This is a genomic window from Aminobacter sp. Piv2-1 (assembly GCF_037625995.1).
Taxonomy (GTDB): Bacteria; Pseudomonadota; Alphaproteobacteria; order Rhizobiales; family Rhizobiaceae; genus Aminobacter.
Genome location: NZ_JARKMU010000002.1, coordinates 108,954 through 329,702 on the forward strand (window position 1 = coordinate 108,954; position 220,749 = coordinate 329,702).

211 protein-coding genes, 3 tRNA genes, 1 other RNA gene and 4 pseudogenes (2 of these 219 running past the window's edge) are annotated in these 220,749 nt (G+C 65.7%); 114 read left to right on the forward strand and 105 right to left on the reverse strand.

Translation table 11 applies throughout. The annotated features are described in order from the left end of the window. Both AmiPiv_RS04320 and AmiPiv_RS04325 read left to right on the forward strand, forming a co-directional pair. Positions 1-397: the final stretch of a sensor histidine kinase gene (locus AmiPiv_RS04320; RefSeq protein WP_340036068.1), read on the forward strand. Its footprint begins 1,007 nt before the window's first position; only the last 397 of its 1,404 coding nucleotides appear in the window; its start codon lies off the left edge, out of view; it ends in the stop codon at positions 395-397. Continuing rightward, positions 394-1,056, forward strand: a complete 663-nt coding sequence (locus tag AmiPiv_RS04325; protein ID WP_340036069.1) for a response regulator transcription factor — start codon at positions 394-396, stop codon at positions 1,054-1,056. The genes AmiPiv_RS04320 and AmiPiv_RS04325 overlap by 4 nt, the downstream gene beginning before the upstream one ends. An 84-nt stretch (positions 1,057-1,140) precedes the next feature. Here the strand turns inward: AmiPiv_RS04325 and AmiPiv_RS04330 are convergent, their stop codons facing one another. From AmiPiv_RS04330 to AmiPiv_RS04345, 4 genes are all read right to left on the reverse strand, one after another. After that, a complete protein-coding gene (locus tag AmiPiv_RS04330; protein ID WP_340036070.1) occupies positions 1,141-1,698 on the reverse strand; it encodes a hypothetical protein in 558 nt (185 codons plus the stop codon). Positions 1,699-1,896: 198 nt separating this feature from the next. Next, positions 1,897-2,235 carry a hypothetical protein gene (locus tag AmiPiv_RS04335; protein ID WP_340036071.1) on the reverse strand — a complete coding sequence of 113 codons (339 nt, stop codon included), beginning with the start codon at positions 2,233-2,235 and terminating at the stop codon, positions 1,897-1,899. A gap of 165 nt (positions 2,236-2,400) precedes the next feature. Next, a complete protein-coding gene (locus AmiPiv_RS04340) occupies positions 2,401-2,706 on the reverse strand; it encodes a hypothetical protein (RefSeq protein ID WP_340036072.1) in 306 nt (101 codons plus the stop codon). 146 nt (positions 2,707-2,852) lie between these two features. Then, a complete protein-coding gene (locus tag AmiPiv_RS04345; protein ID WP_340036073.1) occupies positions 2,853-3,467 on the reverse strand; it encodes a GNAT family N-acetyltransferase in 615 nt (204 codons plus the stop codon). Between the two features lie 176 nt (positions 3,468-3,643). Here AmiPiv_RS04345 and AmiPiv_RS04350 point away from each other — a divergent pair, with 176 nt between their 5' ends. After that, complete coding sequence (locus AmiPiv_RS04350; RefSeq protein ID WP_340036074.1) at positions 3,644-3,964, forward strand: hypothetical protein; 321 nt, start codon at positions 3,644-3,646, stop codon at positions 3,962-3,964. A 66-nt stretch (positions 3,965-4,030) separates the two neighbouring features. Further along, on the forward strand, positions 4,031-5,839 hold the full coding sequence (lepA, locus tag AmiPiv_RS04355; RefSeq protein ID WP_340036075.1) for a translation elongation factor 4: 1,809 nt from the start codon (positions 4,031-4,033) through the stop codon (positions 5,837-5,839). Between the two features lie 90 nt (positions 5,840-5,929). Here lepA and AmiPiv_RS04360 read toward each other — a convergent pair whose 3' ends face one another. From AmiPiv_RS04360 to AmiPiv_RS04370, 3 genes are read right to left on the reverse strand one after another with little or no spacing between them, the layout of a single operon-like run. Further along, positions 5,930-6,910 carry a hypothetical protein gene (locus AmiPiv_RS04360; RefSeq protein WP_340036077.1) on the reverse strand — a complete coding sequence of 327 codons (981 nt, stop codon included), beginning with the start codon at positions 6,908-6,910 and terminating at the stop codon, positions 5,930-5,932. A 2-nt stretch (positions 6,911-6,912) separates the two neighbouring features. Further along, positions 6,913-7,968 carry a ParB N-terminal domain-containing protein gene (locus AmiPiv_RS04365; protein WP_340036078.1) on the reverse strand — a complete coding sequence of 352 codons (1,056 nt, stop codon included), beginning with the start codon at positions 7,966-7,968 and terminating at the stop codon, positions 6,913-6,915. A gap of 2 nt (positions 7,969-7,970) precedes the next feature. Continuing rightward, the gene (locus AmiPiv_RS04370) at positions 7,971-8,912 is read right to left on the reverse strand and encodes a DNA cytosine methyltransferase (protein WP_340036079.1); all 942 of its coding nucleotides are present in this window, start codon (positions 8,910-8,912) and stop codon (positions 7,971-7,973) included. A gap of 113 nt (positions 8,913-9,025) precedes the next feature. Between AmiPiv_RS04370 and AmiPiv_RS04375 the strand changes: the two genes are divergently transcribed. Beyond that, positions 9,026-9,436, forward strand: coding sequence for a very short patch repair endonuclease (locus AmiPiv_RS04375; RefSeq protein ID WP_340036080.1), 411 nt, complete (start codon positions 9,026-9,028; stop codon positions 9,434-9,436). Positions 9,437-9,444: 8 nt separating this feature from the next. Here AmiPiv_RS04375 and AmiPiv_RS04380 read toward each other — a convergent pair whose 3' ends face one another. Beyond that, positions 9,445-9,909, reverse strand: a complete 465-nt coding sequence (locus AmiPiv_RS04380; RefSeq protein ID WP_340036081.1) for a hypothetical protein — start codon at positions 9,907-9,909, stop codon at positions 9,445-9,447. A gap of 149 nt (positions 9,910-10,058) precedes the next feature. Between AmiPiv_RS04380 and AmiPiv_RS04385 the strand changes: the two genes are divergently transcribed. From AmiPiv_RS04385 to trmB, 15 genes are all read left to right on the forward strand, one after another. Then, on the forward strand, positions 10,059-10,226 hold the full coding sequence (locus AmiPiv_RS04385) for a hypothetical protein (protein ID WP_340036082.1): 168 nt from the start codon (positions 10,059-10,061) through the stop codon (positions 10,224-10,226). An 860-nt stretch (positions 10,227-11,086) separates the two neighbouring features. Continuing rightward, positions 11,087-11,470, forward strand: a complete 384-nt coding sequence (locus AmiPiv_RS04390) for a hypothetical protein (RefSeq protein WP_340036083.1) — start codon at positions 11,087-11,089, stop codon at positions 11,468-11,470. 88 nt (positions 11,471-11,558) lie between these two features. Further along, on the forward strand, positions 11,559-13,586 hold the full coding sequence (locus tag AmiPiv_RS04395; protein ID WP_340036084.1) for a hydantoinase/oxoprolinase family protein: 2,028 nt from the start codon (positions 11,559-11,561) through the stop codon (positions 13,584-13,586). A 148-nt stretch (positions 13,587-13,734) separates the two neighbouring features. Beyond that, positions 13,735-15,906 (forward strand): malate synthase G, encoded by a 2,172-nt coding sequence (locus AmiPiv_RS04400; protein WP_340036085.1) that lies wholly within the window; start codon positions 13,735-13,737, stop codon positions 15,904-15,906. Positions 15,907-16,174: 268 nt separating this feature from the next. Continuing rightward, positions 16,175-16,852, forward strand: coding sequence for a tRNA (adenosine(37)-N6)-threonylcarbamoyltransferase complex dimerization subunit type 1 TsaB (gene tsaB / locus AmiPiv_RS04405; RefSeq protein WP_340036086.1), 678 nt, complete (start codon positions 16,175-16,177; stop codon positions 16,850-16,852). Then, entirely contained in the window at positions 16,849-17,337 is a 489-nt protein-coding gene (rimI, locus tag AmiPiv_RS04410) for a ribosomal protein S18-alanine N-acetyltransferase (RefSeq protein WP_340036087.1), read from the forward strand. Before tsaB ends, rimI begins: the two co-directional genes overlap by 4 nt. A 36-nt stretch (positions 17,338-17,373) precedes the next feature. Further along, complete coding sequence (locus tag AmiPiv_RS04415) at positions 17,374-18,174, forward strand: lysophospholipid acyltransferase family protein (protein WP_340036088.1); 801 nt, start codon at positions 17,374-17,376, stop codon at positions 18,172-18,174. A 69-nt stretch (positions 18,175-18,243) separates the two neighbouring features. Then, positions 18,244-19,647 (forward strand): tRNA (N6-isopentenyl adenosine(37)-C2)-methylthiotransferase MiaB, encoded by a 1,404-nt coding sequence (miaB, locus tag AmiPiv_RS04420; protein ID WP_445206895.1) that lies wholly within the window; start codon positions 18,244-18,246, stop codon positions 19,645-19,647. A 71-nt stretch (positions 19,648-19,718) separates the two neighbouring features. Further along, entirely contained in the window at positions 19,719-20,711 is a 993-nt protein-coding gene (locus tag AmiPiv_RS04425) for a PhoH family protein (RefSeq protein ID WP_445206906.1), read from the forward strand. Positions 20,712-20,724: 13 nt separating this feature from the next. Continuing rightward, positions 20,725-21,231 carry an rRNA maturation RNase YbeY gene (gene ybeY / locus AmiPiv_RS04430; RefSeq protein WP_340036090.1) on the forward strand — a complete coding sequence of 169 codons (507 nt, stop codon included), beginning with the start codon at positions 20,725-20,727 and terminating at the stop codon, positions 21,229-21,231. Between the two features lie 27 nt (positions 21,232-21,258). Next, positions 21,259-22,326, forward strand: coding sequence for a hemolysin family protein (locus tag AmiPiv_RS04435; RefSeq protein ID WP_340036091.1), 1,068 nt, complete (start codon positions 21,259-21,261; stop codon positions 22,324-22,326). Positions 22,327-22,410: 84 nt separating this feature from the next. Continuing rightward, positions 22,411-23,997, forward strand: a complete 1,587-nt coding sequence (gene lnt, locus AmiPiv_RS04440) for an apolipoprotein N-acyltransferase (RefSeq protein ID WP_340036092.1) — start codon at positions 22,411-22,413, stop codon at positions 23,995-23,997. A 139-nt stretch (positions 23,998-24,136) separates the two neighbouring features. Next, positions 24,137-24,556: a helix-turn-helix domain-containing protein gene (locus AmiPiv_RS04445; protein WP_340036093.1), complete on the forward strand. Its 420-nt coding sequence runs from the start codon at positions 24,137-24,139 to the stop codon at positions 24,554-24,556. A gap of 154 nt (positions 24,557-24,710) precedes the next feature. Then, a complete protein-coding gene (gene metK, locus AmiPiv_RS04450) occupies positions 24,711-25,994 on the forward strand; it encodes a methionine adenosyltransferase (protein ID WP_340036094.1) in 1,284 nt (427 codons plus the stop codon). A gap of 18 nt (positions 25,995-26,012) precedes the next feature. Continuing rightward, complete coding sequence (gene trmB, locus AmiPiv_RS04455) at positions 26,013-26,714, forward strand: tRNA (guanine(46)-N(7))-methyltransferase TrmB (protein WP_340036095.1); 702 nt, start codon at positions 26,013-26,015, stop codon at positions 26,712-26,714. 32 nt (positions 26,715-26,746) lie between these two features. On the opposite strand, the gene AmiPiv_RS04460 is transcribed toward trmB, so the two are convergent. The 12 genes from AmiPiv_RS04460 to AmiPiv_RS04515 form a co-directional block, all read right to left on the reverse strand. After that, complete coding sequence (locus AmiPiv_RS04460) at positions 26,747-27,226, reverse strand: GNAT family N-acetyltransferase (protein WP_340036096.1); 480 nt, start codon at positions 27,224-27,226, stop codon at positions 26,747-26,749. Continuing rightward, positions 27,223-27,987 (reverse strand): molybdopterin-synthase adenylyltransferase MoeB, encoded by a 765-nt coding sequence (locus tag AmiPiv_RS04465; protein WP_340036097.1) that lies wholly within the window; start codon positions 27,985-27,987, stop codon positions 27,223-27,225. Before AmiPiv_RS04465 ends, AmiPiv_RS04460 begins: the two co-directional genes overlap by 4 nt. An 88-nt stretch (positions 27,988-28,075) precedes the next feature. Then, positions 28,076-29,212 (reverse strand): DNA replication/repair protein RecF, encoded by a 1,137-nt coding sequence (gene recF, locus AmiPiv_RS04470; protein ID WP_340036464.1) that lies wholly within the window; start codon positions 29,210-29,212, stop codon positions 28,076-28,078. 49 nt (positions 29,213-29,261) lie between these two features. Next, entirely contained in the window at positions 29,262-30,380 is a 1,119-nt protein-coding gene (gene dnaN / locus AmiPiv_RS04475) for a DNA polymerase III subunit beta (RefSeq protein ID WP_340036098.1), read from the reverse strand. Positions 30,381-30,583: 203 nt separating this feature from the next. Then, entirely contained in the window at positions 30,584-32,122 is a 1,539-nt protein-coding gene (gene dnaA / locus AmiPiv_RS04480) for a chromosomal replication initiator protein DnaA (RefSeq protein ID WP_340036099.1), read from the reverse strand. Between the two features lie 830 nt (positions 32,123-32,952). Continuing rightward, positions 32,953-33,219 (reverse strand): 30S ribosomal protein S20, encoded by a 267-nt coding sequence (rpsT, locus tag AmiPiv_RS04485; RefSeq protein WP_340036100.1) that lies wholly within the window; start codon positions 33,217-33,219, stop codon positions 32,953-32,955. A 135-nt stretch (positions 33,220-33,354) separates the two neighbouring features. Next, positions 33,355-34,128: an enoyl-CoA hydratase gene (locus AmiPiv_RS04490; protein ID WP_340036101.1), complete on the reverse strand. Its 774-nt coding sequence runs from the start codon at positions 34,126-34,128 to the stop codon at positions 33,355-33,357. Positions 34,129-34,174: 46 nt separating this feature from the next. After that, positions 34,175-35,065, reverse strand: coding sequence for a bifunctional DNA-formamidopyrimidine glycosylase/DNA-(apurinic or apyrimidinic site) lyase (gene mutM, locus AmiPiv_RS04495; protein ID WP_340036102.1), 891 nt, complete (start codon positions 35,063-35,065; stop codon positions 34,175-34,177). Then, positions 35,058-36,296 (reverse strand): phosphopentomutase, encoded by a 1,239-nt coding sequence (locus AmiPiv_RS04500; protein ID WP_340036103.1) that lies wholly within the window; start codon positions 36,294-36,296, stop codon positions 35,058-35,060. Before AmiPiv_RS04500 ends, mutM begins: the two co-directional genes overlap by 8 nt. A gap of 94 nt (positions 36,297-36,390) precedes the next feature. Beyond that, positions 36,391-37,014 (reverse strand): TadE/TadG family type IV pilus assembly protein, encoded by a 624-nt coding sequence (locus AmiPiv_RS04505; protein WP_445206896.1) that lies wholly within the window; start codon positions 37,012-37,014, stop codon positions 36,391-36,393. A 39-nt stretch (positions 37,015-37,053) separates the two neighbouring features. After that, positions 37,054-37,629 carry a TadE/TadG family type IV pilus assembly protein gene (locus AmiPiv_RS04510; protein ID WP_340036104.1) on the reverse strand — a complete coding sequence of 192 codons (576 nt, stop codon included), beginning with the start codon at positions 37,627-37,629 and terminating at the stop codon, positions 37,054-37,056. A 136-nt stretch (positions 37,630-37,765) separates the two neighbouring features. Further along, complete coding sequence (locus tag AmiPiv_RS04515) at positions 37,766-38,191, reverse strand: pilus assembly protein N-terminal domain-containing protein (protein WP_340036105.1); 426 nt, start codon at positions 38,189-38,191, stop codon at positions 37,766-37,768. A 363-nt stretch (positions 38,192-38,554) separates the two neighbouring features. On the opposite strand from AmiPiv_RS04515, the gene AmiPiv_RS04520 reads away from it, so the two are divergent. The 9 genes from AmiPiv_RS04520 (at position 38,555) to AmiPiv_RS04560 (ending at position 47,507) form a co-directional block, all read left to right on the forward strand. Then, a complete protein-coding gene (locus AmiPiv_RS04520; protein ID WP_340036106.1) occupies positions 38,555-38,737 on the forward strand; it encodes a Flp family type IVb pilin in 183 nt (60 codons plus the stop codon). A 156-nt stretch (positions 38,738-38,893) separates the two neighbouring features. After that, positions 38,894-39,415, forward strand: coding sequence for an A24 family peptidase (locus AmiPiv_RS04525; protein WP_340036107.1), 522 nt, complete (start codon positions 38,894-38,896; stop codon positions 39,413-39,415). A 124-nt stretch (positions 39,416-39,539) separates the two neighbouring features. Continuing rightward, positions 39,540-40,355, forward strand: a complete 816-nt coding sequence (gene cpaB, locus AmiPiv_RS04530) for a Flp pilus assembly protein CpaB (protein WP_340036108.1) — start codon at positions 39,540-39,542, stop codon at positions 40,353-40,355. Beyond that, positions 40,352-41,878, forward strand: coding sequence for a type II and III secretion system protein family protein (locus AmiPiv_RS04535; protein ID WP_340036109.1), 1,527 nt, complete (start codon positions 40,352-40,354; stop codon positions 41,876-41,878). Before cpaB ends, AmiPiv_RS04535 begins: the two co-directional genes overlap by 4 nt. A gap of 14 nt (positions 41,879-41,892) precedes the next feature. Next, positions 41,893-42,618, forward strand: coding sequence for a CpaD family pilus assembly protein (locus tag AmiPiv_RS04540; protein ID WP_340036110.1), 726 nt, complete (start codon positions 41,893-41,895; stop codon positions 42,616-42,618). A 20-nt stretch (positions 42,619-42,638) separates the two neighbouring features. Beyond that, on the forward strand, positions 42,639-43,922 hold the full coding sequence (locus AmiPiv_RS04545; protein ID WP_340036111.1) for an AAA family ATPase: 1,284 nt from the start codon (positions 42,639-42,641) through the stop codon (positions 43,920-43,922). A 27-nt stretch (positions 43,923-43,949) separates the two neighbouring features. Then, positions 43,950-45,446, forward strand: a complete 1,497-nt coding sequence (locus AmiPiv_RS04550) for a CpaF family protein (RefSeq protein WP_340036112.1) — start codon at positions 43,950-43,952, stop codon at positions 45,444-45,446. Between the two features lie 27 nt (positions 45,447-45,473). Next, positions 45,474-46,487, forward strand: a complete 1,014-nt coding sequence (locus AmiPiv_RS04555; protein WP_340036113.1) for a type II secretion system F family protein — start codon at positions 45,474-45,476, stop codon at positions 46,485-46,487. Positions 46,488-46,493: 6 nt separating this feature from the next. After that, entirely contained in the window at positions 46,494-47,507 is a 1,014-nt protein-coding gene (locus AmiPiv_RS04560; protein ID WP_340036114.1) for a type II secretion system F family protein, read from the forward strand. Positions 47,508-47,576: 69 nt separating this feature from the next. On the opposite strand, the gene AmiPiv_RS04565 is transcribed toward AmiPiv_RS04560, so the two are convergent. Further along, positions 47,577-48,389 (reverse strand): tetratricopeptide repeat protein, encoded by an 813-nt coding sequence (locus AmiPiv_RS04565; RefSeq protein WP_340036115.1) that lies wholly within the window; start codon positions 48,387-48,389, stop codon positions 47,577-47,579. A gap of 133 nt (positions 48,390-48,522) precedes the next feature. On the opposite strand from AmiPiv_RS04565, the gene AmiPiv_RS04570 reads away from it, so the two are divergent. The 3 genes from AmiPiv_RS04570 to AmiPiv_RS04580 all read left to right on the forward strand — a co-directional run bounded on the left by AmiPiv_RS04570 (position 48,523) and on the right by AmiPiv_RS04580 (position 51,322). After that, on the forward strand, positions 48,523-49,887 hold the full coding sequence (locus AmiPiv_RS04570; RefSeq protein ID WP_340036116.1) for a leucyl aminopeptidase family protein: 1,365 nt from the start codon (positions 48,523-48,525) through the stop codon (positions 49,885-49,887). A 227-nt stretch (positions 49,888-50,114) separates the two neighbouring features. Further along, positions 50,115-50,465: a MarR family winged helix-turn-helix transcriptional regulator gene (locus AmiPiv_RS04575; protein WP_340036117.1), complete on the forward strand. Its 351-nt coding sequence runs from the start codon at positions 50,115-50,117 to the stop codon at positions 50,463-50,465. Next, entirely contained in the window at positions 50,462-51,322 is an 861-nt protein-coding gene (locus tag AmiPiv_RS04580; protein WP_340036118.1) for a C40 family peptidase, read from the forward strand. The genes AmiPiv_RS04575 and AmiPiv_RS04580 overlap by 4 nt, the downstream gene beginning before the upstream one ends. 201 nt (positions 51,323-51,523) lie before the next feature. Here the strand turns inward: AmiPiv_RS04580 and AmiPiv_RS04585 are convergent, their stop codons facing one another. From AmiPiv_RS04585 to AmiPiv_RS04625, 9 genes are all read right to left on the reverse strand, one after another. Then, a complete protein-coding gene (locus tag AmiPiv_RS04585) occupies positions 51,524-52,468 on the reverse strand; it encodes a 2-hydroxyacid dehydrogenase (RefSeq protein WP_340036466.1) in 945 nt (314 codons plus the stop codon). Between the two features lie 15 nt (positions 52,469-52,483). Beyond that, positions 52,484-54,112, reverse strand: coding sequence for an ABC transporter ATP-binding protein (locus tag AmiPiv_RS04590; protein ID WP_340036119.1), 1,629 nt, complete (start codon positions 54,110-54,112; stop codon positions 52,484-52,486). Beyond that, positions 54,109-54,501 (reverse strand): type II toxin-antitoxin system VapC family toxin, encoded by a 393-nt coding sequence (locus AmiPiv_RS04595; RefSeq protein WP_340036120.1) that lies wholly within the window; start codon positions 54,499-54,501, stop codon positions 54,109-54,111. The genes AmiPiv_RS04590 and AmiPiv_RS04595 overlap by 4 nt, the downstream gene beginning before the upstream one ends. Continuing rightward, a complete protein-coding gene (locus tag AmiPiv_RS04600) occupies positions 54,498-54,746 on the reverse strand; it encodes a type II toxin-antitoxin system VapB family antitoxin (RefSeq protein WP_340036121.1) in 249 nt (82 codons plus the stop codon). Before AmiPiv_RS04600 ends, AmiPiv_RS04595 begins: the two co-directional genes overlap by 4 nt. Before the next feature lie 49 nt (positions 54,747-54,795). Continuing rightward, a complete protein-coding gene (locus tag AmiPiv_RS04605; protein ID WP_340036122.1) occupies positions 54,796-55,938 on the reverse strand; it encodes an ABC transporter permease in 1,143 nt (380 codons plus the stop codon). Further along, positions 55,938-57,041: a microcin C ABC transporter permease YejB gene (locus AmiPiv_RS04610; protein ID WP_340036123.1), complete on the reverse strand. Its 1,104-nt coding sequence runs from the start codon at positions 57,039-57,041 to the stop codon at positions 55,938-55,940. Before AmiPiv_RS04610 ends, AmiPiv_RS04605 begins: the two co-directional genes overlap by 1 nt. Before the next feature lie 156 nt (positions 57,042-57,197). Further along, positions 57,198-59,069: an extracellular solute-binding protein gene (locus AmiPiv_RS04615; protein ID WP_340036124.1), complete on the reverse strand. Its 1,872-nt coding sequence runs from the start codon at positions 59,067-59,069 to the stop codon at positions 57,198-57,200. Further along, positions 59,066-60,958, reverse strand: a complete 1,893-nt coding sequence (locus tag AmiPiv_RS04620; protein WP_340036125.1) for an extracellular solute-binding protein — start codon at positions 60,956-60,958, stop codon at positions 59,066-59,068. Before AmiPiv_RS04620 ends, AmiPiv_RS04615 begins: the two co-directional genes overlap by 4 nt. A gap of 151 nt (positions 60,959-61,109) precedes the next feature. After that, positions 61,110-61,790 carry a c-type cytochrome gene (locus AmiPiv_RS04625; RefSeq protein WP_340036126.1) on the reverse strand — a complete coding sequence of 227 codons (681 nt, stop codon included), beginning with the start codon at positions 61,788-61,790 and terminating at the stop codon, positions 61,110-61,112. Between the two features lie 201 nt (positions 61,791-61,991). Here AmiPiv_RS04625 and AmiPiv_RS04630 point away from each other — a divergent pair, with 201 nt between their 5' ends. Further along, positions 61,992-62,720 carry a 3-deoxy-manno-octulosonate cytidylyltransferase gene (locus AmiPiv_RS04630; RefSeq protein ID WP_340036127.1) on the forward strand — a complete coding sequence of 243 codons (729 nt, stop codon included), beginning with the start codon at positions 61,992-61,994 and terminating at the stop codon, positions 62,718-62,720. Between the two features lie 16 nt (positions 62,721-62,736). Then, on the forward strand, positions 62,737-63,600 hold the full coding sequence (locus AmiPiv_RS04635; RefSeq protein WP_340036128.1) for a prephenate dehydratase: 864 nt from the start codon (positions 62,737-62,739) through the stop codon (positions 63,598-63,600). A 130-nt stretch (positions 63,601-63,730) separates the two neighbouring features. Here AmiPiv_RS04635 and AmiPiv_RS04640 read toward each other — a convergent pair whose 3' ends face one another. Genes AmiPiv_RS04640 through AmiPiv_RS04650 form a run of 3 tightly spaced genes read right to left on the reverse strand, consistent with a single transcriptional unit; the run spans position 63,731 to position 66,066 of the window. After that, positions 63,731-64,612, reverse strand: a complete 882-nt coding sequence (locus tag AmiPiv_RS04640) for a bifunctional helix-turn-helix transcriptional regulator/GNAT family N-acetyltransferase (protein ID WP_340036129.1) — start codon at positions 64,610-64,612, stop codon at positions 63,731-63,733. 49 nt (positions 64,613-64,661) lie between these two features. Then, positions 64,662-65,609, reverse strand: coding sequence for an NAD(+) diphosphatase (gene nudC / locus AmiPiv_RS04645; RefSeq protein WP_340036130.1), 948 nt, complete (start codon positions 65,607-65,609; stop codon positions 64,662-64,664). 37 nt (positions 65,610-65,646) lie between these two features. Next, positions 65,647-66,066 carry an HIT domain-containing protein gene (locus AmiPiv_RS04650; RefSeq protein WP_429098050.1) on the reverse strand — a complete coding sequence of 140 codons (420 nt, stop codon included), beginning with the start codon at positions 66,064-66,066 and terminating at the stop codon, positions 65,647-65,649. Between the two features lie 127 nt (positions 66,067-66,193). Here AmiPiv_RS04650 and AmiPiv_RS04655 point away from each other — a divergent pair, with 127 nt between their 5' ends. The 4 genes from AmiPiv_RS04655 (at position 66,194) to AmiPiv_RS04670 (ending at position 69,086) form a co-directional block, all read left to right on the forward strand. Then, the gene (locus AmiPiv_RS04655) at positions 66,194-66,634 is read left to right on the forward strand and encodes a DUF1772 domain-containing protein (protein ID WP_340036131.1); all 441 of its coding nucleotides are present in this window, start codon (positions 66,194-66,196) and stop codon (positions 66,632-66,634) included. A gap of 66 nt (positions 66,635-66,700) precedes the next feature. After that, an RNA gene (gene ffs / locus AmiPiv_RS04660) (signal recognition particle sRNA small type) lies at positions 66,701-66,797 on the forward strand. A 117-nt stretch (positions 66,798-66,914) separates the two neighbouring features. Further along, complete coding sequence (locus AmiPiv_RS04665) at positions 66,915-68,744, forward strand: DNA polymerase III subunit gamma/tau (protein ID WP_340036132.1); 1,830 nt, start codon at positions 66,915-66,917, stop codon at positions 68,742-68,744. A gap of 18 nt (positions 68,745-68,762) precedes the next feature. Further along, positions 68,763-69,086 carry a YbaB/EbfC family nucleoid-associated protein gene (locus tag AmiPiv_RS04670; RefSeq protein WP_340036133.1) on the forward strand — a complete coding sequence of 108 codons (324 nt, stop codon included), beginning with the start codon at positions 68,763-68,765 and terminating at the stop codon, positions 69,084-69,086. A gap of 114 nt (positions 69,087-69,200) precedes the next feature. Here the strand turns inward: AmiPiv_RS04670 and AmiPiv_RS04675 are convergent, their stop codons facing one another. Continuing rightward, positions 69,201-70,241 (reverse strand): zinc-dependent alcohol dehydrogenase family protein, encoded by a 1,041-nt coding sequence (locus AmiPiv_RS04675; RefSeq protein ID WP_340036134.1) that lies wholly within the window; start codon positions 70,239-70,241, stop codon positions 69,201-69,203. 192 nt (positions 70,242-70,433) lie between these two features. Here AmiPiv_RS04675 and AmiPiv_RS04680 point away from each other — a divergent pair. The 3 genes and pseudogenes from AmiPiv_RS04680 to AmiPiv_RS04690 all read left to right on the forward strand — a co-directional run. Continuing rightward, positions 70,434-70,982, forward strand: a pseudogene (locus AmiPiv_RS04680) (cell wall hydrolase); the annotation flags it as partial. 254 nt (positions 70,983-71,236) lie between these two features. Continuing rightward, a complete protein-coding gene (gene recR, locus AmiPiv_RS04685) occupies positions 71,237-71,842 on the forward strand; it encodes a recombination mediator RecR (RefSeq protein WP_340036135.1) in 606 nt (201 codons plus the stop codon). Between the two features lie 236 nt (positions 71,843-72,078). Then, complete coding sequence (locus AmiPiv_RS04690; RefSeq protein ID WP_340036136.1) at positions 72,079-73,305, forward strand: lytic murein transglycosylase; 1,227 nt, start codon at positions 72,079-72,081, stop codon at positions 73,303-73,305. Between the two features lie 199 nt (positions 73,306-73,504). On the opposite strand, the gene AmiPiv_RS04695 is transcribed toward AmiPiv_RS04690, so the two are convergent. Together AmiPiv_RS04695 and AmiPiv_RS04700 are read right to left on the reverse strand one after the other, a co-directional pair. Then, positions 73,505-74,503, reverse strand: coding sequence for an LLM class flavin-dependent oxidoreductase (locus tag AmiPiv_RS04695; RefSeq protein WP_340036137.1), 999 nt, complete (start codon positions 74,501-74,503; stop codon positions 73,505-73,507). Between the two features lie 97 nt (positions 74,504-74,600). Beyond that, on the reverse strand, positions 74,601-75,665 hold the full coding sequence (locus tag AmiPiv_RS04700) for an LLM class flavin-dependent oxidoreductase (RefSeq protein WP_340036138.1): 1,065 nt from the start codon (positions 75,663-75,665) through the stop codon (positions 74,601-74,603). A 219-nt stretch (positions 75,666-75,884) separates the two neighbouring features. Here AmiPiv_RS04700 and AmiPiv_RS04705 point away from each other — a divergent pair, with 219 nt between their 5' ends. Next, on the forward strand, positions 75,885-76,313 hold the full coding sequence (locus AmiPiv_RS04705) for a DUF6481 family protein (protein WP_340036139.1): 429 nt from the start codon (positions 75,885-75,887) through the stop codon (positions 76,311-76,313). 188 nt (positions 76,314-76,501) lie between these two features. Here AmiPiv_RS04705 and sugE read toward each other — a convergent pair whose 3' ends face one another. Together sugE and AmiPiv_RS04715 are read right to left on the reverse strand one after the other, a co-directional pair. Then, entirely contained in the window at positions 76,502-76,816 is a 315-nt protein-coding gene (gene sugE, locus AmiPiv_RS04710) for a quaternary ammonium compound efflux SMR transporter SugE (RefSeq protein ID WP_340036140.1), read from the reverse strand. A 135-nt stretch (positions 76,817-76,951) separates the two neighbouring features. Next, positions 76,952-77,077 (reverse strand): hypothetical protein, encoded by a 126-nt coding sequence (locus tag AmiPiv_RS04715; RefSeq protein ID WP_340036141.1) that lies wholly within the window; start codon positions 77,075-77,077, stop codon positions 76,952-76,954. Between the two features lie 167 nt (positions 77,078-77,244). Here AmiPiv_RS04715 and AmiPiv_RS04720 point away from each other — a divergent pair, with 167 nt between their 5' ends. Beyond that, positions 77,245-77,649 carry a GFA family protein gene (locus AmiPiv_RS04720; protein ID WP_340036142.1) on the forward strand — a complete coding sequence of 135 codons (405 nt, stop codon included), beginning with the start codon at positions 77,245-77,247 and terminating at the stop codon, positions 77,647-77,649. Positions 77,650-77,676: 27 nt separating this feature from the next. Here AmiPiv_RS04720 and AmiPiv_RS04725 read toward each other — a convergent pair whose 3' ends face one another. Continuing rightward, entirely contained in the window at positions 77,677-78,927 is a 1,251-nt protein-coding gene (locus tag AmiPiv_RS04725; RefSeq protein ID WP_340036143.1) for a DNA recombination protein RmuC, read from the reverse strand. 103 nt (positions 78,928-79,030) lie between these two features. Here AmiPiv_RS04725 and def point away from each other — a divergent pair, with 103 nt between their 5' ends. From def to truA, 6 genes are all read left to right on the forward strand, one after another. Then, positions 79,031-79,561 (forward strand): peptide deformylase, encoded by a 531-nt coding sequence (def, locus tag AmiPiv_RS04730; protein ID WP_340036144.1) that lies wholly within the window; start codon positions 79,031-79,033, stop codon positions 79,559-79,561. A gap of 66 nt (positions 79,562-79,627) precedes the next feature. After that, positions 79,628-79,918: a plasmid stabilization protein gene (locus tag AmiPiv_RS04735; RefSeq protein ID WP_340036145.1), complete on the forward strand. Its 291-nt coding sequence runs from the start codon at positions 79,628-79,630 to the stop codon at positions 79,916-79,918. Next, a complete protein-coding gene (locus AmiPiv_RS04740; RefSeq protein WP_340036146.1) occupies positions 79,915-80,337 on the forward strand; it encodes a type II toxin-antitoxin system VapC family toxin in 423 nt (140 codons plus the stop codon). Before AmiPiv_RS04735 ends, AmiPiv_RS04740 begins: the two co-directional genes overlap by 4 nt. Before the next feature lie 45 nt (positions 80,338-80,382). After that, positions 80,383-81,318 carry a methionyl-tRNA formyltransferase gene (fmt, locus tag AmiPiv_RS04745; RefSeq protein WP_340036147.1) on the forward strand — a complete coding sequence of 312 codons (936 nt, stop codon included), beginning with the start codon at positions 80,383-80,385 and terminating at the stop codon, positions 81,316-81,318. After that, on the forward strand, positions 81,315-81,827 hold the full coding sequence (locus AmiPiv_RS04750) for a GNAT family N-acetyltransferase (protein WP_340036148.1): 513 nt from the start codon (positions 81,315-81,317) through the stop codon (positions 81,825-81,827). The genes fmt and AmiPiv_RS04750 overlap by 4 nt, the downstream gene beginning before the upstream one ends. A gap of 10 nt (positions 81,828-81,837) precedes the next feature. After that, complete coding sequence (gene truA / locus AmiPiv_RS04755; protein ID WP_340036149.1) at positions 81,838-82,581, forward strand: tRNA pseudouridine(38-40) synthase TruA; 744 nt, start codon at positions 81,838-81,840, stop codon at positions 82,579-82,581. Between the two features lie 12 nt (positions 82,582-82,593). Here the strand turns inward: truA and AmiPiv_RS04760 are convergent, their stop codons facing one another. After that, positions 82,594-83,136, reverse strand: a complete 543-nt coding sequence (locus tag AmiPiv_RS04760) for an Lrp/AsnC family transcriptional regulator (protein WP_340036150.1) — start codon at positions 83,134-83,136, stop codon at positions 82,594-82,596. A gap of 48 nt (positions 83,137-83,184) precedes the next feature. On the opposite strand from AmiPiv_RS04760, the gene AmiPiv_RS04765 reads away from it, so the two are divergent. Continuing rightward, positions 83,185-84,354, forward strand: a complete 1,170-nt coding sequence (locus AmiPiv_RS04765) for an MFS transporter (RefSeq protein WP_340036151.1) — start codon at positions 83,185-83,187, stop codon at positions 84,352-84,354. Positions 84,355-84,364: 10 nt separating this feature from the next. On the opposite strand, the gene AmiPiv_RS04770 is transcribed toward AmiPiv_RS04765, so the two are convergent. Together AmiPiv_RS04770 and dapE are read right to left on the reverse strand one after the other, a co-directional pair. After that, complete coding sequence (locus AmiPiv_RS04770) at positions 84,365-84,958, reverse strand: transporter (protein ID WP_340036152.1); 594 nt, start codon at positions 84,956-84,958, stop codon at positions 84,365-84,367. Between the two features lie 9 nt (positions 84,959-84,967). Next, complete coding sequence (gene dapE, locus AmiPiv_RS04775) at positions 84,968-86,155, reverse strand: succinyl-diaminopimelate desuccinylase (protein ID WP_340036468.1); 1,188 nt, start codon at positions 86,153-86,155, stop codon at positions 84,968-84,970. Between the two features lie 277 nt (positions 86,156-86,432). On the opposite strand from dapE, the gene AmiPiv_RS04780 reads away from it, so the two are divergent. Beyond that, positions 86,433-88,220: a diguanylate cyclase gene (locus tag AmiPiv_RS04780; protein WP_340036153.1), complete on the forward strand. Its 1,788-nt coding sequence runs from the start codon at positions 86,433-86,435 to the stop codon at positions 88,218-88,220. Between the two features lie 182 nt (positions 88,221-88,402). Here AmiPiv_RS04780 and AmiPiv_RS04785 read toward each other — a convergent pair whose 3' ends face one another. The 3 genes from AmiPiv_RS04785 to dapD form a co-directional block, all read right to left on the reverse strand. Next, positions 88,403-88,774 (reverse strand): DUF805 domain-containing protein, encoded by a 372-nt coding sequence (locus AmiPiv_RS04785; protein ID WP_340036154.1) that lies wholly within the window; start codon positions 88,772-88,774, stop codon positions 88,403-88,405. After that, on the reverse strand, positions 88,767-89,120 hold the full coding sequence (locus AmiPiv_RS04790) for a DUF805 domain-containing protein (RefSeq protein ID WP_340036155.1): 354 nt from the start codon (positions 89,118-89,120) through the stop codon (positions 88,767-88,769). Before AmiPiv_RS04790 ends, AmiPiv_RS04785 begins: the two co-directional genes overlap by 8 nt. A 72-nt stretch (positions 89,121-89,192) precedes the next feature. Next, positions 89,193-90,047 carry a 2,3,4,5-tetrahydropyridine-2,6-dicarboxylate N-succinyltransferase gene (gene dapD / locus AmiPiv_RS04795; protein ID WP_340036156.1) on the reverse strand — a complete coding sequence of 285 codons (855 nt, stop codon included), beginning with the start codon at positions 90,045-90,047 and terminating at the stop codon, positions 89,193-89,195. A gap of 145 nt (positions 90,048-90,192) precedes the next feature. Here dapD and AmiPiv_RS04800 point away from each other — a divergent pair, with 145 nt between their 5' ends. Then, on the forward strand, positions 90,193-91,032 hold the full coding sequence (locus tag AmiPiv_RS04800) for an LOG family protein (protein WP_340036157.1): 840 nt from the start codon (positions 90,193-90,195) through the stop codon (positions 91,030-91,032). A gap of 27 nt (positions 91,033-91,059) precedes the next feature. On the opposite strand, the pseudogene AmiPiv_RS04805 reads toward AmiPiv_RS04800, so the two are convergent. Beyond that, positions 91,060-91,896, reverse strand: a pseudogene (locus tag AmiPiv_RS04805) (DUF817 domain-containing protein); the annotation flags it as partial. Continuing rightward, positions 91,893-92,603, reverse strand: coding sequence for a pyrimidine 5'-nucleotidase (locus AmiPiv_RS04810; protein ID WP_340036158.1), 711 nt, complete (start codon positions 92,601-92,603; stop codon positions 91,893-91,895). The gene AmiPiv_RS04810 and the pseudogene AmiPiv_RS04805, both read right to left, overlap by 4 nt. 183 nt (positions 92,604-92,786) lie before the next feature. On the opposite strand from AmiPiv_RS04810, the gene AmiPiv_RS04815 reads away from it, so the two are divergent. Further along, on the forward strand, positions 92,787-93,548 hold the full coding sequence (locus AmiPiv_RS04815; RefSeq protein WP_445206897.1) for a GGDEF domain-containing protein: 762 nt from the start codon (positions 92,787-92,789) through the stop codon (positions 93,546-93,548). A 101-nt stretch (positions 93,549-93,649) separates the two neighbouring features. After that, the gene (locus AmiPiv_RS04820) at positions 93,650-94,555 is read left to right on the forward strand and encodes a DMT family transporter (protein ID WP_340036159.1); all 906 of its coding nucleotides are present in this window, start codon (positions 93,650-93,652) and stop codon (positions 94,553-94,555) included. Between the two features lie 30 nt (positions 94,556-94,585). On the opposite strand, the gene phhA is transcribed toward AmiPiv_RS04820, so the two are convergent. After that, a complete protein-coding gene (gene phhA / locus AmiPiv_RS04825) occupies positions 94,586-95,419 on the reverse strand; it encodes a phenylalanine 4-monooxygenase (protein ID WP_340036160.1) in 834 nt (277 codons plus the stop codon). Between the two features lie 136 nt (positions 95,420-95,555). Between phhA and AmiPiv_RS04830 the strand changes: the two genes are divergently transcribed. Then, the gene (locus tag AmiPiv_RS04830; protein WP_340036161.1) at positions 95,556-96,032 is read left to right on the forward strand and encodes an Lrp/AsnC family transcriptional regulator; all 477 of its coding nucleotides are present in this window, start codon (positions 95,556-95,558) and stop codon (positions 96,030-96,032) included. Positions 96,033-96,142: 110 nt separating this feature from the next. Here AmiPiv_RS04830 and AmiPiv_RS04835 read toward each other — a convergent pair whose 3' ends face one another. From AmiPiv_RS04835 to argB, 3 genes are read right to left on the reverse strand one after another with little or no spacing between them, the layout of a single operon-like run. Then, the gene (locus AmiPiv_RS04835) at positions 96,143-96,355 is read right to left on the reverse strand and encodes a DUF2442 domain-containing protein (RefSeq protein ID WP_340036162.1); all 213 of its coding nucleotides are present in this window, start codon (positions 96,353-96,355) and stop codon (positions 96,143-96,145) included. A 22-nt stretch (positions 96,356-96,377) separates the two neighbouring features. Then, the gene (locus AmiPiv_RS04840) at positions 96,378-96,629 is read right to left on the reverse strand and encodes a DUF4160 domain-containing protein (protein WP_340036163.1); all 252 of its coding nucleotides are present in this window, start codon (positions 96,627-96,629) and stop codon (positions 96,378-96,380) included. A 16-nt stretch (positions 96,630-96,645) separates the two neighbouring features. Then, on the reverse strand, positions 96,646-97,548 hold the full coding sequence (argB, locus tag AmiPiv_RS04845; RefSeq protein ID WP_340036164.1) for an acetylglutamate kinase: 903 nt from the start codon (positions 97,546-97,548) through the stop codon (positions 96,646-96,648). Between the two features lie 164 nt (positions 97,549-97,712). Here argB and AmiPiv_RS04850 point away from each other — a divergent pair, with 164 nt between their 5' ends. From AmiPiv_RS04850 to AmiPiv_RS04865, 4 genes are all read left to right on the forward strand, one after another. Beyond that, on the forward strand, positions 97,713-98,252 hold the full coding sequence (locus tag AmiPiv_RS04850; RefSeq protein ID WP_340036165.1) for a sigma-70 family RNA polymerase sigma factor: 540 nt from the start codon (positions 97,713-97,715) through the stop codon (positions 98,250-98,252). After that, positions 98,249-98,968, forward strand: coding sequence for an anti-sigma factor (locus AmiPiv_RS04855; protein WP_340036166.1), 720 nt, complete (start codon positions 98,249-98,251; stop codon positions 98,966-98,968). Before AmiPiv_RS04850 ends, AmiPiv_RS04855 begins: the two co-directional genes overlap by 4 nt. Before the next feature lie 257 nt (positions 98,969-99,225). Beyond that, the gene (locus AmiPiv_RS04860; RefSeq protein WP_340036167.1) at positions 99,226-99,777 is read left to right on the forward strand and encodes a fasciclin domain-containing protein; all 552 of its coding nucleotides are present in this window, start codon (positions 99,226-99,228) and stop codon (positions 99,775-99,777) included. A gap of 165 nt (positions 99,778-99,942) precedes the next feature. Further along, positions 99,943-100,320: a VOC family protein gene (locus AmiPiv_RS04865; protein ID WP_340036168.1), complete on the forward strand. Its 378-nt coding sequence runs from the start codon at positions 99,943-99,945 to the stop codon at positions 100,318-100,320. Between the two features lie 6 nt (positions 100,321-100,326). Here the strand turns inward: AmiPiv_RS04865 and yihA are convergent, their stop codons facing one another. The 5 genes from yihA to rpmH form a co-directional block, all read right to left on the reverse strand. Continuing rightward, the gene (gene yihA, locus AmiPiv_RS04870; RefSeq protein ID WP_340036169.1) at positions 100,327-100,992 is read right to left on the reverse strand and encodes a ribosome biogenesis GTP-binding protein YihA/YsxC; all 666 of its coding nucleotides are present in this window, start codon (positions 100,990-100,992) and stop codon (positions 100,327-100,329) included. Then, entirely contained in the window at positions 100,989-101,627 is a 639-nt protein-coding gene (locus tag AmiPiv_RS04875) for a CatB-related O-acetyltransferase (RefSeq protein WP_340036170.1), read from the reverse strand. Before AmiPiv_RS04875 ends, yihA begins: the two co-directional genes overlap by 4 nt. Positions 101,628-102,001: 374 nt before the next feature. Beyond that, on the reverse strand, positions 102,002-103,810 hold the full coding sequence (gene yidC, locus AmiPiv_RS04880; protein WP_340036171.1) for a membrane protein insertase YidC: 1,809 nt from the start codon (positions 103,808-103,810) through the stop codon (positions 102,002-102,004). A 9-nt stretch (positions 103,811-103,819) separates the two neighbouring features. After that, complete coding sequence (rnpA, locus tag AmiPiv_RS04885) at positions 103,820-104,188, reverse strand: ribonuclease P protein component (RefSeq protein WP_340036172.1); 369 nt, start codon at positions 104,186-104,188, stop codon at positions 103,820-103,822. 16 nt (positions 104,189-104,204) lie between these two features. Next, positions 104,205-104,339, reverse strand: a complete 135-nt coding sequence (rpmH, locus tag AmiPiv_RS04890) for a 50S ribosomal protein L34 (RefSeq protein WP_008833937.1) — start codon at positions 104,337-104,339, stop codon at positions 104,205-104,207. 240 nt (positions 104,340-104,579) lie between these two features. Here rpmH and AmiPiv_RS04895 point away from each other — a divergent pair, with 240 nt between their 5' ends. The 3 genes from AmiPiv_RS04895 (at position 104,580) to AmiPiv_RS04905 (ending at position 107,745) form a co-directional block, all read left to right on the forward strand. Further along, the gene (locus tag AmiPiv_RS04895) at positions 104,580-106,001 is read left to right on the forward strand and encodes an FAD-dependent oxidoreductase (RefSeq protein WP_340036203.1); all 1,422 of its coding nucleotides are present in this window, start codon (positions 104,580-104,582) and stop codon (positions 105,999-106,001) included. A gap of 42 nt (positions 106,002-106,043) precedes the next feature. Continuing rightward, positions 106,044-107,531 carry a sensor histidine kinase gene (locus AmiPiv_RS04900; protein ID WP_340036204.1) on the forward strand — a complete coding sequence of 496 codons (1,488 nt, stop codon included), beginning with the start codon at positions 106,044-106,046 and terminating at the stop codon, positions 107,529-107,531. A gap of 137 nt (positions 107,532-107,668) precedes the next feature. Continuing rightward, positions 107,669-107,745, forward strand: a tRNA-Arg gene (locus AmiPiv_RS04905). 95 nt (positions 107,746-107,840) lie between these two features. On the opposite strand, the pseudogene AmiPiv_RS04910 reads toward AmiPiv_RS04905, so the two are convergent. Then, positions 107,841-108,062, reverse strand: a pseudogene (locus AmiPiv_RS04910) (sulfite exporter TauE/SafE family protein); the annotation flags it as partial. Between the two features lie 309 nt (positions 108,063-108,371). Between AmiPiv_RS04910 and AmiPiv_RS04920 the strand changes: the two are divergent. After that, the gene (locus AmiPiv_RS04920; protein ID WP_340036205.1) at positions 108,372-109,103 is read left to right on the forward strand and encodes a class I SAM-dependent methyltransferase; all 732 of its coding nucleotides are present in this window, start codon (positions 108,372-108,374) and stop codon (positions 109,101-109,103) included. A 308-nt stretch (positions 109,104-109,411) separates the two neighbouring features. Continuing rightward, the gene (locus AmiPiv_RS04925) at positions 109,412-109,882 is read left to right on the forward strand and encodes a nucleoside deaminase (protein WP_340036206.1); all 471 of its coding nucleotides are present in this window, start codon (positions 109,412-109,414) and stop codon (positions 109,880-109,882) included. A gap of 110 nt (positions 109,883-109,992) precedes the next feature. Here the strand turns inward: AmiPiv_RS04925 and AmiPiv_RS04930 are convergent, their stop codons facing one another. Beyond that, positions 109,993-110,415 (reverse strand): VOC family protein, encoded by a 423-nt coding sequence (locus AmiPiv_RS04930; protein WP_340036207.1) that lies wholly within the window; start codon positions 110,413-110,415, stop codon positions 109,993-109,995. A gap of 188 nt (positions 110,416-110,603) precedes the next feature. Between AmiPiv_RS04930 and AmiPiv_RS04935 the strand changes: the two genes are divergently transcribed. Continuing rightward, positions 110,604-111,371 (forward strand): AraC family transcriptional regulator, encoded by a 768-nt coding sequence (locus AmiPiv_RS04935; RefSeq protein WP_340036208.1) that lies wholly within the window; start codon positions 110,604-110,606, stop codon positions 111,369-111,371. 22 nt (positions 111,372-111,393) lie between these two features. On the opposite strand, the gene AmiPiv_RS04940 is transcribed toward AmiPiv_RS04935, so the two are convergent. Next, positions 111,394-112,656 (reverse strand): type II restriction endonuclease, encoded by a 1,263-nt coding sequence (locus AmiPiv_RS04940; RefSeq protein WP_340036209.1) that lies wholly within the window; start codon positions 112,654-112,656, stop codon positions 111,394-111,396. Positions 112,657-112,974: 318 nt separating this feature from the next. On the opposite strand from AmiPiv_RS04940, the gene AmiPiv_RS04945 reads away from it, so the two are divergent. The 3 genes from AmiPiv_RS04945 (at position 112,975) to AmiPiv_RS04955 (ending at position 115,084) form a co-directional block, all read left to right on the forward strand. Continuing rightward, on the forward strand, positions 112,975-113,808 hold the full coding sequence (locus tag AmiPiv_RS04945) for a universal stress protein (protein ID WP_340036210.1): 834 nt from the start codon (positions 112,975-112,977) through the stop codon (positions 113,806-113,808). A 149-nt stretch (positions 113,809-113,957) separates the two neighbouring features. Then, a tRNA-Arg gene (locus AmiPiv_RS04950) sits at positions 113,958-114,034 on the forward strand. A 294-nt stretch (positions 114,035-114,328) separates the two neighbouring features. Beyond that, entirely contained in the window at positions 114,329-115,084 is a 756-nt protein-coding gene (locus tag AmiPiv_RS04955) for an NYN domain-containing protein (RefSeq protein ID WP_340036470.1), read from the forward strand. Between the two features lie 158 nt (positions 115,085-115,242). Here the strand turns inward: AmiPiv_RS04955 and AmiPiv_RS04960 are convergent, their stop codons facing one another. From AmiPiv_RS04960 to AmiPiv_RS04975, 4 genes are all read right to left on the reverse strand, one after another. Next, on the reverse strand, positions 115,243-118,428 hold the full coding sequence (locus AmiPiv_RS04960; RefSeq protein ID WP_340036211.1) for an efflux RND transporter permease subunit: 3,186 nt from the start codon (positions 118,426-118,428) through the stop codon (positions 115,243-115,245). Beyond that, positions 118,425-119,663 (reverse strand): efflux RND transporter periplasmic adaptor subunit, encoded by a 1,239-nt coding sequence (locus AmiPiv_RS04965; RefSeq protein WP_340036212.1) that lies wholly within the window; start codon positions 119,661-119,663, stop codon positions 118,425-118,427. Before AmiPiv_RS04965 ends, AmiPiv_RS04960 begins: the two co-directional genes overlap by 4 nt. 290 nt (positions 119,664-119,953) lie before the next feature. Further along, positions 119,954-121,222: a multicopper oxidase family protein gene (locus AmiPiv_RS04970; RefSeq protein ID WP_340036213.1), complete on the reverse strand. Its 1,269-nt coding sequence runs from the start codon at positions 121,220-121,222 to the stop codon at positions 119,954-119,956. A gap of 224 nt (positions 121,223-121,446) precedes the next feature. Then, complete coding sequence (locus AmiPiv_RS04975) at positions 121,447-121,755, reverse strand: glutaredoxin family protein (RefSeq protein ID WP_340036214.1); 309 nt, start codon at positions 121,753-121,755, stop codon at positions 121,447-121,449. Positions 121,756-122,339: 584 nt separating this feature from the next. On the opposite strand from AmiPiv_RS04975, the gene AmiPiv_RS04980 reads away from it, so the two are divergent. Next, entirely contained in the window at positions 122,340-122,984 is a 645-nt protein-coding gene (locus AmiPiv_RS04980) for a carbonic anhydrase (RefSeq protein WP_340036215.1), read from the forward strand. A 93-nt stretch (positions 122,985-123,077) separates the two neighbouring features. Here the strand turns inward: AmiPiv_RS04980 and AmiPiv_RS04985 are convergent, their stop codons facing one another. Then, on the reverse strand, positions 123,078-123,776 hold the full coding sequence (locus AmiPiv_RS04985; protein WP_340036216.1) for an outer membrane protein: 699 nt from the start codon (positions 123,774-123,776) through the stop codon (positions 123,078-123,080). A gap of 230 nt (positions 123,777-124,006) precedes the next feature. Here AmiPiv_RS04985 and AmiPiv_RS04990 point away from each other — a divergent pair, with 230 nt between their 5' ends. Continuing rightward, positions 124,007-125,500, forward strand: a complete 1,494-nt coding sequence (locus tag AmiPiv_RS04990; protein WP_340036217.1) for an aldehyde dehydrogenase family protein — start codon at positions 124,007-124,009, stop codon at positions 125,498-125,500. 50 nt (positions 125,501-125,550) lie between these two features. Here AmiPiv_RS04990 and AmiPiv_RS04995 read toward each other — a convergent pair whose 3' ends face one another. Beyond that, positions 125,551-127,305 carry an ABC transporter ATP-binding protein gene (locus AmiPiv_RS04995; protein ID WP_340036218.1) on the reverse strand — a complete coding sequence of 585 codons (1,755 nt, stop codon included), beginning with the start codon at positions 127,303-127,305 and terminating at the stop codon, positions 125,551-125,553. Positions 127,306-127,534: 229 nt separating this feature from the next. Between AmiPiv_RS04995 and AmiPiv_RS05000 the strand changes: the two genes are divergently transcribed. The 7 genes from AmiPiv_RS05000 to AmiPiv_RS05030 all read left to right on the forward strand — a co-directional run bounded on the left by AmiPiv_RS05000 (position 127,535) and on the right by AmiPiv_RS05030 (position 135,606). Then, positions 127,535-128,560, forward strand: a complete 1,026-nt coding sequence (locus AmiPiv_RS05000) for a BMP family protein (protein WP_340036219.1) — start codon at positions 127,535-127,537, stop codon at positions 128,558-128,560. A gap of 165 nt (positions 128,561-128,725) precedes the next feature. Next, the gene (locus AmiPiv_RS05005; RefSeq protein WP_340036220.1) at positions 128,726-130,249 is read left to right on the forward strand and encodes an ABC transporter ATP-binding protein; all 1,524 of its coding nucleotides are present in this window, start codon (positions 128,726-128,728) and stop codon (positions 130,247-130,249) included. A 249-nt stretch (positions 130,250-130,498) separates the two neighbouring features. Next, positions 130,499-131,548, forward strand: a complete 1,050-nt coding sequence (locus AmiPiv_RS05010; protein ID WP_340036221.1) for an ABC transporter permease — start codon at positions 130,499-130,501, stop codon at positions 131,546-131,548. A 268-nt stretch (positions 131,549-131,816) separates the two neighbouring features. After that, a complete protein-coding gene (locus tag AmiPiv_RS05015; RefSeq protein WP_340036222.1) occupies positions 131,817-132,758 on the forward strand; it encodes an ABC transporter permease in 942 nt (313 codons plus the stop codon). Continuing rightward, positions 132,755-134,047, forward strand: a complete 1,293-nt coding sequence (locus AmiPiv_RS05020; protein WP_340036223.1) for an amidohydrolase family protein — start codon at positions 132,755-132,757, stop codon at positions 134,045-134,047. Before AmiPiv_RS05015 ends, AmiPiv_RS05020 begins: the two co-directional genes overlap by 4 nt. Before the next feature lie 264 nt (positions 134,048-134,311). Next, positions 134,312-134,569, forward strand: coding sequence for a hypothetical protein (locus AmiPiv_RS05025; protein WP_340036224.1), 258 nt, complete (start codon positions 134,312-134,314; stop codon positions 134,567-134,569). Positions 134,570-134,685: 116 nt separating this feature from the next. Then, a complete protein-coding gene (locus AmiPiv_RS05030; protein WP_340036225.1) occupies positions 134,686-135,606 on the forward strand; it encodes a DMT family transporter in 921 nt (306 codons plus the stop codon). Positions 135,607-135,751: 145 nt separating this feature from the next. Here AmiPiv_RS05030 and AmiPiv_RS05035 read toward each other — a convergent pair whose 3' ends face one another. From AmiPiv_RS05035 to AmiPiv_RS05045, 3 genes are all read right to left on the reverse strand, one after another. Continuing rightward, entirely contained in the window at positions 135,752-136,237 is a 486-nt protein-coding gene (locus tag AmiPiv_RS05035; RefSeq protein WP_340036226.1) for a CAP domain-containing protein, read from the reverse strand. Between the two features lie 150 nt (positions 136,238-136,387). Beyond that, positions 136,388-138,829 carry a GcvT family protein gene (locus AmiPiv_RS05040; protein WP_340036227.1) on the reverse strand — a complete coding sequence of 814 codons (2,442 nt, stop codon included), beginning with the start codon at positions 138,827-138,829 and terminating at the stop codon, positions 136,388-136,390. A gap of 2 nt (positions 138,830-138,831) precedes the next feature. After that, complete coding sequence (locus tag AmiPiv_RS05045) at positions 138,832-139,716, reverse strand: choline/ethanolamine kinase family protein (RefSeq protein ID WP_340036228.1); 885 nt, start codon at positions 139,714-139,716, stop codon at positions 138,832-138,834. Between the two features lie 214 nt (positions 139,717-139,930). Here AmiPiv_RS05045 and AmiPiv_RS05050 point away from each other — a divergent pair, with 214 nt between their 5' ends. Continuing rightward, complete coding sequence (locus AmiPiv_RS05050) at positions 139,931-140,698, forward strand: DeoR/GlpR family DNA-binding transcription regulator (protein WP_340036229.1); 768 nt, start codon at positions 139,931-139,933, stop codon at positions 140,696-140,698. 83 nt (positions 140,699-140,781) lie between these two features. Here AmiPiv_RS05050 and AmiPiv_RS05055 read toward each other — a convergent pair whose 3' ends face one another. Together AmiPiv_RS05055 and AmiPiv_RS05060 are read right to left on the reverse strand one after the other, a co-directional pair. Continuing rightward, entirely contained in the window at positions 140,782-142,164 is a 1,383-nt protein-coding gene (locus AmiPiv_RS05055) for a sensor histidine kinase (RefSeq protein WP_340036230.1), read from the reverse strand. Continuing rightward, the gene (locus tag AmiPiv_RS05060) at positions 142,161-142,835 is read right to left on the reverse strand and encodes a response regulator transcription factor (protein WP_340036231.1); all 675 of its coding nucleotides are present in this window, start codon (positions 142,833-142,835) and stop codon (positions 142,161-142,163) included. The genes AmiPiv_RS05055 and AmiPiv_RS05060 overlap by 4 nt, the downstream gene beginning before the upstream one ends. Positions 142,836-143,138: 303 nt before the next feature. On the opposite strand from AmiPiv_RS05060, the gene AmiPiv_RS05065 reads away from it, so the two are divergent. Both AmiPiv_RS05065 and AmiPiv_RS05070 read left to right on the forward strand, forming a co-directional pair. After that, the gene (locus AmiPiv_RS05065) at positions 143,139-143,738 is read left to right on the forward strand and encodes a class I SAM-dependent methyltransferase (protein ID WP_340036233.1); all 600 of its coding nucleotides are present in this window, start codon (positions 143,139-143,141) and stop codon (positions 143,736-143,738) included. Next, positions 143,735-144,376 carry a DedA family protein gene (locus AmiPiv_RS05070; protein ID WP_340036234.1) on the forward strand — a complete coding sequence of 214 codons (642 nt, stop codon included), beginning with the start codon at positions 143,735-143,737 and terminating at the stop codon, positions 144,374-144,376. Before AmiPiv_RS05065 ends, AmiPiv_RS05070 begins: the two co-directional genes overlap by 4 nt. Here the strand turns inward: AmiPiv_RS05070 and AmiPiv_RS05075 are convergent. The 11 genes from AmiPiv_RS05075 to AmiPiv_RS05125 all read right to left on the reverse strand — a co-directional run bounded on the left by AmiPiv_RS05075 (position 144,355) and on the right by AmiPiv_RS05125 (position 154,243). Continuing rightward, a complete protein-coding gene (locus AmiPiv_RS05075) occupies positions 144,355-144,672 on the reverse strand; it encodes a hypothetical protein (protein WP_340036235.1) in 318 nt (105 codons plus the stop codon). The two genes, AmiPiv_RS05070 and AmiPiv_RS05075, sit on opposite strands and share 22 nt — an antisense overlap. A 141-nt stretch (positions 144,673-144,813) precedes the next feature. Then, a complete protein-coding gene (locus AmiPiv_RS05080; protein WP_340036236.1) occupies positions 144,814-145,044 on the reverse strand; it encodes a formate dehydrogenase subunit delta in 231 nt (76 codons plus the stop codon). 13 nt (positions 145,045-145,057) lie between these two features. After that, positions 145,058-145,885, reverse strand: a complete 828-nt coding sequence (gene fdhD / locus AmiPiv_RS05085) for a formate dehydrogenase accessory sulfurtransferase FdhD (protein ID WP_340036237.1) — start codon at positions 145,883-145,885, stop codon at positions 145,058-145,060. Between the two features lie 174 nt (positions 145,886-146,059). Continuing rightward, positions 146,060-148,939 (reverse strand): formate dehydrogenase subunit alpha, encoded by a 2,880-nt coding sequence (gene fdhF / locus AmiPiv_RS05090; protein ID WP_340036238.1) that lies wholly within the window; start codon positions 148,937-148,939, stop codon positions 146,060-146,062. A gap of 61 nt (positions 148,940-149,000) precedes the next feature. Then, complete coding sequence (locus AmiPiv_RS05095; RefSeq protein ID WP_340036239.1) at positions 149,001-149,258, reverse strand: hypothetical protein; 258 nt, start codon at positions 149,256-149,258, stop codon at positions 149,001-149,003. Then, positions 149,255-150,811 carry a formate dehydrogenase beta subunit gene (locus AmiPiv_RS05100; RefSeq protein WP_340036240.1) on the reverse strand — a complete coding sequence of 519 codons (1,557 nt, stop codon included), beginning with the start codon at positions 150,809-150,811 and terminating at the stop codon, positions 149,255-149,257. Before AmiPiv_RS05100 ends, AmiPiv_RS05095 begins: the two co-directional genes overlap by 4 nt. Continuing rightward, complete coding sequence (locus tag AmiPiv_RS05105; RefSeq protein WP_340036241.1) at positions 150,808-151,287, reverse strand: formate dehydrogenase subunit gamma; 480 nt, start codon at positions 151,285-151,287, stop codon at positions 150,808-150,810. The genes AmiPiv_RS05100 and AmiPiv_RS05105 overlap by 4 nt, the downstream gene beginning before the upstream one ends. A gap of 141 nt (positions 151,288-151,428) precedes the next feature. Then, positions 151,429-152,328, reverse strand: coding sequence for a LysR family transcriptional regulator (locus tag AmiPiv_RS05110; protein WP_340036242.1), 900 nt, complete (start codon positions 152,326-152,328; stop codon positions 151,429-151,431). Positions 152,329-152,815: 487 nt separating this feature from the next. Continuing rightward, positions 152,816-153,193: a VOC family protein gene (locus AmiPiv_RS05115; protein ID WP_340036243.1), complete on the reverse strand. Its 378-nt coding sequence runs from the start codon at positions 153,191-153,193 to the stop codon at positions 152,816-152,818. A 72-nt stretch (positions 153,194-153,265) separates the two neighbouring features. Continuing rightward, on the reverse strand, positions 153,266-153,793 hold the full coding sequence (locus AmiPiv_RS05120) for an SRPBCC family protein (RefSeq protein ID WP_340036244.1): 528 nt from the start codon (positions 153,791-153,793) through the stop codon (positions 153,266-153,268). 36 nt (positions 153,794-153,829) lie between these two features. Further along, on the reverse strand, positions 153,830-154,243 hold the full coding sequence (locus AmiPiv_RS05125; protein WP_340036245.1) for a VOC family protein: 414 nt from the start codon (positions 154,241-154,243) through the stop codon (positions 153,830-153,832). A 212-nt stretch (positions 154,244-154,455) separates the two neighbouring features. Here AmiPiv_RS05125 and AmiPiv_RS05130 point away from each other — a divergent pair, with 212 nt between their 5' ends. Further along, positions 154,456-155,625, forward strand: a complete 1,170-nt coding sequence (locus AmiPiv_RS05130) for an Mrp/NBP35 family ATP-binding protein (RefSeq protein WP_340036246.1) — start codon at positions 154,456-154,458, stop codon at positions 155,623-155,625. 553 nt (positions 155,626-156,178) lie between these two features. Here the strand turns inward: AmiPiv_RS05130 and AmiPiv_RS05135 are convergent. Beyond that, positions 156,179-156,631: an SRPBCC family protein gene (locus AmiPiv_RS05135; protein ID WP_340036247.1), complete on the reverse strand. Its 453-nt coding sequence runs from the start codon at positions 156,629-156,631 to the stop codon at positions 156,179-156,181. 136 nt (positions 156,632-156,767) lie between these two features. On the opposite strand from AmiPiv_RS05135, the gene AmiPiv_RS05140 reads away from it, so the two are divergent. Next, positions 156,768-158,570 (forward strand): IlvD/Edd family dehydratase, encoded by a 1,803-nt coding sequence (locus AmiPiv_RS05140; RefSeq protein WP_340036248.1) that lies wholly within the window; start codon positions 156,768-156,770, stop codon positions 158,568-158,570. A 45-nt stretch (positions 158,571-158,615) separates the two neighbouring features. Here AmiPiv_RS05140 and AmiPiv_RS05145 read toward each other — a convergent pair whose 3' ends face one another. From AmiPiv_RS05145 to AmiPiv_RS05165, 4 genes and pseudogenes are all read right to left on the reverse strand, one after another. After that, positions 158,616-158,807: a hypothetical protein gene (locus AmiPiv_RS05145; protein ID WP_340036249.1), complete on the reverse strand. Its 192-nt coding sequence runs from the start codon at positions 158,805-158,807 to the stop codon at positions 158,616-158,618. A gap of 105 nt (positions 158,808-158,912) precedes the next feature. Continuing rightward, entirely contained in the window at positions 158,913-159,362 is a 450-nt protein-coding gene (locus AmiPiv_RS05150) for a GFA family protein (protein WP_340036250.1), read from the reverse strand. 112 nt (positions 159,363-159,474) lie between these two features. Continuing rightward, positions 159,475-160,037: pseudogene (locus AmiPiv_RS24765) on the reverse strand (SRPBCC family protein). Beyond that, the gene (locus AmiPiv_RS05165) at positions 159,919-160,272 is read right to left on the reverse strand and encodes an ArsR/SmtB family transcription factor (RefSeq protein WP_340036252.1); all 354 of its coding nucleotides are present in this window, start codon (positions 160,270-160,272) and stop codon (positions 159,919-159,921) included. Before AmiPiv_RS05165 ends, AmiPiv_RS24765 begins: the two are co-directional and overlap by 119 nt. Before the next feature lie 394 nt (positions 160,273-160,666). Here AmiPiv_RS05165 and AmiPiv_RS05170 point away from each other — a divergent pair, with 394 nt between their 5' ends. Beyond that, complete coding sequence (locus tag AmiPiv_RS05170) at positions 160,667-161,071, forward strand: hypothetical protein (RefSeq protein ID WP_340036253.1); 405 nt, start codon at positions 160,667-160,669, stop codon at positions 161,069-161,071. 29 nt (positions 161,072-161,100) lie between these two features. Here AmiPiv_RS05170 and AmiPiv_RS05175 read toward each other — a convergent pair whose 3' ends face one another. Together AmiPiv_RS05175 and pdxR are read right to left on the reverse strand one after the other, a co-directional pair. Continuing rightward, a complete protein-coding gene (locus AmiPiv_RS05175; RefSeq protein WP_340036254.1) occupies positions 161,101-162,690 on the reverse strand; it encodes a trimethylamine methyltransferase family protein in 1,590 nt (529 codons plus the stop codon). 263 nt (positions 162,691-162,953) lie between these two features. Further along, positions 162,954-164,447 (reverse strand): MocR-like pyridoxine biosynthesis transcription factor PdxR, encoded by a 1,494-nt coding sequence (pdxR, locus tag AmiPiv_RS05180; RefSeq protein WP_340036255.1) that lies wholly within the window; start codon positions 164,445-164,447, stop codon positions 162,954-162,956. A 267-nt stretch (positions 164,448-164,714) separates the two neighbouring features. Between pdxR and pgi the strand changes: the two genes are divergently transcribed. The 3 genes from pgi (at position 164,715) to AmiPiv_RS05195 (ending at position 167,659) form a co-directional block, all read left to right on the forward strand. Next, positions 164,715-166,361: a glucose-6-phosphate isomerase gene (pgi, locus tag AmiPiv_RS05185; protein ID WP_340036472.1), complete on the forward strand. Its 1,647-nt coding sequence runs from the start codon at positions 164,715-164,717 to the stop codon at positions 166,359-166,361. A gap of 99 nt (positions 166,362-166,460) precedes the next feature. Then, positions 166,461-167,171, forward strand: a complete 711-nt coding sequence (locus tag AmiPiv_RS05190; protein WP_340036473.1) for an HAD family hydrolase — start codon at positions 166,461-166,463, stop codon at positions 167,169-167,171. 23 nt (positions 167,172-167,194) lie between these two features. After that, on the forward strand, positions 167,195-167,659 hold the full coding sequence (locus AmiPiv_RS05195; RefSeq protein WP_340036256.1) for a GNAT family N-acetyltransferase: 465 nt from the start codon (positions 167,195-167,197) through the stop codon (positions 167,657-167,659). Between the two features lie 1,174 nt (positions 167,660-168,833). On the opposite strand, the gene AmiPiv_RS05200 is transcribed toward AmiPiv_RS05195, so the two are convergent. Beyond that, on the reverse strand, positions 168,834-169,481 hold the full coding sequence (locus AmiPiv_RS05200; RefSeq protein WP_340036257.1) for a TrmH family RNA methyltransferase: 648 nt from the start codon (positions 169,479-169,481) through the stop codon (positions 168,834-168,836). Between the two features lie 149 nt (positions 169,482-169,630). Further along, positions 169,631-171,367, reverse strand: a complete 1,737-nt coding sequence (locus AmiPiv_RS05205) for a long-chain-fatty-acid--CoA ligase (RefSeq protein ID WP_340036258.1) — start codon at positions 171,365-171,367, stop codon at positions 169,631-169,633. Between AmiPiv_RS05205 and AmiPiv_RS05210 the strand changes: the two genes are divergently transcribed. The 8 genes from AmiPiv_RS05210 (at position 171,354) to AmiPiv_RS05245 (ending at position 178,268) form a co-directional block, all read left to right on the forward strand. After that, a complete protein-coding gene (locus AmiPiv_RS05210; protein ID WP_340036259.1) occupies positions 171,354-171,860 on the forward strand; it encodes a hypothetical protein in 507 nt (168 codons plus the stop codon). The genes AmiPiv_RS05205 and AmiPiv_RS05210 overlap by 14 nt on opposite strands. A 325-nt stretch (positions 171,861-172,185) precedes the next feature. Beyond that, complete coding sequence (locus tag AmiPiv_RS05215; protein ID WP_340036260.1) at positions 172,186-173,781, forward strand: ABC transporter substrate-binding protein; 1,596 nt, start codon at positions 172,186-172,188, stop codon at positions 173,779-173,781. Positions 173,782-173,891: 110 nt separating this feature from the next. Next, entirely contained in the window at positions 173,892-174,896 is a 1,005-nt protein-coding gene (locus tag AmiPiv_RS05220) for an ABC transporter permease subunit (protein WP_340036261.1), read from the forward strand. Between the two features lie 9 nt (positions 174,897-174,905). Continuing rightward, positions 174,906-175,814 carry an ABC transporter permease subunit gene (locus AmiPiv_RS05225; protein WP_340036262.1) on the forward strand — a complete coding sequence of 303 codons (909 nt, stop codon included), beginning with the start codon at positions 174,906-174,908 and terminating at the stop codon, positions 175,812-175,814. Between the two features lies 1 nt (position 175,815). Continuing rightward, on the forward strand, positions 175,816-176,667 hold the full coding sequence (locus AmiPiv_RS05230) for an ABC transporter ATP-binding protein (RefSeq protein WP_340036263.1): 852 nt from the start codon (positions 175,816-175,818) through the stop codon (positions 176,665-176,667). Next, entirely contained in the window at positions 176,664-177,491 is an 828-nt protein-coding gene (locus tag AmiPiv_RS05235) for an ABC transporter ATP-binding protein (protein WP_340036264.1), read from the forward strand. The genes AmiPiv_RS05230 and AmiPiv_RS05235 overlap by 4 nt, the downstream gene beginning before the upstream one ends. A gap of 278 nt (positions 177,492-177,769) precedes the next feature. Beyond that, complete coding sequence (locus AmiPiv_RS05240) at positions 177,770-177,958, forward strand: YegP family protein (protein ID WP_340036265.1); 189 nt, start codon at positions 177,770-177,772, stop codon at positions 177,956-177,958. 55 nt (positions 177,959-178,013) lie between these two features. Further along, positions 178,014-178,268, forward strand: a complete 255-nt coding sequence (locus tag AmiPiv_RS05245; protein WP_340036266.1) for a GlsB/YeaQ/YmgE family stress response membrane protein — start codon at positions 178,014-178,016, stop codon at positions 178,266-178,268. A gap of 93 nt (positions 178,269-178,361) precedes the next feature. Here the strand turns inward: AmiPiv_RS05245 and AmiPiv_RS05250 are convergent, their stop codons facing one another. Then, positions 178,362-179,285: an acyl-CoA desaturase gene (locus AmiPiv_RS05250; protein ID WP_340036267.1), complete on the reverse strand. Its 924-nt coding sequence runs from the start codon at positions 179,283-179,285 to the stop codon at positions 178,362-178,364. A gap of 148 nt (positions 179,286-179,433) precedes the next feature. After that, on the reverse strand, positions 179,434-180,474 hold the full coding sequence (locus AmiPiv_RS05255) for a DmpA family aminopeptidase (protein WP_340036268.1): 1,041 nt from the start codon (positions 180,472-180,474) through the stop codon (positions 179,434-179,436). A 235-nt stretch (positions 180,475-180,709) separates the two neighbouring features. Between AmiPiv_RS05255 and AmiPiv_RS05260 the strand changes: the two genes are divergently transcribed. The 3 genes from AmiPiv_RS05260 (at position 180,710) to AmiPiv_RS05270 (ending at position 183,188) form a co-directional block, all read left to right on the forward strand. Further along, positions 180,710-181,570: a hypothetical protein gene (locus AmiPiv_RS05260; RefSeq protein ID WP_340036269.1), complete on the forward strand. Its 861-nt coding sequence runs from the start codon at positions 180,710-180,712 to the stop codon at positions 181,568-181,570. A gap of 281 nt (positions 181,571-181,851) precedes the next feature. Further along, a complete protein-coding gene (locus AmiPiv_RS05265; RefSeq protein ID WP_340036270.1) occupies positions 181,852-182,271 on the forward strand; it encodes a rhodanese-like domain-containing protein in 420 nt (139 codons plus the stop codon). A 173-nt stretch (positions 182,272-182,444) separates the two neighbouring features. Then, positions 182,445-183,188 (forward strand): sulfotransferase family 2 domain-containing protein, encoded by a 744-nt coding sequence (locus tag AmiPiv_RS05270; protein WP_340036271.1) that lies wholly within the window; start codon positions 182,445-182,447, stop codon positions 183,186-183,188. On the opposite strand, the gene AmiPiv_RS05275 is transcribed toward AmiPiv_RS05270, so the two are convergent. Both AmiPiv_RS05275 and AmiPiv_RS05280 read right to left on the reverse strand, forming a co-directional pair. Beyond that, on the reverse strand, positions 183,185-184,321 hold the full coding sequence (locus AmiPiv_RS05275; protein ID WP_340036474.1) for a glycosyltransferase family 61 protein: 1,137 nt from the start codon (positions 184,319-184,321) through the stop codon (positions 183,185-183,187). The genes AmiPiv_RS05270 and AmiPiv_RS05275 overlap by 4 nt on opposite strands. Then, positions 184,321-185,082, reverse strand: a complete 762-nt coding sequence (locus AmiPiv_RS05280) for a class I SAM-dependent methyltransferase (RefSeq protein ID WP_340036272.1) — start codon at positions 185,080-185,082, stop codon at positions 184,321-184,323. The genes AmiPiv_RS05275 and AmiPiv_RS05280 overlap by 1 nt, the downstream gene beginning before the upstream one ends. 127 nt (positions 185,083-185,209) lie before the next feature. On the opposite strand from AmiPiv_RS05280, the gene AmiPiv_RS05285 reads away from it, so the two are divergent. Then, complete coding sequence (locus AmiPiv_RS05285; RefSeq protein ID WP_340036475.1) at positions 185,210-185,932, forward strand: class I SAM-dependent methyltransferase; 723 nt, start codon at positions 185,210-185,212, stop codon at positions 185,930-185,932. A 160-nt stretch (positions 185,933-186,092) separates the two neighbouring features. Here the strand turns inward: AmiPiv_RS05285 and AmiPiv_RS05290 are convergent. Beyond that, a tRNA-Thr gene (locus AmiPiv_RS05290) sits at positions 186,093-186,168 on the reverse strand. A 261-nt stretch (positions 186,169-186,429) separates the two neighbouring features. Continuing rightward, positions 186,430-187,386 carry an NAD(P)H-dependent flavin oxidoreductase gene (locus tag AmiPiv_RS05295; RefSeq protein ID WP_340036273.1) on the reverse strand — a complete coding sequence of 319 codons (957 nt, stop codon included), beginning with the start codon at positions 187,384-187,386 and terminating at the stop codon, positions 186,430-186,432. A gap of 209 nt (positions 187,387-187,595) precedes the next feature. On the opposite strand from AmiPiv_RS05295, the gene AmiPiv_RS05300 reads away from it, so the two are divergent. Continuing rightward, the gene (locus AmiPiv_RS05300; protein ID WP_340036274.1) at positions 187,596-188,747 is read left to right on the forward strand and encodes a hypothetical protein; all 1,152 of its coding nucleotides are present in this window, start codon (positions 187,596-187,598) and stop codon (positions 188,745-188,747) included. Positions 188,748-188,811: 64 nt separating this feature from the next. Here AmiPiv_RS05300 and AmiPiv_RS05305 read toward each other — a convergent pair whose 3' ends face one another. After that, positions 188,812-190,560: a cisplatin damage response ATP-dependent DNA ligase gene (locus tag AmiPiv_RS05305; RefSeq protein WP_340036275.1), complete on the reverse strand. Its 1,749-nt coding sequence runs from the start codon at positions 190,558-190,560 to the stop codon at positions 188,812-188,814. Between the two features lie 271 nt (positions 190,561-190,831). Further along, positions 190,832-191,842, reverse strand: a complete 1,011-nt coding sequence (locus AmiPiv_RS05310) for a ligase-associated DNA damage response exonuclease (RefSeq protein ID WP_340036276.1) — start codon at positions 191,840-191,842, stop codon at positions 190,832-190,834. A gap of 85 nt (positions 191,843-191,927) precedes the next feature. On the opposite strand from AmiPiv_RS05310, the gene AmiPiv_RS05315 reads away from it, so the two are divergent. Further along, positions 191,928-192,839: a methyltransferase domain-containing protein gene (locus AmiPiv_RS05315; protein WP_340036277.1), complete on the forward strand. Its 912-nt coding sequence runs from the start codon at positions 191,928-191,930 to the stop codon at positions 192,837-192,839. Here the strand turns inward: AmiPiv_RS05315 and AmiPiv_RS05320 are convergent. Next, positions 192,836-193,012, reverse strand: coding sequence for a hypothetical protein (locus tag AmiPiv_RS05320; RefSeq protein WP_340036278.1), 177 nt, complete (start codon positions 193,010-193,012; stop codon positions 192,836-192,838). The two genes, AmiPiv_RS05315 and AmiPiv_RS05320, sit on opposite strands and share 4 nt — an antisense overlap. A gap of 422 nt (positions 193,013-193,434) precedes the next feature. Between AmiPiv_RS05320 and AmiPiv_RS05325 the strand changes: the two genes are divergently transcribed. Both AmiPiv_RS05325 and pdeM read left to right on the forward strand, forming a co-directional pair. Continuing rightward, on the forward strand, positions 193,435-196,086 hold the full coding sequence (locus tag AmiPiv_RS05325) for a ligase-associated DNA damage response DEXH box helicase (protein WP_340036279.1): 2,652 nt from the start codon (positions 193,435-193,437) through the stop codon (positions 196,084-196,086). After that, positions 196,083-196,796 carry a ligase-associated DNA damage response endonuclease PdeM gene (gene pdeM / locus AmiPiv_RS05330; protein ID WP_340036280.1) on the forward strand — a complete coding sequence of 238 codons (714 nt, stop codon included), beginning with the start codon at positions 196,083-196,085 and terminating at the stop codon, positions 196,794-196,796. The genes AmiPiv_RS05325 and pdeM overlap by 4 nt, the downstream gene beginning before the upstream one ends. Before the next feature lie 141 nt (positions 196,797-196,937). On the opposite strand, the gene AmiPiv_RS05335 is transcribed toward pdeM, so the two are convergent. The 3 genes from AmiPiv_RS05335 to AmiPiv_RS05345 form a co-directional block, all read right to left on the reverse strand. Then, positions 196,938-197,735, reverse strand: a complete 798-nt coding sequence (locus AmiPiv_RS05335; RefSeq protein ID WP_445206898.1) for a TIGR02186 family protein — start codon at positions 197,733-197,735, stop codon at positions 196,938-196,940. Next, positions 197,732-198,661 (reverse strand): sulfite exporter TauE/SafE family protein, encoded by a 930-nt coding sequence (locus AmiPiv_RS05340; protein ID WP_340036281.1) that lies wholly within the window; start codon positions 198,659-198,661, stop codon positions 197,732-197,734. The genes AmiPiv_RS05335 and AmiPiv_RS05340 overlap by 4 nt, the downstream gene beginning before the upstream one ends. Before the next feature lie 234 nt (positions 198,662-198,895). Beyond that, positions 198,896-202,612, reverse strand: a complete 3,717-nt coding sequence (locus AmiPiv_RS05345) for a peptidoglycan-binding protein (RefSeq protein WP_340036282.1) — start codon at positions 202,610-202,612, stop codon at positions 198,896-198,898. Positions 202,613-203,051: 439 nt separating this feature from the next. On the opposite strand from AmiPiv_RS05345, the gene AmiPiv_RS05350 reads away from it, so the two are divergent. The 9 genes from AmiPiv_RS05350 (at position 203,052) to AmiPiv_RS05390 (ending at position 212,920) form a co-directional block, all read left to right on the forward strand. After that, positions 203,052-203,504: a MerR family transcriptional regulator gene (locus AmiPiv_RS05350; RefSeq protein ID WP_340036477.1), complete on the forward strand. Its 453-nt coding sequence runs from the start codon at positions 203,052-203,054 to the stop codon at positions 203,502-203,504. A 223-nt stretch (positions 203,505-203,727) separates the two neighbouring features. After that, the gene (locus AmiPiv_RS05355; protein ID WP_340036283.1) at positions 203,728-205,524 is read left to right on the forward strand and encodes an acyl-CoA dehydrogenase; all 1,797 of its coding nucleotides are present in this window, start codon (positions 203,728-203,730) and stop codon (positions 205,522-205,524) included. Positions 205,525-205,590: 66 nt separating this feature from the next. After that, positions 205,591-206,763 carry an acyl-CoA dehydrogenase family protein gene (locus tag AmiPiv_RS05360; RefSeq protein ID WP_340036284.1) on the forward strand — a complete coding sequence of 391 codons (1,173 nt, stop codon included), beginning with the start codon at positions 205,591-205,593 and terminating at the stop codon, positions 206,761-206,763. A gap of 223 nt (positions 206,764-206,986) precedes the next feature. After that, the gene (locus AmiPiv_RS05365; protein ID WP_340036285.1) at positions 206,987-208,195 is read left to right on the forward strand and encodes an acetyl-CoA C-acetyltransferase; all 1,209 of its coding nucleotides are present in this window, start codon (positions 206,987-206,989) and stop codon (positions 208,193-208,195) included. Positions 208,196-208,217: 22 nt separating this feature from the next. After that, positions 208,218-210,437, forward strand: coding sequence for a 3-hydroxyacyl-CoA dehydrogenase NAD-binding domain-containing protein (locus tag AmiPiv_RS05370; RefSeq protein ID WP_340036286.1), 2,220 nt, complete (start codon positions 208,218-208,220; stop codon positions 210,435-210,437). Positions 210,438-210,443: 6 nt separating this feature from the next. Further along, a complete protein-coding gene (locus AmiPiv_RS05375) occupies positions 210,444-210,992 on the forward strand; it encodes a thioesterase family protein (RefSeq protein ID WP_340036287.1) in 549 nt (182 codons plus the stop codon). Positions 210,993-211,067: 75 nt separating this feature from the next. Beyond that, entirely contained in the window at positions 211,068-211,367 is a 300-nt protein-coding gene (locus AmiPiv_RS05380) for a hypothetical protein (protein ID WP_340036288.1), read from the forward strand. Positions 211,368-211,495: 128 nt separating this feature from the next. Then, entirely contained in the window at positions 211,496-212,146 is a 651-nt protein-coding gene (locus tag AmiPiv_RS05385) for a S24 family peptidase (protein ID WP_340036289.1), read from the forward strand. 6 nt (positions 212,147-212,152) lie between these two features. Further along, on the forward strand, positions 212,153-212,920 hold the full coding sequence (locus AmiPiv_RS05390; RefSeq protein ID WP_340036290.1) for a thermonuclease family protein: 768 nt from the start codon (positions 212,153-212,155) through the stop codon (positions 212,918-212,920). A 202-nt stretch (positions 212,921-213,122) separates the two neighbouring features. Here AmiPiv_RS05390 and AmiPiv_RS05395 read toward each other — a convergent pair whose 3' ends face one another. Beyond that, positions 213,123-214,775 (reverse strand): lysine--tRNA ligase, encoded by a 1,653-nt coding sequence (locus tag AmiPiv_RS05395; protein WP_340036291.1) that lies wholly within the window; start codon positions 214,773-214,775, stop codon positions 213,123-213,125. Between the two features lie 154 nt (positions 214,776-214,929). On the opposite strand from AmiPiv_RS05395, the gene AmiPiv_RS05400 reads away from it, so the two are divergent. Then, the gene (locus AmiPiv_RS05400; RefSeq protein ID WP_340036292.1) at positions 214,930-215,343 is read left to right on the forward strand and encodes a tellurite resistance TerB family protein; all 414 of its coding nucleotides are present in this window, start codon (positions 214,930-214,932) and stop codon (positions 215,341-215,343) included. Here AmiPiv_RS05400 and AmiPiv_RS05405 read toward each other — a convergent pair. Continuing rightward, the gene (locus AmiPiv_RS05405; RefSeq protein WP_340036478.1) at positions 215,340-216,161 is read right to left on the reverse strand and encodes a transporter substrate-binding domain-containing protein; all 822 of its coding nucleotides are present in this window, start codon (positions 216,159-216,161) and stop codon (positions 215,340-215,342) included. The two genes, AmiPiv_RS05400 and AmiPiv_RS05405, sit on opposite strands and share 4 nt — an antisense overlap. A gap of 528 nt (positions 216,162-216,689) precedes the next feature. On the opposite strand from AmiPiv_RS05405, the gene AmiPiv_RS05410 reads away from it, so the two are divergent. After that, on the forward strand, positions 216,690-218,483 hold the full coding sequence (locus AmiPiv_RS05410) for a glycosyltransferase family 2 protein (RefSeq protein ID WP_340036293.1): 1,794 nt from the start codon (positions 216,690-216,692) through the stop codon (positions 218,481-218,483). Between the two features lie 7 nt (positions 218,484-218,490). On the opposite strand, the gene ppk2 is transcribed toward AmiPiv_RS05410, so the two are convergent. Beyond that, positions 218,491-219,426: a polyphosphate kinase 2 gene (ppk2, locus tag AmiPiv_RS05415; RefSeq protein WP_340036479.1), complete on the reverse strand. Its 936-nt coding sequence runs from the start codon at positions 219,424-219,426 to the stop codon at positions 218,491-218,493. 64 nt (positions 219,427-219,490) lie between these two features. Between ppk2 and AmiPiv_RS05420 the strand changes: the two genes are divergently transcribed. Continuing rightward, a protein-coding gene (locus AmiPiv_RS05420) for an ATP-binding protein (RefSeq protein WP_445206899.1) crosses the window boundary here: on the forward strand, positions 219,491-220,749 show its 5' portion. Its footprint extends 58 nt past the window's final position; the window shows 1,259 of its 1,317 coding nt (coding positions 1-1,259); the start codon lies at positions 219,491-219,493; its stop codon lies beyond the right edge, outside the window.

A 220,749-nucleotide genomic window follows, 5' to 3' on the forward strand; every position in this document is an offset into this window, starting at 1 on the left:
GAACCTGGCGGAAATATTGAGCCTTGCCGTCTCCACCCACGAGCAGCGCACCGGGACGGCCGTGGCGATGTCGGGCGAGGTCCCCGAACTCGGCCTTGCCTCGTCGGAAAAGATCAGCATCTTCCGCTTTGTCCAGGAGGCTCTCAACAACGCCTTCCGCCATGCTGGTGGGCAGGGGCAGGCGGTGAAGGTCGCCTCCGTCGATGGTCGCCTTGTCGTCGAGGTGATCGACGAGGGGACGGGCTTCGACGTCGAAAACGTTCGTGCCGACAGGCTCGGCCTGGCGGGTTTGCGCGAGCGCGTGGAGAGCATCGGCGGCGATTTTTCGCTGGCATCGTCGCCGGAGGGCACGCGTGTCGCCGTCACCCTCGCCGTCCGGGAGAAGGAACAGACATGACCACGCCCCTGCGTCTCGCCGTCGTCGACGATCATCCGCTGTTCAGGGAGGGGGTTGCACGCAGCCTGGTCGAGCACGGTGGCTTCGAGATCGTCGCCGAGGGCGCCAGCGCGGAGGATGCGCTGCGCATCGTCGGCGAGGTGGGGCCGGAGATCCTGCTGCTCGACATCAGCCTGCCGGGAGGAGGGCTGAACGCCGCGCAGGAAATCCTCGTCCGGCGCCCGGGACAGAAGATCGTCATGCTGACCGTCTCCGAGGCGCGCGACGACGTCACGACGGCCCTCAACCACGGCGTCCGCGGCTATGTGCTGAAGGGTGTCGGCTCCCGGATGCTGGCCGAGATCCTGCACAGCGTCGCCGCCGGCGAGATCTATGTCTCGCCCGTGGTCTCGGCGCGGCTGATCAGCGACCTTCAGGCGATCCACCTGGCCGAACCCAAGGCTGATCCGCTGCGCCAGCTTACCGATCGCGAGGCAGGCATCCTGGAACTGGTCTCGGCGGGCCTCAGCAACAAGGAAGTCGCTGGCCGCCTGGCGCTGCAGGAAAAGACGGTCAAGCATCACATGACGCGGGTTCTGGCCAAGCTCAACGTCCGCAACCGCACCGAGGCGGCGATGCTGCTGCGCGACGCGCGGGGCCGCGCGGCCGAGACCCAGTAGCGGCTTCAAATAAAAAGGCTGGAAGGTTGCCCTTCCAGCCTGTTGCCTGAGTTCCTTGCCGCGCTGCGGGGGGGTGGGGGTGGGTCAGCCCGCCATCGCCTTCAATCGGTCGATGTCGGCCTGCTTGGCGCGGCGTTTGATGATTGTCCGACCTGCGGCATCCTTCATCTCGTAGATGCCGTTGTCGATTTCTTCTTTTATTCCGTCTGGGTAGATGACCTTGATGTTGTTCCCGTCGATTTCGACGCGGGTGCCTTTCGAAGGATTCGTGCTCTTGTCGCCGCCGTTGCCGCGGCCGTTCTTGCCTTTGTCGGCCTTGTCGCTCTTGCCGCGGGGGCCGTCGTCCCGATCGTCGGCGCGGCGATTGCCATCGCTCTTGTCCTCGCCGTTGCTGCCGGCACCGGCCTCTCCGCCACTGGCCTTGCTGCTCGTGCCTGCTTCGCTGCCGGCGCCTGACTCGTTGCCGGCGTCTCCGCCTTTAGATTCATGGCCGCCGTCGCGCGAATCGCGACCGCCTCGTGAGTCCGGGCCGTCCTTCTTGCCGGCCAGCGCCACGGACGCGCTCAGCCTCACGCCGTCGAAGCCGAGCTGCAACGGCGCAAGCGTCAGCGCCAGCGCAGCAGAGGCGCGCAGCGCAAGCATTGCAAATGGCCGAAGCGACGTCCCACGCATTCCGAAACTCGTCGCAGCGCGCTGATTCTGCCGCTGCCCCCAATCGACGCGAACTTGCGCATCCGATTCAATGCGCGAAAGAGTCCTGCGACCACTGCGCCTTGGTCATGGACCAAAGCTGGCATCAAATTCGGACCTTAGTCTGATCTTCCGGCAGGTCGGTGGGGGTTATTTGCCGGCGATCGCCGGTCCGAGCGTGATCAGCGCCACCGCCACCACGGCCAGCCCCACGCCTATGCCCTGGATGCCGCTCAGCTTCTCGCCGAAATAGACGATGGCCACGAGATTGACGGCGATCAGCTGGATCACCGCCGACAGGCTGAACGACACCGACATGCCGAAGTCGCGCACCAGGCGCAGCATGATCAGGTTGCCGAGCGAATAGAGCAGCAGCGTCACCACCAGCTTGCCGATGGTCGGCTCGATCCCCCAGGTCTTGGCCACCATGGCGGCGACGAGGAAGATAACGGTCGAAAAACCGAGCAGCGAAAGGCCGATGGCGGACATGTAAGGCAAGCTCCCACGAATGCCCGGCGATTTGCTCCGAATGCCGCGCGGGCGTCAAGCAGGCCGGCGACACGCTCCGACACTATCGCGTCATGGTGCGCGAAAACCCTCCCGTCCGGAGACGGGAGGGCGCGCAGCTTGCAGTCTCGGGAGCCCCTGACGCGATCAGGGGTAGGTACACTTGCCCTTCTGCGGTTCGCCGTTCGGGCCCGGCGTGCCGGTCTCCTCCCACTCGCCGCCATGGCCGACGCAGTAGGCGATGAGCAGGTTACACGACGACTTGTTGTTGCACTTCTCGACATGGCCCTCGGCCTGGCCGCCGCCGGGTGCCGCGAGGCCGAGCTGGTGCGGCGGCGGCGCCGGCACCCGCGCCTTGAGCTGGGCGGCGGAAGCGGCACCGGCGAAGGCCGACATGGAAAGCGCGAGCGTCGCGATCAGCGACGTGCGGACGAGCGTCGTGGTCATGGTCATTGCGGTTCTCCTCTGGGACCTCTGGTCTTGCGGCTCGAAGGCCGCCACACAGGTCAGTGCCCCGGTCCCGGGAGAAGGTTCATGGCTCCGGCAAAAAAGATGGCCGGCGCTGTCAGCCGTCCTGCAGGCGCCGGCCCCGGCCGCCGTCACTCCAGCGTGTCCTGCCGCGGCTTGATCATCAGCACCCAGTCCTGGCCGGGCGTGTCCCAGCCGTCCCGGACGATCGGCCGGCGCGCCGCCTCGCGATAGCCACCGTGCTCGTAGAGCCCGCGCGCCGCGCGATTGGCGTCCGAGACGATCAGGCTGGTGCCGTTGCAGCCCGTCGCCTCGGCGATCGTGTCGGCCATGGCCAGCAGCCGCGTCCCGAACCCCTGCCGGCGCGCCTCGGGCACGGTGGCGAGCACGTTGACGTACCAGCTGCCCGTGGCCAGCGCCTCGAGCTCGTTCATCGGCGCGAAGATGGCCGGCGTGTCGGGGTCCGGCGGCGCCGGCACGATCGGATAGCCGATCAGGCAGGCCAGCACCCTGCCGCGCTCGAGCACGATGGCGTTGCGGTAGGAGAAGCTGCCCGTCTCGCGCCGCGCCCGCTGGCGCCCCACTTCCCACGGATCGCCGCCATTGGCCATCTGCGTCCACAAATGCAGCGGCAGCCCGTCGCCGGCCATGTTGACCAGTTCGGCCAGCACCGCCGCGTCCGCCTTGGTGGCGGGGCGGGCATGCGCGGCGAACGCCTCCTCGCTGGGCTGGGCTCGCTCCGGCATGGCGTGCTCCTCCATTTCAGCCGCATTGGAGCGCGCCTGCGCGCCTGCGTCAACCTGCCGCCGGCGCCTCGCCGGTCCGGAATTTAAACTTGATACTTTTACTCATGTTATGTATTCGACATGACGCGCGCCGCGGCAACCGGCGCCACCCACCCGCGACCCGCCCGGAGCCCTCCATGCCCTCCATCGAAGACCACGATCGCCGCGCAGACGAGGCCGAGGCCATCCTGCGCACCGCCGTCATGAACGGCTTCACCGATGCCATGCGCAAGTCCGGCCTGCCGCCGATGGTGGTGCTGAAATTGGCCGCCCGCGCGGTCGGTTCGGTCTACCGCGACGCGGCCGACGCGCATTGCGGCCCGCATGCCTGCGGCTGCGGCTGGTGCCCGCAGGAAGGTACCGACATCGACCTCCTGTGCTCGGCGCTGCTCTCCGCCTCTGCCCGTCGCCGCCACCGCCGCGACCTCGCCGCCATGCAGGTCGCCGGCCGCGCCTGACTTGGCGCGCCGCAAACCCTTATGCCCGCGCTTGTGAAGCCTTGCCGCCCCTGCTAAAGCGCGGCGATGACCACACCGCTCGACCATATCCGCAACTTCTCCATCGTTGCCCACATCGATCATGGCAAGTCGACGCTTGCCGACCGCCTGATCCAGTCCACCGGCGGGCTGGAAGCGCGCGAGATGACCGAGCAGGTCCTCGACAACATGGACATCGAGCGCGAGCGCGGCATCACCATCAAGGCCCAGACCGTGCGGCTCAACTACAAGGCCAACAACGGCGAGGACTACGTCCTCAACCTCATCGACACGCCCGGCCACGTCGACTTCGCCTACGAGGTGTCGCGCTCGCTGTCGGCCTGCGAGGGTTCGCTGCTCGTCGTCGACGCCAGCCAGGGCGTCGAGGCCCAGACGCTCGCCAACGTCTACCAGGCCATCGACAACAACCACGAGATCGTCGTCGTCCTCAACAAGATCGACCTGCCCGCCGCCGAGCCCGAGCGCATCAAGGAGCAGGTCGAGGAAGTCATCGGCATCGACGCCTCCCAGGCCGTGCACATCTCGGCCAAGACCGGCCTCGGCATCGAGGACGTGCTGGAGGCGATCGTCACCCAGCTGCCGCCGCCGCGCGAGGGCGATGCCACCGCACCGCTCAAGGCGATGCTGGTCGACAGCTGGTACGACACCTATCTCGGCGTCATCGTGCTCGTCCGCATCATCGATGGCAAGCTCAGGAAGGGCCAGACCATCCGCATGATGGAGACCAACGCCAAATACCTGGTCGAGCGCACCGGCGTCTTCACCCCCAAGATGGTCCAGGTCGACGAGCTCGGCCCCGGCGAGTTCGGCTTCTTCACCGGCTCGATCAAGGAAGTGGCCGACACCCGCGTCGGCGACACCATCACCGAGGACAAGCGCCCCACCGCCCAGGCCCTGCCGGGCTTCAAGCCGGCCCAGCCGGTGGTGTTCTGCGGCCTGTTCCCGGTCGACGCCGCCGACTTCGAGGACCTCCGCGCGGCCATGGGCAAGCTGCGCCTCAACGACGCCAGCTTCTCCTTCGAGATGGAAACCTCGGCCGCGCTCGGCTTCGGCTTCCGCTGCGGTTTCCTCGGCCTGCTCCACCTCGAGATCATCCAGGAGCGCCTCGAGCGCGAGTTCAACCTCGACCTCATCGCCACGGCCCCTAGCGTCGTCTACCGCATGAACCTCAACGACGGTTCGACCAAGGAGCTGCACAACCCCGCCGACATGCCCGACGTGGTCAAGATCGCCGCGATCGAGGAGCCGTGGATCCGCGCCACCATCCTCACCCCGGACGACTATCTCGGCTCGATCCTGAAACTCTGCCAGGAGCGCCGCGGCATCCAGGCCGACCTCTCCTATGTCGGCAAGCGCGCCATGCTGGTCTACGACCTGCCGCTCAACGAGGTCGTGTTCGATTTCTACGATCGCCTGAAGTCGATCTCCAAGGGCTACGCCTCCTTCGACTACCACCTCACCGACTACCGCGAGGGCGACCTCGTCAAGATGTCGATCCTGGTCAACGAGGAGCCGGTCGATGCGCTCTCGATGCTTGTCCACCGCACGGCGGCCGAAAAGCGCGGCCGCGTCATGGTCGAGAAGCTGAAGGAGCTGATCCCGCAGCACATGTTCAAGATCCCGGTCCAGGCCGCCATCGGCGGCAAGGTCATCGCCCGCGAGACCATCTCGGCGCTGCGCAAGGACGTCACCGCCAAGTGCTACGGCGGCGACGTCACCCGCAAGCGCAAGCTGCTCGAGAAGCAGAAAGAGGGCAAGAAGCGCATGCGCCAGTTCGGCAAGGTCGACATCCCACAGGAAGCCTTCATCCAGGCGCTCAAGATGGGCGACAACTGACGTCTTCTTTTTCCTTCTCCCCTCCTGAGCTTGTCGAAGGGACGGGGAGAAGGCGGCCCGCAGGGCCGGATGAGGGGTAGTGCAGCAAGACTATGCTGCGTACTTTATTTCCGTTTTCTCGTACAGTTCATCCATCAACTGGCGCATTCCGCTGTAGCCTTTCAAGATTGCCATCAAGCGCAATCTATCTATCGTGACCACATCAGACACGAGGTCGCTGTTTACCCAGTCACCGTCCGGTTGCCTATAGCAGCCTGGAATAAATAATATCCCCTGCGGCTCGACTAAGTAATCGAACGAACCGCTGCGCGATGAAAATTTGGCTTCTAGGCGCTTCTTTTGCCACTGCTGTTCGTCCTCAATAGACGCGCACTGTCCAAGAAATACAGGCAATCCAAGAGCTCTATTGTCAAAATTGTAGACACCAATCAGGTCAATCTTTCCATCGCCTGAGCTTGTATAATTGCGTTCCCATCCATGTTTTAATCGCATTCCAATCTTGCTTGCAAGTATTGGTATTGCCTTGCGAAGGTTTGATGAAAATTTCTTCTTTCGATCTGATGAATTAGGGCCAAACATGTATACATCGCCATGGGAAGAGACTATGCGCCTAAGGCATTCAGCGCATATTTTCTCAAACGCATCTGCTAGTCTCTGGGGAGTGCCTTTTATCTTAAATGAGCGGGTTCTGGCGCATGCAAGAAGAAATAAATATACCCTGTTGTCTGAGCTTATCCTCTTCTTTAGAGACAATACGTCGCCATCAAACACAAATGGATACATTGATCCGAACGAACTTGCTCTAAATCGAATTTGACGCATGCACTCGTCAATGTAAGATTGTTCTTGGGCGTTTATTTCGGCGCCGTCTAGTCCGTCCTCAACGTTATTGTCATCTACGTCTTCTTCCTCCAGTGGCAATAACTCATCATCGGGACGTGGTGTTGATTTGATGATCGTCAATAGATCATTTGATGATATTTGATCGTATCCTCCATATGCTATCGCAATCTCTGCCGTATCTGCCAGTAAGTGTGGGCGTGTGTAGGCAACTCGTCCGATTTCAAACATTCCTAGCCCCGAAACGATGCTTCAAGCTGCCTAGCTTGCCGAAAGATGCTGTTGATTAACTCCTCTCGTGGTTCATTCTTTTCGACATCGGCAACCAGAGAATTCGCTTCTCGCAGGGACCTTTGCAGCTCAATGCACAGCATGTCGAAGTCCTCATTAATTCCTTTCGTATAGATGTACGCCTGCTCAATTGTTGCCCCGCTTCGAAATGCTCGAAGCGCGTCGTCGTTGAGCATGATTTGAGATAGCTTGTGCAGGTTTCGAGATTCGCCAACGCGTACGCGACCATCTTTGTCCTTCACAAAAAGCCAGGAGAAGAATTCCTTCACCCTTTCGGATATCGGCTCTTTGTTATCCGAGTCATCAGAACTATTTGCACCATCAAACAAAAAGTGCTGGATTCCTTCGTAGTCAATTGCTGTTGTAATCAAAGAAAATTTTACTGACCTCTCATCGAGAGAGCGAAGGTCAAAAAAGTTCTCTTTTTCCGCAACTTCATATACGTCATACGCCTTCATTGACTTTGATATAAAGTCTCTCCGACTTCCGATTACTTTCGCAACCGAGCGAGTTTTTTCGGCAAAAGACATATCATCTGGTGTTCTCTCCATCAGTTGCTTGATGTAGCGAGCCTTCGCCAGGGCACCCCACGGTTTCACTCCCGCAATATGACGGTTGCCGAGATAATTTAGAACTTCCTTGCGGCTGTCATAGATAGCGACTGGCACTGCAGATGGTCGATGCGTTGCATTTTCTTGCAAAGAAAGTATTCGCGTAGAGATGTCCGGATATGAAGCGCCTCGTAAAAGCTTAAGTGCGGTCAAACGTCGATTGCCTTCTACGACGACAAGTCGCCCATTCTCGGGAACGGCAATTAGTGCTTCGGCCTCGAAGAAATCGTTCTCTGAAATCGCTGACATCAGTTCTTCTATGGCCGATGAGCGCGCCAGAAACTCCAACATGGACGGCTGGTCCCGTTCTACATATGTTGGCAAGCGCGGATTCTTCGGGTCTAGATCGAGTTCGTCGACATTAATCTTTTTGAGATCAAAGGCCATGATCACCACACATCAGGCAAGGCGCCAGCGACGGCGTTAAAAAGCGGTGGGGGTACAGCATTCCCGACTACCTTATATTTTTCGTTTAGGATGGCACTGTCTGGAAAAAGCATATCGTTTGGGAATCCTTGGAGTCGAGCACACTCTCGAAACGATAGCCGCCTAGCGGGGCGATCGTCTTCAAATACCCACTTGTCAGTGTGTATCCTGTTCAATCGGGGGCTGATGGGATGCAATGAAACGTGTCGACCTTTGGCAACGATGGTGCGGCTAGCTTCATCCCACCCACGATAGCGGTTTCGCGAGAGGTAGTACCAATGGAACACCTCGGTGTTATATTCTCCTTCTGGCCATTCAGGTAGATCGCCGATGGCATCACGGATATTCCGGAATGAATTTTCTGTCGTACCGTCGTCCGAGTGTGTTGGTTTTGGAAAGACGTATCTTGCGTCAAGGTCCGACCGTATCCCCACAATAAAGACACGTTGCCGTTCCTGAGGTACGCCGTATTTGCGCGCATCTAGCAAGTCGCACTCGACCTTGTATCCGGCCATGCGAAATCGGGTAATCTGGTTATTAAGCAAATGTCGAAAGTCGGCTCGACGCATGCCCGAAACATTCTCAACGATGAATGCCTTTGGCTTTATCTGACGGAGAGCTCGATCAAATTCTCGATATAAATAGTTGATCTTTCGACTCGGGTCGCGCACCCCCCCCTGGCTGAAGCCTTGGCACGGGTAGCAGCCCACTAGGAGGTCAGCCTGAGGGAAGTTTTTCACCGTTGCTACGTCGCATAACCGAAAGTCGGTTTCGGGCAGATTTGCCGTGTATACGTCGCGAGCGTATGGCAAGATATCGTTGGCCATTAAGATGTCAAAGCCGGCCTTATGAAGGCCGACATCCGACCCGCCGCAGCCGCTGAAAAGTGATACCGCCGTTGGCATGCTGATCCCCTCGTGTTCGATACCCTGTATCCCAATCGATATCAAATGAGGACAAAATTTTGACCGGCAATGGTCATGCTTTTGTTCGTATCTCGTCCTAGCTTCGGCCACTGATGGACAAAGTTACCCCTGCAAAACGCTCAGCGATAATGCGGGCGATTCGTTCCAAAAATACAAACCCTGAGATGGTTGTACGCCGGCTCGTCCATGGCCTCGGCTACAGATTTCGGCTACATCGCAACGACTTGCCCGGTCGGCCGGACCTAATTTTTCCTTCGCGGCACAAGGTTATCTTCGTCCACGGATGCTTCTGGCACCAACATCGGTCGAATAGTTGCCGCATCGCTAGGCAGCCAAAATCAAATCAAGCCTACTGGCTTCCAAAACTCGGACGCACCACATTGCGCGACCGGACAAATGAAGAGTTGTTGCAAACGTTAGGTTGGAGCGTGCTCACTGTTTGGGAATGTGAAACGAAAAACCCGGAGGTTCTGTCCTCGCAACTTGCCCAATTTCTCGGCTGAATCCTCACTCACTTCCCAAACCGCATCACCCAATTCACCTCCCACGTCTCACCGCCATCCTTAGACATCGCCTGTTCCCAGCGCGGTTCCTTCCCGCCCGTCCAGAGAAACCGCACGCGCACCGGCACGCCGCCCTCGACATCGTCGCCATAAAAGGTGCCGCGACCGTCCGTGAACCGCCCGACCATCGGTGGGAACAGCCGAAAGCTCTTGGTGTCGCTCCGGTAGATCGACCACAGTCCTGTCTCGGGGTTGTAGAGGCGCAGGGTCATGCCGGTGAAACCGCGCGCGGGCACCGCCATCTGGTCGAGATTGCCGCCAAAGGTGCCGTCGGGTGCCTGCATCACCTTTTCCACGCGGGAGAAGGCCAAGAAGGTCTCCCAGTCGGACGAGCCTACCAGCCGCTCGCGCAGGCGTTCGTTGGTCACCGTCCAGTCGCCGATCAGGAAATCGAAATCGTTGAAGCCGCTCATGCCGTCCTCCCGCAAAGATTTCCGGGAGGATAGCCGATGCCTGCTGACAGGCTTCCGTCAGCAGTTGTCAGGGATGGCTTGACCTTGGCAGGGCCTCGGGCTCATCTGTCGCCGCGATTGTGCCACACCTTCCGCCTAACGCCCGCGCCATGAAGTCCGCAGCCATCCTCCTTGCCCTGGCCATCCTGCCCGCCTGCGCTGCCCGCGCGCCGGTGCCGCCGGCGCCCGTCGCCGCACCCCAGCCGGTGGTCGAGCCGGTGCCGGACGGGGTCAAGCCGCTGACCGTCGAGCAGGACGAGCAGATTTCGCGGGGGTGAGCGTGGGACGGTTTTTCCACGCCTGCAAATTTTTCTTTTGATGTCGTGATCCTTCCCACCCCCCTCTGGCCTGCCGGCCATCTCCCCCTCGAGGGGGAGATCAGTCGCGTCATCGCCGCATTATTTCCTGAGGCGGGGGCGGGAATTTCTCTTTCGACGTATCCGGTTAAGCGATGGGGCCATGAAGGCCTGATCTCCCCCCTTGCGGGGGAGATGCCCGGCAGGGCAGAGGGGGGTGCGAAGGATCGCGAGCCCTCGGTACCTGCCTTCCGGCACCCCAATCCCGTGGAAATTCCTTCGCCTTTCTCCACCCCCTGAAAACATCCCGTAAAATCCATCCCGTCCCTCCCGCGGGAACGCCGATCATGACGGTGGTTGTGCGGGGAGAGGCCGGCGCCTCCGGCGATGGGCCAACGTAGCCCGCCGCCCGGGGAGGTTCCGTCCAAGGGTTCCCCTCCGGGCACTACGGCCCGGATGCGCTGGACGATGCGCTAGTGGGGCAGGGGGCGAAAGCCCCGCGCCCCGGAAGCGGAACGGACGGGAACGGAAATCGCCGGACGGGCGGTCGCGAGACCGCGCATAGAACTACCAGAGCGGCCCCGCGACCGCCCGTCTTCTCACTCAATGGCCAGACCGGCAACGGGGCGTGGCGAGGCCGGTACTTGCCTTCTCCCCTTGCGGGAGAAGGTGCCCCGAAGGGGCGGATGAGGGGTGTTGGACGAAACGGGAGGCCGCAACGGACACGCGGATCAACTGCACCGCCGCACTCCGTCCAGCACCCCTCATCCGTCTTGGCGCTGCGCGCCAATCCACCTTCTCCCGCAGGGGGAGAAGGAAGAATCCCCCCAATGGAGCCTCCCATGAGTGAAGACCCTGCGAAAAGACCCTGGCACCCCACCTTCAAGGTCAACACCTTCCCGCGCGATCGAAAATACACCGACGCGCAGTGGGCCGCGGTGCTGGCCGACCCGGAGCACGACGCCAAGGTCAAGGGCCTCTATCTCGGCCTGTTCCAGCTGCTCGCCGGCCATCTCGGCTTCCACCGGAAATGCCCGCTGCCGGGCTGCCGGCGGCTGAGGAAATGCGTCGGCCGCCGCGCCGAAAACGACTGGTCTTTCGCCTTCAAGCCCCTCATCCCGCCCTGCGTGCCGCTCGATCCCAAGGTGGTCGAGGCGATGCGGGCCGAGATCCGCGCCGAGGTCAGCCGCGTCAATGCCGCCGCCAAGGCGCGCGGCGGTGGCTGACCTGCTCGATTGCGGCTGCTGGCCGGTTTCCCTTTCCCGGCCATTTCGGCTAAGGCGGGCGGGATTAGCAAAGCCCGGACCGCCTCGCATGACCTCCAGCCACCGCCCGCACCCGCTTTTCCTCGGCATCGACACCGGCGGCACCTACACCGACGCGGTGCTGTGGTCGGAGGAGCCGCGCGGCACGGGCACGGTGGTCGCCAAGGCCAAGTCGCTCACCACCCGCCACGACCTCGCCGAGGGCATTTCGGGCGCGGTCGACGCGGTGCTGGACAAGGCCCATGTCGACCCCGCCGCCATCAAGCTGGTGTCGATGTCGACCACGCTCGCCACCAACGCCCTGGTCGAGGGCCAGGGCGGGCGGGTGGCGCTGGTGATGATCGGCTTCTCCGAGGCCGACCTTGGCCGCGACGGCTTGAAGACAGCGCTCGGCACCGACCCGCTGGTGCTGTGCGAAGGCGGCCACGACGTCCACGGCAACGCCCGCACCCTCGACCTTGCCCCGCTCGAGGCAGCCTTGCCGGAGCTCGAAAAATCCGTCTCGGGTTTCGCCGTCTGCGCCTATTTCGCCACCCGCAACCCCGCCCACGAGATCGCCGCCCGCGACCTGATCCGCGAGAAGACGGGCCTGCCCGTCACCGCCAGCCACGAACTCTCCGCCAAGCTGGGCGGCCCGCGCCGGGCGCTGACCACGCTGCTCAACGCCCGCCTGATTGCGATGATCGACCGCCTCGTCGCCGCCACCGAAGGCTTTCTCGAGAAGCGCAAGATCAGCGCCCCGCTGATGGTGGTGCGCGGCGACGGCGCGCTGGTGTCGGCTGAATTCGCCCGCCAGCGGCCGATCGAGACCATCCTCTCCGGCCCCGCCGCCAGCCTCGTCGGCGCCCGCCACATGACCGGGCTCGACAATGCCGTGGTCTCCGACATCGGCGGCACCACCACAGATGTCGCAGTCCTCGACCACGGCCGCCCGCGGCTCGACCCGGAGGGCGCCACCGTCGGCGGCTTCCGCACCATGGTCGAGGCGGTGGCCATGCGCACCTTCGGCCTCGGCGGCGACTCCGAAGTGGCGTTGGAGGACGGTGGGCTCAGGCCGCGGATAAAGCTCGGGCCGCGGCGCGTGGTGCCGCTGGCGCTCGCCGGCATGGTCCATGGCGAGGCGGTGACGGGCGAGCTGGAGCGCCAGCTGCGGGCGCCCAATCCGGGCCGCATGGACGGCCGCTTCGCCGTCCGCACCGGCGTGCCGGAGCGGCTCGCGGCGGGGCTGACGCCGCCGGAGGCCAAGCTCTACGAGGCGATCACCGCCGTACCGCTGCCGCTCGACCGGCTGCTGACTTCAAACGCCCAGAACGCGACCCTCAACCGTCTCGTGTCGCGCGGGCTGGTGCATGTCGTCGGTTTCACCCCGTCGGACGCGGCGCACACGCTCGGCCGCCAGGCCAACTGGGACGAGGGCGCAGCGCGCATGGGTGCCGAGCTCTTTGCCCGCAAGCGCGACGGCCGCGGCCAGCCGATCGCGACGACGCCCGAGGCGCTGGCCGAGCGCGTGCTGGCTGCACTTACCCGCATCTCGGCCGAAGTCATCCTCGAGACCGCCTTCGCCGAGGACGGGCTCGACGGCGCGGCAACGGTGGCGCATGCGCTGGTGCAGCGCGCGGTCGATGCCCATCCCGGCATCGCCCGCTTCACGGTGGCGCTGGATCGCCCGGTGATCGGGCTCGGCGCTTCCGCGCCGCTGCACTATGCCGGCCTGCCGCCCCTGCTCGGCAACGAATGCGTGGTGCCCGAGGATACCGACGTCGCCAACGCCCTGGGCGCGGTGGTCGGCCAGGTCCGGGTCACGGCGGAAGCCCGCGTCAGCCAGCCCAAGGAAGGGCTGTTCCGGTTGGCCGTCGGCGAGTTCGTGCGCGACTTCACCGACGAGGACGCAGCGATGGCGCTGGCCGAGGCGGAAGTGCGCGCCATCGTCGCCGCCAAGGCGCGCGACGCCGGCACCGACGCTGCCGAGATCGAGGTCGCGACAGACTTCAAGGTCTCGACCGTGGAAGGCCAGCGCATGTTCATCGAGGCGCATGTCGTCGCCACCGCCAGCGGCCGGCCGCGCATTGCTGTCTGAGGGCCAGATTGATTTTCTCTGGGCAAGGCGGCGATCAGATGCTGCCTTGCAACATTGGGCGAATTGACCCTGCGCGCTTTGCATGTCAAACGCCCCTGAAAAGCTGTTTTCACCGCTCTCGCGGGACTAGACTTCTGGAGCGCATGTTATGACCGAGACCGTCGAGCTGTTTGGCCTTTCGATATCGCGTGAGCTGCACGATTTCGTCGTGTCTGAGGCCATGCCCGGGACCGGAGTGGATGCGGAGAAATTCTGGGAAGGGTTTGCGGCGATCGTGCACGACCTTGCGCCGAAGAACCGGGCGCTCCTGGAAAAGCGCGACGACTTCCAGCTGAAGCTCGACGCCTGGTACCGCAAGCATGGCGCGCCGCACGACATGGCGGCCTACAAGGCGTTCCTGTCCGACATCGGCTATCTCGTGCCGGAAGGCCCGGCATTTGCGGTGACGACGGAGAATGTCGACCCGGAGATCGCCACCGTCGCCGGCCCGCAGCTGGTGGTGCCTGTCATGAACGCGCGTTACGCGCTGAACGCGGCCAATGCGCGCTGGGGTTCGCTCTACGATGCGCTCTACGGCACCGACGCGATTTCCGATGCCGACGGCGCCGAGAAGGGCAAGGGTTACAACCCGAAGCGCGGGGCCAAGGTCATCACCTGGGCCAAGGCGTTCCTGGACGAGTCCGCGCCGCTGGCATCCGGCAGCTGGAGCGACGTGACGGGTCTCGCGGTTGTCGACGGCGCGCTGAAGCTCACGACCGCTTCCGGTTCGGTGGCGCTGCGTGATGCAAAACAGTTCGCCGGTTTCCGCGGCGAGGCCAAGAACCCGGATGCAGTGCTACTGGTCAAGAACGGCCTGCATGTCGAGGTGCTGGTGAACCGCGACAGCGCCATCGGCAAGACCGACCCGGCCGGCATCGCCGACATGATCGTGGAGTCGGCACTCACCACCATCCAGGACTGCGAGGATTCGGTCGCGGCCGTCGACGCCGAAGACAAGGTCCTGGTCTACCGCAACTGGCTCGGCCTGATGAAGGGCGACCTGTCGGAAAGCTTCGACAAGGGCGGCAAGACCGTCACCCGCAGGCTCAACGCCGACCGTTCCTACACCGGCCCCGATGGCGGTGCCGTCTCGCTGCCCGGCCGCTCACTGATGCTGGTGCGCAATGTCGGCCACCTGATGACCAACCCGGCGATCCGCGACCGCGACGGCAACGAGGTGCCGGAGGGCATCATGGACGCGGCGATCACCGCGCTGATCGCCCTGCACGACGTCGGCAAGGATGGCCGCCGCGCCAACAGCCGTGCCGGCTCGATGTATGTGGTCAAGCCGAAGATGCATGGCCCCGAGGAAGTGGCCTTCGCCGTCGAGATCTTCGACCGCGTCGAGCGCTTGGTCGGCATGCCCAGGAAGACCATCAAGATGGGCATCATGGACGAGGAGCGGCGCACCACCGTCAACCTCAGGGAGTGCATCCGCGCCGCCAAGGAGCGGGTGGTGTTCATCAACACCGGCTTCCTCGACCGCACCGGCGACGAGATCCACACCTCGATGGAGGCGGGTCCGATGGTGCGCAAGGGCGACATGAAGCAGGCGCCGTGGATCAATGCCTACGAGGCCTGGAACGTCGACACCGGGTTGGAATGCGGTCTCTCAGGCCATGCCCAGATCGGCAAGGGCATGTGGGCGATGCCCGACCTGATGGCGGCGATGCTGGAGCAGAAGATCGCCCACCCGAAGGCCGGCGCCAACACCGCCTGGGTGCCGTCGCCGACGGCAGCCACCCTGCATGCCACCCACTACCACAAGGTCGACGTGCACGCCGTCCAGGACCAGCTGAAGAGCCGCCCCAAGGCGCGCCTCGACGACATCCTGTCGGTGCCGGTGGTGGTCCGCCCCAACTGGACGCCGGACGAGATCCAGCGCGAGCTGGACAACAACGCGCAGGGCATCCTGGGCTACGTCGTGCGCTGGATCGACCAGGGCGTCGGCTGCTCGAAGGTTCCCGACATCAACGACGTCGGGCTGATGGAAGACCGCGCCACCTTGCGCATTTCCTCCCAGCACATCGCCAACTGGCTGCGCCACGACGTCTGCTCGCACATCCAGGTGATGGATTCTTTGCAGCGTATGGCAGCCATCGTCGACCGCCAGAATGTCGGCGACCCGCTCTACAAGCCGATGGCGCCCGAGTTCGACCAGTCGACCGCCTTCCGCGCCGCCTGCGACCTCGTCTTCGAGGGCCGCGCCCAGCCCAACGGCTACACCGAACCGGTCCTCCACAAGCGCAGGCTGGAGCTGAAGGCACGGGAAAGAGGCTAGGCAATGCGTATGGTAGCCTATCTCGCATGAAAGCGTTCCTTCGCACCCCTCTCTGGCCTGCCGGCCATCTCCCCCGCAAGGGGGGAGATCAGGCCTTCATGCGCGCCTCGACCAATCACCAGAGGCGGAAAGGAAACTTCCTGGAACCTTGCGGGGATGGCGCTAGGTCGAAGCTGCCGATCTCCCCCCTTGCGGGGGAGATGGCCGGCAGGCCAGAGGGGGGTGCGACGGAACACCCCGTTAGGAACTCAAGGCGGCGGCCAACACCATGATCCTCCTGGCCATCGACTGCGCCGCAAGCCTGTGCGCCGCCAGTGTCTATGACACGGAGGCGGGCAAGGAAATTGGCCGCTCGGTGCGCGATCTCGGCAAGGGCCATGCCGAGCACCTGATGGCCGTGATCGACGAGGCGCTGGCGCAGGCCGAAAAGGCCTATGCCGATCTCGGCAGGATCGCGGTCTCGACCGGTCCGGGCTCCTTTACCGGCGTGCGGGTGGGCGTTTCCGCCGCACGCGGATTCTCGCTGGCGCTGAAGATCCCGGCAGTCGGGGTGACGACGCTCGAGGCATTGGCCCTGGAGACGCGCCATGCGCTTGGGCCGCGCCCGGTTTTCGCAGCGCTCGATGCGGGCCGCGACGAAATCCATGCAGCACTCTATGATGGGCATGGTGCCGTGCTGCGCGAACCGGCGGTGCTGACGCTCGGTGAGGCTGCCGCAGTTGCCAGCTCCGGGCAGACGGTTCTGGCGGGAACGGCGGCGCAACTTGTGGCCGGGGCGGCCGACAAGCCATTCGAGTTCGGACCGATGCTTGCCACTGCCGATATCGGGACCTATGCGCGCCTTGCAGCCGCCAAGGCTCCCGGCGATCGCCCGAAACCCGTCTATCTGAGAGCACCGGACGCCAAGCCGCAGGCCGGCTTCGTGCTGCCAAGGGAAGAGAAATGAAATTGCCTTTCTGGCCGCGGCGCCGCGACTATGCGCTCGAGGCCCTGACGATCGAAGACAGTGCCGCCATAGCCCCCCTGCACCGCGAAGACTTCGTGCGCCCCTGGTCGGGCGAGGAGTTTTCGGCGCTGCTCGAACAGGACACGGTGTTCGGCTTTGCCGTGCGCGAGGTGGGCCAAGGCGGCGCAGCACCCGCAGGCTTCGTGTTGGCGCGCCTGGCCGCGGGCGAGGCGGAGATCCTGACCATCGCCGTATCCCGCAGCCACCGCCGCCACGGGCTCGGCTGGCGGCTGATGGACGCCGTTTTGCGTGAGCTGCACGGCCAGCGCGCCGAGGCACTGTTCCTCGAGGTCGACGAGACCAATGCCGCGGCGATCGGCCTCTACCGCAAGTTCGGCTTCCACGAGGTCGGCAAGCGCCCGAACTACTACCAGTCGGCGCAAGGGGCGACCGGCGCGCTTGTCATGCGGCTCGATCTTCGTTAGCCAGATGCCCGGTCAATCGAGGGTGTTAGGCGCTACATGATCGGAAAGATCCGCACAGGGCTGGCGCTTGCATGGATGGTCGCGGCCTCGCTGGTTCTGGTTCCGCTGCAGGTCATCTCGATGAAGACCGGACTGTGGCCGGAAACCGTCATCCTCAAGATCTGGCACCGCGCCATGCTCTGGGGGCTCGGCATGCGCGTTCGCGTCGTCGGCGAGATGGTGCAGACCCGGCCGCTGATGATCGCCGCCAACCACATCTCGTGGACCGACATCATGGCGCTCGGGTCGCGGTTCGACGTGACCTTCATCGCCAAGTCGGAGCTGAACGGCTGGCCGATCTTCGGATTCCTGTCGCGACTGCAGCGCACCGTGTTCATCGAGCGCGAGCGCAAGCGCAAGTCGGGTGACCAGGCGAGCGAGATCGCCAGGCGGCTGGCCGCGGGCGATGCCATGGTGCTGTTCGCCGAGGGCAGCACCGGCGACGGCAACCTGCTGCTGCCGTTCAAGAGCACGCTGTTCGGCGCCGCCTCCATGGCGATCGCCGAGGGCGCGGCTGAGCATGTCGTCATCCAGCCGGTGTCGATCGCATATACCCGCATCCACGGCCTGCCGCTGGGCCGCCAGCACAGGCCGATCGCCAGCTGGATCGGCGACATGGACCTGGTGCCGCATGTCGGCCAGCTGCTGGCCGAAGGCGGGCTCGACGTCGAGATCCGCTTCGGCGAGCCGATCGATTTTTCGGCCAGGTCGAGCCGCAAGGAGGCGACGCGGCTGATGGAGGAGCGGGTGCGCACGATGATGCTGCAGTCGCTCGCCGCGCCGCATCCGGCCCGGTAGCCAGGGGCGGCCAGACGCACGGCCATCATCGTCTGTTTTTTGCCGCGGAAATGGTCTAATAGCCGCCGCATGGAACTCGACGATATCTCTGAAATCATGCCGGCGGGCGATGCCGCGGCGGCAGGCGCGGGCGCGGCCAGGAAGGTCTTCATCAAGACCTATGGCTGCCAGATGAACGTCTACGACTCGCAGCGCATGAACGATGCGCTCGCCGCGGACGGCTATTCGGCCACCGAGACCATCGAGGACGCCGATCTCGTGCTCCTCAACACCTGCCACATCCGCGAGAAGGCGGCCGAGAAGGTCTATTCCGAACTCGGCAGGCTGAACAAGCTCAAGGCCGAACGCGCCGCCAACGGCCGCGAGATGGTGGTCGGCGTCACCGGCTGCGTCGCCCAGGCCGAAGGCCGGGAGATCATCCGCCGCGCCGCTGCGGTCGACCTCGTGGTCGGCCCGCAGACCTATCACCGCCTGCCCGAGGTGGTGAGGAAGGCGCGCGGCGGCCAGAAGGTGGTCGAGACCGAATACGCGCTCGAGGACAAGTTCGAGCACCTGCCGCAGCCGCGCAAGGCCGAGGTCGCCAAGCGCGGCGTCACCGCCTTCCTGACCGTGCAGGAGGGTTGCGACAAGTTCTGCACCTTCTGCGTGGTGCCCTATACGCGCGGCTCGGAAGTGTCGCGTTCGGTCGCCCAGATCGTCGCCGAGGCCGAACGACTGGCCGAGGCCGGCGTGCGCGAGGTGACGCTGCTCGGCCAGAACGTCAATGCCTGGCACGGCGAAGGCCCCGACGGCAGCGAATGGGGGCTTGGCCGGCTGCTCTATCGGCTGGCCGAAATCCCCGGCCTGGCGCGGCTGCGCTACACCACCAGCCATCCGCGCGACATGGACGACGAACTGATCGCGGCGCATCGCGACCTCGCAGCGCTGATGCCCTACCTGCACCTGCCGGTGCAGTCGGGCTCGGACCGCATCCTCAAGGCGATGAACCGCAGGCATACGGCGAAAGACTATCTCAGGCTGATCGACCGCATCCGTGCGGCGCGCCCCGATATCGCCATGTCCGGCGACTTCATCGTCGGCTTCCCCGGCGAGACCGACGCGGACTTCGAGGCGACGCTTGCGATCATCCGCGCCACCAACTACGCCTCGGCCTACTCGTTCAAATATTCTCCGCGCCCCGGCACGCCGGGCGCCGAGATGGACGGCCATGTCGAGGAGAGGGTGAAGGACGAGCGGCTGCAGCGCCTGCAGGCGCTGATCACCGAACAGCAGCACGCCTTCGCCGCCGGACTGGTCGGCAGGACCATGTCGACGCTGATCGAGAAGCCGGGCCGCGAGCCTGGTCAGGTCGTCGGCCGTTCGCCCTGGCTTCAGCCGGTGATTGTTGATGAAAAGGCCGGCGAAATCGGTGACATTGTTGATGTGCGAATCACGAAGACGGGCACCAACAGCCTGTTCGCCGAGGTGGCCTGAGGTGCCCGGCAGATGAGGAGAGACGGTTGAGCGCTGCTGAACTCAAGAACCTGCCCTCCGGGGCGTCTGACATGGCGCACATCGTACTGACCTTCGACAACAACAAGCTTGCCAGTGCGCTTTACGGCCAGTTCGACGAGAACCTGGCGCGGCTCGAGCAGAAGCTCGGCGTCGACATCCGCTCGCGCGGCAACCAGCTGACCATCAAGGGCAGCGCCACCGCCGCCGAACAGGCGCGGCGCGCGCTCGATCACCTCTATGCGATCCTGCAGAAAGGCGGGGAAGTGGCTCAATCCGACGTCGATGGGGCCGTTCGCATGGCTGTCGCCCCCGACGACCAGCTGACGCTGCCGACGCTCGAGCGCAAGGGCAAGATGGCCGCCGCCCAGATCTCGACGCGCAAGCGCACCATCTATGCCCGCTCGCTCAACCAGGACGCCTACATGCGGGCGCTGGAGCGCTCGGAGCTGGTCTTCGGCATCGGCCCGGCCGGCACTGGCAAGACCTATCTGGCGGTGGCGCACGCCGCCATGCTGCTCGAACGCGGCATGGTCGAGCGCATCATCCTGTCGCGGCCGGCGGTGGAGGCGGGCGAGCGCCTCGGCTTCCTGCCCGGCGACATGAAGGAGAAGGTCGACCCCTATCTGCGACCGCTCTACGACGCGCTCTACGACATGATGCCGGCCGACAAGGTCGAACGCGCCATTGCCGCCGAGGTGATCGAGATCGCGCCGCTGGCCTTCATGCGCGGCCGCACGCTGGCCCACTCCGCCGTCATCCTCGACGAGGCGCAGAACACCACCTCGATGCAGATGAAGATGTTCCTCACCCGCCTGGGCGAGAACTCGCGCATGATCGTCACCGGCGATCCGACGCAGATCGACCTGCCGCCCAACACCAAGTCGGGCCTGGTAGAGGCGCTGCGCATCCTCGACGGCGTGCCGGGGGCGGTGACGGTGCGCTTCAACGACACCGACGTGGTCCGCCATCCGCTCGTCGCCGAGATCGTCAGGGCCTACGACCGCGACGGCAAGATGGCGCGCGGCCTCGCCGGCGAAGACTGATCGGAACCATCGCATGTCCAGCACTCAGCTGCCCGCCGCCGCGGGCGTCGAACTCGACATCGACCTGATGGTCGAGGCGGGCGCCTGGGCGGGGGAGGACGAACTCCGCGCGCTGGTCGAGCGCGCCGTGCCCGCAGCGCTCGCCGAAGCGGAGGCAGAAGCGGCGGAGGGCGTCGAGCTCAGCCTCGTCTTCACCGACGACGCGGCGATCCAGAGGCTCAACGCCGAGTGGCGCGGCAAGGACAAGCCGACCAACGTCCTGTCCTTCCCGGCGTTTCCGATCGCGCCCGGCGACCCGCTGCCGCCGATGCTCGGCGACATCGTGCTCGCCAGCGAGACCGTGGCGCGCGAGGCGGCGGAAGAGAATAAGCCGCTCGAAAACCACATCACCCATCTCATTGTCCACGGACTCCTGCATCTTTTGGGGTATGATCACGAGACCGACGAGCAGGCCGAGGAGATGGAAGCGCTGGAGCGCCGGGCGCTTGCCAGGCTTGCCATTCCCGATCCCTACGCGTAACAGGGACGAACAATCGACCGGAAGACGATGAACGAGAAACCTGAGATTGCCGCCTCTCCCGAACCGGGGCCTGCGGCAAGAGCCTCCGAACAGGCCGAAGACGGGCCTAGTACCAGCGCCGCGCCGCATTCGGCGCATGAACCGCACTCCGAGCGGCCGTCCTTCATCGAGCGTCTGACGCGGCTGTTCCGGCACCGCAACGGCAGCAACATCCGCGAGGAGATCGCCGACGCGCTGGCCGACACGGCGAGCGGCGCCGAATCCTTCTCGCCCGGCGAGCGCGCCATGCTCAACAACATCCTGAGGCTCCGCGAGGTGCGGGTCGAGGATGTGATGGTGCCCAGGGCCGACATCGAGGCGATCGAACTCAACACCAAGCTCGGCGAGATGCTCGGCGTCTTCGAGCAGTCGGGCCATTCGCGCATGCCGGTCTATGTCGAGACCCTCGACGACCCGCGCGGCATGGTCCACATCCGCGACATCCTCGCCCACATCACCCGCGGCGCCCGCGTCAAGAAAGGCAGGTCGCGCAAGGCCCAGGCCGCCGACGCGCAGCTCGATCTCGCCCAGGTCGACCTCAATCGCAGCATCGGCGAGCTCAACCTCATCCGCACGGTGCTGTTCGTGCCGCCGTCGATGCTCGCCTCCGACCTCATGCAGCGTATGCAGGCGACGCGCACGCAGATGGCGCTGGTCATCGACGAATATGGCGGCACCGACGGCCTTGTCTCGCTCGAGGACATCGTCGAGATGGTGGTCGGCGACATCGAGGACGAGCACGACGACGACGAGCCGATGATCACGCAGGCCGGCGAAGGCGTCTATGTGGTCGACGGCAAGGCCGAGATCGAGGAGGTCGCCAAGGTGCTCGGCGAGGAGTTCTCGCCCGGCGAGCACGCCGAATATGTCGACACGATCGGCGGCCTGATCTTCAATGCGCTAGGACGGGTGCCGGCCCGCGGCGAGGTGGTGCAGGCGATCCCCGGCTTCGAGTTCCACGTGCTCGACGCCGACCCGCGCCGGGTCAAGCGCGTCCGCATCGTCCATATCCAGAAGGGCGAGCGCCGCCGCCGCGCCAAGGCCGAGCAGGTCTAGTGCCCCCTGCGGCGCCGCGTCCCCTATGGCGCCGCATTTTCCTGCTGCTACATCTTCGTTCCAATTGCTGCTGAGGGGGGACGAATGGTGCGCTTTGCGGGACGGATAATTCTGCTTTCTGGCTGGAGGAGAAACCTGACGGCGTTCCTGGCGGGCGCCGCCGCCGTGCTGGCGCAGGCGCCGTACGACTTTTTCTTCGCCGGGTTCCTCTCCTTTCCCATCCTGGTGTGGCTGATCGACGGTGCCGTCGCCGACACCCCGGCTGGCGTCCTGCGCCGGCTCAGGCCGGCATTCGCGACGGGCTGGTGGTTCGGCTTCGGCTATTTCCTGGCCGGGCTGTGGTGGATCGGCGGCGCCCTTTTGGTGGAAGCCGAGAGCTTTGCCTGGGCGCTGCCCTTCGCCGTCGTCGGCATTCCGCTGATACTGTCGTTCTTCTACGGCTTTGCCGCGGCCATCGCGCGGCTGTTCTGGAGCCCCGGCATCGGCCGGGTCGTGGCGCTCGCCTTCGCCTTCGGCCTGATGGAATGGCTGCGGACCTTCGTCTTCACCGGCTTCCCATGGATTCCCGTAGGCTTTGGCGCCATGCCCATTCCGCTGTTGATGCAGAGCGTGTCGGTGGTGGGCACGACGGGCATGAACGTGCTGGCTGTCTTCGTCTTCGCCATGCCGGCGCTGCTGGCCGACGGCCGCAACCTGAAGCTTGGCGCTGCGCTGGCGGTACTGCTGGCGGCCGCGCATGCCGGCTACGGCTACCTGCGGCTGTCCGCCCCGGCGGTGCCAGCCGGCCGCACGCTCGACGTCCGCATCGTCCAGCCCAACATCGACCTGTCGGAAAAATGGGACGGCCGCGTCCGCGACCGCATCTTCTCCGACCTGCTCAAGCTCTCGAGCGAGGCGCCGAAGGCCGGCGCCAACAAGCCGCAGCTGATCGTCTGGCCGGAGACCTCGGTGCCGTTCCTGTTCTCCGAGCGCCCCGACGGACTGGTAGCCATCGGCGAGATGCTGGGCGAAGGGCAGATGCTCATGGCCGGCACGGTGCGCGCCGAGGACGGCTCGGGCGGGGAGACGCTCTATTACAACTCGGTCGCCAGCATCAACGACAAGGGCGAGATCGTCGGCGCCGTCGACAAGGTGCATCTCGTGCCGTTCGGTGAGTACATACCCTTTGCCGATCTGATGGCGCGTGTCGGGCTGACGCAGCTGGTCGCCGGCCCAATGAATTTCGAAGCCGGCACGAGCCGTCGCCCGTTCGACCTGCCTGGCGGCCTCAAGGCGGCGGCCTACATTTGTTACGAAATAATCTTTCCTGAGCTCGTCGCTGTTGACGCAGCGTCAACGCAGATTATTGTAAATGTTACAAACGACGCATGGTTTGGCGACACGCCCGGCCCATACCAGCATTTCCGGCAGTCGCAGATCCGCGCCGTGGAAAATGGAATGCCGGTCCTGCGCGCGGCCAACACAGGGATTTCCGGCATTGTCGATCCGTTCGGGCGAGCTGTGGATGCACTTGCGATGAACACTCGCGGCATCATCGATTTCTCGCTTCCGGTGGACGCGTCGAGCGCCGCGCCGTCGCAACCGTGGCGTGTTAACGGTTTCCTGATCATGTTGGGGTTTGCCGTTGCGGCAGGCGGCCTGAAGCTGAGGCAGAGGCTCAGGGCGAATTGACACTGTGGTTGTTAGAAACTCATATGCTGTCGCACGGCTTCAGGCCGTTCCGGTCGGCATTGGTATGCAAAAGATCAACCGGCCCTGAAACGGGCATCTGCCCAATAATAATGCTGGAATAATCCGGCGAGGAAAGACAGTGGAAAAAGAAAACAAGAAAAAACCAAATCCTACCGACGTTCACGTCGGTGGGCGAATTCGCCTGCGACGCAATATGTTGGGAATGAGCCAGGAGAAGCTGGGCGAAAGCTTGGGAATTACCTTCCAGCAGATCCAGAAGTATGAAAAAGGCACGAATCGAGTCGGAGCAAGCCGCCTCCAGGCCATCGCTTCGATCCTCAGCGTGCCGGTCGCATTCTTCTTCGAGGACGCTCCCGGCCAAGAAGGCACCGAGCACAGGGGGCTGGCCGAGGATGCTTCCACCAGCTTCGTGGTCGATTTCCTTTCGAGCGCCGAGGGCCTGCAGCTCAACCGTGCCTTTGCCCGCATTTCCAACCCGAAAGTCCGGCGCAAGGTCATCGAGCTGGCCAAGGTCCTGGCCGACGACGACGAGCAGTGACACCGTGCGACGGCGATGCGCCGTCGCAACGCATTGCAATAACCTGCCTTACGTGGCGAAAAGCCTGCTTGACGAGTTCCGGCAGGCTTCGCTAACACATGGCCGCGCCAAATGGTCGGCATCGCGCCGGCCGCTTTCCAAGAGGGGACATCCCGTGTCGCGGCAGAACTATCTCTTCACGTCCGAATCCGTATCCGAAGGTCACCCCGACAAGGTGTGCGACCGCATTTCCGACGAGATCGTCGATCTCGTCTACCGAGAAGCCAAGAAGACCGGCATGGATCCGTGGAAGGTCCGAGTCGCCTGCGAAACGCTCGCGACGACCAACCGCGTCGTGATCGCCGGCGAGGTTCGCGTGCCCGACACGCTGCTCAAGAAGGACAAGAACGGCGAGATCGTCAAGGACACCGCCGGCCACCCGGTCGTCAATCCGTCCAAGTTCAAGGCCGTTGCCCGCAAGGCCATCCGCGCCATCGGCTACGAGCAGGCCGGCTTCCACTGGAAGACCGCCAAGATCGACGTGCTGCTGCACGGCCAGTCGCCCGACATCGGCCAGGGCGTCGACAACGCCGCCGACCGCCAGGGCGAAGAGGGCGCGGGCGACCAGGGCATCATGTTCGGCTATGCCTGCCGCGAGACCCCGGACCTGATGCCGGCGCCGATCTACTACAGCCACAAGGTCCTCGAGCTGCTCGCTGCCGCCCGCCACGAAGGCAAGGGCGACGCCGGCAAGCTCGGTCCGGACGCCAAGAGCCAGGTCACCGTGCGCTACCGCGACGGCAAGGCCCACGACGTCACCCAGATCGTGCTGTCGACCCAGCATCTCGACGACAGCTGGGATTCGGCCAAGGTGCGCAAGGTGGTCGAGCCCTACATCCGCGAGGCCCTCGGCGACCTCGAGATCGCCAAGGACTGCAACTGGTACATCAACCCGACCGGCAAGTTTGTGATCGGCGGCCCCGACGGCGATGCAGGCCTGACCGGCCGCAAGATCATCGTCGACACCTACGGCGGTGCTGCCCCGCATGGCGGCGGCGCCTTCTCGGGCAAGGACACCACCAAGGTCGACCGCTCGGCCGCCTATGCGGCGCGCTACCTCGCCAAGAACGTGGTTGCCGCCAGGCTCGCCGATCGCTGCACCATCCAGCTGTCCTACGCCATCGGCGTCGCCCAGCCGCTGTCGGTCTATGTCGACCTGCACGGCACCGGCAAGGTGTCGGAGGCAGCGCTCGAGGAAGCCCTGCGCGAGGTCATGGACCTGTCGCCGTCGGGCATCCGCCGCCACCTCGACCTCAACAAGCCGATCTATGCCAAGACCTCGTCCTACGGTCATTTCGGCCGCAAGGCCGGCCGCGACGGATCCTTCTCCTGGGAGAAGACCGACCTGGTCAAGGCGATCAAGGATGCCGTCGCCAGCAAGGAAGCTGTCGCCGCCTGAGGCGACTGGCGTTTTTCGATGGAACAGGAACCGCGCCGCAGCCGCACGAGCGAAGCCTTCTTCGGCCGGCGGCGCGGAAAGCCTGTCCGCCCTCACCAGGCGGCGGCTCTTGAAAAGGGGCTCGCCCGCTTCGGTCTCGACCTCGCAACGCCGGCCCCCGCCGACCTGACCACGCTGTTCGAGGCGCCGGTCACGAAGGTGCGGCTCGAGATCGGTTTCGGCGCCGGCGAGCATCTTCGCCATATCGCCGCCAACAAGCCCGACGCCGGCTTCATCGGCGTCGAGCCCTTCGTCAACGGCATGGCCAAGATGACGGCGGCGCTCGACGAGCACCTGCTGCTCAACATCCGCCTCTATGACGAAGACGCCACGCAGCTGCTCGACTGGCTGCCGGAGGCGTCGCTCGACGGCATCGACCTGTTCTACCCCGATCCCTGGCCGAAGAAGAAGCACTGGAAGCGGCGTTTCGTCAGCCCGGCCAATCTCGACCGCTTCGCCCGCGTGCTGAAGCGCGGCGGAAAATTCCGCTTCGCCTCCGACATCGACACCTATGTCAACTGGACGCTGCTGCACTGCCGCGCCCATCCGGGCTTCGACTGGCAGGCGGCCGACGCCCAGGACTGGCACCGGCCCTATGACGGCTGGACCCGCACACGCTACGAGGCCAAGGCCATCCGCGAGAACCGCGTTCCAGCCTATCTGACTTTCGTCAGGGTTTAGGCTGCAACCCCTCGCCGACGCGATGCCGAGGCTCAGGCAAGACGCTTGCGCAGGGTGAGCGAGGTCGGCCGGTCGTAGCCCTCATGCGCCGTGCGCTCCACTTCGACGAAGCCGAGCCGGGCGAAGGTGGCGTGGTTGGCCACGAGTTCGATTCGCGCCTGCAGTTCGAGCACCGGCTTGCCGTGCTCGATGGCGTGGCGCTCGGCCGCCTGCATCAGCATCCGGCCGAGGCTCGCGCCGCGTGCACTCTCGTCGACGGCGAGCTTGCCGACATAGAAGGCGTTGCTCCGCTCGGCGACGAAGATGCAGCCGGCGAGCCGGCCGTCGATGGTGGCGATGAAGCAGGTTTCCTCCCCCGCCTTGCGGCGCAGGCCCTCGGGCGTGAGCTTGTGTGCCGAGGACGGCGGGTCGATGACCCCGTCCATGTAGGCGAAGCAGCGCATGATGAGGCCGAGCAGTTCGTCCCAGCGGGAAAAGTCCTCGGGCAGGCGGGCAATCGTGACGTCCGTCATGCTCGGGATGCCTTGTAGCGCACCGTGTCGAAGCGGGCGCCGAGTGCATCGTAAAGCAGCAAGCGGCCGACCAGCGGCTCGCCGATGCCGGTGATCAGCTTGATCGTCTCCATCGCCTGCAGCGTGCCCATCACGCCGGTCAGCGCGCCGAGCACGCCGGCCACCGCGCAGGACGGCACCAGGCCCGGCGGCGGCGGCTCGGGGAAGAGGTCGCGGTAGCTTGGGTTGCGGCGGCCGTCGGCGCCGGTCTCGAACGGCTTCAGCACCGTGATCGAGCCGTCGAAGCGCCCGACGGCGGCGTGCACCAGCGGCCGCTCGCATGCGGCGCAGGCGTCCGCCACCGCATAGCGCGTCTCGAAATTGTCGGAGCCGTCGACGACGAGGTCGTAGGCGGAAACGAGTTCGCCGGCATTGGCCTCGGTCAGGCGCAGCTGGTGCAGCTCGACCGTCACATGCGGATTGATGCGCCGGATAGCCGCCGCGGCGCTCTCGGCCTTGGACTGGCCGACCGACTGGGTGTCGTGGATCACCTGGCGCTGCAGGTTGGACAGCGATACATGATCGTCGTCGACGATGCCGAGCGTGCCGACGCCGGCCGCCGCCAGATATTCGAGCACCGGCGCGCCGAGCCCGCCTGCGCCGATCACCAGCACGCGGGCGCGCTTCAGCTTCTGCTGGCCGGGGCCGCCGATCTCCGGCAGCACGATGTGGCGGGCGTAGCGTTCGAGTTCTTCGGGGGAGAGGGGGGCGGCCTGGTTCATGGCCGGGAGCATATAGGCGCGATGTCGCCTTGTCAGGCGGTGTTGCGGCGCCGCACGTCCTTTCGGACACGTGCTGGTCCGTGCAGCCTCAGAGATCGGTCGGCCGCACGCTGCCGTGGTCGACGGTCAGGAACTGCGCCTTGCCCGCGAGGCTGGAGAACAGCGCCGGCTCGGTGCCGGTCATGAACGCCTGGCAGTTGAGGTTTTCGAGGATGGCGAAAAGTGCTGCCCGCCGGCCGGCGTCGAGATGGGCGGCGATCTCGTCGAGCAGGAGAATCGGTGCCGCACCGGCCATCTCGCCGGTCAGGCGTGCGTGCGAGACGACGATGCCGACCAGCAGCGCCTTCTGCTCGCCGGTCGAGCAGAGTTCGGCCGGCATCGCCTTCGGCCGGTGGCGGACCACGAGGTCGGAGCGGTGCGGGCCTTCGAGCGTGCGGCCGGCGGCGCGGTCGCGCTCGCGCCCCTCGGCCAGCGCCCGGCGGAAATGCTCTTCCAGCTCGACCGCCGGCATGTTGCCGATGCTCTCCTCGAGCGTGCCCGACAGCGCGAGGTCGGCCTGCGGGAAGGGACCCGTCTCGGGCAGCTTGCCGATCATGGCGGTGAGCAGCCGCACCATCTCGACGCGGGCTGCGGCGATCGCCGCACCGGTCTCGGCCATCTGGGTCTCGATCGCCTCGAACCAGCTGCGGTCGCGGCGATCTTCCGACAGTAGCCGGTTGCGGCCACGCATCGCCTTTTCATAGTCGAGCGCGCGCTGGCCGTGCGCCGGGTCTATCGCCAGCACCAGCCGGTCGAGGAAACGGCGGCGGTCGCCGGCCGACCCGGTAAACAGGGAATCCATCGACGGCGTCAGCCAGACGACGCGCAGCCATTCCAGCATCTCGTCGGCCGACTTGGCCGTCGCGCCATTGATGCGCACGCGCCGCCCCGCCTCGCCGGCGGCCTCCGGCGCGGTGCCGGTGCCGATCTCGGCGTCGCCGAACGGACCATCGATCGTCGCATGCACGGCGAACGCGCCGGAGCTGCCCTCGCGCGCCACGTCGGTGTAGGGCGCCCGGCGCAGGCCGCGTCCCGGCGTGAGCAGGGAGATCGCCTCGAGCAGGTTGGTCTTGCCGGCGCCGTTCTCGCCGGTGAACACCACCGCGCCCGGCCTGAGGTCGAGCGAAAGCGAGCCGTAGTTGCGGAAATCCGTCAGCGTCAGCTTGCGGATATGCGTCGAAGGGATGCGTTTCGGCGTCCCCCCGGTTTCGAGGTCCTGCACGGACGTGCGGGCGCTACACGCGCATCGGCATCAGCACGTAGAGAGCGTTCTCGTCGGCTGTGTCGTGGATGAGCGTGGGCGACCCGGCATCCGCCAGCATGAAGCGCGCCTCGCTGCCCGACAGCTGGGCGGCGACGTCGAGCAGATACTTGGCGTTGAAGCCGATCTCAATCGGGTCCGCCGAATAGTCGGCGGCGAGTTCTTCCGTCGCGCTGCCCGAATCGGGGTTGTTGACGGCGAGCGTCACCTGGCCGTCGGCGATGGACAGCTTCACCGCCCGCCCGCGCTCGGACGAGATGGTGGAGACGCGGTCGACGGCCGCGGCGAAGCTCTGGCGGTCGATGGTCAGCTTCTTGTCGTTGCCGCTCGGGATGACGCGCTGGTAGTCGGGGAAGGTGCCGTCGATCAGCTTCGAGGTCAGGATCACGCTGCCGATGGTGAGGCGGATCTTGGTGTCGGACAGCTCGGTGGTCACCGCTACGTCGGGAGCGTCGAGCAGCTTCTGGATCTCGCTGACCGTCTTGCGCGGGATGATGATGCCCGGCATGCCCTCGGAGCCCGCAGGCGCCTCGACCTCGGCGCGGGCGAGACGGTGGCCGTCGGTGGCGACGGCGCGCAGCATCAGCTTGCCGGCGCTTTCCAGCGTGTGCAGGAAGATGCCGTTGAGGTAGTAGCGCGTCTCCTCGGTCGAGATGGCGAACTGGGTCTTGTCGATCAGGCCCTTGAGCGCCTGGGCGTCGAGCCGGAAGATGTGCGAGAAGGAGCCGGCCGACAGCTCGGGGAAGTCGGACTGCGGCAGGCACTGCAGCCGGAAGCTCGAACGGCCCGAGATCACCGACATGGCGTTGCCGTCCTCGTCGGTCTTGAGCATCACCTCGGCGCCGTCGGGCAGCTTGCGGACGATGTCGTAGAGCAGGTGCGCGGGCACGGTGGTGGCACCGGCGCGCTCGACATTGGCGGGGGTGGCCTCCGAGACCTCGAGGTCGAGGTCGGTCGCCTTCATCTCCAGGCTCGCGCCGTCCGCCTGCAAGAGCACGTTGGACAGGATCGGGATCGTGTTCCGCCGTTCGACCACGCGGTGCACGTGGTTCAGCGACTTCAACAGGTTGGAGCGTTCCAGGATAACACGCATGACGAAACAGGCTCGCTTATTTGAAGGTGCGGGCTCGCGGGCTCGAACTGCGCCCGGGGAAAGCCCGCAACACGATCGGAATTCTGCCGAGTCTGACAGTAAAATCCCCGGAAAGGCAAGCCCGCGCAGCCTTTTGGGGCGGTGGCGCGGGCGCTCTGGGGATAAGTCCCCGCCAAGGGCGGCCGTGCCGCCCCGGCAAAGGATCAGGCCTGGTCGTTGATCAGCCGCCTCAGCAGCTCGAGCTCCTGCGCCAGCGTGTTGTCGCCGCCCGACAGGTCCTCGATCTTGCGCACGGCGTGCAGCACCGTGGTGTGGTCGCGGCCGCCGAAACGCCGGCCGATCTCGGGCAGCGAGCGCGGCGTCATGACCTTGGAGAGGTACATGGCGACCTGGCGCGGCTTGACGATGGTGCGCGTGCGGCGGTTCGACAGAAGCTCCGTCTTCGACACGTTGTAGTGGCGGGCGACGATGCGCTGGATGTCTTCGATGCGGACGCGCTTGGGCTCGCCCGTGCGGTAGATGTGGCCGAGGATCTCGTCGATGCGCTCGATCGACAGCTGCGGCTCGAAGGACTGGCGGAAGACCAGCTGGTTGAAGGCGCCCTCGAGCTCGCGGCCGCTGCCGGTCACGGTGCGCGCGACATGCGCCAGCACGTCCTCGCCGATGTTGAGGTTCGGGTCCTCGGCCTTCGCGCCGGCATAGCGCAGCTGGATCATGCCCAGGCGCATGGCGAGATCGGGCGCCGACATCTCCAGCGCCACGCCGCCGTTGAGGCGCGAGCGGACGCGCGGCTCGAGCGATTCCAGCTCCGCCGGCGGACGGTCGGCCGCGACCACCACCTGCTTGGCGCTGTCGAGCAGCATGTTGATGAGATGGCAGAACTCATGCTGGATCGACTTGCCCTGGAGGAACTGCATGTCGTCGATGATCAGCAGGTCAATGTCGCGCAGCTGCTCCTTGAGCGTCAGCGCGTTGTTGTCGCGGATGGCGGTGGCGAAGCGCCACATGAAGTATTCGGCGGTCAGGTAGACGACGCGCGACTTCGGGTTCTGGCGCAGCGACTCGGCCGCGATCGCCTGCAGGAGGTGGGTCTTGCCGAGGCCGACGGTGGCGTGGAGGAACAGCGGGTTGAAGCGCGAGTTCGATTCCGCCACCGCGCGCGCCGCAGCCAGCGCCACCCGGTTCGACGGGCCCTCGACGAAGGACTGGAAGGTGTAGCGCGGGTCGAGCGGCGAGCCGAGCACGCTCTGCTTGAACTCCGGCTCCGCCGCGCCGCTGCGGGCAGGGGCGGGGCGCTCGACGCGGCCGGCGGCCACGGTGCTGGTGGCAAGCGCGCTCTGGGCCTGGCGCACCGGCTTGTTGCGCAGGGCGGCCGCATCGCCTTCGCTGGCGGGGCGCGCCGCGCGCGTCGTCGCGGTGCGGATGATGACTTCGAGCTTCAGCAGCTCGGGCTCTTCCTGGCGCCAGAGCTCGGAAATCAGATCGAGATAGTGGCTGTTGATCCAGGAGCGCAGAAAGGCGGTCGGCACCGAAAGGCGCACCACGCCCTTGGAAGCCTCCGCCAGCTTCATGCGGCCGAACCAGCTCGAGAAGACTTCGCTGCCCAGGCGAGCCTGGAGCTGCGTCTTGACCCTGTCAAAGATCTTCTCCGCGGCGCTGACGGCTGTCACTCCATTGCCCTCGATCAGCTCGCCGGTAAAAAGAAAGCCCGCTTTTGCTTCGCTTTCGATGCCGCTTTGCATAATTACGATCCCTAACCTTCGGTCCTCGTTGCCCATGCGGGGGTGCGCCGCTCGCACCTCCGCCGGAAAGTTCTGCTGGGAAGCAGGCCGCTAATGGCCGAGCCCCAATCGTGTCTCCCCAGGCCCCTATGGCCGCGCAGGGAGACTGTCGCTGCGGGGGCGGCAGCTACAGGCAAATACATTAACGACCGGCGAAGACGCCGGCGCGCAACAAGTCGCCATAATGTCTTATCCCCACACCCCAAGTATTACGAAGCAGGCACACCTCCCCCGATCGCGGATTCTATCCACGCCGAGAACGCCGCCGATTTTTAAGGCTTGGCAGAGGGCTTCGTGCCCGTCTCTTCGATGGACAGACCTTACAAAAATCGCTGTGGACACGGCAAGGGCGGGTCTAACCCATTTTTAATGAATCTGGTTAGCTCCGACCCGGATTCAGAGGCCGTTCCGATCCTCTTCTCAAGCAAAGCCCTTGTGATTCAAACCCTTTTGCGGGAAGCGAAAAAAAACGCGCCCGGCAGGAAAAATTTTTAAAAGAATCCGCTTGACACCAACTTGTCCCCCGCAGCCCGGGGCGAGGTTGAACAACCTGTGGATGACTGTTGGCAAGTATCTGAATATAAAGAGAGATTTCTGCCACGGTGAGTCCGGCCCGAAGCCACCTGTGGCGGTTGTACTTATAAGAATAACCGCATATGCCGGCAAAGTTTCATGTATCATTGCGGCACATCTAGTTGCCTCTTCCGGACCCTTTTTCCAGGCCCATTTCGGCAAAAGAAAAACCCGGCTGGTTAGGCCGGGTTCTTCAGAAATCCAATTGCTTACAGGGCTTAGGCGGAGAGCGCCTTGACCCGCTGTGCCAGCCGCGAAACCTTGCGCGAGGCGGTGTTCTTGTGCAGCACGCCCTTGGTGGCGGCGCGCATCAGTTCCGGCTGCGCGGCGATGAAGGCGGCCTGCGCTGCGGCCTTGTCGCCGGAGGCCAGGGCTTCCTCGACCTTGCGGAGGTAGGTGCGGACGCGCGAACGGCGGTTCTTGTTGACCGCGGTGCGGGCGGCAATCTTGCGGGTAGCCTTCTTGGCCGAGGAGGTGTTGGCCATTGTGCCTCTCTGTTGATCTCTATGGTGGCGCGAGCGGGTTCCCGCGGAGCGCAAAAACTGCTCGGGCGTCCCTGAGGCCGCCTCGGTTGGTGCGGCTTATAGTTCAGCTTGTCCGGCGCGTCAACGCGATTCAGGTCAGCGGTTGCGGAAATTCGCAGACCTTTTCTCGGCGAAGGCCGCCATGCCTTCCTTCTGGTCCTCGAGCGCGAACATCGAATGGAAGACGCGGCGCTCGAAACGCAGCCCTTCGGCGAGCGTGAGCTCGTAGGAGCGGTTGACGGCCTCCTTGCACATCATCACCGCCGGCAGCGAGAAGTCGGCGATCTTGGACGCCGCCTTCATCGCCTCATCGAGCAGATCGGCCGCCGGCACGACGCGCGACACCAGGCCGGAGCGCTCGGCTTCGGCGGCATCCATCATCCGGCCGGTCAGGCACATGTCCATGGCCTTCGACTTGCCGACGAAGCGGGTGAGGCGCTGCGAGCCGCCCATGCCCGGCATGACGCCGAGCGTGATCTCGGGCTGGCCGAACCTGGCGGTGTCCGCGGCGATGATGAAGTCGCACATCATGGCCAGCTCGCAGCCGCCGCCGAGCGCATAGCCGGCGACCGCGGCGATCATCGGCTTGCGGTTGCGGGTGAAGGCCTCCCAGCCGGAGAAGAAGTCTTCCATGTAGGCGTCGACGTAGGTCTTGGCCTGCATCTCCTTGATGTCGGCCCCGGCGGCGAAGGCCTTTTCCGAGCCGGTGATGACCATGGCCCCGACGCCGTCGTCGGCGTCGAACGCGCCGGTCGCGGCGAGAAGCTCGCCGAGCACCTGCGAGTTCAGCGCGTTGAGCGCCTTCGGCCGGTTGAGCGTGATCAGCCCGACCTTGCCGCGCTTTTCCACGAGGATCGTTTCATAGGCCATGCCGCTCTCCCTTTGCGAAGCCACCGGGTTCGATACCCGCTCTAGCTTACCGCTGGCAGTGACGGCAATAGAAGGTCGAGCGCCCGCTCTGGACGATCCGCTCGACATGGCCGGCACAGCCGCTGTGCGCGCAAGCCTCGCCCTCGCGGTCGTAGACGGAGAAGGAATGCTGGAAGTAGCCCAGCGAGCCGTCGGTGTGGACATAGTCGCGCAGCGACGAGCCGCCAGCGGCGATCGCTTCGGCGATCACCTCGCGGATCGAGGTGGCGAGCAGGTTGGCGCGTTCGCGGGCGACCTTGCCGTTGCCGGCGATGGTGCCCGCCGCGCGCGTGGGCGCAAGCCCGGCGCGCCACAACGCCTCGCACACATAGATGTTGCCGAGGCCGGCGATCAGGCGCTGGTCGAGCAGGGCTGCCTTGAGCGGTGCCTTCTTGTCGCGGAACAGCTCCGCCAGGAGGGCGCCATCCAGGCTGTTACCGGTGGGCTCGACCCCGAGGCCGGCGAGCATTGGGTGGACGCCTGCGTCCCGCTCGGCAAACAGCATGAAGCCGAAGCGCCGCGGGTCGTTGAAGATGACGCGTGCCGGTGCACCTTTGGCGTCGGCGACGTGGAAGACGACGTGGTCGTGCGCCTCGGACTTCGATCTTTCGTGGTGGAACGTGCCCGGCGTCGAGCCGTCCGCCTCCGTCTCGATGCGGAACGAGCCGGACATGCCGAGATGGCAGATCAGCAGCGGTCCGTCCTCGACATCGGCGGTGAGGTACTTGGCCCGGCGGCCGAGCGCGGCGATCCGGCGCCCGGCCAGGCGCTCGGCGAAACGCTCGGGGAAGGGAAAGCGCAGGTCAGGGCGCCGCGTCTCGACGCGCTCGATGCGCGCCCCCTCCATCACCGGCTGCAGGCCGCGCCGGACGGTTTCCACCTCGGGCAGTTCAGGCATGGCCGGCGATCGTCCTCAGGAAGGGGGTGCCGTGGCGCCCCGGCGCAAGGCCGAGATGCTCGGCGACGGTGGCGCCGATATCGGCGAAGGTGGGCCTCAGCCCGACATCGCCGCCGGTGAGGCCCGGCGCCATGCCGATGATCGGGATGCGCTCGCGCGTGTGGTCGGTGCCGCGCCAGGTCGGGTCGTTGCCATGGTCGGCGGTGAAGATGATGAGGTCGCCGGGCCGGAGTTTCGCCAGCGCTTCCGGGATGCGCCCGTCGAAGGCCTCGAGTGCGGCGGCATAACCCGGCACGTCGCGGCGGTGGCCGAACTCGGTGTCGAAGTCGACGAAGTTGGCGAACACGAAGTCGCCGTCCGCGGCGTCGTCCATCGCGCCGAGCGCCTTGTCGAACATGGCCATGTTGCCGACCCCCTTGCGCACCTCGGAGATGCCGCGATGGGCGAAGATGTCGCCGATCTTGCCGATGGCGATGACCTTGCTGCCGCGCTCGGTCAGCCGGTCGAGCTGCGTGGGCTCGGGCGGCGGCGTCGCGTAGTCCTTGCGGTTGGGCGTGCGCTCGAAGGTGGCAACGGTCTCGCCGACGAAGGGGCGGGCGATGACGCGGCCGATGTTGAGCGGATCGACGAGGCGGCGCACCACCTTGCAGAGTTCATAGAGCCGCTCGAGGCCGAAATGGGTCTCGTGGGCGGCGATCTGCAGCACCGAGTCGACCGAGGTGTAGCAGATCGGCCTGCCGGTGCGGATGTGCTCCTCGCCGAAGCGCTCGATGATCTCGATGCCGGAGGCGTGGCAATCGCCGAGGATGCCCGGCACCCGGCCTTCGCGGATGATCGCTTCGGTCAGTGCCGTGGGGAAGGCGGGCACGGTCTGCGGAAAATAGCCCCAGTCGAAGGTGACCGGTACGCCGGCGATCTCCCAGTGGCCCGAAGGCGTATCCTTGCCGCTCGAGACCTCCTGCGCGGCACCGAAGAAGGCGCCGGGCCTGAGCGCGGCAGAGGCGTCGAATGCGAAGCCCGTGGCCAGCCTGGCGGCGCGCCCGAGCCCGAGTGCCGTCATGTTCGGCAGGGCGAGCGGGCCGCTGCGCAGGCCGTCGCGGTCGCCGCGACCGGCAGTACAGGCCGCAGCGATATGGCCGAACGTGTCTGCGCCCGCGTCGCCGAAACGCTCCGCGTCGGCAGCGCCGCCGATGCCGAAGGAATCCAGAACGAAGACAAATGCGCGCGCCATCGGGATCGGGCTCTCGGTTGGGATAGTCCCGACAGACATAAGTTGCGGGCCGCAACTTGGCAATTATCCGCACCGCGGCAACTGACGATGGCCGTCAGCAGTCGCCGCAGCCGATGCTCTGGCTCATGCGCGGGCGCAAATAGTAGGTCTCGTTCATCGATATGCCGTCGAAGGCGGCGGCAAGGCCGAGCACCGGCTTGTCCTCCGCCGCCCAGGTGATCACCGGCTTGTAGGCGAGATCGCTTTCGACGCGGATGAGGAACGTGCCCGCGACCTTGAGCGCGTCGGGGACGGTGGTGGGCGTGCCCTTGGCCGCTCCCACGGCCGCCGTGCCGTCGACGAGCTTGCGCGACCAGGCCACCTGGACCCTGGGCGTTGCGTCGCTGGTGATGTCGATTGCCGTCACCACGATCTTGCCGACGCTGCGGTTGTAGGGCTGGAGGGTCGACTCGCCGATCTTCATGATGGCGTCGATCTCCGACGTGGTGGTCGACTGCTGTTGGGTGATGAGGTCGGCGACCATGGAGCCGATGCGGCTCACCTTCTTGTTCGTCTCGATCGCCTGGGAGACTTCCATCGTGACGAAATAGAGCGCCAGGAGCAGCGGCACGACGAAGGCGAATTCGACCGCCGCGATGCCGCGCCTGTCGGCGGCAAGCGCCCGCGCGGCGGCGCCCCATCGCTTCAGCATCGAGAGCACCACGGCCCTGCTCGACATGTCTTGCGTCTTCTCCTGCCTGTTCCGAACGGGTTGAATTCAGTCGTTGAACGGTTCGTTCTGCCAGGTGACCGTCGCGAACTGCAGCGTGTTGCCGCCCTTCAGGTTGGACATCGAGGCGCGCATGAAGTCGGTGATGACAGGCCACTTGTAGAACACGCGCAGCATGTTCTTCGACATCGACGGTCCCGGCTTGACGGTAAAGCCGGTGGTGTCGATGTCCCTGTCGGAGGTGAACTTGACCTTGACCTTCGCAGCGTCGGCGAAGGTGCTGTAGCTGCGCAGGTCGACCAAAAGCCCTGGGCAGTCCTTGGCGACGAGGATCTCGAGCCTGTCGCAGATCATCTTCTTCACGGTGATTTCAGTGGCGTCCGCCGCCTTGATCTGGCCGGTGCGGAGCTGGCGCGCGACCTCGTCGGCCGCGTTGGCCAGCACCTGTTGCCCGGCAAAGGCGATACTGCTTTCGAGGATTGCGAAGACCAGCATGGAGAAGGGGATGGCCAGCATGACGAATTCGATCGCCGTGCTGCCGCTGCGCTCACGCAGGAAGCGGGCGACGAGACGCCGCTTGCCGTGCCCTGCGCGATCCTGTCCCGTCGCTGGCTCTTTACCCATGTGCCGACCGTCTCGAATGATCCAAAGCTCACGATAGACGAAAGCCGTTGAGACGCGGTTTGGATGGTGCTGAAATTCTTATGCTGCGTCTTTACCCGGCGCTAACCTTGCCGATCCCGGAACCCGGGATGCCGCGCTACTGGCTGGCGTTCATCTCGCTCTCGGACTGCCGCTCGGCGTCGCTCTTGTACGAGCTTTCGCAATAGGGCGTGCACGACAGCGTCTGGATTTCCGAGCGCCTGTAGATGCGTACCGACGAGACCGCCTGGCGGACGACTGTCACCTGTTCGTCGACGATGGGACTGCCGTCGGAGTCCAGCACGACCAGGTTGGTCACCCCGAAGCCCTTGCCGGTCAGCACGATGGTCGAGGCATCCTGGACCGAGGCGTCGGCGATGGCCGAATTGCCGACGACGATGGTGTCGGCCGGGCGGGCGAGCCGCACGATCTTGGCCTGGTTCATCGTCACCTCGATGCCCGAGCCGGCATGCGCCTGCTGTGGAGCGACGATGGCTGCCGCGATCAGGGCTGACCCCAGGAAAAGATATGTCGGCTGTGCCATTGCGGCGCCTCTCGGACGGCTCGGTGTCGACTGCTCAATGGAAGATGAACGATTTTGGTGAAGCAAGGGTTAAGTGAAGTGGCCAGGTCGCCGGGGGGCGTGCCGGCCCAAGGTTGCCGGCAAAGGGCCGGGGAAGGCCCGAAGCCGGTGCAACTGGCGGTTTGGCAGGGTTCCAAGCGGCCGAGGCAGGCCAGTTTTCAGCTTAGCTCGCGGTTAACCAAACGACGGCATCCGCGGCCGAAAGGAATCGGTAAGGGTGTTTCTTAAGCCGATCGCAACGGCTCCCCGCTAGGTTGCAGTCATCCGATCGACGGCAAGAGAAATGTTGACGGAAGTGCTGTAACACGGAGCTAGGAGCTTACGATGTCTAACCTCATCGCACGTTTTGTGAAGGACGAATCCGGCGCGACCGCCATCGAATACGGTCTGATCGCCGCCCTCATCGCGGTTGCCATCATCGCCGGCGCGGGGCTGGTTGGCTCGGCGCTCGACACCAAGTTCAGGGACGTCGCGACGGCGATCCAGAACGCGCCGACTGCTAATTGATAGCGGCTGCGGCCGTTTCCAAAGAAGAAAACGTGGAAAGGCTGCCCAAAGGCAGCCTTTCCCGTTTTGAACGGTATTTCGGCTCCGGGTTTCACCCAAGCTTAACGTCCATTGCTCAAGATTGGACACCAGATCCAACCGTCGGAAGGTTTGGCGATGCTTGAAGCTCTTGTTCTCGTCGTTTTTCCCTTCTGCATGGTCTATTCGGCGGTCTCCGATGTCTTGTCGATGACCATCGCCAACCGGGTGCCGCTGCTGCTGCTCGGCGTCTTCCTCGTCGTCGCGCCGCTGACCGGCATGGCCTGGGCCGACATCGGCATGCATCTGGCCGCGGGCGCCCTGATGCTCAGCATCACCTTCGCCATGTTCGCGCTCGGCGGCATGGGCGGCGGCGACGCCAAACTGATCGCGGCGACCGCCGTCTGGATGGGGTTCGGGATGCCGCTGATGCAGTATCTCCTCACATCGGCGGTGTTTGGCGGGATGCTGACGCTGGCGATCCTGTCCTTCCGCAGTTCCGCACTTTCCCACATCGCCAGCCAGAACATGTTCCTCAGGAACTTTTCCAAGGACGCCGGCGGTGTGCCCTACGGCATTGCACTGGGCATAGGTGGCCTGGTCACATACCCCAGTTCACCCCTGATGGTCTGGGCGGTGGCGCGCCTGACGGGACAGTGATCTCCGCACGCTCGGCGTAAGGGACCATTAATCATGTATATAAGGATCGCATTAACCATAATTTGACGATTGCCTATGCAAAGTCGCCTCGGCTTGTTGGGTATGCCGGGGCGAGGTTCGGACAATGGCAGCATCGCGACTCATGATTCTTGGCGTGGCTGTTGCCGCGGCAGGGGGAGCGGGCTATGTCGCCAAGAACATGTCGGCCGCGCCGCCCCCGCAGGTGATCGTCGAGTCCGGTCCGCAGCAGCCGCAGATCACCATGACCGATGTGCTGGTCCTGACCGGCGACGTCCCGATCGGCGGCTCGACCGAAGGCAACATCGCCTGGCAACCTTGGCCCAGCGATGCGGTGAATCCCAACTTCATCACGCGCAGCACCGAGCCGGACGCGCTCGAAAAATACAAGAATTCGCTCGCCCGCCTTGCCATGTACAGCGGTGAGCCGCTGCGCAAGTCCAAGCTCATCGGCGAAGGGATGAGCTTCATGTCGGCGGTCCTGCCTTCGGGCATGCGAGCCGTCGCCACGACGATTTCGGCCGATACCTCGGCCGGCGGCTTCATCCTGCCCAACGACTATGTCGACGTGATCATGACCCGCCGCTCCGACGCGGCCCAGTCCGGCACGGGCTTCACCACCGAGACGATCCTCAAGAACATCCGCGTGCTGGCGATCGACCAGGCGATCCAGGAGGACGAGGAAGGCAAGAAGGTCAAGGTCGGCGAAACCGCCACCCTTGAGCTCACGCCGCAGCAGGCGGAGATCATCACTGTGGCGCAGCAGATGGCCGACCGGCTGACGCTCGCGCTGCGCTCGGTGGCCGACACCCAGGAAAAGAACCTCGCCGAGGCCGACTACCTGATCTCCGGCAGCGGCAAGCGCGGCACCGTGCGCCTCATCAAGTCCGGCGAGATTTCCGAAACGGGAGCGAGGAAATGAGGTCCAGCGTCAGGCTTCTGGCAACCGTCGCCGCATTCGCTGCGTTCGCCGTCCCCTCGCTTTCCCTCGGCCTGGCGCCGGCATCGGCAGCACCCGACGCCAAGGTGGGGGCGAACACCGCGAGCCAGAGGGTCAAGCTCGGGCTCAACAAGTCGGTGGTCGTCGACCTGCCGAGCGATGCCTACGACATCCTCGTCGCCAATCCGGCGGTCGCCGACGCCGTCACCCGCACGGCGCGCCGCATCTATCTGTTCGGCAAGTCGGTCGGCGAGACCAACATCTTCGTCTTCGGCCCCAATGGCGAGCAGATCGTCAGCCTCGACCTGGCGGTCGAGCGCGACGTCGCCGGCCTCGAGGACTATCTCAAGCGCTTCATCCCGAACTCCGACATCACCGTCGAGCTGCTGAACGACAACGTCGTGCTCACCGGAACGGTGGAGACGCCGCTCGATGCCAAGCGCGCGGCCGATCTCGCAACCATCTTCGTCACCGGCGGTGAGGCGACGACGGGCCAATATTCGCAGACCGCGACCGGCGGTTCCGAGAATGGCGGCGTCGACATCGACAACCCCGATCAGACGCGCCAGAAGAGCAAGATCGTCAACCTGCTGCAGATCATCGGTGAGGACCAGGTGATGCTGAAGGTCACCGTGGCCGAAGTCAGCCGTACGGTGATGAAGCAGCTCGGCGTCAACATGATCGGCGGCAGCGACGGCAACGGCATCACCTGGGGCGCGATCAGCGACAGCATTCCCGGCCTGGGCAAGCCGCTGGGCGCCTCACAGATATCGCTCGGGACCTCGATGCTCGACGCCTACGTCAATGCCATGGAGCAGGCCGGCGTCATGAAGACCTTGGCCGAACCGACACTCACCGCCATTTCCGGGGAGAAGGCCACCTTCAAGGTTGGCGGCGAGTTCAATATCGTCAGCAACCAGGAAGCCGGGGGCAGCGGCGGCCGGACCTATTCGATCGAGAAGATCGACTACGGCATCGGTCTCGAATTCCAGCCGGTGGTGCTTTCGCCCGGGCGCATCAGCCTCAAGATCAGGACCCAGGTTTCGGAGCCGACGACGGAAGGATCCGTGTCGCTCTCGGGTGGCTTCTCCAAAGGATCACGCTTCAATACGCCGGGCATGACGGCGCTGTCGATCCGCAAGCGCCTGGCCGACACCACGGTCGAGCTGCCTTCCGGCGGCTCGATGATGATCGCAGGCCTGGTGCGCGACGACGTCCGTCAGGCAGTCAACGGATTGCCCGGCCTGTCGAAGATCCCGGTGCTCGGCACGCTCTTCCGCAGCCGCGACTTCGTCCGCAACGAAAGCGAACTGGTCATCATCGTGACGCCCTATCTGGCCCGTCCGGTGGCGCGCAACGACCTGGCCAAGCCCGACGACAACTTCAACGCCGCGAGCGACGGTGCCGGCATGTTCCTCGGCCGCGTCAACCGTGTCTACGGCACCATGAAAACGGACAAGCCGATGGGCCGATACCACGGCGTGGTCGGCTTCATCTACAAGTGAGTGGGGATAGGCGCATGTCTCAGGCAGTATTCGTCGCCACGCGTGCCACCGGGCAGAGTCAGGCGGCCTCGCGTTTCCTTCGTCCCCTGCTGGCGGCTGCGGCCGTGGCGCTCGTCGCCGGTTGCGCCAGCCGCGACAGCATCACCGTCGGTTCGATCCCGGACGACTATCGCACCAACCATCCGATCGTGATCGCCGAGAAGAACCAGACGCTCGACATTCCGGTCGGGATCTACGATCGCGGTATTTCGAAAGGGCAGAAGCTCACCTTCGAAGGCTTCCTCGACGGTTATGACCGCCGCAACGCGCCGCCCCTGCGGATCCTGGTGCCGGCGGGCGCTGCGAATGACGGCGCTGCGAACGCCGCCGCCAAGGCGCTGACGCGCGTGGCGATCGTGAGCGGCGTGCCGAAGAACCGGATCACGATCTCGAGCTACCAGGCGACCTATGCCGACGCTCCATCGCCGGTCCGCGTCAGCTATGTGGCCATGCGTGCCCAGACCGGTCGCTGCGGCAGCTGGCCCGAAGACGTGCTGAACACGGCCGAAAACAAGCACTACGCCAATTTCGGTTGTTCCTACCAGAACAACCTGGCGGCCCAGATCGCCAATCCGGCCGACCTGCTCGGACCGCGCAAGCCGAGCGAGATCGATGCCGAGAACCGCAGCGCGGTGATCGATGCCTACCGCGCGCGCAAGATACCTGGCGAGTTCGTCGACAACTCGGAAGTCAATTACTGAGCCATGGGAAGAACGGCAAGATGAGCAACCTGGCCTACGACCCCCAGCCCGACGGCGCCGAGCCCTCGCAGCAGGACATGGCGCTGATGCAGGCGCTGCGGCCGGTGCCGCGCATTTCGATCCAGGCCTTCTGCGAGTCCGACAGCGTCGCCGGGCCGATCGCGCGGGCCGGCGAAGACCGGCGTATGGCCAAGGCCCATCTCAAGGTGCACACAGGTGGCATCGAGACGGCGGTCGACGTCTATCGCAGCTCGCCGACGCCCAATCTCATCATCCTGGAATCGCGCCGCGAGCCGAAGAGCCTGCTCGAAGGGCTGCACGAACTGGCAGAGTTCTGCGACCCGAGCTCCAAGGTGGTTGTGATCGGCCATTACAACGACGTGGCGCTCTATCGCGAGCTGATCCGCTCCGGCATTTCCGAATATGTCGTGGCGCCGGTGACCACGGCCGACATCGTCAGCGTCGTCTCCTCGATCTTCGTCGACCCCGAGGCCGAGCCGATCGGCCGCTCGATCGCCTTTGTCGGCGCCAAGGGCGGCGTCGGTTCCTCGACCATGGCGCACAACGTCGCGTGGAGCATGTCGACGCTGTTCAAGTCCGACGTCGTCGTCGCCGATCTCGACCTCGCCTTCGGCACCGCCAACATCAATTTCGACCAGGACCCCGCTCAGGGCATCGCCGAGGCGGTATTCGCCCCCGAGCGCGTCGACGAGGTCTATCTCGACCGGCTGCTTGCGCAATGCGCCGAGCACCTGTCGCTGCTGGCGGCACCTTCCACGCTCGAGCGCGTCTACGACTTCGATTCCGAGGCGTTCTCGCAGATCATCGACACCGCCCAGCGCAGCGCGCCGCTGATCGTTCTCGACGTGCCGCACGTCTGGAGCGGCTGGAGCAAGACCACGCTCACCCGCGCCGACGAGGTCGTGATCACCGCGACGCCGGAGCTGGCCAACCTGCGCAACACCAAGAACCTGATCGACATGCTCAAGCGGTTGCGTCCCAACGACCCGCCGCCGCGGCTCATCCTCAACCAGGCCGGCGTGCCGAAGCGGCCCGAGATTTCGCCGGCCGATTTCGCCGAGCCGCTGGGCATTCAGCCGATCTCGGTGATCCCGTTCGAGCCGCTCCTGTTCGGCAACGCGGCCAACAATGGCCGCATGCTCGGCGAGATGGACGCCAAGAATCCGGTCGTCCAGTCGATCAACGAGATCGCCCACATCCTGACCGGCCGGTCCGAGGCGAAGACGCGCAAGCAGTCCGGGCTCGGGGCGATCCTTGGCCGGCTCAAGTCACGCAAGAAATAGTGCGCGCAGCGGAGGCGTTGGTCGACCATGTTTGGTAGAAGGGGTTCCGACGACGGCAGCCGCCAGACGCCGGCATTTCGCCCGCTGGCGCCGGAGCCTGCGTCCGCCGCGGCGCCTGCCGACACGCTGACTGCCCCGCGACCAGCAGCGCCGGCACCGATGCCGGTGCCTGCAGCGCCGGTGAGGCGCGCGATCGAAATTCCGCCGGTGCACGAACCGCGCCGGGCGCAACGCGAACGCAGCGAAAGCTACTACGACACCAAGAGCCAGGTGTTTTCCGCGCTGATCGACACGATCGACCTGTCGCAACTCGCTAAGCTCGATCCCGATAGCGCGCGCGAGGAAATCCGCGACATCGTCAACGACATCATTGCGATCAAGAACTTCGCGATGTCGATCGCCGAGCAGGAGGAACTGCTCGAGGACATCTGCAACGACGTGCTGGGCTACGGGCCGCTGGAGCCGCTCTTGGCGCGCGACGACATCGCCGACATCATGGTCAACGGTGCCAAGCAGGTCTACATCGAGGTCAACGGCAAGGTCGAGCAGACCTCTATCCGTTTCCGCGACAACCAGCAGCTGCTCAACATCTGCCAGCGCATCGTCAGCCAGGTCGGCCGGCGCGTCGACGAATCCTCGCCGATCTGCGACGCGCGCCTGCCCGACGGTTCGCGCGTCAACGTCATCGCCCCGCCGCTGTCGATCGACGGCACCGCGCTCACCATCCGCAAGTTCAAGAAGGACAAGCTGACGCTCGACCAGCTGGTGAAGTTCGGCGCCATCTCGCCGCAGGGCGCCGAGGTGCTGAAGATCATCGGCCGCGTCCGCTGCAACGTCGTCATCTCCGGCGGCACCGGTTCGGGCAAGACGACGCTGCTCAACTGCCTGACCAATTTCATCGACCGCGACGAGCGCATCATCACCTGCGAGGACTCGGCGGAATTGCAGCTGCAGCAGCCGCACGTCGTCCGCCTCGAAACACGCCCGCCCAACCTGGAAGGCGAGGGCGAGGTGACCATGCGCGACCTCGTCAAGAACTGCCTGCGCATGCGGCCGGAGCGCATCATCGTCGGCGAGGTGCGCGGACCCGAGGTGTTCGACCTGCTCCAGGCGATGAACACCGGCCATGACGGCTCGATGGGCACGATCCACTCCAACAGCCCGCGCGAATGCCTCAGCCGCATGGAATCGATGATCGCCATGGGCGGCTACTCGCTGCCGCAGAAGACCGTGCGCGAGATCGTCGTCGGCTCCGTCGACGTCATCATCCAGGCTGCCCGCCTGCGCGACGGCTCGCGCCGCATCACCCACATCACCGAGGTGATCGGCATGGAGGGCGACGTCGTCATCACCCAGGACCTGGTGCTCTACAACATCAAGGGCGAAGACCAGAACGGCCGGCTGCTCGGCCAGCACGTGTCGACCGGCATCGGACGGCCGCATTTCTGGGAGCGCGCCCGCTATTATGGCGAGGAGGCGCGGCTCGCCGCCGCGCTGGAAGCCATGGAGAAGGGTGCCGACTGACATGCGAGAGGCGAGGAGCTAGCCGCCATGTTCGGCCTCGATCCCACAACCCTGCTCTTCGTCCTTCTGGCCGGCCTCAGCGCCGGCCTGGTGGCCTATGCCCTGCTGTTCAAGCGCATCGAGGCCGAGAGCAACACCCAGCGCCGCCTGTCCACGGTCCGGCAGACCGAGCAGGACCGCACCCTGGTCAAGGCTGCGCGCGACCGAACGGCCGAGGTCGCCAAGCGGCGCAAGTCCGTCCAGGACTCGCTCAAGGAGCTCGAGGAAAAGCAGAAGGCCAAGGACCGCAACATCAAGAAGCCGCCGCTCAGGGTGCAGATCCGCCAGGCCGGCATGCAGGTGACGGTCGAGCGCTTCTATGTCTATTCGGTCGTCTGCGGCCTCGCCGTCACCATGCTCGTCTATCTCGCCGGCGCGCCGCTCATCCTGTTGCCCGGCGCCCTGCTTGCCGGGACCCTTGGCCTGCCGCGCTGGTTCGTCGCGTTCCGGCGCGCGCGCCGGGTCAAGCAGTTCCTGGAAGAGTTTCCCAATGCGCTCGACATCATCGTGCGCGCGGTCAAGTCCGGCCTGCCGCTCAACGACGGCATCCGCCTCATCGCCAGCGAATCGCCCGAACCCGTGCGCGGCGAATTCCGCCGCATCGTCGAGGGGCAGCAGCTCGGCATGTCCGTTCCCGAGGCAGCCCTGCGCATGACCGAGACCATGCCCTGTCCGGAAGCCGGCTTCTTCGGCATCGTCATCCAGATCCAGAGCCAGGCCGGCGGCAACCTGTCCGAGGCGCTCGGCAACCTTTCCCGCGTCCTGCGCGACCGCAAGAAGATGAAGGCCAAGGTGCAGGCCCTGTCGATGGAGGCGAAGGCTTCCGCCGCGATCATCGGCGCGCTGCCGATCATCGTCGCCTTCCTCGTCTACCTGTCGAGCCCGAACTACATCATGCCGCTCTTCGTCACCAGCACCGGCAACCTGATCCTTGGTATCTCGGGCGTGTGGATGTCGATCGGCATCTTCGTGATGCGCAAGATGATGAATTTCGAGGTGTAGACGGTCATGACCGGCCAAGTCGTCAAGGCATTCACCGATGCCTCATTCCTGATCGCCCTGCTGGTCGGGGTGGCTGTCTTCGCCACCATCTTCACGATCATGCCGTCGCTGACCGGCAATCCCCTGAAGGGGCGCATGAAGGCGGTGGCGCTGGAACGCGATGAGTTGCGCGCCAGGCAGCGTGCGCGCCTCGCGGCTGAGACGGGCCGTCGCCGCGCCGGGCTGCGCGAAGAGCAATCGGTGGGCATGCGCAACATCGTCGAAAGGCTCGACCTGCGCCGTGCACTCGTCGACGAGGGCACGCTCAACAAGCTCAAGGTCGCCGGTTTCCGAGGCCAGAATCCGCTGACGCGGTTCCTGTTCTTCCGCCTGGTGCTTCCCTTCGTTGGCTTCGCGCTGGCGGCCGCCTACATCTTCCTGCTCGGCGGCCTCGCGAACAAGCCGCTCTTCGTCAAGCTCTTCGTCTGCATCCTGGCTGCCTATGGCGGCTTCTACGCACCGGTGCTCTACGTCAACAACCGCGCCACCAAGCGCAAGCAGTCGATCCAGCTGGCCTGGCCCGATGCGCTCGACCTCATGCTGATCTGCGTCGAGTCGGGCATGTCGGTCGAGGCCGCGCTGCGCCGTGTCGCCGACGAGATCGGTTCGCAGTCGGTCGACCTCGCCGAGGAGTTCGTGCTCACCAATGCGGAGCTCTCCTATCTGTCCGAGCGCCGTGTCGCCTACGAGAACCTCGCTTCCCGTACCGGGCTGGATTCCGTCAAGTCGGTGACCCAGGCGCTGACCCAGGCCGAGCGCTACGGTACCCCCGTTGCCCATGCGCTGCGCGTTCTCGCCAGCGAAAGCCGCGACATGCGCATGAACGCCGCCGAGAAGAAGGCCGCCGCACTGCCGCCGAAGCTCACCGTGCCGATGATCCTGTTCTTCCTGCCGGTGCTTTTCGCCGTCATCCTCGGCCCGGCCGGCATCCAGGTCAGCCAGCGCGGCATCTTCGGCGACCAGCAGTCGAGCAGCGAGTAGACGCGCAGATCTCGAAACGCAAAAGGCCGCGTCGTCAGGCGCGGCCTTGCTCGTATCGGCGATGCCGGTTCAGTTGGTGGTCGGCTTGTCTTCGGCCTTGATCTGGTTCCAGGCATTCTGCTGCGCCAGCATGGTGCGCAGATAGCTGACATTGGCCTGCGCCTGTTCGGGCGAAAGCTCCTGGCTGGCGATCTTCTCGGCTTCGTCGAAACGGCCCTGCAGCCCCACCGCCAGGGCGAGGTTCTGGCGCACGCGGCCGTCGGCGCCGGGCTGCTCGGCGGCCGACCGCAGGTAGGTCTCGGCTGACTTGAGGTCGCCTTCGAGGACGTAGGACATGCCGAGATTGGAAAGCACGCTGGGGTCGTTGGGCTTGAGGTCCAGCGCCTTGCGGTAGAGGCTGCGCGCCTCCTGGGTCTGGCCCAGCTGGTCGAGGATGGCGGCTTCCGCCGACACCAGCTTCCAGTCCGGATATTCCGGCGTCTGGGCGCGCCGCACCGCGTCGAGCGCGGGCTGCAGCTCGCCCGAAGCGGCCAGCGCCTTGCCGTAGGCGGCAAGTACGTCGCGGTCCTTGGGATAGCCGATGGCAAGCTTGCGCATCACCGCCAGCGATTGGTCGGTCTGCCCCTTCATCTGCAGCACGGAGGCATACTGCATCGCCACGGGCTTGTTGTCGGGCGCGCTGGCATAGGTGCGGCCGAGCTGGTCGGCCGTGCCCTGGAGGTCGCCCGGCGACGCCGCCTCCGCCGTGTTGGCCTGGCGCGAGATCGAGCCCGTGGTCATCTTGCTGGTTCCGCAACCGGCCACGCCAGCGGCCAGCAGGGCGAGGAAAGCCGTTCTGGCGAGGCGTTTTCCCGTTGCGTTCATCGAGCGATTGGTCAACATCGGCGACGGGTCTCCATTGGTCCGCGTGGCCGTTTGCCGGCCATTTCCCCGCCTTGGAGAAATAATCTGTTAACCCTAACGGATGGTTAAGAGCGCCTAGCGCCCATGCCGTCCGATATCGAAGGAAGCCGAAATGCCGGTCGAACTGCTCGACAAGAAAACAGCCGATTCCCTGCCGATCCACCTCGTCGCCAAGGATGGCCTGGAAAGCGCCGGGCTGGCGCAGTCGGTCCTTGCCTGGGCGGAGGCCAACGGCTTTGCCGGCGATGCCGGCAAAGTGCTCGCGATTCCCGGAGCAGACGGCAAGCTGGCCGGCGTTCTGTTCGGTACCGGCCAGCGGGAGAACGGCCTCGGTTTTGGCGCGCTCGCCCGCAGCCTGCCGCAGGGCAGCTGGCACTTCGCCACCCGGCCGGCACATCCCGAGCTTGCGGCGCTCGGCGTGGCGCTTGGCGGCTATGTATTCACCCGCTACGGCAAGAAGCCGGGCAAGGATGTGGGCCTCGTCCTGCCCGAGGGCGCCGATGCCGCCCGCCTGAGCCGCCTGGCGGACTCGATCTTCCTCGTCCGCGACCTGGTCAACACGCCGACCAACGACATGGGGCCGTCGGCCCTCGAAGCGGCGGTGCGCAAGCTTGCGGCCAGCCATGGCGCCAAGGTCGGCGTGACCCTCGGCGACGACCTGCTCGACAAGAACTTCCCGATGATCCATGCCGTGGGCCGCGCCTCGGCCGATGCGCCGCGGCTCATCGACCTGACCTGGGGATCGGAAGCGGCGCCGAAGGTCACCCTCGTCGGCAAGGGCGTGTGCTTCGACACCGGCGGCCTCGACATCAAGCCTGCGTCCAGCATGCTCTTGATGAAGAAGGACATGGGCGGAGCTGCCAATGTCCTCGGCCTCGCCTCGATGATCATGGCGGCGAAGCTCAACGTCCGGCTGCGCGTGCTGATCCCTGCGGTGGAGAACGCGATCTCGGCCAGTGCCTTCCGCCCCGGCGACGTGTTGCAGAGCCGCAAGGGCCTGACCGTCGAGATCGGCAACACCGACGCCGAGGGCCGCCTGGTGCTGGCCGACGCACTGGCACTCGCCGACGAGGAACAGCCCGACCTGCTGGTCGACATGGCGACGCTGACCGGCGCCGCCCGCGTCGCGCTCGGCCCCGACCTGCCGCCCTTCTATACCGACGACGAGGCGCTCGCAGGCGAACTCGCGGCTGCGTCTGCTGCGGTCGAGGACCCGATCTGGCGCATGCCCTTGTGGAAGCCCTACGACACGAAGCTTTCGTCCAAGGTCGCCGACATGAACAACGTCACCACCGACGGTTTCGCCGGCTCCGTCATCGCCGCGCTGTTCCTGAAGCGCTTCGTCGAGAAGACGGCGTGCTGGGCGCATTTCGACATCTTCGCCTGGAACCCGGCGGACCGCGCTTACGGCCCCGCCGGCGGCGAAGCCCAGGCGATCCGGGCGCTCGAAAGGGTCATTGCGGCGCGGTTTGCATAACAGTTGGAAGCTGCCCCTCACCCTTACCCTCTCCCCGTGAAGAACGGGGAGAGGGGGGCGCCGACGTGCCCGCTTGTCCCGTCTCCCCGTCCTTACGGGGAGAAGGTGCCGGCAGGCGGATGAGGGGCGACACGCTTGCACAGACAGAACGCTGAGCGCCTTGCCATCGCCACAAAATGGCCCTTGAATGAAACGGAACCGAAACAATTGCCGTGGATGCTGGCGCCATGCCGATCGCGTTGCGTCCGAGCCAGTCGCTGAGGCTGCTGCAGCAGTTTGCCCTGTCCGAGGTGCGTGACGACGCGCCCGACCTCACCCTGCGCCAGATGGCGATCCTTTTGACCATCTATCTCGACCCGCCGCCGCACACGGTGCGGGGGCTGGCCGCCAGGCTCGGCGTCAGCAAGCCGGTCATCACCCGCGCCCTCGACACCATGGGCGCGCTCAAGCTGGTGTCGCGCCACCGCGACGAACTCGACAAGCGCAACGTGCTCGTCCGCCGCACGGTGGAGGGCGCTCTCTATGTCGAGCGTCTGGGCGATGCTATCATCGCCAAAGCCAAGGAGCTGCCGATTTGACTGCCCGCGACAACCGCCTCCATGCCTTCCGCCCCGACCTTGCAGATGCCCGCCTCGAAGGGGAGGTTGCGGCCGAGCGCTTCGTTGCCGGCCGTCCGGCCCGCGTCGCCGTACCCGTCGCCGACGTGCGCAAGGCGCCCCGGCCGGACGCGGGGCTCAACACCCAACTGCTCTGTGGCGACGACGTGCTGGTGTTCGACGAGGCCGGGGGCTTTGCCTGGCTCCAGGCCGAGCGCGACGGTTATGTCGGCTATGTTTCCGCGGCCGACCTTGCCCCGCGTGGCGCCGATCCGACGCATGTGGTGACGGCGCCGCGCAGCTTCGTCTACCCCGGCCCGGACATGAAGCTGCCGCGCGTCCGCGCCCTGTCGATCGGTTCGCGCGTGACCGTCACGGGCGAGGCCGAGACGCGCGGCACGCGCTACGGCCTGCTGCCGTCCGGCGAGGCGATCGTGCTGCAGCACCTGGCCCCAATCGGCACGCTTGCCGACGACTTCGTTTCTGTGGCCGAGCGGCTGATCGACACGCCCTATCTCTGGGGCGGCTCCAGCGCCTTCGGCATCGACTGCTCCGGACTGGTGCAGCTGTCGATGCACATGGCCGGACGCGACGTGCTGCGCGATTCGGACATGCAGGCCGGGGCGCTGGGTACCCCGCTCGATCCGGGCCCGGATCACTCGGCGCTGCGCCGCGGCGACCTGGTGTTCTGGAAGGGCCATGTCGCGATCATGACCGACGCGGCGAACATGATCCATGCCAACGGGCACACGATGACGGTCGCCCGCGAGGGCCTCAGCGAGGCCATCGCCCGCATCGGCTACCTCTATGGCGGCCCCACGGGGTTCCGGCGGCCTTAGGACGAGCTTTCTGATCGTGGAGACGTTCTCCGCGAACCTCGTCTTTTTCTACCGACACGATTGAAGCGGTTCCGGCTTTTCAGAGCCGTGGAGCGCGGCGCGGACTGACAGGCGACCGACCTGAAACATCGCGCTCCGTCCAGCACCCCTCATCCGCCCCTTCGGGGCACCTTCTCCCGCAAGGGGAGAAGGGCAAGTGCCTCAATATCCCGCTGCGCGGTCGACGAGGTTTTCCAGCGGGCCGCCGCGCTCGAAGGCTTCCATCTGCTTGAGCATCGGCGCGACAAGGTGCGCCGGGTCTGAGGTCGCGGCCGCGTGCGGCGTCACGAACACCTTCGGATGCGACCACAGCGGGCTGGTCTTGGGCAGCGGCTCGACCTCGAAGACGTCGAGGCTCGCTTCCTTCAGCGTGCCGTCGTCGAGCGCGCGCAAGATGTCGGCATCGCGCTGCAGCCTGCCGCGCCCGGCATTGATGAGCACGGACCCGCCCAGCCCGTTGCGCCGCCGCAGTTCCTTGAGCAGGCCATAGTTGACGATGCCCCTGGTGGCTTCGGTCAGCGGTAGCAGCACGACGAGGATGTCGGTGGCGTTGAGGAAGGGAACCAGCCCGGCATCGCCGCTGAAGGTGGCGACGCCCGGCATCTCCTGCGGCCGACGGCTCCAGCCGTTGACGTGAAAGCCGACGGCGGTGAGCGCCCGGGCCGCGGAGCGGCCGAGGTTGCCAAGGCCCATGATGCCGACGGATATGTCCTCGGCCGGGCGTTGCGGCGGCTCGTGCCAGATCTTCTTCGTCTGCTGGGCGCGATAGAGCTGGCCCTGGCGGTGATGGTCGAGCACGCGCCAGAGCACGTATTCGGTCATGTATTGCGTCAGATTGTCGGCGACCACCCGTACGATCGGCACCTGCGGCAGGTTCGGATCGGCGAAGACATGGTCGACGCCGGCGCCGATCGAGAAGATGACCTTGAGATTGGGCAGCTTGGCGAGCACGCCGGGCTTCTGCTTCCACACCACCGCATATTCGATCGATGGGTCGGCGGCGCCGTCCGGCTCGAGCACCACCTCGCGATCTTCGGACAGCATCTCGTACCAGCGCTGCGGGTTGAAACCGGTGATCGAAAGAAGGATTTTGCCCTTGCCCGCCATGTGCTTCATGCCCTGCTATTCGCTGACCACGCCGGTCGGCGCGGTCTCGATCTTGAACGCCGCCGAGATCAGCGCCCGAGTGTAGTCGGTTTGCGGCCGCTCGAAAATCTGCTCGGACGGTCCGGCCTCGACCACCTTGCCGTTGCGCATGACGATGACGTGGTTGGCCAGCGCCCGCACCACCTTGAGGTCGTGGCTGATGAACAGATAGGCGAGGTCGTGCTTGGCCTGCAGGTTGCGCAAAAGGTCCACCACCTGCGCCTGCACGCTCATGTCGAGCGCCGACGTCGGTTCGTCGAGCATGACGAAGCGCGGCTTGAGCACCATGGCGCGCGCGATCGCGATGCGCTGGCGCTGGCCGCCGGAGAATTCGTGCGGGTAGCGGAAGCGGGTTTCGGGGTCGAGGCCGACCTCGCGCAGCACCTCCACCACGCGGCCGTCGCGCTCGCCGGTGGTGAGACGGGGCTCATGGATCTTGAGCCCTTCCTCGATGATGTCGGCCACCGACATGCGCGGGCTGAGCGAACCGTAGGGGTCCTGGAAGACGATCTGCAACTCGCGCCGGAGCGGGCGCATGGCGTTGAAGCTGAGCTTGTCGATCTCGCGGCCGTCGAAGTCGATCCGGCCCTTCGACGAGATCATGCGGGTGAGCGCCAGGCCGAGCGTCGTCTTGCCGGAACCCGATTCGCCGACGACGCCGACCGTCTGGCCGGCCCGCACGGCGACGTCGATGCCGTCCACCGCCTTCACATGGTCGACGGTCTTGCGGAAGAAGCCCTGCTTGATCGGGAACCAGACCTTCACCTCCAAGCCCGACATCACCGTCCTGGCCGCGGCGTTCGCCGCTGGCGGCTTGCCCTTCGGCTCGGCTGCCAGGAGGTGCCTGGTGTAGCCGTGCTGCGGGTTGGCGAAGATCTCCTTCGTCGGCCCGCTTTCGACGATCTGGCCCTTGGTCATGACGCAGACCCGGTCGGCGATGCGCCGGACGATGCCGAGGTCGTGGGTGATGAACAGCATCGACATGCCCTTGCGGGCCTTGAGCTTGGCGAGCAGCTCGAGGATCTGCGCCTGCACCGTCACGTCGAGCGCCGTGGTGGGTTCGTCGGCGATCAGCAGGTCGGGCTCGTTGGCGAGCGCCATGGCGATCATCACGCGCTGGCGCTGGCCGCCGGACAGCTGGTGCGGATAGGCGTCGAGCCGCTTCTTGGGCTCGCGGATGCCGACCTCTTCGAGCAGTTCGATGGTTCGTTCCCGCGCCTGCCTGTCGCCCATGCCCTGGTGCAGCGCGAGGATCTCGACGATCTGCCGCTCGATCGTGTGCAGCGGGTTGAGCGAGGTCATCGGCTCCTGGAAGATCATGGTGATCTTGTTGCCGCGCACCTTGCGCAACGCCTTCTCGTCCAGGGACAGCAGGTCCTGCCCGTCGAACAGGATGCGGCCCGTGGGGTGGCTCGCCGGCGGATAGGGCAGGAGCTTCAGCACCGACAGCGCCGAGACCGATTTGCCCGAGCCGGATTCGCCGACCAGCGCCAGCGTCTCCCCCTTGGCGATGTCGAAGGAGATGCGGTCGACGGCCGTCGTGGTCAGGCCGCCGCTGGAAAAGGCGACCGAGAGGTCCTGGACGGAAAGCAGGGGGGAGGTCAAATGGCGGCCTCGATGTCGGTCATGCGGAAATCTTCGCCCTTGAACAGCAGCGGCTCGCGCCGCGCCTTGGCCAGCGCATAGGCGAAGCAGTCGCCAAGGTTGAGCTTGGCTGCGTGGTTGCCCTTGCCGAATTTCTGGTAGGCCTCGCGGGCGAGGCGGGCCTGCTCGGAGGTGACGTCCACTATGCGGACGTCGAGAGCACCGATCAGATTATCCAGTTCGGTCGACTTGGCTGCCGCTGGAAACCGGTCCACACGGACTGCAGCTTCGAGGTAATTGACCGGCGACATCGCATGTGGGCCGGAGGTCGAGGCAATATGCCGCTTGAAGCGGTCGCTGTCATCTTCCGCCAGCAGGATAGCAAGCAAGGCCGATGCGTCGACAATCATGCGGGCAGCCCGTCATCACCGTAGAGATCGGAGTGATCGCTGGTGAGACCCGGCGGGGTGGGGCCGGACCGCGCAATGATCTCGTCTATGCGCCGCAGCTTTTCCGCCACGTCCCTGTCCTTGCGCAGGCGTTCCAGCCGCTCCTCCAGAGCAACTTGAACGGCCGAAGTCATCGTCTCGCCCGTTTCGGCCGCCAGTTCCCTGGCGAGCCGTTCCACCCGCTCATTCTTGATGTTCATACCCATGTCCGGCTCCATGGTAGAAAACTCAAGAAATTATACCATGGGCGCCCGCTCACTTGAACGTCTTCCTCGGGTCGAAAGCGTCGCGCGTGGCTTCGCCGACGAAGATGAGCAGCGACAGCATCAGCGATATCACCACGAAGCCGGACAGGCCGAGCCAGGGCGCGTTGAGGTTGCGCTGGCCCTGCTTGAGCAGTTCGCCGAGCGAGGCCGAGCCGGGCGGCAGGCCGAAGCCGAGGAAGTCGAGCGAGGTCAGCGTCGAGATCGAGCCGTTCAGGATGAAGGGCATGAAGGTCAGCGTCGCCACCATGGCGTTGGGCAGGAGGTGGCGGAAGATGATCGTGCGGTTGGGCACGCCGAGCGCGCGCGCCGCGTTCACATATTCGAAGTTGCGGGCACGCAGGAACTCCGCCCGCACCACGCCGACCAGCGACACCCAGGAAAACAGCAGCATCAGCCCGAGCAGGATGAAGAATCCCGGCGGCAGCACGGCGGCCACGATCAGCAGCAGGTAGAGCACCGGGATCGCCGACCAGATCTCGATGAAGCGCTGGAACAAAAGGTCGGTCCAGCCGCCGAAATAGCCCTGCAGTGCGCCTGCCGACACGCCGATCAGCGCCGAGCCGGCCGTCAGGATCAGGCCGAACAGGACGGAGATGCGGAAGCCGTAGATGACGCGGGCGAGCACGTCGCGGGCCTGGTCGTCGGTGCCGAGCCAGTTCCAGTTGCCCATGGTGCAGTTGGGGTCGTCGACGCCCTGGGCATAGCGCTGGCAGCGCACGTCCTTGGCGTACATCCACGACGGCTTGGCCGGGGCCGCCTCGGGGATCTCGTTGTTGGTGGTGCGGTAGGAATAGCGGACCGGCGGCCAGATCGCCCAGCCGTTGGCCGCGATCGCGTCCTGCACCACCGCCATGCGGTAGTCGGTGATCGGCAGGAAGCCGTCGGCGCCGAGGAACGTCTCCTCCGGATAGTCGCTCACGATCGGCGAGAAGAACTCGCCCTTGAAGCGGATCAGCAGCGGCCGGTCGTTGGCGATGAACTCGGAAGACAGCGACAGCACGAACAGGACCAGGAAGATCCAGAGCGACCAGTAGCCGCGCCGGTTGGCCTTGAAGTTCTGCCAGCGCCGCCGGTTGATCGGCGACAGCCGGGGGCGCCTGGCTGGCGCCGCTGCGGCATCGGTCGCAGTCATCAGACGTCCCTCCGCTCGAAGTCGATGCGGGGATCGATCCAGGTGTAGGTGAGGTCGGAGATCAGGCCGACGACCAGGCCCATGAGCGAGAAGATGTAGAGGTTGGCGAAGACCACTGGATAGTCGCGTTCGAGCACCGACCGGTAGCCGAGCAGTCCGAGCCCGTCGAGCGAGAAGATGTTCTCGATCAGCAGCGAGCCGGTGAAGAAGGCCGAGATGAAGGCGCCGGGGAAGCCGGCGATGACGATCAGCATCGCGTTGCGGAACACGTGCCCGTAGAGCACTTGCCGTTCCGACAGGCCCTTGGCGCGGGCGGTGACGACATACTGCTTGCGGATCTCGTCGAGGAACGAGTTCTTGGTGAGCAAGGTCGTGGTCGCGAAGGCCGACAGCACGAGCGCCGCCAGCGGCAGCGTGACGTGCCAGAGATAGTCGACGATCTTACCGCCGAGCGACAACTCGCTGAAATTCTCGGAGGTGAGGCCGCGCAGCGGGAACCAGTTGAAGAACGACCCGCCGGCAAACAGCACCATCAAGAGGATGGCGAAGAGGAATGCCGGGATCGCGTAGCCGACGATGACCACGCCGCTGGTCCAGATGTCGAAGGTCGAGCCGTCCTTCACCGCCTTGCGGATGCCGAGCGGGATCGAGATGAGGTAGGACAAGAGCGTGATCCAGATGCCGAGCGAGATCGACACCGGCATCTTCTCGAGGATCAGGTCCAGCACTGAGATGTCGCGGAAGTAGCTCTCGCCGAAATCGAAGCGGGCGTAGTTCCACAGCATCAGGCCGAAACGCTCCAGCGGCGGCTTGTCGAAGCCGAACTGCTTTTCCAGCTTGGCGATGAATTCCGGGTCCAGCCCCTGCGCGCCCCGGTATTTCGAGGTGGCCTCGCCGGCGGTGGGGTCGAAGTTGGTCGCGCCGACGTCGCCGCCGCCGCCCGACAGCCTGTCGCCGGCGTCGCCGCCCTGGCCGGTCAGCTTGGCGATCACCTGCTCGACCGGGCCGCCCGGCGCGAACTGAACCACGGCAAACGATATCGCCATGATGCCGAACAGGGTCGGGATCATCAGCAGCAGGCGGCGGAGGATATAGGCGCCCATCAGGTTTCACCCTCCCCCTTGCGGGGAGGGTGGATCCGCGCAGCGGAGCGGGGTGAGCCCAGGATGGCACCCCCACCCCGTCTCACGGTCTTCGCTTCGCCCAGACGGTTCGCCGACCCTCCCCACAAGGGGGAGGGTGTAGCGTCGCGCAACATCTCAGGTCTTGCCAATACGTGCAGCCTTGTCCTTGTCGAACCACCACATCGCCTCGACGGGAAAGCCGAAATCCGGCTTCGGCTCCTTGAAGCCGAACATGTCCCAGAAGGCGGCACGGTGATTCGCCGAAAACCAATTTGGAATCCAGTCTTGCCGGGCGCGCAAGACCCGGTCGAGCGCCCGCATGGCGACCGTCAGCGCTTCGCGGTCCTTGGCCGCGCCCACGGCGTCGATCAGCGCGTCGACGGCAGGGTCGGCCGTGCCCGGCAGGTTCGTCGAGCCCTGCAGCTTGGCCGAGCGCGAATGGAACAGGCCGTCCATTTCGTCGCGGCTCGGCGTGGCGGAAAACGAAGCCGCGGTCGATATGGCGTCGTAGTCGAAGCTCGTCTGACGCGCCTGGTATTGTGACGAATCGACCATTCGGACCGAGGCGTCTATGCCAATGGCGCGCATGTTCTCGATCCACGGCGAATAGACGCGCACGAAGATGTCGTCGTCGACGAGGACCTCGAGCGTCAGCCTTTCGCCCTTCGCGTTCACCACGCTTCCACCCTTGCGCGCCCAGCCTGCCTCGGCGAGCAGCCGCGACGCCTGCCCGAGCAGCGTGCGGTCGCGTCCCGAACCGTCGGACGGCGGCTGCAGCACCGCCTCGCCGAAGGCTTCCGCCGGTATCTTGCCGCGCAGCGGTTCGAGCAGCGCCAGTTCGGCGGGCGAGGGCAGGCCCTCGGCGCGGAAGTCCGACTTCTCGAATGTCGACTGCGAGCGCTGATAGGCGCCGTAGAACAGGTTGCGGTTGGTCCACTCGAAGTCGAAGCAGAGCGCGATCGCCCGGCGCACGCGCGGATCGCGGAAGCGTTCGCGGCGCTGGTTCAGCGCGGTCGCCTGCATCATCGGCCGCTTCTCGCCCGGAAATTCCCGCTTGATGACCTTGCCTGCCTTGAAGGCGGGAAAATCGTAGCCCGTCGCCCAGATGCGCGAGGTGGCCTCCTGGCGATAGTAGATGTCGCCCTTCTTGAAGGCCTCGAAGGCGGCCTGCCTGTCCTGGTAGAACTCGATGCGGATGCGGTCGAAATTGTAGAGGCCGCGGTTGACCGGCAGGTCGCGCGCCCAATAGTCCGGCACACGCTCGAATTCGATCACCTGCCCGGCGGAAAAGCGGCCGACCTTGTAGGGGCCCGATCCGAGCGGCGCCTTGAGCTGCGACGCGTCGAAGGGATTGGCTTCGAAGAAGGCCTTGGCGGGGATGGGGTAGGTCGCGACGTCCAGGATGTTGAGGTCCGACTGCTTGCCGTCGAAGGTGAGCCGCAGCGTTGTCTGGTTGACTGCCTTGGCCTCTTGCAGCCGGCTGAGCGGCAGGAGCAGGCTCGGATGGCCGTCCTGCTTGAACAGGTTGAAGGCATAGGCGGCGTCCTCGGCAGTGACGGGTGTGCCGTCGTGGAAGCGTGCCTCCGGGCGCAGCTCGAAGTCGAAGGAGTTGTGGTCGTCCGAGATGGTGACGGTCTTGGCCAGGAGGCCGTAGATCGCGTCCGGCTCGTCCAGTGCCCGCACCATCAGCGAATCGTAGCACATATCCATCCGCGGCGGGCTGTCGCCCCGGCTGACGAAGGTGTTGAGCGTGTTGAAGGTCAACGGGCTCTGGTTGAAGACCCAGCTGGGCGGCGAGAAGTTGAAGGTGCCGCCCTTGGGCGCATCGACATTCACGTAGTCGAAATTCCGGAAGTCGGGACTGTATTTCAGGTCGCCGAATGCCGAGAGCCCGTGCAGGCCGGTGCCGGTGGGGCTGGCGGCAAAGGACCGGCCCGGCAGGAAGGGCAGGCCAGCCGCCGCGACGCCCAGCGCCAGGAAGTCGCGGCGGGGCAGGCGCGTGCTCAATTGACCCCCTTGTACTTGGCGGCGAGTGCCGCCTCCTTGTCCTTGTCGATCCACCAGGAGTCGATGTCGACGCCGATGTAGCCCGGTTGCTTCTCGGGAATGCCGAACTTGTTCCAGTAGGCGGCGCGCACCTTCCCGAGATGCCATTGCGGGACCATGTAGTAGTTCCACAGGAGCACACGGTCGAGCGCGTGAGTGGCCGCGATCAGGTCGTCGCGGTCGGTCGCAAAGATGACCCTGTCGACCAGGGCGTCGACGACGGGGTTCTTGATTCCGGCCAGATTGCGCGATCCCGGCGTGTCTGCCGCCTTGGAGCTGAAGAAGTCGCGCTGCTCGTTTCCGGGCGACTGGGACTGGGCGAAGCTCGACAGCGCGAGCATGTCGAAATCGAACGAGCGGGTGCGGTTGATGTACTGGCTCTCGTCGATGATGCGCAACGTGGCGTCGATGCCCAGGCGGCGCAGGCTGTCGATGAAGGGCGTGGCCACGCGCTCGTCGGTTGGGTCGCTGCCGAGGAATTCGATGCGGAACTGCTCCCCGGTCTTTTCGTTGGCCAACCTGCCGCCGCGATTTACCCAGCCGGCTTCCTTGAACATCTGCACCGCAGCGCGCAGGTTCTCGCGACCGGCCTGCGGCGTGTCATAGAGCGGCAGCTTGAACTCCTGGGTGAAAAGTTCGGGCGGCAGCTTGTCGCGGAAGGGTTCGAGTATCTCGAGTTCCTTGCCTTGCGGAATCCCGCTCGAAGCCAGCTCTCCACCTTCGAAATAGCTGTCGGTGCGCGTGTATGAGCCGTAGAACAGCGTGCGGTTCATGGTCTCGAAGTCGAAGGCCATGGTGATGGCCTTCCGCACGCGCGGATCCTCGAACAGCGGCCGGCGCGTGTTCATCACGTAGGCCTGCATCGGCTGGCCCGACGTCGTCGGGTACTCGGCCTTGGTGACGTCGCCAGCCTGGATGGCCGGGAATGTATACTCGGTTGCCCAGCGCTTGGCGCTCGATTCCGCACGAAAATCCTGGAAGCCGCCCTTGCCGAAAGCCTGCCAGGCGGCATTGTCATCCAGGAAATACGTATAGCGCCGCTTGTCGAAATTCTCGCGGCCGATCTTCACCGGCAATTGCGCGCCCCAGTAGTCGGGCACGCGCTCCCAGACGATCTCCGTGCCCGCCTTGAAGCTTGAGATCTTGTAGGCGGCGGAGCCGAGCGGCGGCTCCTGCGTCGGGCGGCCGATGTCGCGCTTCTTGCCATTGGCATCGGTGCCTTCCCACCAGTGCTTCGGCAGCACGACGAGGTCGCCCATGATCTTGGGCAACTCGCGATTGCCTTTCTGGTCGAAACGGAACGTCACCTCGCCCTCGCCGGTCGCGACTGCCTCGGTCACGTTGGCGTAGTACTTGTTGTAGAGCGGGCTGTTGGTCTTCAGCACATTGAAGGACCAGATGACGTCCTCGACCGTTATGGGCTTGCCATCGTGCCACTTGGCGCGCGGGTCGAGGCGGTAGGTTGCCGACGAAAAGTCATCGGGATACTTGTAGGCTTCGGCGACGAGCGGATGGCTGACGCTGCCCTCGTCGACCGACTGTTCCATCAGCGTGTCGTAGAGCAGGCCGCCGCCGAAGCCGGCAAAGCCCGCAGCCGGATTGCCCTGGACGATATAGGGGTTGAAGCTGTCGAAGGTGCCGGCGACAGTGGTGTTCAGCGTGCCGCCCTTGGGGGCGTCAGGATTGACGTAGTCGTAGCGCTTGAAGTCGTCGCCATATTTGGAAGTGCCGATCAGCGACGAGCTCGTGTGCCAGCCGGGTTCGGCGGCAGAGGCCGGCAGGAGTGCGCCCGAGACAAGCAGCACGGCAAGCCCCGCCGCTGCAATCGTCCGGTTGAGGCATGCCTTCATTGCGATCCCCTGGCTTCGGTGTTTCGGAACACTCTAATTCAATTGGGCGCATGGAAACCACACGCCGTGCGATTGTCATCGCACGTTTTCGTCAGGCAACAAAAAAGCCGGGCGAAACCCGGCTTTTTCAAGAAGCGAAGCGACGATTTGCTTACTTGGCAGCCGGCGCGGGGGCTGCACCTTCGGCCGGGGCAGCCGGGGCAGCGCCTTCGGCCGGGGCCGCGGGAGCGGCGCCTTCGGCTGGGGCGGCGGCGGGCGTAGCGGCCGGGGCAGCGCCGGCCTCGGGCAGCGGCGCCGGGCTGTCCGACTGCGAGTTCAGGTAGGCGATCAGGTTGGCGCGCTCGTCGTCCTTCTTGACGCCGGCGAAGCCCATTGCGGTGCCCTTGACGTAGGCCTTGGGCGAGGTCAGGAAGTTGTTGAGGTGCTCGAAGTCCCAGACCACAGAGCTGCCCTGCGAGAATTCCTTCATGCCGCCCGAATAGGCGAAGCCTTCGTGCGAGGCGATCGGACGGTTGACGACGCCCCAGAGGTCGGGGCCAACCTTGTTGGGGCCGCCCTTTTCGATGGAGTGGCAGGCGGCGCACTTCTTGAACACGGCCGCACCCGCCTCGGCATTGGCTGCCGCGAGCAACTGGGCGATCGGCACGGCGGCCGGAGCGGCTGCGCCGCCGCCTTCAGCTGCGCCGCCCTCTTCGGCCGCCTCGATGGCGAAACCCGGCTTCTCCGGGACCGGAGAGGCGAAGATCGAGTCCGACACGATCGAGATCGAGAAGGCCACGAAAGCCGTTCCGAGCAGGGCGCCGAGCACCTTGTTGAATTCGAATGAGTCCATACGCCCCTGGCTCCCTTATCCGGCTGGTTCGCCATCCTCTGCGACCGTCGCCGTTCGTCGGTATCGTCTAGCGCCCGGCCGGGGCCGGGTCAAATCGCGCGGAAACTAGGTCTTTTGCTTGTCAGTTGCAACACATATAAGGGCGCTTCCAGTGAGACGTTTTGACACTTTCCAAAGCATTTGGAGACAGCAGCCCGAGCCATGCAGACCCTTGTCCTGATCCCCGCCCGCATGGCTTCGACGCGCCTTCCCGGCAAGCCTTTGGCCGACATCGCCGGCCGGCCGATGATCGTGCATGTCGCAGCACGCGCCGCCGAAAGCGGCCTCGGCCGCGTCGTGGTGGCGACCGACACCGAGGCGGTGGCCGCGGCCGTCAGGGCCAACGGCTTCGAGGCGGTGATGACGCGCGCCGACCATGAGTCGGGCTCGGACCGCATCTTCGAGGCGTTGAAGTCACTCGATCCAAGGGGCGAGGTCGAGACGGTGGTCAACGTCCAGGGCGACCTGCCGACCATCGACCCCGAGCTGATCCGCGCCGCCTTCCGGCCGTTCGAGGATGCAGCCGTCGACATCGCCACCCTCGGCGTCGAGATCACCCGCGACGAGGAGAAGACCAACCCGAACGTCGTCAAGATCGTCGGCTCGCAGCTTTCGCCGGGCCGGCTCAGGGCGCTCTACTTCACCCGCGCGACGGCGCCCTGGGGCGACGGGCCGCTCTACCACCATATCGGGCTGTACGCCTATCGCCGCGAAGCGCTGGAGCGCTTCGTCAAGCTCGGCCCGTCGCCGCTGGAGAAGCGCGAGCGGCTGGAGCAGTTGAGGGCGCTCGAGGCCGGCATGCGCATCGATGCCGAGATCGTCTCGTCGGTGCCGCTCGGCGTCGACACGCCCGAAGATCTCGAACGCGCCCGCGAAATCCTTTCCCAATAGAACAGACAGGCCGACCATGCCGACGACGACCAACAAGATTGCCTTCCAGGGCGAGCCGGGTGCCAATTCCGACACCGCCTGCCGCAACATGTTCCCGAACATGGAGCCGCTGCCCTGCGCGACCTTCGAGGATGCCTTCAGCGCGGTCGAGACCGGCAAGGCCGACCTCGCCATGATCCCGATCGAGAACACGATCGCCGGCCGCGTCGCCGACATCCATCACCTCTTGCCGGAATCGCGGCTGCACATCGTCGGCGAATATTTCCTGCCGATCCATTTCCAGCTGATGGTGCTGCCGGGCGTGCAGCGCGCCGAGATCAAGACCGTGCACAGCCACATCCACGCGCTCGGCCAGTGCCGCAAGTACATCCGCAAGAACGGCTGGAAACCGATGGTGGCCGGCGACACGGCCGGAGCCGCCAAGCTGGTCTCCGAGGTCAAGGACCGCACCATGGCGGCGCTTGCGCCGCGGCTCGCAGCCTCGCTCTACGGCCTCGATATCCTCGAAGAGAATGTCGAGGACACCGACACCAACGTCACCCGCTTCGTGGTGCTGACCAAGAACAAGCAGTGGGTCGACCGGCCGAGCCCGGAAGCCAAGATGATGACCACCTTCATCTTCCGCGTCCGCAACGTGCCGGCAGCCCTCTACAAGGCGATGGGCGGCTTCGCCACCAACGGCGTCAACATGACCAAGCTCGAGAGCTACCAGCTCGGCGCCTTCACCGCGACGCTGTTCTATGCCGACATCGAAGGCCATCCCGAGGATCAGGGCGTCGCGCACGCGCTGGAGGAGCTGCGCTTCTTCTCCCGCGAGGTCCGCATCCTCGGCGTCTATCCGGCGAGCGATTCGCGCGAGGAGTGGAAGGTCGCCGACTGAGGCGGCGACCATCGGGCAAGTCCGGCGGTAGAGCGGCGGGCATTCCGACGAATGCAATTCCGCCGCTCCGGTTGTTTTTCTTGGCCGCATTTGTGCGACGCCAGACGAGTTTCGTCTGGCTGCAAAATGCTTAAAGCTGCTTCGAAAACCAGTGGTCCGCGTAGGGATTGTCGTTGAAGCGGTCGATCTCCATGTAGCCCTCGCGCCTGTAGAGTGCCTGCGCTTCCTTGAGCGCCCGGTTCGTGTCGAGGCAGACCGAGCGCGCGCCGAGCCGGGCGGCGACCGCTTCCAGGTGATGGAGCATGCGGCTGGCGAGGCCGAAGCCGCGGGCCGACTGCGCCACCCACATGCGCTTGATCTCGGCGGCTCCGCCGTCGAGCAGGCGGACGGCCCCGCATCCGACCGCCTCGCCGTCGAGGCGGGCGACGACGAAGCTGCCCTTTGGCGCGCGGTACTCCTCCGTGCCTGCGCTTCCACCATTGCCGGGATCGAACCCCTCCTCGAAGCGGGCCGCCAGTTCCTCGAAGTAGCGCATGAGGCATTGTTGCGCGTCGTCGCTGTCGGCCGGTTCCTCCTCGATGGTGATCGAGGCCGCCGCGAGCAGCCGCTCCACTTCCCCCATGGCCGTCACCAGGCGCTCGCGCGCTTGCTCCGACAAAGGCGCGAGCATGGAATTCGCAAGCCCGTCCGACAGCGCCTCATAGGCCCGGTACTCGGCGAGCCCACGCTCGGTCAGCGTCGCCCGTCGGCCGCGGGCGTCGGCCTCGAGTTTCGCGACGTTGACGAGGCCCTGCGTCTCGAGCTGGCGAAGCATCCGGCTGAGATAGCCGGAATCCAGGCCCAGCCGCGCGCGCAGCGCGCTGAGCGCGGCGCCATCCTGGCCGATCTCGAAGATCAGCCGGGCGAGCCCAAGCGGCCGGCCGCGGCTCAGATAGCTGTCTTCCAGGGCGCCGACGCGGCGGGTCACGGCGCGATTAAAACTGTGGATGCGGGAGATCTGCGACGAGGTCATTGCCTGACTATAGTCAGATATCCCGCCGGCGGCAAGTTGGTATCTGACTTCAGTCAGGTATATCTTCCGCCCAGGCGCGGATGAGCTGATGCGCGATGGAGTGCCGCGCCGGCACCTTGAGCTCGGCTGGATGCGTGCCGGCGAGCATCTGCCGGACCTCGGTGCGGGAGAACCAGCGGCAGTCCTCGAGCTCGGCAGTGTCGGTCACGATGTCTTCGTTCAGGGCCTCGCCGAAACAGCCGATCATCAGCGAATACGGGAACGGCCAGGGCTGGCTGGCGTGATAGACCACGCGGCCGAGGCGGATGCCGGCTTCCTCCAGCGTCTCGCGGCGAACCGCCGCCTCGATCGTCTCGCCCGGCTCGACGAAGCCGGCGAGCGCCGAATAGACGCCGGCTGCGAAATGCCGGCCTCGCCCGAGCAGGCACTTGTCGCCGGAAACCGTCAGCATGATCACCACCGGATCGGTGCGCGGGAAGTGCTCGGCAGAGCAGCCGGTGCAGACCCTCTTGTAGCCGCCGGCGCGCATTTCGGTGGCCGCCCCGCAGCGGCCGCAGAAGCGGTGGTTGGCGTGCCACGCCAGGAGGGCCGCCCCTTGCGCCAGGGCGCCGAGGCCGGCGCCGTCGATGAGGCCCTGGGCGTGTATCGAGCGGAAGTCGATCGCCTTGAACCGCTCGGGCAGGCTCTCGCCCTCCGCGGCGGCCGGCACGGCGAGCATGGCGGAGCCGTCCGCGCGCCCGAGCAGCACGGCCTCGTCGAGGGCGGCTTCCAGCGCCTGCGCCGCGGCCAGGGTGAAATACGGGTTTGCCGCGCCATTGCCGAAGTCGAGCACCAGGCGCCCCGGCGCGATCAGCAACAGCCGCGCTTCCGGCTCCGTCAGCGCCAGGCGGGCGGCATCGTCGCTGCGCTTTTCCGACTGGCGTTCGATCACATTGCCGGCAAAGCCGAGAAAATGGCTCGCTTCGCGCTCGGGCGCGCTGAACAGGCTGAAGGGCATTGGGCAGACTCTGGGGGTGCTGGGACGGGGGGTGCCGTTATAGGGCAGCCTTGATGCTCTCGGCAAACCGGTGCAGGTCGTCGCGCCGATATGGCTCGCGCACGCCATGGCCCCAGACGGGGCCGGGCCAGCCGGGATCGCCCTCGGAGCGCGCCACGACATGGAAGTGCAGCTGCCGCACGACGTTGCCGAGCGCGCCGCTGTTGATCTTGGCGCAGCCGGTCGCGCGCTTGAGCGCGTGCGCCACCATGTTGCTTTCGAAGGTCAGCATCGCCTGGTCGAGCGGGGTCAGGTCGTGGATCTCTTCGATGCCGGGGCGTTGCGGCACCAGGATCAGCCAGGGCCAGCGCTGGTCGTTCATGACGCGCAATTCGCACAGCCCGAGCCACATCAGCGGCTCGCTGTCCGTGTCGAGACGCGAATCCAGCGCAAACCCGGCCTTGAGCCCCGACATCATTGGCGTTTCCCTTGTTTTTCCAAAAGCTAGAGCGTGCCTGCAACGGCTGCAAGCGAATCATTGAGATTGGATGCCATGCAATGCGCCGATGCGATATGGTGTGGAATGCACTGAACGGAGGTGCGCGATGTTGGCCGGTCAGATCGCACTCGCCTGCGCGGCGGCCTTCGCTGGAGCGGCATTCTACATCAATTTCGCCGAACAGCCCGCTCGTCTCGGTCTTGACGACAAAAATCTGCTCGAAGAATGGAAGCCGAGCTACGCCAGGGGCTTCGCCATGCAGGCGAGCCTGGCCGTGGCGTCGGGGCTTCTCGGCCTGCTCGCGGCATGGCTCGCGGTCGACTGGCGCTGGATCGTCGGTGCCGTGCTGATGCTCGCCAACTGGCCCTATACGCTGCTGGTCATCCTGCCCACCAACAGAAAGATCGAGGCGATCTCGAGCGTAGATGCCGGCACGGCCTCGCGCACGCTCATCATCCGCTGGGGCACGCTGCACGCCGTGCGCACCGCCCTGGGATGCGCGGCGACGGTTGCCTACCTCTGGGCCCTCGGTGCACGGGGTTTCTGAGGCGCTTTGGCTCACCCCTGGCCTTGGCTCTTGCATTTGGCCGAACAATTGCCGATATGGAGGTTGGGAGGTTGGTGGTGGACGATCCACTCGCCAACCGGGTCAGGTCCGGAAGGAAGCAGCCCTAACGAGCCCGGAACGGGTCATTGTTCCAGCCTCCCGCCTCTTCGCCCTTCTCCGCGTCATTGACGGCGTCCAGCCGTGCGGGCGAAACTCGCTCGCGGAATCGACCCGACAGCGGTCGGGCAGGGGCGCCAGGACCAACGGGCGAACGGGGCGGATGAGCGAAGCCGGACAGACCAACAAGAGCAAGGACGGCGCCTATCGCGTCCTTGCGCGCAAATACCGCCCGGCAGATTTCTCGGCCCTCATCGGCCAGGAGCCGATGGTGCAGACGCTGACCAACGCGTTCGCCACCGGCCGCATCGCCCAGGCCTGGATGCTGACCGGCGTCCGCGGTGTCGGCAAGACCACCACCGCCCGCATCCTCGCCCGCGCGCTGAACTACAAGACCGCGGACATCGACCGTCCGTCCGTCGACCTCACCGTGCCCGGCGAGCACTGCCAGGCGATCATGGAAGGCCGCCACGTCGACGTCATCGAGATGGACGCCGCCTCCCACACCGGCATCGACGATATCCGCGACATCATCGACCGCGTCCGCTATGCGCCGGTGTCGGCCCGCTACAAGGTCTACATCATCGATGAGGTGCACATGCTCTCGACGCAGGCCTTCAACGGCCTGCTGAAGACGCTCGAGGAGCCGCCGCCCCACGTCAAGTTCATCTTCGCCACGACCGAAATCCGCAAGGTGCCGATCACGGTGCTGTCGCGCTGCCAGCGCTTCGACCTGCGCCGCATCGACGCCGGCAAGCTCGTCGGCCATCTCTCGAACATCGCCCGCCAGGAAGGCATCGAGGTCGAGGACGAGGCACTCGCCATGGTCGCCCGCGCCGCCGAAGGCTCGGCGCGCGACTCGCTGTCGATCCTCGACCAGGCCATCGCCCACGGCGGCGGCAGGGTGACGGCGGCAGCCGTGCGCGCCATGCTCGGCCTCGCCGACCGCGCCCGCGTGGTCGACCTGTTCGAGAACGTCATGAAGGGCGATGTCGCGGCGGCGCTGGGCGAACTGCGGACCCAGTACGACACCGGCGCCGATCCGGTGGCCGTGCTGAACGACCTCGCCGAATTCACCCATCTCGTCACCCGCCTGCGCTTCGTGCCATCGGCGGCCGACGACGCCTCGCTGTCGGAGGACGAGCGCAACCGCGGCCTGGAATTCTCCCGGAGCCTGTCGGTGCGGGTAATGGCCCGTGCCTGGCAGATGCTGCTCAAGGGCATCCCGGAGGTGCAATCGTCCAACCGGCCGGTGAGTGCCGCCGAAATGGTGCTGATCCGGCTGGCGCACGCCGCCGACCTGCCCACGCTTGACGAGGCGCTGAAATCGCTTGGCGACGCGCCACAGCAGCCGTCGGGCAGCCCGCGAAACGGCGGCATGCCCGCCGGCGGTGGAAATGGCGGCCCAGGCGCCTCTGCCGTGTCGCAGGCGCGCATGCCGGTGACCAATGGCGGCGGCCAGGCGATGCGGCTGGTGGAAAGCGCGCCGGCGCCCGTGGCCTTCGTCGCTCCGACGCCAGAACCCGAGCCCGTGGCCGACGCGGTGCCGGTCAGGTCGATCAACGACCTTGCCAATCTCGCCGAAGCCAATCGCGAGATGGCCTTCAAGGTGCTGATCCGCCGCGCCGTGCGGCCGGTCCGCATCGAACCGGGGCACATGGAAGTCAGCCTGACCAACGATGCGCCCAGGACTTTCCTCAACGACCTCACCGTCAAGCTGAAGGCCTGGACCGGCCGCCACTGGCTGGTGTCGCTGTCGAAGGAGGAAGGCGGGCCGACGCTCGCCGAGATCGAGGCCACCAAGCGCGAGGTCGCCCTGACCGACGCCAAGGCGGACCCGACGGTGGCTGCGATCCTGGCGCGCTTTCCCGGCGCCAAGATCATCGACGTGCGCCTGCCGACGACGCCGGAGGCAGCCGATGCCGATATTGACGCCGAGCCGCAGCCCGACCCGGGCATCGGTCTCGACAATGACGACGACGACCCGTTCTGAGACGAAAAGGACAAGACCATGAAGGATCTCCTCGGCCTTATGGGCAAGGCGAAGGAAATGCAGGCCAAGATGCAGGCCATGCAGGAAGAGATCGCCCAGCTCGAGATGACCGGCCAGTCCGGCGGCGGCCTGGTGACGGTGACGCTGACCGGCAAGTCGGAGATGAAGGCGCTGAAGATCGACCCGTCGCTGGTCAAGGAAGGCGAGGGCGAGATTATCGAGGACCTGATCGTCGCCGCCCACAACGACGCCAAGGCCAAGGTCGAGACGGCGATGCAGGAAAAGACCAAGGCGCTGACCGCCGGCCTGCCGATCCCGCCCGGCATGAAGCTGCCGTTCTGAGAAAAGAGCGAATAGGGAATAGTGAGTAGCGAATAGGGGAGGCTTGGCCGTTCGGGCCGCCTCGGCGAACCTTCGCTACTCGCTACTCGCTACTCGCTACTCGCTACTCGCCCCTTAGAACCGCGTCACCACGCTGATCCCCAGCCCCTCGAACCTGTCCATCGCCATCAGCGCTGCCGGCGCTTCGTCGAGGCTGATATGCTTGCCGACGAGCAGCTGCGGCGCGAGCTTGCCCGCCTCGATCATCTCCATCATCGCCTGGTAGCGGAACGCCTGCATGCCGTGGCTGCCGAGGATCTCGAGCTCGTGGGCAATCACTCTGTCCATCGGGATCTTCGGGTGGGCATGCTCGCCGAGCATCAGCCCGACCTGGACGTGGCGGCCGCGGCGGCGGAGATTGGCGATCGAATTGAAGCAGGTCGCGGGGTGGCCGAGCGCGTCGAGCGACAGATGCGCGCCGCCGCCTGACAGCTCCCGCACGGCGCCGACGACGTCGCCTTCACGCGCGGCGTTGACGGTCGCGACCGCCCCCATCTTGCGCGCGAAATCGAGCTTGTCGTCGGAGAGGTCGATGGCGATGACGTTGGCGCCCGCGGCGGCTGCGATCATGATCGCCGAGAGGCCGACGCCACCGCAGCCGTGAACGGCGACCCATTCGCCCGGCTTGACCCGGCCCTGGTCGATGACCGCCCGGAATGAGGTGACGAACCGGCAGCCGAGGCTGGCGGCGGTGACGAAGTCCATGCTGTCGGGCAGCCGCACCAGATTGGTGTCGGCGAAATCGACTGCGACATATTCGGCGAACGAGCCCCAGGCGGTGAAGCCTGGCTGGAACTGATGCTCGCAGACCTGGTGATTGCCCGATGTGCATTCGAAGCAGCGGCCGCAGCCGCCGACGAAGGGAACGGTGACGCGGTCGCCGGCCTTCCAGCGCGTGACCAGCGGCCCGGCGGCCGCAACGACGCCCGCAAGCTCATGCCCCGGCACATGCGGCAAGGTCACGTCGGGGTCATGTCCCATCCAGCCGTGCCAGTCGCTGCGGCATAGGCCGGTGGCTTCCACCTTGATGACCACGCCGCCCGGCGCGGGCGTCGGGTCCGCCACCCTCTGCACCGTGGGGGCCTGGCCGAACTGCTCGAAGAGCACTGCTTTCATGGCGATCTTTTCCTGGACAGGAGCGCCGCCCCAGGCGGCCTCGCCGGTGATCCTAGACGATCGAAGAGGGGCTTCGCGACCCCCGCCTGATCGCCCAATCGGCATTCGGCCATCTTTTTGCCCGAAAATAGAGGATTGTAGCCTCATTCCGGGGTTCGTGGCGGGCTTTGGAGAGGGGCGCTTTTGATCGCCATGAGAGGGAAGATGCCGATTTTCGTCGGCGTCGCCGCAGCCCTGTTCGTCGTGTCCGGTTGCACCACCAGCAAGTTGACGGATGGGCTCACCACCAGCTCGGTCCGGTCCTATGGCTACAGTGCCAGGGACAAGGAATGCCTGGCCCGGGCCATGTTCTTCGAATCCAACCGATCCAGCCGCGACGGCATGATCGCCGTGGGCTCGGTCGTCATGAACCGGCTGAAGTCGGGCGACTATGGCGACACGGTCTGCGGCGTCGTCGGCCAGAAGAACCAGTTCGCGCCCGGGGTCCTGTCCAAGCCGATGAACTCCAAGGCATTGCCCGACGTGCAGGCCGCCGCCGACGCGGTGCTCAAGGGCGAGCGCCATCCCAAGGTCACGCCCAACGTCATGTTCTTCCACACCGCCGGGCTGAAGTTCCCCTACAAGAACATGTTCTACACGGCGGTTGCCGGCGGCAATGCCTTCTACGAGAAGCGCAGCCGCAACCGGCCTCGCCTTCCGGCCGAGCCGGAGACGGTGGTGGCCTCGGCCGCGCCGCAGGCGCTGCCCGGCGTGGACGACAACGGGCCCGTCACCGTGGCCTCGGCCGGAACCGACGCGTCGCTCGCGAGCGCCATGTCCTTCCAGGCGAGCCCGCAGCAGGCCGATGCGATCGGCGCGCTGATCGCCAGCCAGGACCGGCCGATAGATTGAGCGAATAGGGAATAGTCAGCAGTGGGTAGGGGAAGACGGGTCTGCCGCCTGGCATCCTTCACTATTCACTACTCACTGTTCCCTACTCGCTCTATACCCCTCGCATGTCCAAGCGAATCGCCGGTCCCGAGATCGAACGCCTGATCCAGCTCCTGGCCAAGGTGCCGGGGCTGGGCCCGCGTTCGGCCCGCCGCGCCGCGCTTCACCTGATCAAGAAGAAGGAGCAGTTGCTCGCGCCGCTGGCGGCCGCCATGGGCGAGGCGGTCGACAAGGTCCGCGTCTGCTCGACCTGCGGCAATGTCGATACCTCCGACCCCTGCATGATCTGCACCGATCCGCGGCGCGATCCCTCGACCATCATCGTGGTCGAGGACGTCTCCGACCTCTGGGCGCTGGAGCGGGCAGGCGCCATGAACGCGCGCTTCCACGTGCTCGGCGGCACGCTGTCGCCGCTCGACGGCGTCGGGCCGGACCAGCTCACCATCAAGCAGCTCGTCACCCGCGTGGCCGAGGGCGGGGTGAGCGAGATCATCCTCGCCGTCAACGCTACCGTCGAGGGCCAGACGACGGCGCATTACCTGACCGACCAGCTCTCCGGCTTCGATGTCAAGGTGACGCGGCTGGCGCATGGCGTGCCGGTGGGCGGCGAGCTCGACTATCTCGACGAAGGAACGCTTGCCGCGGCGCTCAAGTCGCGCACCGCCTTTTGACTTTAATTGGCTTGCAGGGAGGCTGGATGAGACTTTCTGCGCTGTTTTCGATCCTTCCCACCCCCCTCTGCCCTGCCGGGCATCTCCCCCTCAAGGGGGGAGATCAGTCGCTTCGGCGACAGCGCCTGATAACCGATGCCGGGAAACGGCGAGACGGCCATGAAGGCATGATCTCCCCCCTTGCGGGGGAGATGGCCGGCAGGCCAGAGGGGGGCGCGAAGAAGCGCAAGCCTTCGATGCTGGCAGCTATAGCCGCAGCGCTGATAGCGTTCGGCGTCGCCACCCCCGCCTCGTCCGCCCCCATCGACGATCAGTTCCAGGCCTGGCTCGCCAGGGACCTGTGGCCGGAAGCCAAGGCCAGGGGTATCTCCAGGGCGACCTTCGACGCGGCGTTTGCCGGCGTTTCGCCCAATCTCAAGCTGCCCGACCTGGTGCTTCCCGGCGAGAAGCCGAAGACGCCGAAGATGCAGCACCAGGCCGAGTTCGGCTCGCCGGGCAATTATTTCGCCGAGAAGACCATCGGCGCCGTCACCGCGGGCGGCCGCAGCCGCGCCGGCGCCAATGCCAGGACGCTTGCCGCGATCGAGAAGCGCTACGGCGTGCCGGGCGGCGTGGTGCTGGCCATCTGGGGCCGCGAATCCGGCTTCGGTGCGGCGAAGATGCCCTACGACGCCTTCGAGGTGCTGGGCACCAAGGCGTTCCTCGCCACCCGCAAGGACATGTTCCGCAACGAGCTCCTGGCCGGCCTCGAGATGCTTGAGCGCGGTCTCGTCAGCCGCGACGCCATGCGCTCGTCCTGGGCCGGCGCGCTCGGCCAGCCGCAATTCCTGCCGACGTCATTCCTCAAGCATGCGGTCGATTTCGACGGCGACGGCCGCGCCGACATCTGGAATTCGACGCCCGACACGCTGGCCTCGATCGCCAACTATCTCGTCGGCTATGGCTGGGTGAAGGGACGCGACTGGGGTTTCGAGGTGTCGGTGCCCGACAGCGTCACCTGCGCGCTGGAAGGTCCCGATCAGGGCAAGAAGATATCGGACTGGGCGGCGATGGGGATCACCCGCGTCGGCGGCAAGCCGTTTCCGCAGGGCGAGGCCCGCGCCGAGGGCTTCCTGATGATGCCGGCGGGGCGCAACGGCCCGGCCTTCATCGTCACGCCCAATTTCTATGTGCTCAAGGAGTACAACGAGAGCGATCTCTACGCGCTGTTCATCGGCCATGGCGCCGACCGCATTGCCGGCGGTGACAGGCGCTTTTCCGGCGGCTGGGGCAAGGTCGACGGGCTCTACCGTTCCGACATCGCCGCCATGCAGCGCGCCCTGGAGAAGCTCGGCTACGACGTCGGCGGCGCCGACGGCCTGCCGGGCTTCAAGACGCGGCGCTCGATCGGCGACTGGCAGGCCAGGAACGGCCGCGCCGCGACGTGTTTTCCCGACAAGGCGACCGTGGAAGCGTTGCGCTGATCTTCCTTCTCCCCTTGCGGGAGAAGGTGTCGCCGTAGGCGATGGATGAGGGGTGTTGGCCGGAGCGCTGCATTTCAAAACTCAGCCCCGTCTGACAATTCCTCTTCACGGTCATATTTCTTCCAACACCCCTCATCCGTCTCGGCGCTTCGCGCCGATCCACCTTCTCCCACAAGGGGAGAAGGGAAAGGCGCGTCTGCTACGCCCCCTTCATCTCCCGGTGCACCTCGGCCAAAATCTCGTACGAGCGCTTGCGCGCGTCGTGGTCGAAGACCTGCGAGGTGACCATGAGTTCGTCGGCGCCGGTGCGGGCGATGAAGGCCGCGAGGCCGCTTCTCACCGTATCGCGCGAGCCGACGATGGCGCAGGACAGCGTCTGCGCCAGCATCTGCCGCGCGACCGGGTCGAGGTCGCGCTCGTAGCCCTCGACGGGCGCCGGCAGCTTGCCGGGCCGGCCGCTGCGCAGGTTGACGAAGGCCTGCTGGACCGAGGTGAACAGCAGCTTCGCCTCGTGGTCGGTTTCGGCTGCGACGATGTTCACGCCAAGCATGGCATGCGGCTTGGCCAGCCGCTCCGACGGCTGGAAACGCGTGCGGTAGATTTCGAGCGCATGGTCGAGTTCGGCCGGCGCGAAATGCGATGCGAAGGCGTAAGGCAGGCCGAGCATGGCGGCGAGCTGGGCGCCGTAGAGGCTGGAGCCCAGCACCCAGACCTCGACATGCTCGCCCTCGCCGGGCACGGCGCGCAGCCGCTGCTCCGGCGTCGCCGGCTCGAAATAGCCCATCAGCTCGACCACGTCCTGCGGGAAGTTGTCGACGCTTGCTTCGAGGTTCCGCCTGAGCGCCCGCGCGGTCAGCATGTCGGTGCCGGGCGCCCGGCCGATGCCGAGGTCGATGCGGCCCGGGTGAAGGGCGGCGAGCGTGCCGAACTGCTCGGCGATCACCAGCGGCGCATGGTTGGGCAGCATGATGCCGCCGGCGCCGACGCGGATGGTGCTGGTGCCGGCCGCGACATGGGCGATCACCACCGAGGTGGCGGCGCTGGCGATGCCGGGCATGTTGTGGTGCTCGGCCAGCCAGTAGCGATGGAAACCGAGCTTCTCGGCGTGCTGCGCGAGGTCGAGCGTGTTCCTGAGCGATTGGGCGGCGGTGCTGCCCTCGGTGACGGGCGAAAGGTCGAGCACGGAAAGGGTGGTCATGAAACGGCTCCGGCGGGATGGGTCCCGCCGGATATAGGGACGCGCCCGCGGCAAACAAACCCGCGGCCGCGTCGCAAGTCTTGGTCCAGCGAGTGCCTCAGGCGGCCGGGGCGGCGGGCTCGGCCGGCGCCGCTGCGGCGATCTCCTTGCGCACCAGCGGCGCCACCCTGGTGCCGTAGAGCTCGATCGCCTTCATGATCTTGGTGTGCGGCATGGTGCCGATCGCCATCTGCAGCAGGAAGCGGTCGTTCCTGAACAGCTTGTGCTGGGCGACGATCTTCTCGGCCACGACTTCAGGGTTGCCGACGAACAGCGCGCCCTTGGGCCCACGCCCCTGGTCGAAATGCGCCCGGCTGGTCGGGCCCCAGCCGCGTTCGCGGCCGATGCGGTTCATCACCTCGGCCTGCGGCAGGTAGAAATCGTCGGCCGCCTGCTCGGTGGTCTCGGCGACGAAGCCGTGGACGTTGATGCTGGTGGCGAGCTTGGCCGGATCCTGGCCGCCGCGGCGGGCGGCCTCGCGATAGAGGTCGAACAGCGGCGCGAAGCGCGCCGGCTCGCCGCCGATGATGGCGAGCGCGAGCGGCAGGCCGAGCACGCCGGCGCGCGCCGCCGACTGCGGCGTGCCGCCGATGGCGATCCAGATCGGCAATTTCTCCTGGTAGGGGCGCGGATAGACGCCGCGATCGTTGATGGCGGCGCGGTGGCTGCCGGACCAGGTCACGCGCTCGCTGTCGCGGAGCGCGAGAAGCAGGTCGAGCTTTTCGGCGAAGAGTTCGTCATAGTCGTCGAGATTGTAGCCGAACAGCGGGAAGGATTCGATGAACGATCCGCGCCCGGCCATGATCTCGGCGCGCCCGCCCGAAAGCAGGTCGAGCGTCGCGAACTGCTGGAACACGCGCACGGGATCGTCGGAGGAAAGCACGGTCACCGCACTGGTGAGTCTGATCTTCTTGGTCCGCTCCGCCGCCGCGGCAAGGGCGACGACCGGCGCCGATGCGGCGTAGTCGGGGCGATGGTGCTCGCCCAGCCCGAACACGTCGAGGCCGACCTGGTCGGCGAGCTCGATCTCCTCGATCAGATTGCGCAGCCGCTCGTGCGGTCCGATGGCACCGGGACCGGCTTCGGGGCTGACGTCGGCAAAGGTGTAGAGGCCAAGTTCCATATGTGCATCCTCGGGTTGCCTTTGCGCCTAGAGCTAGCTATTGGAGCGCGTGCCTGCCAGTCTCCAGCCAGTGAACAATCCCCGGCGATTGTCGAACAGTGGTGGCGTTTCCCTGCTGCAACACGCGGGGAAATCATGGCTGGCATGCGGAATTCGCGCTTGAACTTGCGCTCTCGCTGCGTATGTAGGCGACGTCACTTGACTTCAGGGAAATGACTCTTGGCAATTTACAGGGAAAAGAACTTCGCCGAGCGGCGTGATGCCGCCGGCGTGGCGAAGAAAGCACTACTCGAAAAATTCAAGGCCCGCCCGGCAGCAGACGATCCGGCAGTGATCGCCCGCCAGGAAGAGCGCAAGCGCATCCTCGAGGCGCGTGCCATCCGCGAGGCCGAAAAGGAAAAGCTCCGCCAGGAACGCCTGGCCCGCGAAGCCATCGAAAAGGCCGAGCGCGAAGCCAGGGCCGAGGCCGAACGTCTGGCTGCCGAAGCGGCCGCACAGGCGGAAGCCAAGGCACGCGAGGCCGAAGAGGCCGATCGTATCAGCCGCGTGCTGTCCGACGAAGCCGAGCGCAAGGCCAAGCGTGACGCACGCTACGCAGCACGCAAGGCGCGCGGCAAGCGGATGCCTCCTTCGGCCAACTACGGCTGATAGGCTAGACAACAAACCCGAAAATCAGATCGGCCCGCACCGGAGACGCCAAGCTCCAGTCGCGGGCCGCTTGCGCGCGTCCGCACTGCGTCAGCGACTCACCTTCATGGGAGGTGCGGGCATGGGAGTGCAGGGGAATTGCGGCCTGCCGCTTTGGGACAGGCCGCGATGGTCGTTGAAGGGTTTGCTCAGGCGACCAGCTTGAGGCCGACGATGCCCGACACGATCAGGCCGATACAGGCGAGGCGGAGTGCTGTGGCGGGTTCGCCAAGCAGCCAGATGCCGAGCAGTGCCGTGCCCACCGTGCCGATGCCGGTCCAGATCGCATAGGCCGTGCCGACGGGCAGGGTCTTCAGCGCCAGGCCGAGCAGGCCGAGACTGATGATCATCGAAACGACGGTGAGCACGGTCGGCATCGGCCGGGTGAAGCCTTCGGTGTATTTGAGCCCGATTGCCCAGCCGATTTCAAACAGGCCAGCGAAAAACAGATAGGTCCATGCCATGGAACGCTCCAGCGAGTTGGCGGGTCGTCCCGGCCGAATTGATGAGGGAAGCGCAAGGTCGTCCCTGCGCCCGGAAAGATAGAAATTTCCGAGGCTTGATTCAACAGCGCCGGCTGGCATGCCAGCTATGCGGTTTTACTTGTCCTTGATCTTGGTCGCCTGCACGGGAGGCGCCTTGAAGGCTGGCGCTGGGGCCAGCTTCTTGGCGTCTTTCTTGGGCTTGCGAGGCTCCTTGCCTGCTTTCATCGCACCTTTGGCCATGATTCGATCCTCCCTGTACTGGAGCCAGAGTGAAACGCGAAGTTGCCGAACTGGCAAGAGGCAGCATCGGGCTGGCGAAAAAGGCTTGAGGGCGGGGCGGTGGCCGCTACATTCGCTCTGCAAGCGGCCGGCCGGCGACCTGGCCGAGATGTTCAGGGAGGAGAGCGATGAAGATCCGGGGCGGGTGCCATTGCGGCGCCATCACTTACGAGGCGGATGTCGACCCTGAAAAGACGTCCATCTGCCATTGCACCGATTGCCAGAAACTCACCGGCACGGCCTTCCGTGTCACCGTGGCGGTTCCCGAAGACAAGATCGCGTTCACCGGCACGCCGAAGGTCTATGTGAAGACCAGCGAGAGCGGCAACAAGCGGGCGCAAGGCTTCTGCCCCGAATGCGGCTCGCATCTGTTCGCGACGTCGGTGGGCGAGGGGCCGAAGGTCTATGGCCTCAGGACCGGCACCTCCGACCAGCGCGAGCAGTTGGTGCCGCGCCGGCAGGTCTGGCATCGCTCGGCGCTGCACTGGCTGCCCGAATTCGAGGGCATGGAAACGATCGAAAAGCAGAGCTGACCACGAAGCTCAGCCTGCCTGCGCGCCTCAGTCGTTCTCCTCGACGACGCGCAGCCTGAGTTGGCCTGTCTTGGAGTCCGCCGCCCGGGCGCTCTGGGGCCGGGGCGCCTCCTCGGCGTCGCCGGCGGCGTGGCCGGTGCCGAACTCGAGCGCCTCGATCTTTTGGCCGCGTTTGGTGACCTTGGACGTCGACACCAGGATGTCGTCGATGTCCTTGGAGGCCTGGCCGAAATGGTTCTGCAGCTTGCGAACGCGCTCGTCGACGCGGCCGACATCGTCCATCAGCCGGATCACCTCGCCCTGGATCAGGTGCGCCTGCTCGCGCATGCGCGCGTCCTTGAGGATCGCCTGGATCACCTGGATCGACAGCATCAGCAGCGACGGCGAGACGATGACGACGCGGGCGCGGTGGGCGCGCTGGACAATGGCCTCGAAATTCTCGTGGATCTCGGCGAAGACCGATTCCGACGGCACGAACATGAAGGCCGTGTCCTGCGTCTCGCCCGCGATCAGGTATTTTTCGGCGATGTCGCGGATATGCACTTCGATGTCCCGGCGGAACGCCTGGGCGGCGACTTTCTGGGCGTCGGCGCCCTCGGCGGCGCGGATGGCGTTCCACGCCTCAAGTGGGAACTTGGCGTCGATGGCGAGCGAGGGCGCATCGTTGGGCATGCGGATCAGGCAATCCGGCCGGCTGCCGTTGGACAGCGTCGCCTGGAATTCGTAGGCGCCGTGCGGCAGCCCGTCGGCGACGATCGCCTCCATGCGCGACTGGCCGAAGGCGCCGCGCGTCTGCTTGTTGGAGAGGATCGCCTGCAACTGCACCACCTGGCCGGCCAGCGACTGGATGTTGCCCTGGGCCGTGTCGATGACGGCCAGTCGCTCCTGCAGCCGGGCGAGGCTCTCATGCGTCGACCTGGTCTGCTCGGCCATGGTCTGGCCGATGCGGCCGGTCATGGCGTCGAGCCGCTGGCTGAGCGACTGCGTCAGCTCCGCCTGGCGCGAGCCGAAGATCTCGGCCACCGTGCCGAGCCTGCCCTGCATCTCGGCCTGCGCCTGCAGGATGCCGGCCATGCGGGCCTCGGCGTCGCGGGCATGGTCGGCGGCTTCCGCGGCGGCCACCGAACGCGCCCTGGCCGAGCGCAACAGCGCCACGACCAGTGCCACCAGCAGGGCGAGAAAGAGCGCCGCCGCCAGCGCCAGGGCCTGGCCGAGGGTTATGGTGGTCGCGCCGAGCTGGGCGACCGGTTCGGAAAGAATCGAGGAAACAGGGCTCATCGGCCGCACCATAGCCGATTCGCGGCCCGATGTTAGATCAAAACGGGAACATCGGAACGTGGACGCTGTTGACGCTTTCGGCCGGACATCCTAGGTGAGGCGCATGACGATCAAGCCGCTCATCATCCTCCCCGATCCGCTGCTGCGCGAGGTTTCCAAGCCGGTAGAGCGCATCGACGACGCCATGCGCCAATTCGCGCGCGACATGCTCGACACCATGTATGACGCGCCCGGCATCGGCCTGGCCGCCATCCAGGTCGGCGAGCCGTTGCGCATGCTGGTGATAGATCTGGCCAAGGAAGGCGAGGAGCCGGCGCCGCGCGTCGTCATCAATCCCGAGGTTCTTGCGCGCAGCGACGACCGCTCGGTCTACGAGGAAGGCTGCCTGTCGATCCCCGACTACTATGCCGAGGTCGAGCGGCCGGCGAAGGTCCGGGTGAAATATCTCGACGAGCACGGCAAAGAGCAGGAGGTCGAGGCCGACGGCCTGCTCGCCACCTGCCTGCAGCACGAGATCGACCACCTCGATGGCGTCCTGTTCATAGACTACATCTCCAAGCTCAAGCGCGACATGGTCGTGCGCAAGTTCAAGAAGCTCGCCAAGGACCGCCCGCCGAGCCGCATGGTGGGGTGAATTTCCGCCCGTTTTGCGTGCAACGCCGGGATTTGATATCATTGATATCAATCGATGGAGGCGCCGATGGGTGACCTGCTGATCAGGAACATTCCGGAAGCCTTGCGTTCGGATATCGAGTCCCTCGCCCGAAAGCGAGGGCAGAGCCTTTCCGAGACCGCTCGGGAGGCCCTTCGTGCCGGTATCGAAGCGGCATCGGCGCGAGACAAGGATATTGAACCACTCCCCGCGGGCGAACGGCTGCGCAGCATTTTCGCTGGGGTTTTTGACACAGAGGAAGAGGCGGACGAGTTCGCGGAAATACTCGTCGAGGCCAGGCGCAACGCTTTTGGGCGGCCGGTGCCAGAGCCTGAATGATAATCCTCGACACCAACATCGTGTCGGAGCCTGGCCGGCCAAATCCGAACGATGTGGTCATGTCATGGCTGAATGCGCAGGATGCATCAACGCTCTACTTGGCGAGCCCCACCATAGCGGAGCTTGCCATGGGGGCCGAAAAGGTGCTTGCCCGAACTGGTTCGGCCAAATACGCCAATCGCCTGACCTTGCTGATAGGAGACTATTCGGAACGTATCCTGTCCTTCGAACTGAAGGCGGCAATGTCGTACGGGAAAATCATTTCCCTGAGAGAAGGCATGGGGCGCCCTATACTCGTGATGGACGCCATGATCGCCGCCATCTGCATCGTCCACGGCGCAAGGCTGGCGACCCGCAACGTCCGCGACTTCGACGGGCTTGACCTCGGGCTCGTAAACCCGTTTGAAGCGATGGCCTGAACGGACGGCCGTCGCCGCCGGGGCAGATGGGATCGCCTTGTCCGCATGAGCCTTCGCGTCATCTTCATGGGCACGCCGGATTTTTCGGTGCCGACGCTGCGCGCCACAGCCGAGGCCGGCCATGAGGTCGTGGCCGTCTATTCGCAGCCGCCGCGCGCGGCCGGCCGGCGCGGGCTGGAGCTGACGCCGACACCCGTGCACCGGGAGGCGGAGCGGCTCGGCATCGAGGTGCGGACGCCGCTGTCGCTGAAAGGCGAGGCCGAGCAGGCGGCCTTCCGCGCGCTGAACGCCGATGTCGCGGTCGTCGTCGCCTACGGCCTGCTGTTGCCGAAGCCGATCCTCGAGGGCACCCGGCTCGGCTGCTACAACGGCCACGCCTCGCTCCTGCCGCGCTGGCGGGGGGCGGCTCCCATCCAGCGCGCCATCATGGCCGGCGACCGGGAAACCGGCATGATGGTCATGCGCATGGACGAGGGCCTGGACACCGGACCTGTCGCCCGACTTGAAAAAGTCGCGATTGCACCCGAAATGACGGCGGGCGAGCTGCACGACCGTCTCATGGCGGTCGGGGCCTCCCTGATGGTGGAGGCGCTGGCCGCACTCGAGGCGGGATCGCTGGAAGCGGTGCCGCAGCCCGCCGGAGGCGTCACCTACGCCAAAAAGATCGACAAGGCCGAGGCCAGGATCGATTGGAGCTTGCCGGCGACGGCAGTCGACAGCATTATCCGCGGCCTGTCGCCGTTTCCCGGCGCGTGGTGCGAATACGAAATCGGCGGAAGGCAGGAGCGCCTCAAGGTTTTGCGCTCGCGCCTGGCCGCTGGACAGGGAGAACCGGGAACGGTTCTCGACGACCGGTTGGAGATTGCCTGCGGCGAGGGTGCCGTCAGGCTGGTCGAGGTGCAGAAGGCGGGAGGAAAACCCGTCACCGCGGATGAATTTCTGCGCGGTGCCAAGATCGAAAAAGGAATGAAGTTGTCATGAGCATGATGTCGATCCGCGCGGCGACGCCGCGTGACCGTGAGGCGATCAGTCTCGTCGAGGAACATGCCTTCGGCCAGAAGGCCGAGGCCGGACTGGTGGACGCGCTGGTCGCCGGCGGCGACGCCGTCGTCGAGCTGGTGGCCGAGGAAGACGGCCAGGTGGTCGGCCACGTGCTGTTCTCGCGCCTCTATGTGCAGAACGGCGGCAAGACCTTCCCGGCGGTGGCGCTGGCGCCGCTGGCCGTCGAGCCCGATTTCCACCGCACCGGCATCGGCGGCGCGCTGGTGCGCGAGGCCCATATCCGGCTCAGGGACGCCGGCGAGAAGCTCGCCGTGGTTCTGGGCGAGCCGGCTTACTACGGCCGCTTCGGCTATGCCCACGAGCGCGCTGCCGGCTTCGACAGCGACTACCAGTGCGAGGCGCTGCAGGCGCTCGCCTGGAGCGACGAGGCGCCGGCGACCGGCAAGCTCGTCTACGCCTCGGCCTTCGGAACGGCGCTGGCCGCCTGAAGCAGTCCGCATGCCCCGATACCGCCTCGACATCGAATATGACGGCCGTGCCTATGCCGGATGGCAGCGGCAGGCCGGCAATCATTCCATCCAGGCGGCCATCGAGCAGGCGGTGCTGAAGTTCTGCGGCGACGAGATATCGCTGCGCGGCGCCGGCCGCACCGATGCCGGCGTGCATGCCACCGCCCAGGTGGCGCACGCCGACCTGAGCCGCGAATGGCCCGACGACACCGTCCGCGACGCCGTCAACGCCCATCTCCAGCAGGCGGGCGAGACGGTCGCCATCCTGGCGGCGCGGCGGGTGGACGATACCTTCGACGCCCGCTTTTCGGCGACGGGGCGCCACTACATCTACCGCATCCTCAACCGCCGGGCCCCGGCAGCGCTCGAACGTGGTCAGGTCTGGTGGGTGCCCAAGCGCCTCGACCACGAGGCGATGGCTGAGGCCGCCAAGGTTCTGCTCGGCCGGCACGACTTCACCACCTTCCGTTCGGCCCAGTGCCAGGCCAACAGCCCGCTTCGGACGCTCGACCGGCTCGAGGTGACGCGCTCGGGCGACACGATCGAGATCGGCGCCTCGGCGCGCTCCTTCCTGCACAACCAGGTGCGGTCCATGGTGGGCAGCCTCAAGCGCGTCGGCGAGGGCGCCTGGACGGCCGCCGACCTCAGGGCCGCGCTCGACGCCCGCGACCGCTCCGCCTGCGGCCAGGTGGCGCCGCCCGACGGGCTGTTCCTCACCGGCGTCGATTATTAGCCCCGACCACACTCAATCGTAGAGCGGCCTGGCGCCATGCTTGGGCGCCGGCCATTCCTGGGTGATGCCCGGCTGCACCGGCCGCTCGAGATAGGTCGACAGCACCACGTAGCTGCGGGTCGAGGTCACGCCCGGCGTGTCGTAGAGACGGGCGAGCAGCCCTTCGAGCGCTCGCGTGTCCTCGGTGCGGACCTTGAGCAGCATGCAGGTATCGCCGGCGACGGTGTGGATCTCCTCGACCTCTGGAAAGGCCGAAACCGCCATCAGCTCCGGGGTCTTGCCCCAGCCCCTGGTGTCGACGTGGACGAAGGCGAGCAGCGGCTTGCCGATGGCCTTGGGGTCCGCCATCGCCACCGTCTGGCGGATGGCGCCCGACCGGCGCATGCGCTTGACCCGCTCGTGCGCCGCCGGCGCCGAAAGGCCCGCCTTCTCGCCCAGTTCGGCGTAGGAGACGGTCGCATCCTCCACCAGCACGCCTAACAGCCTTCGGTCCGCGGCGTCGACTGTGCGCTCCGGAAGCTTGCTCGGCCGAATGGCGTCTGTTTCTTCATCCATGCGGAAATTCTCCGTTGAAGCTGAACATCATTCGGCGAATATGCGCTCATGTCGAACCTCGATCAATCTTTCCCTGTCGTTGCCGAGCCGCTCGCCCGCATACCCAGGACAGCCTATCTGCTGACCGCCTGCGTCGCCGTCATCGGCTCCAACTCGCTTGTGCTCGGGCCGATCGCGCCGGAAGTGGCGAACGGCTTCGGCACATCGGTGGCGCTCGTCATGGCCGCGTCCTCGGCCTTCGGCCTCGGCACGGCGGCAAGCGCCCTGTTCCTCGCCCGCTACATCGACCGTTTCGGCGCAAGGCGCATGCTGCAGCGCTCCCTGGCATTGCTTGCGCTTGCGCTGGGCGCGAGCGCGCTCGCGCCCGCCATCCCGGTGCTGATCGCAGCACAGCTTTTGGCCGGCGTCGCTGCCGGCGTCGCCTTGCCGGCGATCTATTCCAGCGCGGCCGCGATCGCGCCGCGCGGCCGCGAAAGCGGCACCATCGGCGTCGTGCTGACCGGCTGGACCCTCTCCATGGTCGCGGGCGTGTCGCTGTCGGCGGTGCTTGCCGACCTCGTCCACTGGCGGGCGGTCTTCGGCGTCGTCGCAATGCTGGCCGCGACCGCGGCGGCAAGTCTGTCGACGATCTCGCTGGCGGACAGGCAGAGCGGCGCTGCAGCGCCGGCGCCGCTCCAGGCCCTGGGCACGCCCGGCATCGTGCCGCTGCTCATTGCCTGCGGCGCCTTCATGACCGCGTTCTACGGCGTCTACGGCTATCTGGGCGACCATCTGCACCAGGGGCTCGGCCGCCCGGTCAGCGCCAACGGCCTGGCGGCGGTGTCCTACGGCATCGGCTTCGGCGCGGCCGCGCTGCTCGACGGGATCGTCGACCGGCTGGGCGCGCGGCGGGTGATGCCGTTCGCCTACCTGGTGGTCGCTGCCGTTTATGTCCTCCTCGCGGCAATCGCCGGCAGCTTCGCCGCGCTGGTCGCCGCCATGGCACTGTGGGGGCTGGCCAACCATTTCGGGCTCAACGTGCTGGTGATGCGGCTGTCGGCGCTCGATCCGGCCCGGCGCGGCACGATCATGGGGCTGAACAGCGCCGTCACCTACCTCGCCGTGTTCGTCGGCACCACGGCTTTCGGCCCGCTCTACGCCAGCGTCGGCTTCGCCGCTTCCGCCCTTGTGGCGGCCTGCCTGATGCTCGTCGCCGCTGCCGCGGCCTCCTGGCGCTGAGGAAATTTGCCTAAGGCACGGCGATGCCGAGAGCCGCCTGCAGCGTCAGGAGCACGAGCAGCGACACGACGAACATGCCGGCAAAGACCGCGGAGCCGACGGCGGCTCCCTTGCCGATGGCGGCATTGGTCATCCGCCAGCTGAACACCATCGACAGGCCGAACAGCAGCAGCGACAGCGGCGTGGTGAGGCTCTCGGCCGACGGAAGCAGCATGCGCAGCAGCGCGGCGGGCAGCATCAGCCAGGCGATGATCGCCGAGGTCCAGTTGCTGGCGACCACATAGTGCACGAAGCGATCGCCGACGCCGGCGCGCCGCGCTACCAGCGCGAAGGCGACGAGCGGCAGGATCCAGGCGCCGAGGTCGATCAATGCCAGCCGCATGATGACGCCGAAGCGTCCGGCAAAGGCCGCCGACTGGGCGGCGATCTCGTCCGACACGCCGACCCAGCCGACGATGAGGGCCGGGGCCGCGATGAGGATGGCGAAGAAGGAATTCCAGAATCCGTCGGCGCTGAGATCGAGCAGGCGCAGCCCGTCGGCCTTGCCCAGCATCAGCCGCCAGGCCCCCGACAGATAACGCTGGATGTCTTCGGTCGGCAGCATGGTCGAAAACTATCCGAACCAGTCCTCGAGGAAACGCTGGTAGACCTGTGTCAGCGCCTCGAGTTCGGCAAGCGGCACGCGCTCGTCGACCATGTGCATGGTCTTGCCGACGAGCCCGAACTCCACCACCGGGCAGTAATCCTTGATGAAACGCGCGTCCGACGTGCCGCCGGTCGTCGAGAGCTTCGGCCTGCGCCCGGCCACCGCCTCGATTGAGCCGGCCAGCGCCTCGATCAGCTTGTCGTCGCGGGTGAGGAAGACGTGGCTCGGCGTGTCGCGCCAGGCGATGTCGAAGTCGATCGGCTCCTTGCGTCCCTTGCGGTATTTCTTGCGGCCGCTGGCCTTGTCCAGGCGGTTGTGGATCTCCGCCTGCAGCGTCTCGGCCGTCCACGTGTCGTTGAAGCGGATGTTGAAGACAGCCGTCGCCCTGGCCGGAATGACGTTGGTCGCCGGGTTGCCGACGTCGAAGGTCGTCACTTCGAGATTCGACGGCTGGAAGTCCTTGGTGCCCTTGTCGAAGGCGGGTGCGAGCAGCGCGTCGACCAGCGTCATCAATCCGCGCACCGGGTTGTCGGCGAGATGCGGATAGGCGGCGTGGCCCTGGCGCCCGTTGACCGTGACGGTGGCCGAGAGCGATCCGCGCCGGCCGATCTTGATCATGTCGCCGAGCTGGTCGGGATTGGTCGGCTCGCCGACCAGCGAGGCGTCCCATTTCTCGCCGCGTTCGGCCGCCCACTCCAGCAGCTTCTTCGTGCCGTTGATCGAGGGGCCTTCCTCGTCGCCGGTGACCACCAGCGAGATCGAACCTTTCGGCCCGCCCTTGGCCTCGACGTGGCGGGCGATCGCCGCGACGAAGCAAGCGATGCCGCCCTTCATGTCGACGGCGCCGCGGCCGTACATCTCGCCCTTGTCGATCGTCGCCGAGAAAGGCGGATGCGTCCACGCAGCCTCGTCGCCTACCGGCACCACGTCGGTATGGCCGGCGAACATCAGATGCGGGCCGTTGCCGGAGCGGCGGGCGTAGAGGTTCTCGACGTCGGGCGTCCCGTTTTCCGAGAAGGTCGGGCGATCCACCGCAAAGCCGAGCGGTTTCAGCATGGCTTCGAGTGCGGTCAGCGCGCCGCCCTCGGCGGGCGTCACCGACGGGCAGCGGATCAGGGCGGCAAGGTTCTCGGTGGGGTCTGTCGGCAGCTTCATGGCGACAGCGATAATTGAATCGCCGCGCCCTGTCACGGCGTTCGGTTGCCTCAGCGGCATCGGCATCCAGCCTCGCGACAGCGTGGCGCGGTCACGACCTTGCCCGAGGAAGGCAGCCATGCGGTCGAGCGCGGTGCGGCCGGCCTCGATATCAAGGTTGAACTGGTACTCGTACGGCAGCGGCGACCGGTAGTCCCACGTAGGTCTCGGTACCGGGTGAGCCGACGACATCGGCGATTTTAAGTCTCCTGCAAGCAGCTCCTGCCACTGTAGGGGCATGAGAATCGCCACGATCACCCATTGGGCCTACGGCATCACGGTCGTCTTGACGGCGCTATCAGGCATTTCGTTCATCTTGTCGTCCAACAGCGCCCTTCAGGAGCGCGCCGCGGCTGAAGAACATCTTAAGCTCGACACACTGGGCGAAGAACTCGCCCTTGGCGCGGAAGCCCGCAGCGACGAGGCGAGGCTTTACGTGATGCGTGGCGAGGAGCGCCATCTTCAGGCATTCCGCGCGGAGGAGGTTGCGGAACGGCGGCTGGAGGTTGTTGGCGCGGAGCTGGCTGCACGCGATCCCGCACCGGCCGAAGCCGCGGCACTGCAGGCTATCAATGGTCAGGCGGAGGAGCTGGACAAGCTCGAAGCGGTGGCGATCGAGGCGTATCAGAATGGAAGCAAGGCGGCCGCGCAGGAGTCCCTCTTCGGCGCCGAGCACGAAAGGGTCCAGAAGGCCCTGCTTCAGACAGTCGCCCATTTTCGCGACCTGACCGCTGCGCGCACAACCGCCGCGCTCGACGCGGCTCGCGACCGCAGCAATTGGTGGAACCTTGTCGCCAAAATCATGCTGGCGACCACGGGGGCCCTGTTCGTGGCAGTGCTTTATTTCGTGCTCAGCCGAAGGGTAGCGATGCCACTGCGGCACATGACCGGCATCGTCAGCCGGCTGGCCAAGCAGGACTACAGCGTCGAGGTTCCGGTCAACCGCCGGGCCGACGAGATCGGCGAGATGAGCGAGGCTATCGAGGGCTTCCGTACAAACCTGATCGAGCGCGAAAAGCTCGATGCCGAGCGACTTGCCGACCAGCATATGAAGGACCTCATCCTCCAGATGATGCACCGCGTGCAGGCATGCCGCGACCAGGTGGAATTGACGGATGTAGTCGTGCGCTTCGCGCCACAGATCTTCCCCGACCTTGCCGGTGGTCTCTATGTTCTCAACGAAGGCAGGACATCGCTGGCGCGCGTCGGCCTTTGGTACGATCCGGAACATTCGGCAGCGGAATTTCCGGCCACCGCATGCTGGGGCCTGCGTCGCGGTCGCTCGCACCACAGCGGCGTCAACGGCGCGGATGTTCCGTGCCAGCATGTGACCCGGCCTGGTGTGGCGACGCTCTGTGTTCCCCTGACGGCCCAGGGCGACATGATTGGACTTCTCTACCTCGAGGAGCGCGAAGCTGGCGCGCTTGAGCCTGCAGGGCCCCGACTCTATCTCGAACTGATCGCCGAGAATGTCGGCCTCGCCATCGCCAATCTGCAACTGCAGGAAAAGCTGACCGCGCTTGCCGTCAGCGATCCGCTCACCGGTCTGTTCAACCGTCGATTCCTTGACGAGATGCTGCAGCGGTACGCCCGGGACCACAGGGACGAGCCGCTCGCGTGCCTGATGATCGACATCGACCATTTCAAGCGCTTCAACGACCAGTTTGGCCACGATGCCGGCGACCTCGTCATGCAATTCGTCGGGCAGTCCCTGCGCGAAGCCTGTGAGTCGTCTGGCGATGCTTTCCGCTTCGGCGGGGAGGAATTCACGGCACTTCTGCCATCCTTCGGCGAGGCGGAGGGCATGGCACTCGCCGACATGTTGCGGGAAAAGATCGGCGGCGTCGCACTTTCCCACGCCGGCCAGATTCTTGGCGCGGTCTCCGTTTCCGTCGGGGTGGCGGCTTCTCCGGCGGGCGGCTCGGTCGAAACACTTGTCACGCGTGCCGATGCCGCCTTGCTGGAGGCCAAAGCCGGGGGGCGCAACCGGACGGTCGCTTCAAGCGAGGTCAGAAAGTCGGCCTGAGGCGCTGGAGCATGCCCGCGTATCGCGGTGCGTGAGGTCCGGCCGACCCCGCCGAGGATCAGCGTGTTGAGCGTCGCCTCCACACGAAGCGGTCGCCGGTGCGGCGCCCGGGCGACTGTGCCGTGGCTGCGATCTTCTCCGGGTCGAGTGCTCTGTAGGACATCGCGCCGGACCCGGTCTGACTAACGTGGCGCGTTGGTCTGGCTGCCGAACTGGTTCGGTCCGGGCGTGCCCGGGTAGAAGCAGAGCACCACGAAGGTGATGAGCGAGACGATCGGGATGAACAGCGTGATCGCGAGCAGCCCGGGCTTGTCGAAATCGTGCAGGCGCTTGACGCTGAAGGCGACATGCGCCCACACGAAGGCGAAGAAGGTCAGGCCGAACAGCAGCGACCAGAGCTGTGCCGCCGAGCTTTCCGGGTGCACGCGCATGAACTGGTAGAGCGGGAACGACACCACCATCAGCATGAACAGGAAGCCGAGCACGTAGGCCGCCCGGCTGATGCGGCCGGAGAAGCGGAAGAACAGCCAGAAATAATCGAGTTTGTTAGGCAAGCGGATCCGGTCCGTATTGGTTTGCGCCCCGGTCGCCCTCGAGGATCCCGAGCTCGACCAGGATCCAGATGGCACCGATGACGGGAACGATTGCGATCAGGCTCCACCAGCCCGACTTGCCGCGGTCATGCCAGCGCTTGGCGTAAATGGCCAGCGCAAAATAGATCGAGGCGATGGCAACGATGATGCCGATGAGGCCGTAGCCGGCCTCGCCGACGCGCAGGCCGAGCACCATGTCAAGCAAGCTGGCGACGATGCTGACGGCGATCAGCACGCCGATGCCCGCCCAGAACTTGGCGCGATTGATGCGTCCGTCGAAGCTGGTCAGAAGATACTTCCAGTCCATTTCACCCCTCCGAAGCTAACCGGCGCACATGTCCTGTGCGCCGGTCGAAGTTGCTTCGGTTTCAGCGAAAGATCAATCGCGCAGCAGCTCGTTGATCGAGGTCTTAGAACGGGTCTTGGCGTCGACGCGCTTGACGATGACGGCGCAATAGAGGCTCGGGCCAGGCTCGCCGTTCGGCAGCGGCTTGCCCGGCAGCGAGCCGGCGACGACGACCGAGTTGGCCGGCACTTCGCCGTAGAACACCTCGCCGGTGGCGCGGTCGACGATTTTGGTCGACTGGCCGATGAACACGCCCATGCCGAGCACCGAGCCCTCGCGCACGATGCAGCCCTCGACGACTTCCGAGCGCGCGCCGATGAAGCAATTGTCCTCGATGATGGTCGGGCCGGCCTGCATCGGCTCCAACACGCCGCCGATGCCGACGCCGCCGGACAGGTGCACGTTCTTGCCGATCTGGGCGCAGGAGCCGACCGAGGCCCAGGTGTCGACCATGGTGCCGGTGTCGACATAGGCGCCGACATTGACGAAGGACGGCATCAGCACCGCGCCCGGCGCGACGAAGGCCGAGCGGCGCACGATCGCCGACGGCACGGCGCGGAAGCCGGCCTTCTCGAAGTCGACCGAGCCCCAGCCGTCGAACTTGGACGGCACCTTGTCCCACCACGACGCGCCGCCGGGCGCGCCCGGGATCAGCTCCATCGGGTTAAGGCGGAAGGAGAGCAGGACGGCCTTCTTGAGCCACTGGTTGACGTGCCACTTGCCGTTTTCCTGGCGCTCTGCGACGCGCGAAACGCCTTTGTCGAGCAGGTCGAGCGCGCTCTCGATGGCCTCGCGGACTTCGCCGCGCGTGGAGGTCGAAATGCCGTCGCGTTCCTCGAACGCCTTGTCGATCGTCTTCTCGAGGCTGGCGAGGTCGGGCTTCGACATGAACATCTCCGTTACGGGCCGTTAAGGTTAAGGCTTCTAAGCTGGCAGTAAGTCGCGGCGGACCCTATTTCAGGCTTATCTGGGGGTCAATCGCGGTGACGCCGCGGAATGTCGCGGTCAACGGTATATTGGGACTGAGCAAAGAATGAATCCTATGGAAAAGGCTGGCTGGACGCCGCTGCCCCACTCCGACGAGGACCTTGAACGGGCCAAGAGCGTGCCCGACACGCCGCAGACCCGCGCGTCGACCTACAGGCTCGCCTGGAACGACGAGGACTTCATGACCCAGCGCGAGCTGCGCCCCGTGCGGCTGCAGCTCGAACTGCTCAAGCCCGAGATGATTCTCGCGGAGCGCGGCATCCGCTCGACCGTCATCCTGTTCGGCGGCGCCCGCATCCCCGAGCCGGGCGGCGAGGCCTGGGCGGCCAAGAACGAGACCCAGCGCAAGCATCTCGAGGCCAACAGCCGCTACTACGACGAGGCGCGCAAGTTCGCGCGCATCTGCTCGCAGCATTCGGCCGCGTCCTACTATCGCGAGTTCGTCGTGGTGACCGGCGGCGGGCCCGGCGTCATGGAGGCGGGCAACCGCGGTGCCGACGACGTCGGCGCGCCCTCCATCGGCCTCAACATCGTGCTCCCGCACGAGCAGGCGCCGAACCCCTACGTCACGCCCGAGCTCTGCTTCAACTTCCACTATTTCGCCATCCGCAAGATGCATTTCGTCATGCGCGCCAAGGCGGTTGCGGTCTTCCCCGGCGGCTTCGGCACCATGGACGAGCTGTTCGAGACGCTGACACTGATCCAGACCGGCCGCATGGAGCGCGTGCCGGTCATCCTGTTCGGCAAGTCATTCTGGCAGCGTGCGTTCGACCTCGACTTCCTGGCGGACCAGGGCACGATCACCCCCGGCGACCAGGACATCATCGACTACGTCGACACCGCCGACGAGGCCTGGGACATCATCAGCCGCTTCTACGGCCTTTGAGCGGGGCGTGGTCTTCTCCCCCAGCGCCTGGGGGCGGTGCACCAGCGTCACCAGCACGAAGGAGATGATCATCAGGAGGTACCAGGCGCCGAGCTTCTGGATGGAGACCGGCGTCCAGCCCTCGTGCTGGACGGGATAGATCCAGGCGCGCGACCAGGTGCCGATGTTCTCGGCGAACCAGATGAACAGGGCGACGAGCAGGAAGCCGAGCAGCAGCGGCATGCGGTGGCGGCCGCGGAAGACGCGGTAGTGCACCACCGTCCTGAGGTAGATGAGCGCGGTGGCGGCGAACAGGCCGTAGCGGATGTCGACCGTGAAGTGGTGGGCGAAGAAGTTGACGTAGATCGCCACGCACAAGAGCAGCGTCGCCCAGCGCAGCGGATAGCGCGTATAGCGTATGTCGAAGATGCGGCTGATGCGGGCGAGGTAGGAGCCGACGGCGGCGTACATGAAGCCGGAGAACAGCGGCACTCCGCCGATGCGGAACAAGCTCTCCTCCGGATAGGCCCAGGAGCCGGCCGAGGTCTTGAAGATCTCCATCGCGGTGCCGACGAGGTGGAAGATCAGGATGACCTTGGCCTCTGACGGCTTTTCCAGCCTGAAGGCCAGCATCGCCGCCTGGATGCCGAGTGCGGCCAGGAACAGGAAGTCGTAGCGCGCGAGCCCCGCCTCCTCGGGCCACCACAGCCGGGTAGCGAGGATGAGCGCCAGCATGGCGCCGCCGAACAGGCAGGCCCAGGCCTGCTTGAGGCCGAATACCAGGAACTCGATCAGCGCGCCCGAGAGACCGCCGGCCGGCAGGCGGTCGAGCACGGCATGTGCCGCAGCATCGATCCGCGCCTCGACCGAGGTAAAGCGCCTCACTTCGTATTGGCCTCGACGATGGTCGTCAGGAACGTGGCGAGATCGTCGGTGACGAAGTCGACGTCGTCCTCGTTCTGCGGGTCGCGTTCCCAGATCTCCGAGAATGTGGGCTCGAAGTTGCGCGGCACGATCAGCACCGTCGTCATGCCGAGCGACTTGGGCACGGCGAGGTTGCGCGCCAGGTCCTCGAACATCACGGCGTTGGGGCCGGTGACGTTGTGCAGGGCGGCGAACTTCTCGTAGGTCTGGCGCGCCGGCTTGGGGGTCAACCCTGCCGCCACGATGTCGAAGATGTCGTCGAAATGGTCGAGGATGCCCAGCTGCCGCGCCGTGCGCTCGGCGTGGCCGCGGTTGCCGTTGGTGAAGATGAACTTGCGGCCGGGCAGCTGGCGGATCGCCGCGCCCAGCACCGGGTCGGGTACCAGCCAGGAATAGTCGATGTCGTGCACGTGCTCGAGGAAGGCGTCCGGATCGATGCCGTGGCGCTGCATCAGGCCGTTCAGCGTCGTGCCGTATTCGAGGTAGAGCTGCTTCTGCAGCTTGCGCGCGTCCTCGCGCGACAGCGTCAGCAACTCCGACACATAGGCCGTCATCTTCACGTCGATCTGCGCGAACAGGTTCGAGTGGTGCGGATAGAGCGTGTTGTCGAGGTCGAAGACCCAGTCGGTGACGTGGTCGAAGCGGGCGGGATCGGGAAGCTCAGTCATGCAGTCCTTATCGCACGGATCTTGGACTTTGTAAGCGCGGATGCAGGGGGCGGGCCCAGGTGGCAGGAAATATTTTCGCATGTGCCACCCACGAAATTCCTTGGGGTAGATCAAATTTTAACTACCGTGGAAAGATCACCTTCAGGTCATGCTGGCATCTCAACGGCCAGCAGGGAGTGGAAAGTGAAGCGTATCTTCTGGAAATCCGTTTTCGTCACGCTGCTGTGCATGGCAGCTACAATGGTGATCGTCCTGTCGGTCATTACGCTGCTGGGCGGAACGATCGACAAGGCCGCATACATCTTGCCGATCCTGTGTCCTTTGCTGATCGGCTTTCCGTTCGCGTTCCATAACTTCTGGCAGCGTGAGAAGCTGAGGCTGGCGCACGAGGAACTGACCGTGGCGCACGGCCAGCTCGCCGCCGCCCACAAGCGCCTGTCGGAAAAGGCCAGCCGCGACGAGATGACCGGCATGCTCAACCGCGAGAACTTCTTTGCGGCCCTCGACGGGTCCCGGCGCCGGAGCGACCGCGGCGCGCTGCTCATCATCGACGCCGATCATTTCAAGCGCATCAACGACAATTTCGGCCACCTGACCGGCGACCAGGCGCTGCTGATGATCGCCGGCGCGATCCGCGGCGCGGTGCGCAGCGGCGACGTGCTCGGCCGCATCGGCGGCGAGGAGTTCGCCGCGTTCCTGGTGGGCGCCTCGCAGGACGAGGCGAAGCTCGTGGCCGAACGTATCCGCGCCGAAGTCGAACTGCTGCGCTTCAAGCCGGAGGAGGGCCGGGTGGTGCCGCTGACGGTCAGCATCGGCGGAACCAACTGCGCCACCGACGCCAATGTGTCGGAACTGATGCGGACTGCCGACAAGTGGCTCTACGAGGCCAAGAACCGCGGTCGCAACCTCGCCCTGCTCGACACCGGCATTCCGGAAGCGGCCTGATCCGGCACTGGCACAAGGTTTTGGGGCCGCGTGCGGTTGCGCGCGGCCCTTGCCGCTTCTAGAGGGAGCGGACGTTTTCTGCCGTCTTGCCGGACATCTCCATGGAACTCTGGATACCCATCACCATCGCTGCCGCCTTCCTGCAGAACCTCAGGTCAGTGGTGCAGAAGCACCTCAAGGGGGTGATGGGGACGACGGGGGCCACCTTCGTCCGCTTCGGCTTCGGCTTTCCCTTCGCGCTCGCCTTCGTCGCCGTGCTCAAGCTGGCGGTCGGCTACGATCTGCCGCGGCTCAACGCCGTCTTCTTCGCCTGGACGGTCGTCGGCGGCATCAGCCAGATCGCCGCGACCTTCCTGCTCATCCACCTGTTCTCGTTCCGCAACTTTGCCGTAGGCACCGCCTATTCGCGCACCGAGCCGGCGCAGGCCGCGCTCTTCGGGCTCCTGTTCCTCGGCGAACGCGCGACGCCGGGCGCCATCGCGGCGATCGCCATCAGCGTCTTCGGCGTGATGCTGATCTCGGTCGCCCACACCGCCTTCAATGCTCGCACGCTGGTGACCTCGGTGCTGAGCCGCAACGCGCTGGTCGGCCTCGTCTCCGGCACCTGCTTCGGCATTTCGGCCGTGGCTTACCGCGCCGCCTCGCTTGCGCTGGGCGGGCCGAACTTCATGATGCAGGCAGCCGTCACGCTCGCCGTCGTGATCGTCTTCCAGACGCTGGTGATGTTTGCCTGGATCGTCTGGCGCGAGCGCGACGAACTCGGCCGCATCGCCAGGGCCTGGCGCCCGTCGCTGTTCACCGGCCTGGTCGGCGCCTCGGCATCGTTCGGCTGGTTCATGGCAATGACGCTGCAGCAGGCGGCGATCGTCAAGTCGCTCGCCCAGATCGAGATGCTGTTCACCTTCGCCTCGACGGTGTTCTTCTTCCGCGAGCGGATCAACCGGCTGGAGGTCGCCGGCTGCGCGCTGATCGTGGGCGGTATCCTGGTGCTGCTCGCCGCCGGCTGACCGGCCACGCGGGCAGGGGCCGAAAGATCCTCAGATCATTGCCGGATCGAGCGGCGGCGCGTCCTTCCAGCGCTTGATGATGCCGGCGATGTCGGCCGTCTGGAAGCTGTCCCTGAGCACGTCGAACGACGGCAGCACGAAATAGGCGCGCTGGAACTTGTCGATCTCGTAGGTCGTCCGCATCACGGTCTCGACGTCGAAGGGCACGTGGTGGGCGTCTGGGCTCTCGACCGCGAACTGCAGTTCGGTGAAGGACGACATCAGGCCGGCGCCGAACGCCTTCTTCGGCTGGCCGGGCTCCTGCATCAGCCCGTATTCCACCGTGTACCAGTAGAGCCGCGTGACCATCTCGTCGCCGCCGAGCGCGATGTAGTCGCCGGCCTTCTCGCCGTACAATTGCATGAAGTCGCCGAAGGCCGGCTGGCTCAGCACCGGCACGTGGCCGAAGAAGTCGTGGAACATGTCGGGTTCGACGATGTAGTCGAGCTCCTCGCGCCGGCGCAGCCAGTTGGTCACCGGGAAGCGGCGGTTGGCGAGGTGGTCGAAGAACGGCTGCGCCGGGATCAGGCCGGGCACCGCAACGATCTCCCAGCCGCTCAGCCGATGCAGCTTCTCGCTGACCTCATGGAAGTCGGGGATCTTCTCGACCAGGCCGAGGGCGGCCATGCCGTCGAGGTAGGATTTGTGCGCCAGCCGCTGGGTCAGCTTGGTCTGGCGGTCGCAGAGCGTGCGCCACACCTCCTGCTCGGCTGTGCTGTAGTCGTATTTCTGTTCGACGGTGAAGTCGGAGCGGCACTGCGAATAGTCGCCGCGCAGTCCCTGTTCGGCGCATTCGCGCGCATAGTCCTGGACGCTGATTCCCATGGCCTGTTTTCCTCCCCAGACACGGTCTTCGATGCTGGAAGCATAGCCGGCCGGCCAGAGTGAAATTCACCTTCCTGCGTTCAATGTGCGCTCGTTTGAGGTATGATCACTCGGAAAACATGCATCGGGAGGAAAAATGCCTCAGTTCGACGAATTCGAGATCAGGATGCTCGACATCCTGCAGCGCGACGGCCGCAAGCCTATCTCGGAGCTGGCCCAGGAGATCGGCCTGTCCAACACGCCCTGCGCCCGCCGCTTCGAGGCGCTGCAGGAGGCGGGCGTCATCAAGGGCTTTTCGGCGCGCATCGGCCGGCGCGCCGTCGGGCTGATGGTCGAGGTCTTCGTGCAGGTCCGGCTGGTCAGCCACAGCGACGAGTCGCCGGAAAAATTCATCGCCGCGGTCCAGCGCATGGACGAGGTGTCGTCCTGCTGGACCATGACCGGCGAATACGACTTCCTGCTCCACGTCATGGTGCCGAGCGTCGACGACCTCAACGCCTTCGTCATGCACCGCCTGATGCGCCTGTCGGGCGTCCGCGACGTCCATACCCAACTCGTGCTGCAGAACATCAAGGGGCCGGGCCACGTGCCGCTCGGACACCTCCGGCCATAGGATCGACGATCAAGGGTCGGGATAGACCAGCCGGTAGCGCTTGCGCTCCGTGCAGACCCGCGCTCAACAGCGCCACGTACCGCTCGGGCATCTGGCAGGATAGGGCGGGATCAGGCGGCCTGGGTTTTGGACGGCGGCCGGGACTGGTCGCCGCGGCCGGCCAATAGGCCCTCGACGGAAATGTCCTCGTCGAGGTCGTCCCAATGCAGTCCGCGCGTGCTGATGCTCACTGCCTGCCGCTGCGCGGGCGTCGCCTGAAGCAGTCGGGGAAACCAGGCCAGCGGAACGCTCAATGTCCGTCCATCCGACAGGTCGAGCCACATGCTGTCTTCGTCGAACCAGACCTTAGTTGCCTTCACCAAAGAACTCGTTCCAGGCATTCGCGATCTCACGCCGCCGATGGGTGACCATTTCGGCCAGTTCGCGCAAGGTGCGCGCGCCGAAGCCGTCATTGTACGCTACCACGACATCCGGCCAGAGCCAAAACTTGGCGTCGACGCCGTCCTTGCCGACATGAACGTGCATCGGCTCGCGCGGATCGCCTTCGTTCGAGAAGAAGTAGAAGCGAAAGCCCTTGTGACGAAAAACGACGGGCATCCGCTTCCTCTCCGCCTTACGGAACGATCAGCGTTCCCGCGCCGTGCTCGGTGAACAGCTCCAGCAGCACCGAATGCGGCGTCTTGCCGTTGAGGATGACCACGCCTTCGACGCCGCGCTCGATCGCCTCGATGCAGGTCTCGACCTTGGGGATCATGCCGCCCGAGATCGTGCCGTCCTTGATCAGCGCCTTCGCGTCGGCCACCGTCAGCTCGTCGATCAGCTTCTTGTCCTTGTCGAGCACGCCCGGCACGTCGGTGAGGAACAAAAGCCGCGAGGCCCTGACCGCGCCGGCGATGGCGCCGGCGAAGGTGTCGGCGTTGATGTTGTAGGTGTGGCCGTCGCGGCCGGGCGCCACCGGCGCCAGCACCGGGATCATCTCGGAGCGCGCCAAGAGGTCGAGCAGCGTGCGGTCGACCTCGACCGGCTCGCCGACGAAGCCGAGGTCGAGCACCCTCTCGATGTTCGAATCGGGGTCGACCATGGTCTTCTTGGCCTTCTCGGCGAAGACCATGTTGCCGTCCTTGCCGCACAGGCCGATCGCCCATTCGCCCTCGGCGTTGATGAGCGCGACGATCTCCTTGTTGATCGAGCCCGCGAGCACCATCTCGACGATCTCGACCGTCTTCTGGTCGGTGACGCGCAGGCCGCCCTCGAACTTCGATTCGATACCCATCTTGTTGAGCATCGCGCCGATCTGCGGGCCGCCGCCATGCACGACGATGGGGTTGACGCCCGACTGCTTGAGTAAGGCGATGTCGCGGGCGAAGGCGCGGCCGAGCGCCACGTCGCCCATGGCATGGCCGCCATACTTCACGACCACCGTCTTGTTCTCGTAGCGCTGCATGTAGGGCAGGGCGGCTGAAAGCAGGGCCGCCTGCATTTCGGCGTTGGCGGCGACGTTGGTCGTCATCGGCATGGTCCCGGATAGTGGAGAGATTTCGCGCGGTATTAGCCGGAAACCGGGCAGGGGGCAAATGGTTCGATGCCCGCGGAGCAGCACCGCGCTCCACGCTCCGGTTGCAGCGCGCGCCCGCGGAAACAGCGGTTGCAATTCATGTGCCGCAACGTAACTTTGCGGGAATGACGCCGCAGGACATCACCAAGCTGATCGTGCGGACCTCGATGAAGGACCGCAACGCCTTCGACCTGCTCTACCGGCAGACGAACGCGAAACTTTTCGGCGTGTGCCTGCGTGTTTTGAACGACAGGGCAGAAGCCGAGGAAGCGCTGCAGGAGGTCTTCGTCAAGATCTGGACGAAGGCCGACAGGTTCGCGGTCTCCGACCTCAGTCCGATATCGTGGCTCGTTGCGATCGCGCGCAACCATGCGATCGACCGCATCCGCGCAAGGCGCCAGGCGACGGTTGCCATCGACGAGGCGTTCGAGGTCGCCGATCCCGCTCCCGGGCCCGAGGCGGCGGCGGTGGCCGGCGGTGAGGCCGAGCGCATCCATGGCTGCCTCGAGGAACTGGAGAAGGACCGGGCGGCCGCCGTTCGGGGCGCCTATCTCAAGGGTGAGAGCTATGCCGAACTCGCGGAACGCCATGGCGTGCCGCTCAACACCATGCGTACCTGGCTGCGCCGCAGCCTGATGAAACTCAGGGAATGCCTCGAAAGATGACACTGGCGGAAGACAACGGACCGGAACGGGAAGGGGGCGACGACATCCTGGCCGCTGAATACGTTCTCGGCGTGCTTGCCGCCGAAGACAGGCGGCAGGCGGGCCGGCGCATCGAGGGCGAGGCCGCCTTCGCGCGGCTCGTCGACCAGTGGGAGGTGAGGCTGTCGCCGCTGGCGGCCGGCTATCCGGAGATCGAGGCGCCCGTTTCGGTCAAGGCCGGCATCGACCGGCGCCTGTTCTCGTCCGCCGCCCGGGCACCCGCCGAACGGCCGGCGGGCCTGTGGTCCAGCCTCGCGGTGTGGCGCGGCTTCGCCGCCGCCGCAGTGGCCGCGCTGGCGATCTATGTCGCGGTGCCGCTGGTCAATCCGCCGGTGCCGCACGAGATGATGGTCGCCTCGCTTGCCGCCGAGGGCAGCGAGGTCAAGTACATGATCATGTACGACGCGACCGCCGGCGAGATCGGGCTGTCGCACGTGGCCGGGAACCGCGATGCCGGCAAGGATTTCGAACTGTGGATGATCGAGGCCAATGCGCCGCCGGTCTCGATGGGCGTCATTCCGGTCGGCGCCACCATGAAGATGCCGGTCAAGGAAAACATGCGCGACAAGCTCGCAGCGGGTGCCGTGCTCGCCGTCAGCCTCGAGCCCGCGGGCGGCTCGCCGACCGGCCTGCCGACCGGCCCCGTCGTCGCCGCCGGCGATCTCCGCGAAATCTGAGCGCGGTCACCCCGCTCACTCGGCCTCCGCTTCGCTCGGCCCTCCCCGCCGGGCGAGGGGGGGCAATTGCCTTTGGCATCCTTGCATGCCCCGGCTCAGGCTGAAACTATCTCCGCGCGCCACTCGTTACTTCCCGTTTGCGGCATGCAAATTACTGATTTTATTATAGAAAATTCACTTTTTGGTGAAACTGGGCGGCTCTCGGGCGCGTAGCTTCTTCTGTCTTTCCGACACGGAAACAACCAAGGAGTTACGCTATGCGCAAGACCACTCTCGCCGTGCTCGCCGGCGCCTTCACCGCCCTGGCCACGATCGCCTATGCCGCGAATCCGATGGTTGGCGGGGCCGCCATGTTCGCCGACAAGAACATCGTCGAGAACGCCGTCAACTCGAAGGACCACACCACCCTCGTTGCCGCGGTGAAGGCCGCTGGCCTGGTCGAGACCCTGCAGGGCAAGGGCCCCTTCACCGTGTTCGCGCCCACCAACGAAGCCTTCGCCGCGCTGCCCAAGGGCACGGTCGAGACCCTGCTCAAGCCGGAGAACAAGGATCAATTGACCAAGGTGCTGACCTGCCACGTCATCGGCGCCAAGGCCATGGCGGCGGACGTCGCCAAGATGGCCATGGATGACGGCGGCGCCCACATGGTCAAGACCGCCGGCGGCTGCGAGCTGACGCTGAAGTCCGACGGCGGCAAGGTCACCGTGACCGACGAGAACGGCAATGTCGCCAACGTCACCATCGCCGACGTCGAGCAGTCGAACGGCGTCATCCACGTCATCGACAAGGTGCTGCTGCCGAAGATGTAGGTGCGCCCCGGGCGAGGCGGCGGCGCCGCTCCCTTGGCCCGCACGACGATCAGCGCCCCGCCCGGCTCCTGCCGCGCGGGGCGTTCGGCCGTGGCTGACGATTTTGATGACGCTTTCCGGCCGCCGGGATTATGCTTGGCGAGCAACGCCAGGGAGGATCGAGCGATGACCCCGCACGGCGAATTTCACTGGAACGAGCTGTTGACCTGGGATGCGCCGAGAGCCAAGCGCTTCTACACGGCCACCCTCGGCTGGACCTACGAGGACATGCCGATGGACGGCGAGAGCTACCACGTCTGCATGTCCGGCGGAAAGCCGGTGGCTGGCATCTTCCAGATGCCGAAGGGCAAGGGCATGGACGGCGTGCCGGAGAACTGGTTCGCCTACATCTCCGTCGACGACCTCGACGCGCGGCTCGCGCTGCTGGTCAAGAACGGCGGCAGGGTCATGCGCGCGCCGTTCGAGGTGCCGGGCGTCGGCCGCATCGCCATCGTCGCCGACGACGGCGGCGCGGCCATGGGATGGATGGTGCCGGCCGAGTGAGGCCGCTCAGCCGCCGTTGACAACCAGCGCGATCGCCGTGCGCAGCTCGTCCATGCCTTCGTCCTTTTCCGACGAGGTGGCGAGCACGACGGGGAAGGCCGCCGGCCGCTTCTTGATCTTCTGCAGGGTCTCCTCGATCAGCCGGGGCACGCCCGCGGCCTTGATCTTGTCGGTCTTGGTCAGGACGATCTGGTAGGAGATGGCGGCCTTGTCGAGCAGGGACAGCACCTCCTCGTCGTTCTTCTTGATGCCGTGGCGGGAATCGATCAGCACATAGACGCGCTTGAGCGTCACCCGGCCGCGCAGATAGTCGAACACCAGCTTGGTCCAGGCGTCGACCTGCTCCTTTGGCGCCTTGGCATAGCCGTAGCCGGGCATGTCGACCAGCGCCATGGGCGGCAGGTCGCCGGCCTCGCCCGAATAGCCGTCCGGCACGAAATAGTTGAGCTCCTGGGTGCGCCCCGGCGTGTTCGAGGTGCGCGCCAGTCCGCCCTGGCGGACCAGTGCGTTGATCAGCGACGACTTGCCGACGTTGGAGCGTCCGGCGAAGGCGATCTCGGGCGGCCCTTCCGGCGGCAGGAATTTCATGGCCGGCACGCCGCGGATGAAGATCCACGGCCGGGTGAAGGTCTCGGTATCCACCGGGGGCCTCGTCAAGGTCTGTTCGTTCAAGCCGCTGCCTCCAGCAATGAGATGTCCGAGCCGCGAATGGCGTCGAGGTTGCGGCCGATCTTGTCCACCGGCCAGTTCCACCAGGCGATTGCCAGCAGCTTCTCGATGGTCCTGTCGTCGAAGCGCTTCTTGACCACGGTCGATGGATTGCCGGCTACGATCGCATAGGGCGGCACGTGGCGGCTGACAACCGATTTCGCAGCGATGATGGCGCCGTCGCCGATATGGACGCCCGGCAGGATCACCGCTTCCATGCCGATCCACACGTCGTTGCCGATGACCGTGTCGCCGCGCACCTCGCGCTGCCAGGTGGCGGCGTCGAAACCTTCCTCCCAGCCATGGCCGAAGATGTTGAACGGGTAGGTCGAGAAACCCGACATCGCATGGTTGGCGCCGTTCATGATGAAGCGCGCGCCCTCGGCGATGGCGCAGAACTTGCCGATGATCAGCTTGTCGCCGATGAAGGGGTAGTGATGCAGCACGCATTTGTGCTGGAACAGGTCCGGCCCTTCCGGATCGTCGTAGTAGGTGAAGTCGCCGATCTCGATGTTCTCGGCGTCGACCAGGGGCTTGAGGAAACCGACGCGCTTGTGCATCGGCATGGGATGCTTGATCGAGGGATTGGGGCCTTGCATGGCGATGTTTCCACGTGACTGCGGATAGCAATATAGCGCGATCCGCCGCGATACCGACATCGCCTGTTCGGAACTTCCTTACCCGATCATCTTGGAGACACTCCCCCGGCGCGGCGGATTTCGCGGGCAGCTACTTTGCCCGTTTCCGCGCGCAAAACCGGGGTCCCGCAAGGGACATGCGAGACCCCGGCCTCGCCGAGACGGTTCCTTGCCGGTCGGGGGGCGACCAGCTCCGCCACCCCGCATAAGCCGGCATGTACGGGGCATCCCGAAGTTACGGCGTGCCTGCCGAGAGAGTTTCGGCGGGCGAGGCCGCCCATGAAAAAAGGGCCCCGGCGAACCGGAGCCCTTTGATTTGCCTGGACGGCGCCGGCCTATTCGGCCGGCGACGGCTTCTTCTTGAACAAGGCGACCAGGTTGTCCCAGAGTTCGATCTTTGCGCCCTGGCGCTTCATAATCACGCCCTGCTGGACGATCGACAGGAAGTTGTTCCACGCCCAGTACAGAACCAGGCCGGCAGGGAAGCCCGCCATCATGAAGGTGAAGATGACCGGCATCCAGGTGAAGATCGCAGCCTGGGTCGGATCCGGCGGCGTCGGGTTCATGCGCATCTGCAGGAACATGGTCACGCCCATGATGAGCGGCCACACACCGATCATCAGGAAGGCCGGAACGCCCCAGGGCAGCAGCCCGAACAGGTTGAACAGCGACGTCGGATCCGGAGCCGCGAGGTCGTGGATCCAGCCGAAGAACGGCGCGTGCCGCATTTCGATGGTGACGTACAGCACCTTGTAGAGCGCGAAGAACACCGGGATCTGGATCAGCACCGGCCAGCAGCCCGCCAGCGGGTTGATCTTCTCGGTCTTGTACAGCTCCATCATCGCCTGCTGCTGCTTCATCTTGTCGTCCGCGTATTTCTCGCGGATCTCGAGCATCTTGGGCTGCACCATCTTCATGTTCGCCATCGACTTGTACGACTTGTTGGCGAGCGGGAAGAAGATGCCCTTGACGATGACGGTGGTGGCGAGGATGGCCAGGCCGAAGTTGCCGAGGAACTTGTACAGCGTGTCGATCAGCCAGAACATCGGCTTGGTGATGAAGTAGAACCAGCCCCAGTCGATCAGCAGGTTGAACTGCCTGATCTGGCGGCCGTCTTCATAGGCGTTGAGCTTGGCCACTTCCTTGGCGCCGGCGAAGACCAGCGTCTCGACCGTCGCCGACTGGCCGGGGGCCACGGTGACCGGGTCGGTCAGATAGTCCGACTGGTAGCGCGGACGGCCGTCGTCGAAATAGGAGAAGCGCGGCTGGAACGGCTGCTTGCCCGAGGGCACCAGCGCCACCGCCCAGTATTTGTCGGTGATGCCGAGCCAGCCGTCGGTCGACTTGCCGGGCAGCGATTGCTTGTCCTTCTCGATCGCCGTGTACTTGAACTCCTGCAGGCCTTCCTCGCCGGTCACGCCGATCAGGCCCTCGTGGAGGACGTAGATACTCGGGTGCGTCGGCTTGTCGAAGCGCGTCACGCGGCCGTAGTTGGACAGCGAGACCGGGGTGCCGCCGGCGTTCGTCACCGTGTCTGAGACGGTGAACATGTAGTCCTGGTCGACCGAGATGGTGCGCTTGAAGGTCAGGCCCTTGTCGTTGACGTAGGTCAGCGTCACCGGCGTCGCGGGCGTCAGCGTCTGGTTGGCTTCCGCCGTCCAGACCGTGTCGGGGCCGGGCACCGTTCCGGTCGCGTCGCTGCCGACGAAGCCGATCTCGCTGTAGAAGCCGTTCGGCTGGGCCTGCGGGTTGAGCAGTTCGATGATCGGCGAGTTCGGCTCGACGGTGACCGTGTAGTCCTTGAGGCTCAGGTCGTCGAGGCGCCCGCCGGTCAGGTTGATCGAGCCCTTGAGGCTCGGCGTGTCGATGGCGACGCGGCTCGAGGCCGCCACGGCCTGGGCGCGGTCGACGGGTGCGGTACCCGTCGCGGACGGGGCGCCCGGAACGCCTGCCTGCGGCGCCTGCGCGCTGCTGCCGGGGCTTGCCGGCTGCGCGGCCTTCTGGTCCTGCGCGACCCGTTCGGCCTCGATGCGCGCGGTTTCGCGCTGCGCTTCGATGCGCGGGTTCATGTAGAACACCTGCCACAGCGTCAGGATCAGCACCGACAAGGCGATGGTGATGAAGAAGTTACGGTTGTTTTCCATCGAAAGCCCTTATCGCGTTCCGCGAATGCGCCGAGAGAGTTCGGCCGTGAGCTGGCCGAAAGGGGCGGTGAGCACGTCTTCGCGCCCGACGATCACATAGTCTCTGCCGGCGGCCATGTCACCTGCGGCATGAGTGCGGACGGCCTCGCGTAGGCGCCGGCGGACCCGGTTTCGCACCACGGCGTTGCCGACCTTCTTGGTGACGGTGAAGCCGACGCGCGGCTCCGCCTGGTCGCCTCGATCCATCATCTCAACGAGAAAAAACCGCCCGCGCCGCTTTTCACCGCGGCGGACGGCCAGGAATTCTTTTCTTTTAAGAAGCCGTTTGGGGCCGCGACCGTGCGGAGCGGACCCCTCAGGCTTGCCGTCAGCGGGCAAGGTTCCCGCCTATGGCTTAGGCGGAGAGCCGCTTGCGGCCGCGGTTGCGGCGAGCAGCGACGACGCCGCGACCACCCTTGGTGGCCATGCGGGCACGGAAACCGTGACGACGCTTGCGGACGAGTTTGGACGGCTGATAGGTACGCTTCATTTGTTTTAATACCGCGGGGTGCGGCCCTTCTTGTGTCTGTCACTTTGTAACAGGAGCTTGGCTCGGCTTGCTTCGACGCGATCAAAAACCGCGACGGAAGCGGGTCCCGAGCGTGTGCGGGCTTATATGGATTAGGTGTCGCGAAGTCAATCCGCCCATGCGGGGCTCCACCGGTGGTTGTCACCTGCCCCCGCTCCGTCGTAGCATCCTCTAGGGCATTCGGCGGGGCAGTGGAAGCGAATGGGCAGGCTTGTGCCCGATTTGTGCGTGATCGGCGGTGGACCGGCAGGCATTCATGCGGCCACCACGGCGGCGGCGCTCGGCGCGCGCGTCGTGCTGGTCGAGCGGGCCCGCACCGGCGGTCTCTCGCTCCACGGCGGTTCGGTTTCCATGCGCGCGCTGGCGGCGGCCGCGGCCAAGGCGCAGGCCATGCGCGACGGGGCTCCCTTCGGCGTCGCCGCGCGCGAGCCCGAAATCGACTTCGCGGCGGTCCGGCGCCATGTCGCCGCCGCAGTGGCGGCCGCGTCGGCGAGCTGCTCGCCCGAACGGCTGCGGGCGCTGGGCATCCAGGTCTTGCCCGCCGAGGCGCGCTTTTCCGATACCGGCACGGTGATCGCCGGCGACAGCGAGATCGCCGCCCGCGGCTTCATCATAGCTACCGGCTCGCGGCCGGTCGTGCCTGCCGCGCCCGGCCTCGACGGCGTGGACTATCTGACGCCGGAGACCGTCTTTGCGCTCGAGCGCCGGCCGCGGCACCTGGTGATCCTCGGCGGCGGCGACAGCGGCATCGAGGCCGCGCAGGCCTTCCGCCGGCTGGGGTCGAACGTCACCGTCGTCGAGTTCGGCGCCGCCTTGCCGCGATGGGACCCGGAGCTTGCGGCCGTGGTGCTGCGCCGCCTGCGCCGCGAGGGCGTCGTCGTCCGCGAGAATGCGAAGGTGATGGGCATGGACCGCACCGGCAGGGGCCATGTGCGCGTCCAGATCAAATGGCCGGCTGGCGTCGAGACCTACGATGCCTCCCATGTCCTGCTCGCCGCCGGACGCCGGCCGGAGCTTGCCGGGCTCGGGCTCGCCGAGGCGGGGATCGTCGAGGACGACAACGGCATCAGCGTCGACGACCGGCTGGTGACGGCCAATCCGCGCGTCTTCGCCATCGGCGATTGCATCGGCGAATGCGGCAATGTCGCGCTGGCGCGCCATCATGCCGAGGTCGCGGTGAGCCAACTGGTCGAGCGCAAACGTGCGAGCGAGCAGGGCTGGAAGGTGCCGCGCTCGCTCGGCACCGACCCCGGGATAGCCGAGGTCGGCCTGACGGAGGCCGAGGCCCGCCGCCGGAGTATTGCCTTCCGCATCCTGCGCGCGCCTTTCGCCGATGGCGAGCGCGCCCTGGCCGAGCGCTGCGGCGAAGGGCACCTGAAGCTGTTGCTCGACGACAGCCACCGCCTCTTGGGCGCAGGTCTGGCCGGAACGGGGGCGGCGGAACTCATGGACACATGGGCGCTTGCCCTGTCGGCGGGTCTCTCCCTGCAGCAGATCGCCGCCCACGCTTCTGTGTTTCCTTCCTTTGGCGGAATTTGCAAGAACGCTGCGATGGCCTATCTATTGGCGAATGGCGACGGCAAGGCCGGGCCGATTCTGTTCGGGCGGCGCCTGCGTCGCTGAGACGGCCGGGTCCCCCGGCGGGGACATGCAGCGAAGCTTTATATGACAAGTGCAGCCGACATCGGCCAGGACGCCGGAAAGCAGCCGGACCATTCGGTCCCGCTTTCGCGCGGCCTATCGACCAAGCTGCTGCTGCTGACCATCGTCTTCGTGCTGTTTGCCGAAGTGCTGTTCTTCCTGCCCTCGATCGCGTCCTACCGGCTGCGCTGGCTGGAGGAGAGGCTGGCGACCGCCGCTGCGGTGGCGACGATCCTGGTGCAGGGCGATCCGGCGTCGCTGTCGCGCGCGGCGCAGGACGACGTGCTCATGGCCATCGGCGCCAAGGCCATCGCGGTCCGCGACGGCGGGGTGTCGCGCCTGCTCGTCGTCTCCGAGATGCCGCCCACTGTCGACGAGCATATCGACATCGCCGCTGCAGGCGTGCTGCGCTCCATGCCCGCGGCCATGGACACGCTGCTCTTCGGCGGCGACCGCGTCCTGCGCGTCTACGGCAAGGTCGGCGACAGCAACAAGGAGTTCGAGCTCGTCATCTCCGACAACCGGCTGTTCCGTGCCATGCGCGCCAATGCGCGCTACATCGTCTTCGTCTCGCTGCTGATATCGCTGTTCACGGCGGCCCTGGTCTACGGCACCATCGACCGCATCATGATCGGGCCGATCCGGGCCATGACGCAATCCATGCTGAGCTTCTCGCGGGCTCCCGACGACCCCTCGGGCGTCATCGTCCCGGAACGCCGGGCCGACGAGATCGGCGTGGCCGAGCGGGAGCTTTCGGCGATGCAGACGCGTCTGCAGAAGGTGCTCGCCGAGCAGAAGCATCTTGCCGATCTCGGCCTCGCCGTTTCCAAGATCAATCACGACATGCGCAACATCCTGGCCTCCGCCCAGCTGATGTCCGACCGCCTCCGCGTGGTCAAGGACCCCTCGGTGCAGGCCTTCGCGCCCAAGCTGGTGCGCACGCTCGACCGGGCCGTCTCCTATTCCGAGAACGTGCTCGCCTATGGTCGTGCCCAGGAACCGCCGCCGGCGCGGCGGCGCCTGCGGCTGCGCCAGCTGATCGAGGACATGCACGGCCTGCTCGGCCTGGAGCCGGAAGGCGGCATCGAATTCGTCAATGCCGTCGACGTGGCCTTCGAGGTCGACGCCGACGCCGACCAGCTTTTCAGGGTGCTCACCAATCTCAGCCGCAACAGCGTCCAGGCGATGGCCGGCATGGCCGACGAAGCGGTCGTCAAGCGCCTGACGATTTCGGCCGAGCGGCAGGGCAGCGTCAGCCGGATCCTCGTCAACGACACCGGCTGCGGCCTGCCGCAGAAGGCGCGCGAGAACCTGTTCGCCGCCTTCCGCGGCTCGGCCCGCAGCGGCGGCACCGGGCTCGGGCTGGCGATCGCGCACGAGCTGGTGCGCGCCCATGGCGGTTCGCTCGAGCTGGTCGAGAGTGTCGGCGGCCGCACCACCTTTGCCTTCACCATCCCCGACCAGCCGCTGCGCCTGGACGAGGCACGCAGCAGCCTGCGCCGGCCCGCCTGACCGAGGCGTGCGCGCGTCCTTCCCTGCCGCCGAAAAGTTTTGCCGGCAGCCGCTTGCATTTCGCCGAGCCAGCCGCTAGGTAGCGCCGATCGCTTCGATCCGTCGAAGCGTGGCGGCCGCCCGTGACGGCCCGATGCGCGCCCGTAGCTCAGCTGGATAGAGCACCAGACTACGAATCTGGGGGTCAGGAGTTCGAATCTCTTCGGGCGCGCCAGACTCAACTCATTGATTTTGTTTAGGTTACCTTCCCGACACCAGTTTGGAATGAGAACTGGCAATCGGTCGCCAAAGAAAGGCGTGGCAATACAGCTAGTTGTGCTGCCACACCTTGATCGCTGAAATCGCCAGAATCACGGCGAGCGTGGGCAGCAGAACGGCGTTCGGCACAACGCCAAGCAAGTGACCGCCGATAAAGGTTCCGGCTGTCGACCCTGCCGCCATGCCGAGTTAGAAGGCTTTGTTCCGGCCAAGAGCGGAAAAACTCTGATCCCGACTGTAGCACGCGAAACCCACTAGCAGGCTGCTGAAAGAGGAATCTGGGCATGGACGACGCGCAATATCGATTCCCATTCAGCGGGTTCGACGGAAAATTGATTCATGAAGTCACCCTAGTCGCATCGGAATTTGGGCGACGACTGCCCTCGATTCCTGCGATTCCGTCTTTTTCAACAGCCTGCTAACATCGTCGGCAGGCTCACCGCAAACGAGAGAGAACCGGCGAGTTTGATATCCGCGCCAAACAGCAACACCAGCGTGGGGATCACCGAACGAGTGGAGTTGCTACTCGCCGATCATCGCCCATGATCAACGGGCGCAGTTCGTTGTGCGGAGGAGGGGCAGATGAGCATCAAGACTCATGACTATGAAAAACATGCCGGCGAATATGCCGAGCTCGAGATGCAAGGTACACAATACCTGGCATTTCGCGACATACCCATGCTGATCCGGGAGTATGCAGGGTCCATCGCATCCGTGCTTGATTATGGCTGCGGCGCTGGGCGCTCAACACGATTTCTGAAGCGCCTTGGCTTCAATGCAGTTGGCGTAGACGTGAGCAAGGAGATGCTCGAGCAAGCTCGATCCAAAGATGGGTCGGGCGAGTATCACCATATTCCCAGCGGGCTCCTGCCTTTTGAGGACTCTACGTTCGATCTGATTTTTTCGAGCTTTGTGTTCCTAGAAGTGTCGCGAATCGAGGAGATCGAGGGCATTCTCAAAGAAATGAAGCGGGTCCTCCGGCAAGATGGAATCATCATCTTCGTGACCGCCTCAACAGAAGCGACAGAAGGAAACTGGGTGTCATTGTCATACTCGTTTCCAGAGAACGACAAGCCGCTCCAGAGCGGCGACACGGTGAAACTGCTGATCCAGGGCATTGACGTCGTATTGTATGACTATTTCTGGACGGAGGAGGATTACAGCGGAGCCGCCGAACGCGCTGGCCTAATTCTTGCCAAGCTTCATAAGCCGCTCGGCTCTCGTGATGATGCAATAGAGTGGCGCGATGAAACGAAGATGTCACCCATTGCAATATACGTGCTCAGGAATTCATCTCTGACGTCGCAACCATGAGAGGGCGACAGGCATCGTCGGTCGCGGGCGTCCTCACGTTGAGGAACAAGCAGCCCTCATCCAGAGGCTCCGTCTGCGAGCGTGCGCTGCTGGTACCCGCGGGCTGTGATGGCCGTGCGGCCCCGCAGCCACCCGGGACGTCGGTCCGTTCAGCAAGTCGTGACGTGCGGCGTCGGGGACACAATCGGCTTCTGTGTCGCCCGAACCTCCATGCCGCGCTGGACAGCTCCCAGGTGCTCCAGGAATATGGAATCCAGGCCAACGGCCTTGCGCGCGCAGTAGCAAATGGGCATCCCAAGGAGGCGGTCATGAGGAGCGATGCCGAATATCTACGTCTCGCCATGGAGATCTCTGCCGAGAGCCGGGCCAGTGGCAATCATCCCTTCGGGGCGCTCCTGGTCGGGCCGGACGGCGACGTGCTGCTTTCGTCGGGCAACACCTATGCGCGCGATCGCGGCGTTGGCCACGCGGAGGCAAACGTGGCCCGCGCGGCAGCACGGCAATACGACCCGACTTTTCTCGAGCAATGCACGCTGGTGACCTCGGTCGAGCCGTGCTGCATGTGCGCCGGGGCCTGTTACTGGGCTGGCATCGGCACCGTGGTCTACGGATTGAGCGAAAGGCGGTTGGCCGAGTTGACCGGAGACAACCCGGAGAACCTGACCCTCGATCTGAGCTGTCACCAGGTGTTCGCCGCCGGACGCCGCCCTGTAGCGATCCGTGGCCCATTCCCCGATCTCGAAGAAGAGATCGTAAACGACCACAAGGACTTCTGGTGACAGAACCCACCAAGATGGGTCGATGAAGGTGGCCTTGCGGCGCCACCGGCTCCAGTCCTCTTGAGCGGTGCAAGCCGCCGTCGCTGCCGCAAGGTTGCCTTCGCCGCCGGTCAGTCTTCGGGCAAGAATGCCGGGTTGTAGACGACTTCCCAGAGATGGTCGTCGGGATCCTGGAAGTAGCCGGTATAGCCGCCCCAGAAGGTCTTCTGCGCCGGCTTGACCAGCCGCGCGCCGGCATCGATCGCCCGGCGCATCGCCGCGTCGACCTCGCGCTCGCTTGCGACATTGTGGCCGAGCGTGAATTCCGTGGGGCTGCGGCCGGTCGGGGCGATGCCCGCGTCGCGGGCGATGTCGCCGCGCGGGAACAGCGCAAGCTTGATGCCGTGCTCAAGTTCGAAGAAGGCCACGGCGCCGTGCTCGAACTCGGTGCCGATGATGCCCTCGGTCGGCATGCCAAGGCCGTCGCGATAGAAGCGCAGCGAGGCTTCCAGGTCGTCGACGCCGATCGTGATGACGCTTATCCTCGGTTTCATGGTGATCTCCTTCGTGCTGGCTTGCGGCGGCCGGCGTTGCGCGCCAGGCGGCCGTTGCCGACAATCTGGCCCTTCGCTAGACGGGTTGATTGAACTTTTCGGCCAAGTGTTACGTTTGTTGGTGAAACTGCTTGAACAAGAGACGGCCTGAGACTGTGACGGCAGCAACGGCGCAACGGGTGTGGAAGATGAAGGCTCTGCCCGCCTTGGCGATCGGTGACTTTCGGGAGCGCCCGGCCGCGGCTGCCCTCGGCCGCAGTTTTGCGTCGGTCTGGGTGCATCGGTTACCCGAGGCGGCTGCGCCGATCGTCGTCACCCCCGATGGAACCATCGACCTGCAATGGATCGACGGCGGTTTCCGCGTCGCCGGCCCCGACAGGGACCCCAAGCTCGAACTGCTTCCGGCCGGCACCACCGTCATCGGCTTTCGCTTCCATCCCGGGGCCGCCGCGGCGTGGCTGGGGATGCCCGCAGCCGAGATCGCCGGGCAGCGGCTGGCGCTGGACGAGTTGTGGGGACCGAAGGCGCGACGGCTCGCAGCCGGCATCCGCCCCGACAGGGACACCGCGGGACTGATCGGAGAGCTGGAGGCGGCCATTGCGGCGCTCGCGCCGGCACGGCGCGCGCCGGATCCGGTCATGCGTGCCGCCTTCGAACTGGTCCGGTCCGGGCCGCCGCCCGGCGCCCCGCTGGTGCCCTGGCTCGGGCGCGCTTTGGCCATGAGCGAGCGCACCTTGCGCCGGCGCTTCGACGAGAGCTTCGGCTATGGCCCGAAGACGCTCGACCGCATTATGCGCTACCAGCGTTTCCTTGGCCTTTCGCGCCGGTCGGCGCAACCGACGGCCCGGCTTGCGCTGGAGGCCGGATATGCCGACCAGGCGCACCTGGTCCGCGAGAGCCGCCGCCTCGCCGGCGTCACGCCGCACGAACTCGGGCGCATCCTGAACCACGGCTGAAATTGCCGCCGCGCCGGCAACTTCACAGCACCCGCGAGATGGCCTGCACGCCCTTCATGCCGGTGCCGAAACGCGCGATCGGATCGCGGTTCCGCTCCAGGTCGCCATAGGACAGGAAGCGTACCTGCAGGTCGGCGACGCGGCTGAAGGCCGGCCGCCTGAGCTGCGTGCGCACCTCGCCCTCCCGCGCGTCCGGGGCGACCAGGTAGAGGCCGCCCGCCGCATGCAGGTCGCTGCCCAGCGCCAGGTCGAGCATGCGCACGATGCCCGAATAGATCGACGTGGTGTGCTCCACCTCGAAGGCGGCGATGACACGGGCGCCGTCGAGCCAGAGTATGTCGATGAGGCGGATCGATTCGGCGCCCGCCACGCTTTCCAGCGACGCCGGCAGCCGCTCCATGCAGCCGATGCCGAGTGCAGCACCCGCATGCAGCCGGCCGCGGTCGTTGGCGGCGACCCAGACCTGGTATCCCAGCGCCAGGCCGAGATCCCTCAGCCATGCCTGTACCTCGGTGTGGGTGCGGTCGCCCTCCCGGTCGGCGGCCATCGACCCCTCGAGCCGCTTGGCCGTCTCGCGCGTCTTCGACAGCTCGGTCAGCCACGCCTCGCGGGCGTCTCCCTCGGTCGCGACCGGCGGGGCGGCATAGCGGCCCGTGCCGACGTCGAACAGGAAGCCGACGACCGCTCCGAGATCGTTGGACAGGAGGTCGCGATAGGTCCGGTTGAGCGACAGGATGCCGGCGCGCATCGCCAGATACTCGCCCCAGCGGCCGAGCTTCACCTTCGATCCCGTCACCGCGTTGAAGCCGTTGACGATGGCCGTGTTGAAGGCCGGCATCAGCGTCGGATGCAGGAAATAGAGCAGGTTGGCGACCGCCGGCCCCAGCCCCTTGATCTTGAGCCGGTCGATCGCCTCGATGCCGGCGATGATCTCGCGCTCCGTGCTGCAGCAGGCGCAATGGTGCAGCAGCCGGCCGAAGGCCCGCTGATTGGCGGGGCTTTCGTAGATGTCGGGGATGCGCAGCTTGGGCTTCCACAGGAAGGCATGGTCGGCGCCCTTGAAGATCTGCCGCTGCTCGGCGATCGAGCCGACGATCGTCTCGAGCGACGAGCCCTTGTAGACGTTGCCGAACGTCCCCGCCTCGATCTCCTGGACCACCTGGTCGATGCCGCGCCGTATCGAACGGAAGTTCTTGAGCCGTTCCTCCCACAGGAACCAGGTCCGATACGTCGAACCAGGGTCCTCGCGCCAACGTTCGATCAGGACACGCAGCAGATCAGCCAAGCGAATGCTCCGGGAAGCGCCGCATCGGCGCCAGGAATTGAAAATAAAAGAAATATGTCAGGTGCGTAAAATCAAGACAAAAGGTTCCACGATGTAAAAGACGCCGCAAGACGCCGAAATCATTTCCACCGGAAAATTCGATTTAACATTCCAGTATTGGAATGCTGTGGCTGGAAGAGTTTGAAGAATACGCCGCCTTTGCAGCGGCCCCATGCAAAAGCATTCAGGCCTTGATCCAGCTCAAGGCCCTGGCCCGGCAACCATGGAACTGTTGACGGCAGTTGGCGCCGAGCGCGCTGCCCTCAAAGGAGTTCACCGATGCGACAGCAGTTCTTCCTCCCGCTCGCCACCTATCCCGAGGCCAATGCCGATGCCGTCGCCACCAACGCCGTGGCGATTGCGGCCCGGTTCGGGGCTGAACTTCACGCTCTGGCGATCAACCCCGACATTCCGCCGGTTTCGAACGCCCTGTCGAAGCTCTTGCTCGACACCCCGCAGATGATCCGCGACGCCGAGGCCTCCAGCCGCCGGCGCGGGCAGGAGCTGCTGGCGCTGGTCAAGGAGAGGGCAGGGCAGGCCGGCGTCGTGGCCAGCGTGGCCGAGACCGCCGCGCCGCTCGCCGCGATCGGCGACGCCGCATGCCGGCACGCGCGCTACTACGATCTCGCCCTGCTGGGGCTGGAGCCCGGCAACACGACCGCGCGCATGGTGGCCGAGGCCGTGGTGTTCGGGGCCGGCCGTCCGGCGCTGATGCTGCCCGGCGTCCTGCCGGAGCCGACCGGCCATGTCGCCGTGGCCTGGGACGGCAGCCGCGTCGCCGCGCGCGCCGTGGCCGACGCCCGGCCCTCCCTCGAAAAGGCGTCCGAAATCTCCGTCGTCACCGTCGTCGACGAGAAGAAGCTGCACGACGCCGATGCCGCCGAGCGGCTGGCCGCGAACCTGCGCCATGCCGGGCTTGCCGCCGAGGCCGTACCGGTCCGCATCGGCGCCACGTCGATCGGCGCGGGCCTGCAGGAGAAGGCGATCGCACTGGGTGCCGACCTCCTGGTGATGGGCGGCTACGGCCACTCCCGCATCCGCGACTTCGTGCTCGGCGGCGCCACCGAGGGCGTGCTCGCCGACCTCAGGTTGCCGGTGCTGCTGTCGCACTGAGGCCCGTGGCGCTGCGCCCGGCACATGGCCGTGCCGGGCGCGCGAAAAAGTTTGGCCGGGGCGGCTTGCAATTCGTGGAGGCAGCCGCTAGGTAGCGCCGGTCGCTGCAGCCATCGGATTGCGGCGGCACGGCCGTTTCGCCGGCCCACGCGCCCGTAGCTCAGCTGGATAGAGCACCAGACTACGAATCTGGGGGTCAGGAGTTCGAATCTCTTCGGGCGCGCCACTTCGGTTCAAAACTGCGAACCTCTATTCCCGCCGATTTTGCGCCAGATGCGGTAGCAAGGGCCCTGAGAAGATCGGTCCTGGTGCCGACGATGCGAATTTCGGTTTTGCTCACGACTTCCACGCGCTGCGCCATAGCTCGTAGATAATCGCGGCGATAGCTGCCATCAGCCTTCCGCAGCTTGCCTAAGACGCAGAACCTCGATTGAACTGTGAACCGACTTTTAGGGCATCGCTGTTCAACGAAACGCGTGATAGGCAGGCGGATAACCCCCGGCTGAAAGGTCTTCCGGTGATGGCTAACGATAATCGCTCCCCGCGGCTCGCTGTACTGATTGATGCAGACAACGCGTCCGCGAAGATCGTCGACGGTCTTTTCGATGAGATAGCGAAGATTGGTGAGGCCAGCGTCCGGCGCATCTATGGCGATTTCGCCAGCTCGAGATCGAAAGCGTGGATCGATGTCCTGGCGCGGCACGCAATCATCCCGCAGCAACAGTTCGCTTATACAACTGGCAAGAACGCGTCTGACATCACCTTGGTTATCGATGCGATGGATTTATTGCATAGTGGCCGTTTCGACGGCTTCTGTCTGGTCTCGTCCGATAGCGATTTTACGAGGCTGGCTGCTCGTATCCGCGAGCAGGGTGTCGATGTCTTCGGGTTCGGAGAACAGAAGACACCTGAGAGTTTCCGTCAGGCTTGTCGACGCTTCACCTACACCGAAAACTTGCTGCCGGATGCGCCGGCCAATACGGAGGCAGCAGGAAGCAAATCCAAACCCCTTCAGCCGCCGAGTGCGGCCGCGCCGATCATCCGCCGCGTGCTCGATCAGATGGAGACAGAAGATGGTTGGGCACCGCTGGGAGCGGTAGGTACGCAGTTGGCGAACCTATCCTCCGACTTCGATCCCCGCAATTTTGGCTTCCGCAAGCTAAGCGACCTCGTCCGCAGAACCAATGCCTTTGAGATCGAACATCCGGAAGGGCGGGCCATACGCATCCGCGAAAAGCCAGCATCAGCGAAGTCCTCACCCAAGCAGCAGTCGTGACTGGCTGCACCATTGAACTGGAGTTTTGGGGCCTGTTATCGATCCGTCTTCCGCAGCAGGACCAGGGACGGCGATATGGAGTGGGAGAAGCTGCTTGGCAGCGAACGCCTCGGCGACAGCAGGTACGAGCAGAAGGCTGCCGCCTCCCGACCTCACAGTCAGTGCATCGAACTGCCTCCGATAGGTGCCGGTGCCGTTCTCGAATGCGCTTCCGGCCTCGTGAAGAACCGACGGATCACCGCATAGAACACCGGCGTCAGGATCAACCCGAAGAGCGTGACGCCAAGCATGCCGGCGAACACCGCAATGCCCATGGCCTGGCGCATCTCGGCGCCGGCGCCTGTCGCGATGACCAGCGGTACCACACCCGCAATGAAGGCGAGCGAGGTCATCAGGATCGGCCTCAGCCGCAGGCGCGCGGCTTCGAGCACCGCGGCAAGCGGATCGCTGCCCTTCTTTTCCTCCTCATGCGCGAACTCCACGATCAGGATGGCGTTCTTGGCCGCGAGCCCGACCAGCACCACGAAGGCGATCTGGGTGAAGATGTTGTTGTCGCCGCCTGAGAGCCACACGCCCACGATCGCGGAGAGCAGTGCCAGGGGTGCGATGAGCAGCACGGCGAAGGGAAGCGACCAGCTGTTGTACTGGGCGGCCAGGATGAGGAACGCCAGCAGCACCGCGAGCGGGAACACGATCATTGCCGTGTTGCCGGCCGCCTTCTCCTGATAGGTCAGGTCGGTCCATTCGAAAGCCATGCCCGCCGGCAGCGTCTCGCGCATGATGCGCTCGATCGCCTCCGTCGCCTGGCCGGACGAGTAGCCGGGGGCAGGGCCTCCGGTGATGTCGACCGAGGGGTAGCCGTTGTAGTGCATCACCCGATCCGGCCCCGAACTCGTGGCTATGGTCGCAAGCGCCGCGAGCGGCACCATTTCGCCCGCCGCGTTGCGGACCTTCAGGCGCGATATGTCGTCGACTTGCGCGCGGAACGGTGCATCCGCCTGCACGATGACGCGATAGGTGCGACCGAAGCGGTTGAAGTCGTTGGCGTACAAGGAGCCCAGATTGACCTGCAACGTCTCGAATACGGCGGTCAGCGGGACACCTTGCGTCTTCGCCTTGACGCGATCGAGATCCACCTGGACCTGGGGCGCGTTGACCTGGAAGCTCGCCATCATGCCGGCAAGCTCCGGCGTGTTCATCGCCTTCGCCATGACCTCGCCCTGCGCCTTGGCGAGGGCCTCCAAGCCTGCACCCGAGCGATCCTCGATCTGGAGCTTGAACCCGCCAGTCGTGCCGAGGCCCGGTACCGGCGGCGGCGGGAAGATGCCGACGAAGCCGTCCGGGATCTGGCTGTATTTGCCCATCAGCCGGCCTGCGATGGCGTTCGCCGAAAGCTGCGGATCCTTGCGCTGGTCGAACGGGTCCAGCATGGCGAAGATCACGGCTGCGTTGGGCAGGTTGACGAAACCGTTCACCGACAGGCCCGGAAAGGCGACGACGCTTTCGACACCCGGTTCAGCCAGCGCGATCTTCGACATTTCCCTCGCCACGGCCTCCGTCCGGTCGAGCGACGCTCCGGACGGCAATTGCGCGATGCCGACGAGATAGTACTTGTCCTGCGCGGGCACGAAACCGGCCGGGATTTGCTGGAACCCCATCCAGGTCGCTCCAAGCAGCCCGGCATAGAGAAGCAGGACAACCCCGCTGACGCGGATGGCGCGACGCGCCAGGCCGACATAGGCGTTGGAGGCGCTGTCGAAGAAGCGATTGAAGCCGCGGAAGAACCGGCCGAACACAAGGTCGATGCCTCGCGTCAGCCAGTCGCGCTGCGATCCGCCGTGATGCGGCTTCAGCAGCATGCCCGCCAGCGCCGGGGAGAGCGTCAGCGAGTTGATCGCCGACAGCATCGTCGAGATGGCGATCGTGACCGCGAACTGACGGTAGAATTCGCCCTGGAGACCGGACAGGAACGCCGATGGGATGAACACCGCCGCCAGCACCGAAGTGATTGCGATGATGGGCGCGGTCACCTCGTCCATCGCCTTGCGGGCCGCTTCCTTCGGCGTCTCGCCGAGGCCCATATGTCGTTCGACGTTCTCGACGACGACGATGGCGTCGTCGACCACGATGCCGATCGACAGGACCAGGCCGAACAGCGACAGTGTATTGAGCGAGAAGCCCAGCAGATACATCACCGCCAGCGTGCCGATGAGCGATATCGGAACGGCGACGAGAGGGATGATGGAAGCGCGCCACGTCTGCAGGAACAACACGACGACGATGACGACCAGGATGATCGCCTCGACCAGCGTCTGCACGACGGCCGCCAGCGAGGCGCGGACGAACACGGTCGGATCGTAGGCGATCCGATATTCCAGCCCTTCCGGGAAGTTCCGCTTCAACTGCTCCATCTCGGCGCGCACCGCGCTCGAGACGTCCAGCGCATTGGCCCCGGGACGCTGGATGATCTGCATGGCGACGGCCGGCTCGCCGTCGAGCAGGCTTCGCAGCGCGTAGCCGTCGGCGCCAAGCGAAATCCTGGCGACGTCGCGCAGGCGCACGGTCTGGCCGTCCTCGCCGGTCTTGACGACGATATCGCCGAACTGTTCCTCGCTGGTCAGGCGCCCGAGCGTGCTGACCGTGACCTGATAGCTGGCCGCCTCGGACGGCTGCTGGCCGACAGAACCCGCCGCGACCTGGAGGTTCTGTTCCCGGATGGCCGCGATGACGTCGCTTGCCGTCAGGCCGCGCGAGGCGACCTTGTCCGGGTCCAGCCAGATCCGCATGGCGTATTCGCCCGCGCCCCACACCACGACATCGCCGACGCCGGGCAGGCGCGCGATCGTGTCGCGAACCTGGAGGGTGACGAAGTTGGAGATGTACAGGGGGTCGTAGCGCTTGTCGGGCGAGATGAGGTGAACGACCATCAGGATGTCCGGCGACGTCTTTTGCGTCACCACACCGATGCGCTGGACCTCTTCGGGCAGGCGCGGCAACGCCCGCGACACACGGTTCTGCACCTGGATCTGGGCCATGTCGGCGTCGGTACCCTGGGCGAAGGTGACCGTAAGCGTCATCCTGCCGTCGGTTGCGGCCTGCGAGCTCATGTAGAGCATGCCCTCGACGCCGTTGATCGACTGCTCGAGGGGTGCGGCGACCGTCTCGGCAATGACCTCAGGGCTGGCTCCGGGATAGCTGGCGGACACCTGCACGGTCGGTGGCGTGACGGAGGGGTATTCGCTCAAGGGCAGTTGGAACAGAGTGATCACGCCGGCGATCAGCATGAGGGCCGACAGCACGATGGCAAAGATCGGGCGATCGATGAAGAAGCGTGGCAGGCTCATCGACGAGCCTCCTGCGTGTCGGCGTTGGCACCGCCGGCCCCGGAACGTTGATCCGGTGCCATGGCGATCCGGTTGGGGGTGACCTGCATTCCGGGCCGGACCAGCCCCTTGATGATGATGGTTTCCCCGGGCTTCAGCCCGCTTGCGACGGTGCGCAGTCCATCGTTCATCGCGCCGAGTTCGACCGGGCGGTATTCGGCCTTGTCGTCGGCGCCCAGGACCAGCACATAGCGGCGCCCCTGATCCGTCCCGACGGCCTGATCGTCGATGAGGACGGTCTCCTGCGGGGCACCGACTGCAAGCACCACCCGCGCATACAGGCCCGGCGTCAGCCGGCCCTCGGGATTTCCGAGCACCGCCCGGGCGCGGATCGTGCCGGTGCTGCGATCGATGCGGTTTCCGAGAAAGTCGAGCGTGCCTGAGTGCGGATAGCCGGTCTCCGTCGCCAGACCGACGGCGACCGGGAAAGTTGCACCGTTGCGGCCGGCGGTCTCCGGTCGGGATCCCCCCAGGAAACTCAGATAGGTGGCCTCGTCGATATCGAAATAGACATGGACCGGGTCTGCCGAAACGATCGTGGTGAGCAGTGTCGCCGCTCCCCCCGACGCGCCGGTGACGAGGTTGCCTTCGGTCACCAGGACCCTGTCGACGCGCCCGGCGATTGGTGCCGTCACGCGGGAATAGGAAAGATCGAGCTCCGCCGCGGAGACTGCGGCCCGCGCCTCCAGCACCTGCGCTTCCCGCTCCTGCGTCCTGGCCGAGGCGTCGTCATAGGACTTGCTGGATATGGTGCCGTTCGGGACCAGCCGCTTCGAGCGGTCGAGATCGGACTTCGCCTGGGAAAGCAGGACTTCGGCCCGCTGCAATTGCGCCTTGGCATTCTGGAGCGCGACCTGGAACGGCCGAGGATCGATCTGGAACAGCAGTTGTCCGCGTTCGACGAGGCCACCTTCCGGAACGCTGACGGATTCGATCGTACCACCGATGCGTGGCCGCAGTTCGACAGTCTTGGTGGCTGCCACGACGCCGGTGAATTCCGACGACGGCGCGATCACCCGCGTGACGACTTCGGCCACGGGAACCTGGGGCGGCGGGGGGATGGGCGCGGCCGTGCTCGCGTCTTCGGAGGCCTGGGCCCTGTTTGCATAGGCGGGCACGTCGTTCAGGTAGGCGAGCGTTGAGCCAGCGCTCAAGGCCACCGCCGCGAGTAAGTAAATCGTTGATTTTTTTGCCATTCTGGCCACCCCGTCGTCGAAATAAGCGGTTTCTTCGAAGACTCCGCTTGATGAATTCCGGGGACGGTAGTCATTCCAGTTCCAGGAAGGTCAACGCTGCATGAGTGAATTGTTCAAACCTTTTCAGGCTTGCTCGAACAACTGGTCGTGAACTGATGGGCTGCAGTCATGTCATCGCATCGGACGAGGCGTTCTTCGGCCTGGCCCGGTTGGCTGGCACCTTGATCCGCGGGTTCCGACGCGCGAGAGCCGCGGTGCTCGTTGACAGGGCCTGCGCGCCCCTTTTCGGATCACGCCTCGTAGGCCATGGAGGTCATCATGCCGCCAGCCATGTGATAGAGGTGATGGCAACCCAGCGCCCATTCGCCGGCATTGTCGGCATCGAGGGCGACCGTGACCTCCCCCATCCTCGCCGACACCAGGACCGTGTCGCGCACGGCGCCGGAAAATCGCTGCCTGTTGACCGCGGTCACCTGGAAGCGATGTCCGTGCAGGTGCAAGGGATGGGACGTGCCGGAGTAGTTGAGGAAGGTCAGTTCGACCCGGTCGCCGCGTCTCACCACGAATGGACTGTCCTCGCCATGCGTGGCCCTGACAAGGTCCCACATGTAGTTCGACCCTTCGCGCAGCATCATCGTATGACGGCGGGTGACTTTCCTGTCTGCGAGCGGACTGGCGGCGCGAAGGGCCTGCTCGAGCCCGAGGCCTACAGTGGGAAATGTCTCGTCGGCGAGATTGGCAAGCTTTTCCACCGGCGCACCGCGGGCGGCGAGCATCACGCCCGTGCGCATCCGCCCTCTTTCCTGAACCGCCAGAACGGGCCAGGCTGACCTTTCCCTCGGCAACTCGAGCATGATGTCGAGCCGCTGCGCGACCGCCAGTTCGAAGTAGCGTCGATCGACCGGCGCAACGGGCATGCCGTCGACCGCGATCAGCCTTCCGGTGAGCGTTCCGAGATCGATCCACATATTGGTGCTGGCGGCGCCGTTGATGAGGCGCAGGCGAATGCGCCCGCCCGGCTCGACGGAAATGATCTCCGGATCGTCCAGCGTGCGGTCATTGGCGAGCAGCGCATCGTGCAGACTGTCGGAGGGCGGCGCCTGCACGTCGGCCGTACCCTGCGCCGCGCTGCGCAGTTCGGCCAGAATTTCGGCCGGATCGCGGAAGCTGAAGTCTTGGAAAAGCACCACTATGTCCTGCACGTCCATGCCGGCCTCGGCCGGATCGCGCACGATCAGCGGAGCGGCAAGCAGCGACTGCCCCTGAAGGCCGAAATGCGAGTGCATCCAGAAGGTCCCCGGCTGCGCAACCGGGAAGTCGTACTCACGCCGGCCGCCGTCGGCTATGGGGTCTTGCGAAAGTCCCGCGACGCCATCCTGCCGCCAGGGTGGCGTAAGGCCGTGCCAGTGGATGACCGTCGGTTCGCCGATACGGTTTTCAAGCCGCACGCGAAAATTCTCGCCTGCGTCCATGACAAGGCCGTTGCTGCCGTCGGGCTGCGTCAGTCCGAGGACATTCGCCGCACGCCCCTTGACCTCGATGACACGTTTGCCGGCCATGACGATCTTCTGGCCGGCGGCGGGCTTGCCGGATGCCGGCAAGGCAGGAGAAACGGTCGCGAGAACACCTGTTGCCGAAAGTCTGAGAAAATCTCTGCGACGCATGGGGTCGGTCCCTTCCTGATGGTTACGAAACCGATGTCCGCTTCAGTCTCGAAGAGGGCGTCGGCCCGGATAGCGAAATTGCGCGAGCAAGAAGATCGGCGCCGAAGGCAACCATGAGTTCACACCGGCCAAGGGGCGCTGGAGTGCCGCGCAACACATTGCGTCTCGCTCTCCGCCTGATCCGTATGAATGGCCTCGATGCGCCAACGCTGTTCGTCGAAGGTGCCATAAAAGACGTGCGTGCCATCGATGACGGTGATCGGGGCAACACGCATGCCGGTCCGCTGCCTGACCTCATCGGCGATCGCCGGGTCGCTCATGTCGCGCTCGACGAAGGGCAGGTACTCGGCGCTCAGCCAGCGCTTCAGTGCCGCGCAGTCGGGACAGTCGGGCGTGGTGAATATCTCGATCCAGGGTGGGCGCATCATGGCGGCCTCGGCGTGATGTGAAGGGGGCGACCTGCCAGGCGGGTCGCCGAGGGGCTAGTCGGCCGCAACCGACGAAGGGATGCTCGATGCGGCAGTCGCAGGAGTTGGGACCGGGCCCAGGGGAGCGTTCATCGTTGTTGTCCTCTTTCGCACGCGATGAACAAAGGCTGGATCTACCAGTGACTGGAAGGTCAACATGATTCTAACGGCCAATTCGTATGCGCCGTAACGCATTGAATTAACGTGACATTTTCATGAAGAACGTCTTGGTGGGCGCTTGTCTTGAACATCCGAAGCCAAGCGATTGACGCATCGCGTCGAAGCTGACGCAGCTTGCTGTAAGACGCAGTAAGCGTCATGAGAGGAAGGTCAAACGGGTGTTTCGGCATTGGCCCGCGTCCGGCTTCGAGTGCGGAAGAGAGGTGCCTTGGGCGGCAACCGCCACCTGCTGCCCTTCCGCCCGGAGCGTGAGCGACAGCCCACGCCGTCCCAACGCCGCGATTCGGGAGCCAGCCTTCGGGCAACCTCGGTTCGCTGCATATTTGCATTTGCGGCGCCGGCCATTTCCGTTTAAGGCCGAGCTTATGCTGCACCTGCCTGAGAAGCTCCTCGCCGGTTACCGCAACTTCATGACCGGCCGTTATTCGGTCGAGACGGATCATTATCGATCCCTGGCGCGCGAGGGCCAGACGCCGGAGACCATGGTCATTGCCTGCTGCGATTCGCGCGCGGCGCCCGAGACCATCTTCGAGGCGGGGCCGGGCGAGCTGTTCGTCGTCCGCAACGTCGCCAACCTGGTGCCGCCCTATTCGCCCGACGGCGAGTTTCACGCCACCTCGGCAGCGCTGGAATTTGCCGTGCAGGCGCTCAAGGTCAAGAACATCGTCGTCATGGGCCATGGCCGCTGCGGCGGCATCCGCTCCGCGCTCGACACCAACGCGGCGCCCTTGTCGCCCGGCGACTTCATCGGCAAGTGGATGAGCCTCGTTGCGCCCGCCGCCGAGTCCATCGCCGGCAACGCCATGATGACGCCGACCGAGCGCCAGACCGCGCTCGAACGCATCTCGATCCGCTATTCGATCGCCAATCTGCGAACCTTTCCATGCGTGAACATCCTCGAGCAGAAGGGCCGTCTGGAGCTGTTCGGCGCTTGGTTCGACATCTCGACGGGCGAGCTCTGGGTCATGGATCGCAACACCGGCGATTTCGAGCGCCCCGCCCTCGCTTGAGCCCCCGGGCTTCGCCGAGGTCTTCACATTGGCAAACGCAATCGGCCCGCAGCGCCAGGCTCCGGGCCGATTGCATTTCCAACGCTCTCGACCTCAGAACTTCGCCGTCATGCCGAGCTGGAGGCTGTGCGCGTAGAGGTTGCCGTCGGTGAAGTAGTTTTCCGCATCGCCGTCGATGTCGAAGTCGACGCTCTTCACCGCCTTGAAGCGGTAGCCGAAGTCGAGGTCGATGTTGGACGCCACCGCATAGGTTATGCCCGCGCCCACCTGGCCGGCAAAGCCCCAGCCGCCGGAACCATAGCCGAAGTCGGGCTCGTCAAAGGACGTGTCCGCGGTGACATAGGCCGCGCCGATGCCGCCGCCGGCATAGACCTTGGCCTGGCCGAAGCTCGCGACGTCCACCCAGGCATTGGCGAGCAGGTAGGTGGCCGACAGGTCGCCCGACGCGTCGAACGGCCCGTGGTCGTGGTCGCCATGATCGAAGATGAACGAATTGGCGCCGTAGCGCGCATAGGAAAGTTCGCCTTCGACCCGGAATGCATCGTTGATTCGCCGGCCGATGGCCGCGCCGATCGTGAACCCCGTGTCGAAATCGACCGAGTGGCCATAGGTGTCGTCGCCGCCGATGCCGGTCGTCATCTTGTTCGGAAAGCTCGCGCCGCCGAACAGCAAGACGTACCAGAGGTCCTGGCCGGCCGGCGCTTCGGTTGCAGCCGCCTCGGCGGCATGAACGGACGTCGTTGCGGCGGAAAACACCAGCGCCGAAACGCCGGCAAGAAATGACAACTTCATGTAGATTCACCCCAAGTATATTGCAACCTGGGGTCTAATTATGGTGGCATTCTCGTGTCAAGGATGTACGCCTCAAAAAAATCAACCTTAGGTAAAAGAGCCGGCTCGCGGCAGGTGCTGCCGTTCCACGGCCCGTGGCCTCATGCCATGGGCTTGAGTGACGGCAGGGACGGGGCGTAGCCTTTCGGGACATGGCGGCGCCGCAGATGCGGTGCCGGAAGGAGCAGTTCATGACCATCGCCCAGACGCCCGCCGCGACCCGCCGCCCCATCGACGGCCGCCATCGCCGGATGTTCATCGGCGGCCGCTGGGTCGACGCGGCCTCCGGCCGGACCTTCGAGACGCGCAATCCGGCCACCGGCGAGGTCATCGCCACGGTGCCGCGTGCCCAAAAGGAGGACATCGACAGGGCGGTTGGTGTGGCGCGGACGGCCTTCGACGGCCCCTGGAGCCGTTTCAAGCCGCATGAGCGGCAGAAGCTGCTGATCCGCATCGCCGAGCTGTTCGAGCGGCACTGGGAGGAGATCTGCGTTTCCGACACCACCGACATGGGCCTGCCGATCGCGCGGGCGCGCGGCAACGCCAACCGCGTGCTCGGCATGCTGCGCTTCTATGCCGGCATGGCCACCGCCATCCACGGCCAGACGATCGAGAATTCGCTGCCGGGCGACATCGTTTCCTTCACCCGCAAGGAACCGGTCGGCGTGGTCGGCGCCATCATCCCGTGGAACGCGCCGACGGCGGCTTCCGTCTGGAAGATCGGCCCCGCGCTCGCCACCGGCTGCACGATAGTGCTCAAGCCGTCGGAGGAGGCGCCGCTGACGCCGCTGCTGCTGGCCGAGCTGATGGCCGAGGCGGGCGTGCCCGACGGCGTCGTCAACGTCGTCACCGGTACCGGCGCCGAGGCCGGCGCGCCGCTGGCCGAGCACATGGGCGTCGACAAGATCGTCTTCACCGGCTCGACCGCGACCGGCCAGAGCATCGTGCGGGCGTCCGCCGGCAACCTCAAGCGCGTGTCGCTCGAACTCGGCGGCAAGTCGCCGGTCATCGTCTGCGCCGACGCCGACCTCGAGCGGGCGGTGCCCGTGGCGGCCATGTCGGTCTTCGCCAGTTCCGGTCAGATCTGCATCGCCGGCTCGCGGCTTTTCGTCGAGCGCAAGGTGCATGACGCCTTCGTCGAGAAGCTGGCCGCCTATGCCAACGGCCTGCGCATCGGCAACGGCATCGATCCCGAGACGGAGATCGGCCCGCTGATCTCGCCGCGCCAGCTCGCGCGCGTCGAGGGCTATCTGCGTGCCGGGGCGGAGGAGGGCGCCCGCCTCGTCGCCGGCGGAGCGCGGCTGAACGAGGGCCCGCTCGCCGCCGGCAATTTCGTCGCCCCGACCGTCTTCGCCGGCGTCTCCGACACCATGACGATCGCGCGCGAGGAGATCTTCGGCCCGGTCATCTCGGCGCTGCCCTTCGACACGCTCGACGAGGTCGTGGCCCGCGCCAACGACACGCCCTACGGGCTCGCCGCCGGCGTCTTCACCCGCGACCTCGGGGTCGCGCACCAGCTGTCGCGCCGCCTGCGTGCCGGCTCCGTGTGGGTCAACACCTATCACGCCATCGACCCCGCCGTGCCCTTCGGCGGCTACAAGATGAGCGGCTACGGCCGCGAGGGCGGCGCCGAGCATCTCGACGAGTACCTGAACACCAAGGGCGTGTTCATCCGCATCGACTGAGCACTGCCCTCCTGCGGATGGCGCGCCGCCCCGCGCTGGGCTCGCCTGCCTCAGGGCATCAGCTGGTAGTCGTAGAGCCTGCGATAGAGCCCGCCGCCTTCGAGCAGGTCGGCGTGGCGGCCCTGCTCGACCACGCGGCCCTTGTCCATGACGACGATGTTGTCGGCCTGGTGCACGGTCGAGAGCCTGTGGGCGATGGCGATGGTCGTCCGCCCCTCCGACAGCCTCTCCAGCGCGTCGCGGAACAGCGCCTCCGATTCGGCGTCGAGCGCGCTCGTCGCCTCGTCGAGCAAAAGCACGTCGGCGTCGCGCAGGATGGCGCGCGCGATCGACAGGCGCTGCTTCTGGCCGCCCGAGAGGAAGGCGCCGTTTTCGCCGACCTGGGTCTCGTAGCCCTTGGGCAGCGCCATGATGAAGTCGTGCGCGTTGGCGGCCTTGGCGGCCGCGGTCACCTCGTCGTCGGAGGCGCCTTCGCGGCCGAGCCGGATGTTGTGCATGATCGTGCCCGAGAACAGGAACGTGTCCTGGCTCACATAGGCGATGCGGTCGCGCAGCGAATGCAGCGTCGCGTGCGAGATGTCCTGGTCGTCGAACAGCACCTCGCCGCTGTCGGGATCGTACATGCGCATGATCAGGTTCATGATCGTCGACTTGCCGCTGCCGGACGGGCCCACCAGCGCCGTCATCTTGCCGGGCGGGAAGGACAGGTCGAGCTCCCGCAGCACCGGTTCGCCGTCCTTGTAGGCGAAGCTGACGTCGTCGAACCTGATCAGGCCGGGGCCGTCGGTCAGCGCCACCGCGCCCGGCCGCTCCGCCAGCGTCAGCGGCCGGTCGGCCAGCTCGAACATCATGCGCACGCCGACGAGGCCGCTTTCCAGTGACACGCGCATGCGCGCCAGCCGCTTGGCCGGCTCGTAGGCGAGCAGCAGCGCGGTGATGAAGGACATGATCGAGCCCGCCGTCTGCCCACCCTGTACGACCAGGAAGCCGCTGACCAGCACCACGCCGGCGATGGCGAGGCCGGCAAGCGTTTCCATGATCGGGCTGGTGCCGGCTTCCAGCGCGGCGATGGTGTTGGCGCGCCGCTCGACGTCGGAGACGGCCCGGTGCATGCGGCTGCGCATCAGTCGCTCCAGGTTGAACGACTTGACGATGCGCACGCCGACCATGGTCTCCTGCATGACATGCACGATCTGGGTCAGCGACAGGAACTCGGCCTCCATGATCTTGCGCACCCGGCGCAGGATCAGGTTGACGCCGTAGATGGCGATCGGGCCGATGATGAAGGCCACCAGCGACAGCACCGGCTGCTGGATTACCATGACGGCGATGAGCCCGATGAGGGTGAACAGGTCGCGCACGTAGGACGTGACGATGAGGTCGAGCACGGAGCGTGCGGCCTGGGCGTTGTGGGTGACGCGGGTGATCAGGTCGGACGAGGGGATCGAGTGGTAGAAGGATATGCCCTGCGCCAGGATGCGGTCGTAGATCTTGCGCTGCCGGTCGGCGATGATGGCGTTGCCGACGCGGCTGAGGAACAGGCCCTGCACGAAGGTGGCAAGGCCCTTGACGATGAAGATACCCGCCACCGCCGCCGCGATCATGTAGACGCGGTTGATGTCCTTGCCTACCGTGAACTCGTTGGTGATGTCCTTCATGATCCAGGCGCTGGCCGCCGTCATGCCGGCCACCACCAGCATCGAGGCGATGGACACGGCATAACCGAACGCATGCTGGCGAAACGACTCGCGCACCAGCCGCCAGATCAGGCGATGATTCTGGGTCGGGCGAATAAATCCAAGCAAATCAATGGGTCCCTTGACCGGCGGCCCCCCGCGGACGGCTTATATAATGCACCCTCCGGCGAAGGCAAACCTGTGTCCCCCGTGTCCCGGGCCTTAAGCCGCAGATCGCATGCGGCGGTGGACAGTCGCGCGCCGGCCGATTGCCGCTCCTGGCGATTTCGCATACCGTTGACCAAACGATAAAAAAGCCTTCGATCGACAAGTGCAAATCCAACCAGAGGTGGAACGAATGCCGACTTTTTCCAGCTGTCCAGGCTTGTCGCGGCGGGCCCTGCTCAAGGCCGCCGGTGCGTCCGCTGCGGTCGCCGCAGCGGGGCTGCCCGTGCGGCTTTTCGCGGCCGAGCCGATCAAGGTCGCGGCCGTCTATACGGTGCCGGTCGAGCAGCAGTGGGTGAGCCGCATCCACAAGGCCGCCAACGCCGCCAAGGACCGCGGCGACATCGAATATGTCTATTCCGAAAACACTGCCAACAACGACTATGAGCGCGTCATGCGCGAATATTGCGAGGCCGGCCACAAGCTGATCGTCGGCGAGGTGTTCGGCGTCGAGGACGCCGCGCGCGCGGTCGCCAAGGACTATCCCGACGTCGCCTTCCTGATGGGCTCCAGCTTCAAGCCCGATGCCGCCGTGCCGAACTTCTCGGTCTTCGACAACTACATCCAGGACGCGTCCTACCTGTCCGGCATCGTCGCCGGCGCGATGACCAAGTCCAAGAACATCGGTATGGTCGGCGGCTACCCGATCCCGGAGGTCAACCGGCTGATGAACGCCTTCATGGCGGGCGTGAAGGAAGTGGCCCCCGACACCAAGTTCCAGGTCGCCTTCATCGGCTCGTGGTTCGATCCGCCCAAGGCCAAGGAAACCGCCTTCGCCCAGATCGACGGCGGCGCCGACCTGCTCTACGCCGAGCGCTTCGGCGTGTCCGACGCCGCCAAGGAGCGCAAGGTGCTCGCCATCGGCAACGTCATCGACACCCAGGCCGACTACCCCGAGACCGTCGTCGCCTCGGCGCTGTGGCACTTCGAACCGACGCTCGACAAGGCGATCGCCGAGGTCAAGGCCGGCACCTTCAAGGCCGACGACTACGGCGTCTATTCCTTCATGAAGAACGGTGGCTCGTCGCTCGCCCCGCTCGGCACCTTCGACGGCAAGGTGCCCGACGACGTCAAGACCAGGGTCGCCGAGAAGGAAAAGGCGATCAAGGACGGGTCCTTCTCCGTCGAGATCAACGACGCCGAGCCTAAGTCGAGCTAGCTCGACTATCCCTCCCCCTCGAGGGGAGGGTGGCCCGCGTAGCGGGCCGGGTGGGGTCGGCCCGGCCGGCCTCAACTCGTCTACCTGTGCAAGAGGGCGTTCCGCGCTGCTGATATGACCCCACCCGCCTCGCTGCGCTCGGCACCCTCCCCTCAAGGGGGAGGGATGGCCGCGCCGCCCGTCCTTCGCCTCGCCGGCATCACCAAGCGTTTCGGCCCGCTTACGGCCAACGACGCCATTTCCTTCGAGCTCAGGCGCGGCGAGGTGATCGCGCTGCTCGGCGAGAACGGCGCCGGCAAGACGACGCTGATGAACATCCTGTTCGGCCACTATGTCGCCGACGAGGGCACGGTCGAGGCCTTCGGCAAGCCGCTGCCGCCGGGCGACCCGCGCGCCGCCCTCGATGCCGGCATCGGCATGGTGCACCAGCACTTCACCCTCGCCGACAACATGACGGTGCTGGAGAACATCGCGCTCGGCACCCAGAAGCTCTGGCGCCCGCACCTCGACCGGGCTGCCGCGCGCAAGCGCATCGAACGGCTCGCCGCCGATTTCGGCCTCGCCGTCGATCCCGCGGCGATCGTCGCCTCGCTCTCGGTCGGCGAGCGCCAGCGCGTCGAGATACTCAAGGCGCTCTATCGCGACGCCGAGATCCTCATCCTCGACGAGCCGACGGCGGTGCTGACCCCGGCCGAGACGGACGCGCTGTTCCGCACGCTCAAGCTGCTCGTCGCCAAGGGCCTGTCGATCATCTTCATCTCGCACAAGCTGCATGAGGTGATGGCCGTCAGCGACCGCGTGCTGGTGTTGCGCTCGGGCCGGCTCGCCGGCGAGCGGGAGACGAAGTCGACCAACCGCAAGGAACTGGCCGCCCTCATGGTCGGTCAGGAGGTCAGGCCGGCCGAGGTCGTGCCGGTCGCGCCCGGGCGTCCGCTTCTCGTGCTCGACCGCATCTCGACCGCCCGCCACAACGGTGCCGCGCTCGACGACGTTTCGCTTGTGCTCCGCGCCGGCGAGATCACCGGCCTTGCCGGCGTCTCCGGCAACGGCCAGGCAGCGCTTGCGGCGCTCATCGCCGGCACCCAGCGCCCCACCGCCGGCAGCATCGCGATCGACGGGGCGCCGGTCGGCGGCTGGTCGCCGCGCGCGGCGCTCGGCCACGGCATCGCCCGCATCCCGGAGGATCGCCACGCCGTCGGCACGATCGGCGACATGAGCGTCGCCGAGAACGTCATTGCCGAGCGCTACGGCAGCCCGCGCTTCAGCCGCATGGGCTTCCTCGACTGGAAGGCGGCGCGCCGCTTCGCCGAGAAGATCATCGCCGACTACGACGTCAAATGCCCGTCGCCCGAGGCGCGCATCCGCCTGCTGTCCGGCGGCAACATGCAGAAGCTCATCCTCGGCCGCGCGCTCGATCCCGAGCCTGCGGTCATCCTCGCCAGCCAGCCGACGCGCGGCCTCGACGTCGGCGCCGTGGCCTATGTCCACCGCATGCTGCTCGCCGCCCGCGAGCGGGGTGCCGCGGTGCTGCTGATCTCGGAGGACCTCGAGGAGATCCTGGCGCTGTCCGACCGCATCGTCGTCATCTCGAAGGGACGGCTGTCGGCGCCGTCGGCGCGCGGCGAGCGCACCATCCGCGAACTGGGGGAGCTGATGGCGGGGCACGGCGAAGAGGAGCGGGCGGCGTGAGGGGCGGGCTGATCCTTGTTGGGGCAGCGCTCGACGTTGCCCCCCTCTGTCCTGCCGGACATCTCCCCCACAAGGGGGGAGATTGGCTGGCCGCGACGTGGTCGCAAATCTTAGGGCTTGCTCGGTGGGCGCTGTCGTGGCCACTGCCAATCTCCCCCCTTGTGGGGGAGATGTCCGGCCCTTCGGCAAGCTCAGGGTCAGAGGGGGGCGCTGTCCTGCAAACATCTCAGGTCAGCATGGAGCAGACCCATGCGGCTTGAGCCAAAACCCGCGCCGTCACTGGCGGTCACCCTACTGTTTCCGCTGGCGGCCGTCGCGGCCACGCTGGTCTTCACCTCGCTCTTGGTGCTTGCCGCCGGCGCATCGCCGCTGTCGGTGTTCTATCTCGTCGCCAAGGGGGCTGCTGGCTCGCAGTTCGCGTTGCTCGAAACGCTGACGCGCGCGACGCCGCTGATCTTCACCGGCCTCGCCGTTGCCGTCGCCTTCCGGGCCAAGCTCTGGAACATCGGCGCCGAGGCCCAGCTCTATGTCGGCGGCATCGTCACGATCGTGCTCGGCACCGGCGCGCTGCCGCTGCCGTCGGTGGTGCTGATCCCCGTCATCATGCTGGCGGCGATGCTTGCCGGCGGCTTGCTGCTACTCGGCCCGGCGGTGCTGAAGACCCGCTTCGGCGTCGACGAGGTGGTGACCACGCTGCTGCTCAACTTCATCGTGCTGCTGTTCGTGTCGATGCTGCTCGAAGGCGTGCTCAAGGACCCCATGGGCCTCGGCTGGCCGCAGTCGCAGAAGGTCATCGCCGACGCGCAGCTGCCGCGCATCATCCAGGGCAAGCGCCTGCACTACGGCTTCGTCATCGCCGTCGTCTCGGCCATCGCCGTCTGGGTCATCATGAAGAAGACCGTGCTCGGCTACGAGATGCGCGCCGTCGGCCACAACCCCGAGGGCGCGCGCTTCGTCGGCGTCCCGGTCAACGGCGTGCTGATGAAGACGGCACTGCTGTCGGGTGGCCTCGCTGCACTCGCCGGCTTCTCCGAGGTGTCCGGCCTCAAGGGCAACCTCACCCTCGACCTGTCGCCGGGCTATGGCTACTCGGGCATCGTCGTCGCCATGCTGGCGATGCTCAACCCGCTCGGTGTCATCGCTTCGGCGATCTTCGTCGCCGGCATCTTCGTCGGCGCCGACGCCATGAGCCGGGCCGCCAAGGTGCCGAGCTACATCGCCGACGTCATGGTGGCGACGTCGCTCTTGACCATGGTGGTGGCGATATTGCTGACACGGTTCAGGGTGAGGTGGAGGTGATGGCTGTGATCCTTCGCGCCCCCCTCTGGCCTGCCGGCCATCTCCCCCACAAGGGGGGAGATCAGGCTGTCACCAGCGCCTCGCCCAACCGCAAGAGGCAGAGCGGAATCTCCCTGTCGGTCAAAGCGCCCTACGACGCTGCTGAAGTTGGCGCGCCGCCGACGCGACTGATCTCCCCCCTTGTGGGGGAGATGGCCGGCAGGCCAGAGGGGGGCAACGTGGAGCACCGGAGCCAATCGACGGCAGCAACCACGATCGGGAGCCACTGATGGACGCGTTTGAAATCCTCTTCACCGCCTCCTTCTGGGTCGCAGCCATCCGCATCGCCTCGCCGCTGATCTTCGCCACCATGGGCGAGCTGATCTGCGAGCGCGCCGGCGTGCTCAATCTCGGCATCGAGGGCATCATGACGGCCGGCGCCTTCGCGGGCTGGTTCACCGTCTATGCCGGCGGCGACCTGTGGACCGGCGTGCTGGTGGCCGCGCTTGCCGGTGCCATGTTCGGCCTGCTGCATGCCACGCTCACCGTGCCGCTCGGCTTGTCGCAGCATGTCGTCGGCATCGGCGTCACCCTGCTCGCCACCAGCCTGACCTATTTCACCTATCGCCTGGCGCTGCCGGAGGTTACATCGCCGCCCAAGATCGAGCCGTTCCAGCCGCTGCCGATCCCCGGCCTGTCGAAGATCCCCGTCATCGGCGAGGCGCTGTTTTCGCAGACGCCGCTGACCTATCTCGCCTTCCTCACCGTCGCCATCGTCGCCTGGGTGCTCTACCGCACGCCGCTCGGTCTGGCGGTCCGCGCCGCCGGCGAAAACCCGTCGGCAGTGGAGGCGCAGGGCATTTCCGTCACCGGCATCCGCATGGGTGCCGTCGTGATAGGCAGCGCGCTGATGGCGGTCGGCGGCGCCTTCCTCACCATGTCGGCGTTCAACTCGTTCTTCTTCCAGATGATCAACGGCCGCGGCTGGATCTGCATCGCGCTCGTGGTGTTCGGCTCGTGGCGGCCGGGCAAGGCGCTGATCGGCGCTATCCTGTTCGCCGCCTTCGACGCCTACCAGGTGCGGCTGCAGCAGATGTCGGGCGGCATCGTGCCCTACCAGGTGTTCCTGATGATGCCCTACGCGCTGTCGATCCTGGCCCTTATCCTGGTGGCGCGCCGTGCCACCTATCCCAAGGCGCTGATGATCCCGTACCAGAAAGGCGAAAGATGAGCTTCGACCTGATCGTCAAGGGCGGCACGCTGCCCGATGGAACCGTTGCCGACATCGGCATCAACGGCGACAGGATCGCCGCGATCGAACCGCGCATCGATGCCGCCGCCGCGAAGGTCGTCGATGCCTCCGGCAACCTCGTGTCGCAGCCTTTCGTCGACCCACATTTCCACATGGACGCGACGCTGTCCTACGGCATCCCGCGCATCAACGCCTCTGGCACGCTGCTCGAGGGCATCTCGCTGTGGGGCGAGCTCAAGCCGCTTCTGACCCACGAGGCGGTGAAGGAACGCGCGCTGGCCTATTGCGACTGGGCCGTGTCGATGGGCCTGCTCGCCATCCGCACCCATGTCGACACCTGCGACGACCGCCTGCTCGCCGTCGAGGCGCTGCTCGAGGTAAAGAAGGAGATCGCGCCCTACATCGACCTGCAGCTCGTCGCCTTCCCCCAGGACGGGCTCTACCGCTCGCCGACAGCCCGCGCGAATACCATCCGCGCCCTCGACATGGGCGTCGATGTCGTCGGCGGCATCCCGCATTTCGAGCGCACCATGGCCGACGGCACGCGCTCGGTGACCGAGCTCTGCGAGATCGCGGCGGAACGCGGCCTGATGGTCGACCTGCATTGCGACGAGACCGACGATCCGCTGTCGCGCCACATCGAGCAGCTGGCCTACGAGACCCAGCGGCTCGGCCTGCAGGGCAGGGTGGCCGGCTCGCACCTGACCTCGATGCACTCGATGGACAACTACTACGTCTCGAAGCTCCTGCCGCTGATCGCCGAGGCCGGCGTCTCGGCGATCCCCAACCCGCTGATCAACATCATGCTGCAGGGCCGCCACGACACCTATCCCAAGCGCCGCGGCATGACCCGTGTGCCCGAGATGCTGAAGGCCGGCATCCGCGTCGGCTGGGGCCAGGACTGCGTGCTCGACCCCTGGTATTCGCTCGGCACCGCCGACATGCTCGACGTCGCCTTCATGGGGCTGCACGTCGCCCAGATGTCCTCGCCAGCCGACATGCGCCGCTGCTTCGACATGGTCACCAGGGTCAACGCCGAGATCATGGGGCTCGACCATCTCGGGCTCGAAGTCGGCAAGACCGCCAGCCTCGTCGTGCTCGACGCCGGCAACCCGATCGAGGCGGTGCGCCTGCGCGCCGAGCGGTTGTGCGTCGTGGCCAAGGGCAAGGTCGTGGCCGAGCGCCCGAAGCGCGACACCGCGCTGTCCATCAAGGGCCGCCCTGCCACCATCAACCGCCGCCACGTCGTGCCGCCGCAGGCGAACTGACCGAAGCCCACGCGCTTACCCCCTCACCGGCGCGCTCCGCGGCCACCTCTCCCCCCACTTCGTGAGGGCGAGGAATCGCCAACCAGGCAAGGCTGCGACCTCGCAGGACCTGGGTTCCTCGCCGCAACGGCGTGGGGGCGAGGCGGTGAGGGGGCGTTTAATCGCAGCCGGCAAGAGCTGCCCCCATTGAAGCCAGTCTTCCCGAACTCCGACCAACCGCCTAAAGTCGCCACCCGGAATCAAGTTTGGATGCGAGGCGATGTCATGAGGGTCAGACCGGTCTCTTTGCTCTTGCTGGCTGCCGTGCTTGCCGGCTGCGTCTCCGCCGAGGAGCAGCGCGAGCTCGACGAGCAGAAATGCCGCTCCTACGGTTTCACCAAGCGCAACGACGCCTTCGCCGAATGCCTGCAGCGCATCGAGCTCGACCGCCGTGCCGAGTTCCGCGACCGCCAGGCAGCCTTCGACGACTGGGACCGGCCCTTCGTGGTCTATCGCCCCATCGTGGTGGCACCCAGGCCGTAACCGCTGGTTCTGCGGCGCAGGAATGCATGGTCCAGGCCACTTAGCCCTCGCAATGGCGGAAATCCGGGCATAGATAGGCGCGAACCGGGCTCGTCGGCCCGCCGGACACCTTGCCCATGACGTTCCGCCAAGCCCTCGCTCTGCCCAAGAGCAATCTCGTCCTCGCGGGCATCCTGCTGATGCTGCTTGGCGACTTCATGTTCGCCCTCAACGACGCCATGGGCAAATGGCTGGTCGAGAACTATTCGGTCGGCCAGGTGCTGGTCATCCGCTCCATCGGCGCCTTCATCATCCTGGGCCCGATGATCGCCAAGCAAGGCCTCGGCCCGCTGACCAGGGTCGAGCGGCCGGGCCTGCAGGTGCTGCGCGTCGTGCTCGCCACCGCCGACACCGCCTTCTTCTACGCCGCGGTCGCCTACCTGCCGCTGGCCGACGTCATGACCTTCTACATGGCCGGGCCGATCTACATCGCGGCGCTGTCGCACTTCTTCCTCGGCGAGAAGGTCGGCTGGCGTCGCTGGCTCGCCATCGTGCTCGGCTTCTGCGGCGTGGTCATCGCGCTCAGGCCGTCCACCGCCTCGCTGTCCTGGCCTTCGCTCTTCGCCGTGGTCGGCAGCCTGTCCTTCGCCATCAGCCTGATCCTCAGCCGCAAGCTGCGCGCCACCAACGACACCACGCTGGTCACCTGGCAGACCATCGGGGCGCTGGTCATGGGCGGCATCATGGCGGCGTCCGACTGGCGTCCGGCCAGCGCCGTAGACTGGTCGGCCATGCTCTTGCTCGGCGTCGTCGCCTGCGCCGCGCACCTGATGATCACGCGCGCGCTGAAGCTCGCGCCCGCCTCGCTGCTGGCGCCGCTGCAATATACGCTGCTTTTGTGGGCCGTCGTCTTCGGCGTCGCCTTCTTCGGCGACTATCCGGATGCGCAGATCCTGATCGGCTCGGCCATCATCGTCGTCGCCGGCCTGTTCATCTTCCACCGCCAGAAGGTGGTCGACAAGGCCGAGCCCGAGACGGTGCCGACCAGCGTGCACTGAGCGCGCCGGGTAACTGCCCCTCATCCGCCTGACGGCACCTTCTCCCCGTGAATGACGGGGAGAAGGGACACTGCCGCGACGCCGGCGCCCCCTCGCCCCGTTTACGGGGAGAGCGTAAGGGTGATGGGCAATCCTTTGACCTGCCTTATTTGCCCAGCACCAGCGCCCAATAGCGCTTGTCGCTGCCCTTGCTCTCGCGCACATAGGCGAGGCCGAACTTGCCGAAGCGCGGGTCGAGCATGTTGCGGCGGTGGCCCTCGGAATTCATCCACATCGAGAACAGCTTGGCCGGCTCCATGCCGCCATGGGCGATGTTTTCGGCAGCGGCACCGGCAACGCCGTTATCATTCATGCGCGCGGCAAAGTCCTTGCCCCAGCCGGTGGTGTGCTCCATCTTGCCGCTGCGCGCCATGAAGGCCGCCTGCTGCAGGGCGGCGCGCTCCAGCGTCGCGTCGGGCTGCAGCGGCGGCAGGCCGTATTCCGACCGGATCGTCTGCAGATAGGCGATGCCGGCCGTCGAGGCGCCGGCACCGTCGCCGGCCATGTTCGCGCCGGTCTGGCAGGCGGCGAGCAGCATGAGGCCGCCCAATGCCGTTGCGCGCAGTGCCGCGCCGCCGATGCGTCTCGTCATGATCATGTCCTTGTCCCGTGCCCGTCCTTGGGAGCCTTGATAAGGCAGATCATGGCTTTTTGGCGGAGTGCGGCGCCGCGCGCCCGGCTCGGCGCGCAAATGTCGCCGGAGCTGGGCATGATCCTTCCCGCAAATCGATCCCGGTTCCGCTCAGGCCTTCACCCGCGCCGCGGCCGGGTCGAGCAGCGGCTCGAGATGGATCTTCGCCGGCACCCGCTCCATCGCCACGACCAGCTCGTAGCTGCCGCCGGCCAGGAAGGCGTCGTCGACACCCGCGGCGTTGCGGACGTAGCCGAAGCCGATGTTCTTGCCGACGGTGTAGCCAAAGCCGCCGCTGGTGAGGTAGCCGACCGGCTGGCCGTCGCGCAGGATGGTCTCGCGGCCGACCAGCACCACCTCCTTGTCGTCGACGGTGAAGCAGGCGAGGCGCTTGGTCAGCGGCGCGTTGCCGAGCTTCTCCAGCGCCTTGCGGCCGATGAAGTCGCCTTCCTTCTTCAGCTTCACGGCCCAGCCGAGGCTGGCTTCGAACGGCGTGTCGTTGGGCGTGATGTCGGAGCCCCAGGCGCGGTAGCCCTTTTCCAGTCGCAGCGATTCCAGCGCGCGATAGCCGACCGGCCGGACGCCGTGCGCGGCCCCCGCCGCCATCAGCGCGTCGAACACCTCGCCGGTGGCGGCGATCGGCACGTGTAGCTCCCAGCCGAGTTCGCCGACATAGGTGACGCGCAGCGCGCGGACGGCAGCACCCGCGATCCCGATCTCGCGCACATGGCCGAAGGGGAAGGCGGCGTTGGAGACGTCGGCATCGGTGGCCGCTTCCAGCACCAGCCTCGCCTTCGGCCCCATCAGCGACAGCGTGCCGAACTGCTCGGTGACATCGATGAGCTTCGCGTCCAGCCCTGCCGGGACGTGGTCGCTGATCCAGGCGAGGTCGTGGGTGCGGAAGCCGGTGCCGGTGACGATGTAGAATTTTTCGTCCGAAAGCCGCGCCACCGTCAGGTCGGCCTCGATGCCGCCGCGGGTGTTGAGCAACTGCGTGTAGGTCAACCGGCCCGCTGGTTTCGACACGTCGTTGGCGCAGATGTGGTCGAGCGCCCTTTGCGCGTCCTTGCCCGTCATCTCGTATTTGGCGAAGGACGACTGGTCGAACACGCCGACCGCCTCGCGCACATGCCGGTGCTCGTCGCCGACAGGCTCGAACCAGTTCTGGCGGCCCATGGCGTAGACGTCCCTGGCCTCCATGCCCTCGGGCGCGAACCAGTTGGGTCGCTCCCAGCCGAGCTTCGAGCCGAACACGGCGCGGTGCCTCTTCAGCCGCTCGTAGAGCGGCGAGACGATGTAGGGCCGACCGCTCTCATATTCCTCGTGCGGATAACCGATGGTGTAGTGCTTGCCATAGGCTTCGAGCGTGCGGTCCGACACCCACTGCCGGTCGCGGTGCAGGCCCGAGAAGCGCCTGATGTCGACCACCCAGAGGTCGAGCGGCGCCTCGCCGTCCACGACCCACTGCGCCAGCACCCAGCCCGCCCCGCCGCCCGAGGCGATGCCGAAGGCGTTGAAGCCGGCGCCGACGAACATGTTCGAACATTCGGGCGCCGAACCCAGGATGAAGTTGCCGTCCGGGGTAAAGCTCTCGGGGCCGTTGATCATCTGCTTGACGCCGACGTTCTCCAAAGCGGGAACGCGCGCGATCGCCTGCACCATGTGCTGTTCGAAATGGTCGAAGTCGTCGTCGAACAGGCGGAACTCCCAGTCATTGGGCACGTCGCCCGTCGTCCAGCCCTGCGGGTTCGGCTCGTAGCCGCCCATCACCAGCCCGCCGACTTCCTCCTTGAAATAGGTGCGGCGGTCGGGGTCGCGCAGTGTCGGCGCGTCGGTGGCGAGCCCCGGCAGTTTCTCGGTGATGATGTACTGGTGCTTGACCGGCTGCAGCGGCACGTTGATGCCGGCCATCGCGCCCACCTGCCGCGCCCATTGTCCGGCGCAGTTCACCACCTTGTCGCAGGCGATGTCGCCCTGGTCGGTCGCAACCTTCAGGATGCGGCCGTCCTGCATCTCGAAGCCGGTCACGCGCACATTCTCGAACAGCTTGGCGCCATGCATGCGCGCGCCCTTGGCGAGCGACTGGGTGATGTCGGAGGGGCTCGCCTGGCCGTCGGTCGGCAGCCAAGAGGCGCCGACCAGGTCCGAGGTGTCCATCAGCGGCCACATGCGCTTGACCTCCTCCGGCGACACCAGCTGCATGTCCATGCCGAAGCTTTTCGCTGTCGTCGCCAGCCGCTTGTATTCGGTCCAGCGGTCCTGGTTGGTGGCGAGCCTCAGGCAGCCGGTCATCTTCCAGCCGGTGGCAAGCCCGGTCTCGGCCTCCAGCCCCTTGTAGAGCTCGACCGAATATTTGAGCACGCGGGTGATCGAGGCCGACGAGCGGAGCTGCCCCACCAGCCCCGCCGCATGCCAGGTCGAGCCTGAGGTCAGCTTGCCCTGTTCGAGCAGGATCACGTCGGCCTTGTGGTCGCGGGCGAGGTGATAGGCGGTCGAGCAGCCGATGATGCCGCCGCCGATGACGACGATCTGCGCATGCGAGGGGAGGGCCATGTCTACAGTTTCCCGTAATGGTTCTGGTAGGTTTCGAGCGCCGCCTCGAGCTTGTCGAGGTTCTCGGCGGTGTAGGCGACGTAGTCGACGCCGGGTGCGGTGAGGTGGAGTTCCGAGACCATGCTCCACATCGCCTCGCGCAGCAGCGAGGCGCATTGCATGGCCTGATGCGAGCGGCGGATGGCCTGGTCGGGGCTGACGCCGAAATAGACAGACAGAAGCTCGTCGGATTCCTCGTCCGTCATGCCGGCGTTGGAGGCGGTGCCGGCGAGGTCGAACATCGCGGTCGAGAAGCCGGCATATTCGAAGTCGATGAGCCACAGCCTGTCGCCGTCGTCGAGGAAGTTTGCCGGCAGAAGGTCGTTGTGGCCGAAGATGATCGGCAGCGGCGTCTGCGCCTTCTCCAGCCTGTCGGCCAGGTCGAGATAGCGCGGCAGCTGCGCCGTCATGCGGCTGCCGCCGGCGGCAAGCGTACGCGCATAGTCGCGAATGACGTGGAAGGCCCAGAACATGAAGCCGGGGCCGGAGACGTGGCGCGGCATCTCCTCATGGAAGCGCCTGACGAGCTGGGCGATGCGCCCGGCATTGGCGCGCACGTCGTCGGCGCCATAGGTCCTGGCGCCGAGGAACTCGCTGACCATCACGCCCGGTTCGGCATAGCGCAACTCGGGCGCAAAGCCGGCCTTGTGTGCTGCGCGCGCCACCATCACCTCGCGGTCGCGGAAGACGTGGTGGAAGGGATAGTCCTTGCCGAAGCGCACCACGTGGCGGCCGTTGCGGTCCTCGACCAGCCAGCTCTCGTTGCTGATGCCGCCCTTGAGCGGCGCGATCGTGACTGCCCCGTTCCACAGAGGCAGGGCCCGGATACGGTCCTCGCTGTTCGACATCCAGCCCCTCCCTGCGGTGTCAGGCGCGTTCCCCTTGCGCCTCGATCAGATTGGCCGGCAGTCTCACGCAGCGGAAGCGGCGGAGTCAATCCGATTCTGTGGTTTTTGTTGTTCTTTTGACCGTATATGTTGAGATCGATCGTATGAATGCGGTAAGGTCGGTCAATTCCATCTTCAGATTCGGCCAAACGCGCCGTCTGACCGGGGCCGCCTGATGAACCATTCCAAGCGTCACAGCGAAATCCTCCGCCTGCTCGAAACCGAGGGCACGATCACCATCGCCGATCTCGCCGACAAGCTGGGCGTATCGCTGGAAACGGTACGGCGCGACGTCAAGCCGCTCAGCGCCAACGGCTCGATCCTCAAGATGCATGGCGCCATCGGCCTGCCCGCCGTGGTGGGCGAGGCGCCGTTCGAGCGGCGCATGCGCGAGAATGCCGAGGCCAAGCGCAGCATCGCCCGGGTGGTCGCCGCCACCATCCGCGACGGCGATTCGGTCATGCTCGACACCGGCACCACCACCAGCTACCTCGCGCGGGAACTTCTGGGTCACCGCCGGCTGACGGTGGTCACCAATTCGTCCGACATCGCCCGCACGCTGGCGACCGTGAACGGCAACAAGGTCTACATGGCCGGCGGCGAGCTGCGCAGCGACAGCGGTGCCGCCTTCGGCGTGTCGGCCATCGAGTTCGTCAGCCGCTTCGCCGTCGCCCATGCGGTGATCTCGGCCGGCGCGGTCGACGCGGCGAACGGGGTGATGGACTACAATCTCGAGGAGGCCGAGTTCGCCCGCACGGTGCTGGCGCGCGGCCAGCGCTCGGTCGTTGTCACCGACCATACCAAGTTCGGCCGCCAGGGGCTGGTCCAGGTCTGCGGCTTCGCCGGCTTCGGCGAGCTGGTCACCGACCGCGCACCGCCGGCCGACCTCGCCGAAGCCTTGGCGGCGGCCGGCACCGAACTCACCGTCGCCGGTCTGCAATAGGGGTATCGGACGGTCTCCCTTTGATACGCAACGGACCTGCCTTGCGCGACGACGCCGGGGGCGGACCTTCCAGTGCCTTGGCCCTACGCCGTCGGGAACACCATCCTGAAGCAGGCGCCGCCGTTCCGGGCGCGGTCGAGTTCGATCCGGCCGCCATGCATCTGCATGATCTCCTGCACCAGGTTCAGCCCGAGCCCGGCGCCGTGGCCGCGCGGGCGCAGGCGGTAGAACGGCTCGAATATCCTGTCGCGCTCGGCTTCCGGCACGCCTTCGCCCTCGTCGCTGATCTCGACCGTAGCTGGCCGGGCGACGGTGATGGCGATGCGGCCGGCATTGCCGCCATGCTCGATGGCATTCTGCACAAGGTTGGTGATCGCCCGCTCGATCGCCGTGCGGTCGCCTTTGACGAACAGCTCCTCCGCCGCCGGTTCGAACGACATCTCGTAGCCCGTGGCGAACGCCATCGGCGCAAGGTCGACGACCACGCCGCGCGCCGCGGCCACCAGGTCGATCGGCGCGAGTCCCTCGGGCTGGCGGCCCAGCCGCTGGATGTCGAGCAGCTGGTCGGTGAGCGTCGACAGCCGCGCCGTGTCCTGCAGGAGCCGCGCCCGCTCCGGCGTCGGCGGCAGCGAGGTGATGCGGGTGTTGAGGATGGCGACCGGCGTGCGCAACTCGTGCGCGGCGTCGATCAGGAAGCGCTTGTGCCGCTCGTAGCCCCGGTCCAGGCGGTCGAGCGCGCCGTTCACGGCCTTCACCAGCGGCGCGATCTCGGTCGGGATGCGGGCCACCGGCAGGCGCACGCCGCGCGCGTCGACGTCGATCTTCTCGGCCAGCTGGGCCGCCTGCCTCAGGCCCTTGAAGGCGTTGCGCACGACTAGCGGAATGACCACCAGCGTCGCCAGCCCCATCACCCCGCCGATCGGCAGGATGGCCTGCAGGAACAGTTCGGGTGTCACCGCCAGCAGTGCGGTGAGCCGGAACCGGCCCTGGGCGCCAGTGAAGATCTGCACGCGCCCGGCCTTGGTGTCGTACCAGGAGACGATGGCCGCCGGCAGCGTCGTCCCCTTCTTCCAGACCAGCTTGGCGTTGTCGATGTTGTCGAGCGATGCCGTCATGCGGTCGAATTCCTGCGGCACGGTGCCTTCCGCAAGCGAATGTCCCTGCTCGTCGCGCATCACGAACCACAGATCGGGCACCTCGGCGCGCAGGTCGGCGAGCGCCGGGCTCTGCTTCAGCACCAGCCCGCCCTGGTCGTCGCGCCGCACGTCCTTCTTGAGGATCTCGACGGCGCGGCCTTCATATTCCTGCGGGATGACGCCGGTCACCACGAAGCCGCCGATGATCAGCGCGATCAGCAGGGTCAGCATCACCACCTGCAGCACCACAAGGCGCCATACAAGGCGCCATTTCAGCGAGCCGGGACGGATCAGCCGCCTGAGCGGCGAAAGCAGCAGGGCCGGTTTCATGCAATCTCGCGCAGAAGGTAGCCGACGCCGCGCACGCCGTTGATCTCGACACCGCATTCGGCGTCGGCGAGCTTGCGGCGCAGCCGCGACACATGCGTGTCGAGGGCGTTGGACTGGATCTCGTCGTCGAGCCCGAACACGGCCTCCATTAGCGACGCCCGCTGCACCATGCGTCCCGTCCGCTTCATCAGCGCCTCCAGCACCAGCAGTTCGCGGCGCGGCAGCGACATGGCCTCGCCGCGCACCGCGACCTCGCGGTGGCCGAGGTCGAGGACGAGCTCGCCGGCACGGATGACCTGGGCCTGGATCGCCGCGGGACGGCGCAGCAGGGCGCGCAGCCGGGCCAACAGTTCCTCGAAGGCGAAGGGCTTGGCCAGGTAGTCGTCGGCGCCCATGTCGAGCCCGTCGACCTTGTCGGCGGTGTCGCCGCGCGCCGTCAGCACCAGCACCGGCGTGGCGTTGCCGCGGGCGCGCAGCCTGGGCACCAGCGTCAGCCCGTCGCCGTCGGGCAATTGGCGGTCGAGCAGGATCGCATCGTAGCTCTCCGCGTCGGCATAGTCCCCGGCTTCGAGCAGCGATGCGGCGTGGTCGCACACCATGTCGTGGCGCTTGAGCGCCGTGCGCAGGGCGGAAGCCAGTTCCGGCTCGTCTTCGACCAGCAGTATGCGCATCTACGTCTCCGGCAATATGCGGCTCCGGCTGGAGCATCTTGCGGTCAGACGGGTTCGTCTGGGGTCGCACGAATGCGGCTGGAAAAACAGCAGGAACGGCGAAATTGCATTACTCAGAAATGCCCGCCGCTCTAGTGTTCCAACATTGCGAAAGCATTGCGACCTGATCATTCTTGCCGATGCAACTCCGCAATGCCTCAATTCCGCCGATTCTCGCAATGCAGGTGCAATCCAGCAGTCGCAAGCAGTCTTCGCCAGGATCCGGCGCCGATTCGCCGGCGGGACATGCGAGAGGGGTTCGAAATGGCTGCAGGCGACGCTTTGTCGTTTCTCAAGGCATGGGCTTCGGCGCCGCGCAAGATCGGCGCCATCGCGCCGTCGGGCGCGAGCCTGGCCACGCTGATCACCCGCGCCATCGGTCCCGACACCGGCCCGGTGCTGGAGCTCGGCGCCGGGACCGGATCGTTCACCCGGGCGCTCGTCGCCCGCGGGGTGAAGGAGCAGGAACTGACGCTGGTCGAGCTCAACCCCGAGTTTGCCCGCATGCTCAGGCAGCGCTTCCCGGCGGCGCGCGTTCTCGAGGTCGACGCGGCCGGGCTGCGCCAACTCCCGGACTTCGAGGGCAGCACCGTCGGCGCCGTCATCAGCGGCCTGCCGTTCCTGGCCATCCCGCCGCGCCAGACCTATGCCATCCTCGAGGGCGCCTTCGCGAGCCTCAGGGCGGACGGGGCGATGTATGTCTTCACCTACGGCTTCCGCTGCCCCATCGACCGGTCGGTGCTCGACCGTCTCGATCTCGACGTGGCCCGCGTCGGCCACACCTTCCGCAACATCCCGCCGGCCGCGGTCTACCGCATCAGGCGCATGAAGCCGGCCAAGGGCTACGACTGGCGCTTCGCATGATCCCGTCCTTCCTCGGCCTTGGCGTGCTCGGCGCCGGCGTGCTCGCCTTCACCGAGAAGATTTCGCCGGTGCCGCCGTCGCATGTGCTGCTGTTGTTCTTCGGCATGACCGCCGCGCCGGACTGGCAGACGCTGGTGGCGCTGATGCTGGCGACGACGCTGGGTTCCGGCACCGGCTCCATGCTCTGGTACGCCGCCGGCAACTGGCTCGGCCCGGACCGCGCCGATGCGGTCGTGCGCCGTTTCGGCAAATATGTGCTGCTCAAGCACGCCACCTACCAGCGGCTGGCGCAGGCCTACCGCCGCAACAATTTCCGCGCCTCGCTGATCGCCCAGCTGGTGCCGGTGGCGCGCACCTACCTGGCGCTGGAGGCGGGCGTGCTGCGCCTGTCCTTCGTGCCCTTCGCGGTGGCCACGTTCTCGGGCAGCCTGATGTGGAACGCCGCCTTCCTCACCGGCGGCTACATGATGCGCGAGAGCGGCCGCGACCCGGTTGCCCTGGGCTTCCGTATCATCCTGATCGTGGTCGCCGTCGAGGTCGTCTTCCTCGCCGCGCTGAAGCTGTCGGCCATCGCCCGGCGGGCGGCCGCCGCCCGCTCACCGGACGAGGCGCCGGTTCAATCCTCGACGACCCTGTAGATGTTCCAGTAGGACGATCCCGAGACCACCAGGGGTTCGAGCTTCTTGCCCCACTGGGCGTGGGCGTCGATCTTGGAAACCTTGGCGAACATCTCTTCGAGCTGCGCCAGGCTCGCGACCTGGTGGTTGACCTCGATCGTGGCTTCCTTCGCGCCGACCGATCCGGTCAGTATCTGCATCGTCATCTTGTCGGTCCCGGCCTGGGGACCGATCTCGCGCTCCCACTGGCGCAACAGGTCGATTGCACTCTGCTTGTGCCCGAAGCGGGCGTCGATCTTCCATCGTGCCACGAACATGCTTCTCTCCCTCGAGGGTTGGCAGCCTCCGTTCTTACTGTAGCACTTGCCGGACTTTCTAACGAACGTAGCGGGGTGGCAAAATAAAAGCGGCCGGATCTGGTCCCGGCCGCCCTGCTTGACTGTCCCGATTGATTGGTTTCAGGCGGCGTCCTGCCTGGGGCGCCTGATCTTGGCGGCGGCCTCGACCACCGTCGGCTTCATGCCGGCGCCGCCTGCGTCGACCATCTCGAAGAACTGGCGCCGCATGCGCGGGTCCCAGAACTTGTTGATGTGCTCGGCGATGCCCGCCACACCTTCGTCATGCGGCTTGCTATCGAAGAACATGGCGATCTGGTTCGCCATGTAGACGAGCTTCTGCTTCGTGCTCATCCTGTCTTCGTCGTCATGCGACATTTTTCGCGGCTCCGGTGTTCACTCGGTCGGGGTGGGTGAAGATGTCGAAATCGTCGCCGCGCACCAGCGCGACGAGGGTCATGCCGGCTTGCTCGGCGGTGCGGATGGCAAGCGCGGTGGGTGCCGAGACGGCGATGATGAAGGGCGCGCCGATCGCCGCCGTCTTCTGCACCATCTCGACCGAGACGCGGCTGGTCACGACAACCGCGCCCGAACCGCCGTCGATGCCGGCCCGGCTCAGCGCGCCGGCCAGCTTGTCGAGCGCGTTGTGGCGGCCGACGTCCTCGCGCGCCGCCACCACGCCCTTGCCGGGCACGTAGAAGCCGGCGGCGTGGACCGCGCCCGTCTCGGCGTGCAGCGGCTGCACCTTGGACAGCATCTTCACCGCCTGCACGATGTCGTCGGCGGAAAGGTGGAGCGTTGGCCGGTGCACGTCGCAGACCGAGCGCATCGCCTCCTCGATGGATTCGATGCCGCACAGCCCGCAGCCCACCGGGCCGGCGAGGCGGCGGCGCCGCTGCTCGAAACGGGTGTTGGCCTTGTCGAAGAGCCTGATCTGGATGTCGATGCCGGCCTCGACGTCGAGCACCTCGATGGCCTCGATCTCGGCCGCCGATCCGACGATGCCTTCGGTCAGCGAGAAGCCGAGCGCAAAATCCTCGAAATCGGCCGGGCTCGCCATCATCACCGCATGCGTCGTGCCGCCATAGGACAGCGCCACCGGCGTCTCCTCGGGCACCATGCGGTTGGCCACCGACGTCCCGCTCGCCCGGCGGGCGAGGCGGGAGGTCTGGGTGATAGCGGGGCGGTCGGTCATGGCCGGCACTTTCCCTCCCCCTTGAGGGGAGGGTGGTCGCGAAGCGGCCTGGTGGGGTAGGTGCGGACGTACTCGACGCCAATGGCGGTGCCTTCTGAGGCTACCCCCTCTGTCGCCTTCGGCGACATCTCCCCCTCGAGGGGGGAGAAGAGCGACGGTGTCCCGTGCACGTTCCTACTCCGCCGCTTCCATGTGGCCGGCGATGCGGCGGCTCTGCTGGGCCTGCTCGTTGTAGTCCTTCTGCCAGTCCGACGGACCGTTGGAAGGCGACACCTGCACCGCCGTCACCTTGTATTCCGGACAGTTGGTTGCCCAGTCCGAGAAGTCGGTGGTGATGACGTTGGCCTGCGTGTCCGGGTGGTGGAAGGTGGTGTAGACCACGCCCGGCGACACCTTGTCGGTGATCGTCGCCCTGAGGGTCGTCTCGCCGGCGCGGCTCTGCAGCCGCACCCAGTCGCCGTCGCGCAGGCCGCGGTTCTCGGCGTCGTGCGGGTGGATTTCCAGCAGGTCCTCCGCATGCCAGGCGACGTTTTCGGTGCGCCGGGTCTGGGCGCCGACATTGTACTGGCTGAGGATGCGGCCGGTGGTGAGCAGCAGCGGGAAGCGCGGGCCGGTCTTTTCGTCCGTCGCCACATATTCGGTGCGGATGAACTTGCCCTTGCCGCGCACGAAGCCGTCGATGTGCATGATCGGAGTGCCTTCCGGCGCCTTGTCGTTGCACGGCCACTGTACCGAGCCCATCTTCTCCAGGAAGTCGTAGGAGACGTTGGCGAAGGAGGGCGTGGTCTTGGCGACCTCGTCCATGATCTCGGACGGGTGCTTGTAGGCCCAGTTGAGGCCCATCGCCTGGGCGAGCTTCTGCGTCACTTCCCAGTCGGCATAGCCGTTCTTCGGCGACATCACCTTGCGCACGCGGTTGATGCGGCGCTCGGCGTTGGTGAAGGTGCCGTCCTTCTCGAGGAAGGTCGAGCCCGGCAGGAAGACATGGGCGTAGTTGGCGGTTTCGTTCAGGAACAGGTCCTGCACGACGACGCATTCCATGGCGGCGAGGCCGGCCGAGACGTGCTTGGTGTCGGGGTCCGACTGCAGAATGTCTTCGCCCTGGATGTAGATGCCCTTGAAGGTGCCGTCGACGGCGGCGTCCAGCATGTTGGGGATGCGCAGGCCGGGCTCGTCGTCCAGCTTCACGCCCCACAGGCTGTCATAGATGTCGCGCACCGCATCGCCCGAAATGTGGCGGTAGCCCGGCAGCTCGTGCGGGAACGAGCCCATGTCGCAGGCGCCCTGCACGTTGTTCTGGCCGCGCAGCGGATTCACGCCGACGCCCTTGCGGCCGATGTTGCCGGTCAGCATGGCGAGGTTGGCGATGCCGATGACGGTGGTCGAACCCTGGCTGTGCTCGGTGACGCCGAGGCCGTAGTAGATCGCGCCGTTGCCGCCGGTGGCATAGAGCCGGGCTGCACCGCGGATGGTTTCGGCCGGCACGCCGGAGAGCTTTTCGACTTCCTCCGGGCTGTGGCGCGGATCGGAGACGAATTCGGCGTAGTCCTGGAATTCCGACCAGTCGCAGCGCTCGCGGATGAACTGCTCGTCGAACAGCCCTTCGGTGACGATGACATGCGCCAGCGCGGTGACGACGGCGACGTTGGTGCCCGGCTTCAGTGCCAGGTGGTGCGCTGCCTCGATATGCGCCGACTTCACCATCTCGGTGCGGCGCGGATCGATGACGATCAGCTTGGCACCGGCGCGCAGCCGCTTCTTCAGGCGCGAGGCGAAGACGGGGTGCGCCGAGGCCGGGTTGGCGCCGATGATCAGCGCGACGTCGGTGTGCTCGACCGAATCGAAGTCCTGCGTGCCGGCCGAGGTGCCGTAGGTCTGGCCGAGGCCATAGCCGGTCGGCGAGTGGCAGACACGGGCGCAGGTGTCGACGTTGTTGTTGCCGAAGCCCTGGCGGATCAGCTTCTGCACGAGGAAGGTTTCTTCATTGGTGCAGCGCGAGGAGGTGATGCCGCCGACGGCGCCGCGTCCATACTGGTACTGGATGCGGCGGAATTCCTTGGCCGTGTGGGCGATCGCCTCTTCCCACGACACTTCGCGCCACGGATCGGCGATGTTCTCGCGGATCATCGGGTTGAGGATGCGCTCCTTGTGCGTGGCATAGCCATAGGCGAAGCGGCCCTTGACGCAGCTGTGGCCGCGGTTGGCCTTGCCGTCCTTCCACGGCACCATGCGCACCAGCTCATCGCCGCGCATCTCGGCCTTGAACGAGCAGCCGACGCCGCAATAGGCGCAGGTGGTGACCACCGAATGTTCGGGCTGGCCGATCTGGATGACCGACTTCTCCTGCAGGGTCGCCGTCGGGCAGGCCTGCACGCAGGCCCCGCACGACACGCACTCGCTGTCGATGAAGGCTTCCTGCATGCCGGCCGACACGCGGCTGCCGAAGCCGCGGCCCTCGATGGTCAGCGCGAAGGTGCCCTGCACCTCTTCGCAGGCCCGCACGCAGCGCGAGCAGACGATGCACTTGGCCGGGTCGTAGGTGAAGTACGGGTTGGACTCGTCCTTCGCCATCCAGTTGAAGTTTTCGCCGCCGTCGCGCTTGGAAAAGACGTGGTTCTCGCCCTCGTAGCCGAAGCGCACATCGCGCAGGCCGACGGCACCGGCCATGTCCTGCAGTTCGCAGTCGCCGTTGGCCGCGCAGGTCAGGCAGTCGAGCGGATGGTCGGAGATGTAGAGCTCCATCACGCCCTTGCGGATGTCCTTCAGCCGGCCGGTCTGGGTGTGCACGACCAGCCCCGGCGCGACCGGGGTGGTGCACGACGCCGGCGTGCCGGCGCGGCCCTCGATCTCAATCAGGCAGAGACGGCAGGAGCCGAAGGCGTCGACCATGTCGGTGGCGCAGAGCTTCGGGATTTCGATGCCCGCCTCCATCGAGGCGCGCATGATCGAGGTGCCTTCGGGCACGGTCACCTCGAAGCCGTCGATGGTGAGCGTGACCTGCTTTTCGGATTTGGAGGCAGGGGTGCCGAAGTCGATTTCGTGGATGAGACCCATCAGTAGGACTCCTGAGAAGAATTCATTTTGGCTTGGCGGGGGTCGATCAACGCGAACATTTCTACTCCGCGACCTTCGCTGGATGGCCTATCGGCACCAAACGTATCCGGGCTTGCTCAAGCATGTGATCGATAATCTCGATTGGAATATCGGGCACTACAGCCGTGAACGTCATGCTATGGCTTTGGTCCGAGTAAAACACCTCGGCCACGAACGTCGATTTCCCGCCTACGATTTCTGTCGCTTCGTAGTACATGCCGTCCCGTTGCACGTCGCTTCCGACGACAAAACCAAAGCTGCGACCCTGAGCGTCCATCATTCCGCTGCCTGAGCGACCGCTGCCGGCCGGAAGTCTTCGGGGAAATGGTTGATGGCGCTCATCACCGGGTAGGGGGTAAAGCCGCCAAGCGCGCAGAGCGAACCGAACTTCATCGTGTTGCAGAGGTCGCTCACCAGCGCGAGCTGCTTCTCCGGCTCGATGTTCGCCTTGAGCTTGTCGAGCGTCTCGACGCCGCGCGTCGAGCCGATGCGGCAGGGCGTGCACTTGCCGCAGCTCTCGATGGCGCAGAACTCCATGGCGAAGCGGGCCATCTTCAGCATGTCGGCGCTGTCGTCGAACACGGTGATGCCGGCGTGCCCGATCAGGCCGTCCTTGGCCGCGAAGGCCTCGTAGTCGAACGGCGTGTCGAACAGCGCGCGCGGGAAATAGGCGCCGAGCGGGCCGCCCACCTGCACCGCCTTCACCGGCCGGCCGCTGCGGGTGCCGCCGCCGATCTCGTCGACGATCTCGCCGAGGGTGAGGCCGAAGGCCACCTCGAACAGGCCGCCATGCTTGACGTTGCCGGCGATCTGGATCGGGATGGTGCCGCGCGAGCGGCCCATGCCGAAGTCCTTGTAGTACTGCGCGCCCTTGTCCATGACGATCGGCACGGAAGCGAGCGAGATGACGTTGTTGATGACGGTCGGCTTGCCGAACAGGCCCTCGATCGCCGGCAGCGGCGGCTTGGCGCGCACCACGCCGCGCTTGCCCTCGAGGCTGTTGAGCAGCGAGGTTTCCTCGCCGCAGACATAGGCGCCGGCGCCCGAGCGGATCTCGATGTCGAAGCCTTGGGAGGTTCCGAGAACGCTCTTGCCCAGGACGCCCGCTTTCCCGGCCACCTCGACCGCCTTGGTCATGGCGGCGATGGCGTGCGGATATTCCGAACGGATATAGACGTAGCCCTTGGTGGCGCCCGTGGCGAGGCCGGCGATGGCCATGCCCTCGATCAGCACGAAGGGGTCGCCTTCCATGATCATGCGGTCGGCGAAGGTGGCCGAATCGCCCTCGTCGGCGTTGCAGACGATGTATTTCTGCTCGCCCGGCGTATCGAGCACGGTCTTCCACTTGATGCCGGTCGGGAAGCCGGCGCCGCCGCGGCCGCGCAGGCCGGATTCGGTCACCTGCTTGACGACGTCGGCGGGTGCCATCGCAACCGCGTTGCGCAGGCCGACGAGGCCGCCATGGGCCTCGTAGTCGGCCAGCGACAGCGGATCGGTGATGCCGCAGCGGGCGAAGGTCAGGCGCGTCTGCTTGGCGAGGAAGGGCAGCTTTTCCGGATCGCCGAGCGACAGCTTGTGCTGGCCGCCCGCAGCGAGGCCGGCGTCGAACAGCGAGGCGACGTCCTTGACTGACACCGGACCGTAGGCGACGCGGCCGGCTGCGGTCGCGACTTCCACCATCGGCTCCAGCCAGTACATGCCGCGCGAACCGTTGCGCACGATCCTGGCGTCGAGGCCGCGCGCGGAAATTTCCTTCTCGATCGCCTTGGCGACCTTGTCGGCGCCGAGCGCCAGCGCGCCGGAATCGCCGGGAACATAGATCGTCACGCTCATGAGCGCACCTCAGCGGCAATTTCGTCGATCTTGTCGGCGTCGAGACGGCCGATCACCTCGCCGTCGAGCATGGCCGAGGGGGCACAGGCGCACAGGCCGAGGCAGTAGACCGGCTCCAGCGTCACGGCACCGTCCTTGCTGGTCTCGTGGAAGCCGATGCCGAGCGTCTGCTTGATCTGGGCGGCGATCGCGTCGCTGCCCATCGACTGGCAGGCCTCGGCCTGGCACAGCTTCAGCACGTGGCGGCCGGCCGGCTCCTTGCGGAAGTCGTGGTAGAAGGTGAAGACGCCGTGCACTTCGGCGCGCGACAGGTTGAGCGCCTCGGCGATGATCGGCAGGGTTTCCTGCGGAACGTAGCCGAACTCTTCCTGGACACCATGAAGGATCGGGATCAGCGGACCCTCGAGATTCCTCAATTCGCTGATCACCGCAGATGTCCTCGCGGCGACATCGGTACTTGCAGGCTGCATGACCACGCAGCGCCCTCCCTGACATTTGCGCCGTTCCATTGGGCGCCATGTTCCTATTGAACCCGATCCTTAGGGCCGGAATCAATAAAGCTGTTTCGTCACATGATAAAAATTTTCTATCGAGTGGACGATGGAGGGGAGTCTAGCTCACGAGTTGCGGCGGAAATCGCCTGCCAGCGTCATGGCTTCGTCAAGCAGCGCCTGCACCAGCGTCGTGTTCGGATCGCGCCGCGCCACCACCAGGCCGACGGTGTGGCTGGCGTCGGGCTCGACGATCGGAATGGCCCGGATCGGCTCGGCGAAGCCGAAGGTCTCGGCGAGGTTGAGCGGCATGATCGACGACCACTTGCCGGTCCTGATGTGGGAGAACAGCACGATCATCGAATTCGATTCGAGCGTCGGCCTGACCTGCACGCCGGCCTCGGCGAGGTGCTGGTCGATGATGCGGCGGTTCTGCATGTCGGGCGTCAGCAGGCACAGCGGCAGCGTGCTCACCTCTTCCCAGGTGACCTTGTCGCGATCGGAGTATTCGTTGCCCGCCGCCGTGATCAGCTGGTAGCGCTCGGCATAGAGCGGCACGCTGGTGACGCGCCCCAGCGGCTCGTTGTCGAGATAGGTGATGCCGGCGTCGATCTCGAAATTGCCGAGTAGCGACAGCACCTCGATCGAGGTGCGCGACAGGATCGAGAAGGTCACGCCCGGGTGCTTGTCGCGGAACGGCGTCGTCAGCTTCGGCACCATGGCGAGCGCGGTGGGGATCGCCGCGATGCGGATGCGCCCCGACAGGCCGTGGCGGGCGGCGCGCATCTCCTCGCGCATGGCGCGGGTGTCGCCGACGATGCGGCGCGCCCATTCCAGCACCTGCCGGCCCTCCGGCGTCAGCCCCTGGAAGCGCGAGCCGCGCTGCACCAGCATCACGCCGAGGATGTCCTCGAGCTGCTTGATGCCGGCCGAAAGCGTCGGCTGGGTGACGCGGCATTCCTCGGCGGCGCGTCCGAAATGTTGTTCCCTGGCGAGGGCGATGAAGAATTCCAGCTTGTCGATCATGCTGTGAAGCTATCTGGAGCCGGCAGCTTGCGCCAGACTGGTTGCGCCGCGGTCGGGCGGGTTACTTGCAGTTGGGGGCCAGCGGTGGTGTGGGATGATTTGCCGGATGCTGAAGCTTGGACCATCGTTGGCTTCATCGACGTTACGGCATGGATCCCCGGGTCTCCGCAGATCGCTGCGCTCCTGCTCCGCCCGAGGATGACGAAGGCATAGTTGCCTCGGCCAATCCCCAAGGGGTGCAATTGGCAAGAAGAGACGAGCCTGCTGCCATTCGAAACCTCGGAGATTGCTGGCAAAGCTCATGCCTTCGTCTCGCACCCTCGGAGATTGGCGGCAAAGCTCATGCCTTCGTCATCCTCGGGCGGAGCAGGAGCGCAGCGATCTGCGGAGACCCGGGGATCCATGCCGTGACCTCGATGAGGTTCACGACGGTCGAATGCCAGCTACCTGAGCGGGTATCCGGCAAGCCCGGGCGACCACCAAAACCCTATTGGTTGATCAGGTTCAAAATGTTCCCGTCGGGGTCGGTGAACCAAGCCACGCGCAGGTCGCCGAACACATGCACGTCGCCATCCAGCTTTGTGCCCGGCATGTCGTAGTGCTCGAACGTGACGCCCTTGAGCTTCAGCTCCTTCACCAGCCGGTCGATGTCGTCGCCGACGGCCCAGGTGACTGTGGTCGCCTTGTTGGTGCCGGCATAGTCGGACCGGTAGACGTTGACGAGCGTGCTGCCGCTCTTCAGCACGGCGACTTCGTCGCCCATCGCCTCGACCTCCGAGAGCCCGAGCGTGCCGATGTAGAAGTTCTTGGCGCGGCCGAGGTCCCTGACCGCGATGTTGGCGATGGCGTTGGTGTGTCCAAGCATGCTGTCCTCCTTCGCAGGTTTGAGAATGCGCCGGCGGAGATGCCTCGCCCGCCCTGGCGGACCAGGACTTGTTCAGTCCCGTTCGGCGATGGCCTTCAGGTTGGCGAGGCCCTTTTCAAAATCCTTGCCGACCATCTTGTCGAAATTCATGAACACCTGCATCAGCTTGGCCATGAACGGGTTGGGCCCATGCATCGACCACGTCACCCGGCTGCTGTCGCCCTGCGGTTCGATGGCGAATGCGGCGACGTTGTGGGCCTCGAAGGGTTTCAGGAAGTCGAGTTTGATGACGATTTCGTTGGGCGCCGAGATGTCGGTGATCTCCATGCGGCCCTGGCCGACCTTCTTGTTGCCGCTCCATTCGTAGACGGCGCCTTCGCCGGCTTCCGCGCCGCTCATCGTCCGCTTGAGCTCGGGGTCGAGCGTCTCCCATGGCGACCAGTCCCGCCAGCGGCGGAAATCGTTGATGAGCCCGAAGATCGTCTCCGGGGCGGCGGCGATGTCGGCGCTGCGCTTCAGCATGAAATGGTTCGGCTTGGACGCGGCGATGGCCAGGACCGCAAGGACGACGAGGCCGAGAATGATTGCGACGAGCTGCATGTGCCGATCTCCGTGGCGGGTGTGGGTTCGCTGTGCCTATTCCTGGGCGTTGCCGCTGCTGATCATCCAGGGCGTGCCGAACCTGTCCTTCACCATGCCGAAGCCCTTGGCCCAGAAGGTAGGTTGAAACGGCATGTTGACCGTGCCGCCGTCGGCAAGTGCCGTAAAGACGCGCTCGGCCCGGCCGAGGTCGTCCAGGTCGACCGATACCGAGAAGCCGCTCATGTCGCTGGCATATCGCGGCGGCGAGTCGGAGGCCATCAGCACCTGGTCGCCGATCGACAGCTGCACGTTCATCACCTTGTCCAGCCATTCGGCCGGCACGCTGCCTTGGCCGGGCTCGTCCCGATAGGTGACCATGCCGGCGATTTCGCCGTCGAACAGGCGGGCATAGAATTCGAAGGCCTCGCGGCAGTTGCCGTTGAAGAAGAGGTAGGTCACGAACTTCATGGCTTGATCTCCCTGTGGACTGGTATCGGTGCCCCAAGGACGCGGCCGGCGGCCCTTGCCCGACACGCCGCGAAAATTTATTTCGTCCGCCAATAGATGGGGCGGTTGGCGGCATTGCCAACCGGCGCGGCACCTGGCCGCCATTTCGGGTAGTTGGTTCTTCGGCCAAACTGCATTATCTGAGACCCAACAGGGAGCAGTGCGTTCGCCAAATGACAGTCACCAAGGAAGCCGTGCTTGAGCATCTCAGGACCGTCAACGGCCCCGATTTCACCGGCAACATCGTCGAGCTCGGCCTCGTCTCGGAGATTTTCATCGCCGACGGCAAGGTGTTCTTCTCGATCACCGTGCCGGCCGCCCGCGCGCAGGAGATGGAGCCGCTGCGCGCCGCAGCCGAACGCGTCGTCAAGGCCATTCCCGGCGTCAGCGGCGCCGTCGTTGCCCTGACCGCCGAGAAGAAGGGCGGCGGCATGGAAGCGCCGGTTCCGCCGCGCCCGGCAGCACCTCGCCCCGCGCCCGCCGCGGCCCCGCGGCCGGCGCCGCATGCGCCTGCATCGCAGAGCCAGGGCAAGCGCGGCGTGCCCGGCATCTCGGCCATCATCGCGGTCGCTTCCGGCAAGGGCGGCGTCGGCAAGTCGACGACCGCAGTCAATATCGCGCTCGGCCTCGCCGCCAACGGCCTCAGGGTCGGCGTGCTCGACGCCGACATCTACGGCCCGTCCATGCCCAGGCTGCTCGGCATCCATGGCCGCCCGGAAACGGTCGACGGCAAGATCCTCAAGCCGATGCAGAACTACGGCCTCAAGGTCATGTCGATGGGCTTCCTCGTCGACGAGGAGACGCCGATGATCTGGCGCGGGCCGATGGTCATGTCGGCGCTGACCCAGATGCTGCGCGAGGTCGAATGGGGTCCGCTCGACGTGCTCGTCGTCGACATGCCGCCCGGCACCGGCGACGCCCAGCTCACCATGGCCCAGCAGGTGCCGCTGGCGGGCGCGGTCATCGTGTCGACGCCGCAGGACCTGGCGCTGATCGACGCGCGCAAGGGCCTCAACATGTTCAAGAAGGTCGACGTGCCGCTGCTCGGCATCGTCGAGAACATGAGCTACTTCGTCGCCCCCGACACCGGCAACCGCTACGATATCTTCGGCCATGGCGGCGCGAAGCGGGAGGCCGAACGCCTCGGCGTCACCTTCCTCGGCGAAGTGCCGCTCGAAATGCAGATCCGCGAGACCTCCGACACCGGCAAGCCGGTCGTCGTCTCCAACCCCGACGGGGTGGGCGCGAAGGTCTATCGCGACATCGCCGCCCGGGTCTGGTCGCGCCTGCAGGAAGAACAGGGCGCCTCGGAGGCAGCAACGCCGACCATCGTCTTCGAATAGGCGAGGGGTCTTTCGCAGGACCGGATGGCGCGGCTCCTGGCGGCCGGGCCATCGCGGCTTGGTTCCCCGTGGTCCTCGTGAGCAGCGTTCCGCGCGAAGGTGCTCGAGCCGGCGCCTTGGCGCGGGCGGCGTGAACTGCTTGTCCACCGCCGGGCGACTTTTTTTGGGGGGCGGCCCTTCGCCGGGACGCCTTCTCGGCTCGCCGTTCCCACCCCCCTCTGTCCTGCCGGACATCTCCCCCACAAGGGGGGAGATTGGGCCGTCATCGATGCCCCGGCTAGTCACCACCGCTGCAAGAGCTATTCTTGAGGGGATGGGCGAGACGCCGAAGCTGCCAATCTCCCCCCGTGTGGGGGAGATGTCCGGCAGGACAGAGGGGGGTGGGAAGGAATGAGGCGTGCGTGACTTTCCCTCCCCCTCGAGGGGAGGGTCGATCCGCGCAGCGGATCGGGGTGGGGTCGCCCGAGGCCGCGCGCAACGCTCCTCTCATTGATCGCGTCGGAGGAAACGAGAGGACGCAGAAGTTTCCGCAACCGGAAAAGACAATCGCTCCCTACGCGCCGCCCACCTTCTCGCTGAAGGTCGAAAAGAACTGGCCGGCGAGCTTCTTCGAGGTCGAGGTGATCAGGCGGCTCCCAAGCTGGGCGATCTTGCCGCCGACATCGGCCTTGGCGGCATATTTGAGGATCGTCGCGTCGGGGCCGTCCTCGGTCAGCGTCACGTCGGCGCCGCCCTTGGCGAAGCCGGCGATGCCGCCCTTGCCCTCGCCTTCGATGGTGTAGGAGTGCGGCGGCTTGAGGTTCTTCAGCGTCACCTCGCCGGAGAAGGTTGCCTTGATCGGGCCGATCTTGAGCACCACCTTGGCGGCCATTTCGGTCGGCGACGACATCTCCAGGCTCTCGCAGCCGGGGATGCTTTCCTTCAGCACCGCAGGGTCGTTCAGTGCCTTCCAGACGACGTCGATGGGCGCGCCGATCTTCTCCTCGCCTTCGATCACCAGAGCCATGCGCGATCCCCTCCCGATGAAAACCATGAAGGGGTAGCGCGGCAGTCGCCGCTTGTCCATCGCCAGGCCGGGTGGTGCGTCTTGCCGGGCAGCCGTCCTTGCCATAACCATGCAACCCGCTTTCGGGAGAATTGCCATGACCGGCCAGAAGACGACGAAGAAGCTCCGTTCGCAGGAGTGGTTCGACAATCCGGACAATCCCGGCATGACCGCGCTCTATCTCGAGCGCTACCTGAATTTCGGCCTGACGCGCGAGGAACTGCAGTCCGGCAAGCCGCTGATCGGCATCGCCCAGACCGGCTCGGACCTGTCGCCCTGCAACCGCCACCATATCGAACTTGCCAGGCGCGTCCGCGCCGGCATCATTGCCGCAGGCGGCGTGCCCTTCGAGTTTCCGTGCCACCCGATCCAGGAAACGGGAAAACGCCCGACCGCATCGCTCGACCGCAACCTCGCCTATCTCAGCCTGGTCGAGGTGCTCTACGGCTATCCGCTCGACGGCGTCGTGCTCACCATCGGCTGCGACAAGACCACGCCGGCGCTGCTGATGGCGGCGGCCACTGTCAACATTCCGGCGATCGCCCTGTCGGTCGGGCCCATGCTCAATGGCTGGCACAAGGGCAAGCGCACCGGATCGGGCACCATCGTGTGGGAATCGCGCGAGCGCCTGTCCGCCGGCGAGATCGACTACGACGAGTTCATGGAGATCGTCGCCTCGTCGGCGCCTTCGGTCGGCTATTGCAACACCATGGGCACGGCGACGACCATGAACAGCCTGGCCGAGGCGCTGGGCATGCAGCTGCCGGGCTCGGCGGCGATCCCGGCTCCCTATCGCGAGCGCGGCCAGATCTCCTACGACACGGGCAAACGCATCGTCGACATGGTCCGCGAGGACCTGAAGCCGTCCGACATCATGACCCGCCAGGCGTTCGAGAACGCCATCGTCGTCAATTCCGCGATCGGCGGCTCGACCAACGCGCCGATCCACTTGAACGCGATTGCCCGCCACCTCGGCGTGCCGCTCGACAATGACGACTGGCAGCGGCTCGGCCACCACGTACCGCTTCTGGTCAACCTGCAGCCGGCCGGCGAGTATCTCGGCGAGGACTATCACCATGCCGGCGGCGTGCCGGCGGTCGTCGCCGAGCTGATCAAGGCCGGCCTGCTGCCGCATCCCGATGCCGTCACCGCCAACGGCAGGACCATGGGCGAAAACTGCGCTTCCGCCGAGACCATGGACCCCAAGGTGATCCGCCCGGTGGCCGACCCGCTGAAGAAGGATGCCGGCTTCATCAACCTCAAGGGCAATCTGTTCGACAGCGCCATCATGAAGACCAGCGTGATCTCGAAGGAGTTCCGCGACCGCTATCTGTCGAACCCCACGGACCCCGAGGCCTTCGAAGGCACCGCCAAGGTGTTCGACGGACCGGAGGACTACCATGCCCGCATCGACGATCCCGCCGAGGGCATCGACGAGAACACCATCCTGTTCATGCGCGGCACGGGACCCGTCGGCTATCCGGGTGCTGCCGAAGTGGTGAACATGCAGCCGCCCGCTTACCTCATCAAGCGCGGCATCCACTCGCTGCCCTGCATCGGCGACGGCCGCCAGTCGGGCACCTCGGGTTCGCCGTCGATCCTCAACGCCTCGCCGGAGGCCGCCGTCGGCGGCGGGCTGGCGCTGCTGAAGTCGGGCGACCGCGTGCGCATCGACCTGAGGAAAGGCACCGCCGACATCCTGATCGGCGACGACGAGCTTGCCCGCCGCCGGGCCGAGCTGCAGCAGGGGGGCGGCTACCGCTACCCGGCGCACCAGACGCCGTGGCAGGAAATCCAGCGCGGCATGGTCGACCAGCTGTCCGAGGGCATGGTGCTGAAGCCGGCGGTCAAGTACCAGCGCGTCGCCCAGACCAAGGGCATCCCGCGCGACAACCACTGATCGCCTGTCTATACCGGCTTGGCGGAGTGCCGACAGCCCATGTCGCTACGCCTTGTCGGTGTCTCGACCGTCGGGCTCCTTTGCCACTCCCTTGAACGGTCCGTCAGACTGTTTGACTTCCATGAATTCGCCAGTCAGCTCATCGCGCTTTTGCCAAAGGCCATCAGGCCGCTCGAACTGGGTGCGTTCGCGAACGGCGCCTCGGCGAAATCCTTCGCCCGTATTCTTGCCCATCATGAATCCTTGTGGTTGCATTCTTCGCACAAAATAAACTAATGATGGAAGTTGTTCCTTATTTGTTCTTTGTTGTCAAGTGGTAACGAGGCTGGAGGCTCGTGCGCTCTACAGATGACTCGTCACCGCCGGCGGGCGGTCCCAGGCGTCGCTTCTGCCGTCCTCGTAGATGATCGGCACGGTGGCCAGTTCCTCCGGCGAGACGTCGTCGAGGCAGGCGATGTTGATGGCATGGAAGTCGCCGCCCATGATGTCGAAGCTCGCCGAGGCGAAGGGATGCACCCCGCAGCGGCTGCAGAAGCGGTGGCGGATGGCCGACGAACCGAAGCGGTAGTCGGTCAGCATGTCCTCGCCCGAGGTGATGCGGAAGCCGGCGGGGCGGGCGAAGTTCTTCCAGAACCGCGTCTTGGCGCACCACGAGCAGTTGCAGCGGAAGCTCGACGTCCACCAGACACCGTCGAGCTCCGGCTTCGATCGCTGCCCGGCAGGCGCGAGATCGAGCTGGCATTCGAAATGGACGGCCCCGCAATGGCAGCTGCCGCGATAGGATTTCAGCATCTTTGTTTCTCCTCGCATGGCGCGTCGTTCCGCTGATCGACAACGACCGGCGGTGACAGCGGGTTCAATCGGGCAGTCGGCGCGCCGGCAGCTACAACCGGCGCGCAGGAATTCAGACGACGGGTCGGCCGGCGAGCGCGTCGGCCAGGCGATCGAGGCATTCGCCCCAGCCGCCCATGTGCGAGTCGCGCGTTTCGACGTCGAGGAACGGCTCCTGGCGGAAGGTCAGCCGCGTGCGCGCGCCTTCGGCGCGCAGTGTCGCCGTGACGAGCGAAACCCAAGAAGGATCATGATCCCAGGCGAAGGTGAAGACGATCTTCTCACGATCTCCCGGAAGGTGCCGGACATGCCGTCGCTGATGCCATCCGGGCCATGGATCAGGTGGTGGTAGCGCCCGCCTTCGCGGAATTCGAGCTGCCTGGAGGTGGACGAGAAGTTCTTCGGCCCCCACCAGCGGGTCAGGTGTTCGGGGCTCGACCACATGCGGAAGACGAGCGCCGGGGGCGCATCCATCAGCCGCGAAATTACCAGAAAGAGCGGCTCTGCCGCGACGGTATCAGTTCTTGCGGTCATCGGGATCTCCCTTGGGCGCCTGCAGTTCCTTGAGATAGTCGGCCATGCGGTCGAAGCTCGCATCCCAGAAGCGGCGGTAGTGCTCGACCCAGTTGGCGACATCCCTGAGCGGCCCGGCCTCCAGCCTGCAAGGTCGCCACTGCGCCGTGCGGCTGCGGCTGATCAGGCCGGCACCTTCCAGCACCTTCAGGTGCCGGGAGATGGCGGGCAGGCTCATGTCGAAGGGTTCGGCCAGTTCGTTGACCGTCGCCTCGCCGAGCGCCAGCCGCGCCAGGATGGCGCGCCGGGTCGGGTCGGCGAGCGATGCGAAGGTGGCGCTGAGCTGGTCGTCGGTCATTTATTTAGCCGTTATGTTAATTAACATATTTGCTAAATACAGGTGGCGCCTCGCGCTGTCAAGCGCGCCAGGCCGGCGTAGCGGCAATCCTGCGCTCATTGGTGCGGAGTAGAACCGGCCGACGCCCGTTCGACCTGAAGAACTGCGAAACATCGTCGTCGCCCAGTGCAGGTGTCCGAGCGGCGGCAGCGGTGATGAACGGCGCGCCGATAGCGGCAAAGACCCTTTTTCATGTGTCGTCTCCCGCTCGGAAATCTTGCCGATTGCGCGGGAGGATGGGGCGCACATCGTCGTATTCGATGCGCCGCAGAAATTTCGCTTTGCAATACGGTGGCAGGCCTTTGCATGTCGGGCCGGAGCACTCTAAATGCGCTGCATCGGGAACCGGAACATCATGGCCAGACGCCGCTCATCCTTGGGTTTCTTGGGAATCTTCGGCCGCTCGGGGGACCTTCGCCAGCTCGACGAGGCCCTGCGCGCGGTCGACCTGCATCCGGCGCTCGTGCCGGAAGGCGTCAAGCTCACCATCGTCAACCTGATGAAGGACCGTTGGCCGGACGAGCCGCCGGCAAGGGCCTATCCGCCGGTGGCGCAGCTGTTCGGCTATTGCCTCAACGGTCCCGAGGCGTTCGGAGGCGTGAACGGCAGCCAGCTTGCCGCCGATGTGGAGCGCCGCATCGAGGCCGCACTCGATGCGGCGGACGGACTGGATGCCCAACTCATCCTGCTCGCCCTGCATGCCAAGCTGATCAATCGCGAGGTCGTCGAGCGCTACGGTCTGTCGTCCGAACAGTCCTGAAACGCTGCCGGGCGCGAGCCGCGCCTTCGTCACCCGCCCATGCCGCCGCGCGGCAGGTGGATGAGACTGCCGAAGCGGGCGCGCAGCTTGTCGTCGGTGGCTTTTGGAATGTGGCGCGGAAAACGCTCGGCGAGGATGCGCTTCTTTTCGGCGATGGCCCGGCCGAGGATGTCGGGCTTGCCCTTCTCGTTCCATTCCTTGGGCGAGAAGCGGTCGGCGACGGCGGGGTAGAAATATTCCGTCTGCATCAGCCTCAAGGTCTGCTCGTTGCCGAGATAGTGGCCGGGGCCGTTGAGGCAGACCTCGGAAATGGTGTCGATCGACAGGGCCTCGTCACTGACCTCGATGCCGCGCACGCAGCGCAGGCATTGGCCCAGCATGTCGTTGTCGATGATCAGGCTTTCGAGGCAGAAGCCGAGCAGCGAGGCATGCATGCCGGCGGACTCATAGACCAGATTGAGTCCGGACAGCCCGGCCATGACGTTGGTGATGCCCTTCTCGTAGCCCGACTGGATGTCCGGCAGCTTGGAGTCGGCCATGCCGGCGGCCGAGCCGCCCGGCAGGTCGTAGAACTGGGCCATCTGGGCGCAGGCCGCCGTCAGCAGCGCCTGCTCGGCCGAGCCGCCCGACATCGCGCCGGTGCGCAGATCCGAGACGAAGGGCCAGGTGCCGAATATGGCGGGATGGCCCGGCTTGATGGCGTTGACGTAGACGAGACCGGCGAGCACTTCGGCGACCGCCTGGACGACAGCGCCGGCTATGGCGGCCGGGGCGGTGGCGCCCGCCTGGCCGGCCGAAAGCAGCAGGATCGGGATGCCGCCGTCGACGCAGGCCTCGAGCACGCCGCAGGCGTCTTCGGCGAACTTCATCGGTGGTACGACGAAGCAGTTGGAATTGGAGACGAACGGCCGGGCGCGGAAATTCTCCTCGCCGCCTGCGATCTCGTAGAGCATCTCCAGCGCGGGTGCCACGTTCTCGCGCACGGTGAAGCTGGTGCCGACATGCTTGGAGGTGCCCGACACGCAGGCGTAGAGCGTATTGAAGTCCATCTCCAGCGGGTCGGGGATGTCGCGCGGCACCATCGGGCGCTGGAAGAAATGGATGTTGTCGAGGCCTTCGACGATGCGTGCGGCATCGTAGATGTCCTGGATCAGGCTTTCGCGGTACGCGCGCTTTTCGACGTCGACCAGATGCACGGCAGCACCGGCGGTGCCGTAGTGCACGCGCTTGCCCTGGATCACCATATCGTGGCGCGGGTCCTGGCCGCAGAGCGTGAAGTTGCGCGCCGCGTTCTCGATCGTCGAAAGAACCAGGGCGCGGGGGAAGCGGATGCGCCCGTCGTCGCCGTAGCTCGCGCCGACCCGCTTGAGAGCCTCGATGCAGCTCGGGATGGCATTGGCGAAGCCGACCGTCTCGAGCAGCGTGAGCACGGCTTCGTGGATGCGTTCGAGGTCGTCCTGCGCCAGGGGGCCGAAGCGCCCGCCCTCGAGGCCGGCTCGAACTGGGCGGATGTCTTCCGCCAGCGGTGCTGCACGCAGCGCCCGCCGTGCTTCGCGGCCGCCGGAACGGCGCGATCGTTGCTCTGCCGAAGAAGCGTTGTTCTCGACGGCTACCGACATGCAGTCCTCCGCAAATCCCGTGAAGCTGGACCGCAGCGATTATGCCACCGTCGTTCCGCCTCGTTCCCTTTGCCGGACTATGCCGCGTCCATTGGCCCAGACCATGGGCCAGTGGATTTGGCTGGATATGCCAGATCGCTGATATAAGCCGGCGGCGGGCTGGCGCCGCCGGCACGTGCATGTGCTCGAAGATCGGACGGGATTTTCGGAGCGGAAGGCATCAGCTCAAGCGGCGCGCCAGGGAGGCGCGCGCTCCGTAGGGCTCAGGCCGCCGCGGGGCGTCGCCCGGCGGCCGTTGCCAGTTCGCGGATGCCGGGCTCGATGTGCTGGAGCGCGATCGAGGAGATGCCCAGGCGCATGAAGCGGGTGGGCTTCTCGCTGTGCTCGAAGAAGCGATCCCCCGGTTCGATGATCACGCTGCGCGACGCAGCAGCCGCCGCGAGCCCGCGCGAGTCGGTGCCGCGCGGTCCTTCGAGCCACAGCGAAGTGCCCCCGGCCGCGTCCGTCGACTGCCAGTCTGGCAGAAAGGCCGAGATTGCCTGGACCAAACGCTTGCGCCTCTCGCCGAACGCCGTCGACAGGCGGCGGACCAGCGCCTCGTGGTGGCCGAGCGACAGGAACAGCGCGACCGCGCGCTGGTTGTTTGCCGGCGGGTGGCGCAGCATGAAGCGGCGCAGCGCCCGCAATTCCGAGATCAGCCCGGCGGAGCCGACGATGTAGCCGAGGCGCAGGCCGGGCGCGAGCGTCTTCGACATCGAGCCGACATAGACGACGCGGCCCGAGCGGTCGATGCTCTTCAGCGCCTGCTGCGGCGATTCGTCGAGCAACTGGCTGTCATAGCCGTCCTCGATGATGATCTGGTTGTTGCGGTTGGCGCGGGCGAGCAGGTCCAGCCGGCGCTCCTGCGACAGCGGCACCATGGTCGGGCACTGGTGGCTCGGCGTGACGAAGACGAAGCCCGCGTCGGAGGGAATGGCCGAGGTGACGATGCCCTCGTGGTCGACCGGAACCGGCTCGATGTCGGCGCCGGCGAGGCGGAAGATCGAGCGCGCGTCGGGATAGCCCGGGTCTTCCATCGCCACCTTCGAGCCCCTGGTCATCAGCAGCGAGGCGAGCATGTAGAGCGCGTTCTGCGCCCCCAGCGTGACGATGATCTCGTCGGGGTTGGCGAAGATGCCGCGGCGCGGCAGGAGCCGCGCCTGGATCTGCTCGATCAAGAGCGGGTCGTCGCGGTCGACCATGTCGGCCGCCCAGTTGCGGATCTCCAGCACGGCGAGCGCCATGCGGTTGCACTCGCGCCATTCGGCGGTGGGGAACAGCGAGGGGTCGAACTGGCCGTAGACGAAGGGGTAGGACGACTTGATCCAGTTTTCCAGCTTGGCCGGCGGCGGCATGTCGCTCGCCGCGATCTGGCGCCTCGCCTTCCAATCGATTTCATTGGGCTGATCGGGGCTCTTCTGCTGCGGTTTGGCGGGCGTCGCCAGCACTTCCGGGTTGACGAAGTGGCCGCGGCGCTCCCGCGCGATGAGGAAGCCCTGGTCGACGAGCTGCTGGAAGGCTAGCACCACGGTGCCGCGCGCCACGCCGAGCTTCTCGGCCAGGATCCGGCACGAGGGCAGCGGCATCGAGGCCGCGATCTGGCGGTCGAGAATCGCCGCGACGATCGCCTGCCTGATCTGGGCCTGGAGCGTCTGGCCCGATTCCGCCGAGATCCTGAACAGGCCGGACCAGATCGCCGTGTCGTTTCGCTGTGGCATAGTGACGTTTCCCGCATGTCCAGACTTTTTGACTTTGCTGGACCATAGAAAGCTATCCTTGGCTCAACCGCTTGCACCAATCAATTTTTCTAATCCTATGGATTTATGCCAGTGAAGTTTCCCGCCGCGCTTGCAAGCAGCACCTATTGAATCGATTGAAATTTGCCGCGATAGTCCGCGCCACCGCCCTCTTAATGTCGCATGAGGTTTGCTAGGATGGTGGCCAGGACGGTACGGGCAGGACGAAAGATTCGGAGTTCCAAGGTGATCGATCAACCCTTCCAGGCGGCGCTCGCCGCGCTTCGCAACCAGCACCAGGACGCGCCGAAGAACATGCGCGCGGCATTCGCCTCCGATCCCAAGCGCTTCAGGCACTTCTCGGTCGCCGACGGCGATCTCCTGTTCGACTGGTCGAAATGCGCGGTGGACGCCGAGACCATGGCGCTGCTCGAAAAGCTGGCCCTGGTCGTCGACCTGCCGGGCCGGCGGGCGGCGATGTTCCGCGGCGACCGCATCAACGTGACCGAGGACCGCGCGGTGCTGCACACGGCGCTGCGCGTCCCCAGGGGCGATGCGGTGATGCTCGGCGGCCGCGACGTCGCCGAGGACGTCCACGCCGTGCTCGACGCGATGGCGGCCTTCGCCGACGCGATCCGCTCGGGCGCCGCCGCCGGCGCCACCGGCAGGAAGATCACCGACGTGGTCAACATCGGCATCGGCGGCTCCGACCTCGGCCCGGCCATGGCGACGCTGGCGCTGGCGCCCTATCACGACGGCCCGCGCGCGCATTACGTCTCCAATGTCGACGGCGCCCATATCCACGACACGCTGAAGGGGCTGAAGGCGGAGACGACGCTGTTCGTCATCGCCTCCAAGACCTTCACCACGGTCGAGACCATGACCAACGCCGAGACGGCGCGCCGCTGGGTGCAGGCCGCGCTTGGCGCCGACGCGGTGGGCCACCATTTCGCCGCCGTCTCCACCGCGCTCGACAAGGTCGCCGCCTTCGGCATCGCCAAGGACCGCGTCTTCGGCTTCTGGGACTGGGTCGGCGGCCGCTACTCGCTGTGGTCGGCGATCGGCCTGCCGATCATGATCGCCGTCGGTCCGAAGCATTTCGCCGACTTCCTCGCCGGCGCGCATGCCATGGACAAGCACTTCGTCGAGGCGCCGCTGCTCAAGAACATCCCCGTGCTGATGGGGCTCGTCGGCTTCTGGCACAGGGCGGTGTGCAACTATCCCGCCCGCGCCGTGATCCCCTACGACCAGCGCCTGTCGCGGCTGCCGGCCTATTTGCAGCAGCTCGACATGGAATCGAACGGCAAGAGCGTCACCATCGCCGGCGGCGGCGTGGTCACGCCGACCGGGCCGCTGGTCTGGGGCGAGCCGGGCACCAACGGCCAGCACGCCTTCTTCCAGCTCTTGCACCAGGGCACGGACTTCATCCCGGTCGAATTCCTGGCCGCGGCCGAGGGCCACGAACCCGAGCTCAAGCAGCATCACGACCTTCTGCTCGCCAACTGCCTGGCGCAGTCGGAGGCGCTGATGAAGGGCCGCACCCTCGAAGAAGCGCGGCGGCAGATGCTGACCAAGGGCATGAAGCCCGAGGAGGTCGACAGGATAGCGCCGCACCGCGTCTTCTCCGGCAACCGTCCGTCGGTCACCATCCTCTACCGCAGGCTCGACCCGCATACGCTCGGCCGGCTGATCGCGCTCTACGAGCACCGCGTCTTCGTCGAGGCGCAGCTGTTCGGCATCAACGCCTTCGACCAGTGGGGCGTGGAACTGGGCAAGGAACTGGCCACCGGGCTGCTGCCTGTCGTGGAGGGGCGGGAAAATGCCGCGCGCAGCGACGCCTCGACAGCCGGGCTTGTGGAGCATATCCATCGGCTCAGGGCGCCGCGCGACCAGTAGGACGCGCAAGGCACGCTTTGGTACTTTGATTGCGCATCGAGCGGCCCGGAATCGGTCCCGATTTCGGGCCGCCGCGCGAGGGGCGAGGGAGTGAGTGATTTGCGGGGCATCAAGGGCATTCTTTTCGACAAGGACGGCACGCTGGTCGATTTCCAGGCGACCTGGTTCGCCATCGGCGACATGATGGCGCTCGAGGCGGCCGGCGGCGACCGCGGCCGCGCCGACGCGCTGATGGCGGCCGCCGGCTACGACTTCGACGCCCACTGCTTCAAGGCCGACTCGGTGTTCGCCGCCGGCACCAATGCCGACATCGTCGAGCTCTGGTACCCCGATGCCGATGCCGCCGAGCGGGCGGCGATGGTCAAGCTGTTCGACCGGGTGACGGCGGAGCAGGGTGCCATGAAGGCCGTGCCGCTGCCCGGCAGCAAGGACGCGCTGGCGCGCCTGCACGGTGCCGGCTTCAGGCTGGGCGTCGCCACCAACGATTCGACCAGCGGGGCGGAGAAGACGCTGCTGTCGCTCGGCGTCGCCCAGATGTTCGACGCCGCCTATGGCTACGACGCGGTCGCCAACCCGAAGCCGGCGCCGGATGCGATCCATGCCTTCTCCGACCTGACCGGGCTCAAGCCGTCCGAGATCGCCATGGTCGGCGACAACCGCCACGACCTCGAAATGGCCAAGGCGGGCGGCGCCGGCCTGGCGATCGCCGTGCTTTCGGGCACGGGCACCCGGGAATCGCTCACGCCCATGGCCGACGTGGTGCTCGATTCCATCGCCGACCTGCCGGCCTTCTTCGCCCGCGAGGCCTGACCCCGCTGCCTCGAGGAAAGTTCATGGCCACTGGGCTGACCATCCGCCGGGCACGCCGCGAGGACCTGCCCGAACTGGTGCAGCTCTATCGCCATCTGGTCCCCGACGACGTGCCGGTCGGCACCGGGCAGGCGGAGGAAATCTGGGAGCGGTTCTCGCACTATGGCGACAGCGGCATCTTCCTCGGTCTCATCGACGGCAGGCAAGTCGCCACCTGCACGCTGGTGGTGGTGCCCAACTTCGTGCGCGGCGGCGCATCCTACGCCCTGATCGAAAACGTCGTCACCCATGCCGACTTCCGCGGCCGGGGCCACGGTAAGGCGGTGCTGCTTGCGGCCGTCGAGGCCGCCTGGTCGCTCGGCTGCTACAAGGTGATGCTGCTCACCGGCTCGAAGGACCCGGCAACGCTGGGCTTCTACCGCAACGCCGGCTTCCAGACGACCAAGACCGGCTTCGAGATGCGCCGCCTGCCGCCGCGGCAGGGGTGAGGCGGGTCGGGTCTGGTCGCGCTTCTTCCCATCGCCCAGAGCGCTCCTCTGACGCCTCTCGTTCCTTCCAACACCCCTCATCCGTCTTGGCGCTGCGCGCCAATCCACCACCCGGGCCTCCGCTATGGCTCCGGGCGTTCGTCGTTGGCAAAGCCAAATCATTGGCTTTTCCTGGCCTGCGGCCACCACTCCTCACCCCACAAGGGGAGAAGGTAAGGATGCGGCCGTCCTCCCATCCTTCGACAGGCTCAGGATGAGGACTGCGCTGGGGCGCATCTATCCATTGCCACGCTCGCTTTCGCGCCTGGCCATTGTCAAAGAACACTCCCTCATGAGGGAGGAAGTTCGGGAAGCGGGGCGCGCGGCCGAGCCGTCCGATAGTTTTGTACGTGGCGCGAACCGCGCGCCCCGCCCGGTGTCTGTCCCTCGGTCGGCCGGTCACAGGTCCGTCCCACGGTCTTTTCGTGGCCTGAACCCGCGGCTTCTCCGCACCGTTCGGCACCCGCCATTTGCGGCGCGCGCCGGACGACGCCGGCCTGTCGACGGGCCCTCGGAGCCACGGCTACCGCAGCCGTGGCGGGAGGTCACCGCCGCCCTCCCTGACACCCGGTGCGCACCAGGTCCCGACAAGGGCGATGGCACAAGAATACGGGAGGTCTTGGAGGGGGTGGAAAAACGGGGAAATTTCTCCACGCGGTCTGCTGACAGAGTTCCTGACAAACACAGGGCGCGTGCTGAAGGTAGGCATTCAGCGTCTCACTCCGTCCCACCCCCCTCTGGGCTGCCGCCCATCTCCCCCACAAGGGGGGAGATCAGGCCTTCATCTGCCCGCCGGCCAATCACCAACCTGCAAACCGACGATCACAGCTAACCCACTCGCCCGGCAATCACTTTTGGCGAGCGGCCGCAGGATAGGCGCCGCCGGCGACGTGACTAATCTCCCCCCTTGTGGGGGGATGGGCGGCAGCCCAGAGGGGGGGGTGGGAAGGAACGAGACTTTGAAGTGGACGACCCTCAGGCAGGGTCAAGGCGAAGGACCGGCACAGATGGAAAAATCTCCCGCCCGTGGATAAGGTCTCCAGCCGCGAAGCATGCCCACCATTTTCGGCTCGGCCTGGCCTGAATCTCGGCGCCAGGGCGGTGCAACGTCCGTTCGTTTCAAATTATGAACGAACTAGATTTTTGGCGCGATGACAGTCGGCAAAGGGGTCGCGCGCTCGCCGCGATGGTCGCGCCACTTGTACTTGCTTTGATACCCGCGCCTCTGCTTGGCGACTTCGTACAAGACGATCCCGCTGCTGGTTCCGAGGTTCAGGCTTTCGATCATGCCGAACATCGGAATCGAGACGCACATGTCGCTCCGTTCGACGGCGAGATCGCTGATGCCAGTCGCCTCGCTGCCGAACCAGACTGCCAATTTGGCATGCTCGGTGTAATCGCCCTCGTGAAGGAAAATGCTGGTTTTGCCTTTCACGTGAGGCGATGTGACGATCGATCTGAAGCCATTCTTCTCAAGGTGATCGAAGCACTCGTCGGTGCTGTCGAAGCGCTTCACGAACGTCCATTTTACAGCGGAGACAGAAGTCTTCGAAACTGAACTGCGATTGCGCAAATCCTGCCAGTCGTCAGGCAAGGACCGCTTGGGGTCAACGACGTAGACTTTCTCGACGCCGAGCGCGTTCACGTTTCGGATGACGGTGCCGATGTTCTTCACGTCGGTCGGATTTTCGAGCACCGCGATCAGGTTCTTGCAGCGGAAGGCCTTGATCTCGTCGGCGCGCACCCTGGCCGATCTCTTCGACTTTACTGCTTCTTCTTCCATGATCGCCTCGAACGATTGCTCGCCAGTTGTTTGCCTGCCTTTATCGGTCGTTGCAATATTGGTCTTATCTCAAGAGGCAGCTGCACATACAAAACGGCCACTGTGAAGAGCTTCGCGGTGGCCGACGGCGTGCCTGATTCGAAATCGACTCAGCCCCTCAACTCGCGCCTCAGGATCTTGCCGACATTGGTCTTCGGCAGCTCGGTGCGGAACTCGATGTATTTTGGCCGCTTGTAGCCGGTGAGGTTCTCGCGGCAATAGGCGAGCAGGATCTCGACCGAGAGATCGGGGTCCTTGCGCACCACGAACAGCTTGGGCACTTCGCCCGAATGCTCGTCGGGCACGCCGACGGCCGCGACCTCGAGCACGCCCGGATGCTGGGCGACGACCTCCTCGAGTTCGTTCGGATAGACGTTGAAGCCCGAGACCAGGATCATGTCCTTCTTGCGGTCGACGATCTTGGTGTAGCCGGCCCCGTCCATGAAGCCCATGTCGCCCGACTTGAAGTAGCCGTCCGGCGTGATGACCTTGGCGGTCTCGTCGGGGCGGTTCCAGTAGCCGGCCATGACCTGCGGTCCGCGGATGCAGATCTCGCCGACCTCGCCGAGCGCGAGGTCGCGGCCGTCCTCGTCGCGGATGGCGATGTCGGTCGAGGGCAGCGGCAGGCCGATGGTGCCGGTGAAATCGGGCGACGAGCACTTGTTGGCGGTCGCCACCGGCGAGGTCTCCGACAGGCCATAGCCCTCGCAGATGTGGTTGCCGGTGACCTTCTTCCAGCGCTCGGCCACCGCCCGCTGCACCGCCATGCCGCCGCCGAGCGACAGGATCAGGCCGCCGAAGTCGAGCTTGCGGAAGTCCTCGTTGTTGCACAGCGCGTTGAACAGCGTGTTGAGGCCCGGGAAGATGTTGAATCGGAACTTCGCCAGTTCCTTGACGAAGCCCGGGATGTCGCGCGGGTTGGGGATGAGCACGTTGAGCGCGCCCTGCTGCATGCCCATCAGCGCGTTCACCGTGAGCGCGAAGATGTGGTAGAGCGGCAGCGCGCAGACGAAGGTGAGGTGCTGCGGCTTGGGCTTGACCGTATAGGCGTCCTCGACCCAGAGCGCGAGCTGGGCGACGTTGGCGAGCACGTTGGAGTGCAGCAGCATCGCGCCCTTCGAGATGCCGGTCGTGCCGCCGGTATATTGCAGGAAGGCTGTGTCGCTTGCCGCCACCTCGACGGGTTTCAGCTTCTTGGCCTGGCCCTCGTGCAGCGCCGCCAGGAACCTGACGTGGCCCGGCAGGGACCAGGCCGGCACCAGCTTCTTGACCTTGCGGACGACGAAGTTGACCAGGAGGCCCTTGACGCCGAGCATCTCGCCCATCGAGGCGACGACGACATGCTTGACCCTGGTGTTGGCGACGATCGCCTGCAGCGTGGTGGCGAAGTTCTCGAGGATGACGATCGCCTCGGCGCCCGAATCCTTGAGCTGGTGCTCGAGTTCGCGCGGCGTGTAGAGCGGATTGACGTTGACCACAGTGTAGCCGGCGCGCAGCACCGCCATCATGACGACGGGGTATTGCAGCACGTTGGGCATCATGATGGCGACGCGCGCGCCCTTGGCGAGGCCCTTCGACTGGAGCCAGGCGGCAAAGGCGGTCGACATGCGGTCGAGCTCGCCATAGGTGAGAGCCTTGCCCATGCAGGAGAAGGCGTCGCGCCCGGCATATTGCTTGCAGGCGGCGGCGAGCAGGTCGCCGATCGACTTGTGCGCCAGCGGCGCGATCTCGGCCGGCATGTTGGCGGGATAGCTTTTCAGCCAGACCTTTGCGCCGGTCGCCGGCTTTGCGGCGATCGCCGCAAGCGGCGCAGGCGCGGCGGCCGCTTCGACCTTGGCCGGCTTCATGGCCGGGGCCTTGGCTGCGGGTTTTGCCGGAGCCTTCGTTGCGGGCTTGGCCGCGGCCTTGGGCAACGGCTTCGCGGCTGCCGGCTTTACGGCAGTCGTGGCCTTCGCGGCGGGCTTGGCCACGGCTTTGGCAGGCGCGGCGGCTTTTGCCGCCGGCGCCGCCTTTGCCGGCTCGGCCTTGGCCGATTTCCCGGCTGACGGCTTGGCTGCTGCGGAGGCCTTGGTCGCCGATGGCTTGGCTGCTGCCTTCGGGGCCGACTTCACCGGCTTCGGCGCCGCCGCTTTCGGGGCGGTTTCTATCCTGGTATCGGCCGCCTTGGCCTTGCCCTTTGCCGCCTTCGCCGCGCCAGTGTTGCCGGTTGTTTTCGCCAAATCAGCCTCCCTTGCTGTTCTTATCGTTCCGGCGGTGTGCCGGTCTGGCCCTCGTCTGTCGCGGCGCCGCAAGAACAGTGCCGTATCGGGGCATGTTGTAGGTGTTTGTATTGCCAGTTGACGTTAACGGCAAGTATCACCCAACGTCAGCTGGACCGGCGGATTTCGGATCGCCGCAACGTTGGCGCCGGCGCGCATCCCGCCACGTAGATCTGCGTCCTGCAAGCTGCTGAAGCCTTCTCTAATAAGAACATTTCCAAGTCGAAATTGGTGAGCGTCCAGTGACGCCGCGCAACAAACTACTAATAGGTAGTCGCATGCGGGTAAATTATTCTGCTTACCGAGCGGCATGTAGGCAGGGAGTTCCAAAGGCCGAGAAACGGTGCTTATATGCGCGCCTGCGAGCCTGACAGGTAGGGGCTTGGGAAAATCATAGGGAGTGTTCAATGTTCAAAAAAACGACCTTTGCGGCCGCGTTGCTGGCTGCAACCGTCCTGAGCGGGGCGGCGAGCGCCAAGACGTTCGTCTACTGCTCGGAAGGTTCGCCGGAGGGCTTCGACCCGGGCCTCTATACGGCCGGCACGACCTTCGACGCCGCTGCACACACCGTCTACAACCGCCTGCTCGAGTTCAAGAAGGGCACCACCGAGACCGAGGCCGGCCTGGCCGAGAGCTGGTCGATTTCCGACGACGGCCTGGAGTACACCTTCAAGCTGCGTCCGGGCGTCAAGTTCCAGACCACCGAGTTCTTCACGCCGAGCCGTGACTTCAACGCCGACGACGTCGTGTTCTCCTTCGAGCGCCAGCTCAAGGCCGACAATCCCTGGAACAAGTACGTGACCGGCGCCTCGTGGGAATACGCTGCCGGCATGGGCTTCCCGGAAGTGATCAAGTCGGTCGAGAAGGTCGACGACCTGACGGTCAAGATCACCCTGACCCGCAAGGAAGCGCCGTTCCTCGCCAATATCGCGATGCCGTTCGCTTCGATCGTGTCGAAGGAATATGCCGACAAGCTGCAGGCCGACGGCAAGATGAACCAGATGAACCAGATGCCGCTCGGCACCGGTCCGTTCGCCTTCGTCGCCTACCAGCAGGACGCCATCATCCGCTACAAGGCCAACCCCGACTACTGGGGCGGCAAGCAGAAGATCGACGACCTCGTCTTCGCCATCACGCCCGACGCATCGGTCCGCTTCCAGAAGCTGAAGGCCGGCGAATGCCAGCTGATGCCGTTCCCGAACGCCGCCGACGTGGCCGCGATGAAGGCCGATCCGAACCTGAAGGTGATGGAGCAGGAAGGCCTCAACGTCTCCTACCTGGCCTACAACACCACCCAGGCTCCGTTCGACAAGCCCGAGGTCCGCAAGGCGCTCAACATGGCCATCAACAAGCAGGCCATCGTCGACGCCGTGTTCCAGGGTGCGGCAACGCCTGCCAAGAACCCGATCCCGCCGACGATGTGGTCGTACAACAACGCCGTCGAGGACGATAAGTACGATCCGGAAGCTTCCAAGAAGATGCTCGAGGAAGCCGGCGTCAAGGATCTCAAGATGAAGGTGTGGGCGATGCCGGTTTCGCGTCCCTACATGCTCAACGCCCGCCGCGCCGCCGAGCTGATCCAGTCCGACTTCGCCAAGGTTGGCGTCACGGTCGAGATCGTCTCCTACGAGTGGGCCGAGTACCTCGACAAGTCGAAGGCCAAGGATCGTGACGGCGCCGTCATCCTCGGCTGGACCGGCGACAACGGCGATCCGGACAACTTCCTCGACACCCTGCTCGGTTGCGACGCCGTCGGCGGCAACAACCGCGCCCAGTGGTGCAACAAGGAGTTCGACGACCTGGTGACCAAGGCCAAGGAGACCAACGACGTGGCCGAGCGCACCAAGCTCTACGAGCAGGCGCAGGTCGTGTTCAAGAAGGACGCTCCGTGGGCGACCCTCGACCACTCGCTGTCGGTCGTGCCGATGCGCAAGGGCGTCGAAGGCTTCGTCCAGAGCCCGCTCGGCGACTTCGCCTTCGACGGCGTTGACATCACCGAGTAAGGTCGCCTAAACAGGCCCGATCTTGGAGGGGCGCTTGCCATGCAAGCGCCCCGCTTCACTTCTGTGCTATCCTGCCCGAAGTCCTCGGAACATTCACTTAAAGGTCTGACATGCTCCGGTACCTGTTGGGACGGCTCGCCGTCCTCATCCCGACATTCATCGGGGTATCCATCATTGCATTCTCCTTCATCCGCCTTCTTCCCGGCGACCCCGTCGCCCTCCTGTCCGGCGAACGCGTCATGTCGCCGGAGCGCCATGCGGAAATCTCGGCCCAGCTCGGCTTCGACCGTCCCATCGTCATCCAGTATCTCGACTACCTCTGGGGTGTGGTGCGCGGCGACTTCGGCACGTCGATCGTCACCAAGCGCGCCGTCGTCGACCAGTTCTTCGAACTCTTCCCGGCGACCGTGGAGCTTTCGCTCTGCGCCATCGTCTTCGCCGTGGTGCTGGGCATCCCGGCCGGCGTGATCGCCGCGATCAAGCGCGGCTCCTTCGCCGACCAGGCGATGATGGGCACGGCCCTCGTCGGCTTCTCGATGCCGATCTTCTGGTGGGGCCTGCTCCTGATCATGCTGGTTTCCGGCATGCTGGGCTGGACGCCCGTCTCCGGCCGCATCTCGCTGATGTACTACTTCCCGTCCGTCACCGGCTTCATGCTGATCGACTCGCTGCTGTCCGGCCAGGCCGGCGCCTTCAAGTCGGCCGTCAGCCACCTGATCCTTCCGACGATCGTGCTCGGCACCATCCCGCTCGCCGTCATCGCGCGCCAGACGCGCTCGGCGATGCTCGAGGTGCTGTCGGAAGACTACGTCCGCACCGCGCGCGCCAAGGGCCTCTCGACCTTCCGCGTCGTCGGCATCCACGCGCTGCGCAACGCCATGATCCCGGTCGTCACCACGGTCGGCCTGCAAGTTGGCGTGATGCTCGCCGGCGCGATCCTGACCGAGACGATCTTTTCCTGGCCGGGCATCGGCAAGTGGATGGTCGATTCCGTGTCGCGGCGCGACTACGCCGTCATCCAGGGCGGACTTCTGATGATCGCTGCCGTGATCATGCTGGTGAATCTTGCGGTTGACCTGCTCTACGGCCTCATCAATCCGCGCATCCGGCACTAGGAGGGCACAATGTCTCAAGCTGCTGCAACCAGTGCCGTTTCGACCGATCCGTCCCGCCGGGCGCGACTGGCCGAGTTCTGGTACTACTTCTCCGAAAACCGCGGCGCCGTCATCGGCCTCGTGTTCTTCATCTTCCTGGTGCTGCTGGCGATCTTCGCACCGCTGATCGCACCGCACGATCCGACCCAGCAATACCGCGACGCGGTGCTGGTTCCGCCGTTCTGGCAGGAGGGTGGCCGCACCGACTTCCTGCTCGGCACCGATGCCGTCGGTCGCGACATGCTCTCGCGCCTGATCTACGGAACCCAGTTCTCGCTGTTCGTGGGCGTCATCGTGACGACGCTGTCGCTGGTCGTCGGCGTCGTCTTCGGCGTGCTCGCCGGCTACTTCCGCGGCTGGGTCGACACCGCCATCATGCGCGTGATGGACATCATCCTCGCCTTCCCGTCGCTGCTGCTTGCGCTCGTGCTGGTGGCCATCCTCGGGCCGGGCCTGGTCAACGCGATGATCGCCATCTCGCTGGTCTACCAGCCGCACTTCGTGCGCCTGGCGCGCGCTGCGGTGATGAGCGAAAAGACCCGCGACTATGTCGTCGCGGCCAAGGTCGCAGGCGCCGGCAACATGCGGCTGATGTTCAAGACCATCCTGCCGAACTGCATGGCGCCGCTGATCGTCCAGGCGACGCTGTCGTTCTCGAGCGCCATTCTCGATGCGGCGGCACTCGGCTTCCTCGGGATGGGCGCACAGCCGCCGACGCCGGAATGGGGCACGATGCTGGCCGAGGCCCGCGAGTTCATCCAGAGCAAGTGGTGGGTAGTGACCCTTCCGGGCGTTGCGATCCTCGTCACCGTGCTGGCGATCAACCTGATGGGCGATGGCCTGCGCGACGCGCTCGACCCGAAGCTGAAGAGGTCCTGACATGGCGCTTCTTGAAATCGAAAACCTGGTCGTCGAATTCGAGACGGCCAGCGGCCCGTTCCGGGCGGTCAACGGCGTGTCGATGAAGGTCCACGAGCGCGAAGTTCTCGCCATCGTCGGCGAATCGGGCTCGGGCAAGTCGGTGTCGATGCTGGCGGCGATGGGCCTGCTGCCCTGGACGGCGAAGGTGACGGCTGACAAGCTGGCCTTCAACGGCCGCGACCTTTTGTCGATGCCCGCTGCCGAGCGTCGCAAGATCATCGGCAAGGACATAGCCATGATCTTCCAGGAGCCGGTGGCGAGCCTCAACCCGTGCTTCACCGTCGGCTTCCAGATCGAGGAAGTGCTGCGCGTGCACATGGGCCTGGACAAGGCCGCGCGCCGCAAGCGCGCTATCGAGCTGTTCGAGGCGGTCGGCATTCCGGACCCGGCGGAGCGTCTCGGCTCCTTCCCGCACCAGATGTCGGGCGGCCAGTGCCAGCGCGTGATGATCGCCATGGCGATCGCCTGCAACCCCAAGCTCCTGATCGCCGACGAGCCGACCACCGCGCTCGACGTCACCATCCAGAAGCAGATCCTCGACCTTTTGATGAAGCTGCAGGCCGAGCACAGGATGGGTCTCATCATGATCACCCACAACATGGGTGTGGTGGCCGAGACCGCCGACCGCGTGGTCGTGCAGTACAAGGGCCGCAAGATGGAAGAAGCCGACGTGCTGACGCTGTTCGAGAACCCGAAGAGCAATTACACGCGTGCGCTGCTCGCCGCCTTGCCTGACAACGCGACCGGCGACCGGTTGCCGACGATCTCCGACCTGTTCGTCGACGACCAGATGGAAGGGGCAGCACGATGAGCAGCATTCTCGAAGCACGCAACATCGTGCGCGACTACCACGTGCCGGGCAGCATGCTGAAGAAGGCGCGGACCGTTCATGCCGTCAAGGGCGTGAGCTTCACCGTCGAGCAGGGCAAGACGCTGGCCATCGTCGGCGAGAGCGGCTGCGGCAAGTCGACCCTTGGGCGCATCCTGACGCTGATCGATCCGGCGACCTCCGGCGAGCTGCTGATCGAGGGCAAGAAGATCGACATCGCCAAGGGCGACCTGACGCCCGAGATGCGCCGCAAGGTGCAGATCGTGTTCCAGAACCCCTACGGCTCGCTCAACCCGCGCCAGAAGATCGGCGACATCCTGACCGAGCCGCTGGTCATCAACACCAACACGCCGGCCGACGAACGTCGCGACCGGGCGATGACGCTGCTGAAGAAGGTCGGCCTCGAGGAGAAGCACTACAACCGCTATCCGCACATGTTCTCGGGCGGCCAGCGCCAGCGCATCGCGATTGCGCGTGCGCTGATGCTGAACCCGAAGCTCCTGGTGCTGGACGAGCCGGTCTCGGCGCTCGACCTTTCGGTGCAGGCCCAGGTGCTGAACCTGCTTGCCGACCTGCAGGACGAGTTCAAGCTGACCTACGTCTTCATCAGCCACGATCTGTCGGTGGTGCGCTATATCTCCGACCAGGTGATGGTGATGTATTTCGGCGAGGCGGTCGAATATGGCAGCCGCGACGCGGTCTTCTCCAACCCGCAGCACAGCTACACCAAGACGCTGTTTGCGGCGACGCCGCGGGCAGACGTCGAGAGCATCCGCGCCCGCATCGCCAGGAAGCGGGCAGCCTGAGCCGGCGCTTCGCGGCGCGAATGGACGATCCAGGGGCATGGCAGCAAACGCGGCCATGCCCCTTCCTTTTGGGGGAAGCGCGGCGCACGGGATTGCCGGATGTCCGGCGGAGCCGGGGCAATCGCGGCGTCGTGCCGAATTCGCGCGCCCCGACGGTGCAGGATCGCCCATTGCGTGCCGGACGAGTGGCCGCACAACCCGCATGGACTTTCGCGGCCCGATCATGCGACGCTTCGCTCACCGGTGTGAGTCGCGCCCGGCAACAACGAGGAAATGCGATGTACAAGTTCGAAGTCTACAAGGACAAGGCCGGCGAATTCCGGTTCCGCTTCAAGGCATCCAACGGCGAGCCCATGTTCAGCTCGGAAGGCTATTCGGCCAAGGCCTCGGCGCTGAAGGCAATCGAGTCGATCAAGAAGAACGCGCCGGGCGCGACCGTCGACGACCAGACCACCGCGACAGCCTGATCTTCAAGCTTAACGCGCCACCGGCGCGGGGCAGGGGCAATAGCAGGAGAGATCCATGGGTATCGAAAGCCTTATCATCTTTCTCATCGTCGGCGCCGTTGCCGGCTGGCTTGCCGGCCAGTTGGTCAAGGGCTACGGCTTCGGCCTGATCGGCAACATCGTGGTCGGCATCGTCGGCGCCCTGATAGCCGGCTGGCTGTTCCCGGTGCTCGGCATCAGCCTTGGCTCGGGCATCATCGCCTCCATCATCCACGCCACCATTGGCGCAGTGATACTGCTGGTGCTGCTGAGGCTTGTGAAACAGGCCTAGCAAAGCGGCCGGACCTTTTCGACGAACGCCGGCAAGCGCGAGCTTCGCCGGCGCTTTCTTTTTCGGCGAAGCCGGTCTCCAGCCGCGTGCCGGTCAGTCGGCACGCCGCCGTGGCTCGGCGATCTTGTCGGCAAGGCCAAGCAGCCCGAGCAGCCGGATCGTGAGATAGGTCACGTCGAACTCCCACCAGCGATGGCCGTGGCGCGCCGAGCGCGGGTCGGCATGGTGGTTGTTGTGCCAGCCCTCGCCATTGCTGAGCAGCCCCACGAGCACGTTGTTGGTGCTGTCGTCGGCGGTCTCGTAGTTGCGGTAGCCCCAGACATGGGTGACCGAATTGACCGACCAGGTGATGTGCCAGGTAATGACGGTGCGCAGGAATACGCCCCAGATCAGCAGGCTGAGGCCGAACTGCACGGCCTGGCCCGGGGTCCGGCCGGCGAGCAGACCCGCGGCCATGCCGCCGCCGAAGAACACTGCCCACGACGCCAGGATGATGCCGAGATAGACATGCGGCTTGTCGAGCTTGCGGTAGAACGGGTCGCGGACGATGTCCTTGGCGTAGCGCCCGTAGATCTGCATGCGCTCCATGTCGGGCGACTTCACCAGAAGCCAGCCGACATGCGCCCAGAGGAAATTGATGATGGGGCTGTGCGGGTCGGGCTCTTCGTCGGCGTGCTCGTGATGGCGGCGATGCACCGCGACCCAGCGCGCCGGCGTGTCCTGGAAGGCGCAGACGGCGATGATCGCCAGCCCGTGCTCCAGCCATTTCGGGCAGGTGAAGCCGCGATGGGTGAGCAGCCGATGGTAGCAGAGATTGATGCCGAGCGTGCCGAAGACATAGATGCCGACAATGCAGAGGATGACGCCGGTCCAGGAGAAGAACCAGGGCAGCAGGGCGTAAAGTGCTACCAGATGATAGAAGGCGAGGCCGCTGACATTGAGCCAGTCGACGCGCGCCAGCAGCGGCTGGCGCGTAAAGGCATGCGTGGCGGGCGGCGCCGCGACCTGATCGGACATGATTGTTCCCCCCGGCAGCCCGGATCGCATCCCCACGACCGGGCCGTTTCCTCCATTTTCGAGCGAAGGTGCGCAGTTTCTAATGCATGGTCAAGCGGCTGCTTGCCTTGGCGGCGGTTGTCGACAGCAAATCCGCCTGGGCCGGCTCTCAAGGTCCATCCGGCCCGGCGCCGGATCCGCGCAGCCAGTCGGCCAGTGAGGGGCGGAAAGTGCCGCGGCTGCGCATGGCTTCGGCCGCGCACATGGAATTGAGCACCGCTTCCTGCGTGGCTTCGGCGGCGGCACGGAACAATTCGTCGATGCGGTTCTCGTTGAGCGCCTTGAGGGTGACGAAATCTGCCGTCTCGTCGTGGTCGATGCTGACGGCGGTGCTGAAGCCCAGGGCGATGTCGCCGCTGCCGTGCCCCCAGAATGCGCCCAGCCGCGCCAGCCCCGCGCCGCACCGGCGCGTCACGCGCCTCAATTGGCGGCCCTCCATCGGCACGTCGGTGGCGAGGACGGCGATGACCGATCCCTTCTCGGCGTCGGCCTTGGCGCGCGGCGAGGGGTGCCGTCCGTCGGGCAGGACGAGATCGCCGGCGCGGCCGAAATTGGACAGCACCAGCACCCCGAGGTGATGCTCGCGGCCGCCGAGCCGGAGCCGGCGCGAGGCGGTGCCAATGCCGCCTTTGAAGCCGAAGCAGCTCATGCCGGAGCCGGCGCCGACATTGCCCTGCCGGACTTCGCCGCCCTTGGCGTCGGCAAGGGCGAGCCTAACATGCTCCTCGGTGACGGCGAGCGCCTGGATGTCCGAGAGCGGCCCGTCGTTGCATTCAAGGACGACCGGATTGACGGTCGCCGTCTTACGGCCGATGTCGGGATTGGCCGCAATCGCCTGCCGGATCAGAGCGTTGGCGCAGGTGCCTATGCCGAAGGTGTTGGTGAGCAGGATCGGCGTCTCGATGCTGCCGAGTTCCTCGACCTGCATCAGGCCGACGCTCTTGCCGAAGCCGTTGATGACGTCCGAGGCGGCAAGCACCTTCTGGCGATAGAGATTGCCGCCATGCGGCACCACGGCGGTGACGCCGGTGTTGATGTCGCCGTCACGCAGCGTGTGGTGCCCGACCATCACGCCCGGTACGTCGGTGATGGCGTTGTTCGCGCCGATGGGCAGGGTGCCCACCACTATGCCAAGATCCCGTGCGCTCATGTGTTCCATTCGCTCCCGTGCGGGACGTTCATACAGCCGGGCGGAGAGGCAGGCAAAGCCGATTGGTGGGGGGGCTCATCGGCGGCGTCGGACCTGCGGGCCGTCCGAGTGTGACGCTACGGCAACAGTAAGGCACGAAGACGCAGGGCAACGTTTCCTGCCGCCTGGGCAAGGTTAGCGTATTCGAAGATTGGCGCTATGAAAGCCTACCATTAGGGGATTCTTTGGGGGCTACATGAAATTGCTACTTTCTACCGTCGTACTGGCGGCGCTTGCCACTTCGGCCTTTGCTGCCGATCCGACCGCGCCGATCGAGGGCCAGGCGGCCCGGCAGATTTCCGGCTACGGCGAAATCTACGGCGGCGGGCTGTGGACCGACCCGGGCGGCGACGAAGATATCTGGGCTGCCGGCGGTGCCGCGCGCGTCAACCTGCCGTTCGCCGAGCGCTGGAACGTCCAGGGCGACCTGACGGTTGACGCGATCGGCGCGGAAGACAACTCGCTGCGCAGCATCGGCGGCGTCGTTCACCTCAATTGGCGCGACCCGGCATCATATGCGGTCGGCGGATTTGCCGAGGTCAAGACCTATGGAGCCTCGGGTCCCGGCTCCGACTTCTTCCCCGATATTTGGGACTGGCGGGTCGGCCCCGAGGCCCAGGTCTATTTCGACCGGGTGACTCTCTACGGCCAGGCTTATTATGGCAGCATGGAACTGGAGGGCGCCCCGGTCGACTTCAACCTGATGGGCATCCGCGGCGTGGTGCGCTATTTCGCGCAGGACAACCTGCGCTTCGATGCCGAACTCGGCTTCCACCGCGTGACCATCGACGAGGTCGACATCGACTTCGACACGATCGCCCTGGCGCTGCAGGCGACCTATCGCTTCGCAGAAACGCCCTGGTCGGTCTTCGGCCGCTATCAGTTCGAGGATTTGTCGATCAACGGCGCCGACGAGAGCTTCCAGTCGCACAAGCTGATGGTGGGGCTGCGCGCCAGCTTCGGAAGCGGCACCCTGCTCGACGAGGATCGCAACGGCGCGACGATGGATACCTATCGTCCGAATCTCGTCACGCCGTCGCTTTTTGTGGTGCCCTAAGACTACCTCCGCCGGGATGCGGCAACGCACCTCGGCGCCTCGCACCACGATCGATCATGCCCCGCTGCCGGAAAGGCGGCGGGGTTTTTGCACTGGCCCGGCCGCCTTTCAATCAATCGTGAACACGATCGGTTTGTCCGGCGCTACCGGATCGGCCACAGTGCCGACAACCGCCGAGAATCGAGCCTGAGAAAGGCGGCATGCCACCGAGGCGGGTCGCCTCGAGAATCGCGACGCTCGCGGTTGTGTTCTGTGGTCAGACCGAAGGAAAGGAAGCTCGAATGCCGACAACAAGACGCAAGGTGCTGCTGACGACACTGATGGCGCCCATGCTCGTCGCGTTCAGCGGCTGGAGGCCGAGCCTGGCGGCCGGGGATTCCACGGGAGAGGTCGTCATGATCTCCAGCGACGAGCTTGCCAGCATGCTGAAGCGGAAGGACTTCGCCTTCGTCAACGTCCACATCCCCTATGAAGGCGAGATCGAGGGCACGGACTCATTCATACCTTTCGACAAGATGGACGAGAATCTCGACAAACTGCCGAAGGACAAGAACGCCAAGGTCGTGCTCTATTGCCGAAGCGGCCGCATGAGCGCGGTGGCTGCGAAACGCCTGGCCGAACTCGGCTACACGCAGGTGAGCGATCTGACCGGCGGCATGATCGCCTGGGAGGCCAGCGGCCGCCAGCTCTTGAAGAAATAGAGGTTCTTCTGGCAGGTTGGAGTTTGATGCAGGCCTGGCCGGACCGAAAGCGGCCGCATAGGTCTCAAGCGAAGGTTGATTCCGGCGTGTGATGCTCGCGTCCGTACGTGGTGGATGCCTCTTGCCTTTGCTAGGGAGCAGGCGGGGGCTTATCATGGATCGGAGCAAGGATCTTGCGGCGAGCGCTCTTCCTGCACACCCAAAAAACGGCTGGCACTTCGATCCAGCAGATCGCTCGTGACCTCTATGGGGCCGTGAATGTAACCAGTCATGCCGGCTATGAAGAACTAGGCGTGAGTGGATGCCAAAGAATCGACTTCGTTTCTGGTCATTTCGGGTACGAATTCGCCGAGCCGTTGATGTCAGGTCGGTATAGCTTCACGTTCTTACGCGACCCGATCGAGCGGATACTGTCTCTCTATTCCTTCAGCGCCGGCCGCCCGGCCGGAGAGTCTCCATTTTACGACGTTGCTCGAGAGGAGGGGTTGGAGGCGTTTCTTCGGCTCGCTCATCGTCCTGAGCCGATCTACAGGGAGATGTTCTGGAATCACCAGACTTGGCAACTCGCATATGGTCGGGGCGCAGAGTTCGCCGGCAAGTCGGCGCGCGTTCTTGATGAGTTCGATGGTGCCGACATGCTGGCAATGGCCAAACGTCATCTCAGTAGATTCAACTTTGTCGGCCTCGTCGAGCAATTTGACGAAGATGCCGCGACGATTTTCAGGGCGCTAGGGGCCGAGAGGGTGCAAATGACACGTGCAAACGCCAGCGCGAACCGGCCCGGTCCCGACAGCCTGCCCCTCTCGACGATGGATCTTTTGCATGAGATGACGGACCTGGACATGGAGCTTTACCGTTACGCCCAGGCCCTTCGCCGACCGGGCCTCAAGGGGAAGCTTCGTCGGCTTTTCAACTAGGCCAAACTGGCAATTGCCTGGCGAACGGCATCCAAATCCGTCTCTGCCTCGATCTTCGCCAAGGTCGTCGACACATTGGGCAAGTATGGCTCCCCCTCCATCGAGGAGGGGCTCAGGATCAGGCAGTAGCTGTGATCGCATGCCGCCGTCAGGTTGAGCAGCCATCGCTCCGGCGTCCCACTGTCACCCCAGTAGCCGACCCAGTGCTCCGGCATCAAGTCAATGATCTGGGCGCCTGGCGGTGCAAACACCATGTTGGCGAAAGCCGACCCGTGGTTGCCGGCGACTACTTGGGCACTCGCAAACAGGTTGATCTGCTCGTGAAATCTGAGGCTTGCCGGGTCGACAATTTCGAACCCTTCATCCGAGAACACAGCAACGACATCTGCCTCGTTCTTGGCAGTCCGAGGTGAGTATGCGCCCTCGCGTGAAAGGTAGATGCGACGTGCGCCGCTAGCCTTTGATGGTGCGTTGACCAATTCCCTCAGTCTCCGAATTGCTGTCGGACTGGGCAAGAAGCAGTTGGTTCCGGTGACCGTACTTGGGAGCGCCAGATGGCGGAGTCGTACCGTGCCTTGGGCGCGAACTATCCAACTTTCATCGAACCCGATATCCGCCAAGGCCATCACGGCCCATCGCGGCAAGAATTCCGGGATCAAGATTTTCAGCCTTTCACGCCGTACCTGGTCACTCAGGAGGGCAAGCGCGCAGAGACCATCCAGAACGAAGTGCCCGTAGGCACCGCACGACCTGTGGAATACGTGGATGATCTCGTCGCGGATGTCGGTTCGGGCCGCCTTCCAAATCCGCCCGGGGAGATCATCTGCCGTCGTGTCGGTGAAGTAGCTGGCGATATGTCGGGCCGCCTCTGCCAGGCTCCCATCATTTCGGACGACCAAGCCCGTGCTGGTGTCCAAAACACAGTTGGAAAGATGCGAGACCGCGATGTCCCGTGTCTGATAGCCGTCTTGCTCAAAGAGTGACCTAAGTCGATACTCCCTCTCAGTTCCCAGATTGGCCAAGATGCGCACGGATCTGTGCGGGGAAATACGGACCGATCCTTCGAGGCTCTGCTGCCGTTCCCCCGATCGGATCGATCTGAACAGTCTTGATATTTGTGACAGCGATCGCATCACGCTGTGGCCTGCTTGCTTGTTGCCAGTGGCCAGTTCAGATCACCGTTGTCCGAACCAAAATCGATGGAGATGGCCGGGACAACATCAACAACAGCCCAGTGTGCGTCGAATTCCGCGCGGTCCATCCGTTTGAATTCACCGATGATCTGTTCATAGTGAGATTTCAGGACGTTGTTTTCGGGGTTTAGGCCTGAAATGATTACCAAGCCAGTGGGCGAGCAGTCGGTGACGATCATCGTCAGGTCTGGACGGTACTTTCGAAGTGTTGGCACCATCTTCCAGACGTCCCCGGCCCACCATCCTCTGAAGGCTGACAGTGGATTGCTGGCGTCTGCTATGTCACGCGATGTCATATAAAAGCCGGGCGGCAGGCAATCGTGCAAGATTACGGTGGAATCCCTGCTGCAGTGGCGCTCGGTGTTGATGAAGTCGCGCAACAGGAATTCGAACCAATGCAGGCCATCCAGAAACGCGAGATCAATGGGTTGCCCAAATATCTGTGACGGTCTTTGTGCCGCAAAGAACTCATCGCTTGACTGCTGGAAGAAATGGCAGATAGGCTTCTTTCCGATGACATTAGTCTGGCAATTTAATTGTGGATCCACCGCGATGGATGCACATTCGGCCAGCGCGAGCGTAGTACCAAACTGAACGCCAATCTCGAAGTATGTTTTGGGCATCAAGTGTTTGTGAAGCTGTTCGAGAAAATGGACGTAGTTTTTCCCTGAGACGCGGTCTCTATAGTCGGCATCGATCATGCTGCGTCCGCTCCCGTTCAAGCTATCCAATTCCTAACACCCATCCGGTGGAATCCAAGCCCTGGTCCCTGTCACATTCGAACGGCTTCCTTGAAATGTCTCAACGGTACAGGGGTCTGGCTCAGTGATGGTTGATTTTCGAACGACATCCGATCCGCGGGAAATCGCGCAGCTTGCGCAAGCCTCGAAGTCGCAACTTGCTGAGCTGTTCTTTTCGAAGCGCGACTCGGTTTCCTTGAAATGGCATCACTATCTCGACGTCTATGACAGATATCTTTCACCGTACCGTACCCGTGAACAACCGCTGCGGTTCCTTGAAATAGGAATCGCCGAAGGTGGCTCGTTCCAGATATGGCGGTCGTATTTCGGACCTGAAGCAATTCTGTTTGGCATCGACATCGATGCGGAATCAGCTTCAAATCTGAACACTCTTGGCATCAATTGCTGCGGCAGGGCGGGGGACCAGGCAGACCCTGTCTTTCTCCGGCGCGTTGTCGAGGAGATGGGCGGTCTTGACATCGTAATCGACGACGGCAGCCATGTCGCTGAACACCAGATTGCGACTTTTCGGACGCTCTTTCCTCTGTTGTCGAACGGGGGCATGTACCTCTGCGAGGACCTCCACACAGCCTATTGGGGAGGTCAGTGGCAGGGTGGCTTAAAGAAGCCGGGAACCTTTATCGAAGTAACGAAGGATATCATCGACTGCTTGCACAGTTGGTATGCTCCAATAGCAAATGACCTCTCAGACATGGAATTGCATCGCTCCGTTCCTGCCATCCACATACATGACAGTCTGGTCGTCATTGAGAAGGCGCATGTCGATGCACCCGTCATGATAATCTGGTAAGGGCTTCACTGGTTTTCTTGTGATCGGTGGCCGAGAGGAGCCGGTGATTGATCCTCCGGCTCTCATCCGATCTGCCTGTGACCGCTTCGTCGTGGGTTGTTGGCAACGTCGGTCGCGCGCGAGGTACCGATCGCCAAATCATGTTATTGCTTGAGAAAGCTGGTGCCGCTTGCGTGACTCGAACACGCGACCCCATCATTACGAATGATGTGCTCTACCAACTGAGCTAAAGCGGCTTCCAGGAAGCGCAACTGCGTAGGCTGCGCGATGGTGTTTGCCTGATAACTTCATTGCGCGCCGATTTCAAGCGGCCTTTGCAGGGTTTCGACAGGCGTTGCGACAATCCGCCTGCCAGGTTTGTCGACCGGCACGGGGACAACGAGCAGGCGTGTTGCACCTGGGAGAGGGCGCGGTTCGCGCGCCGGCGGGCCTGACGGTCAAGGCCTGGGGCGTGGAGGGAGTTCGCGCCTGCCGATCGAGGACCCTGTGTGCCATGGTCAAGCGGCGAGCCTGGCCCTGGCCTCGGCGTATTCGCGGGCAAGCCGGTCGACCAGTTCGGCCACCGGCACGACCTTGTCTATGGCACCGATGCCCTGGCCGCAGCCCCAGATGTCCTTCCAGGCCTTGTACTTGCCGGCTTCCTCGAAATCCATCTTGGAGGGGTCGGAGACGGCGAGGTTGTCGGGGTCCATGCCGGCAGCGCGCACCGAGCCCTTGAGATAGTTGCCGTGGATGCCGGTGAACAGGTTGGAGTAGACGATGTCGGCTGCCTTGGACTCGACGATCATCTGCTTGTAGGCGTCGGAGGCGCGGGCTTCCTCGGTGGCGATGAAGGGCGAGCCGATATAGGCGAGGTCGGCGCCCATGGCCTGGGCGGCGAGGATCGCACCGCCATTGGCGATGGCGCCCGACAAGAGCAGCGGGCCGTCGAACCACTGGCGGATTTCCTGGATCAGGGCGAAGGGCGACAGCGTGCCGGCATGGCCGCCGGCACCGGCCGCGACCGCGATCAGCCCGTCGGCGCCCATCTTGATCGCCTTGCGGGCGTGGCGGTCGTGGATGATGTCGTGCAGCACGATGCCGCCATAGGAATGGACGGCCTGGTTGACCTCCTCGACCGCGCCCAGCGACGAGATCACGATCGGCACCTTGTACTTCACGCACAAGCGCAAATCGTGCTCGAGGCGGGTGTTGGAGCGGTGCACGATCTGGTTGACGGCGAAGGGAGCGGCCGGGCGGTCCGGATTGGCGGCGTCGTGGGCGGCGAGCTCCTCGGTGACCTGGGCCAGCCATTCGTCGAGCTGCGCCTCGGGGCGGGCATTGAGCGCGGGGAAGGAGCCGACGATGCCGGCCTTGCACTGGGCGAGCACCAGCGGCGGGTGCGAGATGATGAACAGCGGCGACCCGACGACGGGGATACGCAGGTTGTTCTCGAGGATTTCAGGCAATGCCACGCGTCTCTCCCGGCCGTTGACGTTTCCGTAAACGTCACATCTACCCCAATTCGTGCCATTGCGGCAATGCCGCAAGGCGGGACCAGTTTTCAGGACTCATCAACGGCATTGTATCCGGTTTGACGACAAAACGCGGGCGATGCCGTTGATTGATGCCGCCTCTGTCGCTAACCATCTGGCAACACAGGCGTGGTTGCGAGGAAAATCGGTTGGATTCGATCGAAAAGGCGATCCGGAACGCCTTCGAAAAGGGCGATCCCGAAAACCGCGAATTTCGCGAAAAGGTCTATCGCGCGGCCTTTGCGGCGCTCGACCGCGCCCTGAAATCGAACCCCGCAATGACCGTCGAGGCGGCGATCAACCGTCGCAAGGCGCTGCAGGCGAAGATCACCGAGATCGAATCGGAATTCCAGCCGGCCGGCCCTTCGGTCGCCGCCGACCTGGGCGCAGCAAGGCCGGGAGCGGCGCCGGAAGTGAAGCTCGGCGGCAACGGCGGGCGCACGGCCCCGGAGGTGTCGATCGGCGGCAACGGCAGGAAGGCGCCGAGCCTGTCGGTCGGCGCGAGCCCGAACGGCGCAAAGGCCTCCGGGGTGACGCCGGTCGTGCCCGACATCATTCCCGACAGGCCGATGCCGCCGGCCGCCGGCATCGACGAGAAGCTGACCAGGGCGGAGCGCAGGCGGGCCGACCGCGCGTCGCGCCGTACCGAACGGCGGCGCCCATTCGCGGCGATGTTCATGGCGGTGACGCTGCTTGCCATGGGCGGCATCGGCGCCTGGTGGGCGGTGCAGACCGGGCTGTTCAAGTCGGCGGAGGAGATCGACACGTCGGTGCCGAACCCGCCGCGGCAGCTCGAGAGCGAGGATTTCGTGCCCGGCGGAGCCAATTCTGGCCCGGCGCGGCAGGGCGAGCACGATCAGGCCCGCAACTGGATCTCGGTCTTTTCGCCCGCCGATCCGACCGACGTCAGCGCGCCGAGCGGGGCCAGCGCCGAGATGACCCAGGACGACACCGGTCGCTTCCTCAGGATCCGCTCGGGCAAGGGTGCGGCCCCGATCCGCTTCGACGTCGGCCAGGGCGTGTTGCAGCAGATCGCCGGCAAGCACGCGGTGTTCGACGTGGTCGCCCGTTCCGAGGACGGCAAGGAGACGCAGATGGCGATCGACTGCAACTTCGGCGAACTCGGCGACTGCGGCCGCAAGCGCTATGTCGTCGGCTACGAGCGCGGCGAATACCTGTTCGAGATGGATGTGCCCGACAAGCAGCCCGCCCGCGGCGGCACCATCGCCATCAGCCCCGACTTCGAGGAGCAGGGCAAGGCCGTCGACATCTACGAGATCAGGGTGTCGGTGACCGAGTAGCTGTCGGGCTCTCGTTGAGCAGGGTCTTATCTGAAAGCCGGCGGCCACTTTTCGGGATCATGCTTTAGTCGAGCAGCGCCTGCAGCGTCTCGATGCGGTCGGCTTCCGCCGGCGGCTTGTCCCAGCGTAGCCTGGAGATGCGCGGGAAGCGCATGGCGACGCCCGACTTGTGGCGGGTCGAGCGGTTGAGGCCCTCGAAGGCGACCTCCAGCACCAGCCCGTTCGACCTGTCGGCGCGCACCGATCGCACCGGGCCGAAGCGCTCGATGGTGTTGTCGCGCACGAACTTGTCGATCTGCCGGAGTTCTTCGTCGGTGAAGCCGAAATAGGCTTTTCCCACCGGCACCAGCTCCTCGGCGCCTTCGCTGCCCGACCAGACGCCGAATGTGTAGTCGGAGTAAAAACTCGAGCGCTTGCCGTGGCCGCGCTGGGCATACATCAGGACGGCGTCGACGGTGTGCGGATCGCGCTTCCACTTGAACCACGGACCTTTCGGGCGGCCTGCGAGATAGGGTGAGTCCAGCCGCTTCAGCATGACGCCCTCGATGATCGGGTGGGGCGGGCTGCGGCGCATCTCCTCAAGCTGCGTCCAGCCATCGAAGGCGACCAGCGGCGACAGGTCGAAGCGGTCGGGGTCGAGCGTGGCGACGAAGGCTTCGAGGCGGGCGCGGCGCGTCGTGAAGGGCAGCTCGCGCAAATCCTCGCCGCTGAACTGCAGCAGGTCGTAGCAGCGCACGAAGGCGGGGTAGCGGTCCTGCATCCTGGCCGAGACGGTCTTGCGGTTGAGCCGCTGCTGCAGGTCGGAGAAGGTGCCGGTCACCTCGCGCGGCACGCCGACGAGCAGCTCGCCGTCGAGGGCCGCGTCGAAATCCATCGCCGCCACCACGTCGGGGAAGGCGCCGGAGACGTCGTCGCCGGTGCGCGAATAGAGCCGGCGTATGCCGCCCTCCGATACCGCCTGGACGCGGATGCCGTCCCACTTCCATTCGGCGGCGTAGTCGGCGGGATCGAGCTTTTCGAGGTCGCCGTCACCGAGCGGGTTGGACAGCATGACCGGCCGGAACAGCGCGCGGGCGGCCTTCTCGGGCTTCGGTGCCTTGCCTTCCAGCCAGGCGAACAGGCCGGCATAGGGCGGGGTCAGCCCGTGCCACAGCTCCTCGATCTCGGCGACGTCGACGGAACCGAGATCGGCCAGCGCCTGCTTGGCTAGCCGGGCCGAGACGCCGATGCGCAACCCGCCGGTGACGAGCTTGATGATGGCGAAGCGGGCGGAGGTGCCGGCCTGGTCAAGCAGGCGGGCAAGCACGGCCGGGCCGTCGGATCGGCTGGCCGCCTGCAGGGCGGTGACGACTTCGGCCAGCGTGATGTCGTGGTTGGGTTTGTGTGCCGGGGCCGTACTACCCCCACCCCTTACCCCTCCCCACAGGGGGGAGGGGGGCGTCGCCGTCCCAGAATTCCCCTCCCCCTTTTGGGTGTTCAGACCGGGGAGATTGTGGGCAGGGGTAAGGGGTGGGGGTGCCGCAGTCGATGCGTTGCCGCCAGGTTCCGGCCAGACCAGCGACACCGTCTCGGCGAGGTCGCCGACATAGTCGTAGGAATAGCCGAAGAGAATGGGGTCCATGCGCTCGGAGACGAGCTGGCGCAGCATCGCCGGCTTGACCGAGGCGATGTCGAGATCGCCGGTGAGAGCGGCAAGCGCCAGCCCGCGGTCGGGGTCTTCGACGGAGCGGAAGTAGTCGGTGATGAGCTTCAGCTTGCCGTTGCGCGATGGCGTCAGGACCAGACGGTCGAGGAGTTCGGCGAAGCGGTTCATGGAGCGAGGGCTCCTCGCGAAGGCTGAGTTCCTTCCCACCCCCCTCTGTCCTGCCGGCCATCTCCCCCACAAGGGGGGAGATTGGCAGCTCGGCCGCCGGCGCTCGTTCTGCGACGTTGGCGATTGGCGAAAGCCGTGACGACGGCTGATCTCCCCCCTCGTGGGGGAGATGTCCAGCAGGACAGAGGGGGGCGCTGTCCCGCAGGGCCTGCCGTCTTGCCTCTCACAACCGGGGACAGGAGCGCGAGAGAGGGCGCGAGGCTAACCATCCTCAATCCCCCTCGTCTTCATACCCGACGAGGTGCAGCGGGCGCGCCGCTATCCCGTTGAGCTCGCACCAGCGCACCAGCGCCTCCTCGCGGCCGTGGGTGACCCAGACCTCGCCGGCGCCGGTTTCCGTGATGGTGGCGGTCAGCTCATCCCAGTCGGAATGGTCGGAGATGATGAGCGGCAGCTCGACGCCGCCCTGCTTGGCGCGCTGGCGGATGCGCATCCAGCCCGAGGCGAAGGCGGCGAGCGGATCGGGGAAGCGGCGGGCCCAGCGGTCGGCGAAGGTGGAGGAGGGCGCGACGATGATGGCACCAGTGAAATCGGCCTTGTCGCCGTCTTCGACGGTCGCCGGCTGGAGGTCGCCCAGGTCGACGCCCTGGCTCTGGTAATATTCGCTGAGGCGCGTCAGCGCGCCGTGGATGTAGATCGGCTTGTCGTAGCCCTGGTCGCGCAGGAGCCGCATCACGCGCTGGGCCTTGCCGAGCGCGTAGGCGCCGACGAGGTGGGCGCGCTCGGGAAACTGGCGGATGGATTTCAACAGCTTGCCGATCTCGTCGGACGCATCGGGATGACGGAAGACCGGCAGCGCGAAGGTGGCCTCGGTGATGAAGACGTCGCAGAGCACCACTTCGAAGCCGGCACAGGTGGGATCCCTGGCGCGCTTGTAGTCGCCCGAGGCGACGATGCGCATGCCGTTGCGCTCGACCGATATCTGCGCCGAGCCGAGCACATGGCCGGCCGGGTGGAACGACACGGTGACGTCGTCGATCCTCAGTTTTTCGCCGAGCGGCATCGCCTGGGTAGCACCGGCGAAATCAGGCCCACAGCGGATCGCCATGATGTCGAGCGTCTCGCGCGTCGCCAGCACCTTGGCGTGGCCGGGCCGGGCGTGGTCGGAATGGCCGTGGGTGATGAGCGCGCGGTCCACGGCGCGCACCGGGTCGATGTAGAAATCGCCTGGCGGGCAGTAGAGCCCTTCCGGGCGGGAGTGGAGCAGGTCGCTGGGCCGCATCACACCAAGATAGGCATTTGCCGCTTGCGTGGAAGGCCGGTTTGGCAGTAATGCGCGCCACCCTCCTTGTCATGGATTGCCGCGCTTGACGCCGTTGCAGCTCTCTTCCAACGACCTGCTTGCCGACCGGCGGGCGGATTATGCCGAAATGCTGTTCGCCTCCGGCGACCATGCCGCCGCGGCCGAACTGATGCTCGGCGCGCTGGAACTGGCGCCCGGCTGGGCGATGGGCTGGTTCCGGCTGGGCGAGATGCAGGAAGCGGCAGGGCAGGCCGAAGCCGCGGCCGAAGCCTGGCGCATGTCGCTGAAGCTCGAGCCAGCCGACCGGCCGGGGGCTGCGCTCAAGCTGCAGCTGATCGGTGCCGCACCCGCAGCCGACAGCCCACCCAGCGCCTTTGTCGAGATGCTGTTCGACCAGTATGCGGAAAAGTTCGACCATTCGCTGGTCGAGACGCTGCACTACCGCGTGCCGGAGTTGCTGGCTGCAGCGATCGGGGCAACCGGGCGCGACAGGTTCGAGCACGCCGTCGATCTCGGCTGCGGCACGGGGCTGATGGGCGTCAAGCTGAGGCCCGTTGCCAAGCGCCTCGACGGCTACGACATCTCGGCCGAGATGCTGCGCAAGGCGCGCGACAAGGGCGTCTATGACCGGCTGGTGAAGGCCGACCTGCAGGACTTGCAGCCGGAAGGCGAGGCTACCGACCTCGTCACCGCCGCCGACGTGTTCATGTATCTGGGTGCGCTCGATCCCGTGTTTTCGAGCGTCATGAAGATGCTGGCGCCTGGTGGCGTCTTTGCGTTCTCGGTCGAGCGGTTTTCCGGCGAGGGCGCCTTCGCGCTCCAGGAGTCGCGCCGCTATGCGCATTCCGAGGCCTATGTGCACGGGCTGATCGCCGCCGCTGGCTTGAAGCTGGCGTCGCTGGAGCGTGCCGTGATCCGCCAGGATCGCCGCGAGCCGGTCGAGGGGCTGATCGTGGTGACGGAGCGGCCGGCCTAACGCTGCCGGCTGCTGCTCGGGCTGCCGAGCATGCCGCGCGAGCGCAGCGGCTTTTCCGCCGGCTTGGGCGTGATGCCTGCCTGCTTGTTCAGCGCTTCGATCTGCGCCTGAAGTTCGCGGACGAGTTTTTCCAGCTCGGTGATGCGGGCTTCGTGGGAGGCTGTGTCGGTCATGGCATCCAAATTTGATCGTCGTGCTCGTCGCATTTGAAGGCAGGCGGCCAACGAAACAAGGCCTCATTCCTTCCCACCCCTCTCTGGCCTGCCGGCCATCTCCCCCGCAAGGGGGGAGATTAGTCGCGTCCTCGACGGTGCTCATCCTGTGAGGTCGCGAAGGTTTTGACTGCGGCAGGTGGTAAGCCCCTTGCGACGTTGATGATTATGGCCGGCGCCGATGAAGGCGTGATCTCCCTCCTTGTGGGGGAGATGGCCGGCAGGCCAGAGGGGGGTGCGAAGAAACGCGGCCTTGCAGTTGTTGCCCTGTATATATTCTTGATCCCTTTTTGTTCCAGATTTCGCTTGGCGCGGCACGATCGCCGCGCTAGGCATGGGGCGTGACGAGCCAAGCGCGACTGGAGCCGAATTCGAGCCCTGCCATGCTGCCGGAGCCATTCGTGCGATGGTTCGCCGAGCGCGGCTGGTCGCCGCGTGCGCACCAGCTCGACCTGCTGGCCAGCGCCCAGCAGGGCAATTCGGTGCTGCTGATCGCCCCCACGGGCGCGGGCAAGACGCTGGCCGGGTTCCTGCCGGCGCTGACGGACCTGGCGGTCAGGCCGAAGAAGCGGCCGGGCGAGCCGCAGCGCGGCGTGCACACGCTCTACATCTCGCCGCTCAAGGCGCTGGCCGTCGATATCGAGCGCAACCTCGGCAAGCCGGTCGACGAGATGGACCTGCCGATCACGATGGAGACGCGCACCGGCGACACGCCGCAGCACAAGCGCACCCGCCAGAAGCTGTCGCCGCCCGACATCCTGCTGACGACGCCCGAGCAACTGGCGCTGCTGATCGCCTCGCCCGACGCCGCCCGCTTCTTCAACGGCCTGCGCTACATCGTACTCGACGAGCTGCATTCGCTGGTGACCTCCAAGCGCGGGCACCTGCTGTCGCTCGGGCTGGCGCGTCTCAGGGCCTTCGTGCCGGACCTGCAGGCGATCGGCCTGTCGGCGACGGTCGCCGAGCCGGACGAGCTGAGGCGCTGGCTGGTCAAGCAAGGCAATTCATCCTCTCCCTTGTGGGGGTCCGAAGGACGGGCGAGACCCGTGGCTCGCCCATGTGCGTCGCCCGAAGGGCGCGCTGGGGGTTCGCCGGCGTCGCCGGAAATCACCCCCACCCCGACGCTGCGCGTCGACCCTCCCCACAAGAGGGAGGGTAACGCCATGGCCGATCTCATCACGGTCTCGGGCGGGGCGAAGCCGGAGATCACGATCCTCGATTCAGAGGAGCGCGTGCCGTGGTCGGGCCATTCGGCACGTTATGCCATCCCCGAGGTCTATGACGCGATCCGCCGGCACAGGACGACGCTTCTGTTCGTCAACACCCGCAGCCAGGCGGAGCTGCTGTTCCAGGAGCTGTGGCGGGTCAACGACGACAATCTGCCGATAGCACTTCATCATGGCTCGCTCGACGTCGGCCAGCGCCGCAAGGTCGAGAAGGCGATGGCCGACAACAGCTTGCGCGCCGTCGTCGCCACCTCGACGCTCGACCTCGGCATCGACTGGGGCGACGTCGACCTCGTCGTCCATGTCGGCGCGCCCAAGGGGGCGAGCCGGCTGGCCCAGCGCATCGGCCGTGCCAACCACCGGATGGACGAGCCGAGCCGGGCGATCCTGGTGCCGGCCAACCGCTTCGAGGTGCTGGAGTGCCGGGCGGCGCTCGAGGCCAACTATCTCGGCGCCCAGGACACGCCGCCGCTGATCGACGGCGCGCTCGACGTGCTGGCCCAACACGTGCTGGGTTGCGCCTGCGGCGCGCCTTTCGATGCCGACGAACTCTATGCCGAGGTGACGGGCTCGGCCCCCTATGCCGGGCTCGACCGCGACAGCTTCGACCGCGTTGTCGACTTCGTCGCGACAGGCGGCTACGCCCTGCGCAGCTACGAGCGTTATGCCCGCATCCGCAAGACCAAGGACGGCAAGTGGCGGGTCTCCAATCCGCGTATCGCCCAGCAATACAGGCTGAATGTCGGCACGATCATCGAGGCGCCGATGCTCAGCGTCCGCTACACCAGGGCCAAGGGCAAGGCGGGTGCGGGCACCGCTGCGGCGCTGACGTTGCGGGGCGGACCCGTGCTCGGCAAGATCGAGGAGTATTTCGTCGAAACACTTTCGGTCGGCGACATGTTCATGTTCGCCGGCAAGGTGCTGCGTTTCGAGGGCATCCGCGAGAACGAGTGCTATGTCTCGACCGGCGGCGCCGGCAATGTGCTGGTGCCGTCCTATGCCGGCGGCAAGTTTCCGCTGTCGACCTATCTCGCCGACCAGGTGCGCGGCATGCTGGCCGATCCCGCGCGCTGGAAGGCGCTGCCCGAGCAGGTGGCCGACTGGCTACGCATTCAGCAGGCAAAGTCGGTGCTGCCGCGCAAGGAAGACCTGCTGGTCGAGACTTTTCCACGCGGCGAGCGCTTCTACATGGTGGCCTATCCGTTCGAGGGTCGGCTGGCGCACCAGACGCTCGGCATGCTTCTGACGCGCCGGCTGGAGCGCATGGGCGCCCGCCCGCTCGGCTTCGTCGCCACCGACTACTCACTCGCCGTCTGGGCGCTGGGCGATCTCGGCCACATGTTCAAGGCGAAAAAGCCGTCGCTGGCCGAGCTGTTCGACGAGGACATGCTGGGCGACGACCTCGAGGCGTGGCTGGCCGACAGCTGGCTCTTGAAGCGCACCTTCCGCAACTGCGCCGTGATCTCGGGCCTGATCGAGAAGCGCTTCCCCGGGCAGGAAAAGAGCGGCCGGCAGGTGACGGTTTCGGCCGACCTCATTTACGACGTCTTGCGCAGCCACGAGCCCGACCACATGCTGCTCAAGGCGACGCGGGCGGATGCCGCGAGCGGGCTGCTCGATGTCAGGAGGCTGGCCGAGATGCTCTCGCGCATCCGCGGCCGAATCGTTCATAAGATGCTCGACCAGATCTCGCCGCTGGCGGTGCCCGTGATGCTCGAGATCGGCCGCGAGCCGGTCAATGGCGAGGCGCACGACTCCCTGCTGCTGGAGGCGGCGGACCTGATCGAAGAGGCGATGGGAAGCGCATGAACATAGCCGCGCGCGAGCTGACCAGGACAGGCTGCGAGACCATCGCGGTCGCCGGCGTGCGCGCTGTCTGCGACTGGCGCGGCGTGGTGCATTTCCCCGAACTCGACCTGGTCGTCGTCTCCGACCTGCATCTGGAGAAGGGTTCTTCCCATGCCCGCCGCGGCCGGCTGATCCCGCCCTACGACACGGCGGCGACGCTTGCCCGCCTGGCCGAGGTGGTCGAGGACTACCAGCCGCGCATCGTCGTCAGCCTCGGCGACAGCTTCCATGACGGCGAGGGTGCCGAGCGCCTGCCCGACCCGTTCCGCGACAGCCTGACGGCGATGATGAAGGGCCGCAACTGGTTCTGGATCGCCGGCAACCACGATCCCGAGGCGCCGGCCGACCTGCCCGGCGAGACGGTCGAGGAACTGGCTGTCGCAGGGCTCGTGTTCCGCCACGAACCGTCGGCGGGCCACGCCGAGGGGGAGATCGCAGGCCACCTGCATCCCTGCGCCAGGATCGTCCAGCGCGGCCGCTCGGTCAGGCGGCGCTGCTTTGCCAGCGACGGCGCGCGGCTGATCATGCCGGCCTTCGGCGCCTTCACCGGCTCGCTCAACGTGCTCGACCGCGCCTACAGGGGCATGTTCCGCACCGGCGCGCCGACGGCCTACATGATCGGGACGAGCCGGGTGTATGCGATTGCCGGGTCGTTGCTCCGGCCGGGGTAGTCGTCCGCTTGTCGAAAATTGCCCCTCACCCTTACCCTCTCCCAGCAAACGGGGCGAAGGGGTGTCGACGTGATCGCTTGTCCCTTCTCCCCGTCATGCCGGCAGGCGGATGAGGGGCGGCGCGAGCTGCCTGCCCGCCCGTCAGTCCTTCCTGAAGACGATTCTTCCGAGCCAGCCGGTGAACATGGCAAGGCCGATGGCGAAGAGGCCGTAGCCGAAGCCGTGGTCGTTGGCGAAGCGGTATATGGTCTGCTCGAAGCCCGACTTGACGATGGCGAGCTGGGTCGAGGTTTCCTTGACGAACAGGCCGTTGCGGAACAGGAAGGCGCGCGCCTTGTGGGTGCCGACGGGCACGTTGGGGGCGAGGTGGAGGGTGGCGCGGAACAGGTTCTGGGACAGGAACTGGACGCCGCCGACATTGTCGCTGTAGAGGCCGAGCCCTTCCTTGCGCTCGCGCAGCGCGTCGGTGAACTCCTGGATGGTGACGGGGTTGCCGCGCTTGTCCTCGGGTTCGAGATAGATGTTGGGGATGCCGAGCGACAGCTGCTTGTAGCTGTTGGGGGTGGTGACGTCCTGCGGCGGCCGGGTGGTGGCCATGGAATAGGACACCGGCACGTTGACGAAGGTTTCCGAGCGGGTGTTGATCCACATGCCGAGGATGCGGTCCTTGCGGCGCACCACCACCGGGCGGGCCGGCCCTTCGAGCACGACGATGACGTCGTAGCGGCCCTGGCGGGTGACCTGGGGGTCGGCGTTCTCGAGCGCGCCGAAGATGGTGAGGTCGGCGCCGGCGAAGTCGGCGGTGATGGCGACGCGGTCGGTCGACAGCCCGATCTGGATGTTTTCGGCGGGGATTTCCTGGGCCCGTGCCGGAAGGGCGGTGGTCAGAATGGCGGCGAGCGTTGTGGCAAGGGCGGCGGCGGCCGCGGCCACCTTCACAGCGTGCCCCCGCTCGGGGCGGTCAGCGAATAGAGGTTCTGCGGCTTGACGAAGAGATCGAAGCCGAGGCGCAGCGCCACCGCCAGCACCAGAAGCGCGAGCAGGGCGCGCAGCTGTTCGCCGCGCAGCTTCTGGCCGGCCTTGGCGCCGTATTGGGCGCCCGCCACGCCGCCGATCATCAGCACCAATGCCAGGATGATGTCGACGGTCTGGTTGGTCGAGGAATGCACCAGCGTGGTGAAGGCGGAGACGACGACGATCTGGAACAGCGAGGTGCCGACGACGACGTTGGTGGGCACCTTGAGCAGGTAGATCAGCGCCGGCACCATGATGAAGCCGCCGCCGACGCCCATGATGGCGGAGAGGAAGCCGATGCCGGCGCCGATGCCGAGCACGGGGATGACCGAGACGAACAGCTTCGAGGTGCGGAAGCGCATCTTGAAGGGCAGGCGGTGGATCCAGTTGTGCTGGCCCGATTTCTTCAGCGCCGGCGGCACGCCGCCCTTGGTCAGGCGCAGCGCATTGACGCTCTCGACCAGCATCAGCCCGCCGACGGTGCCCAGGAACACGACGTAGAGCAAGGAGATGAACAGGTCGAGCTGGCCGATGGCGCGCAGCAGCGCAAAGACGAAGGCGCCGGCGGCGGAGCCGGCGATGCCACCGACCAGAAGCACCGTGCCGAGCTTGAAGTCGAGCGTGCCGCGCTTGAGATGGGCGAGCGCGCCGGAAAAGGACGAGGCGATGACCTGGTTGGCGCCAGTGGCGACCGCGATGGCAGGCGGAATGTTGTAGAAGATCAGGAGCGGGGTGATGAGGAAGCCGCCGCCGACCCCGAACATGCCGGACAGGAAGCCGACCGCAGCTCCCATTGCCAGGAGCACGAACACGTTGACCGACATTTCCGCGATCGGGAGATAGATGCCCACCCGTCAGTCTCTACAAAATAAACAACATGCCGCCGCCCGTTTTCGGGCGCCGGTGCACCAGGAACCTGTGCATGTTCCTATCCGAAAATCGCTGTCGATCTCCGGGGACATGCCGTAGCGGCTACTTGCGCCGACATTGCGGCGAAGTCAAACGAACCGCGCTCGAAACGGAAAATATCTCAATCAGTTAACCGCCCGGTAAAGACGGCGGCGACAAACGCCGCCGTTCGGCGCTCATTTGCGGTCGAGCAGTGCCTGAACCAGCTTGCGGTCGACCTCCCCGGTCGGGGACATGCCGTTGTCCTTCTGGAAGGCGGCGATGGCGTCCTTGGTCTTCTGACCCATCATGCCGTCGGGCTTGCCGGCGTCGTAGCCGTTCTTGTTGAGGATGGCCTGGACGTTGCCGATGGCCTTCTTCACATCGACCCCGGCCGCCGGCGGCTCCTGCCAGGCGGCGGGAACGTCGGCGGAATTGGCGGCGGGGTCGAGCGCCTTGGCCTGCCACAGCTCGGCCGCCGCCTTGGCGCGCTTGAGCTGCTCGGGCGACAGCGCCTTGGCGACCTCGTCACGCTTGGAGGCGGCGTCGGCATCGCCCTGCTTGGCGACGAGCGCGAACCACTTGTAGGACTCCTCGAGATTCTGCGGCATGCCGACGCCCTTGGCGGCGAGGATGCCGAGATTGAACTGGCTGTCCTTGACGCCGAGTTCGGCGGCATCGATGAACCAGCGGGCGGCCGTGTCGTTGTCGACGGTTCCGTCGGCGCCCATGGCCAGCAGCACCGCCAGGTTGTGCATGGCGCTCGCATTGCCCTGGGCGGCGGCGAGCTGGTACCAGGTCTTGGCCTTCGACACGTCGCGGTCAACGCCGAGGCCCTTCTCGTACATGTTGCCGATGCGGTACTGGGCCGGAGCGAAGCCGAGCTCGGCCGATTTCTCGTACCATTGCCCGGCAGACTTCAGGTCCGCTTCGCGGGATTCGGCGAAGCGGACGCCGATCTCGAACAGCGCCCTCGGGTCGCCGGCATTCGCCGCCTCGCGCAGCGCCTTGGGGCTGATGCTCTCGGGTACCGTCAGCGTTGCGGCAGGCGCGCTTGCCGCCGGGGCCGGCTGCTCGGAGACGCTCGGCGCCGCCGGGATCGACTGGGTGCTGCGATGGTCGAGCGCCACGTCGACAGCGGCGGTGTCGCCGATATCGTCCATCGGCTGTTCCGAACTGGTGGCTTCGACGGCCGGGGCGGCCGGCATCTCGGCAGCCTTGGGGGCGATCGCTTCCTTCACCGGCTGGGCCGGAGTCTCGGACTTGGTCGCCTTGGCCCCCTCGGCCGGCGGCTGGGTGACGATGCTGGCGGTCGCCACCGGATCGTCGAGGAACGCCTTGCCGAGCTGCATGCCGGCGAGCGCGAGCATGACGGCGCCGACGGCCATCAGCACCGACTTGCGCCGTGCCTTGATCAGGTCGCCGATGCGCAGTGCCCGCACCGGGCCCTTGAGATCGGAACTGCGCTTCAGCGCCTCGGCCTCGGCGGCCGCAGCCTGGGCGGCGCGGCGGGCGGCGGCGATGAAGTCGGCCTTGGCGGCGTCGGTCTCGCCAGCGCGGCCGGTCTGGCCGCGCTCGTCGCGGACGCGGCGCATGATGGCGTTGAGGTCGGGTGCGCCGGAGCCGGGCTCCAGCGGACGATTGACCACCTTGGGGTCGAGCGGCGCGTCGAGCGAAACCTCGGGCGTCGAAACGAGGGCTACCGGCTCCGAAGGTTCCGCTGCGGCCGGCTGTTCCTTGGGCTTTCTCGCGAAGGCGCGGGCGATGCCGCCGAACATCGAGCTCTTGCCGGGCTTCTGCTCGTTCTTGTCGGCGCGCACGCCTTCGAGCGCGGCGACGGCTGCCGCCGCCTCGGCCGCGGCCTGGGCCGGGCTGCGGGTGCTGCGTTCGTCCGGCACCAGGCGGTCGGTGCCGCGGCGGCCGAAGGTGGCCGGCTCTTCCGGCAGCGGCGCCGGTTCGTCGGGCGCGAGCGACGGGCTTTCGAGCACGGTGCGCACCGGCTCCGACTCCGCGATCGGCGCGGTGAGCAGTTCGGCCACCGAGGCCGGCGGCATCTCGGCCGGCGCCTTGCCGCTGCTTTCCAGCGAGCCGAGGCGGTCGACGATCTTGAGCAGCGTGTCGTGGATGGCTTCGAAGGTCTTGCCGTTGCGCTCGTCCGAGCGGCGCGCCAGCGCCTCGAGCGCCTTGAGGTCCTGCGCCAGGCCCTCGACGGCGACCGACTCCGCGGCCGAGCCGGCGAAGCCGCGCACGGCGTCCTCGGCCGCCTGGCGGGCAGCCTCGACGAGGGCACGGTGGCTGCCCGCGATCGAGCGCTCGATCTCTTCGAGCCGCGGATGGATGTCCTCGAACTCTGGCAGCGCCGCACCTGGACGGGCGAGATGCGCCGACAATTCGCTCACCTGCGCCTCGAGGCTGCGGATCAGGCCCGGATCCATGCCTGCGACCTGGGCCGAGGAGACTTCGAGACGCTGCGAGATGTCCTCGAGCCGCTTTTCGAGGCCACGCATGGCCTGCTCGGTCGCCGCGTCGGGGCGATTGGTTTCGAGCCGCTGGGCGAAGGCAGTGAAGCGTGCGTCGATCGCCTCCATGATGCCGCGCTGGTCGGCGGCGGGTTGCGCCGACTGCCGGTCGAGCCGCTGGGCGAGATCTTCGAGGCGTTGCTCGAGGTCGCGGAACAGGGCGTTGCCGTGCTCCATCGCGTCGCCCTGCCGGCGTTCGAATACATCCGCCAGGGCATCGAAGCGCTGCTCGATGCCCTGGAAGATCAGGCTGGTGTCGGCTGCGGCCGGCTGGCGCTCGATCCTGTCGGCGATCAGCGAAATCTGGCGGCCGAGGCGCTCGACGGCTTGCTCGGGCACGTCGCTGCGCGCCGCGATGTGGTCGACGCGATCGGAAAGCAGGTTGAGGCGCTCGATGATCTCGGCGGTCGGCTGGTCGGCGACGATTTCCTCGATCTGGGCGGCGAGCGCCGTGATGCGGGCCTCGACGCGCTCGAAGGGGGCGGGGTCGAAATGCGGCTGGGCGGCGACCGTCGAGGCGACGATGGCGCGCGAGATTTCGTCGAGCCGCTCGTCGATCAGGCCGAACATCTCGTCGCTGTGGCTGTCGCGCTGGCGCACGAACTGTTCGACCGCGCTGGCAAGCGTGCGGACCTTGTCTTCCATGGTCCTGAGCGACAGCGATTCGGGCAGGTTGCTGACGGCGTCGTTGATCTGTTCGAGGCGATGGGCGAGTGCCGCCAGCGCCGAGTCCGCGCCGTCGGGTGACTGGCCGACCGACATGCGGTCGGTGAAGTCGTTCCAGCGGCGATCGAACTCGTCCCAGCGGCGGTCGACGGAGCGGACGGTCTCCTCGCGCGCTAGGCCGGCGACGGAGCCGCGCAGCTGTTCGAGTTCGAGCCGGAGCATGCTGATGCTCTTGTCGTCGCTGCGTTCGGCCAGCGACTGGATGGCGCCCGACAGGCGGTCCAGCTCGTGCCCGAATTCCGCATTGTCCGCGCCAAGCGAGCCGGAGCGGCCGGCGAGGTCGATTTCCTTCCGCAACTGGTCGAACTCGCGCTGCAGGCCGACGCTCATCTGGTGACGCATCTCGTCGCGCAGGGCACGCAGCTCGCCGGCGATCTTGCCGATCGCGGCGACGCCGTCCTCCTGTCCGCGCACCCGGTCGATGTCGCGGGCGATCGCCTGGTAGGGGCGCTCGTAGGGCTTGCTGCGGCCATACTCGCCGCGCGGGACGTAGCCGGGCGCCGGCGCCTGGCGATAGTTGGAGCGAGGCGTCTCCGCGCTTTCCTCGTGCGAGCGGTCGAGCCGCGCTTCGAGCTTTTCAAGCGAACGGTTGAGCTCCTCCAGCGACACGTGCTCGCGGCGCTGCCTGCCGGAGTTGAGGGAGTCGATATAGGACCGCTTGCTGTTCATCGAAACGCCCGTTGGTCAGAGTGCTGGCAGAAGACCAGAGTCTCAAATCCTTGCCGGGATCGGGGTTTGCGAAGCGCCGCGCGGAAAATGGCTTCCGGGGCTCTCGCCGCCCTCCGAAACCGTGAACAATTCGATACATGATGACCACGGGAGAACCGACATGCGCACATTTCCCCTAACGTGGTAAACAAGCCCTTAACCAAGCTTAAGAATGTGCGACATCGCGGCACCCTGCCGCACGGTGAGGTGCGACCAGATTTCCCTTGCGTAGGGTGCGCCTCATCGTTATAGCATTTACGTAAACGTAAGCCGGGTGGGGAACACCCGCTTAAGTGCATTTACACAGCAACCACGATCGAAAGCCCGCCCCCTTCGGCTTTGATCAGAGCACCGCAGGCCACGCCGCCGTGCTCGCAATCGGGGATATCGGAAGTAGATGATGAAGCTCGTATCGGTCGCCGAAGCTGCGGCCAATGAAAACAATCTCACCGGCGAGGACTATGTCCGCATCGGCGAGATGGCGAAGAAATACAGTGTGACGCTGAGGACGTTGCGCTTCTACGAGGACAAGGGGCTGCTCAACCCCAAGCGCGAAGGCTCGACCCGCCTGTACACGCGGCGCGACCGTGCCCGCCTGAAGCTGATCCTGCTTGGCAGGAAGGTCGGTTTCTCGCTGCGCGACGTCAAGCAGATGATCGATCTCTACGATCCGAGCGGTACCAATTCGAAGCAGCTTCGCCTCACCATCGACAAGTCGGAGAAGCAGCTCGGCCGCCTGCAGAAGCAGCGCCAGCTGCTCGACGAGGCGATCGACGAGCTGACCAACCACATGACGGTCGTCCGGCAGTTGCTGGCCGACCGCGCAGCCCCGCAGGTCAGCGCGGCCGGCTGAGCCGCACGGCCAGACCAGTAATTTGGACGGCCCGGCCGGGGAGACCCTGCCGGGCCGTTCCGCGTTTGCAGGGTGCGTGGGGCGACGGAATCGTCTCAAAAACGGGCACGAGAAAAATTGACGTTTACGCAAACGTCAATTTTTGCTATTCGCGGTTCGACAAGCGGTTCCGTGTCGCATAGCGTCTCGTCGGAGCCGGCACCAACTTGCTTGGAGGAAGAGCATGCCGATATTCCGGGCCCCGGTCGAGGATACCCTTTTCGTGCTGAACGACGTGCTCGGCTACGAGCGCTACAGCAACCTCGCTGGCTTTGCCGACGCCAGCGCCGACGTGCTGGAGGCGATCCTCGCCGAGGGCGCCAAGCTCGCCGAAAACGTCATGCATCCGTTGAACCGCGTCGGCGACATGGAAGGCTGCGTCCGCAACGACGACGGCTCGGTGACCACGCCGAAGGGCTTCAAGGAAGCCTTCGACCAGTATCGCGAAGGCGGCTGGATGGGCCTCGCCGTGCCGGCCGAGCATGGCGGCCAGGGCCTGCCCTACACCGTGCACTCGGCCGTCGGCGAATACATGTCGTCGGCCAACATGGCGCTGATGATGTATCCCGGCCTGACCCAGGGCGCGATGGCGGCGATCCTCGTCCACGGATCGGACGAGCAGAAGGCGACCTGGCTGCCGAAGATGGTCGAGGGCACCTGGACCGGCACCATGAACCTGACCGAGCCGCATTGCGGCACCGATCTAGGCCTGCTGCGCTCCAAGGCCGTGCCGAACGGCGACGGCTCCTACAGGATTTCCGGCCAGAAGATCTTCATCTCGGCCGGCGAACACGACATGTCGGACAACATCGTCCACCTGGTGCTGGCCCGCATCGAGGGCGCGCCGGAAGGCGTGAAGGGCATCTCGCTGTTCATCGTCCCCAAGTTCAATCTCGACGCCCAGGGCAATGCCGGAACACGCAACGCCGTCTCCTGCGGCTCGATCGAGGAGAAGATGGGCATCCACGGCAACTCGACCTGCGTCATGAACTATGACGAGGCGAACGGCTTCCTGCTCGGCGAGGCCAATGGCGGCCTGAAGGCGATGTTCACGATGATGAACGAGGCCCGTCTCGGCGTCGGCCTGCAGGGCCTGGCGGTTTCCGAAATCGCCTACCAGAACGCAGTCGCCTACGCCAAGGACCGCCTGCAGGGCCGTTCGCTGACCGGCGTCAAGGCGCCGGAGAGGAAGGCCGACCCGATCATCGTCCACCCCGACATCCGCCGCAAGCTGATGACCATGAAGGCCTTCAACGAGGCCGGCCGCGCGCTGGTGCTGTGGACCGCGATAAACTCCGACGTCGCCCACCGCTCCGAAGAGGCGGGCGAGCGCCAGGCGGCCGAGGACCACATGGGCCTGATGACGCCCGTCGTGAAGGGCGTGCTCACCGACAAGGGTTTCGAGCACGCGGTGATGGCGCAGCAGGTGTTCGGCGGCCACGGCTACATCGAAGAGCACGGCATGAGCCAGTTCGTGCGCGATGCCCGCATCGCCATGATCTACGAAGGCGCCAACGGCGTGCAGGCGCTCGACCTCGTCGGCCGCAAGCTCGGCATGAATGGCGGCCGCGCCGTGCAGGCATTCTTCAAGGATGTCGGCGAGTTCTGCGAGGCCAACCGCACCGATGAGAAGATGGCGCCCTATACCAAGGGCCTGAAGAAGGGTCTCAACGACCTGCAGGCCGCGACCATGTGGCTGGTGCAGAATGGCATGACCAATCCCGACGACGCGGGTGCCGCATCGACGGACTACATGCACCTCTTCGGCCTCGTCGCGCTCGGCTACATGTGGGGCCGGATGGTGAAGGCCGCGCAGGACAAGCTGGCCAACGGCGCCGGCGACCAGGCGGCGTTCCTGGAGGGCAAGCTGGTGACCGGCCGCTACTTCATGGAACGCGTCATGCCCGAGACCGCGGCGCATCTCGCCCGCATCTCGACCGGCTCGGCGACCATGATGGCGCTTCCGGCGGAGGCGTTCTGATCGACTATCCGGGCGGCCGTTGGCGGCCGTCCAACCTGTTTGCGGCGTCGAAACGCGGAGGAGATCGTGGCGACAATTCCTGCAGATGTTCTGGGACTGCCGAAGCCCGCCTGGGCCGGTGAGGAAGTTGGCATGCTCTACGACATGGCGCATCGCTTCATGTCGGAGGAAATCCTGCCGCGCTACGACGAGTTCGAAAAGAACGAGATGGTCGACCGCGCCAGCTGGGAGAAGGCGGGAGCGGCCGGCCTGCTCTGCGCCTCGATGCCCGAGGAATATGGTGGCTCGGGCGGCACCTTCGCCCATGAGAGCGCCATCATAGAGGCGATCGGCCATGTCGGCGTCGACGGCTTCGGCATCGCGCTCCACAACTCCATCGTCGCGCCATACATCCTGCATTACGGCTCGGAAGAGCAGAAGAAGAAGTGGCTGCCGAAGATGGCGACCGGCGAGCTGATCGGCGCCATCGCCATGACCGAACCGGGCGCCGGCTCCGACCTGCAGGGCGTCAAGACGCGTGCCGACAGGGACGGCAACCAGTACCGCATCAACGGTTCGAAAACATTCATCACCAACGGCCAGCACGCCAACCTGATCATCGTCGTGACCAAGACCGACCCATCCAAGGGCGCCAAGGGCACCTCGCTGATCGTGGTCGAGACCGACGAGGTCGAGGGCTTCGAGCGTGGCCGCAACCTCGACAAGATCGGCCTGAAGGCTAACGATACGTCCGAGCTGTTCTTCAACGATGTGCGCGTGCCGACCTCTAATCTGCTCGGTTCCGAAGAAGGCCAGGGCTTCGTCCAGTTGATGCAGCAGCTGCCGCAGGAACGGTTGCAGATCGGCACCGGCGCGATTGCCATGATCGAGCGGGCGCTGGCCGTCACAATCGACTACGTCAAGGAGCGCAAGGCCTTCGGCAAGGCGATCCTCGACTTCCAGAACACCCAGTTCAAGCTGGCCGAGCTCAAGACCGAGGCGACCATCGGGCGCGTCTTCTACAACGACTGCGTCGCCCGTCATATTTCCGGCGGGCTCGATCCGGTAACTGCTTCGATGGCCAAGTACTGGCTGTCGGACCTGCAGTGCAAGATCGTCGACGAGTGCCTGCAGCTGTTCGGCGGCTATGGCTACATGAATGAATACCCCATCGCCCGCATGTATCGCGATGCCCGTGTGCAGCGCATCTACGGCGGCACGAACGAGATCATGAAGCTGCTCATCGCGAGGAGCTTGTAGACGAAGATTTGAACCACCCCCACTCCGGCCCTTCGGGCCACCTCTCCCCCTGCCCGGGGAGAGGAACCCAGGCTGGAGTAGCGCCGTCGCAAGGGCTGCGTTTCCTTTCCCCCGTCGAGCGGGGGAGAGGTGTCGAGGCGAAGCCGAGGCGGAGCGGGGTCGACTGCAGACGCAAAGCCACGCGGAAGAAAATCGCAAGGCTTGGCCTTAAAGGAGACGAAAAATGGCTGACGCTTTTGTCTATGACGCCGTGCGCACGCCGCGCGGCAAGGGCAAGAAGGACGGTTCCCTTCACGAGGTCCCGGCGGTGCGCCTCGGCGCCAAGGTGCTCGAAGCCCTGCGCGACCGCAACGGGCTCGACACGGCCCAGGTCGACGACATCATCTTCGGCTGCGTCGATCCGGTCGGCGAAGCAGGCTCGGTGATCCCGCGCTCGGCCGCCTTCGAGGCCGGCTACGACAACAAGGCGCCGGGCATGCAGATCTCGCGCTTCTGCGCCTCCGGCCTCGACGCCATCAACTTCGGCGCGGCCAAGATCGCGCAAGGCGCCGACGAGATCGTCATTGCCGGCGGCGTGGAATCGATGTCGCGCGTCGGCATGGGCATGTCTGGCGGCGCCTGGTTCATGGACCCCTCGGTCGGCTTGCCTGCCTGGTTCATGCCGCAGGGCGTGTCGGCCGACCTGATCGCCACGAAGTACGGCTTCTCGCGCGACGACGTCGACGCCTATGCGGTGGAGAGCCAGAAGCGTGCCGCCAAGGCGTGGGAGAAGGGCTATTTCAACAAATCGGTCGTGCCGGTGAAGGACCAGAACGGCCTGACCATCCTCGCCCATGACGAGCACATGCGCCCGACCACCGACATGCAGTCGCTCGGCCAGCTCAACCCGTCCTTCGTCATTCCCGGCGAGATGGGCGGCTTCGACGCGGTCGCCGTGCAGCGCTATCCGGAACTGGAAGAGATCAACCACGTCCACCATGCCGGCAATTCGTCCGGCATCGTCGACGGTGCGGCAGCCGTCCTGCTCGGCTCGAAGAAGGCCGGCAAGGCGATGGGCCTCAAGCCCCGTGCCCGCATCCGCGCCTTCGCCAACATCGGCTCCGAGCCGGCGATGATGCTGACCGGCCCGGTCGACGTGACCGAGAAGCTGCTCAAGCGCGCCAAGATGAAGCTTTCGGACATCGACCTGTTCGAGCTCAACGAGGCTTTTGCGAGCGTTGTGCTGCGCTACATGCAGGCCTTCGAGATCCCGCACGACAGGATCAACGTCAATGGCGGCGCCATCGCCATGGGCCATCCGCTGGGCGCGACCGGCGCGATGATCCTCGGCACCGTGCTCGACGAACTCGAGCGCCGCGACCTGAACACCGCGCTGGTGACGCTGTGCATCGGCGCCGGCATGGGCACCGCGACGATCATCGAACGCGTTTGATTTCGGCCGGAAGGAGAGAGACATGAGCTACACGAACTTTTCGGTCGACGTCGATGCCGATGGCATCGCACTCGTCACCTGGAACATGCCCGACCGCTCGATGAACGTCTTCACCGAAGAGGTGATGAACGAACTCGACAAGATCATCGACCAGGTCGTCGCCGACGCCGCCATCAAGGGCGCCGTCATCACCTCGGGCAAGGAGACCTTCTCGGGCGGTGCGGACCTGACCATGCTGCAGAAGATGCTCGGCATCTATGCCAAGGAGAAGTCCAAGAACCCGGAGAAGGCAGCCAAGCTTCTGTTCGACAACGCCGGCCGCATGGGCGCTCTGTGGCGCAAGCTCGAGACCTGCGGCAAGCCCTGGGTCTCGGCGATCAACGGCACCTGCATGGGCGGTGCCTTCGAACTGTCGCTCGCCTGCCACGGCCGCGTCGCGGCTGATAGCGACAAGGTCAAGATGGCCCTGCCGGAAGTGAAGGTCGGCATCTTCCCGGGCGCCGGCGGCACCCAGCGCGTGCCCAGGCTCGCCGACCCGCAGTCGGCCCTGCAGATGCTGACCTCGGGCCAGAACCTTACGCCGCAGAAGGCGAAGGGCATGAACCTGATCCACGAGATCGCCGAGCCGAAGAAGCTGATCGAGGCCGCCAAGGCGATGATCAAAAACGGCCTGAAGCCCGTGCAGCCGTGGGACGAGAAGGGCTTCAAGCTCCCGGGCGGCCCCGTCTACTCGGCCGCGGGCGCCAATCTCTGGCCGCCGGCAATCGCCATCCTGCGCCGCGAGACCCATGGCAACTATCCGGCCGCCGAGGCGATCCTGAAGTGCGTCTATGAGGGTCTCTTGGTGCCGTTCGACACCGGCCTGCGCATCGAGCAGCGCTACTTCACCGAGATCATGCAGACTAGGGAGGCGGCGGCGATGATCCGCTCGCTGTTCGTGTCGCTGCAGGAGCTGAACAAGGGCGCCCGCCGTCCCGAGGGCATCGCCGACACCAAGTTCAAGAAGATCGGCATCATCGGCGCCGGCTTCATGGGCGCGGGCATTGCCTACGTCACGGCCAAGGCCGGCATCCCCGTGGTGCTGATCGACCGCGACCAGGAATCGGCCGAGAAGGGTAAGGCGCACTCCGACAGCCTGATCACCGACCAGGTCAAGAAGGGCCGGGCCAAGCCTGAGGAGCGCGAGAACCTCCTGTCGCTGATCACGCCGAGCGCCGACTATGCCGATCTCGCCGGCTGCGACCTCGTCGTCGAGGCGGTGTTCGAGGATTCGGAAGTCAAGAAGGCCGCGACCGAGAAGGCGGAAGCCGCGCTCAAGTCGTCGGCGGTGTTTGCCTCCAACACCTCGACCATCCCGATCACCTCGCTTGCCAAGAACTCGGCTCGTCCGAAGAACTTCATCGGCATCCACTTCTTCTCGCCGGTCGACAAGATGATTCTGGTCGAGATCATCATGGGCAAGAAGACGGGCGACAAGGCGCTGGCGGTGGCGATGGACTTCGTCCGCGCCATCAAGAAGACGCCGATCGTCGTCAACGACACCCGCGGTTTCTACGTCAACCGCTGCGTGCTGCGCTACATGTCTGAAGCCTTCAAGATGCTGATCGAAGGCGTGCCGGCGGCGATGATCGAGAACGCCGCCAAGGCGGCCGGCATGCCGGTGGGTCCGCTGGCGCTGACCGACGAGACGGCGGTCGACCTGGCCCAGAAGATCATGAAGCAGACCATCCGCGATCTCGGCGAAAAGGCCGTCGATCCGCGCCAGATGGAGCTGATCAACACGATGGTCGATACCCATGGCCGCTTTGGCCGCAAGAACGGCAAGGGCTTCTACGACTACCCGGCAAAGCCGGCGAAGAAGAAGCTGTGGCCGGGCCTGAAGGACCTCTATCCGCAGAAGGCGCCCGAGAAGGTCGACTTCGAGGAGCTGAAGCTGCGCCTGCTCTCCGTCATCGCGCTGGAAGCGGCACGCGTGATGGAAGAGGGCATCGTCACCGACCCGCGCGAGGCGGATGTCGGCTCGATCCTCGCCTTCGGCTTCGCCCCCTACACCGGCGGCGCGCTGTCCTACATCGACGGCATCGGGGCGAAGAAGTTCGTCAAGATCGCCAAGGACCTGCAGAAGAAGTACGGCGCCGAGTTCAAGGCGCCCAAGCTTCTCATCGACATGGCCGAGAAGGGCGAAACCTTCTACCAGCGCTTCGATCCCTACGCGAAGGCCGAGGAAAAGCAGGCGGCCTGAGGCGAAATGTACGTCTGGGCAAGACTGGCACGGATGGCCGCGACGAAAGCTCGTCGCGGCCCTTACCGTTTTGGCGATGAGGGCCGGCTGTCGTTCCGCTGCCTGCCGACCGACATCGACTTCAACATGCATCTCAACAATGCGCGCTACATGATGCTGGCCGATGTCGGCCGCATCGACATCTTCATGCGCTCCGGCCTGATCGAGCTTGCCCGCAAGCGCGGCTGGGCACCGATGCTGGGCGGCCTGCAGACGGTGTTCGTGCGCGAGATCAGGCTGTGGAAACGCTTCGACGTGATCTCCTCGATCGAGACCTGGAACGGCAGCGAGGTGATCGGCAAGCACCGCTTCGTGCTTGAGAATGGCGAGACGGCAGCACTGATCATGACCAGCGCCGGCGTCTACGACCGCGGTAACCGCCGTTTCGTCCAGATCGGCGAGCTGGTTTCCGAGCTGGGCTATGACGGGGCGGCCCCGCGCGACGTGAGCGAGGAGGAGCGCATCTTCATCGCCTCGCACAAGGGGCTGCGCTCCCTGGCGAAATCGGAGCGCTGACGGCTGTCTGCCGCTCGGGGCGGATGGTAATATCAGGAAACGCTAAAATATGGCGTTTGCTGGGAGGATATTGCCATGCGCATGATGCTGAAAGTTTCGGTCCCGGCCGCCCCGGGCAACCGTGCGATCAAGGACGGCACCCTGCCTTCAGTCGTGGAAAAGGCGCTTGCCGAGCTGAAGCCGGAAGCAGCCTATTTCACCGTCCAGAACGGCCTTCGCACCGGCCTGATCTTCATCGACGTGCAGGACATGAGCGCCATGCCGGCCATTTGCGAGCCGTTCTTCATGGCGTTCGACGCGGCGATCGAAATGACGCCGGTGATGACGGCCGACGACCTGCGCACCGGGCTCCAGGCTGCGCTGCAGAAGATGTAGCGCCCACACGCCAAATGAACGCGGTCTGGCCGGCGCAACCGATGGCGCCGGCCAGACGCATCTGGACATTCCCGGCCCGCGTGGTTAAATGCCGAAAGGTATTTTTTCCTGTTCTCAAGGGGAGCGCCATGCTCTCGCACGAACGTGTCTGGGCCGCGATCGACGCTCTTGCCGAGCGCTATTCGCTTTCGGCATCGGGCCTGGCCAAGAAGGCCGGGCTCGACTCGACTGCATTCAACAAATCCAAGCGCCAGTCCGTGGACGGCCGGCCGCGCTGGCCTTCGACCGAGTCGCTTGCCAAGATCATCGAGGCCACCAACTCCTCGCTGGAGGAGTTCCTGGGGTTTGTCGAGCCGTCGAGGGCGGCGGGCAAGGCGAAGGCCCGGCAGAGGACGGCCGGCGTGCCGCTGCTCGGCTTTGCGCAGGCGGGCGCCGGCGGGTTCTTCGACGATGCCGGATTTCCGGCCGGGCAGGGGTGGGACCTGGTCGAGCTTCCGGCACGCACCTCCGACAGCTCCTATGCCCTGCAGGTGCAGGGCGATTCCATGCTGCCGCTCTATCGTGACGGCGACGTCTTGATCGTCGAGCCGGGTGCGGCCGTGCGCAAGGGCGACCGCGTCGTGGTCAAGACCACCTCCGGCGAGGTCATGGCCAAGGTGCTCGAACGGCAGGCGCAGGGCATCATCGAACTGATATCGCTCAATCCGGAGCATCCCAACCGGCGCTTCGTGACGGGCGAGGTGGAGTGGGTGGCCCGCATCGTCTGGGCAAGCCAGTAGCATCGCATGAAACCAGCAGCACTCGCCTTCGCCGCACTGGGCTTCGGTCTCGCAGTGGCCATCGTCTCCGCGGGCGGCCAGCGCCTCGCGGCCCTCGAAGCGCCGTCCGTCGACGTAATCGACGAGAGCGACCTGCCTGCCGACCTGCCCGAAGACTTCGACGTGGGCAGCACCGCCGCGGTCGAGCCGACGGGGACAGCGTCGGATGCGGCAAACGGCGCGCTCGATCCCGCGCCGGAACCGGCGCGGCCGGTGGCGCAAGGGGAATTCGCGCCGCCTGCCTCCGAGGCGGGTGGGCTCACCCGCGAGGCGCCGCGCGCGCCGCTGAGCGAACTCAGCCTGGCATTGCCGCCGAAGCCGAAGATGAACGACGAATGGGATGGCGCAACACTGTTCCGGCCGGTGGCGAGTGCTGCCGGGCGGATCGAGGCCATGGGCCTCGGGGTGACGATCGCCGGAGTCGTTCCGCTGGAGGAGGGCGCGAGCTGCACCGCCGACGGCCAGGAATGGAATTGCGGCGCTCGCGCCCGCACCGCCTTCCGCGGTTTTCTGCGCGGCCGCGCCGTGGTCTGCGACGTGCCGCCGGAGAAGACAGGCGGCGAGGCCGTGGCGAAATGCCGGATCGGCAAGATGGATGTCGGCGAATGGCTGGTCGCCAACGGCTGGGCCAGGGCCGAGGCCGGCGGCCTCTACGAGGATGCCGGCAGGAAGGCCGAGGCGGACAAAAAGGGTATCTTCGGCCCGCCGCCGGACACCGCCGGCTCTACGGATTGACCAGCGCCTTCATGGCGGTGCCTCCTTCGAGGCTCGCTCCTCAGGATGAACCACCTTCACACAGACCGCTAATGCAAGGGCTACTGAGGGCTCACCGTGAGGGCTACTGAGACGCACCCTTCTGCGCCCGCTCCACAAGGCGTCACCTTCTCCCCGCACAGGGCAGGGAGAAGGGGGAGCTTCGGAGGACGTATCGCGCGGCTTAGGCCGCGAGCTTGCCTTCCAGCGCCTTGGTGATCAGTTCGCGGGTCTCGACGATGCCGTAGAGGGCGGCGAAGGAGCCGAAGCGCGGGCCGCGCTCCTGGCCGATCAGCACCTGGTAGATCATCTGGAAGAAGGCGCCGGACACGCCGGGGCCGCCTTCTGGGCTCTGTTTGGTGTGGTCCTGGTAGCGCTCGATCTTGCGGGCGACGTTGAGCGAGGCGTTCTGGATCGCTTCGCCGTCCGAGCCGGCGGGCAGTGCGGCGAGCGCCTGCTCGAGGGCGGCAAGTGCCTCGCGTTCGACCTCGTCGGGGGCGCGGAACACCTTCGTCGGCTTCACGAAGTCGTCGAAGTAGCGGATGGCGTAGCCGGTCAGCTTGTCGAGCTCGGGATGCGTCGCGGGCGTCACGCCGGGCGCGTGGCGCGAGATGAAGCCCCACAAGACGCTCTTGTCATGCGCGTTGGAGGCGCTGACGAGGTTGAGCAGCAGCGAGAACGGCACCGGCAGGTCGATGGCCGGCGGGTTGCCGTCGTGCATGTGCCAGACAGGGTTGCCGAGGCGCTCCTTCCAGGCCTGGCGCGGATAGGCGGCGAGGAAGCTGTAATATTCGTCGACCGCCTTCGGGATGACGTCGAAATAGAGCTTCTTGGCCTGGCGCGGGCGCTGGAACATGTAGAGGCCGAGGCTCTCGGTCGGCGCATACGTCAGCCACTCGTCGATGGTCAGCCCGTTGCCCTTGGACTTCGAGATCTTCTGGCCGTTCTCGTCGAGGAACAGCTCGTAGACGAAGTGTTCGGGGGCGCGGCCGCCGAGGATGACGCAGATGCGGTCGTAGATCGCCGCGTTGGTCTGGTGGTCCTTGCCGAACATCTCGAAATCGACGTCGAGGGCGGCCCAGCGCATGCCGAAATCGGGCTTCCACTGCAGCTTGACCTTGCCGCCGGTGACCGGAAGCGTTGTTTCGGTGCCGTCCTCGTCGTCGAAGGTGATGGTGCCGGCCTTGGCGTCGACGTTCTTCATCGGCACGTAGAGCACGCGGCCGCTCTTGGGCGAGATCGGCAGGAACGGGCTGTAGGTGGCCTGGCGCTCCTCGCCCAGCGTCGGCAGCATCACCTTCATGATGTCGTCGTACTTCTCCGCCGCCTTGAGCAGCATCGCGTCGAACTTGCCCGACTTGTAGTAGTCGGTGGCGCTGGCGAAGTCGTAATCGAAGCCGAAGGTGTCGAGGAAGCGGCGCAGCATCGCGTTGTTGTGGTGGCCGAAGCTCTCGTAGTCGCCGCCGAACGGGTTCGGCACGGCGGTCAGCGGCATATGCAGATAGGGCTCGAGCGCGGCGCGATCCGGCACGTTGTCCGGGATCTTGCGCATGCCGTCCATGTCGTCGGAGAAGCACAGCAGCCTGGTCTTGACCTTGCCCTCGGTCAGCACGTGGAAGGCGTGGCGCACCATCGTGGTGCGCGCCACCTCGCCGAAGGTGCCGATATGCGGCAGGCCGGACGGGCCGTAGCCGGTCTCGAACAGCACCGTTTCGGGCAGGCCCGTTTTCTTGTAGCGCTCGACGATCTTCTTGGCTTCCTCGAACGGCCAGGCTTTGCTTTCGGCCGCTGCCGCCAGGAGTTCGGGGTTGAGATCGATTGCGTTTGATCTCGTCATGTCGAGAGCCCTTTGATTGTTGGCGGAATTTCCGCCGAAGACGGCCATGCTCTATGCGCGCATGCCGCGGGCGTCAACGATTCCGCCCGTTTTTCATTGCGGCGGGGCCGGCGCATTCCTAAGTTCTGCGGACATTCAACCTCTGGAGTATTCCATGCCCCTGCCGACCGCCCACGAGGCGCTGATCTACCTGATGGTCATCACCTCCGCTTCCGACCGCGACATGACCGACATCGAGCTGGCGCGGATCGGCGAGGTGGTCAGGACCTGGCCGGTCTTCATCGACTTCGACGCCAAGCGCCTGATTGCGGTGGCCCAGGACTGCCAGCTGATGCTGCATGCCGACAACGGTCTTGATGATGTCCTCGACACGGCTAGGCGGGTCATCCCCGAGCGCCTGCACGAGACTGCCTACGCCGCAGCCTTCGAGGTGGCCTCGGTCGACCTCGAAATGCGGATGGAGGAACTGCGCGTGCTGCAGCTGCTGCGCAAGCATCTGAGCGTCGATGCGCTGACGGTCGCCGCGATCGAGCGGGCGACCAAGGCCCGCCACCGCACGCTCACCTAGTAGAAGCTTACCGGGAAGTAGCGAAGATAGAGTTCGGCGAAGGTGCCCTTCGCCGAAATCTCGTGCAGTGCATAGTCGAAGGCCTCGGCCAGTCGCTGGTCATCGGGCTTTGCCGCGATAGCGAGCCCGGTGCCGAGATATTCGGGCGCGAGATAGGGCCCGCCGGCAAAGCGGCAGCAGCCTTCGGCCTCGGTGCCCGCCAGCCAGAACGACAGGCGCATGCCGTCGCCGAAGACGGCGTCGAGCTTGTCGGCCTTGAGGTCGCCGAAGAGCCATTCCGGCTTGGAGAAGGTGACGGTCTGGACCCGGGGGAAATAGTCACGCAGCACCCGCTCATGCGCCGAGCCGGCAATGACGCCGACGCGCTTGCCGGCGAGCTTGTCGACGAGCGGCTCGGCGACGGCCTGTGGCTTCTTCATGATGAAGCGCGCTGGAAACTGCAGATAGGGGCGCGAGAAGGCGTATTGCTCGCGGTTGTCGGCGGTGGCCGGCACGCCGGCGATGAGCGCCTCGCCTTCGCCAGCCTTGAGTGCCCCGTCGAGCTCCGCCCAGGGCAGCGCCTGGATCTGGCATTTTTCAGGAATGCCCAGTTCGGCGCAGATGGCGCGGGCCAGATCGACATGGAAGCCCGACAGGCGGCCGTTCTTGTCGATGAAGTTGAAGGGCGGGAAGTCGGTCGTCGTCAGGAAGCGCAGCCGCGGCATCGCCGAAAGATCCGGCTTCGGCAGCCTCTCCTTCTGGTCCCACAGGACCGGCACCTGCGGTTCCGCGGCAGCCGGCGCGGCGAGAGCCGTCAACGACATGGCCGTCGCAAGCATCAGCGGTGCGAATTTCATGAATACTCCGGCCAATTCCCCATCCTGTGAGCAAGCATTAGCGCCGCTGCCGGGGCCAGGCAAAGCCCCCTGCGACGCCACGATGCAACTTTATGTGAGTTGATGCAGTGATGCCGCTGAACATATAGCATGATATATGTTCCGCCTGTTAACTCACCCGTTCGGGGCATGGAACAGCGCCCGGCGATATGCATAGATAGCGGCAGGGCTTGCAGCATTGGGGGATGTTGCAGTGGCACTGGACCAGTCGCCGTGGGGAGGATGTGCGGGGGCGTACAGATCGTGTGCTGCGATCGGTGCGGTTTGGTCCGACTATCGTTGTAGTATCCAAATTTGCGGCTCGCAGGCCGCGGGTGCGTGATGGTTGCCGCGGACGCAAGTCGAGCAACCATCCGCGCCTCTTTTTTTGCGCGCAAGCCTGCCGCTGATGGCACCCTGCCGGGCGAAAGCGCCCGAAGCGCAGTCGATCCATCCTTTCCGATTCCAGCCAGCCTGGAGGATATGCATGCGGTGCTCGGCGACCTCGGCGTGTCGCCGGGCGAGTGCGCGCGGCTGGCGGCGCAGGCGCGTTTTCATGGCACCAGTTTCCAGGCAGAGGTGCTGGCGTCGGGCCAGGTGTCGGAACCGGCCTATTTCGCCGCAATGGCGCGTGCGATCGGCCTGCAATATGCTGGATCCATCGATCCCGAACGGCTGTTCCTCGACGAGGGAGCATGCATGGAGATGCTCGGCCGCAGCGACCGCATCATGGCCGCGGGCTATCTCGACGGGGAAGGCCGGCTGTGCAAGCTCATCGCCCCCTCCCAGGCCAACTGGGACAGCCTGCGCCGGCGCTGCGGGCAGGACATCAGGCATCGCGTGAGCATCGTCACGCCCTCGGCGCTGCGCAAGGCGCTGCTGGCGCGCTTCCATCGCAGCCTGACCCGGAGGGCACGCGACGCCCTGTACGAACAGCAGCCGGAGCATTCGGCGCGCCACGTGATGTGGCCGTGGCAGGGTTACGCGCTCGGCATGCTGACGGGATTTCTGCCCGTCGCCATGGCGACCGTGCCGACATTGATGCTGTTTGGCCTGCACCTGTTCCTGGTGACGTTCTTCATCGCCTGCGCCGCCCTGCGCACGGCGGCGGCGATTTCGCGGCCACCGACGCGACAGCCGCGGATTTCGATGCTCCTGTCGCCGGACCTGCCCGTCTATTCGGTGATCGTTGCGCTCTACCAGGAGGCGGAGGTGGTGCCCGACCTGCTCGTCGGGCTGAGCCGGCTGCATTGGCCGCGAACCAAGCTGGAGATCAAGCTGGTCTGCGAGGGGGATGACCTCGAGACCATCGCCGCCATCCAGACGCATCCGCTCAGCCGAAATGTGGAGCTTGTGCTGGTGCCGCCGTCGCTGCCGCGCACCAAGCCCAAGGCATTGGCCTACGCGCTGCCGCTGACGCGCGGCGAACTGGTGGTCCTGTACGACGCCGAGGACCGGCCCGATTCCATGCAACTGGTGGAAGCCTGGCAGCGCTTCCACGCTTCGGGACGCGATCTCGCCTGCCTGCAGGCGCCGCTCGAGATCGCCAACCGCCGCGCCGGGCTGATCGCCAACATGTTCGGTTTCGAATATGCGGCCCTGTTCCGCGGGCTCCTGCCCTTCCTCGCGCACAACGAGCTGATGCTGCCGCTGGGCGGGACGTCGAACCACTTTCGCCGCGAGGTGCTCGAAGAGGTCGGCGGCTGGGACCCCTACAATGTCACCGAGGACGCCGATCTCGGCCTCAGGCTGGCGCGCCGCGGCTATCGCTGCGAGACGCTGTCGCGGCCGACCCGGGAGGACGGACCCGAGGATTTCCGCTCCTGGCATCGCCAGCGCGTGCGCTGGCTCAAGGGCTGGATCATGACCTGGCTGGTGCACATGCGCGAGCCGGCTCTGCTGGCACGGCAATTGCCCGTGCTGTCGTTCCTGGTGGCGCAAATCCTGTTCGCCGGCATGGTGCTGTCGTCGCTGCTGCACCTGTTGCTGATCCTGCTCCTGGTCGGCCTCGGCGTGCAGGTGGCGTTCGACCTGCAGACGGAGCTCTGGCAGTCCTACCTGGTGGCCTTCGACGTCTTCAGCATGCTCCTGGGCTACGGCTCCTTCCTGCTCCTGGGCTGGATCGTGCTGAAGCCGCAGGACCGGCATGATTTCTGGAAGCTGTGCCTGTTCACGCCGGTATACTGGACGATGCTCTCGTGGGCAGCCTGGTGCGCGCTGTTCGAACTGTGGCGGCGTCCGCACCATTGGGCCAAGACGCCGCACCGCAGGGCGCGCGTATTCTGAGCGCGGATCAGTCGTTCAGGAACTTCATGCCTTCGTGGATGACCTTGCCGTCGGGACGGCCGATGGCATCGAGGTCGCGGCCCGGATAGTTGAGGGCGCGCAGCACGTGGCGGATGACGGCGATCCGCGCCCGCCGCTTGTCGTTGGCCTGCACCACGATCCAGGGCGCGCGCGCCGTGTGCGTCTTCTCCACCATCAGCTCGATGGCCTTGGTGTAGTCGTCCCACTTGGTCATGCCGGCAACGTCCATCGGCGAGAACTTCCAGTTCTTCAGCGGGCTGTGGCGGCGGTCGTGGAAACGCTTGAGCTGCATCTCCTGGCTGATGTCGAGCCAGAACTTGAACAGGTAGATGCCCTCGTTGACGATCATCTCCTCGAAATGCGGGGCTTCGTCGAGGAACTGCCGGTGCTGCTCGGGCGTGCAGAAGCCCATGACCGGCTCGACGCCGGCGCGGTTGTACCAGGAGCGGTCGAAGGTGACGAACTCGCCGGCGGTCGGGAACTGGGCGACGTAGCGCTGGAAGTACCATTGGCCGCGCTCGGTCTCGGTCGGCTTGGTGAGCGCCACGTTGCGCGCGGTGCGCGGGTTCATGTACTGCCTGATCGCAAAGATGGTGCCGCCCTTGCCGGCGGCGTCGCGGCCCTCGAACAATGCCAGCACCCGCTTGCCGGTCGCCTGCATCCAGGCCTGGCACTTCACCAGCTCGATCTGGAGCTGTTCCTGCGTCTCTTCGTATTCCTTCTCGGGCAGCTTGTCGTCGTAGGGATAGTTGCCCGACTTCAGCGCCTTCTTGTCGATCCAGTCGGGCAGTTTCGGGTCGTTGATGTCGAAGCTGCGCTCCTCCTTGCCGACCTTCAGCCTGACCGGGCCGGCCTCGGCGGCAGGGGGCGCGCCGACGGCCTCGGCGGGAGCATTCTTCTTGCTTTCCTTGTCTTTTTTCATGGCCACGGTACCTTTCCAGCTCTGCGAACCATGCTATTGGGTGGCACAATCGCGGTCCAGAGGCATGTTGGATGCCTCGGGCCGTGCATCGCGATGGGCAGAGATGGCGGATACCGGCACCCAGACACGAGCGAAGCGGACGGTGCGCCTCACAGCCGGGCGCCTCTACCAGAACCGGTGGATGCTCGCCGCGGCCGCCGTCGCCGTGCTTGCAGTGCATTTTTACGGCGCCGCCTCCGCCTGGGTCACCGTACTTGCCGTCGTCCTGCTCTTCCTGTTTGCGATGGTCGCGCCCCGCACCAATGCCGGGCGGCGCCTGGCCGAGGTGGCGGCGCGGGCAGAGCGCTCGCCGCTCGACCGGCTGTCGGGCGAAAAGCTGGCTGCGGCCGTTGCCGACCCGCTGATCATCTTCGATCGCGGCAGCGCCGTGGTGCACGCCAACGAGGCCGCCGAGACGGCCTTCGGCGCCATCAAGCCCGACCTGCCGTTGCTGCTGAAGTTTCGTGCACCGGAAATGCAGGCCCTGATCGAGGGCGTGCTCGACGGCCGCAATGGCTCGCTGACGGCTGAATATGTCGAAAGGGTGCCTTTCGAGCGGGTCTTCCGCGTCACCGCATCGGCGGTCGGGCGCGGCACCGGCCTGTTCGTGCTTGCCTTCAAGGACCAGAGCGAGTCGCGCCGCATCGACCGCATGCGTGCCGACTTCATCGCCAATGCCAGCCACGAGTTGCGCACGCCGCTGGCCTCGATCGCCGGCTTCGTCGAGACGCTGCGCGGACCGGCCCGCAACGATGCCAATGCGCGCGACCAGTTCCTGCAGATCATGCAGAACCAGACCGGACGCATGGCCAGGCTGATCGACGACCTGCTGTCCCTGTCGCGGCTGGAGATGAAGCCTTATCTCAAGCCCGGCGTGAAGGTCGACCTGCGCCAGACCGTCGAGGCGGTGATCGCCTCGCTGGCGCCGCTCGCTGCCGAGACCGGCGTGGTGGTGGAGCGCGATTTCGCCGAGGGCGCGCTGGAGGTCCACGGCGATCGCGACGAACTGTTCCAGGTGTTCCAGAACCTGCTCGAGAACGCCTGCAAGTACGGCCAGTCGGGCGGACGCGTGGAGGTGTCGATGCGGCGTGTCAGCGAGGCCGGCGAACCGGAGCTGGAAGTCACGGTGCGCGACTTCGGCCCCGGCATCCCGGCCGAGCACATCCCGCGCGTGACCGAGCGCTTCTATCGCGTCGACGTCGAGACCAGCCGTGCCCAGAAGGGCACCGGGCTGGGCCTTTCGATCGTCAAGCACATATTGAGCCGGCACAACGGCCGGCTGAC

What these genes read in the sequence shown, in the direction of transcription:
- AmiPiv_RS04325 (WP_340036069.1), top strand. Translation starts at nt 394, where the DNA reads ATGACCACGCCCCTGCGTCTCGCCGTCGTCGACGATCATCCGCTGTTC.
- AmiPiv_RS04330 (WP_340036070.1), bottom strand. Translation starts at nt 1,698, where the DNA reads ATGCTTGCGCTGCGCGCCTCTGCTGCGCTGGCGCTGACGCTTGCGCCG.
- AmiPiv_RS04335 (WP_340036071.1), bottom strand. Translation starts at nt 2,235, where the DNA reads ATGTCCGCCATCGGCCTTTCGCTGCTCGGTTTTTCGACCGTTATCTTC.
- AmiPiv_RS04340 (WP_340036072.1), bottom strand. Translation starts at nt 2,706, where the DNA reads ATGACCATGACCACGACGCTCGTCCGCACGTCGCTGATCGCGACGCTC.
- AmiPiv_RS04345 (WP_340036073.1), bottom strand. Translation starts at nt 3,467, where the DNA reads ATGCCGGAGCGAGCCCAGCCCAGCGAGGAGGCGTTCGCCGCGCATGCC.
- AmiPiv_RS04350 (WP_340036074.1), top strand. Translation starts at nt 3,644, where the DNA reads ATGCCCTCCATCGAAGACCACGATCGCCGCGCAGACGAGGCCGAGGCC.
- lepA (WP_340036075.1), top strand. Translation starts at nt 4,031, where the DNA reads ATGACCACACCGCTCGACCATATCCGCAACTTCTCCATCGTTGCCCAC.
- AmiPiv_RS04360 (WP_340036077.1), bottom strand. Translation starts at nt 6,910, where the DNA reads ATGTTTGAAATCGGACGAGTTGCCTACACACGCCCACACTTACTGGCA.
- AmiPiv_RS04365 (WP_340036078.1), bottom strand. Translation starts at nt 7,968, where the DNA reads ATGGCCTTTGATCTCAAAAAGATTAATGTCGACGAACTCGATCTAGAC.
- AmiPiv_RS04370 (WP_340036079.1), bottom strand. Translation starts at nt 8,912, where the DNA reads ATGCCAACGGCGGTATCACTTTTCAGCGGCTGCGGCGGGTCGGATGTC.
- AmiPiv_RS04375 (WP_340036080.1), top strand. Translation starts at nt 9,026, where the DNA reads ATGGACAAAGTTACCCCTGCAAAACGCTCAGCGATAATGCGGGCGATT.
- AmiPiv_RS04380 (WP_340036081.1), bottom strand. Translation starts at nt 9,909, where the DNA reads ATGAGCGGCTTCAACGATTTCGATTTCCTGATCGGCGACTGGACGGTG.
- AmiPiv_RS04385 (WP_340036082.1), top strand. Translation starts at nt 10,059, where the DNA reads ATGAAGTCCGCAGCCATCCTCCTTGCCCTGGCCATCCTGCCCGCCTGC.
- AmiPiv_RS04390 (WP_340036083.1), top strand. Translation starts at nt 11,087, where the DNA reads ATGAGTGAAGACCCTGCGAAAAGACCCTGGCACCCCACCTTCAAGGTC.
- AmiPiv_RS04395 (WP_340036084.1), top strand. Translation starts at nt 11,559, where the DNA reads ATGACCTCCAGCCACCGCCCGCACCCGCTTTTCCTCGGCATCGACACC.
- AmiPiv_RS04400 (WP_340036085.1), top strand. Translation starts at nt 13,735, where the DNA reads ATGACCGAGACCGTCGAGCTGTTTGGCCTTTCGATATCGCGTGAGCTG.
- tsaB (WP_340036086.1), top strand. Translation starts at nt 16,175, where the DNA reads ATGATCCTCCTGGCCATCGACTGCGCCGCAAGCCTGTGCGCCGCCAGT.
- rimI (WP_340036087.1), top strand. Translation starts at nt 16,849, where the DNA reads ATGAAATTGCCTTTCTGGCCGCGGCGCCGCGACTATGCGCTCGAGGCC.
- AmiPiv_RS04415 (WP_340036088.1), top strand. Translation starts at nt 17,374, where the DNA reads ATGATCGGAAAGATCCGCACAGGGCTGGCGCTTGCATGGATGGTCGCG.
- miaB (WP_445206895.1), top strand. Translation starts at nt 18,244, where the DNA reads ATGGAACTCGACGATATCTCTGAAATCATGCCGGCGGGCGATGCCGCG.
- AmiPiv_RS04425 (WP_445206906.1), top strand. Translation starts at nt 19,719, where the DNA reads ATGGCGCACATCGTACTGACCTTCGACAACAACAAGCTTGCCAGTGCG.
- ybeY (WP_340036090.1), top strand. Translation starts at nt 20,725, where the DNA reads ATGTCCAGCACTCAGCTGCCCGCCGCCGCGGGCGTCGAACTCGACATC.
- AmiPiv_RS04435 (WP_340036091.1), top strand. Translation starts at nt 21,259, where the DNA reads ATGAACGAGAAACCTGAGATTGCCGCCTCTCCCGAACCGGGGCCTGCG.
- lnt (WP_340036092.1), top strand. Translation starts at nt 22,411, where the DNA reads ATGGTGCGCTTTGCGGGACGGATAATTCTGCTTTCTGGCTGGAGGAGA.
- trmB (WP_340036095.1), top strand. Translation starts at nt 26,013, where the DNA reads ATGGAACAGGAACCGCGCCGCAGCCGCACGAGCGAAGCCTTCTTCGGC.
- AmiPiv_RS04460 (WP_340036096.1), bottom strand. Translation starts at nt 27,226, where the DNA reads ATGACGGACGTCACGATTGCCCGCCTGCCCGAGGACTTTTCCCGCTGG.
- AmiPiv_RS04465 (WP_340036097.1), bottom strand. Translation starts at nt 27,987, where the DNA reads ATGAACCAGGCCGCCCCCCTCTCCCCCGAAGAACTCGAACGCTACGCC.
- dnaN (WP_340036098.1), bottom strand. Translation starts at nt 30,380, where the DNA reads ATGCGTGTTATCCTGGAACGCTCCAACCTGTTGAAGTCGCTGAACCAC.
- dnaA (WP_340036099.1), bottom strand. Translation starts at nt 32,122, where the DNA reads ATGCAAAGCGGCATCGAAAGCGAAGCAAAAGCGGGCTTTCTTTTTACC.
- rpsT (WP_340036100.1), bottom strand. Translation starts at nt 33,219, where the DNA reads ATGGCCAACACCTCCTCGGCCAAGAAGGCTACCCGCAAGATTGCCGCC.
- AmiPiv_RS04490 (WP_340036101.1), bottom strand. Translation starts at nt 34,128, where the DNA reads ATGGCCTATGAAACGATCCTCGTGGAAAAGCGCGGCAAGGTCGGGCTG.
- mutM (WP_340036102.1), bottom strand. Translation starts at nt 35,065, where the DNA reads ATGCCTGAACTGCCCGAGGTGGAAACCGTCCGGCGCGGCCTGCAGCCG.
- AmiPiv_RS04500 (WP_340036103.1), bottom strand. Translation starts at nt 36,296, where the DNA reads ATGGCGCGCGCATTTGTCTTCGTTCTGGATTCCTTCGGCATCGGCGGC.
- AmiPiv_RS04505 (WP_445206896.1), bottom strand. Translation starts at nt 37,014, where the DNA reads ATGTCGAGCAGGGCCGTGGTGCTCTCGATGCTGAAGCGATGGGGCGCC.
- AmiPiv_RS04510 (WP_340036104.1), bottom strand. Translation starts at nt 37,629, where the DNA reads ATGGGTAAAGAGCCAGCGACGGGACAGGATCGCGCAGGGCACGGCAAG.
- AmiPiv_RS04515 (WP_340036105.1), bottom strand. Translation starts at nt 38,191, where the DNA reads ATGGCACAGCCGACATATCTTTTCCTGGGGTCAGCCCTGATCGCGGCA.
- AmiPiv_RS04520 (WP_340036106.1), top strand. Translation starts at nt 38,555, where the DNA reads ATGTCTAACCTCATCGCACGTTTTGTGAAGGACGAATCCGGCGCGACC.
- AmiPiv_RS04525 (WP_340036107.1), top strand. Translation starts at nt 38,894, where the DNA reads ATGCTTGAAGCTCTTGTTCTCGTCGTTTTTCCCTTCTGCATGGTCTAT.
- cpaB (WP_340036108.1), top strand. Translation starts at nt 39,540, where the DNA reads ATGGCAGCATCGCGACTCATGATTCTTGGCGTGGCTGTTGCCGCGGCA.
- AmiPiv_RS04535 (WP_340036109.1), top strand. Translation starts at nt 40,352, where the DNA reads ATGAGGTCCAGCGTCAGGCTTCTGGCAACCGTCGCCGCATTCGCTGCG.
- AmiPiv_RS04540 (WP_340036110.1), top strand. Translation starts at nt 41,893, where the DNA reads ATGTCTCAGGCAGTATTCGTCGCCACGCGTGCCACCGGGCAGAGTCAG.
- AmiPiv_RS04545 (WP_340036111.1), top strand. Translation starts at nt 42,639, where the DNA reads ATGAGCAACCTGGCCTACGACCCCCAGCCCGACGGCGCCGAGCCCTCG.
- AmiPiv_RS04550 (WP_340036112.1), top strand. Translation starts at nt 43,950, where the DNA reads ATGTTTGGTAGAAGGGGTTCCGACGACGGCAGCCGCCAGACGCCGGCA.
- AmiPiv_RS04555 (WP_340036113.1), top strand. Translation starts at nt 45,474, where the DNA reads ATGTTCGGCCTCGATCCCACAACCCTGCTCTTCGTCCTTCTGGCCGGC.
- AmiPiv_RS04560 (WP_340036114.1), top strand. Translation starts at nt 46,494, where the DNA reads ATGACCGGCCAAGTCGTCAAGGCATTCACCGATGCCTCATTCCTGATC.
- AmiPiv_RS04565 (WP_340036115.1), bottom strand. Translation starts at nt 48,389, where the DNA reads ATGTTGACCAATCGCTCGATGAACGCAACGGGAAAACGCCTCGCCAGA.
- AmiPiv_RS04570 (WP_340036116.1), top strand. Translation starts at nt 48,523, where the DNA reads ATGCCGGTCGAACTGCTCGACAAGAAAACAGCCGATTCCCTGCCGATC.
- AmiPiv_RS04575 (WP_340036117.1), top strand. Translation starts at nt 50,115, where the DNA reads ATGCCGATCGCGTTGCGTCCGAGCCAGTCGCTGAGGCTGCTGCAGCAG.
- AmiPiv_RS04585 (WP_340036466.1), bottom strand. Translation starts at nt 52,468, where the DNA reads ATGGCGGGCAAGGGCAAAATCCTTCTTTCGATCACCGGTTTCAACCCG.
- AmiPiv_RS04595 (WP_340036120.1), bottom strand. Translation starts at nt 54,501, where the DNA reads ATGATTGTCGACGCATCGGCCTTGCTTGCTATCCTGCTGGCGGAAGAT.
- AmiPiv_RS04600 (WP_340036121.1), bottom strand. Translation starts at nt 54,746, where the DNA reads ATGGGTATGAACATCAAGAATGAGCGGGTGGAACGGCTCGCCAGGGAA.
- AmiPiv_RS04605 (WP_340036122.1), bottom strand. Translation starts at nt 55,938, where the DNA reads ATGACTGCGACCGATGCCGCAGCGGCGCCAGCCAGGCGCCCCCGGCTG.
- AmiPiv_RS04610 (WP_340036123.1), bottom strand. Translation starts at nt 57,041, where the DNA reads ATGGGCGCCTATATCCTCCGCCGCCTGCTGCTGATGATCCCGACCCTG.
- AmiPiv_RS04620 (WP_340036125.1), bottom strand. Translation starts at nt 60,958, where the DNA reads ATGAAGGCATGCCTCAACCGGACGATTGCAGCGGCGGGGCTTGCCGTG.
- AmiPiv_RS04625 (WP_340036126.1), bottom strand. Translation starts at nt 61,790, where the DNA reads ATGGACTCATTCGAATTCAACAAGGTGCTCGGCGCCCTGCTCGGAACG.
- AmiPiv_RS04630 (WP_340036127.1), top strand. Translation starts at nt 61,992, where the DNA reads ATGCAGACCCTTGTCCTGATCCCCGCCCGCATGGCTTCGACGCGCCTT.
- AmiPiv_RS04635 (WP_340036128.1), top strand. Translation starts at nt 62,737, where the DNA reads ATGCCGACGACGACCAACAAGATTGCCTTCCAGGGCGAGCCGGGTGCC.
- AmiPiv_RS04640 (WP_340036129.1), bottom strand. Translation starts at nt 64,612, where the DNA reads ATGACCTCGTCGCAGATCTCCCGCATCCACAGTTTTAATCGCGCCGTG.
- nudC (WP_340036130.1), bottom strand. Translation starts at nt 65,609, where the DNA reads ATGCCCTTCAGCCTGTTCAGCGCGCCCGAGCGCGAAGCGAGCCATTTT.
- AmiPiv_RS04650 (WP_429098050.1), bottom strand. Translation starts at nt 66,066, where the DNA reads ATGATGTCGGGGCTCAAGGCCGGGTTTGCGCTGGATTCGCGTCTCGAC.
- AmiPiv_RS04655 (WP_340036131.1), top strand. Translation starts at nt 66,194, where the DNA reads ATGTTGGCCGGTCAGATCGCACTCGCCTGCGCGGCGGCCTTCGCTGGA.
- AmiPiv_RS04665 (WP_340036132.1), top strand. Translation starts at nt 66,915, where the DNA reads ATGAGCGAAGCCGGACAGACCAACAAGAGCAAGGACGGCGCCTATCGC.
- AmiPiv_RS04670 (WP_340036133.1), top strand. Translation starts at nt 68,763, where the DNA reads ATGAAGGATCTCCTCGGCCTTATGGGCAAGGCGAAGGAAATGCAGGCC.
- AmiPiv_RS04675 (WP_340036134.1), bottom strand. Translation starts at nt 70,241, where the DNA reads ATGAAAGCAGTGCTCTTCGAGCAGTTCGGCCAGGCCCCCACGGTGCAG.
- recR (WP_340036135.1), top strand. Translation starts at nt 71,237, where the DNA reads ATGTCCAAGCGAATCGCCGGTCCCGAGATCGAACGCCTGATCCAGCTC.
- AmiPiv_RS04690 (WP_340036136.1), top strand. Translation starts at nt 72,079, where the DNA reads ATGCTGGCAGCTATAGCCGCAGCGCTGATAGCGTTCGGCGTCGCCACC.
- AmiPiv_RS04695 (WP_340036137.1), bottom strand. Translation starts at nt 74,503, where the DNA reads ATGACCACCCTTTCCGTGCTCGACCTTTCGCCCGTCACCGAGGGCAGC.
- AmiPiv_RS04700 (WP_340036138.1), bottom strand. Translation starts at nt 75,665, where the DNA reads ATGGAACTTGGCCTCTACACCTTTGCCGACGTCAGCCCCGAAGCCGGT.
- sugE (WP_340036140.1), bottom strand. Translation starts at nt 76,816, where the DNA reads ATGGCATGGACCTATCTGTTTTTCGCTGGCCTGTTTGAAATCGGCTGG.
- AmiPiv_RS04715 (WP_340036141.1), bottom strand. Translation starts at nt 77,077, where the DNA reads ATGGCCAAAGGTGCGATGAAAGCAGGCAAGGAGCCTCGCAAGCCCAAG.
- AmiPiv_RS04720 (WP_340036142.1), top strand. Translation starts at nt 77,245, where the DNA reads ATGAAGATCCGGGGCGGGTGCCATTGCGGCGCCATCACTTACGAGGCG.
- AmiPiv_RS04725 (WP_340036143.1), bottom strand. Translation starts at nt 78,927, where the DNA reads ATGAGCCCTGTTTCCTCGATTCTTTCCGAACCGGTCGCCCAGCTCGGC.
- def (WP_340036144.1), top strand. Translation starts at nt 79,031, where the DNA reads ATGACGATCAAGCCGCTCATCATCCTCCCCGATCCGCTGCTGCGCGAG.
- AmiPiv_RS04735 (WP_340036145.1), top strand. Translation starts at nt 79,628, where the DNA reads ATGGGTGACCTGCTGATCAGGAACATTCCGGAAGCCTTGCGTTCGGAT.
- AmiPiv_RS04740 (WP_340036146.1), top strand. Translation starts at nt 79,915, where the DNA reads ATGATAATCCTCGACACCAACATCGTGTCGGAGCCTGGCCGGCCAAAT.
- fmt (WP_340036147.1), top strand. Translation starts at nt 80,383, where the DNA reads ATGAGCCTTCGCGTCATCTTCATGGGCACGCCGGATTTTTCGGTGCCG.
- AmiPiv_RS04750 (WP_340036148.1), top strand. Translation starts at nt 81,315, where the DNA reads ATGAGCATGATGTCGATCCGCGCGGCGACGCCGCGTGACCGTGAGGCG.
- truA (WP_340036149.1), top strand. Translation starts at nt 81,838, where the DNA reads ATGCCCCGATACCGCCTCGACATCGAATATGACGGCCGTGCCTATGCC.
- AmiPiv_RS04760 (WP_340036150.1), bottom strand. Translation starts at nt 83,136, where the DNA reads ATGGATGAAGAAACAGACGCCATTCGGCCGAGCAAGCTTCCGGAGCGC.
- AmiPiv_RS04765 (WP_340036151.1), top strand. Translation starts at nt 83,185, where the DNA reads ATGTCGAACCTCGATCAATCTTTCCCTGTCGTTGCCGAGCCGCTCGCC.
- AmiPiv_RS04770 (WP_340036152.1), bottom strand. Translation starts at nt 84,958, where the DNA reads ATGCTGCCGACCGAAGACATCCAGCGTTATCTGTCGGGGGCCTGGCGG.
- dapE (WP_340036468.1), bottom strand. Translation starts at nt 86,155, where the DNA reads ATGAAGCTGCCGACAGACCCCACCGAGAACCTTGCCGCCCTGATCCGC.
- AmiPiv_RS04780 (WP_340036153.1), top strand. Translation starts at nt 86,433, where the DNA reads ATGAGAATCGCCACGATCACCCATTGGGCCTACGGCATCACGGTCGTC.
- AmiPiv_RS04790 (WP_340036155.1), bottom strand. Translation starts at nt 89,120, where the DNA reads ATGGACTGGAAGTATCTTCTGACCAGCTTCGACGGACGCATCAATCGC.
- dapD (WP_340036156.1), bottom strand. Translation starts at nt 90,047, where the DNA reads ATGTCGAAGCCCGACCTCGCCAGCCTCGAGAAGACGATCGACAAGGCG.
- AmiPiv_RS04800 (WP_340036157.1), top strand. Translation starts at nt 90,193, where the DNA reads ATGAATCCTATGGAAAAGGCTGGCTGGACGCCGCTGCCCCACTCCGAC.
- AmiPiv_RS04810 (WP_340036158.1), bottom strand. Translation starts at nt 92,603, where the DNA reads ATGACTGAGCTTCCCGATCCCGCCCGCTTCGACCACGTCACCGACTGG.
- AmiPiv_RS04820 (WP_340036159.1), top strand. Translation starts at nt 93,650, where the DNA reads ATGGAACTCTGGATACCCATCACCATCGCTGCCGCCTTCCTGCAGAAC.
- phhA (WP_340036160.1), bottom strand. Translation starts at nt 95,419, where the DNA reads ATGGGAATCAGCGTCCAGGACTATGCGCGCGAATGCGCCGAACAGGGA.
- AmiPiv_RS04830 (WP_340036161.1), top strand. Translation starts at nt 95,556, where the DNA reads ATGCCTCAGTTCGACGAATTCGAGATCAGGATGCTCGACATCCTGCAG.
- AmiPiv_RS04835 (WP_340036162.1), bottom strand. Translation starts at nt 96,355, where the DNA reads ATGTGGCTCGACCTGTCGGATGGACGGACATTGAGCGTTCCGCTGGCC.
- AmiPiv_RS04840 (WP_340036163.1), bottom strand. Translation starts at nt 96,629, where the DNA reads ATGCCCGTCGTTTTTCGTCACAAGGGCTTTCGCTTCTACTTCTTCTCG.
- argB (WP_340036164.1), bottom strand. Translation starts at nt 97,548, where the DNA reads ATGCCGATGACGACCAACGTCGCCGCCAACGCCGAAATGCAGGCGGCC.
- AmiPiv_RS04850 (WP_340036165.1), top strand. Translation starts at nt 97,713, where the DNA reads ATGACGCCGCAGGACATCACCAAGCTGATCGTGCGGACCTCGATGAAG.
- AmiPiv_RS04855 (WP_340036166.1), top strand. Translation starts at nt 98,249, where the DNA reads ATGACACTGGCGGAAGACAACGGACCGGAACGGGAAGGGGGCGACGAC.
- AmiPiv_RS04860 (WP_340036167.1), top strand. Translation starts at nt 99,226, where the DNA reads ATGCGCAAGACCACTCTCGCCGTGCTCGCCGGCGCCTTCACCGCCCTG.
- AmiPiv_RS04865 (WP_340036168.1), top strand. Translation starts at nt 99,943, where the DNA reads ATGACCCCGCACGGCGAATTTCACTGGAACGAGCTGTTGACCTGGGAT.
- AmiPiv_RS04875 (WP_340036170.1), bottom strand. Translation starts at nt 101,627, where the DNA reads ATGCAAGGCCCCAATCCCTCGATCAAGCATCCCATGCCGATGCACAAG.
- yidC (WP_340036171.1), bottom strand. Translation starts at nt 103,810, where the DNA reads ATGGAAAACAACCGTAACTTCTTCATCACCATCGCCTTGTCGGTGCTG.
- rpmH (WP_008833937.1), bottom strand. Translation starts at nt 104,339, where the DNA reads ATGAAGCGTACCTATCAGCCGTCCAAACTCGTCCGCAAGCGTCGTCAC.
- AmiPiv_RS04895 (WP_340036203.1), top strand. Translation starts at nt 104,580, where the DNA reads ATGGGCAGGCTTGTGCCCGATTTGTGCGTGATCGGCGGTGGACCGGCA.
- AmiPiv_RS04900 (WP_340036204.1), top strand. Translation starts at nt 106,044, where the DNA reads ATGACAAGTGCAGCCGACATCGGCCAGGACGCCGGAAAGCAGCCGGAC.
- AmiPiv_RS04920 (WP_340036205.1), top strand. Translation starts at nt 108,372, where the DNA reads ATGAGCATCAAGACTCATGACTATGAAAAACATGCCGGCGAATATGCC.
- AmiPiv_RS04925 (WP_340036206.1), top strand. Translation starts at nt 109,412, where the DNA reads ATGAGGAGCGATGCCGAATATCTACGTCTCGCCATGGAGATCTCTGCC.
- AmiPiv_RS04930 (WP_340036207.1), bottom strand. Translation starts at nt 110,415, where the DNA reads ATGAAACCGAGGATAAGCGTCATCACGATCGGCGTCGACGACCTGGAA.
- AmiPiv_RS04935 (WP_340036208.1), top strand. Translation starts at nt 110,604, where the DNA reads ATGAAGGCTCTGCCCGCCTTGGCGATCGGTGACTTTCGGGAGCGCCCG.
- AmiPiv_RS04945 (WP_340036210.1), top strand. Translation starts at nt 112,975, where the DNA reads ATGCGACAGCAGTTCTTCCTCCCGCTCGCCACCTATCCCGAGGCCAAT.
- AmiPiv_RS04955 (WP_340036470.1), top strand. Translation starts at nt 114,329, where the DNA reads ATGGCTAACGATAATCGCTCCCCGCGGCTCGCTGTACTGATTGATGCA.
- AmiPiv_RS04960 (WP_340036211.1), bottom strand. Translation starts at nt 118,428, where the DNA reads ATGAGCCTGCCACGCTTCTTCATCGATCGCCCGATCTTTGCCATCGTG.
- AmiPiv_RS04965 (WP_340036212.1), bottom strand. Translation starts at nt 119,663, where the DNA reads ATGGCAAAAAAATCAACGATTTACTTACTCGCGGCGGTGGCCTTGAGC.
- AmiPiv_RS04970 (WP_340036213.1), bottom strand. Translation starts at nt 121,222, where the DNA reads ATGGCCGGCAAACGTGTCATCGAGGTCAAGGGGCGTGCGGCGAATGTC.
- AmiPiv_RS04975 (WP_340036214.1), bottom strand. Translation starts at nt 121,755, where the DNA reads ATGATGCGCCCACCCTGGATCGAGATATTCACCACGCCCGACTGTCCC.
- AmiPiv_RS04980 (WP_340036215.1), top strand. Translation starts at nt 122,340, where the DNA reads ATGCTGCACCTGCCTGAGAAGCTCCTCGCCGGTTACCGCAACTTCATG.
- AmiPiv_RS04985 (WP_340036216.1), bottom strand. Translation starts at nt 123,776, where the DNA reads ATGAAGTTGTCATTTCTTGCCGGCGTTTCGGCGCTGGTGTTTTCCGCC.
- AmiPiv_RS04990 (WP_340036217.1), top strand. Translation starts at nt 124,007, where the DNA reads ATGACCATCGCCCAGACGCCCGCCGCGACCCGCCGCCCCATCGACGGC.
- AmiPiv_RS05000 (WP_340036219.1), top strand. Translation starts at nt 127,535, where the DNA reads ATGCCGACTTTTTCCAGCTGTCCAGGCTTGTCGCGGCGGGCCCTGCTC.
- AmiPiv_RS05005 (WP_340036220.1), top strand. Translation starts at nt 128,726, where the DNA reads ATGGCCGCGCCGCCCGTCCTTCGCCTCGCCGGCATCACCAAGCGTTTC.
- AmiPiv_RS05010 (WP_340036221.1), top strand. Translation starts at nt 130,499, where the DNA reads ATGCGGCTTGAGCCAAAACCCGCGCCGTCACTGGCGGTCACCCTACTG.
- AmiPiv_RS05015 (WP_340036222.1), top strand. Translation starts at nt 131,817, where the DNA reads ATGGACGCGTTTGAAATCCTCTTCACCGCCTCCTTCTGGGTCGCAGCC.
- AmiPiv_RS05020 (WP_340036223.1), top strand. Translation starts at nt 132,755, where the DNA reads ATGAGCTTCGACCTGATCGTCAAGGGCGGCACGCTGCCCGATGGAACC.
- AmiPiv_RS05025 (WP_340036224.1), top strand. Translation starts at nt 134,312, where the DNA reads ATGAGGGTCAGACCGGTCTCTTTGCTCTTGCTGGCTGCCGTGCTTGCC.
- AmiPiv_RS05030 (WP_340036225.1), top strand. Translation starts at nt 134,686, where the DNA reads ATGACGTTCCGCCAAGCCCTCGCTCTGCCCAAGAGCAATCTCGTCCTC.
- AmiPiv_RS05035 (WP_340036226.1), bottom strand. Translation starts at nt 136,237, where the DNA reads ATGACGAGACGCATCGGCGGCGCGGCACTGCGCGCAACGGCATTGGGC.
- AmiPiv_RS05040 (WP_340036227.1), bottom strand. Translation starts at nt 138,829, where the DNA reads ATGGCCCTCCCCTCGCATGCGCAGATCGTCGTCATCGGCGGCGGCATC.
- AmiPiv_RS05045 (WP_340036228.1), bottom strand. Translation starts at nt 139,716, where the DNA reads ATGTCGAACAGCGAGGACCGTATCCGGGCCCTGCCTCTGTGGAACGGG.
- AmiPiv_RS05050 (WP_340036229.1), top strand. Translation starts at nt 139,931, where the DNA reads ATGAACCATTCCAAGCGTCACAGCGAAATCCTCCGCCTGCTCGAAACC.
- AmiPiv_RS05055 (WP_340036230.1), bottom strand. Translation starts at nt 142,164, where the DNA reads ATGAAACCGGCCCTGCTGCTTTCGCCGCTCAGGCGGCTGATCCGTCCC.
- AmiPiv_RS05060 (WP_340036231.1), bottom strand. Translation starts at nt 142,835, where the DNA reads ATGCGCATACTGCTGGTCGAAGACGAGCCGGAACTGGCTTCCGCCCTG.
- AmiPiv_RS05065 (WP_340036233.1), top strand. Translation starts at nt 143,139, where the DNA reads ATGGCTGCAGGCGACGCTTTGTCGTTTCTCAAGGCATGGGCTTCGGCG.
- AmiPiv_RS05070 (WP_340036234.1), top strand. Translation starts at nt 143,735, where the DNA reads ATGATCCCGTCCTTCCTCGGCCTTGGCGTGCTCGGCGCCGGCGTGCTC.
- AmiPiv_RS05075 (WP_340036235.1), bottom strand. Translation starts at nt 144,672, where the DNA reads ATGTTCGTGGCACGATGGAAGATCGACGCCCGCTTCGGGCACAAGCAG.
- AmiPiv_RS05080 (WP_340036236.1), bottom strand. Translation starts at nt 145,044, where the DNA reads ATGAGCACGAAGCAGAAGCTCGTCTACATGGCGAACCAGATCGCCATG.
- fdhD (WP_340036237.1), bottom strand. Translation starts at nt 145,885, where the DNA reads ATGACCGACCGCCCCGCTATCACCCAGACCTCCCGCCTCGCCCGCCGG.
- fdhF (WP_340036238.1), bottom strand. Translation starts at nt 148,939, where the DNA reads ATGGGTCTCATCCACGAAATCGACTTCGGCACCCCTGCCTCCAAATCC.
- AmiPiv_RS05095 (WP_340036239.1), bottom strand. Translation starts at nt 149,258, where the DNA reads ATGATGGACGCTCAGGGTCGCAGCTTTGGTTTTGTCGTCGGAAGCGAC.
- AmiPiv_RS05100 (WP_340036240.1), bottom strand. Translation starts at nt 150,811, where the DNA reads ATGAGCGTGACGATCTATGTTCCCGGCGATTCCGGCGCGCTGGCGCTC.
- AmiPiv_RS05110 (WP_340036242.1), bottom strand. Translation starts at nt 152,328, where the DNA reads ATGATCGACAAGCTGGAATTCTTCATCGCCCTCGCCAGGGAACAACAT.
- AmiPiv_RS05115 (WP_340036243.1), bottom strand. Translation starts at nt 153,193, where the DNA reads ATGCTTGGACACACCAACGCCATCGCCAACATCGCGGTCAGGGACCTC.
- AmiPiv_RS05120 (WP_340036244.1), bottom strand. Translation starts at nt 153,793, where the DNA reads ATGCAGCTCGTCGCAATCATTCTCGGCCTCGTCGTCCTTGCGGTCCTG.
- AmiPiv_RS05125 (WP_340036245.1), bottom strand. Translation starts at nt 154,243, where the DNA reads ATGAAGTTCGTGACCTACCTCTTCTTCAACGGCAACTGCCGCGAGGCC.
- AmiPiv_RS05130 (WP_340036246.1), top strand. Translation starts at nt 154,456, where the DNA reads ATGACAGTCACCAAGGAAGCCGTGCTTGAGCATCTCAGGACCGTCAAC.
- AmiPiv_RS05135 (WP_340036247.1), bottom strand. Translation starts at nt 156,631, where the DNA reads ATGGCTCTGGTGATCGAAGGCGAGGAGAAGATCGGCGCGCCCATCGAC.
- AmiPiv_RS05140 (WP_340036248.1), top strand. Translation starts at nt 156,768, where the DNA reads ATGACCGGCCAGAAGACGACGAAGAAGCTCCGTTCGCAGGAGTGGTTC.
- AmiPiv_RS05145 (WP_340036249.1), bottom strand. Translation starts at nt 158,807, where the DNA reads ATGATGGGCAAGAATACGGGCGAAGGATTTCGCCGAGGCGCCGTTCGC.
- AmiPiv_RS05150 (WP_340036250.1), bottom strand. Translation starts at nt 159,362, where the DNA reads ATGCTGAAATCCTATCGCGGCAGCTGCCATTGCGGGGCCGTCCATTTC.
- AmiPiv_RS05165 (WP_340036252.1), bottom strand. Translation starts at nt 160,272, where the DNA reads ATGACCGACGACCAGCTCAGCGCCACCTTCGCATCGCTCGCCGACCCG.
- AmiPiv_RS05170 (WP_340036253.1), top strand. Translation starts at nt 160,667, where the DNA reads ATGGCCAGACGCCGCTCATCCTTGGGTTTCTTGGGAATCTTCGGCCGC.
- AmiPiv_RS05175 (WP_340036254.1), bottom strand. Translation starts at nt 162,690, where the DNA reads ATGTCGGTAGCCGTCGAGAACAACGCTTCTTCGGCAGAGCAACGATCG.
- pdxR (WP_340036255.1), bottom strand. Translation starts at nt 164,447, where the DNA reads ATGCCACAGCGAAACGACACGGCGATCTGGTCCGGCCTGTTCAGGATC.
- AmiPiv_RS05195 (WP_340036256.1), top strand. Translation starts at nt 167,195, where the DNA reads ATGGCCACTGGGCTGACCATCCGCCGGGCACGCCGCGAGGACCTGCCC.
- AmiPiv_RS05200 (WP_340036257.1), bottom strand. Translation starts at nt 169,481, where the DNA reads ATGGAAGAAGAAGCAGTAAAGTCGAAGAGATCGGCCAGGGTGCGCGCC.
- AmiPiv_RS05205 (WP_340036258.1), bottom strand. Translation starts at nt 171,367, where the DNA reads ATGAAGCCGGCCAAGGTCGAAGCGGCCGCCGCGCCTGCGCCGCTTGCG.
- AmiPiv_RS05215 (WP_340036260.1), top strand. Translation starts at nt 172,186, where the DNA reads ATGTTCAAAAAAACGACCTTTGCGGCCGCGTTGCTGGCTGCAACCGTC.
- AmiPiv_RS05220 (WP_340036261.1), top strand. Translation starts at nt 173,892, where the DNA reads ATGCTCCGGTACCTGTTGGGACGGCTCGCCGTCCTCATCCCGACATTC.
- AmiPiv_RS05225 (WP_340036262.1), top strand. Translation starts at nt 174,906, where the DNA reads ATGTCTCAAGCTGCTGCAACCAGTGCCGTTTCGACCGATCCGTCCCGC.
- AmiPiv_RS05230 (WP_340036263.1), top strand. Translation starts at nt 175,816, where the DNA reads ATGGCGCTTCTTGAAATCGAAAACCTGGTCGTCGAATTCGAGACGGCC.
- AmiPiv_RS05235 (WP_340036264.1), top strand. Translation starts at nt 176,664, where the DNA reads ATGAGCAGCATTCTCGAAGCACGCAACATCGTGCGCGACTACCACGTG.
- AmiPiv_RS05240 (WP_340036265.1), top strand. Translation starts at nt 177,770, where the DNA reads ATGTACAAGTTCGAAGTCTACAAGGACAAGGCCGGCGAATTCCGGTTC.
- AmiPiv_RS05245 (WP_340036266.1), top strand. Translation starts at nt 178,014, where the DNA reads ATGGGTATCGAAAGCCTTATCATCTTTCTCATCGTCGGCGCCGTTGCC.
- AmiPiv_RS05250 (WP_340036267.1), bottom strand. Translation starts at nt 179,285, where the DNA reads ATGTCCGATCAGGTCGCGGCGCCGCCCGCCACGCATGCCTTTACGCGC.
- AmiPiv_RS05255 (WP_340036268.1), bottom strand. Translation starts at nt 180,474, where the DNA reads ATGAGCGCACGGGATCTTGGCATAGTGGTGGGCACCCTGCCCATCGGC.
- AmiPiv_RS05260 (WP_340036269.1), top strand. Translation starts at nt 180,710, where the DNA reads ATGAAATTGCTACTTTCTACCGTCGTACTGGCGGCGCTTGCCACTTCG.
- AmiPiv_RS05265 (WP_340036270.1), top strand. Translation starts at nt 181,852, where the DNA reads ATGCCGACAACAAGACGCAAGGTGCTGCTGACGACACTGATGGCGCCC.
- AmiPiv_RS05275 (WP_340036474.1), bottom strand. Translation starts at nt 184,321, where the DNA reads ATGCGATCGCTGTCACAAATATCAAGACTGTTCAGATCGATCCGATCG.
- AmiPiv_RS05280 (WP_340036272.1), bottom strand. Translation starts at nt 185,082, where the DNA reads ATGATCGATGCCGACTATAGAGACCGCGTCTCAGGGAAAAACTACGTC.
- AmiPiv_RS05285 (WP_340036475.1), top strand. Translation starts at nt 185,210, where the DNA reads ATGGTTGATTTTCGAACGACATCCGATCCGCGGGAAATCGCGCAGCTT.
- AmiPiv_RS05305 (WP_340036275.1), bottom strand. Translation starts at nt 190,560, where the DNA reads ATGAACCGCTTCGCCGAACTCCTCGACCGTCTGGTCCTGACGCCATCG.
- AmiPiv_RS05310 (WP_340036276.1), bottom strand. Translation starts at nt 191,842, where the DNA reads ATGCGGCCCAGCGACCTGCTCCACTCCCGCCCGGAAGGGCTCTACTGC.
- AmiPiv_RS05320 (WP_340036278.1), bottom strand. Translation starts at nt 193,012, where the DNA reads ATGACCGACACAGCCTCCCACGAAGCCCGCATCACCGAGCTGGAAAAA.
- AmiPiv_RS05325 (WP_340036279.1), top strand. Translation starts at nt 193,435, where the DNA reads ATGCTGCCGGAGCCATTCGTGCGATGGTTCGCCGAGCGCGGCTGGTCG.
- pdeM (WP_340036280.1), top strand. Translation starts at nt 196,083, where the DNA reads ATGAACATAGCCGCGCGCGAGCTGACCAGGACAGGCTGCGAGACCATC.
- AmiPiv_RS05345 (WP_340036282.1), bottom strand. Translation starts at nt 202,612, where the DNA reads ATGAACAGCAAGCGGTCCTATATCGACTCCCTCAACTCCGGCAGGCAG.
- AmiPiv_RS05350 (WP_340036477.1), top strand. Translation starts at nt 203,052, where the DNA reads ATGAAGCTCGTATCGGTCGCCGAAGCTGCGGCCAATGAAAACAATCTC.
- AmiPiv_RS05355 (WP_340036283.1), top strand. Translation starts at nt 203,728, where the DNA reads ATGCCGATATTCCGGGCCCCGGTCGAGGATACCCTTTTCGTGCTGAAC.
- AmiPiv_RS05365 (WP_340036285.1), top strand. Translation starts at nt 206,987, where the DNA reads ATGGCTGACGCTTTTGTCTATGACGCCGTGCGCACGCCGCGCGGCAAG.
- AmiPiv_RS05370 (WP_340036286.1), top strand. Translation starts at nt 208,218, where the DNA reads ATGAGCTACACGAACTTTTCGGTCGACGTCGATGCCGATGGCATCGCA.
- AmiPiv_RS05375 (WP_340036287.1), top strand. Translation starts at nt 210,444, where the DNA reads ATGTACGTCTGGGCAAGACTGGCACGGATGGCCGCGACGAAAGCTCGT.
- AmiPiv_RS05380 (WP_340036288.1), top strand. Translation starts at nt 211,068, where the DNA reads ATGCGCATGATGCTGAAAGTTTCGGTCCCGGCCGCCCCGGGCAACCGT.
- AmiPiv_RS05385 (WP_340036289.1), top strand. Translation starts at nt 211,496, where the DNA reads ATGCTCTCGCACGAACGTGTCTGGGCCGCGATCGACGCTCTTGCCGAG.
- AmiPiv_RS05390 (WP_340036290.1), top strand. Translation starts at nt 212,153, where the DNA reads ATGAAACCAGCAGCACTCGCCTTCGCCGCACTGGGCTTCGGTCTCGCA.
- AmiPiv_RS05395 (WP_340036291.1), bottom strand. Translation starts at nt 214,775, where the DNA reads ATGACGAGATCAAACGCAATCGATCTCAACCCCGAACTCCTGGCGGCA.
- AmiPiv_RS05400 (WP_340036292.1), top strand. Translation starts at nt 214,930, where the DNA reads ATGCCCCTGCCGACCGCCCACGAGGCGCTGATCTACCTGATGGTCATC.
- AmiPiv_RS05405 (WP_340036478.1), bottom strand. Translation starts at nt 216,161, where the DNA reads ATGCTTGCGACGGCCATGTCGTTGACGGCTCTCGCCGCGCCGGCTGCC.
- ppk2 (WP_340036479.1), bottom strand. Translation starts at nt 219,426, where the DNA reads ATGAAAAAAGACAAGGAAAGCAAGAAGAATGCTCCCGCCGAGGCCGTC.